This is a genomic window from Streptomyces globisporus C-1027 (genome assembly GCF_000261345.2).
In the GTDB taxonomy this organism is placed as follows: domain Bacteria; phylum Actinomycetota; class Actinomycetes; order Streptomycetales; family Streptomycetaceae; genus Streptomyces; species Streptomyces pakalii.
On sequence record NZ_CP013738.1, the window covers coordinates 6,445,983 to 6,674,261 of the forward strand.

At 72.1% G+C, this 228,279-nt stretch carries 207 protein-coding genes, 2 pseudogenes and 2 riboswitches (2 of these 211 running past the window's edge); of the genes and pseudogenes, 125 read left to right on the top strand and 84 right to left on the bottom strand.

The features are described from left to right. The 3 genes and pseudogenes from WQO_RS28440 to WQO_RS28450 all read left to right on the top strand — a co-directional run. Positions 1-1,499, top strand: a pseudogene (locus tag WQO_RS28440) (S8 family peptidase) (it extends 2,272 nt beyond the left edge of the window). 578 nt (positions 1,500-2,077) lie between these two features. Next, entirely contained in the window at positions 2,078-3,646 is a 1,569-nt protein-coding gene (locus tag WQO_RS28445; RefSeq protein WP_335339693.1) for a protein phosphatase 2C domain-containing protein, read from the top strand. Positions 3,647-3,756: 110 nt separating this feature from the next. After that, positions 3,757-5,499, top strand: a complete 1,743-nt coding sequence (locus WQO_RS28450; RefSeq protein WP_010064311.1) for a pyruvate dehydrogenase — start codon at positions 3,757-3,759, stop codon at positions 5,497-5,499. A gap of 5 nt (positions 5,500-5,504) precedes the next feature. On the opposite strand, the gene WQO_RS28455 is transcribed toward WQO_RS28450, so the two are convergent. Continuing rightward, positions 5,505-8,618: an alpha-mannosidase gene (locus WQO_RS28455; RefSeq protein ID WP_010064310.1), complete on the bottom strand. Its 3,114-nt coding sequence runs from the start codon at positions 8,616-8,618 to the stop codon at positions 5,505-5,507. Positions 8,619-8,694: 76 nt separating this feature from the next. Further along, complete coding sequence (locus tag WQO_RS28460) at positions 8,695-9,129, bottom strand: guanyl-specific ribonuclease (RefSeq protein ID WP_010064309.1); 435 nt, start codon at positions 9,127-9,129, stop codon at positions 8,695-8,697. Between the two features lie 356 nt (positions 9,130-9,485). Here WQO_RS28460 and WQO_RS28465 point away from each other — a divergent pair, with 356 nt between their 5' ends. Then, the gene (locus WQO_RS28465; RefSeq protein WP_010064307.1) at positions 9,486-9,851 is read left to right on the top strand and encodes an ATP-binding protein; all 366 of its coding nucleotides are present in this window, start codon (positions 9,486-9,488) and stop codon (positions 9,849-9,851) included. A 23-nt stretch (positions 9,852-9,874) separates the two neighbouring features. Here WQO_RS28465 and WQO_RS28470 read toward each other — a convergent pair whose 3' ends face one another. Then, the gene (locus tag WQO_RS28470; protein ID WP_010064305.1) at positions 9,875-10,969 is read right to left on the bottom strand and encodes a DUF2637 domain-containing protein; all 1,095 of its coding nucleotides are present in this window, start codon (positions 10,967-10,969) and stop codon (positions 9,875-9,877) included. A gap of 192 nt (positions 10,970-11,161) precedes the next feature. Beyond that, a complete protein-coding gene (locus tag WQO_RS28475) occupies positions 11,162-12,010 on the bottom strand; it encodes a (2Fe-2S)-binding protein (protein WP_010064304.1) in 849 nt (282 codons plus the stop codon). A 146-nt stretch (positions 12,011-12,156) separates the two neighbouring features. Here WQO_RS28475 and WQO_RS28480 point away from each other — a divergent pair, with 146 nt between their 5' ends. After that, a complete protein-coding gene (locus tag WQO_RS28480) occupies positions 12,157-12,963 on the top strand; it encodes a GntR family transcriptional regulator (protein ID WP_010064303.1) in 807 nt (268 codons plus the stop codon). Positions 12,964-13,004: 41 nt separating this feature from the next. Here the strand turns inward: WQO_RS28480 and WQO_RS28485 are convergent, their stop codons facing one another. Together WQO_RS28485 and WQO_RS28490 are read right to left on the bottom strand one after the other, a co-directional pair. Next, positions 13,005-13,787: a hypothetical protein gene (locus tag WQO_RS28485; RefSeq protein WP_010064302.1), complete on the bottom strand. Its 783-nt coding sequence runs from the start codon at positions 13,785-13,787 to the stop codon at positions 13,005-13,007. Between the two features lie 182 nt (positions 13,788-13,969). Continuing rightward, positions 13,970-15,718 carry a PucR family transcriptional regulator ligand-binding domain-containing protein gene (locus tag WQO_RS28490; RefSeq protein ID WP_058954128.1) on the bottom strand — a complete coding sequence of 583 codons (1,749 nt, stop codon included), beginning with the start codon at positions 15,716-15,718 and terminating at the stop codon, positions 13,970-13,972. Between the two features lie 334 nt (positions 15,719-16,052). Here WQO_RS28490 and WQO_RS28495 point away from each other — a divergent pair, with 334 nt between their 5' ends. From WQO_RS28495 to WQO_RS28525, 7 genes are all read left to right on the top strand, one after another. Beyond that, on the top strand, positions 16,053-16,943 hold the full coding sequence (locus WQO_RS28495) for an FAD binding domain-containing protein (protein ID WP_010064300.1): 891 nt from the start codon (positions 16,053-16,055) through the stop codon (positions 16,941-16,943). 2 nt (positions 16,944-16,945) lie between these two features. Beyond that, positions 16,946-17,545 carry a (2Fe-2S)-binding protein gene (locus tag WQO_RS28500; protein WP_010064299.1) on the top strand — a complete coding sequence of 200 codons (600 nt, stop codon included), beginning with the start codon at positions 16,946-16,948 and terminating at the stop codon, positions 17,543-17,545. Then, a complete protein-coding gene (locus tag WQO_RS28505; RefSeq protein WP_010064298.1) occupies positions 17,542-19,992 on the top strand; it encodes a xanthine dehydrogenase family protein molybdopterin-binding subunit in 2,451 nt (816 codons plus the stop codon). Before WQO_RS28500 ends, WQO_RS28505 begins: the two co-directional genes overlap by 4 nt. Positions 19,993-20,321: 329 nt before the next feature. After that, on the top strand, positions 20,322-21,779 hold the full coding sequence (locus tag WQO_RS28510) for an NCS2 family permease (protein WP_010064296.1): 1,458 nt from the start codon (positions 20,322-20,324) through the stop codon (positions 21,777-21,779). Between the two features lie 36 nt (positions 21,780-21,815). Further along, positions 21,816-22,958 carry an XdhC family protein gene (locus WQO_RS28515; protein ID WP_010064295.1) on the top strand — a complete coding sequence of 381 codons (1,143 nt, stop codon included), beginning with the start codon at positions 21,816-21,818 and terminating at the stop codon, positions 22,956-22,958. Positions 22,959-23,164: 206 nt separating this feature from the next. After that, positions 23,165-26,830 carry a S8 family peptidase gene (locus WQO_RS28520; RefSeq protein WP_010064294.1) on the top strand — a complete coding sequence of 1,222 codons (3,666 nt, stop codon included), beginning with the start codon at positions 23,165-23,167 and terminating at the stop codon, positions 26,828-26,830. An 84-nt stretch (positions 26,831-26,914) separates the two neighbouring features. Continuing rightward, positions 26,915-27,586: a hypothetical protein gene (locus WQO_RS28525; RefSeq protein WP_010064293.1), complete on the top strand. Its 672-nt coding sequence runs from the start codon at positions 26,915-26,917 to the stop codon at positions 27,584-27,586. Between the two features lie 42 nt (positions 27,587-27,628). Here the strand turns inward: WQO_RS28525 and WQO_RS28530 are convergent, their stop codons facing one another. The 4 genes from WQO_RS28530 to WQO_RS28545 form a co-directional block, all read right to left on the bottom strand. Continuing rightward, positions 27,629-28,003, bottom strand: a complete 375-nt coding sequence (locus WQO_RS28530) for a hypothetical protein (RefSeq protein ID WP_010064292.1) — start codon at positions 28,001-28,003, stop codon at positions 27,629-27,631. Between the two features lie 165 nt (positions 28,004-28,168). Then, the gene (locus WQO_RS28535) at positions 28,169-29,722 is read right to left on the bottom strand and encodes an N-acetylmuramoyl-L-alanine amidase (RefSeq protein ID WP_010064291.1); all 1,554 of its coding nucleotides are present in this window, start codon (positions 29,720-29,722) and stop codon (positions 28,169-28,171) included. A gap of 234 nt (positions 29,723-29,956) precedes the next feature. Further along, the gene (locus WQO_RS28540; RefSeq protein ID WP_010064290.1) at positions 29,957-30,688 is read right to left on the bottom strand and encodes a nitroreductase family protein; all 732 of its coding nucleotides are present in this window, start codon (positions 30,686-30,688) and stop codon (positions 29,957-29,959) included. 100 nt (positions 30,689-30,788) lie between these two features. After that, positions 30,789-31,235 carry a nitroreductase family deazaflavin-dependent oxidoreductase gene (locus tag WQO_RS28545; RefSeq protein ID WP_010064289.1) on the bottom strand — a complete coding sequence of 149 codons (447 nt, stop codon included), beginning with the start codon at positions 31,233-31,235 and terminating at the stop codon, positions 30,789-30,791. Positions 31,236-31,499: 264 nt separating this feature from the next. Here WQO_RS28545 and WQO_RS28550 point away from each other — a divergent pair, with 264 nt between their 5' ends. The 3 genes from WQO_RS28550 to WQO_RS28560 are packed head-to-tail and all read left to right on the top strand — an operon-like array spanning position 31,500 to position 33,941. Then, the gene (locus WQO_RS28550; RefSeq protein WP_006128548.1) at positions 31,500-31,733 is read left to right on the top strand and encodes an acyl carrier protein; all 234 of its coding nucleotides are present in this window, start codon (positions 31,500-31,502) and stop codon (positions 31,731-31,733) included. After that, on the top strand, positions 31,730-32,995 hold the full coding sequence (locus tag WQO_RS28555) for a beta-ketoacyl-[acyl-carrier-protein] synthase family protein (RefSeq protein WP_010064287.1): 1,266 nt from the start codon (positions 31,730-31,732) through the stop codon (positions 32,993-32,995). Before WQO_RS28550 ends, WQO_RS28555 begins: the two co-directional genes overlap by 4 nt. A gap of 22 nt (positions 32,996-33,017) precedes the next feature. After that, entirely contained in the window at positions 33,018-33,941 is a 924-nt protein-coding gene (locus WQO_RS28560; protein ID WP_010064286.1) for an alpha/beta fold hydrolase, read from the top strand. 37 nt (positions 33,942-33,978) lie between these two features. On the opposite strand, the gene WQO_RS28565 is transcribed toward WQO_RS28560, so the two are convergent. The 3 genes from WQO_RS28565 to WQO_RS28575 form a co-directional block, all read right to left on the bottom strand. Beyond that, positions 33,979-36,390, bottom strand: coding sequence for an endonuclease/exonuclease/phosphatase family protein (locus tag WQO_RS28565; protein WP_058954129.1), 2,412 nt, complete (start codon positions 36,388-36,390; stop codon positions 33,979-33,981). A gap of 173 nt (positions 36,391-36,563) precedes the next feature. Beyond that, a complete protein-coding gene (locus WQO_RS28570) occupies positions 36,564-37,643 on the bottom strand; it encodes a glycoside hydrolase family 5 protein (RefSeq protein WP_010064283.1) in 1,080 nt (359 codons plus the stop codon). 193 nt (positions 37,644-37,836) lie between these two features. After that, positions 37,837-38,232: a VOC family protein gene (locus WQO_RS28575; RefSeq protein ID WP_029182718.1), complete on the bottom strand. Its 396-nt coding sequence runs from the start codon at positions 38,230-38,232 to the stop codon at positions 37,837-37,839. A gap of 129 nt (positions 38,233-38,361) precedes the next feature. Here WQO_RS28575 and WQO_RS28580 point away from each other — a divergent pair, with 129 nt between their 5' ends. Beyond that, positions 38,362-39,861 (top strand): MFS transporter, encoded by a 1,500-nt coding sequence (locus tag WQO_RS28580; RefSeq protein WP_010064280.1) that lies wholly within the window; start codon positions 38,362-38,364, stop codon positions 39,859-39,861. Beyond that, positions 39,858-40,898 carry a glutathione S-transferase family protein gene (locus WQO_RS28585; RefSeq protein ID WP_010064279.1) on the top strand — a complete coding sequence of 347 codons (1,041 nt, stop codon included), beginning with the start codon at positions 39,858-39,860 and terminating at the stop codon, positions 40,896-40,898. The genes WQO_RS28580 and WQO_RS28585 overlap by 4 nt, the downstream gene beginning before the upstream one ends. Before the next feature lie 9 nt (positions 40,899-40,907). On the opposite strand, the gene WQO_RS28590 is transcribed toward WQO_RS28585, so the two are convergent. Further along, the gene (locus tag WQO_RS28590) at positions 40,908-41,783 is read right to left on the bottom strand and encodes a DMT family transporter (protein ID WP_029182717.1); all 876 of its coding nucleotides are present in this window, start codon (positions 41,781-41,783) and stop codon (positions 40,908-40,910) included. A 120-nt stretch (positions 41,784-41,903) separates the two neighbouring features. On the opposite strand from WQO_RS28590, the gene WQO_RS28595 reads away from it, so the two are divergent. Then, the gene (locus WQO_RS28595) at positions 41,904-43,040 is read left to right on the top strand and encodes a winged helix DNA-binding domain-containing protein (protein WP_010064277.1); all 1,137 of its coding nucleotides are present in this window, start codon (positions 41,904-41,906) and stop codon (positions 43,038-43,040) included. 21 nt (positions 43,041-43,061) lie between these two features. Here the strand turns inward: WQO_RS28595 and WQO_RS28600 are convergent, their stop codons facing one another. Further along, the gene (locus WQO_RS28600) at positions 43,062-43,904 is read right to left on the bottom strand and encodes a response regulator transcription factor (RefSeq protein WP_010064276.1); all 843 of its coding nucleotides are present in this window, start codon (positions 43,902-43,904) and stop codon (positions 43,062-43,064) included. Between the two features lie 130 nt (positions 43,905-44,034). On the opposite strand from WQO_RS28600, the gene WQO_RS28605 reads away from it, so the two are divergent. Both WQO_RS28605 and WQO_RS28610 read left to right on the top strand, forming a co-directional pair. Then, positions 44,035-45,711 (top strand): AMP-binding protein, encoded by a 1,677-nt coding sequence (locus WQO_RS28605; RefSeq protein WP_010064275.1) that lies wholly within the window; start codon positions 44,035-44,037, stop codon positions 45,709-45,711. Beyond that, the gene (locus WQO_RS28610; protein ID WP_010064274.1) at positions 45,708-47,315 is read left to right on the top strand and encodes an AMP-binding protein; all 1,608 of its coding nucleotides are present in this window, start codon (positions 45,708-45,710) and stop codon (positions 47,313-47,315) included. The genes WQO_RS28605 and WQO_RS28610 overlap by 4 nt, the downstream gene beginning before the upstream one ends. 24 nt (positions 47,316-47,339) lie before the next feature. Here the strand turns inward: WQO_RS28610 and WQO_RS28615 are convergent, their stop codons facing one another. The 3 genes from WQO_RS28615 to WQO_RS28625 all read right to left on the bottom strand — a co-directional run bounded on the left by WQO_RS28615 (position 47,340) and on the right by WQO_RS28625 (position 48,969). Beyond that, positions 47,340-47,537: a hypothetical protein gene (locus WQO_RS28615; protein ID WP_010064272.1), complete on the bottom strand. Its 198-nt coding sequence runs from the start codon at positions 47,535-47,537 to the stop codon at positions 47,340-47,342. Between the two features lie 9 nt (positions 47,538-47,546). Continuing rightward, positions 47,547-48,176, bottom strand: coding sequence for a GNAT family N-acetyltransferase (locus WQO_RS28620; RefSeq protein WP_029182716.1), 630 nt, complete (start codon positions 48,174-48,176; stop codon positions 47,547-47,549). 82 nt (positions 48,177-48,258) lie between these two features. After that, a complete protein-coding gene (locus WQO_RS28625) occupies positions 48,259-48,969 on the bottom strand; it encodes a hypothetical protein (protein WP_010064270.1) in 711 nt (236 codons plus the stop codon). 260 nt (positions 48,970-49,229) lie between these two features. Here WQO_RS28625 and gcl point away from each other — a divergent pair, with 260 nt between their 5' ends. After that, positions 49,230-51,014 carry a glyoxylate carboligase gene (gene gcl / locus WQO_RS28630; RefSeq protein WP_010064269.1) on the top strand — a complete coding sequence of 595 codons (1,785 nt, stop codon included), beginning with the start codon at positions 49,230-49,232 and terminating at the stop codon, positions 51,012-51,014. 8 nt (positions 51,015-51,022) lie between these two features. On the opposite strand, the gene WQO_RS28635 is transcribed toward gcl, so the two are convergent. Further along, positions 51,023-51,757, bottom strand: coding sequence for an alpha/beta hydrolase (locus tag WQO_RS28635; protein WP_010064268.1), 735 nt, complete (start codon positions 51,755-51,757; stop codon positions 51,023-51,025). An 8-nt stretch (positions 51,758-51,765) separates the two neighbouring features. On the opposite strand from WQO_RS28635, the pseudogene WQO_RS37480 reads away from it, so the two are divergent. Beyond that, a pseudogene (locus tag WQO_RS37480) lies at positions 51,766-51,843 on the top strand (TetR/AcrR family transcriptional regulator); the annotation flags it as partial. Between the two features lie 12 nt (positions 51,844-51,855). Continuing rightward, on the top strand, positions 51,856-52,173 hold the full coding sequence (locus WQO_RS36980) for a hypothetical protein (RefSeq protein WP_010064267.1): 318 nt from the start codon (positions 51,856-51,858) through the stop codon (positions 52,171-52,173). A gap of 537 nt (positions 52,174-52,710) precedes the next feature. Here WQO_RS36980 and WQO_RS28645 read toward each other — a convergent pair. The 8 genes from WQO_RS28645 to WQO_RS28680 all read right to left on the bottom strand — a co-directional run bounded on the left by WQO_RS28645 (position 52,711) and on the right by WQO_RS28680 (position 62,691). Next, positions 52,711-54,168 carry a catalase gene (locus WQO_RS28645; protein ID WP_010064265.1) on the bottom strand — a complete coding sequence of 486 codons (1,458 nt, stop codon included), beginning with the start codon at positions 54,166-54,168 and terminating at the stop codon, positions 52,711-52,713. Positions 54,169-54,380: 212 nt separating this feature from the next. After that, positions 54,381-55,274, bottom strand: a complete 894-nt coding sequence (locus tag WQO_RS28650; RefSeq protein WP_010064264.1) for a 2-hydroxy-3-oxopropionate reductase — start codon at positions 55,272-55,274, stop codon at positions 54,381-54,383. A gap of 68 nt (positions 55,275-55,342) precedes the next feature. Continuing rightward, entirely contained in the window at positions 55,343-56,182 is an 840-nt protein-coding gene (locus WQO_RS28655; RefSeq protein ID WP_010064263.1) for a TIM barrel protein, read from the bottom strand. A gap of 216 nt (positions 56,183-56,398) precedes the next feature. Beyond that, a complete protein-coding gene (locus WQO_RS28660; RefSeq protein WP_010064262.1) occupies positions 56,399-57,835 on the bottom strand; it encodes a cellulose binding domain-containing protein in 1,437 nt (478 codons plus the stop codon). A 37-nt stretch (positions 57,836-57,872) separates the two neighbouring features. After that, positions 57,873-59,483 carry a beta-N-acetylhexosaminidase gene (locus tag WQO_RS28665; protein WP_010064261.1) on the bottom strand — a complete coding sequence of 537 codons (1,611 nt, stop codon included), beginning with the start codon at positions 59,481-59,483 and terminating at the stop codon, positions 57,873-57,875. A 62-nt stretch (positions 59,484-59,545) separates the two neighbouring features. After that, positions 59,546-60,391, bottom strand: a complete 846-nt coding sequence (locus WQO_RS28670) for a carbohydrate ABC transporter permease (protein ID WP_010064260.1) — start codon at positions 60,389-60,391, stop codon at positions 59,546-59,548. Further along, a complete protein-coding gene (locus WQO_RS28675; protein WP_010064259.1) occupies positions 60,388-61,380 on the bottom strand; it encodes a carbohydrate ABC transporter permease in 993 nt (330 codons plus the stop codon). Before WQO_RS28675 ends, WQO_RS28670 begins: the two co-directional genes overlap by 4 nt. 42 nt (positions 61,381-61,422) lie before the next feature. Beyond that, positions 61,423-62,691, bottom strand: a complete 1,269-nt coding sequence (locus WQO_RS28680; protein ID WP_029182714.1) for an extracellular solute-binding protein — start codon at positions 62,689-62,691, stop codon at positions 61,423-61,425. 298 nt (positions 62,692-62,989) lie between these two features. On the opposite strand from WQO_RS28680, the gene WQO_RS28685 reads away from it, so the two are divergent. From WQO_RS28685 to WQO_RS28735, 11 genes are all read left to right on the top strand, one after another. Continuing rightward, the gene (locus WQO_RS28685; RefSeq protein WP_010064255.1) at positions 62,990-63,829 is read left to right on the top strand and encodes a GntR family transcriptional regulator; all 840 of its coding nucleotides are present in this window, start codon (positions 62,990-62,992) and stop codon (positions 63,827-63,829) included. A 124-nt stretch (positions 63,830-63,953) separates the two neighbouring features. Further along, positions 63,954-65,174: a lactonase family protein gene (locus WQO_RS28690; protein WP_193407244.1), complete on the top strand. Its 1,221-nt coding sequence runs from the start codon at positions 63,954-63,956 to the stop codon at positions 65,172-65,174. Between the two features lie 110 nt (positions 65,175-65,284). Further along, positions 65,285-65,536 carry a YkoF family thiamine-binding protein gene (locus tag WQO_RS28695; protein ID WP_006128581.1) on the top strand — a complete coding sequence of 84 codons (252 nt, stop codon included), beginning with the start codon at positions 65,285-65,287 and terminating at the stop codon, positions 65,534-65,536. After that, positions 65,533-65,931 (top strand): helix-turn-helix domain-containing protein, encoded by a 399-nt coding sequence (locus WQO_RS28700; RefSeq protein ID WP_010064252.1) that lies wholly within the window; start codon positions 65,533-65,535, stop codon positions 65,929-65,931. The genes WQO_RS28695 and WQO_RS28700 overlap by 4 nt, the downstream gene beginning before the upstream one ends. Before the next feature lie 164 nt (positions 65,932-66,095). After that, the gene (uraD, locus tag WQO_RS28705) at positions 66,096-66,632 is read left to right on the top strand and encodes a 2-oxo-4-hydroxy-4-carboxy-5-ureidoimidazoline decarboxylase (protein WP_010064251.1); all 537 of its coding nucleotides are present in this window, start codon (positions 66,096-66,098) and stop codon (positions 66,630-66,632) included. Positions 66,633-66,652: 20 nt separating this feature from the next. After that, a complete protein-coding gene (gene uraH, locus WQO_RS28710) occupies positions 66,653-67,042 on the top strand; it encodes a hydroxyisourate hydrolase (protein WP_010064250.1) in 390 nt (129 codons plus the stop codon). A 7-nt stretch (positions 67,043-67,049) separates the two neighbouring features. Further along, positions 67,050-67,973, top strand: coding sequence for a factor-independent urate hydroxylase (gene pucL / locus WQO_RS28715; RefSeq protein WP_010064248.1), 924 nt, complete (start codon positions 67,050-67,052; stop codon positions 67,971-67,973). Between the two features lie 68 nt (positions 67,974-68,041). Next, positions 68,042-69,445, top strand: coding sequence for a nucleobase:cation symporter-2 family protein (locus tag WQO_RS28720; RefSeq protein ID WP_029182713.1), 1,404 nt, complete (start codon positions 68,042-68,044; stop codon positions 69,443-69,445). A 45-nt stretch (positions 69,446-69,490) separates the two neighbouring features. Next, a complete protein-coding gene (locus tag WQO_RS28725; protein WP_010064246.1) occupies positions 69,491-70,879 on the top strand; it encodes an 8-oxoguanine deaminase in 1,389 nt (462 codons plus the stop codon). Between the two features lie 338 nt (positions 70,880-71,217). After that, complete coding sequence (locus WQO_RS28730) at positions 71,218-72,630, top strand: nucleobase:cation symporter-2 family protein (protein ID WP_010064245.1); 1,413 nt, start codon at positions 71,218-71,220, stop codon at positions 72,628-72,630. 121 nt (positions 72,631-72,751) lie between these two features. Continuing rightward, entirely contained in the window at positions 72,752-73,435 is a 684-nt protein-coding gene (locus tag WQO_RS28735) for an alpha/beta fold hydrolase (protein ID WP_032749323.1), read from the top strand. 36 nt (positions 73,436-73,471) lie between these two features. Here the strand turns inward: WQO_RS28735 and WQO_RS28740 are convergent, their stop codons facing one another. Both WQO_RS28740 and WQO_RS28745 read right to left on the bottom strand, forming a co-directional pair. Beyond that, a complete protein-coding gene (locus WQO_RS28740) occupies positions 73,472-73,849 on the bottom strand; it encodes a VOC family protein (RefSeq protein WP_010064243.1) in 378 nt (125 codons plus the stop codon). Positions 73,850-74,005: 156 nt separating this feature from the next. Beyond that, positions 74,006-74,644 carry a TIGR03086 family metal-binding protein gene (locus WQO_RS28745; protein ID WP_058954130.1) on the bottom strand — a complete coding sequence of 213 codons (639 nt, stop codon included), beginning with the start codon at positions 74,642-74,644 and terminating at the stop codon, positions 74,006-74,008. A gap of 160 nt (positions 74,645-74,804) precedes the next feature. On the opposite strand from WQO_RS28745, the gene WQO_RS28750 reads away from it, so the two are divergent. After that, entirely contained in the window at positions 74,805-75,797 is a 993-nt protein-coding gene (locus WQO_RS28750; protein ID WP_032749321.1) for a fibronectin type III domain-containing protein, read from the top strand. A gap of 111 nt (positions 75,798-75,908) precedes the next feature. Here the strand turns inward: WQO_RS28750 and aceB are convergent, their stop codons facing one another. Then, the gene (gene aceB / locus WQO_RS28755; protein WP_058954131.1) at positions 75,909-77,528 is read right to left on the bottom strand and encodes a malate synthase A; all 1,620 of its coding nucleotides are present in this window, start codon (positions 77,526-77,528) and stop codon (positions 75,909-75,911) included. A gap of 282 nt (positions 77,529-77,810) precedes the next feature. Then, positions 77,811-78,428: a nucleotidyltransferase family protein gene (locus WQO_RS28760; RefSeq protein WP_029182710.1), complete on the bottom strand. Its 618-nt coding sequence runs from the start codon at positions 78,426-78,428 to the stop codon at positions 77,811-77,813. A gap of 214 nt (positions 78,429-78,642) precedes the next feature. Here WQO_RS28760 and WQO_RS28765 point away from each other — a divergent pair, with 214 nt between their 5' ends. Then, positions 78,643-78,945 carry a DUF5955 family protein gene (locus tag WQO_RS28765; protein ID WP_010064237.1) on the top strand — a complete coding sequence of 101 codons (303 nt, stop codon included), beginning with the start codon at positions 78,643-78,645 and terminating at the stop codon, positions 78,943-78,945. 59 nt (positions 78,946-79,004) lie between these two features. On the opposite strand, the gene WQO_RS28770 is transcribed toward WQO_RS28765, so the two are convergent. Next, a complete protein-coding gene (locus WQO_RS28770) occupies positions 79,005-79,670 on the bottom strand; it encodes a response regulator (protein ID WP_010064236.1) in 666 nt (221 codons plus the stop codon). Then, entirely contained in the window at positions 79,667-80,935 is a 1,269-nt protein-coding gene (locus WQO_RS28775) for a sensor histidine kinase (protein WP_010064235.1), read from the bottom strand. Before WQO_RS28775 ends, WQO_RS28770 begins: the two co-directional genes overlap by 4 nt. A 110-nt stretch (positions 80,936-81,045) precedes the next feature. Here WQO_RS28775 and WQO_RS28780 point away from each other — a divergent pair, with 110 nt between their 5' ends. Continuing rightward, positions 81,046-82,125 carry an FtsX-like permease family protein gene (locus WQO_RS28780; protein WP_010064234.1) on the top strand — a complete coding sequence of 360 codons (1,080 nt, stop codon included), beginning with the start codon at positions 81,046-81,048 and terminating at the stop codon, positions 82,123-82,125. Next, positions 82,122-82,802, top strand: coding sequence for an ABC transporter ATP-binding protein (locus tag WQO_RS28785; protein WP_010064233.1), 681 nt, complete (start codon positions 82,122-82,124; stop codon positions 82,800-82,802). Before WQO_RS28780 ends, WQO_RS28785 begins: the two co-directional genes overlap by 4 nt. 12 nt (positions 82,803-82,814) lie before the next feature. On the opposite strand, the gene WQO_RS28790 is transcribed toward WQO_RS28785, so the two are convergent. Continuing rightward, a complete protein-coding gene (locus tag WQO_RS28790) occupies positions 82,815-83,618 on the bottom strand; it encodes an IclR family transcriptional regulator (RefSeq protein ID WP_010064232.1) in 804 nt (267 codons plus the stop codon). A gap of 362 nt (positions 83,619-83,980) precedes the next feature. On the opposite strand from WQO_RS28790, the gene allB reads away from it, so the two are divergent. Together allB and alc are read left to right on the top strand one after the other, a co-directional pair. After that, positions 83,981-85,324, top strand: coding sequence for an allantoinase AllB (gene allB / locus WQO_RS28795; protein ID WP_058954132.1), 1,344 nt, complete (start codon positions 83,981-83,983; stop codon positions 85,322-85,324). Between the two features lie 98 nt (positions 85,325-85,422). Continuing rightward, positions 85,423-86,544, top strand: a complete 1,122-nt coding sequence (gene alc / locus WQO_RS28800; RefSeq protein WP_010064127.1) for an allantoicase — start codon at positions 85,423-85,425, stop codon at positions 86,542-86,544. Positions 86,545-86,638: 94 nt separating this feature from the next. Here alc and WQO_RS28805 read toward each other — a convergent pair whose 3' ends face one another. From WQO_RS28805 to WQO_RS28815, 3 genes are all read right to left on the bottom strand, one after another. Next, positions 86,639-87,469, bottom strand: coding sequence for an aldo/keto reductase (locus WQO_RS28805; RefSeq protein ID WP_010064126.1), 831 nt, complete (start codon positions 87,467-87,469; stop codon positions 86,639-86,641). Positions 87,470-87,635: 166 nt separating this feature from the next. Continuing rightward, on the bottom strand, positions 87,636-88,415 hold the full coding sequence (locus tag WQO_RS28810; protein WP_050992370.1) for an SDR family NAD(P)-dependent oxidoreductase: 780 nt from the start codon (positions 88,413-88,415) through the stop codon (positions 87,636-87,638). Positions 88,416-88,561: 146 nt separating this feature from the next. Beyond that, entirely contained in the window at positions 88,562-89,203 is a 642-nt protein-coding gene (locus tag WQO_RS28815) for a TetR/AcrR family transcriptional regulator (protein WP_010064124.1), read from the bottom strand. A 185-nt stretch (positions 89,204-89,388) separates the two neighbouring features. Between WQO_RS28815 and WQO_RS28820 the strand changes: the two genes are divergently transcribed. Continuing rightward, complete coding sequence (locus tag WQO_RS28820; protein ID WP_010064123.1) at positions 89,389-90,321, top strand: DMT family transporter; 933 nt, start codon at positions 89,389-89,391, stop codon at positions 90,319-90,321. Positions 90,322-90,339: 18 nt separating this feature from the next. On the opposite strand, the gene WQO_RS28825 is transcribed toward WQO_RS28820, so the two are convergent. Beyond that, positions 90,340-90,543, bottom strand: a complete 204-nt coding sequence (locus WQO_RS28825; RefSeq protein WP_010064122.1) for a hypothetical protein — start codon at positions 90,541-90,543, stop codon at positions 90,340-90,342. 145 nt (positions 90,544-90,688) lie between these two features. Here WQO_RS28825 and WQO_RS28830 point away from each other — a divergent pair, with 145 nt between their 5' ends. From WQO_RS28830 to WQO_RS28845, 4 genes are all read left to right on the top strand, one after another. After that, positions 90,689-91,909 carry a sensor histidine kinase gene (locus WQO_RS28830; RefSeq protein WP_010064120.1) on the top strand — a complete coding sequence of 407 codons (1,221 nt, stop codon included), beginning with the start codon at positions 90,689-90,691 and terminating at the stop codon, positions 91,907-91,909. Between the two features lie 94 nt (positions 91,910-92,003). After that, the gene (locus WQO_RS28835; protein ID WP_010064119.1) at positions 92,004-92,738 is read left to right on the top strand and encodes a response regulator transcription factor; all 735 of its coding nucleotides are present in this window, start codon (positions 92,004-92,006) and stop codon (positions 92,736-92,738) included. 52 nt (positions 92,739-92,790) lie between these two features. Beyond that, on the top strand, positions 92,791-93,963 hold the full coding sequence (locus WQO_RS28840; RefSeq protein WP_010064118.1) for a cytochrome P450 family protein: 1,173 nt from the start codon (positions 92,791-92,793) through the stop codon (positions 93,961-93,963). Positions 93,964-94,051: 88 nt separating this feature from the next. Continuing rightward, complete coding sequence (locus WQO_RS28845; protein WP_010064117.1) at positions 94,052-95,248, top strand: cytochrome P450 family protein; 1,197 nt, start codon at positions 94,052-94,054, stop codon at positions 95,246-95,248. Positions 95,249-95,266: 18 nt separating this feature from the next. On the opposite strand, the gene WQO_RS28850 is transcribed toward WQO_RS28845, so the two are convergent. Next, complete coding sequence (locus WQO_RS28850) at positions 95,267-96,286, bottom strand: Gfo/Idh/MocA family protein (protein ID WP_010064116.1); 1,020 nt, start codon at positions 96,284-96,286, stop codon at positions 95,267-95,269. A gap of 99 nt (positions 96,287-96,385) precedes the next feature. Here WQO_RS28850 and WQO_RS28855 point away from each other — a divergent pair, with 99 nt between their 5' ends. From WQO_RS28855 to WQO_RS28905, 11 genes are all read left to right on the top strand, one after another. Further along, the gene (locus WQO_RS28855) at positions 96,386-97,144 is read left to right on the top strand and encodes a GntR family transcriptional regulator (RefSeq protein ID WP_010064115.1); all 759 of its coding nucleotides are present in this window, start codon (positions 96,386-96,388) and stop codon (positions 97,142-97,144) included. 328 nt (positions 97,145-97,472) lie between these two features. Beyond that, the gene (locus WQO_RS28860; RefSeq protein ID WP_441350154.1) at positions 97,473-98,477 is read left to right on the top strand and encodes a sugar ABC transporter substrate-binding protein; all 1,005 of its coding nucleotides are present in this window, start codon (positions 97,473-97,475) and stop codon (positions 98,475-98,477) included. Then, the gene (locus WQO_RS28865; protein WP_010064113.1) at positions 98,474-99,529 is read left to right on the top strand and encodes an ABC transporter permease; all 1,056 of its coding nucleotides are present in this window, start codon (positions 98,474-98,476) and stop codon (positions 99,527-99,529) included. Before WQO_RS28860 ends, WQO_RS28865 begins: the two co-directional genes overlap by 4 nt. Continuing rightward, positions 99,526-100,371 (top strand): ATP-binding cassette domain-containing protein, encoded by an 846-nt coding sequence (locus tag WQO_RS28870; protein WP_010064111.1) that lies wholly within the window; start codon positions 99,526-99,528, stop codon positions 100,369-100,371. Before WQO_RS28865 ends, WQO_RS28870 begins: the two co-directional genes overlap by 4 nt. Positions 100,372-100,504: 133 nt before the next feature. Beyond that, positions 100,505-101,671 (top strand): ROK family glucokinase, encoded by a 1,167-nt coding sequence (locus WQO_RS28875; RefSeq protein ID WP_010064110.1) that lies wholly within the window; start codon positions 100,505-100,507, stop codon positions 101,669-101,671. A gap of 74 nt (positions 101,672-101,745) precedes the next feature. After that, positions 101,746-102,342, top strand: a complete 597-nt coding sequence (locus tag WQO_RS28880) for a hypothetical protein (protein WP_010064109.1) — start codon at positions 101,746-101,748, stop codon at positions 102,340-102,342. A gap of 124 nt (positions 102,343-102,466) precedes the next feature. Next, positions 102,467-102,931, top strand: coding sequence for an anthrone oxygenase family protein (locus WQO_RS28885; protein WP_237274176.1), 465 nt, complete (start codon positions 102,467-102,469; stop codon positions 102,929-102,931). Positions 102,932-103,056: 125 nt separating this feature from the next. Continuing rightward, the gene (locus WQO_RS28890; RefSeq protein WP_058954133.1) at positions 103,057-103,884 is read left to right on the top strand and encodes an NmrA family NAD(P)-binding protein; all 828 of its coding nucleotides are present in this window, start codon (positions 103,057-103,059) and stop codon (positions 103,882-103,884) included. Between the two features lie 173 nt (positions 103,885-104,057). After that, positions 104,058-104,663 (top strand): hemerythrin domain-containing protein, encoded by a 606-nt coding sequence (locus tag WQO_RS28895; RefSeq protein WP_010064107.1) that lies wholly within the window; start codon positions 104,058-104,060, stop codon positions 104,661-104,663. Between the two features lie 56 nt (positions 104,664-104,719). Beyond that, complete coding sequence (locus tag WQO_RS28900) at positions 104,720-105,232, top strand: anthrone oxygenase family protein (protein WP_063897882.1); 513 nt, start codon at positions 104,720-104,722, stop codon at positions 105,230-105,232. A 191-nt stretch (positions 105,233-105,423) separates the two neighbouring features. Beyond that, entirely contained in the window at positions 105,424-106,416 is a 993-nt protein-coding gene (locus WQO_RS28905) for an AraC family transcriptional regulator (RefSeq protein WP_010064105.1), read from the top strand. On the opposite strand, the gene WQO_RS28910 is transcribed toward WQO_RS28905, so the two are convergent. The 6 genes from WQO_RS28910 to WQO_RS28935 all read right to left on the bottom strand — a co-directional run bounded on the left by WQO_RS28910 (position 106,406) and on the right by WQO_RS28935 (position 112,659). Continuing rightward, positions 106,406-107,158 (bottom strand): 4'-phosphopantetheinyl transferase family protein, encoded by a 753-nt coding sequence (locus WQO_RS28910; RefSeq protein WP_010064104.1) that lies wholly within the window; start codon positions 107,156-107,158, stop codon positions 106,406-106,408. The genes WQO_RS28905 and WQO_RS28910 overlap by 11 nt on opposite strands. Before the next feature lie 106 nt (positions 107,159-107,264). After that, positions 107,265-108,146 (bottom strand): alpha/beta fold hydrolase, encoded by an 882-nt coding sequence (locus tag WQO_RS28915; RefSeq protein WP_010064102.1) that lies wholly within the window; start codon positions 108,144-108,146, stop codon positions 107,265-107,267. Then, a complete protein-coding gene (locus tag WQO_RS28920) occupies positions 108,143-108,643 on the bottom strand; it encodes an SRPBCC family protein (RefSeq protein WP_010064101.1) in 501 nt (166 codons plus the stop codon). Before WQO_RS28920 ends, WQO_RS28915 begins: the two co-directional genes overlap by 4 nt. Positions 108,644-108,708: 65 nt before the next feature. Continuing rightward, on the bottom strand, positions 108,709-110,217 hold the full coding sequence (locus WQO_RS28925; protein ID WP_237274177.1) for an FAD-binding protein: 1,509 nt from the start codon (positions 110,215-110,217) through the stop codon (positions 108,709-108,711). Positions 110,218-110,257: 40 nt separating this feature from the next. After that, on the bottom strand, positions 110,258-111,769 hold the full coding sequence (locus WQO_RS28930) for a flavin-containing monooxygenase (protein ID WP_010064099.1): 1,512 nt from the start codon (positions 111,767-111,769) through the stop codon (positions 110,258-110,260). Positions 111,770-111,774: 5 nt separating this feature from the next. Then, complete coding sequence (locus WQO_RS28935) at positions 111,775-112,659, bottom strand: class I SAM-dependent methyltransferase (RefSeq protein ID WP_010064098.1); 885 nt, start codon at positions 112,657-112,659, stop codon at positions 111,775-111,777. A gap of 205 nt (positions 112,660-112,864) precedes the next feature. Here WQO_RS28935 and WQO_RS28940 point away from each other — a divergent pair, with 205 nt between their 5' ends. From WQO_RS28940 to WQO_RS28950, 3 genes are read left to right on the top strand one after another with little or no spacing between them, the layout of a single operon-like run. Further along, the gene (locus WQO_RS28940; RefSeq protein ID WP_010064097.1) at positions 112,865-113,125 is read left to right on the top strand and encodes a hypothetical protein; all 261 of its coding nucleotides are present in this window, start codon (positions 112,865-112,867) and stop codon (positions 113,123-113,125) included. Positions 113,126-113,134: 9 nt separating this feature from the next. Further along, positions 113,135-114,118 carry a 3-oxoacyl-ACP synthase III family protein gene (locus WQO_RS28945; RefSeq protein WP_010064096.1) on the top strand — a complete coding sequence of 328 codons (984 nt, stop codon included), beginning with the start codon at positions 113,135-113,137 and terminating at the stop codon, positions 114,116-114,118. After that, positions 114,115-114,870 carry an SDR family NAD(P)-dependent oxidoreductase gene (locus WQO_RS28950; RefSeq protein ID WP_010064094.1) on the top strand — a complete coding sequence of 252 codons (756 nt, stop codon included), beginning with the start codon at positions 114,115-114,117 and terminating at the stop codon, positions 114,868-114,870. The genes WQO_RS28945 and WQO_RS28950 overlap by 4 nt, the downstream gene beginning before the upstream one ends. 61 nt (positions 114,871-114,931) lie before the next feature. Here the strand turns inward: WQO_RS28950 and WQO_RS28955 are convergent, their stop codons facing one another. Continuing rightward, entirely contained in the window at positions 114,932-115,735 is an 804-nt protein-coding gene (locus tag WQO_RS28955; protein WP_010064093.1) for an AfsR/SARP family transcriptional regulator, read from the bottom strand. 415 nt (positions 115,736-116,150) lie between these two features. Between WQO_RS28955 and WQO_RS28960 the strand changes: the two genes are divergently transcribed. The 17 genes from WQO_RS28960 to WQO_RS29040 all read left to right on the top strand — a co-directional run bounded on the left by WQO_RS28960 (position 116,151) and on the right by WQO_RS29040 (position 131,996). After that, complete coding sequence (locus tag WQO_RS28960; RefSeq protein WP_032749273.1) at positions 116,151-117,365, top strand: aminotransferase class I/II-fold pyridoxal phosphate-dependent enzyme; 1,215 nt, start codon at positions 116,151-116,153, stop codon at positions 117,363-117,365. 93 nt (positions 117,366-117,458) lie between these two features. Then, positions 117,459-118,718: a beta-ketoacyl-[acyl-carrier-protein] synthase family protein gene (locus WQO_RS28965; RefSeq protein ID WP_010064091.1), complete on the top strand. Its 1,260-nt coding sequence runs from the start codon at positions 117,459-117,461 to the stop codon at positions 118,716-118,718. Then, complete coding sequence (locus WQO_RS28970; RefSeq protein ID WP_010064090.1) at positions 118,715-119,563, top strand: MaoC/PaaZ C-terminal domain-containing protein; 849 nt, start codon at positions 118,715-118,717, stop codon at positions 119,561-119,563. Before WQO_RS28965 ends, WQO_RS28970 begins: the two co-directional genes overlap by 4 nt. Next, a complete protein-coding gene (locus WQO_RS28975) occupies positions 119,560-121,059 on the top strand; it encodes an AMP-binding protein (protein ID WP_010064089.1) in 1,500 nt (499 codons plus the stop codon). The genes WQO_RS28970 and WQO_RS28975 overlap by 4 nt, the downstream gene beginning before the upstream one ends. Before the next feature lie 84 nt (positions 121,060-121,143). Continuing rightward, positions 121,144-121,407 (top strand): acyl carrier protein, encoded by a 264-nt coding sequence (locus tag WQO_RS28980; protein ID WP_010064088.1) that lies wholly within the window; start codon positions 121,144-121,146, stop codon positions 121,405-121,407. A gap of 3 nt (positions 121,408-121,410) precedes the next feature. Further along, positions 121,411-122,427, top strand: a complete 1,017-nt coding sequence (locus WQO_RS28985; RefSeq protein WP_010064086.1) for an anthranilate phosphoribosyltransferase — start codon at positions 121,411-121,413, stop codon at positions 122,425-122,427. Next, complete coding sequence (gene trpA, locus WQO_RS28990) at positions 122,417-123,256, top strand: tryptophan synthase subunit alpha (protein ID WP_010064084.1); 840 nt, start codon at positions 122,417-122,419, stop codon at positions 123,254-123,256. The genes WQO_RS28985 and trpA overlap by 11 nt, the downstream gene beginning before the upstream one ends. Then, the gene (locus WQO_RS28995) at positions 123,243-123,617 is read left to right on the top strand and encodes an ectoine synthase (protein WP_010064083.1); all 375 of its coding nucleotides are present in this window, start codon (positions 123,243-123,245) and stop codon (positions 123,615-123,617) included. Before trpA ends, WQO_RS28995 begins: the two co-directional genes overlap by 14 nt. A 130-nt stretch (positions 123,618-123,747) precedes the next feature. Continuing rightward, on the top strand, positions 123,748-124,893 hold the full coding sequence (locus WQO_RS29000; RefSeq protein ID WP_010064082.1) for an acyl-CoA dehydrogenase family protein: 1,146 nt from the start codon (positions 123,748-123,750) through the stop codon (positions 124,891-124,893). Next, a complete protein-coding gene (locus WQO_RS29005) occupies positions 124,890-125,591 on the top strand; it encodes a phosphoribosylanthranilate isomerase (RefSeq protein ID WP_010064081.1) in 702 nt (233 codons plus the stop codon). The genes WQO_RS29000 and WQO_RS29005 overlap by 4 nt, the downstream gene beginning before the upstream one ends. Before the next feature lie 48 nt (positions 125,592-125,639). Further along, positions 125,640-126,479, top strand: coding sequence for a beta/alpha barrel domain-containing protein (locus tag WQO_RS29010; RefSeq protein ID WP_010064080.1), 840 nt, complete (start codon positions 125,640-125,642; stop codon positions 126,477-126,479). Further along, positions 126,476-127,417, top strand: a complete 942-nt coding sequence (locus WQO_RS29015) for an alpha/beta hydrolase (RefSeq protein ID WP_237274178.1) — start codon at positions 126,476-126,478, stop codon at positions 127,415-127,417. Before WQO_RS29010 ends, WQO_RS29015 begins: the two co-directional genes overlap by 4 nt. 148 nt (positions 127,418-127,565) lie before the next feature. Further along, a complete protein-coding gene (locus WQO_RS29020) occupies positions 127,566-128,156 on the top strand; it encodes an anthrone oxygenase family protein (RefSeq protein ID WP_010064078.1) in 591 nt (196 codons plus the stop codon). Positions 128,157-128,407: 251 nt separating this feature from the next. Beyond that, positions 128,408-129,673 carry a bifunctional 3-oxoadipate enol-lactonase/4-carboxymuconolactone decarboxylase PcaDC gene (pcaDC, locus tag WQO_RS29025; RefSeq protein WP_079055606.1) on the top strand — a complete coding sequence of 422 codons (1,266 nt, stop codon included), beginning with the start codon at positions 128,408-128,410 and terminating at the stop codon, positions 129,671-129,673. Between the two features lie 12 nt (positions 129,674-129,685). Further along, a complete protein-coding gene (locus tag WQO_RS29030; protein ID WP_010064075.1) occupies positions 129,686-130,339 on the top strand; it encodes an MBL fold metallo-hydrolase in 654 nt (217 codons plus the stop codon). A 42-nt stretch (positions 130,340-130,381) separates the two neighbouring features. Further along, complete coding sequence (locus tag WQO_RS29035) at positions 130,382-131,161, top strand: exodeoxyribonuclease III (RefSeq protein ID WP_010064074.1); 780 nt, start codon at positions 130,382-130,384, stop codon at positions 131,159-131,161. Between the two features lie 88 nt (positions 131,162-131,249). Then, entirely contained in the window at positions 131,250-131,996 is a 747-nt protein-coding gene (locus tag WQO_RS29040; RefSeq protein WP_010064073.1) for a Clp protease N-terminal domain-containing protein, read from the top strand. 35 nt (positions 131,997-132,031) lie between these two features. Here WQO_RS29040 and WQO_RS29045 read toward each other — a convergent pair whose 3' ends face one another. Continuing rightward, positions 132,032-132,811, bottom strand: a complete 780-nt coding sequence (locus WQO_RS29045) for an SDR family NAD(P)-dependent oxidoreductase (protein WP_010064072.1) — start codon at positions 132,809-132,811, stop codon at positions 132,032-132,034. A gap of 109 nt (positions 132,812-132,920) precedes the next feature. Between WQO_RS29045 and WQO_RS29050 the strand changes: the two genes are divergently transcribed. From WQO_RS29050 to WQO_RS29070, 5 genes are all read left to right on the top strand, one after another. Beyond that, positions 132,921-133,361, top strand: coding sequence for a DUF6278 family protein (locus tag WQO_RS29050; RefSeq protein WP_010064071.1), 441 nt, complete (start codon positions 132,921-132,923; stop codon positions 133,359-133,361). Between the two features lie 168 nt (positions 133,362-133,529). Next, positions 133,530-134,273, top strand: a complete 744-nt coding sequence (locus tag WQO_RS29055) for an amino acid ABC transporter ATP-binding protein (protein ID WP_010064070.1) — start codon at positions 133,530-133,532, stop codon at positions 134,271-134,273. Between the two features lie 11 nt (positions 134,274-134,284). Next, positions 134,285-135,205, top strand: coding sequence for a glutamate ABC transporter substrate-binding protein (locus tag WQO_RS29060; RefSeq protein ID WP_010064069.1), 921 nt, complete (start codon positions 134,285-134,287; stop codon positions 135,203-135,205). Positions 135,206-135,221: 16 nt separating this feature from the next. Next, a complete protein-coding gene (locus WQO_RS29065; RefSeq protein ID WP_006128632.1) occupies positions 135,222-135,866 on the top strand; it encodes an amino acid ABC transporter permease in 645 nt (214 codons plus the stop codon). Next, positions 135,863-136,759, top strand: a complete 897-nt coding sequence (locus tag WQO_RS29070) for an amino acid ABC transporter permease (protein WP_010064067.1) — start codon at positions 135,863-135,865, stop codon at positions 136,757-136,759. Before WQO_RS29065 ends, WQO_RS29070 begins: the two co-directional genes overlap by 4 nt. Before the next feature lie 32 nt (positions 136,760-136,791). Here WQO_RS29070 and WQO_RS29075 read toward each other — a convergent pair whose 3' ends face one another. The 3 genes from WQO_RS29075 to WQO_RS29085 form a co-directional block, all read right to left on the bottom strand. After that, a complete protein-coding gene (locus WQO_RS29075; protein ID WP_058954135.1) occupies positions 136,792-138,405 on the bottom strand; it encodes a CocE/NonD family hydrolase in 1,614 nt (537 codons plus the stop codon). Positions 138,406-138,553: 148 nt separating this feature from the next. After that, on the bottom strand, positions 138,554-139,762 hold the full coding sequence (locus WQO_RS29080) for a L,D-transpeptidase (protein WP_058954136.1): 1,209 nt from the start codon (positions 139,760-139,762) through the stop codon (positions 138,554-138,556). 172 nt (positions 139,763-139,934) lie between these two features. Continuing rightward, entirely contained in the window at positions 139,935-140,678 is a 744-nt protein-coding gene (locus tag WQO_RS29085; protein ID WP_010064064.1) for a hypothetical protein, read from the bottom strand. Between the two features lie 105 nt (positions 140,679-140,783). On the opposite strand from WQO_RS29085, the gene ggt reads away from it, so the two are divergent. Both ggt and WQO_RS29095 read left to right on the top strand, forming a co-directional pair. After that, positions 140,784-142,601: a gamma-glutamyltransferase gene (gene ggt, locus WQO_RS29090; RefSeq protein WP_010064063.1), complete on the top strand. Its 1,818-nt coding sequence runs from the start codon at positions 140,784-140,786 to the stop codon at positions 142,599-142,601. An 81-nt stretch (positions 142,602-142,682) separates the two neighbouring features. Continuing rightward, positions 142,683-143,402 carry a glycoside hydrolase family 75 protein gene (locus WQO_RS29095; RefSeq protein WP_010064061.1) on the top strand — a complete coding sequence of 240 codons (720 nt, stop codon included), beginning with the start codon at positions 142,683-142,685 and terminating at the stop codon, positions 143,400-143,402. Positions 143,403-143,435: 33 nt separating this feature from the next. Here the strand turns inward: WQO_RS29095 and map are convergent, their stop codons facing one another. Then, the gene (map, locus tag WQO_RS29100) at positions 143,436-144,203 is read right to left on the bottom strand and encodes a type I methionyl aminopeptidase (RefSeq protein WP_029182685.1); all 768 of its coding nucleotides are present in this window, start codon (positions 144,201-144,203) and stop codon (positions 143,436-143,438) included. A 73-nt stretch (positions 144,204-144,276) separates the two neighbouring features. Here map and WQO_RS29105 point away from each other — a divergent pair, with 73 nt between their 5' ends. The 8 genes from WQO_RS29105 to WQO_RS29140 all read left to right on the top strand — a co-directional run bounded on the left by WQO_RS29105 (position 144,277) and on the right by WQO_RS29140 (position 153,345). Next, positions 144,277-144,570, top strand: coding sequence for a helix-turn-helix domain-containing protein (locus WQO_RS29105; RefSeq protein WP_010064058.1), 294 nt, complete (start codon positions 144,277-144,279; stop codon positions 144,568-144,570). Between the two features lie 41 nt (positions 144,571-144,611). Beyond that, entirely contained in the window at positions 144,612-144,992 is a 381-nt protein-coding gene (locus WQO_RS29110) for a PPOX class F420-dependent oxidoreductase (protein WP_010064057.1), read from the top strand. A gap of 141 nt (positions 144,993-145,133) precedes the next feature. Then, complete coding sequence (locus WQO_RS29115; protein WP_010064056.1) at positions 145,134-146,810, top strand: hypothetical protein; 1,677 nt, start codon at positions 145,134-145,136, stop codon at positions 146,808-146,810. A 196-nt stretch (positions 146,811-147,006) separates the two neighbouring features. Further along, positions 147,007-147,849 carry a nitrilase-related carbon-nitrogen hydrolase gene (locus tag WQO_RS29120; protein WP_010064055.1) on the top strand — a complete coding sequence of 281 codons (843 nt, stop codon included), beginning with the start codon at positions 147,007-147,009 and terminating at the stop codon, positions 147,847-147,849. After that, complete coding sequence (locus WQO_RS29125) at positions 147,846-149,129, top strand: aspartate aminotransferase family protein (RefSeq protein ID WP_010064054.1); 1,284 nt, start codon at positions 147,846-147,848, stop codon at positions 149,127-149,129. Before WQO_RS29120 ends, WQO_RS29125 begins: the two co-directional genes overlap by 4 nt. Before the next feature lie 101 nt (positions 149,130-149,230). Continuing rightward, complete coding sequence (hydA, locus tag WQO_RS29130) at positions 149,231-150,631, top strand: dihydropyrimidinase (protein ID WP_010064052.1); 1,401 nt, start codon at positions 149,231-149,233, stop codon at positions 150,629-150,631. A gap of 11 nt (positions 150,632-150,642) precedes the next feature. Beyond that, entirely contained in the window at positions 150,643-151,644 is a 1,002-nt protein-coding gene (locus tag WQO_RS29135; protein ID WP_010064050.1) for a TIGR03842 family LLM class F420-dependent oxidoreductase, read from the top strand. Positions 151,645-151,800: 156 nt separating this feature from the next. Continuing rightward, the gene (locus tag WQO_RS29140; RefSeq protein WP_010064049.1) at positions 151,801-153,345 is read left to right on the top strand and encodes an NCS1 family nucleobase:cation symporter-1; all 1,545 of its coding nucleotides are present in this window, start codon (positions 151,801-151,803) and stop codon (positions 153,343-153,345) included. Here WQO_RS29140 and WQO_RS29145 read toward each other — a convergent pair. Further along, the gene (locus WQO_RS29145) at positions 153,332-154,093 is read right to left on the bottom strand and encodes a LolA-like protein (protein ID WP_010064048.1); all 762 of its coding nucleotides are present in this window, start codon (positions 154,091-154,093) and stop codon (positions 153,332-153,334) included. The genes WQO_RS29140 and WQO_RS29145 overlap by 14 nt on opposite strands. Before the next feature lie 200 nt (positions 154,094-154,293). On the opposite strand from WQO_RS29145, the gene WQO_RS29150 reads away from it, so the two are divergent. Together WQO_RS29150 and WQO_RS29155 are read left to right on the top strand one after the other, a co-directional pair. Beyond that, positions 154,294-154,680 carry a hypothetical protein gene (locus WQO_RS29150; RefSeq protein ID WP_010064047.1) on the top strand — a complete coding sequence of 129 codons (387 nt, stop codon included), beginning with the start codon at positions 154,294-154,296 and terminating at the stop codon, positions 154,678-154,680. 170 nt (positions 154,681-154,850) lie between these two features. Next, on the top strand, positions 154,851-156,359 hold the full coding sequence (locus WQO_RS29155; protein ID WP_058954137.1) for an amidase: 1,509 nt from the start codon (positions 154,851-154,853) through the stop codon (positions 156,357-156,359). 72 nt (positions 156,360-156,431) lie between these two features. Here WQO_RS29155 and WQO_RS29160 read toward each other — a convergent pair whose 3' ends face one another. From WQO_RS29160 to murG, 3 genes are all read right to left on the bottom strand, one after another. Beyond that, complete coding sequence (locus tag WQO_RS29160; protein ID WP_010064046.1) at positions 156,432-157,259, bottom strand: RNA polymerase sigma factor SigF; 828 nt, start codon at positions 157,257-157,259, stop codon at positions 156,432-156,434. Between the two features lie 264 nt (positions 157,260-157,523). Further along, the gene (locus WQO_RS29165) at positions 157,524-158,552 is read right to left on the bottom strand and encodes a GDP-mannose 4,6-dehydratase (protein WP_010064045.1); all 1,029 of its coding nucleotides are present in this window, start codon (positions 158,550-158,552) and stop codon (positions 157,524-157,526) included. Then, on the bottom strand, positions 158,549-159,700 hold the full coding sequence (gene murG, locus WQO_RS29170) for an undecaprenyldiphospho-muramoylpentapeptide beta-N-acetylglucosaminyltransferase (RefSeq protein ID WP_010064044.1): 1,152 nt from the start codon (positions 159,698-159,700) through the stop codon (positions 158,549-158,551). The genes WQO_RS29165 and murG overlap by 4 nt, the downstream gene beginning before the upstream one ends. 90 nt (positions 159,701-159,790) lie before the next feature. Between murG and WQO_RS29175 the strand changes: the two genes are divergently transcribed. From WQO_RS29175 to WQO_RS29190, 4 genes are all read left to right on the top strand, one after another. Beyond that, positions 159,791-160,477: a response regulator transcription factor gene (locus WQO_RS29175; RefSeq protein ID WP_010064042.1), complete on the top strand. Its 687-nt coding sequence runs from the start codon at positions 159,791-159,793 to the stop codon at positions 160,475-160,477. Next, positions 160,474-161,898, top strand: coding sequence for a sensor histidine kinase (locus WQO_RS29180; protein ID WP_010064041.1), 1,425 nt, complete (start codon positions 160,474-160,476; stop codon positions 161,896-161,898). Before WQO_RS29175 ends, WQO_RS29180 begins: the two co-directional genes overlap by 4 nt. Before the next feature lie 132 nt (positions 161,899-162,030). Beyond that, the gene (locus WQO_RS29185) at positions 162,031-164,253 is read left to right on the top strand and encodes an NADP-dependent isocitrate dehydrogenase (RefSeq protein ID WP_010064040.1); all 2,223 of its coding nucleotides are present in this window, start codon (positions 162,031-162,033) and stop codon (positions 164,251-164,253) included. Positions 164,254-164,410: 157 nt separating this feature from the next. Continuing rightward, positions 164,411-165,994: a molybdopterin-dependent oxidoreductase gene (locus tag WQO_RS29190; protein WP_058954138.1), complete on the top strand. Its 1,584-nt coding sequence runs from the start codon at positions 164,411-164,413 to the stop codon at positions 165,992-165,994. A gap of 12 nt (positions 165,995-166,006) precedes the next feature. On the opposite strand, the gene WQO_RS29195 is transcribed toward WQO_RS29190, so the two are convergent. The 8 genes from WQO_RS29195 to WQO_RS29230 all read right to left on the bottom strand — a co-directional run bounded on the left by WQO_RS29195 (position 166,007) and on the right by WQO_RS29230 (position 175,383). Then, positions 166,007-167,656, bottom strand: coding sequence for an FAD-dependent monooxygenase (locus WQO_RS29195; RefSeq protein ID WP_010064037.1), 1,650 nt, complete (start codon positions 167,654-167,656; stop codon positions 166,007-166,009). Between the two features lie 81 nt (positions 167,657-167,737). Continuing rightward, positions 167,738-168,604: an oxygenase MpaB family protein gene (locus WQO_RS29200; protein WP_010064036.1), complete on the bottom strand. Its 867-nt coding sequence runs from the start codon at positions 168,602-168,604 to the stop codon at positions 167,738-167,740. Positions 168,605-168,644: 40 nt separating this feature from the next. Beyond that, complete coding sequence (locus tag WQO_RS29205) at positions 168,645-169,709, bottom strand: lipoate--protein ligase family protein (protein WP_010064035.1); 1,065 nt, start codon at positions 169,707-169,709, stop codon at positions 168,645-168,647. A gap of 227 nt (positions 169,710-169,936) precedes the next feature. After that, positions 169,937-170,746 (bottom strand): enoyl-CoA hydratase, encoded by an 810-nt coding sequence (locus WQO_RS29210; RefSeq protein ID WP_010064033.1) that lies wholly within the window; start codon positions 170,744-170,746, stop codon positions 169,937-169,939. Beyond that, positions 170,743-171,669: a 3-hydroxyisobutyrate dehydrogenase gene (gene mmsB, locus WQO_RS29215; RefSeq protein ID WP_010064031.1), complete on the bottom strand. Its 927-nt coding sequence runs from the start codon at positions 171,667-171,669 to the stop codon at positions 170,743-170,745. The genes WQO_RS29210 and mmsB overlap by 4 nt, the downstream gene beginning before the upstream one ends. Beyond that, a complete protein-coding gene (locus WQO_RS29220) occupies positions 171,666-172,733 on the bottom strand; it encodes an enoyl-CoA hydratase/isomerase family protein (RefSeq protein ID WP_010064030.1) in 1,068 nt (355 codons plus the stop codon). The genes mmsB and WQO_RS29220 overlap by 4 nt, the downstream gene beginning before the upstream one ends. Next, complete coding sequence (locus tag WQO_RS29225; protein ID WP_010064029.1) at positions 172,730-173,884, bottom strand: acyl-CoA dehydrogenase family protein; 1,155 nt, start codon at positions 173,882-173,884, stop codon at positions 172,730-172,732. The genes WQO_RS29220 and WQO_RS29225 overlap by 4 nt, the downstream gene beginning before the upstream one ends. Next, positions 173,881-175,383 carry a CoA-acylating methylmalonate-semialdehyde dehydrogenase gene (locus tag WQO_RS29230; protein ID WP_010064028.1) on the bottom strand — a complete coding sequence of 501 codons (1,503 nt, stop codon included), beginning with the start codon at positions 175,381-175,383 and terminating at the stop codon, positions 173,881-173,883. The genes WQO_RS29225 and WQO_RS29230 overlap by 4 nt, the downstream gene beginning before the upstream one ends. 227 nt (positions 175,384-175,610) lie before the next feature. Then, a riboswitch (cobalamin riboswitch) is annotated at positions 175,611-175,789 on the bottom strand. 92 nt (positions 175,790-175,881) lie between these two features. Between WQO_RS29230 and cobF the strand changes: the two genes are divergently transcribed. Continuing rightward, on the top strand, positions 175,882-176,769 hold the full coding sequence (gene cobF, locus WQO_RS29235; protein ID WP_029182682.1) for a precorrin-6A synthase (deacetylating): 888 nt from the start codon (positions 175,882-175,884) through the stop codon (positions 176,767-176,769). 10 nt (positions 176,770-176,779) lie between these two features. Here cobF and WQO_RS29240 read toward each other — a convergent pair whose 3' ends face one another. Then, on the bottom strand, positions 176,780-176,977 hold the full coding sequence (locus WQO_RS29240; RefSeq protein WP_010064026.1) for a hypothetical protein: 198 nt from the start codon (positions 176,975-176,977) through the stop codon (positions 176,780-176,782). Between the two features lie 258 nt (positions 176,978-177,235). On the opposite strand from WQO_RS29240, the gene WQO_RS29245 reads away from it, so the two are divergent. The 6 genes from WQO_RS29245 to WQO_RS29270 all read left to right on the top strand — a co-directional run bounded on the left by WQO_RS29245 (position 177,236) and on the right by WQO_RS29270 (position 186,384). After that, on the top strand, positions 177,236-177,883 hold the full coding sequence (locus WQO_RS29245) for a TetR/AcrR family transcriptional regulator (protein WP_010064025.1): 648 nt from the start codon (positions 177,236-177,238) through the stop codon (positions 177,881-177,883). Between the two features lie 62 nt (positions 177,884-177,945). Further along, positions 177,946-179,340: an MFS transporter gene (locus WQO_RS29250; RefSeq protein WP_050992369.1), complete on the top strand. Its 1,395-nt coding sequence runs from the start codon at positions 177,946-177,948 to the stop codon at positions 179,338-179,340. A gap of 31 nt (positions 179,341-179,371) precedes the next feature. After that, a riboswitch (cobalamin riboswitch) is annotated at positions 179,372-179,586 on the top strand. Positions 179,587-179,751: 165 nt separating this feature from the next. Continuing rightward, the gene (metE, locus tag WQO_RS29255; RefSeq protein ID WP_029182681.1) at positions 179,752-182,076 is read left to right on the top strand and encodes a 5-methyltetrahydropteroyltriglutamate--homocysteine S-methyltransferase; all 2,325 of its coding nucleotides are present in this window, start codon (positions 179,752-179,754) and stop codon (positions 182,074-182,076) included. A 126-nt stretch (positions 182,077-182,202) separates the two neighbouring features. Beyond that, positions 182,203-183,168: an Imm49 family immunity protein gene (locus WQO_RS29260; RefSeq protein WP_010064021.1), complete on the top strand. Its 966-nt coding sequence runs from the start codon at positions 182,203-182,205 to the stop codon at positions 183,166-183,168. A 155-nt stretch (positions 183,169-183,323) separates the two neighbouring features. Further along, entirely contained in the window at positions 183,324-184,907 is a 1,584-nt protein-coding gene (locus WQO_RS29265; protein WP_237274180.1) for a pyridoxal phosphate-dependent decarboxylase family protein, read from the top strand. 70 nt (positions 184,908-184,977) lie between these two features. After that, positions 184,978-186,384 carry a lysine N(6)-hydroxylase/L-ornithine N(5)-oxygenase family protein gene (locus tag WQO_RS29270; RefSeq protein ID WP_058954140.1) on the top strand — a complete coding sequence of 469 codons (1,407 nt, stop codon included), beginning with the start codon at positions 184,978-184,980 and terminating at the stop codon, positions 186,382-186,384. A 69-nt stretch (positions 186,385-186,453) separates the two neighbouring features. Here WQO_RS29270 and WQO_RS29275 read toward each other — a convergent pair whose 3' ends face one another. Both WQO_RS29275 and WQO_RS29280 read right to left on the bottom strand, forming a co-directional pair. After that, positions 186,454-187,416: an electron transfer flavoprotein subunit alpha/FixB family protein gene (locus WQO_RS29275; RefSeq protein ID WP_058953850.1), complete on the bottom strand. Its 963-nt coding sequence runs from the start codon at positions 187,414-187,416 to the stop codon at positions 186,454-186,456. 78 nt (positions 187,417-187,494) lie between these two features. Then, the gene (locus WQO_RS29280; RefSeq protein WP_058954141.1) at positions 187,495-188,280 is read right to left on the bottom strand and encodes an electron transfer flavoprotein subunit beta/FixA family protein; all 786 of its coding nucleotides are present in this window, start codon (positions 188,278-188,280) and stop codon (positions 187,495-187,497) included. Between the two features lie 169 nt (positions 188,281-188,449). Between WQO_RS29280 and WQO_RS29285 the strand changes: the two genes are divergently transcribed. Both WQO_RS29285 and WQO_RS29290 read left to right on the top strand, forming a co-directional pair. Then, positions 188,450-189,181 (top strand): TetR family transcriptional regulator, encoded by a 732-nt coding sequence (locus WQO_RS29285; RefSeq protein WP_010056748.1) that lies wholly within the window; start codon positions 188,450-188,452, stop codon positions 189,179-189,181. Positions 189,182-189,306: 125 nt separating this feature from the next. After that, positions 189,307-189,678 (top strand): Zn-ribbon domain-containing OB-fold protein, encoded by a 372-nt coding sequence (locus WQO_RS29290; RefSeq protein ID WP_010056749.1) that lies wholly within the window; start codon positions 189,307-189,309, stop codon positions 189,676-189,678. 25 nt (positions 189,679-189,703) lie between these two features. Here the strand turns inward: WQO_RS29290 and WQO_RS29295 are convergent, their stop codons facing one another. Then, a complete protein-coding gene (locus WQO_RS29295; protein WP_010056750.1) occupies positions 189,704-190,399 on the bottom strand; it encodes a type 1 glutamine amidotransferase domain-containing protein in 696 nt (231 codons plus the stop codon). 104 nt (positions 190,400-190,503) lie between these two features. Between WQO_RS29295 and WQO_RS29300 the strand changes: the two genes are divergently transcribed. Continuing rightward, positions 190,504-191,469, top strand: coding sequence for a LysR family transcriptional regulator (locus WQO_RS29300; RefSeq protein ID WP_010056751.1), 966 nt, complete (start codon positions 190,504-190,506; stop codon positions 191,467-191,469). On the opposite strand, the gene WQO_RS29305 is transcribed toward WQO_RS29300, so the two are convergent. Further along, the gene (locus tag WQO_RS29305; RefSeq protein WP_010056752.1) at positions 191,411-192,814 is read right to left on the bottom strand and encodes a uracil-xanthine permease family protein; all 1,404 of its coding nucleotides are present in this window, start codon (positions 192,812-192,814) and stop codon (positions 191,411-191,413) included. The two genes, WQO_RS29300 and WQO_RS29305, sit on opposite strands and share 59 nt — an antisense overlap. Continuing rightward, positions 192,811-193,932 carry an arylsulfotransferase family protein gene (locus WQO_RS29310; protein WP_010056754.1) on the bottom strand — a complete coding sequence of 374 codons (1,122 nt, stop codon included), beginning with the start codon at positions 193,930-193,932 and terminating at the stop codon, positions 192,811-192,813. Before WQO_RS29310 ends, WQO_RS29305 begins: the two co-directional genes overlap by 4 nt. Positions 193,933-194,079: 147 nt before the next feature. Between WQO_RS29310 and WQO_RS29315 the strand changes: the two genes are divergently transcribed. The 3 genes from WQO_RS29315 (at position 194,080) to WQO_RS29325 (ending at position 196,890) form a co-directional block, all read left to right on the top strand. After that, positions 194,080-194,667: a helix-turn-helix domain-containing protein gene (locus WQO_RS29315; RefSeq protein WP_010056757.1), complete on the top strand. Its 588-nt coding sequence runs from the start codon at positions 194,080-194,082 to the stop codon at positions 194,665-194,667. Between the two features lie 139 nt (positions 194,668-194,806). After that, positions 194,807-195,742 carry an endo-beta-N-acetylglucosaminidase H gene (locus WQO_RS29320; protein WP_010056758.1) on the top strand — a complete coding sequence of 312 codons (936 nt, stop codon included), beginning with the start codon at positions 194,807-194,809 and terminating at the stop codon, positions 195,740-195,742. 239 nt (positions 195,743-195,981) lie between these two features. Next, positions 195,982-196,890 carry a DUF4394 domain-containing protein gene (locus tag WQO_RS29325; RefSeq protein ID WP_010056759.1) on the top strand — a complete coding sequence of 303 codons (909 nt, stop codon included), beginning with the start codon at positions 195,982-195,984 and terminating at the stop codon, positions 196,888-196,890. A gap of 112 nt (positions 196,891-197,002) precedes the next feature. On the opposite strand, the gene WQO_RS29330 is transcribed toward WQO_RS29325, so the two are convergent. Beyond that, positions 197,003-197,656: a fasciclin domain-containing protein gene (locus WQO_RS29330; RefSeq protein ID WP_058953836.1), complete on the bottom strand. Its 654-nt coding sequence runs from the start codon at positions 197,654-197,656 to the stop codon at positions 197,003-197,005. Between the two features lie 770 nt (positions 197,657-198,426). On the opposite strand from WQO_RS29330, the gene WQO_RS29335 reads away from it, so the two are divergent. The 9 genes from WQO_RS29335 (at position 198,427) to WQO_RS29380 (ending at position 208,712) form a co-directional block, all read left to right on the top strand. Further along, positions 198,427-198,966 carry a hypothetical protein gene (locus tag WQO_RS29335; protein WP_010058416.1) on the top strand — a complete coding sequence of 180 codons (540 nt, stop codon included), beginning with the start codon at positions 198,427-198,429 and terminating at the stop codon, positions 198,964-198,966. Between the two features lie 20 nt (positions 198,967-198,986). Further along, a complete protein-coding gene (locus tag WQO_RS29340) occupies positions 198,987-200,177 on the top strand; it encodes a sensor histidine kinase (RefSeq protein ID WP_107115845.1) in 1,191 nt (396 codons plus the stop codon). Next, a complete protein-coding gene (locus tag WQO_RS29345; protein ID WP_010058414.1) occupies positions 200,174-200,866 on the top strand; it encodes a response regulator transcription factor in 693 nt (230 codons plus the stop codon). The genes WQO_RS29340 and WQO_RS29345 overlap by 4 nt, the downstream gene beginning before the upstream one ends. Positions 200,867-201,544: 678 nt before the next feature. Beyond that, positions 201,545-203,389: a gamma-glutamyltransferase family protein gene (locus tag WQO_RS29355; RefSeq protein ID WP_010058412.1), complete on the top strand. Its 1,845-nt coding sequence runs from the start codon at positions 201,545-201,547 to the stop codon at positions 203,387-203,389. Between the two features lie 127 nt (positions 203,390-203,516). Then, positions 203,517-204,362, top strand: a complete 846-nt coding sequence (locus tag WQO_RS29360) for an inositol monophosphatase family protein (RefSeq protein ID WP_010058410.1) — start codon at positions 203,517-203,519, stop codon at positions 204,360-204,362. Between the two features lie 161 nt (positions 204,363-204,523). Further along, on the top strand, positions 204,524-205,942 hold the full coding sequence (locus WQO_RS29365; protein ID WP_010058407.1) for a phytoene desaturase family protein: 1,419 nt from the start codon (positions 204,524-204,526) through the stop codon (positions 205,940-205,942). A 100-nt stretch (positions 205,943-206,042) separates the two neighbouring features. Then, positions 206,043-206,576, top strand: coding sequence for an O-acetyl-ADP-ribose deacetylase (locus tag WQO_RS29370; RefSeq protein ID WP_006128683.1), 534 nt, complete (start codon positions 206,043-206,045; stop codon positions 206,574-206,576). 111 nt (positions 206,577-206,687) lie between these two features. Then, positions 206,688-208,160 (top strand): AlkA N-terminal domain-containing protein, encoded by a 1,473-nt coding sequence (locus tag WQO_RS29375; RefSeq protein WP_010058406.1) that lies wholly within the window; start codon positions 206,688-206,690, stop codon positions 208,158-208,160. 12 nt (positions 208,161-208,172) lie between these two features. Beyond that, positions 208,173-208,712 (top strand): methylated-DNA--[protein]-cysteine S-methyltransferase, encoded by a 540-nt coding sequence (locus tag WQO_RS29380; RefSeq protein ID WP_010058405.1) that lies wholly within the window; start codon positions 208,173-208,175, stop codon positions 208,710-208,712. Between the two features lie 88 nt (positions 208,713-208,800). Here the strand turns inward: WQO_RS29380 and WQO_RS29385 are convergent, their stop codons facing one another. Then, positions 208,801-209,385 carry a TMEM165/GDT1 family protein gene (locus WQO_RS29385; protein WP_010058404.1) on the bottom strand — a complete coding sequence of 195 codons (585 nt, stop codon included), beginning with the start codon at positions 209,383-209,385 and terminating at the stop codon, positions 208,801-208,803. A 383-nt stretch (positions 209,386-209,768) separates the two neighbouring features. Between WQO_RS29385 and WQO_RS29390 the strand changes: the two genes are divergently transcribed. Further along, entirely contained in the window at positions 209,769-210,173 is a 405-nt protein-coding gene (locus WQO_RS29390; RefSeq protein WP_010058403.1) for a (2Fe-2S) ferredoxin domain-containing protein, read from the top strand. Positions 210,174-210,194: 21 nt separating this feature from the next. On the opposite strand, the gene WQO_RS29395 is transcribed toward WQO_RS29390, so the two are convergent. Continuing rightward, positions 210,195-212,102: a helix-turn-helix domain-containing protein gene (locus WQO_RS29395; RefSeq protein ID WP_010058401.1), complete on the bottom strand. Its 1,908-nt coding sequence runs from the start codon at positions 212,100-212,102 to the stop codon at positions 210,195-210,197. A gap of 88 nt (positions 212,103-212,190) precedes the next feature. Then, on the bottom strand, positions 212,191-213,579 hold the full coding sequence (locus WQO_RS29400; RefSeq protein ID WP_010058399.1) for an MFS transporter: 1,389 nt from the start codon (positions 213,577-213,579) through the stop codon (positions 212,191-212,193). Between the two features lie 195 nt (positions 213,580-213,774). On the opposite strand from WQO_RS29400, the gene WQO_RS29405 reads away from it, so the two are divergent. Beyond that, positions 213,775-214,365: a TetR/AcrR family transcriptional regulator gene (locus WQO_RS29405; RefSeq protein WP_010058397.1), complete on the top strand. Its 591-nt coding sequence runs from the start codon at positions 213,775-213,777 to the stop codon at positions 214,363-214,365. Between the two features lie 25 nt (positions 214,366-214,390). On the opposite strand, the gene WQO_RS29410 is transcribed toward WQO_RS29405, so the two are convergent. Further along, entirely contained in the window at positions 214,391-215,419 is a 1,029-nt protein-coding gene (locus WQO_RS29410) for an SMP-30/gluconolactonase/LRE family protein (RefSeq protein ID WP_058954142.1), read from the bottom strand. Between the two features lie 188 nt (positions 215,420-215,607). Between WQO_RS29410 and WQO_RS29415 the strand changes: the two genes are divergently transcribed. Continuing rightward, positions 215,608-217,416 (top strand): flavin-containing monooxygenase, encoded by a 1,809-nt coding sequence (locus WQO_RS29415; RefSeq protein WP_010058394.1) that lies wholly within the window; start codon positions 215,608-215,610, stop codon positions 217,414-217,416. A 56-nt stretch (positions 217,417-217,472) separates the two neighbouring features. After that, positions 217,473-218,261, top strand: coding sequence for an SDR family NAD(P)-dependent oxidoreductase (locus WQO_RS29420; protein WP_010058393.1), 789 nt, complete (start codon positions 217,473-217,475; stop codon positions 218,259-218,261). A gap of 30 nt (positions 218,262-218,291) precedes the next feature. Here WQO_RS29420 and WQO_RS29425 read toward each other — a convergent pair whose 3' ends face one another. The 9 genes from WQO_RS29425 to WQO_RS29460 form a co-directional block, all read right to left on the bottom strand. After that, positions 218,292-219,101: an SAM-dependent methyltransferase gene (locus tag WQO_RS29425; protein WP_010058392.1), complete on the bottom strand. Its 810-nt coding sequence runs from the start codon at positions 219,099-219,101 to the stop codon at positions 218,292-218,294. An 88-nt stretch (positions 219,102-219,189) separates the two neighbouring features. Further along, on the bottom strand, positions 219,190-220,839 hold the full coding sequence (locus tag WQO_RS29430; RefSeq protein WP_029182085.1) for a PP2C family protein-serine/threonine phosphatase: 1,650 nt from the start codon (positions 220,837-220,839) through the stop codon (positions 219,190-219,192). 135 nt (positions 220,840-220,974) lie between these two features. Continuing rightward, entirely contained in the window at positions 220,975-221,304 is a 330-nt protein-coding gene (locus tag WQO_RS29435; protein WP_237274230.1) for a LysR substrate-binding domain-containing protein, read from the bottom strand. 7 nt (positions 221,305-221,311) lie between these two features. Next, the gene (locus WQO_RS35845) at positions 221,312-221,449 is read right to left on the bottom strand and encodes a hypothetical protein (RefSeq protein ID WP_237274238.1); all 138 of its coding nucleotides are present in this window, start codon (positions 221,447-221,449) and stop codon (positions 221,312-221,314) included. A 277-nt stretch (positions 221,450-221,726) separates the two neighbouring features. Continuing rightward, entirely contained in the window at positions 221,727-222,524 is a 798-nt protein-coding gene (locus WQO_RS29440; protein ID WP_032747924.1) for a 3-hydroxybutyrate dehydrogenase, read from the bottom strand. Between the two features lie 81 nt (positions 222,525-222,605). Further along, entirely contained in the window at positions 222,606-224,096 is a 1,491-nt protein-coding gene (locus WQO_RS29445) for a 3-hydroxybutyrate oligomer hydrolase family protein (protein WP_237274181.1), read from the bottom strand. A 59-nt stretch (positions 224,097-224,155) separates the two neighbouring features. After that, positions 224,156-225,469, bottom strand: coding sequence for an extracellular catalytic domain type 1 short-chain-length polyhydroxyalkanoate depolymerase (locus WQO_RS29450; protein ID WP_029182084.1), 1,314 nt, complete (start codon positions 225,467-225,469; stop codon positions 224,156-224,158). Positions 225,470-225,710: 241 nt separating this feature from the next. Further along, positions 225,711-226,373, bottom strand: coding sequence for a 3-oxoacid CoA-transferase subunit B (locus WQO_RS29455; RefSeq protein ID WP_010058385.1), 663 nt, complete (start codon positions 226,371-226,373; stop codon positions 225,711-225,713). A gap of 1 nt (position 226,374) precedes the next feature. Next, positions 226,375-227,184: a CoA transferase subunit A gene (locus WQO_RS29460; RefSeq protein WP_010058383.1), complete on the bottom strand. Its 810-nt coding sequence runs from the start codon at positions 227,182-227,184 to the stop codon at positions 226,375-226,377. Between the two features lie 185 nt (positions 227,185-227,369). On the opposite strand from WQO_RS29460, the gene WQO_RS29465 reads away from it, so the two are divergent. Continuing rightward, positions 227,370-227,570, top strand: a complete 201-nt coding sequence (locus WQO_RS29465; RefSeq protein WP_010058381.1) for a type II toxin-antitoxin system VapB family antitoxin — start codon at positions 227,370-227,372, stop codon at positions 227,568-227,570. 36 nt (positions 227,571-227,606) lie between these two features. Here WQO_RS29465 and WQO_RS29470 read toward each other — a convergent pair whose 3' ends face one another. After that, positions 227,607-228,104 carry an NUDIX domain-containing protein gene (locus WQO_RS29470; protein WP_010058379.1) on the bottom strand — a complete coding sequence of 166 codons (498 nt, stop codon included), beginning with the start codon at positions 228,102-228,104 and terminating at the stop codon, positions 227,607-227,609. Between the two features lie 138 nt (positions 228,105-228,242). Between WQO_RS29470 and WQO_RS29475 the strand changes: the two genes are divergently transcribed. Continuing rightward, positions 228,243-228,279, top strand: the 5' portion of a protein-coding gene (locus WQO_RS29475) for a glycerate kinase (protein WP_010058378.1). It continues 1,082 nt past the right edge of the window; the window shows 37 of its 1,119 coding nt (coding positions 1-37); it begins with the start codon at positions 228,243-228,245; the stop codon falls past the right edge of the window.

Sequence of the window (228,279 nt, forward strand, 5' to 3'; positions counted from 1 at the left end):
ACCTGGTCGACGTCCGGGGCAAGGCCCATGACGGGGAATTCGAGTTCACCTCCTTCTGGCGCGCCTACGCCCCGCAGATCCAGAAGTTCTCCCTCGTCGGCGGAGCCGCCCTGCACCCCCGGCCCGCCACCACGGGCTCGGTCAACCTGGACGGCACCGGCCGCGCCGAGGTCGTCGACGCCGGTGCGGGCAGCGCCGCCGAGCTGGAGGCCGCCGGAGCGAAGGACCGGATCGCCCTGGTGAAGGTGGGCGACGACGCGTCGAACGTCCTGGCCCAGGCACGGGCCGCCCAGGCCGCCGGGGCGAAGGCGCTCCTGGTGCACCGCCCCTCGGCCGGCGACTGGCAGCCGGGCCTCGGCTACGGGGCGGCGCCGCTGCCGGTCCTCGGTCTGCGCGCTGACGAGGCCGCCGTACTGAAGACGGCCCTCGGCAAGGGCAAGGCGAAGGTCTCCTGGGCCGCCACCGCCGTCAGCCCGTTCGTCTGCAACCTCGCGTTCCCGGAGAAGGGGCAGCTCACCTCCGACCGCACCTACCACGTCCGCGACAAGAAGCTCGGGTCGGTCGTCTCCACCCATGAATCCATGGGCGTGGCCGCCGACTTCATCGACACGCTCCTCGTCTCCCGCCCCTACGGCGCGACCTACAGCGCGTCCGCCCTCGCCCTCGTCGCCGCCCCCGGAAAGCGCACCGAGTACTACACGGCGGGGGACACCCTCTGGCAGAAGACGCTCTGCTCCAGCTTCCCGTGGGGCGAGCTGATGACGGGCAACGCCCGTATGTACCAGGCGGGTCGGACCACGACGGAGCAGTGGTACCGGGGCTTGCTGGTCCCCGGCGCCCCGCGCGACGCCCAGGGCGAGGAGGCTCTCGCCGGTGAACGGCAGGACGATCTCATCGGCGTCGCCCCCGCCTTCATGACCGACACCGAACACGTCGGCCAACAGGGCTCGTTCGGTGACATCGGCTCCATGCGGCTCAAGCGCGACGGCGACGTCATCGGCGAGAGCGGCTATCCGTTCGGCGTCTTCACCGTGCCCGCGGAGGACGCCGCGTACGAGCTCACCCTGACGACCACGAAGATCGGCTCGCCCGCCGCGTTCTGGAAGCGGTCCACGCGGACGGAGACCACCTGGGCCTTCCGGTCCGAGCGGAAGCCGGACGTGGCGTCGCAGGGGCTCCCGCTGCTCTTCCCGCGCTACGACGTGCCCACCGACGGCATGAAGACGGTGCCCGCGAAGAACGGGCAGCGGATCGGGCTCGCCGCGACCGGGCACGCCGGGTACGCCCCCGGTCAACTCACCGCTGCGAAGGTCTCGTTCAGCTACGACGGCGGCGAGACCTGGCACGCGGCCACCACCGCGCAGCAGGGCGGCCGCTGGAGCGCGACCGTCGACCACGCGGACGCGGCCGGCGAGTCCGTCACCCTGCGGACGGAACTGGCCGACGCGAACGGCACCTCTGTCGTCCAGACCGTCGACGACGCGTACGCCGTGCGCTGAGAGGGCGGGCCCAGGGAATCACTGAGCCGCTGAACCGAAGATCGGCTGAGCATATGACCGGCTTGAACGCCGAGATGCCGATCGCTCCGACCGGTCCGCCGGGCGTCCTTCCCGTGGGGGGTGGGGCCGCCCGGCGGGCCCTGTTTACGGGTCACTTTTTCCCGATGCCCCGTTTTCGGGCCGCCTTCGCGGTCGACAATAGGGGCATGAGTCAGCAGGGGGAGAAGCCCGCCGCCCACGAGGACGACTGGTGGCGCAAGCTGTACGACGAGTCCGCGCCGGACACCGGTCCCGGCCGCGCGGCCGACAGCCTCGACGACCGCTTCGACTCCGTGTCGGACACGGTGAGCGGCCCGGGGGACACCCGCCGGGCCACCGCACCCGAAACGCTCCGCGACCCGTACGCGGACGCTTACGAGGACCCGTTCGCGGACCGCTACGAGTCCCCGGACGCCGACGGCTTCGAGGACCCCCACCCTGCCGGTGACCCGGCGGCCTCGGGCCCGTTCCCGGATCCGCCGGTGGTCCCGGCTCCGCCACCACCGGGGCAGGCCCCGGTGGTGATCCCGGACCCGACAGTGGCATCGGGGGCGGTCGAGGAGCGGAGACCGGGCCGGGCAGCGGCGCCGGACTCGATCCCGGAACCGTCAGTGGCCCCGGACCGTACCCCGGCTTCCGCAGCCGGACCGGCCCCGGACCGTACCCCGGCTTCCGCAGCCGGACCGGCCCCGGACCGTACCCCGGCTTCCGCAGCCGGACCGGCCCCGGACCGTACCCCGGCTTCCGCAGCCGGACCGGCCCCGGACCGTACCCCGGCTTCCACAGCCGGACCAGCCCCGGACCTTGTGCCGGACCCACCCGGGTCGTCGCCTTCGGCAGCGCCCTCGGCAGCCGTTCCGGGCCCACCGCCGGCTCCGGCACCGGCTTCGATCCCGGCAGCCGTGCCCGCCCAGCCCTCCGCCCCGCCTCCCGGCCTCGTACCGGACCCCCGTATCTCGCCCCCGCCGCCACCCACCACCCCCTTCCCCGCCCCCTGGGAAGCGCCCGGCGGGCAGGCCGGGCCCCGGACCTTCGCCGCGCCGCAGGTGCCGGCGGCGCCCGACGGGCAGCCCGAACCCGGTCTCGCCCCCGACCCCAGCGCGCTGCACGAACTGCCGCCCGAGCCCGCGGTCGCCGCCGACGCACGGCCGGCCGTCGGACATCTCGGGGACCGGCCGCCCACCTACGACGCCGAACCCGCCGCCCTGCCCTCCGCCACCTCGGAGAATCTGGACGGCCTCGTCGCCGATACCGTTCTGGACGGCGCGCGCTACGGGACGTACACCCTGCGCACCGCCTCCGTGCGCGGCGACTCGGCGCGGTTCCGCGGCGAACCCCGGCGCGATGGGCTGCTCACCGCCCGCTTCGGGGCCGCCGAGAGCGCCCTCGTCCTCGTCGCCGTGGCGGGCGGCAGGCGGGACGGCGAGGCGGCCCACCTCGCCGCGGCCGACGCCTGCCGCTGGATCGGCGGGGCCGTCGCCCGCAGCCACCTCCGGCTGTCCGAGGACATAAGAGCGGGGCGCCGGGGCGACCTGAAATCGGGGCTGCACCGGCTCACCGACCGTACGTACGGCAAGCTGCGCGCCCGCGCCGCCGAACTGGGCGTCGAACCCGACGCGTACACCGCGAGCCTCCGCTGCCTCCTGCTGTCCGCCGACCCCGACTGCCGCACCCGGGTCTTCTTCGGCGTCGGCAGCGGCGGCCTCTTCCGGCTCCGCGACGGGCTCTGGCAGGACCTGGAGCCCTTCATCCCGGAGAGCGGCCCGGCCGCGCGGCCCGGCGACGAGCCCGAGGCGGGACCGGACGGCGACCGGCTGACCATGGACCTCCAGATCACCGGAGCGGCGTCCTCGAACGTCGAGGGACCCCCGCAGCCCCCCGGCCGGCCCTTCCGGTTCCGGGCCTCCGTGGCGCGCCCCGGCGACACGCTGATGCTGTGCAGCAACGGACTCGCCGAGCCCATGCGCGGCGAGCCCGCCCTCCCCGGCGAGCTCGCCGCGCGCTGGAGCGCGGGACCGCCCGGACTGCCCGCCTTCCTCGCCGACACCCAGCTCCGGATCAAGGGGTACGCCGACGACCGCACCTGCGCCGCCGTCTGGGAGGCGTAACCGCTCGCCCCGTGGGTTGATGGATTCCGGAGCTCGGCGAACGGCGTTTCGGGCTCCGGAGTCCGGACAACCGACGTGCACGGAGCACGGGCAAGGAAGGGCGCGCACCCATGGCCAAGCAGAACGTGGCGGAGCAGTTCGTCGACATCCTCGCCAGGGCGGGTGTGAAACGTCTGTACGGCGTCGTCGGCGACAGCCTGAACCCCGTTGTGGACGCCATCCGGCGTAACCCGTCCGTCGACTGGGTCCATGTCCGGCACGAGGAGACCGCCGCCTTCGCCGCCGGAGCCGAAGCGCAGGTCACCGGCTCGCTCGCGGCCTGCGCCGGCTCCTGCGGGCCGGGCAATCTGCATCTGATCAACGGCCTGTACGACGCGCACCGCTCCATGGCCCCGGTGCTGGCCCTCGCCTCGCACATCCCCTCCAGCGAGATCGGCCTCGGCTACTTCCAGGAGACCCATCCCGAGCTGCTGTTCCAGGAGTGCAGCCACTACAACGAGATGATCTCCCACCCGGAGCAGATGCCGAGGCTGCTCCAGACGGCGATCCAGCACGCGATCGGGCGCGGCGGCGTCAGTGTCGTCACGATGCCGGGCGACGTCGCCTCCAAGCCGGCCCCCGAGAAGTCGATCGAGCACGCCCTCGTCACCGCGCGGCCCACCGTGCGCCCCGGCGACGACGAGATCGACAAGCTCTGCCGCATGGTGGACGAGGCCAAACGGGTGACGCTGTTCTGCGGCAGCGGCACGGCCGGGGCGCACGCCGAGGTCATGGAGTTCGCCGAGAAGATCAAGTCCCCGGTCGGGCACGCGCTGCGCGGCAAGGAATGGATCCAGTACGACAATCCGTACGACGTCGGGATGAGCGGGCTGCTCGGCTACGGCGCCGCGTACGAGGCGACCCACGAGTGCGACCTCCTCATCCTGCTCGGCACCGACTTCCCCTACAACGCCTTCCTCCCGGACGACGTGAAGATCGTCCAGGTCGATGTGCGCCCCGAACACCTGGGCCGCCGCTCCAAGCTCGACCTCGCGGTCTGGGGCGACGTGCGCGAGACCCTGCGCTGTCTCACCCCCCGGGTGAAGCCCAAGTCCGACCGCAAGTTCCTCGACCGGATGCTGAAGAAGCACGCGAACGCCCTGGAAGGCGTGGTCAAGGCCTACACCCGCAAGGTCGAGAAGCATGTCCCGATCCATCCCGAGTATGTCGCCTCCGTGCTGGACGACATGGCCGACGAGGACGCCGTGTTCACCGTCGACACCGGAATGAACAATGTGTGGGCCGCCCGCTATCTGACGCCCAACGGCAAGCGCCGGGTGATCGGTTCGTTCAGCCACGGCTCCATGGCCAACGCCCTGCCGCAGGCGATCGGTGCCCAGTTCACCGACCTGAACCGGCAGGTCGTCGCGATGTCCGGCGACGGCGGATTCTCCATGCTGATGGGCGACTTCCTCACCCTGGTCCAGTACGACCTGCCGGTGAAGGTCGTCCTGTTCAACAACTCCTCGCTCGGCATGGTCGAGTTGGAGATGCTGGTGGCGGGCCTGCCGTCGTACGGGACGACCAACGCGAACACCGACTACGCCGCCATCGCCCGGGCGGCCGGGGCCTACGGCGTACGGGTGGAGAAGCCCAAGCAGTTGCAGTCCGCGCTCAAGGACGCGTTCAAGCACAAGGGGCCCGCACTCGTCGACGTCGTCACCGACCCGAACGCGCTCTCCATCCCGCCGAAGATCAGCGCCGAGATGGTCACCGGCTTCGCGCTCTCCGCGAGCAAGATCGTGCTGGACGGCGGAGTGGGCCGGATGCTCCAGATGGCCCGCTCCAACCTTCGCAACGTGCCGCGTCCCTGAGTCATTCAGGCGGGCGTGAGGCGCACCGTCAGGATCTGGAACGGCCGCAGGTCGAGGACCAGGCCCTCCTCGTCGGTCTCCGCCGGGTGCAGCGGCCGCTCCAGCAGATCGGTGATCCGGGCCTCCGTGACCGGGAACGCCACCTTCAGACGGGTCCGCGCCCGGCCGCCCGCCGACTCGTGGAGCCGTACGATCACGTCCCCGTTCCGGTCCTCGGCGAGCTTGACCGACTCGACCGTCACCGCCGGATGCCCCGTCGACACCAGCGCGGGCACCGCCGGGGCCACCGCCGCCCGCAGCGGGAGGTTCAGCGCCAGGCCCTCCCGTACGGTGTCCGTCACCTCCCCGCCGGGCGCGAGCGCGTAGCGGAAGCGGTGGACGCCCAGGTCGGTGTGCGGGTCCGGGCTGTGCGGGGCGCGCAGGAGCGTGAGCCGGACGGTCGTGCCGAGGCCGCCCGGGTGCGGGGAGCGGGTCACATCGTGGCCGTACGTCGAGTCGTTGAGCAGCGCGACCCCGTAGTCCGGCTCGGCGACCCGGAGCCAGCGGTGGGCGCAGATCTCGAAACGGGCCGCGTCCCAGGACGTGTTGTCGTGGGTCGCCCGGTGCACATGGCCGAACTGGATCTCGGCGGTGGACCGTTCGGCGTGCACATCGAGCGGGAAGGCCGCCTTGAGGACCTTCTCCGACTCCTGCCAGTCCACCTCGGTCTCGATGTCGAGCTGCCGGGCCCCCGCCGCGAGCCGCAGCTCCTGCACGACGGTCGACTTCCCGAACGAACGCACCACCCGCACGGCCGCCCGCAGCGGCCCCTCCTCCACCAGGGTCACGGAGTCGGCGTCGGTGAGGTCGGTGCGGGTGTTCCGGTAGTGCCGGTCGATGTCCCACGCGTCCCAGTGGTTGGGGTGGTCCGGGTGCAGCTGGAGGAGGTTGGCGCGGGCGCCCGGCACCAGCACCTCGCGCCCGGCGACCAGATCGTGGACCGAGGAGACCAGCCCGTCGCCGTCCACCACGACCCGCAACAGCCCGTTGTCCAGGACGATGGCACCTGCGTCCGAAGTCTCCGCCGTCACCACGTGCTCCGGGACCGCTGCCCCGTCCAGCAGACCCGCCCCGAGCCCGGGACTCCGCGCCAGCACCGCCGCCCTGCCCTCGCCCAGCTCCTGGACGTAGGCCCCCGACGGCAGCACCCCGGCCGCCTCCGCGTCCAGCTCGATCACCTGGACCCGTTCGTACGGCGATGAGTTGAGCGCCACCAGGCCCTCGGCCGCGCCCAGTGACGTCACCGCGTCGGCCACCAGGTCCGCCAGCTCGGCGCGGACCTCCTCGTAGGTGTCCCGGGCCTCACGGTGCACCCAGGCGATCGACGAACCGGGCAGGATGTCGTGGAACTGGTGCAGCAGCACCGTCTTCCACACCCGGTCGAGACGCTCGTACGGATAGCGGTAGGCGGGGGAGCGCAGGGCGGCCGCCGTCGCCCACAACTCGGCCTCGCGCAGCAGATGTTCGCTGCGCCGGTTGCCCTGCTTGGTCTTCGCCTGCGTGGTGTACGTGGCCCGGTGCAGCTCCAGATACAGCTCGCCCGACCAGACGGGCGCCCGCTCCCCGTACTCCTCCTCGGCCGCCGCGAAGAACGCCGAGGGCTTCTCGACCGTCACGCGCGGCGAGCCCTCCAGATCCCGCAGTCGGCGAGCCCGCTCCAGCATCTCGCGGGTCGGACCGCCCCCGCCGTCGCCCCAGCCGAACGGAACCAGCGAACGCGTCGCCCGGCCCTTGTCGGCGAAATTCCTTTCGGCGTGGGCCAGTTGCCGGGCGTGGAGCTGGGCGTTGTAGGTGTCGACCGGCGGGAAGTGGGTGAAGACCCGGGTGCCGTCGATGCCCTCCCACCAGAAGGTGTGGTGCGGCATCTTGTTGTGCTGGTTCCAGGACAGCTTCTGGGTGAGGAACCACTTCACTCCTGCCAGTTTCGCCAGTTGGGGGAATGCGGCGGTGTAGCCGAAGGAGTCCGGCAGCCAGATCTCCTCCGTCTCGACGCCCAGCTCCTCCTCGAAGAACCGCTTTCCGTGGACGAGTTGGCGGGCCAGCGCCTCGCCGCCCGGCATATTGGCGTCCGACTCCACCCACATCGAGCCGACCGGCGACCACTGGCCCGCCGCCACCGCCTCCTTGATCCGCTCCCAGATGTGCGGCTGGTGCTCCTTCACCCAGGCGTACTGCTGGGCCTGCGCACAGGCGAAGACCAGCTCCGGGTAGTCCCGCGCGAGGGCGGTGACATTGGCGAACGTACGGGACGCCTTGCGGACGGTCTCGCGCAGCGGCCACAGCCACGCCGAGTCGATGTGCGCGTGCCCGGCCGCCGAGATCCGGTGCGCGCTCGCGGATGCGGGCCGCGCCAGCACCTCGGCCAGCGCCGCCCGGCCCGCCGCCGCGGTGCCGGAGACATCGTGCAGATCCAGCGCGTCGAGCATCGACTCCAGCGCCCGCAGGATCTCGTGCCGCCGCGACCGGTCGTCGGGCAGTTCGTGCATCAGCTCCGACAGCACCTCGATGTCCAGGACCAGATGCCAGACCTCCTCGTCGAGGACCGCGAGATCGGCGGAGGCGAAGCGGTACAGGGGGCGGTCGCCGGACGTCAGCACATCACCGAGCGGGGTCGGAGCGAACCCGTGCTCCAGGACCGCCGGATTGGCGGCCGCCTCCAGCAGCAGATCGACCGGCTCCCCGCCCGCCGCCGGGTGCGCGAGCGCCAGATGCCGGTTCCGGGGATGAACACCCTTCAGGGGGATGCCCAGATGGTCGTACAGCATCCCCTCGGCCTGGAATCCCGGACCCTGGCCCGTGAACCCCGGGTCGACGACCACCTCCACCCGGCGCCCCGACCACTCCCCGGGCACCGCTCCCCGCAGCCGGAACCAGCTGGTGGACCAGGGCTTCCCCCACTCCGTACCGGCCGTGAACGGCGCGAAGTCCGCCCCGAGGGCCTCCGCCACCGGCACCGGCTCCCCCGGAACGTGCCACACGGACACGGTGAGCGGGGTGCGGGCGGCGTACTGGGCCGGGCGGACGAACTGGTGGAGGGCCCTCTCCAGGCGGCCCTCCACCAGGGTGCGGTCGTCGTGCATCACACAGCTCCTCGGGAAGGGGTGGGGCTCAGGTTCCTTCCCCGGGAGCGCGCGGAGCACCCCTCGGAAACGGGGGTCAGCAGCCGTGGTCGACCAGGTCGAAGGAGGCGTAGTGGTCGGCGGTGTAGTAGTCCTCCTCGTTCTGCTCGCCGGTGACGATCCGACGGGCGCCCCGGTCGTCGGAACCGGGCGTGATGACCGTGTACTCGTGGTAGTAGCCGGTGGACTGATCGGGCAGCAGGCCCTCGCGGTTCTGGAAGACGGTGCGGTCCTGCTCGTACGGGAACGGCCCGCCCTGCTCGATCAGATCCAGGGTGTCGTGCGCCTGGGACGGCAGGGCGGAGTAGCAGATGCTGCCCACCGCCGCCGCCCGGAACGCGGTCGCGGAGTAGGCGGTGGTGGAGGTCGTCGCCGGGGTGGCGGCCTGGGCGGTGACCGGGCCCGAGGCGAGGAGAAGGGACAGGAGGGCGGCCGAGCCGCCGAGCCGGGTGATGCGTGGGGGGATGCGCATACCATCATGATGACGCGCGTAGAAGTCGGGTCGTCAACGTCAACTCGGGCGTATTCGCCGGACGTTAACCGGAGCTGCGCCTATGTGGTGATGGCGTGCGCGGGTGGGATGTTCCGTGCGCCCCTCGCCGCTCCCGCCCCTTCACCTATTGATGGACCCGCAAGCGTGACCGTGTGCGTACAGGGGCATGCATCCCGTGAGGCTGTTCGACGGGCAGCCGGATCGAAGGAGGTCGGTTCACTGTGCGGGCGGGGGAAATGGCGAAGCGTCAGAAGAGGACCACGGTCGTCGAGGGGCGCGGCCCCCGGGGCCGGAGACCGGGTGAGGCGTCGCAGCCGGCCCGGATGCGCCGCAGAGTGGGGCACACCGAACGGTCGGCGGTGGGGGAGGTCCGCCGGGAGCTGCGGGAGTTCCTCCGGCACCGCTCCGGCCAGGAGCAGACCGACGCGGCCGAGCTGCTGGTGAGCGAGCTGGTGACCAACGCGCTCATCCACACCCGGCACGGGGCCGTGGTCACCGCCACGGCGACGGCCGCCCGACTGCGGGTGGAAGTACAGGATTTCGCGTCCGAGGATCTGCCCGCGCCGTACGTACCGAACGCCGACGACGGTACGCACGGCAGGGGCCTGATCCTGGTCCGGAGCCTGGCCGACGCCTGGGGCGTGGAGGCACAGGCCCTGGGCAAGGTCGTCTGGTTCGAACTGCACGGCGGAAGGCCCTGAGGGCCCTCCACCGCGCGGGAGGATCAGCCGAACTGCTGCTCCAGATCCTTCAGTTTCTGTTCCAGCGAGTCGAGCCGGGGGAGTGTCTGGGTGTCGTCCTCGGCGGTGAGGTCGACGGTCCGCGGATCACTTCCCTGGTTCGATGCGTCCAGACTCTTCGGGCTCGAACCATCGGCGGTCGGCTTCGGGCCGACGGCTTGCAGGGATGGCCGGGGTCGCAGAGGCAGCTGACCCGGCTCTGCTATGGCAGGCTCCGCGACGGCCGGCGCCGCGCCTCCCGAAGCCGGGGCGAGGGCGGGCACATCGACCTGCTGCCCGCTCCGGCCGCGTCCCCAGACCCGGTTCTGCCGGTTCAGGGCCTTGATGCGGGCCCGGTCCAGCTTGGCCTGGTCCCTGCGGCGCAGCCGGTCCTGCTCCTGCTCCTTCCGGTCCTCCCGCACCTCGTCCACCGCCTCGTCCAGGGTGCGGACTCCCTCCAGGAGCATCAGCGACCAGGCGCCGAAGGTCTCCCGGGGGGCCCGCAGCCAGCGGACGATCCGGATCTGCGGCAACGGACGGGGCACCAGGCCCTGTTCACGCAGCGCCGCGCGGCGGGTCTGCTTCAGCGCGCGGTCGAAGAGCACCGCGGCCGAGAGGGACATCCCCGCGAAGAAGTGCGGAGCGCCCGCGTGGTCCATGCCCCGGGGGGCGTGCACCCAGTTGAACCAGGCGGCGGCCCCGGCGAACGTCCACACCAGCAGCCGGGAGCCGAGCGCCGCGTCACCGTGGCTCGCCTCCCGTACGGCCAGCACGGAACAGAACATGGCGGCCCCGTCCAGCCCGAACGGGACCAGATACTCCCAGCCGCCGCTGAGGTTCAGGTTCTGCCGGCCGAAGCCGACGAGCCCGTGGAAGGAGAGCGCGGCGGCTACCGCCGCGCAGCAGAACAGCAGGACGTAACTGGCGGTGGCGTACAGCGCTTCCTTGCGTCTGCGGCGCTCCTCGCTGCGTTCCCAGGAGTCGTCGGCCGCGGCCTTGGCACGCTTACCGCGTGCGACCACCGTCACCGCCGCCATGACCCCCACGAGCAGTACGGCGCCCGGAAGCAGCCAGTCAAGCGATATGTCGGTCAGTCTCATGCGCGGTCCCTTGCGTCACGTAGGGCGTTTCGTACGCCATCGTGACGGAATTCCCGTCCCGCTCCGGTGGTTTCGGGACAAGAGCACGCCATGGGGGAAGGAGAGGCTATCGATGGGTGGAATCTTCTCGAACTCCCGCCCGTTCAAGCCGAGTTGTGTTCGATTCCACGTCCCCCGGACGGGCGGTGTGGATCAGGAAGCCGCGGCGAGCTTCCGCACCCGGTCCGCGTCACAGGTGCGCGGGCAGGTCACACAGGTGTCCTCGGGGCGCAGGGTGTAGAAGAGGCAGCAGCTCGCCCGGTCCCGGGTCGGCAGCGACTGCCCGTCGGGCCCGGTCAGCTCGCGGAAGCCCGCTGTGCCGACGTACGGCTTCGTCGTGCCGGGGAGCAGCAGCTCCAGCTCGGCCATCGCGCGGCGCTCCTCGCCCATCAGATGCGCCACGTACCAGAGGCCCTCGACGATCTCGTCCGTCGCCATCCCCCACAGGGCCCGCTTCCCGCGCCGCATGCGCGGACCGAAGCCCTCCAGCACCGGACCGAGGTGCTCGGTCAGCGAGGCGAGGACCTCGGCCCGCAGTGCCGCCTCGTCCGGCACGACCCGGGCCCCCGGCAGCGTGGCCGCCGGGTCGTCCGGCAGACAGGCGAACTCCCTCACCCGCACGGTCAGGTGCCCCAGCGCCCGCTGGAAGGCCACGTCCTCCACCGGGATCCGCGGCACCCGGCGCTGCAGGAACCACGGCACGGTCACCAGCAGACAGGCGGGCCACGCGTACCGGTGCAGACCGAAGCTCGCCACCACGTCCGGGCGGGCCTGCTGGCCGTAGTCGCGCAGCACCTGGGCGTCGTCCCAGGCCAGGAAGGTGTCCACCGCGGCTCCGCCGGCTGCCAGCTCCGCCGCGCCGACCCAGCCCGCGCCGGACGGGGCGACGGCGTCGCCGTCGAGCACATCGGCCCGCAGACCGGGGAACACCTCGGTCAGGCGGGTGTACGCGGCGGTCACGGGGGACGTCGCGGCACCGGTGAACGGCGGGGAGAGGGTCATGCAGGGGACCACCGAATCGGGATCGTTTGCAGGTAAGGCTTACCTTACCCGATGCCATCGATGTTTGAACTGCAGCCTCGGTCTTCTATCGTGCACAGGAGGTCCGGCGCACGCGAGTCGGCCCGCGGCAGATGGAGGGGGACCGGGTGGAGCAGGGCAGCGCGCGCGAGGGGGCACGTCCGGCGAACGCCCCTGAAGCGTTCCCGCACGCCCCGGGGAACGCCGCCCGCGTACCGCAGGACCGGGTGCCGGAGCAGGCCCGGGGCCGGCAGGGCGAGGAAGAGCAGGCCCGGGGCGAGCACACCCACAGCGAGCCCCCCGCGCCGCGTGCCGTGCGGCGCCACTCCGTCCGCGGCCAGATCCTGGACGCCCTGCGCGCCGCCCTCGTCGACGGGGAGCTGGTGCCCGGCCAGGTGTACTCCGCCCCCGCGCTCGGCGCCCGCTTCGGGGTCTCCGCCACGCCGGTGCGCGAGGCCATGCAGCGGCTGGCCGTCGAGGGCGCCGTCGAGGTCGTGCCGAACCGCGGCTTCCGGGTCACCGAGCGCGGCCCCCGCGAGCTGGCCGAGCTGGCCGAGGTGCGGGCCCTGATCGAGGTCCCGGTGATGCTGAGCCTGGCCCGTACGGTCCCGGCGCACCGCTGGAGCGTCCTGCGCCCGCTGGCGGAGGCCACGGTCGCCGCGGCTGCCGTGGGCGACCGGGCCGCCTACGCCGAATCGGACCGGGCCTTCCACCGCGCGGTCCTCACGCTGTCGGGCAACGAGCAGCTCGTGACCATCGCCGACGAGCTGCACCGGCGCTCCCAGTGGCCCCTGGTCGCGGGCCCCGCCACCCGCCGGGCCGAGCTGCTGGCCGACGCCGCCGAGCACACCGCTCTGCTCGACGCCCTGATCGCCCAGGACCTCACCGTCGTCCAGGCCCTGGTCCGCGAACACTTCGCCGGCGCCGACGGCTGACCGGGCGGGGCCCGCGGCCCCCGCCACCGGTCAGCCTCCGCTCAGCTCGCCTCGGCGGTGCGCTGGGCCGGGGGCCCCAGATACGGGGCCAGCCAGGTCGGCACGCCGCCCAGGAGCCGGAAAAGACGGCCGGCCTCGGCCCGCAGCCGGGCCGCCTCCGGTTCGTCCTCCGCCTCCGCGAGCGAGATCAGCGCCGGGGCCGTGCCGACCAGGAATCCCAGCTCCTCCCGGATCCGCAGCGACTCCGCGAAGCCGTGCCGGGCCTCGGCCAGCTCCCCCTCGCGCAGCGCGAGCGCGGCCAGATGCCGCCAGGTGGACGACAGCAGCAGCTCGTCGCCCAGCGTCCCCGCACCGGCGTGCGCCCGGCGGAAGGCGGCGCGCGCGGCCTGCGGCGAATCCGCGATGTTCTGGGCGATCAGCCCGCGCCGGAAGTCCAGCAGCGGCCGGGCTGGTGACGCGGGAGCCAGCAGGGCCGCCGACCGGCTCAGCGCCACGCTCGCCTCGTCGGCCCGGTCCCGTACCGCCAGGAGGGTGGAGGCGTACGCCAGATGGCCCCGCTCGGAGGCGGCGGCGCCCCGCTCGTCGTCGCTGCGGGCGATGGCCTCCGCCGTGCGCAGGGCGTCCTCGGCCTCGGTCCACCCCTGCCCGGTGTAGAGACACCGCTCGGTCAGCAGCGCGGTGCGCTGGAGTGCCGCGGCCGGAACGGTGCCCGCGTCGTGCTCCAGCAGGGCGGCCGCGTCCGTCCAGCAGGCGCGGGACCGCAGCCGCCATACCGCGGTCTGGAGCGGCGGATCGTCATCTGCTGTCGTTCCGGAACCAGACATGGCGGTATGCGCCACATTGCCCTCCCCGAGCGCGCCATTGTGCTGTTGAGTGCTTGAGTGATGCCGCATCTCAGCACGGATCGGCACTCCGGGCCAAGAGGTCCGGGCAATGTCAGGTGAAAGATTTCACAATCACTCGAAGGGTGACGGGGTCCCGGCGGACCCCGTGCGCGGCCGGAAGATCAGCTCATGCGCAGGGCGAGGAAGAAGTCGAGCTTGTCCTCCAGGCGCGAAAGGTCACGCCCCGTCAACTGCTCGATGCGGCCGACGCGATAGCGCAGCGTGTTGACGTGCAGGTGCAGCCGGGCCGCGCAGCGGGTCCAGGAACCGTCGCAGTCCAGGAAGGCTTCCAGCGTCTCGATCAGCTCCGCCCGGTGGCGCCGGTCGTAGTCGCGCAGCGGGTCCAGCAGCCGGGCGGTGAAGGCGCGCCGGACGTCGTCGGGGACGAACGGCAGCAGCAGCACGTGCGAGGCCAGCTCGTGGTGACCGGCGGCGCAGACGCGCCCCGGCCGGGCGGCGGCCACCCGGCGGGCGTGCCGGGCCTCCTCCAGCGCGCCGCGCAGCCCTTCGGCGGAATGCACAGCCGCGCTGACACCCAGTGTCAGACGGCCGTCGTCGGCGAGCCCCGCCGAGAGCGGTTCGCGTACGGAGGCGAGCAGCGCGTCGGCGTGGAGTCCGGGCTCTCCGGCGAGGGCGTCGGCGTCCTCGCCGTCCGCCCGTCCCGCATCGCCCTCCCCGCTCTCGGACTCCGGGAGCGCGGTGAGAATCGCGGGCAGCGGCACCAGGGCGATGGCCTCGTCGCCCGTGTGGGCGACGGCGATGCGGTCGGCGGAGTCGGGGCTGCTGACCGCAGGGTCGACGAGGATCTCCTCCAGCAGCGCCTGGGCCACTGGACCGCTCGCGATCTCGCCCGCCGCTGCGGCCTGGCCCGAGGCGCTCCAGTCGACCCGGGCCACCACGACCTGCCACTGCGGGGCGACGCCGAGGCCGGGCAGCAGGACCGGTGCGGCGACCCGCAGCCGGGCCGCGATCTCGGCGGGGGCGCCCCCCGCCTGGACCAGCTCCAGCACCTCCTGGGCGAGCCTGCGGCGTACCGTACGGGCCGCGTCGCGGCGGTCGCGTTCGACCGCGATCAGCTGGGTGACGCCCTGGAGCAGGTCGAGCCGCGCTGCGGGCCAGTCCGAGGCGTCCGCCTCGACCGCCAGCAGCCAGTCGGAGAGCACCGACTCCCGTACGTCACGGGCGGCCGGCACGGCACCTCGGCCGGTGTTCCGGATCGGGAAGAGCGAATACGTCGTACCCCCGACCGCCGCCCGGTGCGGGGCCCGGCGGCCGGTCCGGGTCGCGGCCAGGTGGTGCCCGGCCAGTGTGGCGCCCAGCGGGCCCGGCAGCGGCGCGCCCGCCCCGGCGATCTGGCGGCCGGTGGGGGACAGGACCCAGGCCCGCAGGTCCAGGTCGGAGGTGAGGAGGTCCAGGACCACCTCGGGGCCGCCGCCCGCCGGGCCCGAGGTCATCAGTCGCCGGTGCCGGTCCACCACGGCGGCCAGATCGCCCGCCCGCTCGCCGGAGACCTGACGTACGACGTACTCGGTGATCGTTGCGAACGCGACGGTCTCGTGCACGGCGAAGAGGGGCAGCCGGTGGTGCAGGCACGCCTCGACGAGGTCGGCGGGGATGTCACCGAGCTCTGCCTCGCCGGCCGCGAGACCGGCCACCCCGGCGCCCGCCAGGATCCGGACGAACGGCTCGGAGTCCGCCGCGTCCCGGCGCCAGGCGAGGCCCGTGAGCACCAGTTCGCCGCCGGAGAGGTAGCGGCTGGGGTCGCGCAGATCGGTCGTCATGACGCCCCGGACCGTGCGGTCCAGCTCGTCCTCGCCGCCGAGCAGCCGCAGGCCCAGCGCATCGGTCTCCAGCAGTGCGCGCAGCCGCATCTCGTCGCCGCCGATCTTTCGTAGGGGAACAGGTGAGGTTCGCCGAGGGACAGGTGAGGGGGAAGTGGGTGAAGGAGGTCGTGGGGTGGGAGGAGCGGTGGGGCGGACGGGGTATCTGTGAATTGCGGTGAGGTTACCGATCCCCGTCATTCGTTCGAATCTACAAGACGAGGACGGAGACCAGCCAACTCCTTCAGTGTTTCGGTGACTGCACCCGCCGGGGCCGGGCTTGTGTACTGGGCCACACACCACGTGAACACCACATGAACGAGCCAGTCGAGGCAGGCCGTCCCCGGCCCCGGCGAACGACCGATTGAGAAGAAGAGAGCCACTCATGGACTTCCTTCGCCCCGCCAGCTGGGAGGAGGCGCTCGCCGCCAAGGCCGAGCACCCCACGGCTGTGCCCATCGCGGGCGGCACCGATGTGATGGTCGAGATCAACTTCGACCACCGGCGGCCCGAGTACCTCCTGGACCTGAACCGCATCGGTGAGCTGTCCGAGTGGGAGGTGGGCCAGGAGAAGGTGCGGCTCGGCGCCTCCGTGCCGTACAGCAGCATCATGGACCACCTGCGCGCCGAGCTGCCCGGCCTGGCGCTGGCCTCGCACACGGTCGCCTCGCCGCAGATCCGCAACCGCGGGGGTGTCGGCGGCAACCTCGGCACCGCCTCGCCGGCCGGTGACGCGCACCCCGCCCTGCTCGCCGCCGACTGCGAGGTCGAGGCCGAATCCGTTCGCGGCACGCGGCTGATTCCCATCGACGCTTTCTACACAGGCGTCAAGCGCAACGCCCTGGAGCCGGACGAGCTGATCCGCGCCGTGCACATCAAGAAGGCCGACGGACCGCAGCAGTACTCCAAGGTCGGCACCCGTAACGCCATGGTCATCGCGGTCTGCGCGTTCGGGATCGCCCTGCACCCCGAGACCCGCACCGTGCGCACCGGCATCGGCTCCGCCGCCCCGACGCCCATCCGGGCCAAGGAGGCGGAGGACTTCCTGAACGCCGCGCTCGAAGAGGGCGGTTTCTGGGAGAACGGAAAGATCATCACCCCCGCGATCGCCAAGCAGTTCGCCGCCCTCGCGTCCGGCGCCTGCAACCCGATCGACGACGTGCGCGGCACGGCGAAGTACCGCAGGCACGCGGTCGGCATCATGGCCCGCCGCACGCTCGGCTGGACCTGGGAGCAGTACCGCGGCGCGGGCCGCACGCTGGAAGGAGCTGCGTAACCATGCGAGTCAATTTCACGGTCAACGGCCGTCAGCAGGAAGCCGACGACGTCTGGGAGGGCGAGTCCCTCCTCTATGTCCTGCGTGAGCGCATGGGCCTGCCCGGCTCCAAGAACGCCTGCGAGCAGGGCGAGTGCGGTTCCTGCACCGTCCGTCTGGACGGCGTCCCGGTCTGCGCGTGCCTGGTGGCCGCCGGACAGGTCGAGGGCCGCGAGGTCGTCACCGTCGAGGGTCTCGCCGACTACGCCAAGCACCGCGAGGACGCCCACCCCGGCGGCGGCTGCGCCTCCGGCGCCTGCGGCACCACCCTCGACTCCGCCAAGCGCTGGCAGGCCCGGCCCACCGACGGCCAGACCGGCGAGGCCGTCGAACTGGCCCCGATCCAGCAGGCGTTCATCGACGCCGGAGCCGTCCAGTGCGGCTTCTGCACCCCCGGCCTGCTGGTCGCCGCCGACGAGCTGCTGGAGAACACCCCCTCCCCGTCCGACCAGGACATCCGCGAGGCGCTCTCCGGCAACCTCTGCCGCTGCACCGGTTACGAGAAGATCCTCGACGCGGTCCGCCTCGCGGCCGCCCGCCAGGGAGAGGCGGTCCAGTCATGACGACGCGCCCCGAAGCCACCACGCGCCCCGCGGCCACGATGCCGAAGGCCCAGAGCACACCGTCCGGCACCCCGACCAAGATCACCCAGGGGTCGCCCACCAAGGGCGGCATCGGCGAGTCCACGCTCCGCCCCGACGGCACCCTCAAGGTCACCGGCGAGTTCGCGTACTCCTCCGACATGTGGCACGAGGACATGCTGTGGGGCCAGACCCTGCGCTCCACCGTCGCCCACGCGGAGATCGTCTCCATCGACACCTCCGAGGCGCTCGCCACCTCCGGCGTCTACGCGGTGATGACGTACGACGACCTGCCCGCCGCGATGAAGAACTACGGCCTGGAGATCCAGGACACCCCGGTTCTCGCGAACGGCAAGGTCCGCCACCACGGTGAGCCGGTCGCCATCGTGGCCGCCGACCACCCGGAGACGGCCCGCCGCGCCGCCGCCAAGATCAAGATCGAGTACCGCGAGCTGCCGCTCATCACCGACGAGGCCTCGGCGACCGCCCCCGACGCCGTACTCGTCCACGAGGGCCGGGACGACCACCACATCGGCCACGTCCCGCACCCCAACATCGTGCACCGCCAGCCGATCATCCGCGGCGACGCCGACGAGGCCGCCAAGCGCGCCGACGTCATCGTCACGGGCGAGTACGTCTTCGGCATGCAGGACCAGGCCTTCCTCGGCCCCGAGTCCGGGCTCGCGGTGCCCTCCGAGGACGGCGGCGTCGAGCTGTACGTCGCCACCCAGTGGCTGCACTCGGACCTCGGCCAGATCGCCCCCGTCCTCGGCCTGCCCGAGGACAAGGTCCGCATGACGCTCTCCGGCGTCGGCGGGGCCTTCGGCGGCCGCGAGGACATCTCGATGCAGATCCACGCCTGCCTGCTGGCGCTCCGCACCGGCAAGCCGGTCAAGATCGTCTACAACCGGTTCGAGTCCTTCTTCGGCCACGTCCACCGGCACCCGGCCAAGCTCCACTACGAGCACGGCGCCACCAAGGACGGCAAGCTCACGCACATGAAGTGCCGCATCGTCCTGGACGGCGGGGCCTACGCCTCCGCCTCCCCGGCGGTCGTCGGCAACGCCTCCTCGCTCTCGGTCGGCCCGTACAAGATCGAGGACGTCGACATCGAGGCGGTCGCCCTCTACACCAACAACCCGCCCTGCGGCGCGATGCGCGGCTTCGGCGCCGTCCAGGCGTGCTTCGCCTACGAGGCGCAGATGGACAAGCTCGCCGCGAAGCTGGACATGGACCCGGTGGAGTTCCGGCAGCTCAACGCCATGGAGCAGGGCACCCTGCTGCCCACCGGCCAGGCCTGCGACTCGCCGGCCCCGGTCGCCGAGCTGCTGCGCCGGGTCAAGGCCCGCCCGCTGCCGCCCGAGCAGGAATGGCTGACGGCCGGTGCCGGCGGCACCTCCGTCGACGTGCGCGCCCTGCCCGGCGGCCTCTCCAACACCACCCACGGCGAAGGCGTCGTCCGTGGTGTCGGCTACGCGGTCGGCCTGAAGAACGTCGGCTTCTCCGAGGGCTTCGACGACTACTCCACCGCCCGGGTGCGGATGGAGGTCATCAACGGCGAGCCGGTGGCGACCGTGCACACCGCGATGGCCGAGGTCGGCCAGGGCGGCGTCACCGTGCACGCCCAGATCGCCCGTACCGAACTCGGTGTCAACCAGGTCACCATCCACCCGGCCGACACCCGTGTCGGCTCCGCCGGTTCCACCTCCGCCTCCCGTCAGACGTACGTCACCGGCGGCGCGGTCAAGAACTCCTGCGAAGCCGTACGGGAGAAGGTCCTGGAGCTGGGCCGCACCAAGTTCGGCACCTACCACCCGGCCTGGGCCACCGCCGAACTCCTCCTGGAGGGCGGCAAGGTCGTCACCGACGGCGGCGAGGTCCTCGCGGACCTGGCCGACGTGCTGGAGGACGAGGCCATCGACATCGAGCTGGAGTGGCGCCACCGGCCCACCGAGGCCTTCGACCTCCGTACCGGGCAGGGCAACGGCCACGTCCAGTACTCCTTCGCCGCCCACCGCGCGGTCGTCGAGGTCGACACCGAGCTCGGCCTGGTCAAGGTCATCGAACTGGCCTGCGCCCAGGACGTCGGCAAGGCGCTCAACCCGCTCTCCGTGCTCGGCCAGATCCAGGGCGGCACCCTCCAGGGCATGGGCGTCGCGGTGATGGAGGAGATCATCGTCGACCCGAAGACCGCGAAGGTGCGCAACCCCTCCTTCACGGACTACCTGCTCCCCACGATCCTCGACACGCCGACGATCCCGGTCGACGTGCTCGAACTCGCCGACGAGCACGCCCCCTACGGGCTGCGCGGTATCGGCGAGGCCCCCACCCTGTCGTCCACCCCGGCCGTCCTCGCGGCGATCCGGAACGCGACGGGCCTTGAGCTCAACAGGACACCGGTGCGGCCCGAACACCTCACCACCACCTGAGAGCCTGCCGGGTGACCTCTCACCTGTCGTCACCCGGCAGCCTCCGAGCGGTCCCCCCATCTCTCCGGGCGGTGCGCAGCCGAGAACGTCACACTTCTCCGCACCCCACACCGCCCGGAGGCCCAAGTACCGCACCGCTCGCGGTTCTTCCCCGCCGTGCCCAAGAGCACGGCAGCGCCTCACGGATCATCCGTGCCGCCGGCACATCCGTTCTGCTTCAACAGTTCGTCCCGGCCGTCCCCGGGTCGTGCAGCCGACGCAGTCATCCCAAATCCCGCATTCAGGAATCTCCAAGCGGGTGCCCCTGTGAACCTTGGGAGTCAGGCATCATGACCCAGCAGTCAGTGGAACCGAAAACCAGTCCGGAAAGTGCGGGCCCCGGCTCACGCGTCCCCGCCGGAAGATCATGGCTCGACCGGTACTTCCACATATCCGAACGAGGATCCACGGTCGCGCGCGAGGTGCGCGGCGGCGTCACGACCTTCATGGCCATGGCGTACATCCTCCTGCTCAACCCGCTGATCCTGGGCGGGGAGGACGTCAACGGCAACCTCCTCAGCCAGCCCGGCCTGATCACCGCGACCGCCCTGGCGGCGGCCGCGACGACCCTGCTCATGGGCTTCGTCGGCAAGGTGCCCCTGGCGCTCGCCGCCGGGCTCAGCGTCTCCGGTGTGCTCGCCTCGCAGGTCGCGCCCAACATGACCTGGCCGCAGGCCATGGGCATGTGTGTGATCTACGGTGTGGTGATCTGTCTCCTGGTGGTCACCGGCCTCCGCGAGATGATCATGAACGCGATCCCGCTCGCGCTCAAGCACGGCATCACCATGGGCATCGGGCTCTTCATCGCCCTCATCGGCCTCTACAAGGCCGGATTCGTCCACCAGGGCGAGGCGACCCCCGTCACCCTCGGCCCGGCCGGTGAACTCGCCGGCTGGCCCGTTCTGATCTTCTGCGTGACCCTGCTGCTCATCTTCATGCTCCAGGCGCGCAACATCCCCGGCGCGATCCTGATCGGCATCGTCGTCGGCACACTGGTCGCGATCGTCATCAACGTGATCGTCGACATCGACCCCAAGTCGTGGAGCAGCGGCCCGCCCGAGCTGGACGGCAGTGCGGTCTCCACCCCGGACTTCTCCCTCTTCGGGAACGTCGAGTTCGGCGGCTGGGGCGACGTCGGCGTGATGACCGTCGGCATGATCGTCTTCACCCTGGTGCTGGCCGGCTTCTTCGACGCGATGGCCACCATCATCGGCGTCGGCACCGAAGCCAAGCTCGCCGACGACAAGGGCCGTATGCCGGGCCTGTCCAAGGCGCTGTTCATCGACGGCGCCGGCGGCGTCATCGGCGGTGTCGCCTCCGGCTCCGGCCAGACGGTCTTCGTCGAATCGGCCACCGGCGTCGGTGAAGGGGCCCGGACCGGGCTCGCCTCCGCCGTCACCGGCCTCTTCTTCGCCGCCTGCCTCTTCTTCACCCCGCTCACCGCGATCGTGCCGACCGAGGTGGCCTCCGCCGCCCTCGTCGTCATCGGCGCGATGATGATGCAGAACGCCCGGCACGTGGACTGGGGCGACCGATCCGTCGCCATCCCGGTCTTCCTGACCGTGGTCCTGATGCCCTTCACGTACACCATCACCACCGGTGTCGCCGCGGGTGTCATCTCCTACTCCGCCATCAAGCTCGCCCAGGGCCGGGCCCGCGAGGTCGGGGCCTTCATGTGGGGGCTGACGGTGATCTTCATCGTCTTCTTCGCCCTCAACCCGATCGAGAGCTGGCTGGGCGTCCACTGACGCCCGGGCCCCCTTCCCGCTTAAGGAGATAACGCCATGCTGGACATCGCCGAAGAGCTGCACCGGTGGGTCTCGCAGGGACGCGAGTTCGCCGTCGCCACCGTGGTGGCGGTCGGCGGCAGCGCGCCCCGGCAGCCCGGCGCGGCCCTCGCCGTCGACCGCGACGGCACGGCCGTCGGGTCGGTCTCCGGCGGATGCGTGGAGGGGGCCGTGTACGAACTGTGCCAACAGGCCATGGAGGACGGTCGGCCCGTCCGGGAGCGCTTCGGCTACAGCGACGAGGACGCCTTCGCGGTCGGCCTGACCTGTGGCGGCATCATCGACATCCTGGTGACCCCGGTCCGGGCGGACGACCCTGCCCGGCCGGTGTTCGCCGCCGCGCTCGCGGCCGCCGCCGAGGGGACGGCGGCCGCACTGGCCCGGGTCACGGACGGCCCCGAGGAACTGCTCGGCCTGCCGCTCCTGGTCCGCCCCGACGGGAGTTACGAGGGCGGGCTCGGCGGCCACCCGGCGCTCGACCGGACCGCCGCCGCCGAGACCCGGGCCCTGCTCGACGCGGGCCGCACCGGACCGCTCGCCATCGGCGCGGAGGGCTCCCGCTGCGGCCGGCCCATCGAGCTGCTGGTCGAGTCCAGCGTGCCGCCGCCCCGCATGATCGTCTTCGGTGCCATCGACTTCGCGGCGGCCCTCGTGCGCGCCGGGAAGTTCCTCGGCTACCGGGTCACCGTCTGCGACGCCCGCCCGGTCTTCGCCACCGCTGCCCGCTTCCCCGAGGCCGACGAGATCGTCGTCGAATGGCCCCACCGCTACCTCGCCGGGACCGAGACCGACGCCCGCACCGTGCTCTGCGTCCTCACCCACGACGCCAAGTTCGACGTACCGCTGCTGGAGGCGGCCCTCCGGCTCCCGGTCGCCTACGTCGGCGCGATGGGCTCGCGCCGCACCCACCTGGAGCGCAACGACCGGCTGCGCGAAATCGGCCTCACCGACCGCGAACTGGCCCGGCTGCACTCGCCGATCGGCCTCGACCTCGGCGCCCGTACGCCGGAGGAGACGGCCCTGTCCATCGCGGCCGAGATCGTCGCGGTCCGGCGCGGCGGCAGCGGCGTACCGCTCACCGGGGCCCACACCCCCATCCACCACGACAGCAGCGGACAGCAGCTCGCCTCGGTGGCCTGAACCGGCGGCGTCAACACCCCGTCCACCCCGGGCGGGTTACCGCCACGGCGGTTTCCCGCCCACCCGGAACGCAGCGGTCGCCCCGGCTTTACCGGTAGATCAGCTGCATGACTTCTTCCCCCTCCTCCGTTCCCGGCCGGGCGAGATCCGCCCGCCCAGGACGCAGAGCCCTGCTCCTGGCGACCTCGGCGGCCCTCCTGGGCGGCATGCTGGTCCCCTTCGCCGGTGCGGGCACCGCCGGCGCCGCCCCCGTGCCGCGCCCCGGTGCCCCGAGCTCGGACGTCACCACCGAGAGCCACACGGTCACCCTGGTCACCGGCGACGTCGTGCGGTACGTGGACGGCCCCGGCGACCGGGACACCGTCACCGTGGACCGACCCGACGGTGCGAGCGGCGGTGTCCGCATCCAGCAGGCGGGCGAGGACGTGTACGTGCTGCCCGACGAGGCCACCACGCTGATCGCGGCGGGCACCCTGGACCGGCGGCTGTTCAACGTCTCGGCCCTGGTGAGGATGGGCTACGACGACGAGGGCACCGGCGCCATACCGGTCATCGCCACCTATCCGCCCGCGCGCGCCAAGGCCCTGCCCGCCGCCCCGCGCGGAGCGAAGAAGGTCCGCACCCTCGCCTCCATCCACGGGGCCGCGCTCAGCGCCGACAAGGACGGGGCGCGCACCTTCTGGGACGCCATCACCCGTACCCCGGGCGCCCGTTCGCTCGACAGCGGGATCGCGAAGCTCTGGCTGGACGGCCGCTCCGAGGCGCTGCTCGCCGAGTCCGTGCCGCAGGTGAAGGCCCCCGAGGCGTGGGCCGCGGGCTTCGACGGCAAGGGCACCAAGGTCGCCGTCCTGGACACCGGCATCGACGCCGGCCACCCGGACGTCAAGGACCGCCTCGTCGGCACCCGCAGCTTCATTCCCGGCGAGGAGGTCGACGACAAGAACGGCCATGGCACCCACGTCGCCTCCACCATCGCCGGATCCGGCGCGGCGTCCGACGGCGCGAACAAGGGCGTCGCCCCGGCGGCCGACCTGCTCGTCGGCAAGGTCCTCAGCGACGAGGGCTCCGGCGCGGACTCCGGGATCATCGAGGCCATGGAGTGGGCGAAGGCCGAGGGGGCCGACATCGTCTCCATGAGCCTCGGCTCCCCGGTGCCCGACGACGGCACCGACCCGATGTCCCAGGCGGTCAACTCCCTTTCGGCGGACGGCGGTCCGCTCTTCGTGATCGCGGCGGGCAACGCGTACGGGGCGGGCACGATCGGCTCGCCCGGCTCGGCGGAGCAGGCGCTCACCATCGCCGCCGTCGACAAGCAGGACGGCCGCGCCGACTTCTCCTCGATGGGCCCGCTGGTCCGCTCGCACGGACTGAAGCCCGACCTGTCGGCCCCCGGCGTCGACATCGACGCCGCGGCCTCGCAGTCCGTCCCCGGCACCGAGGGCATGTACCGGTCGATGTCCGGTACGTCGATGGCCACCCCTCATGTCGCGGGAGCCGCCGCCATTCTGAAGCAGCGTCACCCCGACTGGACCGGCCAGCGCATCAAGGACGCGCTGATGACCTCGTCCGAGAAGCTCGACGCGTACACCCCGTACCAGCAGGGCACCGGCCGCCTCGACGTGAAGGCGGCGATCGACACCACGATCGAGGCCACCGGCTCGGTCGAGGTCGCCTCCTACGCCTGGCCGCACAGCCCCTCCGACGAGGTCGCCGAGCATACGATCACGTACCGCAACACGGGTGACGCGGACGTCACGCTGAACCTGGCCACCGACACGGACGAGGCGGCCTACACCCTCTCCACCGACACGCTGACCGTCCCGGCGGGCTCCACCGCCGAGGCGGTGCTGTCCCTGGACCCGGAGAAGGTCGCCAACGACACGACCTTCTCCGGCCAGGTCGTCGCCACCGACGCGGCGGGCACGACGGTCGCGCACACCGGGTTCGCGCTCACCAAGGAGAGGGAGCTGCACGATCTGACGCTGAAGCTCCGCGACCGGTCGGGCAAGCCGATGGACGGCCTGGTCGTCCTCGGTGAACTGGGCGACCCGCAGCTCGGCCTCGTCCAGATCAGCGGCGGCGAGACCACGCTGCGCCTGCCGCCCGGCAACTACACCGCCTGGGCCTCCGTGGACGTCGACGGCGACCGCCCCGACTCCCAGGCCGTCGCGTTCCTCGCGGCCCCCGAGACGATCCTCACCGGCTCCACCACGGTCACCCTCGACGCGTCCAAGGCCCGCAAGGTCAGCGTGCGCACCCCGAAGGAGACCGAGACCCGCCAGCTCCGCTACGACATGGCGCGCACCGCACCGGACGGCACGGTCCAGCGTGACGCGTACCAGATACCGCTCACCTACGACCAGTTGTGGGCGAGCCCCACCAAGAAGGTGAAGGAGGGCGACTTCAGCTTCCTGACCCGCTGGCGGCAGGGCGAGGAGCTGATCGACGTCGAGGCCGACGGCCGTGACGTACCGGTCCACGTCCAGGGCGGCGCGGCGATCGCCGAGGACCGCGAGCAGAAGCTGAACGCGGTGTACGCGGGCAAGGGCGCACCGGCGGACTACAGGGGCCTGAACGCGCGCGGCAAGGCCGTCGTGATCACCCGCAGCGCGGATGTCACCCCCGCCGAGCGTCTCGCGGCCGCCCTGGCCGCCGGTGCCGAGGCGCTGTTCGTCGTCAACGACGAGCGCGGCGTGGCGATGGAGAGCTACACCCCGTGGGGCGAGGAGACGACGATTCCGGTCGCCTCGGTCCGGAGGACGGCGGGTGAGGACCTGATCCGGGCCGCGCAGCGAGGCAAGAAGGTCGAGATCGACCAGAAGAGGTTCGCGGACTACCTCTACGACCTGGTGGACCGCCACGACGGCACGATCCCTGACCGTTCGCTGGCCTTCGCACCCTCGACCCGTCAGCTGGCGGAGGTGGAGAACACCTTCTACGGCCACAGGAAGACGCTCGGCGGCGGCTACCGCTACGACATCCCTGACTACGGTCCCGGCCTCGGCTTCGAGGAGTACGAGCAGTTCCCGGACGTCCGCACCGAATGGGTCAATCCGCTGCCGGGTGACTCGTTCTGGTACGAGAACCACTCGGTCCTCAACGCCGAGGAGTCCGACCGGGCCCATGAGATGCGCAGCGCCGAACTGGACTACCGGGCGGGCCAGGACTACCGCGCCGAGTGGTTCGCCCCGGTGACCCGCCCCCGCCTGGGCACCGGCTACTGGGGCCCGTTCCGCACGGTCGACAACGACCTCCAGTTCAACATCACCCCGTGGACGGACGCCGGCGCCGGTCACTCCGGCTCGATGCCCGAGAACGAGTACGACACCACCTCGTACGCCTTCTACCAGGGCGACACCGAGCTCAAGAAGGGCGCAGGCAGGGCGGGTTACATCGGTGACCTCTCCGCCGAGAAGCACTCCTACCGCCTGGTCATCGACTCGGCACGCGACGCGAAGACCTGGAAGACGTCGACCCGTACGCACTCCGAGTGGGGCTTCGTCTCCGGCGCCCTGGACGAGGCCGGCCCCCACCAGGCCGACATCCCGCTGCTCCAGCTGGACTACGCCGTCGACACCGACCTGGCGGGTGACGTCCGCTCCGGCCGTACGACGGAGATCGGTCTCACCTCCGGCACCCAGGAATGGCTGCCGGGCGCGGCGAAGGCCGACAAGGCGTCCCTGTCCGTCAGTTACGACGACGGCAAGAGCTGGACGAAGCTGGAGCTGCGCAGGAAGAGGACCGGCGAGTGGACCGCGAAGTTCCGCACCCCGTCGAAGGGCGCGACCTCGGTCTCGCTCAAGGCCCACGCGGAGGGCCCCGGCGGCCTCGTCGTCGACCAGGAGATCATCCGGGCCTTCGGCCTGAAGTGACCCCCTGACCTGGTCCCGCACTCCCTGCGACGGGAGTGCGGGACCAGGTGCGCCAACCCGCAGCGGGTGCGGTTGGATGGCCTCATGAGCGTTCACGACGTGGCCCGTCGGCTGCCCGGCATATCCGCCCTCACCGAACTCTGCCGTTCCCTGGCGATGCTCGACGCGATCCTGTCCCCGGAATGGGACCACCGCTGGCACAGCTTCGACGCGCAGTGGTCGCCGACCGAGGCGATGGCCTCGATGCAGGACGGGCAGGGCGGGGAGTACTCCATCGTCTTCTCCGCCGACGGCGCCTACGCGCGCGGTTTCGACCACGAGTCGCCGATGAGCCCGTACGTGGACGACGGGCCCTGGCCCGGGGTGCTCGACGAGGTGCCCGAGGTGTTCCGCCGGTACGTGGACGAGCCGTCGTTCAGCGACGAGTTCGGCATGCCCGTCGTCACCGCCTGTCTCTGGCGCGAGAGCGGGGACGACCGCTGGCGGGCGGGGGCCGTGGAGTTCCCGGAGGACGGGGAGGACTCCGACGGGGCCGACTGGCTCTTCCAGCTCCTCGTCATCGGGACCCCCGAGTCGTACCAGGAGTGGGCCGAGGACTACTTCGAGGTGGACATCGACCTCGAAGCCGTACGCCATGTCTACGCGCTGCGACCGCTGACGGACGAGATCGTCGCCGCGATCAACCCGGAGCGAGTTCCCGCCGAACTGGCCAAGGACATCAAGGAGATCGGGTATCCGGCCGGCGCGGGCGAGTGAGCCGGTGAGCCCTTCGGGGCCGGCCTGTCGGTGGCCGTGGGTTCAGTCGTCCTCCTCCGGGACCGCCGGATCCCGCCTGGCCAGTGCCTCCGCCACCGGCACCCCGTTCCGGGCAGCCACGGCCAGGCGGGCCCGGACCTCCGCGCCGGTGCGCGGGCGGAAGCGTGGCCGCTTGCCGCAGCCGCACGGCTCCAGGCCCTCGTAGCGCAGGCCCGCCCCCAGGACCGCCGCCACCGCGCTCCAGGCGTCGGTGTCACGGCGCGGCGGGGGAGCGAAGTCGTGCCCCGCGCAGACGAGCCCACGGCCGCAGTTCGGGCATGGCGGGGCGCCGCTGTCCAGGGGGAACCGCTTGAAGCTGACGCGGCAGGAGACGCAGGCGTAGTGCAGCTTGTAGTGGACCATCGCGTAGAAGCACACGCGGCGACGCTACCGGGCCGGTCCGGCACCCGACAGGCCCGGGCAGGCACCCCGGCGGGATCTTGTCCGCGTACGGTCCGGCGGGCATTCCCCGGTGGCGTCTTGTCCGTGTACAGGCCCGGGCGGGCCCCTCCGTGCTCGGGGAGGGACCGCCCGGGGACGTACTCACTTGCCGTTCTGCAGAGCCGTCCACGTGGCCGGGCCCACCTGGCCGTCGACGCCCAGCTTGCGGGTGGTCTGGTAGCTGCGGACCGCCGTGTCCGTGGTCGGGCCGAAGCTGCCGTCGACGCCCACGGTCTTGCCGAGCGCCGCCGTCAGGGCGCGCTGGAGCCGCTTCACCGCATCGCCCGAACTGCCCTGCTTCAGCAGGGGCGTCGTGCCCGCCGACAGCAGGGCCGTCCAGGTCTTCGGCCCGACCGTGCCGTCCGCGTCGAGGGAGCGGGCCCGCTGGAACGCCTGGACAGCGCTCTTGGTGGTGGCGCCGAAGAGGCCGTCCACCGTGCCCGGGTCGTACTTCTGCGCGGTGAGCAGCGTCTGGACGGCGGCCACCTGCGGGCCCGAGGAGCCGGACTGCTGCGTGGTGTACACGGGGAAGGTCAGGGCGTCGCCACCGCTGCCCGGGTCCCCGTCGATGAGCTGCATGTAGTGGTTCCAGTCCCAGTTGGGGCCGGGGTCCGTGTGGGTGGCGCCGGGTGCCTCGCTGTGCCCGATGATGTGCGACCGGTCCTTCGGGATGGCGTACCGCGCCGCGAGGTGTTTCGTCAGGGCGGCAGACGAACGGTACATCGCTTCCGTGTACCAGGCGGGGTCGTCGACGTAGCCCTCGTGCTCGATGCCCACGGACGAGGAGTTGACGCTGCCCGCGTGCCAGGCGGTGTCCTTCTCCCGCACCGACTGGGTGACCTCGCCGTCCGACGAGCGGATCGTGTAGTGCGCGCTGACCTTCGACGACGGATTCTGGTACCAGCTGATGGAACCGGCGTACGACCCCTGGGTGGTGTGGATGACCACCTTCTCGACGGCCGCCTTGCGATCGACGACGAAGTTCCCGGAGTAGGCGGGCACCCAGCGCGCCGAGGGGTAGTCCTCGCTCTGCGCGTAGACGTCGGACGCCGACACCTCGCCCTTTTCCGGGGCGACCGGGCGGGAGGGCACGAGCACCTCCTCGCCGCCGGTCACCGTCGCGGACACGCCCTCGGCGAGGAAGGTGAAGACCGCGTCCGCGTAGAGCGCGGCCGCCGGCCCGTCGGCGGCGCTGTAGCGGGCCACCGCCGGATACCAGGCGTTCACGTCCCGGCGCTCGGCCGCGTCCAGCCCCAGCGCGTCGGCGTGGTCGCGCAGGACGGCCGCGCCGCCGAGGATGTTGGCCGTCGTGTCCCGTCGCAGCCGGGCCGCGCTCTCGCCGGTCAGCTCGGCGGCCTTCTCCAGCGAACGGTTCGTGGGGTTGCTCGCCAGGTGCATGACGCCGTAGCCGTTCGCCTGGCTCGGCTTGCCCGCGTGTCCGTTCAGCCGGGACTCGCCGTAGCCCACGGCGGCCAGCAGATCGCGCGGTACGCCGTACTCCTGGGACGCCTCGGCGAAGGCGCGGTTCATCGGGTCGGCCGTGTCCGCGAGCGGGGCGGCGTTCGCCGGCTGCCCGGTGGCGAGGAGGGCCGCGGCGGTGAGGGCCGCCACGGCACAGGCGCGGGCCCGGGTTCGGGCTGCGGTGCGTAGGCGCATGAGGGCTCCTGCTCTGTGGGAGGAAGTAAAAAGCCCTCGGGCCCGGGTGGGCCAGAGGGAATGCCGAACCCGGCCAGGCTATCGATCTGAATGGGACATGACAAAGGGGTGCACCGCCGATCCCGCTGGCAACATCCTGCAAACTGAAGGGAGTTGCTCGGGCCGCTGAGCCTGTCGGGTGACATCGAGCGTCACCCGACAGGGGTGCGGCCGCCGGTTGACGCGGCCCGGCGGCTACCAGCGGTCGCGGTGGATGACGTCCGCCACGGGACGCCGCCGGACGGGCCCGAAGTTACCCGCGGGCCACCCCACCGGGACGGCGGCGAACGTCGCCATGTCCTCCGGGATGCCCAGCTCCTTCTTCCACTCCTGCTCCAGCATCAGATGCCAGATGGTGATGTTCGCCGCCAGCCCCAGCCCCCGGGCCGCCAGCAGCAGGTTCTGTACCCCCGGATAGACGCAGGAGCCCTCCGCCAGCGCCTGGAACCGGGTCTGCGTGTTCATCATGTGCTCCGTGCCCGCCGGACCGAGCGCCCGCGCCGACGCGGCGAGACCCTCCTCGTCCAGGCGCGGCTCCGGGAACCGGTAGCACGGCACGATCAGCACCGGGGTGTCGGCGAAGTGGTCGCGCTGATATTCGATCGCCGCGACCATCCGGCCGTACGCCGCCTCGTCCATGCCCTCGGGTGCGTACTTCCCGGTCGTCGCCAGATACGCGTCCACGCACCGCTTCCACAGCGGAGCGAGCCGCGCCATCACCTGGCGGTCGGTCACCACCACGTACTCGTAACACTGCATGTTGCCGCCGCTGGGACCCCAGACGGCGGCCTGTATGAGCTGCTCGATCGTCTTGTCCGGCACCGCGTCCGGCTTGAGCCGGCGCATGGCGCGCATCGTGGACATCGTGTCGAAGAGAGCAGGGCCGCCGAGGGCGGACGGGTCGGCCTGAACCGTTTCCATGGTCATGATCGCGGAGTTTACGGTTCCGACCGGCGCGCCAGAAGGGCTCCCGGCAGCCGGACTTCGCGGCCTCCGCATCCGTCGTCCCGCCTCCGGGGCCCCCGGCTCAGGTCCGTGTCAGCCGCACGACCGGGATGTCCCGCTCGGTGCCCGCCTGGTACTCCCCGTAGCGCGGGAACAGCTCCACCAGGCCCGGCCAGACCCGTGCCTTCTCCTCGGCCGGCAGCGTCGCCGCGACCGCCCCGAACCGCTCGGTGTTCACCCGCAGCTGGACCTCCGGGTTCGCCTGGAGGTTCAGATACCACAGCGGCGGACGGTCCGAGCCGCCGTTGGACGCCACGATCAGGTAGTCCTCGCCGTCCCGCCCGTACATCAGCACCGTGCGCCGCACCGTCCCGCTGCGCCGACCGACGTAGTCCATCAGCAGGCAGGGGACACCGAGCTGGGTCGTGCCCTTCGTGCCGCCGGAGGACTCGTACAGCTCGGCCTGCCGGGCGACCCAGTCGGCGGGGCTCAGCGCGACCTCCGCATTGCCGTCCTGCTCGGCCGTCATGGGTTTCTCCTTCTCTCGTGGCGCCCCGTACGGGCTGCGCCTCCATCCTGGCATCCCCGTCCCCTACCCTCCCTCGTCACCGCACCCCGGATTCGTACACCTGGACAGGCCGCCCACCGCACGGGGGAACGCGGGCCGGGGGTCCGCCCGCGAAGGCGTATAAAGGTTCCTTCCGGAGCAGCCGGCGTCCCCCGATGGCCCCTCCCCCCACCTCCCCTCACCACGCGGCAGGCGTCACCGCGTCACCGAGCCCAGGAGAGCCGAATGAGCACGTCGGAAGAGATCAGCACGCTGCTGGTGACGAAGTTCGGAACCGACCCCGAGGCCATCCGCCCCGATGTTCCGCTGCACCGGCTGCGGCTGGACTCCCTCGCCCTGGAGGAGCTGCGGCTGCACATCGAGGACCGGCTGGACGTGGACCTGGAGGACGTCGCGCTCACCTCGCGCGACACCGTCGGCCGCCTCGTCGAGGCCGTGCAGGGGAAGGTCACGGCATGAGCGCGGCCGCCGCAGCCCCCTACCGCCGGACCCCGCTCGCCCCGTTCGCCGCCGCCGTCACCGGCGTCGGCCTGGTCACCTCGGCCGGTACGGGCACGGCCGCCGCCTGGCACGGCGTCACCGAGGGCCTCGCGCCGTCCGCCGCACCCCGGCCCGAACTCGACGGTCTGCCCTGCGACTTCTTCTACTCCGTCACCGACTGCGACCCGGGGGCCGTCCTCGGCGTGGCCACCCAGCGGCTGATGGACCGCTTCGCCCAGCTCGCCGTCATCGCCGCACGTGAGGCCGTCGCCGACGCCGGGCTCGCCCCGGCGGTCTGGGACAGCGGCCGCGTCGGCGTCGTCATCGGCTCCGCCCACGGCGGCCTGCCCTTCTACGACGAACAGGCCGCCGCGCTCGCCGCGCGCGGCCCCCGCCGCGTCTCCCCGAAGCTCGCCCCGCTCAGCGTCGTCAACGGCGCGGCCAGCAGCGTCAGCCTGGACCTCGGCGTCCACGGACCCAGCCAGGCCGTCTCCACCGCCTGCTCCTCCGGCACCGTCGCCATCGGCACCGCCCACCAGATGCTCCGCTCCGGTGCCTGCGACATCGTCATCACGGGCGGCGCGGAATCCACCTGCACCCGCCTCCTGATCGCCAGCGCCTGCAGCCTCAAGGCCGTCTCCACCCGCCGCGAGGACCCCGCGGCCGCCTGCCGCCCCTTCGACACCCACCGCGACGGCTTCGTCGTCGGCGAGGGCGCGGGCCTGCTCGTCCTGGAACACCCGGAGCACGCCCGCGCCCGGGGCGCCACCGTCCGTGCCCACGTGAACGGTTACGGGGCCTCCAGCGACGCCCACTCCGCCGTCGCCCCGGACCCGGAAGGACTCGGCATCGAACGCGCCCTGCGCACCGCGCTCGCCGACGCCGGCCTCTCCCCGGACGACGTCGGGCACGTCAACGCCCACGGCACCTCGACGCTTTCCAACGACCTGATCGAGGCGACGATGCTGCGCCGCGTCCTCGGCGACAGCCCCCTGGTGACCTCCACCAAGGCGATGACCGGCCACACCCTCGGCGCGGCGGGCGGTATCGAGACCGCGCTCACCGTGCTCGCTCTCCAGCACCAACTGGTCCCGCCGACGGTCAACCTGGACGTACCCGACCCGCAGATCCCGATCGAGGTGGTCGCCAAGGAAGCCCGCGCCGCCTCCTTCGACTGCGCCGTCAAGACCTCGCTCGGCTTCGGCGGGCACAACGCGGCACTCGTCCTCACCAGGCCCTGAGCGGAAGGGAACGCAGCACCCCATGCCCGAGGAGATCATCCGGACCCTGTCGGCCGACGGAGTGCGCTACGGCTACCGCGTCCTGCCGTACGACCGGAGCGGCGGGGCCGTCCCCCGTACCGAACCGACGCTCATTCTCGGCGGCGCGCTCCAGGGCATGTTCGGCTGGCCCCAGATGGACGACCACCTGGGCCCCGCCACCGACGTGGTCACCGCCGACCTGCCCGGCATGGGCGGCGCCGACCCGCTCCCGCCAGGCCCCAGCGCCGATCTGCTGCGCCGCGCCGTCCTCGGCATCGCCGACGACCTCGGCGCCCCCCGGCTCAACGTCTTCGGCTTCTCCTACGGCACCGCCATCGCCTTCGGCTTCGCCCAGCACCATCCGGACCGGGTGGCCCGGCTCGCCCTCGGCGGAGTGCCGGCCCACATCGACGCCGCCCAGGTCGCCTGCTGGGAGCGGGCCCGGCGGCAACTGGCCGTCGGGGACAGCGAGGGCTTCGCCGCCACGGCGGCCGACGCGCTGATGTGCCTCGACCCCGAACGCCCGGTATACCGGCGGGAGTTGGCCCGGCGTTATGTGCGGCGCTCCTTCCTCCACGCGCTCACCCACTCGCCCCACGCGGCGGACTCGCTCCACCGGGCGCTGGCCGACCGGCCCGGCTTCACCGGGGGGCTCACCGGCGTACCGGCGCTGGTCTTCGCGGGGGAGCACGACACGGTCACCTCGCCCGAGCGGCAGCGGGAGTTCGCCGCGACGATCGAGGGGAGCCGGTTCCTGACGATCGGGGAGTCCGACCACTGGGTGGTCCTGGAACGGGCCGAGGAGGTGGCCTCGCTGGTCACCGGGTTCTTCACCGGACGGGAGGAGCCGGTGGCCGCAACTTCTCGTGCGACCGGCGCTGTTGTGCTGCCGCGTCAGGCCACGGCCCCGGCCGGGCGGACCTGAGCTTCGGTCCGCCGGCCGGGGCCGTGTGCCCCGCGTCCTACCAGGGCCAGAGGCCGCCGACCTTGATCCGCACCACCTGCGGGTCATGGTCGCTCGCCTGGTCCGCGAACTCGGCGTTGATGTGCACCACGTCGTAGTCGAGGCGGCGGACGCCGGGGCTCGTCAGGATGTGGTCCAGCGTCTGCGAGTTGCCGTCGAAGACATAGCTGTACCGCTCGCCGACGGGCAGCGTGCTGATCAGCGGCTTCAGCGCCTTGCCCTTGGTCAGCGCCTTCATCGTCGGGGAGAACTCGAAGTCGTTGAAGTCCCCGAGCGCGACGACCCGCGCCGACCGGTCCGCCTTCAGCAGCGAGGTGACGAAGGTGTTGACCTCGGCGGCCTGCTGGATCCGCTTCGTCTCCGAGGACCGCGTCGGCTCCTGGTAACGGCCGTGCAGCGGCTGGTCGCCGCCCTTGGAAGCGAAGTGGTTGCCGATGACGAAGACCGGCTTGCCCCGGAAGACGAACTCGCCCACCAGCGGCTTGCGGCTGTCCGCCCACGCCGGGCTCGCCGGGTTGATCCGGCCCGGGGACGCGGACAGCTTGACGCCCAGCCAGGTGTCGACGGCCCGCACCGGCGTGGTGGCGTCGCCGCCCGGCCGGTCGGTGAAGGAGACCCGCTTGGGGTTGTAGAGGAAGACGTTGCGGATGTTGCCGCCCGGCTCGCCGCCGTCCTTGTTGTTCTCGGGAGCGATATAGCGCCAGGCGTAGCGCGGCCCGCCCTTCGCCACGACCGCGTCCGTGAACCGCTTCAGTGTCGCCTCGGAACCCGTCGTGCCGTCGTTCACCGCACCGTTGTCGTCCTGGATCTCCTCCAGCGAGACGATGTCGGGGGAGGACAGGTTGACCGCGACGCCCTCGGCCAGGGTGTCGAACTTGGCCTGGTCGTCGCCCGCGTCGAGGTTCTCCACGTTGTACGTGGCGACCGCCAGCTCGTCCTTCTTCTGCTTGCGGGTCACCTCGCGCCGCAGCTTGTTGTCGACCACCGTGCCCAGCTCGGTGGCCTGCACGTTGTAGCCGCCGTAGCTCGCGTAGTCGAGTACGCCGGTGGTACGGCCCTTCAGCACGTCGCCCACGTTCGCCGTCGGAACCGGCTGCGCCGGGTCCAGCGACATCACCTTGAGGCGGCCGGTGTTCTGGTCCTCGTACGAGGAGTAGAGCGTGCCGCCGCGCCGGGTCGGGTTCTCCTTCGGCTTGACCGTCACCCAGATCTCGTCGTACGCGGTCGTCGCCCCGGTCACCCGGGTGTCGGCGATCTGGATCCGGGAGCCCTCCAGCGCCTCGTACAGATCCAGGGCGTACGTGGCCGGGTCCAGCGGGAGCGCGTCGATCGCCCCGCCGTCCGCCGAGGGCACGTAACGGCCGGGCACCGAGCGGGCGTCGAGGACGACCGGGGCGGGCAGCGCGTTGCCGGAGGAGAGCACGGTGACGCGGGGCGCGGTGATCTGGGTGAGCGACTGGGTGCCGGTGCCCGGGTAGTACTCCGCGACCTTGCCGCTGACCAGGACGGAGTCCCCGGCCTTCACGGTCGGTGCGGTGGAGCCCGTGTAGACGAACAGGCCCTCGCCGGTGCGCGGGTCGTTGTCGGGTGCCGTGTCCTGGATCCAGAAGCCGCGCGAGCCGCTGCTCCGGACACCCGTGACGATGCCCGGGACGCCGGTGACCGCCGTGCCCTCCAGCGGGGAGACGCGGGTGGTGCCCTGGATGTCGTGGATCCGGACGTCGCCGGGCTCGGTCGGGCCGGGCTCCTCCGGCGGCTGCCCGCCGCCGGACGTCTCGCCCTTGGCGTTGACCGGGGTGGGCGCGCCCGCGGTGAGGTCGGCGGCGTTGTCGTCGGTGTCGGCGAGCGAGGCGGCCCGCGCGACGGACGCGCTGGCCGAGGCGCCGGGGACCGGGCCGCTGCCCTCCCGGACGACCGCGGAGCCGTACCCGACCAGATCGACGATCCGGGTGTCCGCCGCGCAGTCCGCCGCCGACTTGCAGGTCAGCGGGGCCGTCCCGGAGACCAGGGCGACGGTGCCGCTGCCCGCCGCCATGGCGACGGTTCCGGTGGCGTCCGCGGTGGGCAGCGCGACCGTACCGCCGGTGCCCGCGGCCTGCGCGACCAGATAGCGGCCGCCGGGCGCGATCGACCCGGACAGTTCGGAGACCTGCCACTGCGATCCGGCCGACGGGGTGCCCGGCAGGTACTGGACGCTGAGGCCGCCGACCTCGAACGGCGCCGAGCCGGCGTTGGCCAGCTCGACGAAGTCCCGGGTCAGCGTCGCGCCGGAGTTGCCCCCGCCGCCGTACACCTCGGAGATGACGGCGGTGGCCGACGGTGCCGCCTGGGCGGCGGGCAGGGCGGTCACCGCGAGAGCGACGGCGACGGCGCCGGTCAGCAGGACGGAACCGGATCTGTATATCTGCACGGGAGGAGCCCCCAACTGAACTGAGTAGTAGGGGCAAAAGCTATGCGCGTAGAACGGGGCATGACAAGGCGCTGGAGGTTAATTCCCCGCGTATCCATGGTGATCGTGACAACAACACGCCCGGTCGCGGTCCTGGAGAGGACCGCGACCGGGCGCGTCGCGAGGGTTCCCGGTCACTGGCGGATACGGTCGCGGATCCAGACCCCGGCCTCCTTCAGGACCCCGGTCCCCGCCCACGTGCCGCCGTTGCAGGTGCCGGTCTTGAAGACGGCGCCTGAGCGGTGGTCGTCGGAGTAGTTCCAGTTGGTCCAGGAGATCTTCTTGCGCTTCATCAGGTCGAGGTAGCGCTGCGACATGGCGAAGTCGTTGGCGCCCTCGCCCGCGTAGTTCTGCGTCCCGAACTCCGTGACGAAAACGGGCAGCCGGTCGGAGGCCCGGTCGAGGGTGTTGAGGTACTCCTCGCGGTGCGAGGCCGCGTAGAAGTGGAAGGTGTACATGATGTTCGAGGCGTTGACGGGGTTGTTCACCACCTCGGACTCGTCGGAGCCCTCGGACACCCCGAAGGACGACCAGGCCCGCGTGCCGACCAGGACGACCGCGTCGGGGTCCTCGGCCCGGATCACCGGGATGATCTGCTCGGCGTACGACTTGATGGCCGACCAGCTCACCCCCGAGGGTTCGTTGGCGATCTCGTAGAGCACGCCCGGGTGGTTCTTGTACTTCTTCGCCATCGCCGTGAAGAAGGTCTTGGCCCGCGCCAGGTTCGCGTTCGGATCGCCCGGCGTCAGCATGTGCCAGTCGATCACCGCGTACATGCCGCGCGCGTGCGCCGCGTCGACGAACTTCTGCGCACGGGCGGTGAATCCGGCCGGGTCCGTCTCGTAGCCGCCCTCCTGTACGTAGGTGGAGACGCGCAGTACGTCGGAGCGCCAGTCCTGGGCGAGCGCGTCGAGCGAGCCGTCGGTGACGCACTGGGCGTACCACTGGGTGCCGTGCGTGCTCATGCCGTTGAGCGCGACCGCCTGGCCGGAGGCGTTGCAGAGCTGGCGGCCGCAGACCGAGAGCTGCCCGTTGGCGGCGAGCGGGGTGGCGGCGGTGGGAGCGGCGGGCGCCGGTGCGGCTCCGGCGCGGACGGGAGCCATCAGCGCGGTGACGACACCGAGCGCGGACGCGGCGAGCAGGGCCTTGCGGGCCATTCTGCGGCGGCCGGTCGTGACGGTGGGGCCGGTGGGGGGAGTGGGGCGCTGGTGCATGGTGGTGCTCCCTTCGGAGGGGGGTGGGAGGCGCCATGTCGGCAGAACTGAAAGTAAAGCTTCCTTCCAATTGGCGTCAACGGTGGTGGGAAACTTTCCTTCCTATTAACGCGCTTGGCGGAAGCGCCCGTTGGGGCCCTTCCGCCAAGCGTCCGTCCTGGATGTGCCGGTGCGCCGGTGCGCCGAGGTCCGCTCAGTCCTCCCGCAGCGGATAGACCGCCAACGAGAACGAGTGCCCCGCCGGATCCCCGTACACCCGCACGTCCCGGGGCCCGCTGTTGCTCTCACCGGTGTCGACGGGCCGGGCGCCGAGCGATATCGCCTCCCGCTCGGCCTCGTCGATGTCCTCCCGCGCCACCAGGATCCGCAGATGCGCCTGCTGCGAGTCCTCCGGACGCGGCCAGCTCGGCGGGGCGTAGCCGTGGTCGCGGCGGATCGCGAGCCGGACGCCGTCGTTGCCGACGATCTCGACGAAGTCGGGGTCGGTGCCGATCCGGGTCTCCGCGCCGAGCAGACCGGCGTAGAACTCGGCCAGCTCCATGGGTTCGGCACAGTCAAGGACGAGGACGCTCGTTTTCTCCACAGTCATGCGGGAACCCCTACCCCCGGCGGACCCCGGCACGCCGTGCCGGGGTCCGTCCCGGAAACCGGAATCCGGGCCACCGGTGCGGCCGCGTCCCGGATGAGGAAACACCCCAGGCGACCTAAGGTGCGAACCATGGCACGGAGCGCGGCGCAGCCCGGGCCGACCGGGGGCGACGCCGCCCCGGACGGCCCCGACCCCCGGCGTTGGCAGGCACTCGCCGTCTGCCTGGTCGCGGGCTTCATGACCCTGCTGGACGTCTCCATCGTCAATGTCGCCCTCCCCTCCATCCGGGAGGGCCTGAACACCCCCGAGTCCGACCTCCAATGGGTGCTCTCCGGCTACGCCCTCGCCTTCGGCCTCTTCCTCATCCCGGCCGGACGCCTCGGCGACGCACGGGGCCGCCGGGCGGTCTTCATGGCCGGACTCGCCCTCTTCACGCTGGCCTCCGCCGCCTGCGGCGCCGCCCAGTCCAGCCTGTGGCTGGTGATCGCCCGTCTGGTGCAGGGCATCGCGGGCGGTCTGATCTCCCCGCAGATCTCCGCCCTGATCCAGCAGATGTTCTCCGGGCGCGAGCGCGGCCGGGCCTTCGGCATGTTCGGCACGGTCGTCGGCATCTCCACGGCCGTCGGCCCGCTGCTCGGCGGACTCCTCATCCAGGCCGCCGGGCCCGAGCACGGCTGGCGCTGGGTCTTCTACGTCAACCTCCCGCTCGGCGTCGTCTGCCTCCTGCTCGCCCACCGGCTGCTGCCCGACACCCCCTCCGCGACCCGGGTCCGACCCCGCGACCTGGACCCGTTCGGCGTGCTGCTCCTGGGCGCCGGGGTCCTGGCCCTGCTGCTGCCGTTCGTCCAGGCCCAGCAGTGGCCCGGCAACACGAAATGGCTGCTGCTGCTCCTGGCCGCCGCCCTGCTCACGGGGTTCGTCGCCTGGGAGTCGCGGTGCACGGGCGGACGCGTCCAGCCGGTCCTGGACCTGTCGCTGTTCCGGCTGCGCTCCTACTGGCTGGGCTGCCTGCTGATCCTGCTCTACTTCGCCGGGTTCACCTCGATCTTCTTCGTCACGACCCTCTACCTCCAGTCCGGCCTCGGCTACTCCGCCCTGCTGGCCGGACTCGCCATCACCCCCTTCGCCCTCGGCTCCGGCGTCGCCGCGTCCATCGGTGGCCGGCTCGTCGGCCGCTTCGGCCGCCCGCTGGTGGTGGCGGGCCTGGCCATGGTCGCGCTCGGCCTCGCGGGCACCGCCCTCGCCGTCCACCTGGTCCCCGGCCCCGGCGCCGGCTGGGCCATGGCCGCCCCGCTGCTGTTCGCCGGCCTCGGCAGCGGTCTGGTCATCGCCCCGAACCAGACCCTGACGCTGGCGGAGGTCCCCGTCCACCAGGCGGGCAGCGCCGGGGGCACCCTGCAGACCGGCCAGCGGGTCGGCTCCGCGATCGGCATCGCCGCCGTCGGCGCGGTGTTCTTCGCCCAGGTCGGCCCGGACGGCTGGGCCGACGCCTACGACCACGGGCTCATCGTCTCCGTCGCCTTCGTGCTGGCCGCCCTGATCGTGGCGGTGGCAGATGTCGGGGCCGGACGACGGGGCAGACGACGTGACGAGCGACAGGACACCGACGCATCGAGGAGTACGGCATGAACGACACGACCACCGGCGACAGCGCCGGGACCAGCGGCAACAACTCCTACGGCCACAAGCCGTTCAAGCGGTCCAAGAGCCACTTCGCCGACCGCATCACCGCGGACGGCCGTGACGGATGGCCCGTCGAACCCGGCCGCTACCGGCTCGCCGTCAGCCGGGCCTGTCCCTGGGCCAGCCGCGCCCTGGTCTCCCGGCGGCTCCTCGGCCTGGAGGACGCACTCTCCCTCGCCGTCGCCGACCCGATCCAGGACGACCGCAGCTGGCGCTTCACCCTCGACCCGGAGGGCAAGGACCCCGTCCTCGGCATCCGCCACCTCAGCGAGGCCTACGACGCCCGGGAGAGCGACTACCCCGGCGGTGTCAGCGTGCCCGCGATCGTGGACGTACCGAGCGGGCAGCTCGTCACCAACGACTACCAGCAGATCACCCTCGACCTCGCCACCGAGTGGACCGCCCTGCACCGCCCCGGCGCCCCCGACCTCTACCCCGCACCGCTGCGCGCGGAGATCGACGAGGTGATGGAGGGCATCTACCGGGACATCAACAACGGCGTCTACAAGTGCGGTTTCGCCAGCTCGCAGCAGGAGTACGAGGAGGCGTACGAGGCCCTCTTCGCCCGCCTGGACCAGGTCTCCGCCCGCCTCGCCGACCGCCGCTACCTGGTCGGCGACACCATCACCGAGGCCGACATCCGCCTCTTCACCACCCTGGTCCGCTTCGACCCCGTCTACCACGGCCACTTCAAGTGCAACCGGAACAAGCTGACCGAGGACCCCGTCCTGTGGGCGTACGCCCGCGACCTCTACCAGACGCCCGGATTCGGCGACACGGTCGACTTCGACCACATCAAGCGCCACTACTACCAGGTGCACACGGGCATCAACCCGACCGGCATCGTCCCCGCAGGACCCGACCTCTCCGGCTGGACCACCCCGCACCACCGCGAACAGCTCGGCGGGCGGCCCTTCGGCGACGGCACACCCCCGGGCCCGGTACCGTCGGGCGAGCGGGTCACCCCGCCGGACGCCGTCTGACCCGGGCGTTCACCGAGGCGCGGGCGGCGGTGGCGGCGCGAGCGTGCCCCTGGCCAGTGGCGTACGGGCCAGGCGCACGCAGCCCGTGGCGATCAGGGCCAGCGCGACCAGCTCGGGCAGCAGCCACCACCCGGTCCGCAGCTCCTCGTCGAACAGCGTCACCCCGTACAGGATGCTGATCAGCGCGTCCCCCAGCGTCAGCATCGGCTGAACGGCCACCAGACTGCCCGCCTGCAGGGCGTTCTGGAGCAGGAACAGCGCACCCACCCCGGCCGCCGCCGTGGCGTACAGCTGCCAGGACGCCAGCAGCGCGACCACCCCGCCGTCGTCCAGGTTCGCCATCGCGTCCTTCATCAGCGCGGCCGTCAGCGCGTACCCGCAGGCGGCTGCCAGACCCAGCAGCGCCGCCCGGGCGTTGCCCCGGCTGCGGAGCGCGGCGACGATCAGCCCCGCCTCGAACACCCCGGTCACCAGCAGCGCCGGAATCCACGCGAAGTCCTCCACCGTGTCGCGTCCCTCGACCGGGGCGGCCGCCGCCATACCGAGCGCCAGGCCCGCCGTGACCGCCGCGACCCCGGACCAGACGACCGCGTCCGCCCGCACCCGCATCACCAGACCGGCGACCAGCAGCGTCAGCGGCAGCTCGATCACGAAGATCGGCTGGACCACCGCGATCGGCCCGGTGGCCAGCGCGATCGCCTGGCAGACCGCCGCCACGATCACCAGCCCGATCCCCGCCAGCCACACCTTCTGCCGCACCAGACGGGTCATCAGCGACAGCCGCATCGCCTCGCTGTCGGGTACCTCCATCGCCGCCCGGCGCTGGAGCACCGAGGCGCAGCCGTTGCTGAGGGCGGTCAGGACGGCGAACAGGACACTGATCACCCGGCCCATCATGGCGGCGGCCCGCCCGGGGCGCGCGGCGCACAGGTCCGGTGGGCGTAACGCCCGTACTCCGCGACGTGCGGACCGTAACCGACCGCAAGCCCCGGTAGCGTGCGGACCATGGCCGCGAAGACGCACCGCACCGCCGCACCGCCCGCCGTCCTCACCACCCGGGCGCTGAACCGGGCGACCCTGGACCGGCAGCTCCTGCTGCGCCGGTCACCGATGTCCGCGATGGACGCGGTCACCCACCTCGTCGGACTCCAGGCCCAGAACACCAAGCCCCCGTACTTCCAGCTGTACGCCCGGCTCACGGACTTCGACCCCGAGGAGCTGTCCGCCCTGATGGAGTCCCGGGAGGCCGTCCGGACCGTCTCCCTGCGCTCCACCCTCCACACCCATACGGCGGACGACGCGCTCAGCCTGGTCCCGCTGGTGCGGGCGCCGCGCGACCGGGAGCTGAAGGGTTTTAGGCGCGGGCTGGAAGGGGTGGACCTGGACCGGCTGGCGGCGGTGACCGAGGAGTTCGTCGAGGAGCGCCCGCGCCCGCTGGGGGAACTGCGCGAGGAGCTCCTCAACCACTGGCCGGACGCCGACCCCCTCGCGCTCTCCGTCGCCGCACGCTGTCTCCTGCCCCTGGTCCAGGTCACCCCGCGCGGACTGTGGGGCCGCAGCGGACAGGTGGCCCTGACCACCGTCGAGCACTGGCTCGGCCGGTCCGCCGGACCGGCGCCCGGGCTGGACGCCACCGTGCTGCGCTACCTGGGCGCGTTCGGCCCCGCCTCGGTGATGGACTTCCAGGCGTGGGCGGGCCTCACCCGCACCAAGGAGGTCTTCGAACGGCTGCGGCCAAGGCTGCTCACCTTCCGCGACGAGCGGGGCGTCGAGCTGTTCGACCTCCCGGACGCCCCGCGCCCCGCCCCGGACACCCCGGCCCCACCGCGTTTCCTGCCCGAGTTCGACAACGTCCTGCTCGGCCACGCCGACCGCGCCCGGGTCATCCCCGAGGTCAACAAGGGGCGCAACGGGAAGGGCAACCAGACGTACGGGAGTGTCCTCGTCGACGGCTTCCTCGACGCCCTCTGGCGCGTGGACCGCGAGGGCGGGACCGTGATCCTGACCGTGCAGGCACTGCGGAAACCGTCCCGCGCGCAGCGCACGGAGATGGCCGAGGAGGCGGCGCGGATGATGACGGTGATGACGGACGCCACGGACCACGACGTCCGGTTCGGCACGTTCCTGGACTTCGGGGACTGAGCCCCGCGCGACCGGCCCAGGTCAGGGCAGCAGCCCCGCCCGGCGGGCCGCCACCACCGCCTCCAGCCGGGTGTGCGCTCCCAACTTCCGCATCGCGGACCGCAGATACCCCTTCACCGTCTCGGGCCGCAGCCCCAGCCGCTCGGCCGCCGCCGCGTTCGTCGCGCCGGCCGCCACGCACGCCACCACGTCCACCTCGCGCGGCGCGAGGCGCACCTCCCGGGCCGTGGACGCCTTGGCCCCCGACGCCGAGGCGAGCCGCCCGCAGACCTCCAGCAGCTCATCGCGCAGGTCCGGATCGACGACCCTCGGGACCAGGGCGCGCAGGTCGCGGTGGGCCTCGCGCACGTCCTCCCACGCACCCGGCACCGCGTCCGGATCGCTCACCCGCTCCCGGCCCGCCGCCAGCAACTGCCGCGCCGAGTCCCGTACCGCGAGCGACTGCTCCACATCACGGGCCGCCGCCACCACCGCGTCGAACGTCCGGTCGCCGAGCGTCACCGGCGTCCGCAGCGCCCCGTACAGCACGCCCCGCACCGCGCGCCGGACGACGACGGGGACCGCGACGACCGAACGCAGGCCCTCCGCCGCCACCGCCGCGTCGTACTCATGGCTGATGTGGCGGGAGGTGGCGTAGTCCGTCACCGCGCAGGGCCGGGACAGCGCGATGGCCTTGCCGCCGAGGCCGCTCCCGGCGGAGATGACGAGGCCCCGCAGGGCGCTGGTCTGCGCCCCGTTCAGCTCGGCGATCCGTGCGTGGCGCGCGTCCGACAGCAGCCCGCCGAACACCACGGGAAGTCCGCTCGTGCGGCGCAGCCTCAGCAGCGCTGCCTGCATCTCCACCGCATCGACCGCTTCCGGCACTCCGACGCCCCTCCACCCGGCCCGCGCAACTCCTCCGGACGGGGGAGCGGACCACCCCCGTCCGGGGGTGGTGAGACCTGGGTCACTGTTTACATGATGTTAGGCGACGGGTCCGTAATGAGGAGGGCACATGTCGGCAACCAGCGCGACCGAGACGTTCCGGGCCGCCCGGGACTTCCTGCTGGAGCACCGCGAGGACTACGAGCGGGCGTACGCCGGCTTCCGCTGGCCGCGGGCGGACCACTTCAACTGGGCGCTGGACTGGTTCGACGTCATCGCCGAGAACAACGACCGGACCGCCCTGCACATCGTGGAGGAGGACGGCCGGCGCACCGAGGTGTCCTTCGCCGCGATGTCGACGCGCTCCGACCGGACCGCCAACTGGCTGAAGGCACAGGGCGTACGGGAGGGCGACCGCATCCTCGTGATGCTCGGCAACCAGGTCGAGCTGTGGGAGACCGCTCTCGCCGCGATGAAGCTGCGGGCCGTCGTCATCCCCGCCACCCCGCTGCTCGGCCCCGCCGACCTGCGCGACCGGGTGGAGCGCGGCCGGGTGCGCCATGTGCTGGTGCGGGACGCGGACACCGCGAAGTTCGACGAGGTCCCCGGCCGCTACACCCGGATCGCGGTCGGCGAGGAGGTGGCGGGCTGGCGGTCGTACGCCGAGGCGGCCGACGCGCCCGCCGGTTTCACGCCCGGCCGGGAGACGGACGCGGACGAACCGCTGATGCTGTACTTCACCTCCGGCACCACCGCCAGTCCTAAGCTGGTCGAGCACACCCATGTGTCCTATCCCGTGGGCCACTTGGCGACGATGTACTGGATCGGCCTGAAGCCCGGCGACGTCCATCTGAACATCTCCTCGCCCGGCTGGGCCAAGCACGCCTGGTCCAACCTCTTCGCCCCGTGGACCGCCGAGGCCACCGTCTTCATCTTCAACTACACCCGCTTCGACGCGGGCCGGCTGATGGCCGAGATGGACCGCTCGGGCATCACCAGTTTCTGTGCCCCGCCCACGGTCTGGCGGATGCTCATCCAGGCGGACCTGGGCCAGCTGGCCACCCCGCCGCGCGAGGTCGTCGCGGCCGGTGAGCCGCTGAACCCGGAGGTCATCGAGACGGTCCGGCGGGAGTGGGGCGTCACCATCCGGGACGGCTTCGGGCAGACCGAGACCGCCGTCCAGGTCGCCAACAGCCCCGGCCAGCCCCTCAAGACCGGCTCCATGGGCCGCCCGAGCCCCGGTTACACCGTCGAGCTGCTCGACCCGGTGACCGGGCAGCCCGGGGCGGCCGAGGGGGAGATCGCCCTCGACCTCGCCGACCGCCCCGTCGGCCTGATGACCGGCTACCACGGCGACCCCGACCGCACCGCCGAGTCGATGGCCGGCGGCTACTACCGCACCGGTGACATCGGCGCCCGCGACGAGGACGGCTACATCACCTATGTCGGCCGCGCCGACGACGTGTTCAAGGCCTCCGACTACAAGATCTCGCCGTTCGAGCTGGAGAGCGCCCTGCTCGAACACGAGGCGGTCGCCGAGGCCGCCGTCGTACCCGCCCCCGACCCGCTCCGCCTCGCCGTCCCGAAGGCGTACGTCGTGCTCGCGGAGGGCTGGGAGCCGGGACCGGACACCGCGAAGGTCCTCTTCGAGCACTCCCGGGCGGTCCTCGCCCCGTACAAACGCATCCGCAGGCTGGAGTTCGCGGAGCTGCCCAAGACCGTCTCGGGCAAGATCCGCCGCATCGAACTCCGCGAACGCACCGCTCTCGGCACCGGCGCCGAGTACGACGAGGGAGACCTGAAATGAGCCTGCTCTCGTACGCGCACGGCATCGGCGACACCGCGCTGCTCGGCGACACCATCGGCCGCAACCTCGACCGGACGGCCGCCGCGCACGGCGACCGTGAGGCCCTGGTTGACGTGGCAACGGGCCGGCGCTGGACGTATACGGAATTCGTCGCGGACGTCGACGAACTGGCCCGGGCCCTGATGGCGTCGGGGGTGGCGAAGGGCGACCGGGTCGGCATCTGGGCGGTCAACTGCCCCGAGTGGGTGCTCGTCCAGTACGCCACGGCCCGGATCGGGGCCGTCATGGTCACGGTCAACCCGGCCTACCGCGCCCACGAGGTGGAGTTCGTCCTGAAGCAGGCGGGCATCTCCCTGCTGGTCGCCTCGCTCTCCCACCGCACCAGCGACTACCGCGCCCTGGTCGAGGAGGTCCGCGTCAACTGCCCCGGCCTGCGGGCCGTCCACTACATCGGCGACCCGTCCTGGGCGGAGCTGACCGCAGCCGCCCCCGCCGTGACGCGCGACCAACTGGCGGCCCGCGAGGCGGAGCTGTCCTGCGACGACCCGATCAACATCCAGTACACCTCGGGCACCACCGGCTTCCCCAAGGGGGCGACGCTCTCCCACCACAACATCCTCAACAACGGCTATTTCGTGGGGGAGACGATCGCCTACACCGAGGCGGACCGGGTCTGCCTCCCGGTGCCCTTCTACCACTGCTTCGGCATGGTGATGGGCAACCTCGCCTGCACCTCGCACGGCGCCTGCATCGTGATCCCCGGCCCGTCCTTCGAACCCGCCACCGTGCTCGCCGCCGTGCAGCAGGAGCGCTGCACCTCGCTGTACGGGGTGCCCACCATGTTCATCGCCGAACTGAATCTGCCGGACTTCGCCGCCTACGACCTCTCCTCGCTGCGCACCGGGATCATGGCCGGTTCCCCCTGCCCGGCCGAGGTGATGAAGCGGGTCGTCGCCGAGATGCACATGGCCGAGGTGTCCATCTGCTACGGGATGACGGAGACCTCACCCGTCTCCACCCAGACCCGCCGCGACGACGACCTGGAGCGCCGCACCGGCACGGTGGGCCGTGTGCTGCCGCACATCGAGGTCAAGGTCGTCGACCCGGTCACCGGCGTCACCCTGCCGCGCGGCAGCTCGGGCGAACTGCGCACCCGGGGCTACAGCGTGATGCTCGGCTACTGGGACCAGCCCGACCGCACCGCCGAGGTGATCGACGCGGGGCGGTGGATGCACACGGGCGACCTCGCGGTGATGGGCGAGGACGGGTACGTCCAGGTCGTCGGCCGGATCAAGGACATGATCATCCGGGGCGGCGAGAACGTGTACCCGAGGGAGATCGAGGAGTTCCTGCACGGCCACCCGAAGATCGCCGATGTGCAGGTGGTCGGAGTCCCGGACGAGCGCTACGGCGAGGAGATCCTGGCCTGCGTCATCCCCCGGGACCCGGCCGACCCGCCCACCCTGGAGGAGCTCACCGAGCACTGCCGGGAGCGGCTCGCGCACTACAAGATCCCGCGCAGGCTGCGGATCCTGGAGACCTTCCCGATGACGGTCAGCGGGAAGGTCCGCAAGATCGAACTGCGCGAGACGTACGCGGACTGAGAGGTGGGCGTGCGGGACGTTGGTTCAGGCGGCTTCGATGATGTCGGGGTCGCCCCGGGTCGCCGCCGCCCACTCGACGAGCAGCACCTCGTACGTCGCCGCCTCCACGGCGGACCAGTCCGGTCCTGTGGCGTCGACGAGCGCGCGGATGGCCTCGTTCGCCTGCTCGGCGGCGGGCGCGGGGCGGTCTGCGGGGTGGGAGCTGTCGGGGAGTAAAGCCATGCGCACAGCTTACGCGCCACCACTGACAGCGAGGGCTCCCGAATCGTCGGCGGCCCCCGAAGTGTCCGGAACCGGTGGGGCCTTCGCGGGCTTCGGGGCCGGCGACGGCCGGGGGACGGGCGACAGTTCGCGCCGCATGCAGACCCGGGGCCAGCGGTCGAGGCCGTGCTGGGCCTCCTCGGCGCGGATCGCGCGGAGACCGTCGGTGAGCTCGCCCTCGGCCAGGACCCGGAAGCCGATCCGGGCGTAGTACGGGGCGTTCCACGGCACGTCGGTGAAGGTGGTCAGGGTGAGCGCCGTCATGCCCCGCCGCGCGGCCAGGGCGGCGAGATGGGCGATGAGGTCCCGGCCGATACCCCGGCGGGCGGCGGCGGGGTCGACCGAGACCTGCTCGATGTGCAGGGCGTCGTCGACGGGATCGGCGAGCACATAGCCGAGCGGCCGGTCGCCGGTGGCGGAGAGGGGGTCGGTGGCCACCCAGCAACGGCCTGCCTGCCGGTAGCTCTCCAGCAGGTCGAGCGGGGGCGGATCGTCGTCGGCCACGAAGGCCATGCCCAGGGCGCGGAACGGTTCCCCTGCGGCGCGCTCGATGTCCTGGAGCACCGGGAGATCCGAGCGTCTGGCGGAGCGGATACGCATGTACTCAGTGTGCCGCGCCGGAAGCCGGACCGGTACGCGGGTGGCCGGATCCGCCTCTCCGGGCGGTGCCCGGGTCGTCCGTTCAGGCGCCCGTGCTGACCAGCTCGTCGGCCGGGCTGTTCACCGGCTGCGGGGTCCCGGTCAGGTCCAGCACGAAGAGCGGAAGACCGACGCCGTCCGCGCGGGCCCGGGCGTCGGGGGCGTACCCCGCGAGGGAGAAGAACACTCCGGTCGCCGAGGTGCCCAGCGCGTTGAGCCAGAGGGTCTCGACCGCGCGCAGCGTGGCCGGGCGGGTGCTGGAGTCGACCCGGGCGATGACGCCGTCGCCCCGCAGATCGATGCCGGAGGCCGGGCCCGCGCCGGGCCGACCGACGTCCCGGTAGCCGAGCCAGGTCAGATACAGGCCGGCCGTGCTCACCGCGTCGTGGCCCGTACGGATGGTCATCGGGCGGAACGTCGGGCGCGGGTGCGCGGCGGTGCGCGGCAGGGGGATGTGGGCCGGCGAGACCGGTGCGGCGGGGGCCTCGGCGGTGGCCACGGGGCGTACCGGTATCCGCAGGACGGTGCCGCACGGGCAGCACAGCTCGGGCTGCGGCCACTGGTCCTCCCGGGCGCAGGACGAGCAGCGGACGGTGACCCAGACGTCGTTCCAGCTGCGGTGGCCGACCCGGACCGCCGGGGCGCCGGCCAGCAGCGGCGGGGCGGTGGGCATGCCGCACGGGCAGGGGTAGGCCGGGGTGCTGTAGGCGTGGTCCCGGTTGCAGACGGGGCACCGGACCGGCACGGACTCCACGTATCTCTCCCTCCGGCACGGCCGCGCGACCGACTCCGCTCCGTGCCTGACTCGTCACCCCATCGTCCACCAGGAGCGAGGCTCTGGGGAGGGGATCGACGTACTTCATGCAGTGCGTGCGGCGGTGCGCGCCCTTGACGGCGATCGCCCCAGCTTCTAGATTGCTTCCATATAGCAGAACTAAGTTTCCGTAATACGGAATTGGTGCTCTCAGGTGGCGCGACAGAGCCCGACTCCACCAATCCCGAGCAGGAGCTTCCATGCCTCGTATGACCGCTGCCCGAGCGGCAGTTGAGATCCTGAAGCGCGAAGGCGTCAGCAACGCGTTCGGCGTTCCGGGCGCGGCGATCAACCCCTTCTACGCGGCCCTCAAGGCCTCGGGCGGGGTCCACCACACGCTGGCCCGCCACGTCGAGGGCGCCTCCCACATGGCGGAGGGGTACACCCGGGCCAAGGCCGGCAACATCGGCGTCTGCATCGGTACGTCGGGCCCGGCGGGCACCGACATGATCACCGGGCTGTACTCGGCCATCGCCGACTCCATCCCGATCCTCTGCATCACCGGCCAGGCGCCGACAGCGGTCCTGCACAAGGAGGACTTCCAGGCCGTCGACATCTCCTCGATCGCCAAGCCGGTCACCAAGGCCGCGACCACCGTCCTGGAGGCCGCGCAGGTCCCCGGCGTCTTCCAGCAGGCCTTCCACCTGATGCGCACCGGCCGCCCCGGACCGGTCCTCATCGACCTGCCGATCGACGTCCAGCTCACCGAGATCGAGTTCGACCCCGAGCTGTACGAGCCCATCCCGGTGCACAAGCCCGCGGCCTCCCGCAAGCAGATCGAGCGGGCCGTGCAGATGCTGAACGCCTCGGAGCGCCCGGTGCTCGTCGCGGGCGGCGGCATCATCAACGCCGACGCCTCCGAGCTGCTCGTGGAGTTCGCCGAGCTGACCGGCGTCCCGGTCATCCCGACCCTGATGGGCTGGGGCATCCTCCCTGACGACCACGAGCTGAACGCCGGCATGGTGGGCCTCCAGACCTCGCACCGCTACGGCAACGCGAACTTCCTGGAGTCCGACTTCGTCCTCGGCATCGGCAACCGCTGGGCCAACCGCCACACCGGAAAGCTGGACGTCTACACCCAGGGCCGCACCTTCGTCCACGTCGACATCGAGCCCACCCAGATCGGCAAGATCTTCGCCCCCGACCTCGGCATCGCCTCCGACGCCAAGGCCGCGCTGGAGCTCTTCGTCGAGGTGGCGCGCGAGCTGAAGGCGGCGGGCGAGCTGAAGGACCGCTCGGCCTGGGCCGGCTCCACGCAGGAGCGCAAGGCGACCCTCCAGCGCAAGACGCACTTCGACAACGTGCCGCTCAAGCCGCAGCGCGTGTACGAGGAGATGAACCGGGCGTTCGGCCCCGAGACCCGTTACGTCACCACGATCGGGCTCTCCCAGATCGCGGGCGCGCAGATGCTGCACGTCTACAAGCCGCGCCACTGGATCAACTGCGGCCAGGCGGGCCCCCTCGGCTGGACGATCCCGGCCGCCCTGGGCGTCGCCACCGCGGACCCGGAGGGCACCGTCGTCGCCCTCTCCGGCGACTACGACTTCCAGTTCATGCTGGAGGAGCTGGCCGTCGGCGCGCAGCACCGCATCCCGTACGTCCACGTCCTGGTGAACAACTCCTACCTGGGGCTCATCCGCCAGGCGCAGCGCAACTTCGACATCGACTTCCAGGTCAACCTGGAGTTCGAGAACCTCAACTCCCCGGAGCTGGGCGTCTACGGCGTCGACCACGTCAAGGTCGTCGAGGGCCTCGGCTGCAAGGCGATCCGGGTCACCGAGCCGGACCAGCTGCTGCCGGCCTTCGAGGAGGCGAAGAAGCTGGCGGCGGAGTTCCGTGTCCCGGTCGTCGTCGAGGCGATCCTGGAGCGGGTCACGAACATCGCGATGAGCGGGAGTGACATCGCGTCGGTGAACGAGTTCGAGGACCTGGCGACGGACCCGTCCCACGCCCCGACGGCGATCCGCCCGCTGACGGCTTCCTGACGGATCCGTCACCCACGAGGGCCCTTGCCCCGGAGCACGGCTCCGGGGCAAGGGCCCTCCGTGCGTTCGGGTTCAGCTTGCTTCGCACGCCGCCCGGAAGCGCTCCAGCGCCTCCGCTCCCCGGCCGGGGTCCTGGAGCGTCCAGTAGTGGGTGAGTCCGTCCAGTTCCTTCGTCCGCGCTCCGAGGCGGGGCCGTCGAACTCCCGGCCCCAGTCGGCGTGGAGGTGGGGGCGCGCCGATCGGTAGAGCGCGAGGACGGCCGCGCTCATCACCTCGTCGTGCACGGCGTCGACCTCGGTCGCCAGTTCGGCGCTCATCCCGCGGGGGCGCAGGAAGTCCCCGAAGGACGGGCTGCCGGGGGAGTCGGCGCGCAGCGACGCGAGCAGTTCCTCGCCCTGCGGGCTCTGCTGGAAGAGGACGGCCGCCTCGTGCCACCGGTAGCCGGGGTGCCAGCCGTGGGCCACGTCCGAGACCCAGCTGCGCACCGGAACGTCGTACGCGGAGACGACCCGCATCGCCAGGTGCGCCCCCCAGTCGTGGCCGACCAGGTCCACCGGTCCGCCGAGCGCCCGCAGTTCGTCCGCCAGCCAGGCGGCGTACGCCTCCTTGTCCGCCAGGCCGGCCGGTCGGGGGCTGCCGAAGCCGGGCAGCGGCAGGGCCAGGGCGGGGCGGTCGATCCGCTCCCGGAGGGCGTTCCAGGCGGCGGGGGTTTCCGGCACCCCGTGGACGAACACGACGGTCATGACGGCTCCTGGCAGAGAAGGTCTTCGACGAGGCCCGGCGGGCCCTTGCCGACGGGGAGACCGGTCTCACCCTCAACGAACTCGCACGCAGGGCGGGCGTGGGCGTGGGGACGGTCTACCGGGTCCTCCCCACGCAGCGGGCGATGCTGGAGAGCGTCCTGGAGGAGGAGGTGCGCCGGCTCACCGACGCGGCCGAGGAGGCCCACGGGCGGCCCGATCCCGCCTCGGCCCTCGTGGACTTTCTGCGCACGGCCCTCGCGGCGGCCCTGGCCCGGCCCGGTCTCATCGACGTGCTGATCACCGGGTCCGACGAGACGGAGTCCCTGAGCCGGGCCAAGGGGAAGCTGGTCGCGGCGGTCTCCCGGCTCCTCGGGCTGGTGCGCCCGGTCCCGCTCTCACCGGTGAGAATCTGCTGAAGCTGCTGTGTGGGCTGTGCATGCGGTGGGGGAGCATCCGGTGGAGCGGAGGGGGGCGGCGGCTGAGGCGTATCTCGCTTTGCTGCGGGGCGGCTTGGTCCCGAACCCCAGCCTGCCCGGCGTTTGAGGGCGGAACCCTGGGCTTGGTGGGCCTGAAGCCCTTCGGGGAGCGAATCGCCCGTGTCCCTGCATGGAGGGTGCGGCCCCACCACCGCGAGGGTTCCGTCCTCAAACGCCGGACGGGCTGGATTTCCGGGCTCGGACCATCGCGAGGAGACGGGCTGAATGGGTGCGGGTACGCAGAAGGGCGTGGAGTACGGGACCGTATCCGTACTCCACGCCCTCGTTCAGGGGGTGACAGGGACCGCGGCGGCGGCGATCGGCCCGGGCGAGGGCGTCTTCTTCAGGTCAGAAGACGGTCCCCGGGCCTTCACCACCGCACTGGCATCGCACAGCCGCCGCGGCCTCGTCGTCCTGCCCCCACCGCGCGACACCCCTCATCCGGGTACGCGGTACGGGCAGGGATCTGAGGGAGGCTCAGTCCTCGCGCAGGGCGCGGACCGCCTCCTCCACGCGCTTGCCGTAGTCGGCGTCGGCGGCGTGGAAGTGGGCGAGGTTCTTCTCGATCACGTCGTCGCGGGTGACCTGCGAGAGGCCTCCGGCGATGTTCGCGACCAGGCGGCCCTTCTCGTCCTCCGACATGAGCCGGAAGAGTTCGCCCGCCTGGAAGAAGTCGTCGTCCTTGGTGTGGGCGGGCGCCTCGTGTGTGCCCGTCCAGCCGTGGATCGCGAGCGGCGCGGCGAGCGCCGCGTCGGTCTGCGCCGGACCGGCGTACGAGTTGGGCTCGTAGTTCTTGTCGTGGCGCGAGCCGTTGCGGGTCGCGTGCAGCCCGTCGCGGCCGTAGTTGTCGACGACCGCCGTGCGCGGCGCGTTCACCGGCAGGTGGGTGTGGTTGACGCCCAGACGGTAGCGGTGCGCGTCCGCGTAGGCGAACAGCCGGCCCTGGAGCATCTTGTCCGGGGAGGGACCGATGCCGGGCACGAAGTTGTTCGGGGAGAACGCGGCCTGCTCGACCTCGGCGAAGACGTTGTCCGGGTTCCGGTCCAGGACCAGACGGCCGACCCGCTGGAGCGGGTAGTCGCTGTGCGGCCACACCTTGGTGAGGTCGAACGGGTTGAACCGGTAGTCCGCGGCCTCGGCGGCCGGCATCACCTGGACGTGCAGCGTCCAGGACGGGTTGACGCCGCGCTCGATGGCCTGGAGCAGGTCCGTCTGGTGCGAGTTGGCGTCCTTGCCGACGAGCTCGGCGGCCTGGTCGGCGGAGAGGGACCGCACGCCCTGGTTCGTCTTGAAGTGGTACTTGACGAAGAAGGCCTCGCCCTCGGCGTTCGTCCACTGGTAGGTGTGCGAGCCGTAGCCGTTCATGTGACGGTACGAGGCGGGGATGCCGCGGTCGCCCATCAGCCAGGTGACCTGGTGCGTCGCCTCGGGGGCGTGCGCCCAGAAGTCCCAGACGTTGTCCGGCTCCTGCTTGCCCGTGAACGGGTCGCGCTTCTGCGAGTGGATGAAGTCGGGAAACTTGATCGGGTCCTTGATGAAGAACACCGGGGTGTTGTTGCCGACCAGGTCGTAATTGCCCTCGTCCGTGTAGAACTTGAGGGCGAAGCCGCGCGGGTCGCGGACCGCGTCCGCGCCGCCGAGCGAGTCGGCGACGGTCGAGAAGCGGAGGAACGTCTCGGTGCGTTTGCCGACCGATGAGAGGAAGTCGGCGCTGGTGAAGCCGGTGACGTCGTCGGTCACCTCGAAGTAGCCGTACGCGCCGGAACCACGGGCGTGGACCACGCGCTCCGGGATGCGCTCACGGTTGAAGCGGGCGAGCTTCTCCAGGAGGTGCTGGTCCTGGAGGAGGATCGGTCCACCGACACCGGCGGTGGCGGAGTTCTGGTTGTCGGCGACCGGGGCGCCTGACTCGGTCGTGAGCACACGCTTAGCCATGTGGCGGGATGACCTTTCGTACGAGCTGCTGACGGCTTGAGGAGCGTAGATTCGCCGCGGAGAGAACGTCAACAGTTTGTTGAAAACGAAGTGTGTGGTTCCGGGCCGCGGCAGCGCCTGGGCGCGACAGGACAGGTGTCAGCGCCACCGCGGCCCGGAGATCAGAGGGCCCGCCGTGCGGGCCGGGGCGCCTCGCGGCGCCCGGGGAGAGGTCAGACCTGGGAGCCGGAGAGCCGCTCGACCGAGCGCAGCAGCGCCGAGTGGTCGAGGCCGCCGTCGCCCTGGGCGCGCAGCGAGGCGACCAGCTGGGCGACCACACCGCCGACGGGCAGGGCCGCGCCGACGTTGCGGGCGGCGTCCGTGACGATGCCCATGTCCTTGTGGTGCAGGTCGATCCGGAAGCCCGGGGCGAAGTCCCGCTTCAGGAAGTTGTCCTTCTTGCGGGTCAGCACGGTCGAGCCGGCGAGGCCCCCGTTGAGGACGTCGAGCGCGGCGGTGAGGTCGACCCCGGACTTCTCCAGGAAGACCACGGCCTCGGCGCAGGCCTGGATGTTGACCGCGACGATCAGCTGGTTGGCCGCCTTCACCGTCTGGCCGGAGCCGTGCGGGCCGCAGAGCACGATGGTCTTGCCCAGCGCGTCCAGGAGCGGCTTCGCGGCGTCGAAGTCCGCCTGCTCGCCGCCGACCATGATGGACAGGACCGCCTCGATGGCGCCGGCCTCGCCGCCGGAGACCGGCGCGTCCAGGACCCGGATGCCCTTCTCGGCCGCGTTCTTGGCGAGGTCGACCGAGGTCTGCGGGGTGATGGAGGACATGTCCACCAGCAGCGCGCCGCGCTTCGCGTTCTCCAGGATGCCGTCCGGGCCGTACGCGATGGCCTCGACCTGCGGCGACGCGGGCACCATCGTGATGACGACATCCGCCTCCTCGACCGCGTCCGCGATCGAGGAGGCGCCGGTGCCGCCGGCCGCGACCAGCCGGTCGATCTTGTCCTGCTCCAGGGTGTATCCGGTGACGGAGTAACCGGCCTTGATCAGGTTCTCCGACATGGGGGAGCCCATGATGCCGAGACCGATCCAGGCGACCTTGGGGAGGTTGTTGCTCATGAGCGTGCCTTCCTGAAAAACGTGTGTACGTAAGGGGGTTGGACTCACCCCGTGGTGGACCCGGCCGGTCAGCCGGCGGCTCGGGCCGAGGCCGGAAGCCAGTCGAAGGCCTCCGTGCTCGGCCGGTCGCCCGGCTTGTACTCCAGGCCGACCCAGCCCGCGTAACCGGCGTCCTTCAGCTCGTCCAGGAGCCGCTCCAGCGGGAGCGAGCCGGTGCCCGGCGCGCCGCGTCCCGGGTTGTCGGCGATCTGGACGTGGCCGGTCTTGGCGGCGTACGCCTTGATGACCTGGCTGAGGTCCTCGCCGTTCATCGAGAGGTGGTACAGGTCCAGCAGGAACTTCGCGTTCCCGAGGCCCGTCGCCGCGTTGACCTTGTCGACCACCTCGATCGCGGCCGGTGCGCTGACCAGCGGATAGAGCGGCGATTCCGGCTTGTTCAGGGTCTCGATCAGGAGGATCGCCCCGACGCGGTCCGCCGCGCGGGCGGCCAGCACCAGGTTCTCCAGCGCGAGCGCGTCCTGGACCTGCGGGTCCACGCCCTCGACGCGGTTGCCGTACAGCGCGTTGAGCGCCGTGCAGCCGACCGAGGCGGCGAAGTCGGCCGCCACCTCGATGTTCTCCCGGAAGCGGTCCGACTCCGAGCCGGGCACGGAGAGCGCGCCGCGGTCGGGGCCGGGCAGCTGTCCGGCGTAGAAGTTCAGTCCCACGAGCTGGGTGCCGGCGTCGTCGAGCGCCTTCTTGAGGGCGTCGAGCTCAGCTCGGATGGGGGTGGGGGTCTCGATCCAGGGCCACCACAGCTCGACCGCGGTGAAGCCCGCCGCGGCGGCTGCCGCAGGACGCTCCAGGAGCGGGAGTTCCGTGAAGAGTATCGAGAGGTTCACATCGAAGCGCTGGTCCGGGTATCCCATGAGGATGTCGGCGCTCCTTCCGTATTGCGGAAGTTAGTTTCTGCTTAACGGAAGATTGCCCGGAGGGGGGCAGGGCTGTCAAGGGGGTGCCGCAAAATTCGCCCCGGTCGACGGCGTACGGAATCGGTGGCCGGAGCCCCTCCGGGCATACGAAAGCGGGGCGGGGGCCGCCGTCGACCCCCGCCCCGCCCGGCTCTCACGCCGTACGGACTGCCCCTAGCTGCCCGGAACCGTGTCCTCGAAGCTCGTCCCCGCACTGCGGTACGCCCCGACCATCGCGTTCACCTGGGAGGGGGTGAGCACCTGGTCCTTCACATGCAGGACGTAGTCCACCTGCTGGTCGTAGGCGCGGGGTGTCGTGCTCGGCTGGCCCTCCAGATCGATCAGCCACTGGTTGAAGTTGATCGACATCGGCCGCTCGGGCAGATACGCCGCCCCGTGCGTGCCGAAGTGCTGACCGTCGACGTAGTACGTGATCTGGTTGTCGTCGATCGTCACCACCAGGTCGTGCCAGCCCGCGTACGACGCCCGGACCTCGCTGTGCGCGTTGACCGCCTCCCACGGGTCGGGCCGATAGGTCTCCCACGAGGTCGTGTAGAGGATGTTGGCCGGCTCGCCCCAGCCGCCGTTCGGCAGATACTCGAAGTCGTACTCCGCGTAGTCGTCCGCCATCGGCGCCTTGAGGTCGTTGATGGTGAAGAACGTCTGCACGATCCGGTCGCCGTCCGGGCCCGAGCGCGGGGCGTCGCTGAACTTCACCCGGGACGCGTAGGTCCCGTTCTTGAACTTCATCGACTTGGTCAGGATCTCGGTGTGCTTCGTCGAAGCGCCTGTGCCCGCCGTCGACGTCTCCAGGTTCATCACCGAGTTCCCGCTCTGCGAGGCGAAGGTGACGTTCTCGGGCGCCCAGGTCGCGCCCGGCACCCCGGGGCCGCCGGAGTTGGACCGTACGCTCCAGCCGTTGGCGTTGATCTTCGGGTCGGTGTGGGAGCTGTAATGGAAGTCGTCGAAGAGCCGGGGGCCGTCGGTCGGCGGGTCGGTCGGGTCCGGCGGGTCGGTCGGGCCGTTGCCTCCGGGCGCCTCGCCCCACACGGTCGCACCGTTCACGTGGGCCGTCGCCTTGGACCAGTCGCCGTACGCGGTCCGGTCCGGGCCGAAGGAGTAGTCGTCGGACTGGACGAGCGAGGCCCAGGAGCTCTGGTGGAACCGGAGTTGCATGTCCCCGGTGTCCGCGCCCGGTGCGAGTGAGCCCGCCCCGGCGGTGAAGCCGATCTCCAGGTAGCGGTCGGCGGTGGCGGTCGGGTTCGCGAGCGTCCCGAACGTACCGGTGATGTTCGCGCACCCCTTCACCGCCCAGGAACAGGCGAACCGGTAGGCGGCGGAGGGCGAGTCGGCCTTGAAGTAGTAGCGGATCTTGACGCCGCTCAGCGGTACGGAGGTGGAGCCGGCGTTGCGGACCTTCAGCCACGGCTCGCTCTGGTCGGCGCTCGCACCGGACGCGCTCGTCCGGTACTGGACCACGATCCCGTCGGCAGCGGCGGACGCCGAGGACGGCAGGGTGGCCAGACCGGTGGCGGCCAGCGCCACGGCTGCGGCCGATGCGGCGGCGGTGCGCAGCCTGCTCCGGCGGGGGTGGGCGGGCGATGTGTTCACAGGCGTGTTCCTCTCCGGAACGGTGGTGGGGGACGGGTTACGGGTGGAGTCGCGCTGTTCCTGCGGAGGGGGACGCGGACACGGCCGTCGCGAGCGACCGCGCGTCCAGGGGGCGGTAGGGGACGCCCAGGGCGTCCAGCCGGGCGGTGTGGTGGCGCAGCCGCTCGACGAACCCCGGCCAGTCGCCGCGCCCGCCGGACCAGGAACGGTCGGCCAGCGCGCAGAGCCGGGGAAAGCTGAGGTACTCGATCTCCTCGGGGGTGCGGGCATACTCCGTCCACAGCTGGACCTGGGTCCCGAGCACCCGGGCCCGCTCCGCCTCCGGCCAGTCGTGCGGGGCCGGTTCGTAGCCGTGAACCGTGTGCAGGGGGACCGGCGCGCCGGGCTGGGCGACCGGCTCGGACGGGTCCGTGGACTGGGCGTAGTCGAGATAGGTCGCCCGGTGGTGCGCGGCGATCACCTGATGGCCGCGGCGGGCGGCGGCCCGGGCGTGCGTGGCGTCGCGCCAGGTCATCACCGTAAATTCCGGAGGGAGTTCGGCGCCGTTCTCCACCCAGCCGAGCGGGATCCGGCCACGCTCGACCAGGAACGCCCCGACCCGGCCCATGAACCAGCCGTGCAGTTCCGCCGGGCCCGCGAGTCCCAGCGCCGCCGCACGCTCCCGGGCGGCCGGGCTGTCCTCCCACTCGGTGGTCGGGCATTCCTCGCCGCCGATGTGGATGTACGGCGACGGGAAGACGTCCATCACCTCCTCCAGCACCGCCCGGCAGAAGTCGAAGACCCCCTCGTGGACGCCGAGGATCGTGTCGCACACCCCCCAGCGGGTCCACACATCCAGCCGCCGGCCCGGATGGTTGCCCAGCTCCGGGTAGGCGGCGAGCGCAGCCCGCACATGGCCGGGCATCTCGATCTCCGGCACGACGGTGATCCCGCGCTCCGCCGCGTACCGCACCAGGCCCCTCAACTCCCCCTTGGTGTAATGCCCTTCGTGCGGCACCGCGTCGAAGTGCGCCCCGTCCGGGCCGGTCGGGCCCTTCTGCGACCGCGCCCGCCGGGAGCCGACCGAGATCAGCCGGGGGTAGGCGTCGACCGGCATCCGCCAGCCCTGGTCGTCGGTGAGGTGGAGGTGCAGGACGTTCAGCTTGTGCAGCGCCAGCAGGTCCACGTACCGGTGCAGATAGCCGATCGGCTGGAAGCGGCGCGCCACGTCCAGCATCGCCCCGCGCCACGGCCGGTCCGGTACGTCGGTGATCTCGACGCAGGGCAGCTGCCAGGAGCCGGTGCCCGTCGCCCCACCCGACAGGGCTTCGGCGGGCAGGAGTTGGCGGATCGTCTGGATGCCCCGGAGCAGCCCGGTGCGGTGGGCGGCGCGCAGCTGGAGGGCCTGCGGGGCGACCGTCAGCCCGTATCCCTCCTCGCCGAGTCCGCCGAGCCGGTCGTCCAGGGCGAGGACGACCCGGCCGTCGGGCGACGGTGTGAGCGGCAGTCCCGCGGGGCGGCCGACCAGGGTGCGCAGCAGGTCCGCCGCCGGTTCCGCCCCCGGCAGCGCGCGGACGGTGGTGTCCCGGTCCAGGGTGAGCCGGCCGCCGAGCGAGGAGACCTTGCCGGGGTGGGGGAGCAGGGCGGGAGCGGGGTGCGGTGCGGGCACGGGCGTCTCCGTGTTCGGTTCGCGGACGGGGGCGAGGGGGGCCGATCGGCGTTCTCCGCCGCTCAGCCCTTCACGGCACCGGCGGCGAAGCCGGACGTGACATGGCGCTGGAGCAGCAGGAAGATCACCAGGGCGGGCAGCGCGAAGAGGGTGGAGGCGGCCATCGTGGCGCCCCAGTCGGTGCCGAAGGTGTTCTGGAAGGAGGACAGCCAGACCGGCAGCGTCCGGTTGTCCTGCTGCTTGATGATCAGGAAGTTGGCGTAGGCGAACTCGTTCCAGGCGGTGATGAAACCGAACAGTGAGGTCGCCATCAGCCCCGGGGCCAGCAGCGGCATCGCCACCCGCCAGAACGCCCCGGTCCGGGTGCAGCCGTCGACCTGCGCCGCCTCCTCCAGCTCCGGCGGGATCGTCCCGATGAAGCCCCGCAGCACCACGACGGTGAACGGCAGCGTGATCATGAAGTAGATCAGCGTCAGCGTCGGCAGCCGGTCGAGCATGTTCGTGTCCCGGGAGATGATGTAGACGGGGATGATCAGCGACTCCCAGGGCGCCATCTGCGCGATGAAGATCATCAGCATGAACTGCCGCCGGCCCCGCCACCGCAGCCGCGCCACGGCGTACGCCGCGCCCAGCGCCACCAGCAGCGCCAGCAGGACCGCCCCCAGCGTCACGAGGATGCTGTTGCGCCAGAACAGCGCGAACCCGTCGGCGTCCACGGCCCGTTGGAAGTGGGCGACGGTCCAGGTGTGCGGGAAGAGCTGCGGGTCCGACGACTGGATGTCCTTCGACGGCTTGAAGGCCGTGGAGATCATCCAGTACACGGGGAAGAGGCAGATCACGACGGTGACGGCGGCGGCGATGTGCAGCGGAAGGCGCCGGAGCCGAAGGCGTACGACAGGTGAGTTCATCGGGTCTCGTCCTCCTGGCGGAGCATCTGGCGGAAGTAGAGGACGAGCACCCCGGACATCAGGACCACGGTGACCATCGAGGCTGCGGAACCCAGGTCGTAGCGCTGGCTGGAGAGCGCGGTCTGCACGGCGTAGACCGGCAGGATCGTCGTGGCGTCGCCCGGCCCGCCCCGGGTCATCACCCAGATCTGGACGAAAGCCTTGAACGTCCAGATCACCTCCAGCGACACCACCAGCAGGAAGATCGGCCGCAGGATCGGGAAGGTGACCGAGCGGAAGATCCGCCCCGCGCCCGCCCCGTCCAGCCGCGCCGACTCGTACAGCTCGGGGGAGACGGTGGTCAGTGCCGAGTACAGGGTGATCGCGGCGAACGGCACCGACTGCCAGACGATGAGCGTGACCAGGATCGCGAAGGCCGCTGTGCCGTTGGCGAACCACGGATAGCGGTCGAAGGAGTCGAGGCCGAGCGAGGTCAGCGACCAGTTGACGATGCCGAACTCGGAGTGGAACAGCCACTGGAAGACGGTGGTCGCCGCGACCACCGGCATCGCCCAGGCCAGCACGAGCGAGCACAGCACCACCGTCCGCCCGATCCGGCCCAGCCGCTCCACCATCAGGGCGACCAGGGTGGCGATCACCATGATCAGGACGACGTTGACCGCCATGAAGAGGAAGGTGCGGCGGACCACCTCCCAGAAGCGCGGGTCCGTCAGCAGCGTCCGGTAGTTCCGCAGGCCGACGAAGTCCCCGTCACCGGCGATCAGTTGGCGCAGCCGGAAGTCCTGGAACGAGATCAGGACGGCCCGCACCAGCGGGTAGACCAGCAGATAGAGCATGCCGCCGACCGCGGGGGCGACCAGGGCGTACGGCCAGAGGTTCCTGGCCCTGCCCGTTCCCCCGCGGCGGGGCGGGGACGTGCGCACGGCGAGGCGCGGGGCCGGGCGTCGCCGGGGGGCGCTGGGTACGGTCCGCTGGTCGACGACCGGCACGGCACGCCTCCTTTCTCGAAGCGGGGAGAGGGCGGATCGGGGTCAGGAACCGGCGTTCATGGCCCGGGTGATGTCCTGCGAGGCCTTCGCGGCCTCCTTCGCCGGATCGCCTCCGGTGAGCACCGCCGTCATGTAGTCCTTGATCGGGTTCTCCGCCTCGACCGCCGCCCAGCCCGGGGTGTTGGGTGTGGCGTGCCCGTTGGCCGCGCCGACCGCCATCGCGGCGGCCCCCGGATCGTCGGCCACGGCGGAGGCCAGCGAGGTCCGGTTCGGTACGTAGCTCATGGCGACGGCGAGCTTCTTCTGCCAGGTGTCCCCGGTCAGCTCCTTGATGAAGGTGACCGCCTCGTCGGGGTGGGCCGCGGCGGCCGGCACGACCAGGTCGGAGCCGCCGGTGAAGACCGCGCCCGGGGTGTCCGCCGACTTGCCCGGGATCGGGAAGAAGGCGAGCTTGCCCTTGAGTTCGGGGTTGTTCTCCGCGATGACGTTGGCCCCGCCCGGAGTGGAGATGACCTGGGCCACCTGGCCCTGCGCCATCACCTCGGCCTGCGGCGGATCGTCCTCGTCGGAGTCCTTGGGGCCCTTGCCGAGCGCCTGGAGCTCCTCGTAGAACGCCATGCCGCGCAGCGCCTCGGGGGTGTCGAGCGCGCCGGACCACTTCCCGCCGGACTCGGCTGCGAGGTCGCCGCCCTCGTCCCAGATGAACCCGGCCAGCGCGTACCACATCTGTCCCGGCAGGTAGATGCCCTGCGTGCCGCCCTTGTTGAGCTTCGTCGTGGCGTCGATCCACTGCTCGCGGGTCGTGATCCCGGCCGCGTCGACGCCCGCCTTCTCGAACAGGTCGGTGCGGTAGATGACCACCCGGTTCGCCGCGTAGTACGGGATGCCGTACTGCTTGCCCCCGTACGAGCCCGGCTCGGCCAGGCCGCTCAGCCAGTCCTCGCCGTTCAGCTCGTCCTTCCGGTCGCTCAGGTCGAGCAGTCCGCCGCTCTCCGCGAACTGGGCCACCTGGGTGTTGCCCGCCTCGATGACGTCCGGGGCGTCGTTGCTGGCCAGGGCGGCTGTGATCTTCTGGCCGATCCCGTCCCACTCCTGGATCTGGATCTTCACGTCGATCGTCGGGTGGCGTTTCTCGAAGTCCGCGGTGAACTCCTTCTGGAACTGCGCCGAGACACTGTCGCGCATCAGCCACACATCCACCGTCGTCCGGCCGTCCCCGTTCGCGGAGTCCGGTCCGGACGACGAACTACAGGCACTGAGCGCGGCGGTCAGGGCAAGCACGGACCCACCGGCGAGCAAGCGGTACTTCACGGTTCACCTCGGAAGCGATACGGATCGGGAAGCAGAGCGGATCGGACGGACCTGACGAGGCCTGACCACCTGACCAGTGAGCCTCACTGGACAGCTCGCCTGTCGGTGGTGGATGAAGGTGGCATAGACCAATGGGGTCGTCAACCCCTCGCGTACAACGGGGAATTGGTGATCTCGCCGTAACGCAGGCATCTGATCCTGCCGTGGCAAGCGCTACACTTCACCTGACCAGCAGGCCAGTTGGGGTGGCGGGATGGTCAACTGGTAAGGAAAATGCCGGTCGTCGGGAGGGGAGACCATGGACACGGATGTGCCGGGGACGGTGCTCAAACGGGAGCGGACCCGCGATGCCGTACTGGAGCTGATCGAGTCGCGCAGCCCCGGGGACGCCATCCCCTCGGAGCGCGCCCTGTGCGCCCTGCTCGGCGTCTCCCGGCCCACGGTGCGCGCGGCGGTCGACGAGCTGGTCGCCGCCGGGCTCCTGGTGCGCGAGCACGGCCGGGGCATGTTCGTCGCCCCCGCCAAGATCACCCAGGAGCTGGTCTCCGGGGACCGCGCGCTCAGCGTGCCGCAGGCGGCGGGCGCCTGGTCGAGCCGGCTGCTGGAGTTCACCACGCTCCAGGCGGGGGCCCGCGTCGGCCGCAAGCTGCGCATGTCACCGGCCGCCGAGATCGTCTACGTGGCGCGGCTGCGGCTGGTCGACGGTGCGCCGATGGCCATCGAGCACCTGCACATCCGGGCGGAGCTGGTGCCGGGGCTCAGCGCGCAGGAGCTGGAGAGCGGCGATCTGTACGAGCATCTGCGCGCCACCCACGGCGTGCACGTCCACGAGGCGGTGCAGGCGATCGAACCCACCGTCGTCACCCGCGCCGAGGCCGGACTGCTCGACGTCCCGGAGCTGTCCCCGGCGCTGCTCTTCGAGCGGCTGACGTCCGACACCACGGGCCGGCCGGTGGAGTACGTCCACTCGCTCTACCGGGGCGACCGCTACCGGATCGTCTCCCGGCTCGCGCTCGGCCCGGCGGCCGAGGTGGCCCCCGACCTGGAGGGGCACCACCCGGGTATCCCGCCCGGCGACTTCGCCCACGGCGACCCCATCGCCTCGTCGACCAGGGGGGACATCCAGGCGGCAGGCTGATCGCCCGTCACCTCCCGGCGTTGCAGAGGATGCAACTCATGTTGCGCCTCTTGCCGTGCGGGCTTCGGCGGGCCAGGGTGGCGGACGCATCCGAAGCAGCCGACCCCCACCCGAGGTGCCTCGCATGAAGCCGTCCCCCCACCCGTCCTCCGGCCCCGAACGCCCCGCGCCCGCCCTCCCCGCCCTTCCCGGTCGCCGGGGCTTCCTCGGCGGCCTGCTGGCCACCGCCGCCCTGGCAGCCGCGGGGCCCGCCCTCGCCACCCCCGCCCGCGCCGTAGCCCGCCCGGCCCCCGCGCCCGCCCCGCGCGCCGCCCGCCCGCTGCTCCTCGGCACGTACACCTCCGAGGCGGGAGGCGGCACCGGCATCGGCACCGCCGCGTACGACACGGCCACCAGTGCGATCACTCCGGGCCCCGTGATCACCGGCGTCGACAACCCCTCCTACCTGGCCCTCCACCCCTCCGGCTCCACCGTCTACGCAGTCGCCGAGCAGGAAGCCGGCGCGGTCACCGCCGTGGGACGCGCGCCGGACGGGGCGTACGAGGTGCTCGGCAGCCGCTCCACCGGCGGTTCCGGGACCACCCACCTCTCCGTCCACCCGTCCGGGCGCTGGCTGCTGAGCGCGAACTACGGCTCCGGCAGCGTCGCCGTGCACCCGATCGCCGGGGACGGCTCGCTGGGCGAGCGCACCGACCTGGTCACCCATAGCTCGCCGCCGCCCGGACCCGGCCAGGGCGGACCGCACGCCCACCAGATCGTCACGGACCCCGACGGAGGCCATGTCCTCGCCGTCGACCTGGGCACCGACACCGTGTACACGTACGCACTCGACGAGTCCGCCGGGACGCTCACCGAGGTCTCCCGCGCCGCTCTGGCGCCCGGCTCCGGCCCCCGCCACCTGGCCTTCCACCCCGGCGGGCGCTTCGCCTACCTGGCCTGCGAGCTGGACAACACCCTGGTCGTCTGCGCGTACGACCCCGCCACCGGAGCCCTCACCCCGGGGCGGGGTCAGTCCACCGGCACGGGATCCGGCACCAGCTACCCCGCCCAGCCGGTCGTCACCGGCGACGGGGCGTACGTCTACCTCGCCAACCGGGGCCCCAACAGCCTCACCCGTTACGCCGTGGAAAACGACGGGGCGGCCCTCCGGCTGCTGGACGCCGTGCCCGTCGGCGGCGACTGGCCCCGGCAGCTCGCCCTGTCCCCGGACAGCACCCTGCTCTTCGCCGCCAACCAGCGCTCCTCCACCGTCACCGTCTTCGGCGTCGGCCCCGACGGCTCCCTCACCGCCGTCGGCGACCCCTTCCCGTCGCCGGTCGCGGTCTGCGTCCTGCCGCTCCCGTGACCACCGCCGTACGGGGCCCCGCGCACACCGGGGGCGGGGCACCGGGCAGCGGTTACAGTCGTGGCCGAGCCGCGCGCCCGCACCCGCGGCGAGGACATCAGGGAGGCACAGTGCGCTTGAGGGTGGAATTCACCACCGAGCCCTTCGATCTCGACGAGGCGCCCACCCACGCGGTGGTGGCCCGGGAGGTGATCCAGGGCGCCGAGCTGGACGCCGTCGACGTCGGCCCCTTCGGCAACACCGCGGAAGGGGGCGCGGACGAGGTGCTCACCGCCGTGGACTCCCTGCTGCGCCAGGCCCTGGCCTCGGGCGCCACCCGGGTCTCGCTCCAGGTGAACGTGATCGAGGAGGAGATCCGGTGACCGAATCCGCCGATAACGTTCCGGTCACCGTCGACCACCCCTTCGTATCGGCCGTCAAGCCGCTCGTCGACGCGATGGGCGCCGAGCTGCTGGGCCCCGAGCAGGCCCAGCCGGACGATGTGGTGCTCGCCTGGGAGGGCCAGGACGTCATAGCCGTACGCCTGCCCCAGCTCTCCGACTCGCTGGACCACATCCTCGCCGCGATGGAGCGACGGCACGGGATGCCGCTCTCCGACCTGGACCGCAAGGCCAAGCAGAGCGTCGTCCGGACCCTGGAGGCACGCGGTGCCTTCTCCGTACGGCACGGCGTGGAGACCGTGGCCGGCGCCCTGGGCGTATCCCGGTTCACCGTGTACAACTATCTGAACCGGGAACATTCGGCCAAGGGTGAGTAGTTGGCCGAACCCGCCGAACACACAGGAAAGCCGCCGTCCGCATGCCGGGACGGCGGCTTTCTTCGTTCGCGAGATTTCAACAAAGTGTTGACGTCGTGTTGCGGAGGGCGTTAGCTATCCGCAGCCCGAACAACGCACAGCGAAAAACAGCCACGGAGGCTCCCGTGACTTCGAGCTCCACACCGGGCCTGGCCCGGTTCAACACCCTGGCGGACGGCGAGGCCACCCCCGCACTGCACGAGGTGTGTGCCAGTGCGACCTGGGGAAACGCGATCCTCGCCGGGCGTCCGTACGCCACCGAAGAAGCCCTGCTCTCCGCGAGCGACGCCGCGATGGCGACGCTCACCGCGGAGGATCTGGCCGAAGCGATGGCCGGCCACCCGCCGATCGGCCGCCCGAAGCCCGGCGACCCGACCTCCTCCCGCGAGCAGCGGGGGATGGCCGGCGCCTCCGAGGAGCTCAAGACCGAGATGCTCGAACTGAACCTGGCCTACCAGGAGCGGTTCGGACATGTCTTCCTGATCTGCGCCACCGGCGCCACCGGTGAGCAGATGCGCGACGCGGTGAAGTCCCGGATCGGGAACTCGCCCGAGCAGGAGCAGGAGATCGTGCGCACCGAACTGGGCAAGATCAACCGCATCCGGCTGACCCGTCTCGTGACGGAGGCCCTCGCAGAGGACGCCCCCGCACAGGACTCTTGAGATCTAGGAGAGTGACGGTCTTGAGTACCGACACGACCGCATCGGTGTCCACCCACATCCTGGACACCAGCATCGGCCGCCCCGCCGCGTCCGTCGCCGTCTCGCTCGCCGCCCGCAGCGGAAGCGACGCGCCGTACGTGACGCTCGGAGCGTCCGCGACCGATGCGGACGGGCGTTGCAAGGACCTGCCGGCGCTGCCGGAGGGCACCACCCATGTGCGTCTCGCATTCGACACCGAGACGTACTTTTCCAAGAAGCAAGCCGAGGCGCAGCAGGACGCCCCCCGCGTAAGGGACAGCGGTGCGTTTTTCCCCGAGGTGACCATCGCGTTCGCGGTCTCTCCGGGCGAGCACTACCACGTACCGCTGCTGCTCAACCCGTTCGGCTACTCCGTTTACCGAGGGAGCTAGCACCGACATGCCCACGATTCTCGGCCAGAACCAGTACGGCAAAGCAGAGAACCGCGTCGTCAAGATCACGCGGGACGGCGACACCCACCACATCAAGGACCTGAACGTCTCTGTCGCCCTCTCCGGCGACATGGACGACGTGCACTACTCCGGCTCCAACGCCAACGTCCTGCCGACCGACACCACCAAGAACACGGTGTTCGCGTTCGCCAAGGAGCACGGGATCGAGTCCGCCGAGCAGTTCGGCATCCACCTCGCCCGGCACTTCGTCTCCTCGCAGGAGCCGATCCACCGCGCCCGGATCCGGATCGAGGAGTACAGCTGGGAGCGCATCGCGACCTCCGACGGCAACTCCAAGTTCATCGGCGCCGACGAGGTCAGGCACTCCTTCGCCCGCAAGGGCATGGAGACCCGCGTCTCCCAGATCACCTACGACGGTGAGAACTGGGAGGTCATCTCGGGCCTCAAGGACCTGACGGTGATGAACTCGACCAACTCCGAGTTCTGGGGCTACGTCAAGGACAAGTACACGACGCTCAAGGAGGCGTACGACCGCATCCTCGCGACGGACGTCTCGGCCCGCTGGCGCTACAACTGGACCAGCGACGAGCAGCGCATGCCGAACTGGGAGAAGTCCTACGAGCAGGCGCGCAAGCACATGCTCCACGCCTTCGCCGAGACGTACTCCCTCTCGCTCCAGCAGACCCTCTACCAAATGGGTTCGCGCATCATCAACAGCCGCAGCGAGATCGACGAGATCCGCTTCTCGCTGCCGAACAACCACCACTTCCTGGTGGACCTCGAACCGTTCGGCCTCAAGAACGACAACGAGGTCTACTTCGCGGCGGACCGTCCCTACGGTCTGATCGAGGCCACCGTGCTCCGGGACGGCGTCGAGCCGAAGATCCCGGTCGACATGACCAACCTCTGACGCGGCACTGAACCGGCCGCCGTCCGCCCGCAGACGGGCGGCGGCCGGTCATCCCGGAGGGAACACCCATGGCACAGCCTGCAACGGGGCCGGCCGAAAGCCCAGGCAAAGACCCCTCGAAAACCCTCGTCGACTCGGCGGTTCACCCGGTCGACGAAAAGCTTCCCCCCGCGCGGCTCGTCCCCGCCGCGCTCCAGCACATCGCCGCCATGTACGCGGGCGTCGTCACCCCTCCGCTCATCATCGGCCAGGCCGTCGGCCTGGACACCGCCGGCATGACCCGGCTCATCGCGGCCAGCCTCCTGATCGCCGGACTCGCCACCATCCTCCAGACGATCGGCCTCGGCCCCTTCGCCGGAAACCGGCTCCCCTTCGTCAACGCCGCCTCCTCCGCCGGGATCGCGCCGATGCTCGCCATCGCCGAGACCAGCGCACCGGGCCACCAACTCCCCGCGATCTACGGGGCGGTGCTCGTCGCCGGAGTGTTCTGCCTGGCCGTCGGTCCCTTCTTCGGCCGGCTGCTGCGCTTCTTCCCCCCGCTCGTCACCGGCGTGGTCATCACCCTCATCGGCGTCACCCTCATGCCCGTGCCCGTCGCCTGGGCGCAGGGCGGCGACGCCACCGCCGACGACTTCGGCGCCATGAAGTACCTGGCGCTGGCCGCCTTCACCCTCGTCGTCATCCTGCTCGTCCAGCGCTTCGGCCGCGGCTTCCTCAAGCAAGTCGCTCTGCTGGTGGGCATGTTCGTCGGCACGCTGGCCGCGATCCCGTTCGGACTCGCCGACTTCTCCGCGCTGAAGTCCGCCCCGCTCGCCGCCCTGCCGACCCCCTTCGCCTTCGGAGCGCCGGAGTTCCAGCCCGCCGCGATCCTCTCGCTCTGCATCGTCATGCTCGTCCTGATGACGGAGTCCTCCGCCGGGATGCTCGCCCTCGGCGAGATCTGCGAGCGCCGCACCGACGGGCGTACGATCACCCGCGGCCTGCGCACCGACGGCATCGCCACCCTCCTCGGTCCGGTCTTCGGCGGCTTTCCCACCAGCGCCTTCGCCCAGAACGTCGGGGTCGTCTCACTGACCCGCGTCCGCAGCCGGTACGTCGTCGCGGCGGCGGGCGGAGCCCTGCTGATCCTCGGTGCCTTCCCGGTGCTCGGCGCGGTCGTCTCGCTCGTGCCCATGCCCGTCCTCGGCGGCGCCGGCATCGTCCTCTTCGGCTCCATCGCCGTGAGCGGCATCCGTACGCTCTCCGAGGCGGGCCTCGACGACAGCTCCAACATCATCCTGGTGGCCGTCGCCCTCGGCGCGGGCATCATCCCGCTCGCCGCGCCCACCTTCTACGCCGGTTTCCCGGCCTGGGCGCAGACCGTCCTCGGCTCCGGGATCAGCGCGGGAGCACTGGTCGCGGTCGTGCTCAACCTGTTCTTCCATCATCTCGGCACCCACAGCCGTAACGCTGTGGCACTCAAATCCTCCTAGGGTCCTGCCGTGCCCACATCGCCACAGAGAGAAGAAGGAAGCGCCATGGCAGCTTCGGCAGACCCTCAGCGCATCGTCATCGAGAACTGTTCGATCGCCACCGTCGACGCCCACGACACGGAATACGCCTCCGGGTACATCGTCGTGGCGGACAACCGCATCGAGTCCATCGGCGCGGGCAAGGCACCGGAGGGCCTGACCGGTGTCGTCCGCCGCATCGACGGCACCGGGCACCTCGCCACCCCCGGCCTGGTCAACACCCACCACCACTTCTACCAGTGGATCACCCGGGGCCTGGCCACCGACCACAACCTCTTCAACTGGCTGGTCGCCCTCTACCCGACCTGGGCGCGCATCGACGAGCCGATGGCCCGCGCCGCCGCGCAGGGCTCGCTCGCGATGATGGCCCGCGGCGGGGTCACCACCGCCATGGACCACCACTACGTCTTCCCGAAGGGCTCCGGCGACCTGTCCGGCGCCATCATCGGGGCCGCCCGTGAGATGGGCGTACGGTTCACCCTCGCCCGGGGCTCCATGGACCGCAGCGAGAAGGACGGCGGCCTGCCCCCGGACTTCGCCGTCGAGACCCTGGAGGGTGCGCTCGCCGCCACCGAGGCGACGATCGACGCCCACCACGACGTCTCCTTCGACGCGATGACCCAGGTCGCCGTCGCGCCCTGCTCGCCCTTCTCGGTCTCCACCGAACTGATGCGCCAGGGCGCCGAGCTGGCCCGCCGCAAGGGTGTGCGGCTGCACACCCACGGCTCGGAGACCGTCGAGGAGGAGCAGTTCTGCAAGGAGCTGTTCGGGATGGGCCCGACCGAGTACTTCGAGTCCACCGGCTGGCTCGGCAGCGACGTGTGGATGGCCCACTGCGTCCACATGAACGACTCGGACATCGCCGCCTTCGCCCGTACGGGAACCGGCGTCGCCCACTGCCCGTCCTCCAACGCCCGCCTCGCCGCCGGCATCGCCCGGGTCCCCGACATGCTCGCCGCCGGTGTACCCGTCGGCCTCGGTGTGGACGGCACCGCGTCCAACGAGTCCGGCGAACTCCACACCGAGCTGCGCAACGCGCTGCTCATCAACCGCCTCGGCGCCCACCGCGAGGCCGCCCTGAACGCCCGTCAGGCCCTGCGCCTCGGGACCTTCGGAGGGGCCCAGGTCCTGGGCCGCGCCGACCAGATCGGCTCCCTGGAGGCCGGCAAGCTCGCCGACCTCGTCCTGTGGAAGCTGGACACCCTGGCCCACTCCTCGATCGCCGACCCGGTGACCGCGCTCATCTTCGGCGCGGCCGCCCCGGTGACCCTCTCCCTCGTCGACGGCAAGCCGGTCGTCGAGGGCAACCACCTCACCACGGTGGACGAGGACGCGATCGCCCGCGTCACCCGCGACGAGGCCCGCCGCCTCGCGCAGATCGCCGCCGGGGCCTGACCCCCGGCGGTATCCCCGACCGGCCGGTCGAGGGGGACGGCCCGAGACCGGCCGCCGTGGGCCCGAGCGGGGTCCACGGCAGCCGGTCCGGCGGACGCACGCATGGTGCGCGTCCGCCGGACCGGTGATGAACGCTGCCCGCACACACCCCCGTGCGCGCCCCTTCCGCACCCCCCTCTGCACGACCTGCACCACCTGAGAGAGCCGCAAGCACCGCTGCACCACTTACGCACCACCTCCTTGACCCCCACGTCGCCGACGACGTGTAACCGACCGGAGGAACCGCCGTGGCCGCTAAGCCCAGGTTTCGCAAAGACGCAGACGCAGCCTCCCCCGACGTGACGGACGACGCCGTCACGGAAGCAGAAGCGGGTGACGGCCGGAAACATCCGGTCGACGAAACCCTCCCCCCACTGAAGATGTTCACCAGCGGCCTCCAGCACGTGGCCGCCATGTACGCGGGCGTGGTGGCCCCGCCGCTCATCGTGGGGCCGGCCGTCGGCCTCACCGCCAAGGAGACCGCCTTCCTGATGGGGGCGAGCCTGTTCACCGCGGGCATCGCCACCCTGCTCCAGACCATCGGCTTCTGGAAGGTCGGCGCCCGGCTGCCCTTCGTCAACGGCGTCTCGTTCGCCGGGGTCGCCCCGATGATCGCGATAGGCAAGGACCGGGGCCACGACGGGATAGCCGTGATCTTCGGCGCGATCATCGTCGCGAGTCTTCTGGGCTTCGTCCTCGCCCCGTACTTCTGCAAACTGGTGCGCTTCTTCCCGCCGGTCGTCACCGGCACCGTGATCACCCTGATCGGCGTCTCGCTCCTCCCGGTCGCCTTCAACTGGTCCCAGGGCGGCAACGCCACGGCCGACGACTACGGTTCGATGACCAACATCACCATGGCCGCGGTGACCCTGGTCATCGTGCTGGCCCTGCGCAAGCTGCTGCGCGGCTTCCTCCAGCAGATCGCGATCCTGCTCGGCCTGGTCATCGGCACGCTCATCGCCATCCCCGCCGGTATCACCGACTTCGGCGCCATCAAGGAAGCCGACGTGGTGGGCTTCCCGACCCCGTTCGCCTTCGGCGCCCCGCAGTTCGAGATCGCGGCCATCATCTCCATGTGCATCGTGATGCTCGTCTGCATGACCGAGTCCACGGCCGACATGCTGGCCCTCGGCAAGATCGTCGGCCGCCCGGCGGACGAGAAGATCATCGAGGGCGGTCTGCGCGCCGACACGCTCGGCAGCGCCATCAGCCCGCTCTTCAACGGCTTCATGTGCAGCGCCTTCGCGCAGAACGTCGGCCTCGTCGCCATGACGAAGATCCGCAGCCGCTTCGTCGTCGCGGCGGGCGGCGGCATCCTCATCGTCCTCGGCCTGGTCCCCGTCGCGGCCTCGGTCATCGCCCTCGTACCGCTGCCGGTGCTCGGCGGCGCGGGCATCGTCCTCTTCGGTACGGTCGCGGCCAGCGGCATCCAGACCCTCGCGACCGCTGCCATGGAGAAGGGCGAGAACGCGCTGATCGTGGCGGCGGCCCTCGGTATCGGCCTGATCCCGATCGCGGCGCCGCAGTTCTACCACGCCTTCCCGGAGAGCCTGCTGGTCGTCCTCGACTCGGGCATCTCCACCGGCTGCGTGGTGGCGATCGTGCTGAACCTCGCCTTCAACCACTTCGGCCGCAAGCCGGACGCGGCGGACGAGGAGCAGCAGCCCGGCGAACACGTGGTGCCGGCGGCCGCCGGGGTGGGCGTCCACTGATCCCTGGGGGATGTCCGCCTCGTGACAGCGGCCCGGTGGGACCCCGCACGGTCCCGCCGGGCCGGCGCGCGTCCGGGGGCCGTGGCACGGCCCGCCGCCGGTCGGCGGTAGCGTCGGGGGCATGGAAGATCAGTCTGTTGTGGATGTCGGCGATGTGCGCCTCGCGTACCGGGCCTGGGGCGACGCGTTCGGCTCGCCCGTCGTGCTGCTGCACGGCCTCGGCGGTTCGGCCGCGAACTGGGAGGCGGCCGGCACCCTGCTGGGCCAGGAGTGGCGGGTCTACGCCCTGGACCTGCGGGGCCACGGCGAGAGCGACTGGCCCGACGACTACGACCTGGAGCTGATGGCCGAGGACGTCGTGGGCTTCCTCGACGAACTGGAGCTGGACCGCGTCGGCCTCGTCGGCCACGGTATGGGCGGCGTCGTCGCCCGGCTGGTGGCCCAGGAGCACTCCGACCGGGTGGAGCGGCTGGTGCTGGTGGAGACCCCGGCACCGTTCCCCGGCGACCCGGGCCCGGCCGGCCGTGCCGAGGGCCCGGTGGACTACGACGAGAACGCGGTCCCCGCCGTCCACGACCAGCTCGCCGATCCCGGCCCGGACGCGGCCGAGCACCTCGGCGACATCGTCTCCCCGACGCTGATCATCACCGGGGGCCCGGAGAGCGAGATGGAACAGCACCGCCAGGCGGACGTGGCCGCCCTCGTCCCGGACTGCCGTCTGATCACGGTCCCGGGCGGCCACCGGATGCACGAGACCCGGGCGGACCAGGTGGCGGCGCACATCACGGAGTTCTTCACCAGCTGAGTGGCTCGGCCCCGCCCGGGTGCGCGCGGCGGCGGGTCAGGGGCGGATGATCCGGCGGACCAGTTCCGGCGTCCACTCGACGTACTCGATCTCCGCTCCGTCGGCGTGCCGGGCGTAGAGGAACCGCCCCGTCGGCCCGGCGGTCTCCGGAGTGGTGATCGTGGCGTCGGCGCGCTTCAGGGTGGCCTGCAGAGCGCCCAGGTCGTCGACGACGACCGTCGCGGAGGCGTGGGCGTACCGCGCGCGCTCCTCGGCCGGGCCCGCGATGACCAGGAAGTTCCCGATGGCGGCGAGGGCGATCTCCTCGAAGGCCGTGCGCAGATGGGGCTGCTCGCCGGTCAGTTCCTCCAGCAGCGGCAGTGCCTGGTCGAGGTCGTCGGCCCAGAGGCGTGCGTAGGTTTTGAGGATGGTCATGAGGGGGCGCTCCCAGCGGTCTTTCCCGTGTGCTGTCCCGTGCCCTGGAAACCGTAGGCGGGCAGGTCCTTCACGGGGAAGAAGGCACTTTTCGGTGAGAGAGGCACCTGGACGAAACCGAGCGGCGCCCCCCGGTCCGCGTGGCGGCGGCTGGTCTCAGCCGCCCGGCCGCCAGTCCGGACGCCGGCCGCTGAGCGCGATCACCCGGTCCAGCAGCGGGGCGTCGGCCGGCACCGGGACGGGTGGCGCGAAGATGCCTCCGCGGTCCGGGTCGTCCTCGTCCGGGGCGAGCAGCACCTCGCAGGACCGCAGCTCGTCCTCGCCCGCCCCGTACGGCCGGCCGGTCGAGCGGGCCAGGTCCCAGCCGTGGATCACGAGTTCGTTGAGCGCGACGGCCCCGGCCACCTCGCCGGGCAGTTCGATCCCGCCCGCCCGGGTCATGCCCGTCCAGGCGTCGGGCGAGCGCCAGGCCGCCGCCACCTCCTCCAGCCGCCGGGGCAGCACCTCGCGCCAGTCGTCGTCGAGGACGGGGAGGGCCGCGTCGGGGGAGGTGGCCGTGCTCGGCCCGAGGTCCTTGCGGGCGGCGTCGCGGAAGGCGGTGGCCAGCCCGGTGAGATGGCCGAGCAGTTCCCGTACGGCGTAGTCGGGGCAGGGGGTGGGGCCGTCCAGCGCGCCGTCGCCGACCGTTCCGAGCAGTTCGGTGATCCGCCGGGCGGCCGGTTCCAGGTCGGGCAGGCCGGCGGCCGACGGGGCGGTCTCATGTGCGGCAGGCGCGGGGGTCTCATGCGTGTCCATACAGAGAAGACACCTCCACCACCGGAAACTCATCGGTCGACGGACCGCCCGGAGAGGCGCGGCGGGTGACGCAACCCGGCACATAGCGGAAGGTTCCCGGCCGGACTCTTGTCGGAGGCCCCCACGTCATGTCATACAGGTCTGGACCATTGCTGTCCGGATGGAAGGCACCACCGTGCAACGCCCCCACATATCTGCCGCGTTGGCCTGTTCCGCCCTGCTTCTCACCCCCCTCCTCGCCGCCTGCGGTGGTTCCGCCGAAGCCGACACCCAGCCGCCCGGCACGCCGGAGAACGTGACCGCCCAGGCCAGCAGCTCCACCTCGGTGCACGTCATGTGGAAGGCCGCCCCCGACGACGAGAAGGTCGCCGGGTACGAGGTCTACCGGGGAAAGAGCAAGGTCAAGAGCGTCCCGGTGACGAAGACCATGATCGACGTCGACGGTCTCACCGCCTCGACGGACTACACCTTCAGCGTCCGGGCCAAGGACACGGCCGGGAACCTCTCCGCGCCCAGCAAGGCCGTCCCCGTCACCACCCAGGCCACCCCGCCCAAGGACGACGAGCCCCCCACCACCCCGGCGAAGCTGACGGGCCGCGCCGACGGAAGCCGTGGAGCCACGCTCACCTGGGGTGCGGCCAAGGACGACGTCGGTGTCACCTCGTACGACATCTACCAGGAGGACTCCCGGATCCACAGCGTCCCCGCCTCCGCGACCACGGCGAAGCTCACGGGGCTGCGCCCGGGGACCGTCTACACCTTCACCGTCCGGGCCCGGGACGCCTCCGACAAGTCCTCGGCCGACAGCAACACCCTCGACCTCACCACCGCGTCCGCCCCCGGCGCCCCCGCGAGCACCGCCCCCACCGGCCTGCGGACCGAAGCGGCCAAGGCGGGCGACCTGTTCACCCTGGACCTGTCCTGGGACCAGCCCGACACGGGCGGGACCATCCCCGCCTACGAGCTGTACATGAACGGCAAGCTGACCACCACCATCGTCTGGGGCGGTACGCCCCCCAAGGGCCGTGCCACCTACCGGCTCGACCTCCCCGACCCGGCGGGCACCCGCTACTCGGTGAAGCTCAGGGCGAAGCTCCCGGACGGCAAGTGGGGCGACTTCTCGGCCCAGCGGACGGTGGTCCTGGCGGACTGACGATCCAGGGGGCAGGCAGCAGGTCATCCTCACAAGGGGTCAGGCGACAGCCCCGTCCCTGGCGCTGTGCGGTGCCGGGGACGGGGCCGTGCTTCGTTCACGCGGTTCGGATCAGCGCAGCTGCTCGTACGCGGGCAGCGTCAGGAAGTCCGCGTAGTCCTGGTCCAGGGAGACCTGGAGCAGGAGGTCGTGGGCCTGCTGCCACTTGCCGGCGGTGAAGGTCTCCTCGCCGATCTCCTCGCGGATGGCGGCCAGTTCCTCGGCGGCGACCTTGCGGGCCAGGTCCGCGGTGGCGTGCTCGCCGTTCTCGAAGACCACGTCCGCGTTGATCCACTGCCAGATCTGGGAGCGGGAGATCTCGGCGGTGGCCGCGTCCTCCATCAGGTTGAAGATGGCGACCGCGCCCAGGCCGCGCAGCCAGGCCTCGATGTAGCGGATGCCGACCGCGACGGCGTTGCGCAGGCCGTCGTACGTGGGGCTCGCGTCGAGCGAGTCGATGGCGATCAGGTCGCCCGGGGCCACCGAGACGTCCTCACGCAGCCGGTCCTTCTGGTTGGGCTTCTCGCCGAGGACCGCGTCGAAGGAGGCCAGGGCGATCGGGACCAGGTCGGGGTGGGCGACCCAGGAGCCGTCGAAGCCGTCGTTCGCCTCGCGGTCCTTGTCCGCCTTGACCTTCTCGAAGGCCACCTTGTTGACCTCGGCGTCGCGGCGCGAGGGGATGAAGGCAGCCATGCCGCCGATCGCGTGCGCACCGCGCTTGTGGCAGGTGCGGACCAGGAGTTCGGTGTACGCCCGCATGAACGGGGCGGTCATCGTGACCGCGTTGCGGTCCGGCAGGACGAACTTGGCGCCGCCGTCACGGAAGTTCTTGACGATGGAGAAGAGGTAGTCCCAGCGGCCCGCGTTCAGCCCGGCGGCGTGGTCGCGCAGCTCGTAGAGGATCTCCTCCATCTCGTACGCGGCGGTGATCGTCTCGATCAGGACCGTCGCGCGGACCGTGCCCTGCGGGATGCCGACGTAGTCCTGGGCGAAGACGAAGATGTCGTTCCAGAGGCGGGCCTCCAGGTGCGACTCCGTCTTCGGCAGGTAGAAGTACGGGCCCTTGCCGAGGTCGATCAGCCGCTGCGCGTTGTGGAAGAAGTAGAGGCCGAAGTCGACCAGCGCGCCGGGCACGGAGACGCCGTCCAGCTGGAGGTGACGCTCCTCCAGGTGCCAGCCGCGCGGCCGCATGACCACCGTGGCCAGCTCGTCGGCGGACTTCAGCGCGTACGACTTGCCGGACTTCGGGTCGGTGAAGTCGATGCGGCGCTCGTAGGCGTCGGTGAGGTTGAGCTGGCCGAGGACGACGTTCTCCCACGTGGGGGCGGACGCGTCCTCGAAGTCGGCGAGCCAGACCTTCGCGCCCGAGTTCAGGGCGTTGATGGTCATCTTGCGGTCGGTCGGACCGGTGATCTCCACCCGGCGGTCGTTCAGCGCCGCCGGGGCGGACGCGACCTTCCAGGAGTCGTCCGCGCGGACCGCCGCCGTCTCGGGCAGGAAGTCCAGCGTGGAGGTGCGGGCGATCTCGGCGCGGCGCTCACCGCGCCGGGCGAGCAGCTCATTGCGGCGCGGGGTGAACTGCCGGTGCAGCTCGGCCACGAACGCGAGGGCCGCGTCGGTCAGGACCTCTTCCTGCCGGGGCAGGGGCTCGGCATCGACGATGGCCAGCGTGGACGGCGCTGGTGCGGACATGAGCTGTCACTCCTTCAGCGGGCGGCGGCGTCTCGACGGCCGCCGGGTCGCCTGAGACGGCACGGCGTGCCATGGCTCCGAGATACGGCCGTGGGTGCCGTCTGAGGTTCAGAGGGCTTCTGACCAGTGGATAGTAGTTTCCTCATGGTGGAAGTTCAATGGTTTGTTGATGTCGAGATTCTCCGGGTCGACAGAAACGGGCCGACGGCGGCGCAGCGTGCCAGTGCGGCCACGCACGGTTGACCGCCCTCGACGGACCGCCCCGCCGACGGCGGCTTCGCGTCACTCCAGGTGCTTGAGGTCCTGCGAGGTGTCGATGTCGTACGCCTCGGCCACATCCGAACACTCCACGAGCGTGATCGCATCGCGGTGCTCCCGCAGATAGCTCCGCGCGCCCTGGTCGCCGACGGCCGCCGCCGCGATGTCCGGCCACCGGTCGGCCCCGAACAGCACCGGATGGCTCCGCTCCCCGCCGTACGAGGCTGCCGCCAGGCTCGTGCGCGAGCTGTACGCGAGCCGCACCCGCGCCACCGCCTCCGCGCCGATCCCCGGCTGATCGACCAGGAGGACGAGCGCCGCATCCGCGTCCGTCGCCGTCAGGGCCGCCAGACCCAGCCGGAGCGAGGAGCCCATCCCCTCCTCCCAGCCCGGGTTCACGCTCACCGAGCAGCCCGTGAGATCCGCCCGGGCCCGCACCTCCTCGGCCGCCGCGCCCAGCACCACGTGGAGCGGGCCGCAGCCGCCGTTGCGCAGGGAGCGCACCGCGTGCTCGATCAGCGGGCGGCCCCGGTGCTCCAGCAGCGCCTTCGGGCGGCCGCCGAGCCGACGGCCCCCTCCGGCGGCCAGTAGCACCCCCGCGACCTCGGGGTTCGTCGCCCTGTGCGGCCTGTCCGTCGCCATGTCCTCAACCATGAGGTCTGGATACCACTGAGTCCTTCGCACACGCGACACGCATGTCACCCTCAGGGGTAACCCTGATTTCTTTCCGTGGGCTGGCGCGCACTGCCTGTTATGGCGTTAACTTGCGGGCGAACCCGGGGACTTGGCCACCACCCCGGATTCGGGGGAGACACCGGCACAAGGACGTGCGAGGGGGAGTGCTGTGTTGCGAAGCGTGGGACAGAAGCCGCTGACCGGCAGCGGCGAGGACCCGAGAGTGGCCGAGCTGCGGATGGCCGTCTCGCGGCTGCGCCGGGAGCTGGCCGGTCTCTGGACCGACTTCCCCGACCGGCCGATCGCCGAGGACGAGCTGGCGGCCCTGGACGCGATGGCCGTCAGCGGTGTCCCGGAGATCCCCCGTATGCGCCGTTCCCTGCTGCTGATCGCGGGGGCGATCGGCTCGGTGAGCGCGGTGGCGGCGGCCCTGCGCGAGGTGCGCAACGCGGTCGACCTCTTCGGCGAGCCCCCGCGCGGCTGAACGCCCCCGCGGAGCGCCCGGCCGGATGACCCGCCGGGTGACCCGCCGGGCATGTCCCGTCAGCGGCGGATGAGCCGGCGGGCCGTGGCCGCCGCGACCGCCGACGTACGGGAGTCGACGCCCAGCTTGGCGTAGATGTGGACCAGGTGGGACTTCACCGTGGCCTGGCTCAGGAACAGCCGCTTGCTGATCCGCAGGTTCGACAGGCCCTCCCCGACCAGCTGGAGCACCTCCAGCTCCCGCCGCGTCAGCGCCTCGGCCGGGGTGCGCATCCGGTCCATCAGCCGGTGCGCCACCGAGGGCGCCAGCGCCGAACGCCCCGCCGCCGCCGTGCGCACGGCGGCCGCCAGCTCCCGCGGCGGCGCGTCCTTCAGCAGATAGCCGCTCGCCCCGGCCTCGACCGCCGCCAGGATGTCCGCGTCGGAGTCGTACGTCGTGAGGATCAGGACCCGGGGGCCGTCCGGTGCGGCGGTGATCGTCGCCGTGGCCTCCGCACCGTGCATCCCCGCACCGAACTGCAGGTCCATCAGGACCACGTCGAAGCCGCCCGCCGCCGCCAGGGCGACGGCCTCCTCGGCGGTGGCGGCCTCACCGGCGACCCGGAAGCCCGGCTCGGTGTCCAGCAGCGCGCGCAGCCCCGCCCGGACCACCGGATGGTCGTCCGCGAGCAGCAGCCGGACCGTGTCCCCGCCCTCGCCCCCGCCCGCGCCCGAGCCCCGGGTCACGCCGCACGCTCCGCTTCCGCGACGGGCAGCGGCAGCGTGAGCGCCACCGCCGTGCCCTGGCCGGGCGCCGACTCCACGCTCAGCGCACCGCCGAGCGATCCGGCGCGCGCCCGCATCGCCGGCAGCCCGAAGCCGCCGTCACCGCCCTCGCCCCGCTCCTGGACCGGAGCCCCCGACGGGTCGAACCCCCGCCCGTCGTCCACGACGTCCAGCGCCACCGAGGTGTCCATGAAGCTCAGGGTGATCTCCGCCCGACGGGCCGCCGCGTGGCGCACCGTGTTGGCCAGCGCCGACTGGGCGGTCCGCAGCAGCGCCACCTCGTACGGGGTCGGCAGCTCCACCGGGGTGCCGCTGACCGCGAACCGCACGGTCAGCTCCGGGGCGGTCGTCCGCGCGCAGAGCCGCTCCAGCGCGGCGGCCAGCGACCCGCGCTCCAGGTCCGGCGGGGTCAGCGCCCGCACGAAGGAGCGAGCCTCGGCCAGATTGGCCTGCGCCGCCTCACGGGCGGCCCGTACGTGCGGGGCGGCCGGGGCGTTCCCGGGCAGCGAGCGTTCGGCGGCGCGCAGCAGCAACTGGATGCTGGACAGCCCCTGGGCCAGCGTGTCGTGGATCTCCCGGGCCAGGCGCTCGCGCTCGGCGAGCGTCCCGGCGGTACGTTCCGCCTCGGCTAGGTCCGCCCGGGTGGCGACCAGCTCCACGATCAGCTCCCGCCGGCGTTCGCTCTCCCGGAAGAGCGCGTCGTACCCGAGGACCGTGGCGACGGCGACCGCCGCGCCGATCAGCGGCCCGATGAACGCGCCGGGTTCGATCTCCTGCCGGTGCACGGCGAAGCTCGTGATCGCGGCGGCTGCGGTGACCACGACGGCGGGCAGCGCCCAGCGCATCGGCAGGAAGTGGAGCTGGAGGAAGTAGAGCGGGAAGGCCACCCACAGGGCGTCCGGCGACAGCACCAGCAGCACCGCCCACAGCGCCCACAACCCGCCCAGCCACCACGCCCCCGCCGGCGTTCCCGGCTGTACGGAGACCGGCGGCCGTACGGAGACGCCAGGCTGCGCGACGGAGGTGCCCGGCCGTTCGGAGGACGAGCGCGCCGCCCCCGCCGCGTACAGGGCCGCCGTCAGCAGCGTCACGGAAACGACCGCCGCCGTGTCCGGCGCGCCCTCGCCCACCGCGCGCACCACCACCAGGGCCAGCAGCCCCGCCAGCAGCGCGTGCAGACAGAGCCGCAGGGCAGCCGTGACGTGGGTGTGCGATCGCGAATCCATGGTCCGTCCAGCGTAGCCGCAGGCTCTCCGGACCCGGTCAATCGAAAGGTTGATCCCAGGCCCGTCCGCCGCGCGATGTTCTCCCGTCAGTCCCGGACGACGCTGGGGCCATGTTCGTCGCATGGAGAGACCTCCGCTTCGCCAAGGGCCGGTTCGCGCTCATGGGCTCGGTCGTGGTGCTGATCACGCTGCTCGTGGGCCTGCTGTCCGGCCTCACCGCCGGGCTCGCCCGGGAGAACACCTCGGCCGTCACCGGGCTCGACGCCGACCACCTGGCCTTCGCCGCGCCCCCGGACGGGCAGGCGGAGTCGTTCGCCGACTCGACCGTCCGGGAGGACGACTGGCGGGCCTGGGCCACCCGGCCCGGGGTCGAGGCCGCGCAGCCGGTCGGCATCCGCACCCTGAACGCCACCGCCGGTGAGCGGAGCGCCGCCGTGTCGGCCTTCGGCGTCGAACCGGACGGCACGCTCGGGCCGGACGGGATCGGCCCCGGGCGGGTCGTGCTCTCCGAGGAGGCGGCCGAGGAGCTGGGCGCCGCCGCCGGTGACCGGATCGCGCTCGGCGGGACCGAACGCGAGGTCGCCGCCTTGGCCACCGACGCCTCGTACAGCCACACGCCCGTCGTCTGGACCACGCTCGACGACTGGCAGCGGATCGGCCACGACGGCGCCGGGCCCGCCGAACAGGCGACCGTGATCGCGCTGACCACCACCGGCGGGGCGGACCTCGCGGCGGGGGACGCGGCGGCGGGGACCAGCACCCTCACCCTCGACGACTCCCTCACCGCCATCGGCTCCTACCAGGCGGAGAACGGTTCGCTCCAACTGATGCGCGGCTTCCTCTTCGCCATCTCCGCGCTCGTCATCGGGGCGTTCTTCACCGTCTGGACGATCCAGCGCAGCGGCGACGTCGCCGTACTGAAGGCGCTCGGCGCGTCGACCCCGTACCTCCTGCGCGACGCGCTGGGACAGGCCGTCGTGATGCTCGTCCTCGGTACGGGACTGGGCGCCGCCCTCGCCGCCGGGGCCGGTGCCTTGATCGGCGGGGGAGCCGTGCCGTTCGTCCTGGACGCGGCGACCGTCCTCGTCCCGGCCGCCGTGATGATCACCCTCGGCGCCCTCGGGGCCGCCCTGTCCGTCCGGCGGATCACCGCCGTCGACCCGCTCACCGCACTCGGGAGTGCCCGATGACGCTCACCCTGACCGACGTCACCCTCACCTACCCGGACGGCGAGGGCCGGCTCATCGCCCTGGACCGGGTGTCGCTGGACGTACCGCCGGGCACGCTCACCGCCGTCGTCGGGCCGTCCGGCTCGGGCAAGTCGAGCCTGCTCGCGGCCGCCGCCACCCTGGTCACCCCGGACTCCGGCGAGGTCGTGGTGGCCGGGACACCGACCGCCGGGCTGAGCCGCGCGGGGCGGGCGGCGCTGCGCCGGGACCGGATCGGCATCGTCTTCCAGCAGCCCAGCCTGCTGCCCTCGCTGACCGCCGCCGAACAACTCCAGGTCATGTGCCACCTGTCCGGGGGGTCCGCCCGCGGCGCCCGGCGCCGGGCCCTGGAACTGCTCGACGCGGTCGGGCTCGCCGACCGCGCCGGCCGGCGGCCGCACCAGCTCTCCGGCGGTCAGCGCCAGCGCGTCAACATCGCGCGGGCCCTGATGAACGAACCGGCGGTCCTGCTCGTCGACGAGCCGACCAGCGCGCTCGACCACGTACGCGGCGGGGCCGTGCTGGACCTGATCGTCACCCTGACCCGGGAGCGCGCCACCGCCACAGTGCTGGTCACGCACGACCGGGCCCACCTGGACCGGGTGGACCGCACGGTGACGATGGACGACGGACGGCTCACGGTCCCGGCCGGGGTGTGAAACGCCGGGGGTTCAGCCCCCGTTCGTCCCACTGCTCGCCAGGGCCTCCGACAGCTCGCCCGCGACCTGCTGGAGGATCGGCACGATCCGCTCCGTGGCCGCCTCCGTCACCCGTCCCGCAGGGCCCGAGATGGAGATCGCGGCCGAGGTGGGGGAGTTCGGCACGGAGACCGCGAGGCACCGCACCCCGATCTCCTGCTCGTTGTCGTCCACCGCGTATCCGGCGCGCCGCACCTGCTCCAGGGCGTCGAGGAAGCCCTCGGGCGTGGTGATCGTCTTCTCCGTGGCGGCGGGCATGCCCGTACGGGCCAGGAGCGCGCGGACCTCGTCGGCGGGGGTGTGCGCGAGGAGCGCCTTGCCCACGCCGGTGGAGTGGGGCAGGACGCGCCGGCCGACCTCGGTGAACATCCGCATCGAGTGCTTGGACGGCACCTGGGCGACGTACACGATCTCGTCCCCGTCCAGCAGCGCCATGTTCGCCGTCTCGCCGGTCTCCTCCACCAGCCGGCTGAGGTAGGGCCTCGCCCAGGTGCCCAGCAGCCGGGAGGCGGACTCGCCGAGCCGGATCAGCCGGGGGCCCAGCGCGTAACGGCGGTTGGGCTGCTGGCGTACGTATCCGCAGACGACCAGGGTGCGCATCAGCCGGTGGATGGTCGGCAGGGGCAGACCGCTGCTCGCGGACAGCTCGCTCAGCCCGACCTCGCCCCCGGCGTCGGCCATCCGCTCCAGCAGATCGAAGGCGCGCTCAAGGGACTGCACCCCACCGCTGGTACCGGAGGGCTTGGAGTCGGCTGTGCTGGCGTGGGACGGCGGCACGTCAACGGTCCTTTCGAAGCGGAAGGCAAGGCAGCAGCCTACCGGGCGGTTCCGATGGGGCCCACAGCTCCCCGGTCGGCGTCCGTGCCGGTCAGGGCCTGTTTTGTCCGGGTGCCGCCGGTCGGTTCGGACGGCTCGGCGCCGTCCCTTCTGGCCCATGCTACGTTCCGCAGTTCGAAATCAGACTTTTACTTTGTGGAAACCTCCAGTCGTGGCGGCAGGGCTGGCCCGTCCGATCCCCGTGCCGGAAGGTGGGTCTTGACGAGGAGGTTTCCCGAGTGAAGACTCCATCAGAGCTTCAACAGTTCGTTGAATTGCTGTTGTGATCATCCTTTTGATCATCCTGGAGTGAAGGAGCACAGGTGTCCGGTGTGGACGTGAACCTGGTACTGCGCTCGACGCGCGTCGTCACCCCCGAGGGCACCCGCCCGGCGGCGGTCGCCGTCGCGGGCGGGACGATCGACGCGGTCCTGCCGTACGACGCCGATGTGCCCGCGGGCGCCCGTCTGGAGGACTTCGGCGACGACGTCCTGCTGCCGGGCCTGGTCGACACCCACGTCCATGTGAACGACCCCGGCCGCACCGAGTGGGAGGGCTTCTGGACCGCCACCCGCGCGGCCGCCGCCGGTGGCATCACCACGCTCCTGGACATGCCGCTCAACTCCCTCCCGCCGACCACCACCGTCGACCACCTGCGGACCAAGCAGCAGGTCGCCGCCCCCAAGGCGCACGTCGACACCGGCTTCTGGGGCGGTGCGATCCCGTCCAACGTCAAGGACCTGCGCCCGCTGTACGAGGCCGGGGTCTTCGGCTTCAAGTGCTTCCTGTCGCCCTCCGGGGTGGAGGAGTTCCCGGAGCTGGACCAGGAGCAACTGGCCCGCTCCATGGCGGAGATCGCTGGATTCGGCGGACTGCTCATCGTCCACGCCGAGGACCCGCACCACCTGGCCGACGCCCCGCAGCGCCCCGGCCCCGCCTACGCCGACTTCCTGGCCTCCCGCCCGCGCGACGCCGAGAACACCGCGATCGAGAACCTCATCGCCCACGCCAAGCGGCTGAACGCCCGCGTTCACGTCCTGCACCTGTCGTCCTCCGACGCGCTGCCGCTGATCGCCGCCGCGAAGCGCGAGGGTGTCCGGGTCACCGTCGAGTCCTGCCCGCACTTCCTGACCCTCACCGCCGAGGAAGTCCCGGACGGGGCCACCGAGTTCAAGTGCTGCCCGCCGATCCGCGAGGCCGCCAACCAGGACACCCTGTGGGCCGGGCTCGCCGACGGCACGATCGACTGCATCGTCAGCGACCACTCCCCGTGCACCACGGACCTCAAGACCCCGGACTTCGCCTCCGCCTGGGGCGGCATCTCCTCCCTCCAGCTCGGCCTGCCCGCCATCTGGACCGAGGCCCGCCGGCGCGGCCACACCCTCGACGACGTCGCCCGCTGGATGTCCGCGGCACCCGCCGAACTCGCCGGGCTCACCCGCAAGGGAGCCATCGAGGCAGGCCGCGACGCCGACTTCGCCGTCCTCGCCCCCGAGGCGACCTTCACCGTCGACCCCGCCGAGCTCTTCCACCGCAACCAGGTCACCGCCTACGCCGGGAAGACCCTGCACGGCGTGGTCCGCTCCAGCTGGCTGCGCGGCGTCCGCATCGTGTCCGACGGCGTCCTCGCCGAGCCCACCGGCCGCCTCCTGGAACGGGACCGCTGAACCGGCCTCACCCCCCCCTCGACCGGTACCGCTGACCGGCCCGAGCGGCCCCCTCCTCGAACGCGCCCCCCGACCGTGCCCGAAAGGACCCGCCGACCATGACGGACGCCTCGATACCCCGCTTCACCGGCGACGCCAGCCCGTATGCGGGCGGCGACCCGTACGCCGACCACCGCACCGCCGACTTCCCCTTCACCCACCTCGTCGACCTCGCCGACCGCCGCCTCGGCGCGGGCGTCATCGCGGCCAACGACGAGTTCTTCGCCGAGCGGGAGAACCTCCTCAAGCCCGAGCCCGCCGTCTTCGACCCGGAGCACTTCGGGCACAAGGGCAAGATCATGGACGGCTGGGAGACCCGCCGCCGCCGGGGCGTCAGCGCCGCCGAACCGCACCCCACCGCCGACGACCACGACTGGGCCCTCGTCCGCCTCGGTGCGCCCGGCGTCATCCGGGGCATCGTCCTGGACACCGCCCATTTCCGGGGCAACTACCCGCAGGCCGTCTCCGTCGAGGGCGTCGCCCTGCCCGGCTCCCCGTCCCCCGAGGACCTCCTCGCCCCCGACGTGAAGTGGACGACGCTCGTCCCCCGTACAGCGGTCGGCGGCCACGCGGCCAACGGGTTCGCCGTCGACGCCGAGCAGCGCTTCACCCACCTGCGGGTCAACCAGCACCCCGACGGCGGCATCGCCCGGCTGCGCGTGTACGGAGAGGTCGCCCCGGACCCCGCGTGGCTCGCCGCCCTCGGTACGTTCGACCTCGCGGCCCTGGAGAACGGCGGCCAGGTCGAGGACGCCTCCGACCGCTTCTACTCCCCGGCCACCAACACCATCCAGCCCGGCCGCTCCCGCAAGATGGACGACGGCTGGGAGACCCGCCGCCGGCGCGACAAGGGCAACGACTGGATCAGCTACCGCCTCGCCGCACAGTCCGGGATCCGGGCCGTCGAGATCGACACCGCCTACCTCAAGGGCAACTCGGCGGGCTGGGCGAGCCTTTCGGTACGGGACGGCGAGGACGGCGACTGGACCGAGGTCCTGCCCCGGACCCGCCTCCAGCCCGACACCAACCACCGCTTCGTGCTCGACGGGACCGTCCGTGCCACCCACGTACGGATCGACATCTTCCCGGACGGCGGCATCTCCCGGCTCCGGCTGTACGGATCGCTCACCGACGAGGGCGCGGCCGCGCTGGCGGCCCGTCACCGGGAGCTCGGCGGCTGACCCGAGCAGGGCACGGGGCCGGGCGCACCGCGATCGCAGGGGGATCGCGGTGCGCCCGGCCGGTCGTTGCGCGAGGGCGGGGACCCGCAGGAGCTCAGAACTCCTCGTGGGACTCCGGGTCGCCGCCGAACCGCCGCTGCCGGCCGGAGGCGATCGTCGTCAACTCCTGTGCCGTCAGCTCGAACCCGAACAGATCCAGGTTCTCGCGCTGCCGTCCCGGATCCGCCGACTTCGGGATCGGCACCGCGCCCAGCTGGGTGTGCCAGCGCAGCACCACCTGGCCGGGTGTCACGCCGTGGTCGTCCGCGACCGCCACGATCGAGGGGTCCTCCAGCACCTCCCGGCCCCGGGCCAGCGGGCTCCAGCTCTCCGTGACGATGCCCTTCGCCGCGTGCACCGCCCGCAGCTCCTCCTGCGGAAGCAGCGGATGCATCTCGATCTGGTTCACCGAGGGCAGCACCCCCGTCTCCCGCTCCAGCCGCTCCAGATGTGCGGCGGTGAAGTTGGAGACGCCGATCGAGCGGACGAGACCGTCCTCGCGGAGCCGGATCATCGCCTTCCAGGTGTCCACGTACTGGTCCACGCGGGGGAGCGGCCAGTGGATCAGATACAGGTCGACGTACTCGACGCCCAGGCGGGCCCGTGACTCCTCGAACGAGGCGAGTGTCTCCTCGTACCCCTGATGCCGGCCGGGCACCTTCGTGGTGACGACGACCTCCTCGCGGGGGACGCCGCTGCGGGCGATGCCCCGGCCGGTGCCGGTCTCGTTGCCGTAGTTGAGGGCCGTGTCGACCAGCCGGTAGCCCAGCTCCAGGGCCCCGGCGACGGCCTCCTCGGCCGCCGCGTCGTCCAGCGGGTAGGTGCCGAGCCCCACCGCGGGGAGCCGTGTGCCGTCGTTGAGCGTGTGAACCGGTGTACCGGACATGTGCTGGTCCTGTCCTTCCCGTCGCTGCCCCGTCCCGGCCAGCGTAGGGGCGCGGCCGGTACGGGGCAGCCGGACGCGGCCGCCAAGGGAGCGCGCTCCGGCGCACGCCCGGGCGGCGGACCAGGGGTGAGCCGGGAGTGCACCGCCGCCCGCGCGGCGCCGGGGCTCAGGCCGCGTGGCCGCCGTCCGCGACGAGCTCCGTGCCCGTGATGAAGCCCGCCTCCGCACTCACCAGGTAGGCGACGAGCGAGGCGATCTCCTCCGTCGTGCCGAAGCGGCCCAGCGCGTTCGCCGCGCGCTGGCCCTCGGCCAACGGCCCGTCGGCCGGGTTGAGATCGGTGTCCACGGCGCCCGGCTGGATCACGTTCACGGTGATGCCACGCGGCCCCAGCTCCCGGGCGAGCGGCTTGGTCAGCCCGGTCAGCGCGGACTTGCTGAGCCCGTAGAGGGTGGAGCCGGGCCCGCCCGCGTACCGGCTCAGGGCGGAACCCACGGAGACGATGCGGCCGCCGTCGGCCAGTCGCTCCGCCGCCGCCCGGCAGGCGAGGAAGACCGCTCGTACGTTCACCGTCAGCGTCCGGTCCACGTCAGGACCGGCGAGTGCGGCGATCGGACCGAGGACGCCGATGCCCGCGTTGTTGACCAGGATGTCCAGCCGGCCGAGCGCGTCCGCTGCCCGCTGCACGGCGTCGGCGGCCGCGTCGGCGTCCGCCGCGTCGCAGCGCAGGGCGACGCCCCGGCGGCCGAAGCCCTCGATCTTCGCGACGACCGCACGGGCCGCCTCCTCGTCCTGGACGTAGGTGACGGCGACGTCCGCGCCGTCCTGGGCGAGCCGCAGCGCGATCGCGGCGCCGATGCCCCGGCTGCCCCCGGTGACCAGCGCGGCCCGGGGCGGAAGGCCGACGGGAACGTCGGCGGAAGCAGCGGCGGGGGCGGTGCCGGACAGGGTTCCGGAAGGGGTGCTGGAAGCGTTGCTGGACATGGCTGTTCCTCGCTGACGGGGATGCCGTCGCTCCGACGGCATCCCCCAGCAAACGCGCGCCGGGGCCCGCGCACCGGCGGGTATCGGACGCCTACCGCAGGCCGGGCCGCTCACCGTAACGGCAGCCGCGCGGGGTCCGTCGCCGCCGCCCGCAGACGGGCCAGGATGGCGCGGGCCGCCTTGTCGTAGCCGAGGTTGTTGTTCTGGAGCACCGACTCGGCGTTGGCCAGCTCCAGCAGGGCGATCACCTCGAACGCCAGCTGGCACACGTCGGTGTCCCCGGCCAGCTCCCCGGCGGCCCTGGCCTCCTCGATGGTCTCCTCCACGAAGGTGACCCAACCCGTCTGCGCGGACGCCAGGGCGTCGTGCACCCGGCCGCTGCGGGCGTCGAACTCGGCGGTGGCGGCGTAGAAGAAGCACCCGCCCCGGAACACCCGCTCGCGGGAGTACGCGATCCACGCCTCGCACATCCGCCAGACCCGTCCGAGTCCCGGCGGCACCGACCGGGTGGGGCGCAGCACATGGTCGACGTAGACGGCCACCGCTCCCCGCACGGTGGCCAGCTGGAGCCCCTCCTTCGAGCCGAACAGCGCGAACACCCCGCTCTTGCTCAGCCCCAGCTCGGTGGCCAGCCGTCCCAGCGACAGGCCCTCAAGACCTTCGACCGAGGCGATCTGCACCGCCCGCCCCAGGACCAACTGCCGGGTCTGGTTCCCCCGCTCGACCCGCCCGTCCGCTCTTACCGACGCCATGTGACCACTCCGTGCCTCAGCGTTACCGATGCGTCAGTCTAGGGAGCGGCGGGAGGCGCCCGGGAACGATCCGGCCGCCTGGACAGGTGTTCCCTTTCCGGGAAGGCGGCGGGTAGCGTGATCACTTCGCGTGCGAGCCGGTGCGGTCTCCACAACACGTTCCGTGGAGAATCCGGGAGAACCAGATGTCCGCTGCCGCCGTGCCCGCCATGGGAGGCGTCTCCCCGCGCCGCGCCTGGGTCACCGACCTGCCCGTGCTGGCCGTCGCCGTCGTCTGGGGCGCGAGCTATCTCGCCGCCAAGGGCATCACCACCACACACACCGTCGTCGCCGTCCTCGTCCTGCGCTTCGCGATCGTGCTGCCGGTGCTCGTGGCGGTCGGATGGCGCAAGCTGCGGGCGCTGACCGGTGCGCAGTGGCGGGGCGCCGGAGTGCTGGGTCTGGTGCTGAGCGGGATCTTCCTGCTGGAGACGTACGGAGTGGTGCACACCTCCGCCACCAACGCCGGGCTGATCATCAGCCTGACCATGATCTTCACACCGCTGGCCGAGGCCGCCGTGACGCGCGTCCGCCCCTCGGCCGGATTCGTCGCCGCGGCCGGGCTCTCCGTCGCCGGGGTCGTCCTGCTGACCCAGGGCGGCGGATTCACCAGCCCCTCGGCCGGCGACCTCCTGATGCTCCTCGCCGCCCTCGCCCGTACGGTCCACGTCCTGGCCATGGCCCGGATCAAGGCGGTACGGGACGCCGACTCGCTCTCCCTGACGACCGTCCAGCTCGGCGGCGCGGTCGCCGTCTTCGCCGTACTCGCCGCCCTCCCCGGCACCGGGGCCTCGCCGTGGAGCACGGCCGTGGGCTTCGGCGTCCGGGAGTGGGCGGGCCTCGTCTTCCTCTCGGTGTTCTGCACGCTGTTCGCGTTCTTCGTGCAGATGTGGTCCGTACGCCGCACCTCGCCGTCCCGGGTCAGTCTGCTGCTCGGTACGGAACCGCTGTGGGCCGCCGCCGTCGGCATCAGCCTGGGCGGGGAACACCTTGGCGCCCTGGGGGTGGCCGGGGCCGTTCTCGTCCTGGCGGGCACCGCGTGGGGACGGCGCGCCGCCCTCGGGGGTGTGCGGCCCTGATCCGCCGGACGCCCCTGGTCAGGTCCTGATCGAATCCGCCGCGATCATCACGGCGGCCCCCGCCACGATCAGCACGATGTTGACGAACAGCGTGCGGTCGCTGAGGAAGTCGATGTGCCGCACCAGCGTCCAGAACCGGAACCAGCCAGTCCACTCGTACAGCAGCCCACCCGCGCCCTGGATGAAGACGAGGAACCCGATCGTCTCGACGATTTTCTTCATGGGCCGAGCCTCCCGCCCGCCCCGCGCCCGCCGCGTCGGCCACCGGTCCCGTCCGCCGCGCCGAAAGTAGCGCAGGGTGCGACTTTGGTAGCTCCCGCGCCGCCCGGACCGCTTTCGGGCCGTCCGGCTGCGTAACTTTGTCGACATGACGCGCACCGAGTACCGCTGGCTGCTCCCGTCGGCGATGGCCGGCCCCGAGCTGCCGGACGACCGGGTCCGGACGCGGCGGACCGTGCGGGACTGGGCCGTCGACATCACGGCCTTCCTCATCGCCGCGGGTATCGGCCTGCTGGCCCTCGGCACGATCGAGGCCGACGACACCACGGCCGACGTCGTCGTCTTCGTGGACTCGATCGTCGGCGCGCTGGCCTGCTGCGCCCTCTGGCTCCGGCGCCGCTGGCCCGTCGCGCTCGCCGTCGCCCTGACCCTCGTGTCCGTCATCGAGCCCGTGGCCGCCGGGGCCCTGCTGGTCGCCCTCTTCAGCCTGGCCGTCCACCGCCCGTTCAAGCCGGTCGCGATGGTCGGGGCGCTCGCCCTGGCCCTGGTGCCCGTGCAGCCGTTCCTGCGCCCCGACCCGACGACGTCCTTCCTCGCCTCGGTCCTCTTCGGGGCCCTGCTGATCCTCCTGGTGATCAGCTGGGGCATGGCCGTACGGTCCCGGCGCCAGCTCGTCGTCAGCCTCCGCGAGCGGGCCCGCCGCGCCGAGGCCGAGGCGGAACTGCGCGCCGAACAGGCCCAGCGCCTCGCCCGGGAGGCCATCGCCCGCGAGATGCACGACGTCCTGGCCCACCGGCTGACCCTGCTCAGCGTGCACGCCGGGGCCCTGGAGTTCCGGCCCGACGCCCCCGCAGCCGAGGTCGGCCGGGCGGCCGGCGTCATCCGGGACAGCGCCCACGAGGCCCTCCAGGACCTCCGCGAGATCATCGGCGTCCTGCGCGGACCCGGCGACACCGACGAGGCCCACCGGCCGCAGCCCACCCTCGCCACGCTGGACGCCCTCGTCGCCGAATCCCGGCTCGCGGGCATGAAGGTCGCCGTCGACAACCGGGTCGCCGAACCCCAGGCCGCCCCCGCCGCGACCGGCCGCACCGTCTACCGCATCGCGCAGGAGGCCCTGACCAACGCCCGCAAGCACGCGCCCGGCACCGAGGTCTCCCTCACCGTGACCGGCGGCCCCGGCGACGACCTCACCGTCGAGGTGGTGAACCCGGCCCCCACCGAACCCTTCGAACGGGTCCCCGGCTCCGGCCAGGGGCTCATCGGCCTCACCGAACGCGCCACCCTCGCCGGGGGAGAGCTGGAGCACGGCCCGACGAAGGACGGCGGCTTCGCGGTCCGGGCCCGCCTGCCGTGGCCCGCCGCGTGAGCGCCGCCGTACGGGAGCGAGCGATGCCCGGCATACGAGTACGAGCGACGCCCGCCGTTCCGGCGCCGCGCACCGGCTGGCTACGGTGGCCGTCATGAACACCCCGGCGTCCCCGACACCCCCGGCCTCCTCCGCGCCCGTCCGCCTGCTGATCGTCGACGACGACCCGCTGGTCCGGGCGGGACTGACCCTGATGCTCGGCGGGGACCAGAGCATCGACATCGTCGGCGAGGGCGCGGACGGCGTCGAGGTCGAGGAGCTGGTCGAGCGGCTGCGCCCCGATGTCGTCCTGATGGACATCCGGATGCCGGTCATGGACGGACTCACCGCGACCGAGCGGCTGCGCCGCCGGCCCGACGCCCCCGAAGTCGTCGTCCTGACCACCTTCCACGCCGATGAACAGGTGCTCCGGGCCATCCGGGCCGGGGCGGCGGGATTCGTCCTGAAAGACACCCCGCCGGCCCGGATCGTCGACTCGGTCCGCCGGGTCGCCGCCGGGGACCCGGTCCTCTCACCCGCCGTCACCCGCCAGCTGATGGCCCGCGCCGCCGGGGGCGGGCGCGACGACCGGGCCGACCGCGCCCACCGCGCACGCAGGCGTTTCGGCCAACTCGCCGAGCGGGAGCAGGAAGTCGCCGTCGCCGTCGGGCGCGGCGCCTCCAACGCGGAGATCGCGGCCTCCCTCTACCTCAGCGTCGCCACCGTCAAGACCCATGTCTCTCGCATTCTCGCCAAGCTCGAACTCAACAACCGTGTCCAGATCGCGCTGTTGGTCCACGATGCGGGGCTCCTCGACACGGACGACGGGGAGGGGAGCCGCCTAGGGTGAAGGAAGACGGCCCGGAACGGAGCGGGCCGCGACGGGAGAGGGGCCGCTCACCATGGCCGAGCTCGATCTGCGCGACCTGCCGGACTTCACCGCCGACCCCTACCCGTACTACGCCGAGCTCCGCGCCGAAGGGCCGGTGCACACCGTGCGCACCGAGCACCTGGAGCGGCTCTGGCTGATCGTCGGATACGAGGAGGGCCGCGCCGCCCTCGCCGACCAGCGGCTGGGCAAGGACTGGCGCCCCGGAGGGGGCTGGAAGGCCTCCGAGGCCCAGCTCAACGCCAACATGCTGGAGCTGGACGCCCCGCACCACACCCGGCTGCGCCGGCTCGTCGTCCGCGAGTTCACCGCCCGGCGCATCGAGGCGCTGCGCCCGCGCGTCACCGAGGTCACCGACCGGCTCCTCGACGCGATGGTGCCACAGGGCTCCGCCGACCTGGTCGACGCCCTCGCCTTCCCGCTGCCGATGACCGTGATCTGCGAACTCCTGGGCGTCCCGGACATCGACCGGGACGCCTTCCGGGTGCTGTCGAACGGCATCGTCACGCCCACCCCGGAGCAGCGGGACGCCGACCCGGTCGGCGCGATGAGCGCCTACCTCGTCGACCTCATCGCGGACAAACGCCGTTCCCCCGGCGAGGACCTGCTGAGCGCGCTGATCCGGGCCACGGACGAGGACGGCGACAGCCTGTCCTCCGCCGAACTGGTCGGCATGGCCTTCCTGCTGCTCGTCGCGGGCCACGAGACCACCGTCAACCTGATCGCCAACGGGGTCCGGGCCCTGCTCGACCACCCCGAGCAACTCGCCCTGCTGCGCACCGACCCGGGGCTCGTCGACGGCGCGGTGGAGGAGATGCTGCGCTACGACGGGCCCGTGGAGAACGCCACCTTCCGCTTCGCCCGGGAGCCGGTCACCGTCGGCTCCACCGTGATCCCGCGCGACGCCGTGGTGCTCGTCGCCCTGGCCTCCGCCGACCGTGACCCCGACCGCTTCCCGGCCCCGGACACCTTCGACATCCGCCGCGAGCCCCAGGGGCACCTGGCCTTCGGCCACGGCGCCCACTACTGCCTGGGCGCACCGCTCGCCCGGATGGAGGCCCGTATCGCGATCGGCGCCCTGCTGGAACGCTGCCCCGGCCTCGCCCGCGACGAGTCCGGCGGCGAGCTGGACTGGCTCCCGGGTCTGCTGATGCGCGGCACCCGGGGTCTGCCGGTGCGCTGGTGAGGGGGGCCGCAACCGGGTGACCGCCGCAACCCCCTGAGCGCAGCAACGCCGTGAAGAGTCGCCACAACTCCTCCTGAAGGGAACCGTGTTGACCACCGAACCCCTGGTCGATCTCGCCGCGCTCGGCGAGCAGTTCACCCGCGATCCCTACCCCGCCTACGCCGCCCTGCGCGCCCAGGGCCCGGTCCACCGGGTCCGGATCCCCGAGGGCGCGGACGCCTGGCTCGTCGTCGGGTACGAGGCGGGTCGCGCCCTCCTCGCCGACCAGCGGCTCTCCAAACACTGGAGCCGTGCCTCGCCCACGCTCGGGGTCAGCAAGGTGTCCGCGGGCTCCTCGATGCTCGGCTCCGACGCCCCCGACCACACCCGGCTGCGCAAGCTGGTCGCCCGTGAGTTCACCCCGCGCCGCATGGAGGAACTGGCGCCGCGGATACAGGAGATGACCGACGACCTGCTGGACGCGATGCTCGCGGCTCCGGACCGCTCGGCCGATCTCGTCGAGGCGCTGTCCTTCCCGCTGCCGATGTCGGTGATCTGCGAGCTGCTCGGCGTGCCGTTCCTGGACCGCGAGGACTTCCGCACCTGGTCGGGCCAGGCGGTCTCCTCCATCGACCCGTCCGTGCGGGCCTCCTCGACCCAGGCCATGACCGCGTACATCGCCGGTCTGCTGGCCGACAAGCGGGAGAAGCCCGGAGAGGACCTGCTGAGCGCGCTGATCCACACCGCCGACGAGGGCGGCGACCGGCTGTCCGGCGAGGAACTGATCGGCATGGCGTGGCTGTTGCTCGTCGCCGGACACGAGACCACCGTCAACCTCATCACCAACGGCGTGCACAACCTCCTCGCGCACCCCGGTCAACTGGCGGCCCTGCGCGCGGACTTCTCCCTGATCGACAACGCCGTCGAGGAGATCCTGCGCTTCGAGGGGCCGGTGGAGACCCCCACGTACCGCTTCACCACCGAGCCGATCGAGGTGGGCGGCACGGTGATCCCCGGCGGCGGCGAACTGGTCCTGGTCGCGATGTCGGACGCCAACCGGGACCCTGATCGCTACCCCGGCGGGGACCGCTTCGACATCACCCGGGACGCCCGGGGCCACATCGCCTTCGGGCACGGCATCCACTACTGCCTGGGCGCGCCGCTGGCCCGCATCGAGGCGCGGATCGCCATCCGGTCGCTGCTGGAGCGCTGCCCGGAGCTGCGGCTGACCGCCGACCCGGCGACGCTGACCTGGCGCGCCGGGATGCTGATGCGGGGCCCGCTGAGCCTTCCGGTCGCCTGGTAGCGGGCGGTCCCCGGCGGCTCAGCCGCCGGGGACCTCGGTCATCGCAACCGGCCGGCGTTCACGGCGGGAGACCTCGCACGCCTCGGCGATCCGCAGGGCGTGCAGGGCCTCCCGCCCGTCGCACGGATTGGCCAGCTCGCCGCGGACCACGCGCAGGAACGCGTCCAGCTCCGCCTCGTACGCCGGGGCGAACCGTTCCAGGAAGCCCGGCCAGGGCTTCGCCGGGGCGCCGGGGCCGCCCGGCTCGGCCGAGGTCAGCGGCGTACGGTCGTCCAGGCCGACGGCGATCTGGTCCAGCTCGCCGGCCAGCTCCATCCGTACGTCGTACCCGGCGCCGTTGCAGCGGGTCGCGGTTGCGGTGGCGAGCGTGCCGTCGTCGAGGGTGAGCAGGGCAGCGGCCGTGTCCACGTCCCCGGCCTCCCGGAACATCGCGGGCCCGGTGTCGGAGCCGGTGGCGTACACCTCGCTCACCTCGCGGCCCGTCACCCAGCGCAGGATGTCGAAGTCGTGGACCAGGCAGTCGCGGTACAGCCCGCCGGAGAGCGGGAGGTAGGCGGCGGGCGGCGGCGTGGGATCGGAGGTGACCGCCCGCACGGTGTGCAGCCGGCCCAGCCGCCCGTCCCGCACGGCGGCCCTGGCCTCGCCGTACCCGGCGTCGAAGCGCCGCATGAAGCCGAGCTGGAGCAGGCTCCCCGCCGCCTCGACCTCCGCCAGCGCGGCGAGCGTGCCGGGCAGGTCCAGCGCGATCGGCTTCTCGCAGAAGACCGGCAGCCCGGCGCGGGCGGCCCGCGCGATGAGCCCCGCGTGGGCGGCGGTCGCCGAACAGATCACGACGGCGTCGGGCAGGCCCCGGGCCTCGCCCGCTCCCGTGAACAGGTCGTCCACGGAGACGGCCGCGGCCCCCGTCCGCCCGGCTGCGGCGGCCGCTCGCTCGGGGTCCGCGTCCGCCAGCAGCAGGGCGCCCACGGCGGGGTGACGGCTCAGCACCTCCGCATGGAATGTGCCGATCCGTCCCGTTCCGATCAATCCGATGCGCATGGGCCCCAAGGTGGCGTTCGCCCGGTCGTCATGTCAAGCGTTTGTCCTGACAAATGCCATGCCATGGCTATGTCCGGACAAGCGAACTACGCTCGCCCCGTGACCGCACATGGAACCGACCGGCCGCTGCCGCTGAGCGTGGACCGCACCAGCCCGGTGCCGCTCTACTTCCAGCTGGCGCAGCAGCTGGAGGCGGCCGTGGAGCAGGGCCGGCTGGCCCCCGGCGCCCTGCTCGGGAACGAGATCGACCTCGCCGCCCGCCTCGGCCTGTCCCGGCCGACCGTCCGCCAGGCCATCCAGACGCTCGTCGACAAGGGCCTGATGGTGCGCCGGAGGGGGGTCGGCACCCAGGTCGTCCACAGCCAGGTCCGCCGCCCGCTGGAGCTCAGCTCGCTCTACGACGACCTGGAGGCGGCGGGCCAGCGCCCCGCCACCGAGGTCCTGCGCAACACGACGGAACCGGCCACGGCCGAGGTCGCCGCCGCGCTCGGGGTCGCCGAGGGCAGCGAGGTCCACCTCGTGGAGCGGCTGCGCAGCGCGCACGGCGAACCGGTGGCGCTCCTGCGCAACCACCTGCCGCCGGGGCTGGTGCCCCTGCGCACCGAGGAGCTGGTGGCCACCGGCCTCTACCGGCTGATGCGCGCCGGTGGCATCACCCTGCACAGCGCCCGCCAGTCGGTGGGGGCGCGCGCCGCGACGACGGGGGAGGCGGATGCCCTGGACGAGGAGCCGGGGGCGCCGCTGCTGACGATGGAGCGGGTGACGTACGACGACACGGGGCGGGTGGTGGAGTTCGGCTCCCACGTCTACCGGGCGGCGCGCTACGCGTTCGAGTTCCAGCTCCTGGTCCGCCCGTAGCCGCGCATATCAGCCCGTCCGGCGCCCACTCCAGCCCGTCCGGCGTCTCCCTCCAGTTCGTTCCCGGACGGGCTTGAAAGGGGCGCGGGCCCGCCCAGGCCCGCCGGACGGGCTCAAGGGGGCCGGCCCCCCCCGGACCCGCGGGCGGGCCGAATGGGTCCGGGCACACGGGTTGCGCTCGGCCGCCCCGTGCCCCAGGCTCCTGTGACCGTCGGCCACCCGCGCAAGGCCCCTGGGCAGGGCTCGGGGATACTGGGCAGTCGGCCCCGGACCGTACACCCGGCCCGGCCGGGCGAAGCGCACAGCAGCAGAAGAAGGGCACGGTGTCGTGGCAAGGGTTCGGACAGGGGTACGCGCGATGGGCGCCGTGCTGGCAGTGATGCTGGCAGCCGCGGGATGCAGCAGCACCGGCGGCAAGCGGGCGGAAGAACGCGCGGCCGAGGCCGCCGAGGGGCGGGCCGCGGTGAACACTCCGCGCTGGACCTTCGCCATGGTCACCCACTCGGGAGACGGCGACACGTTCTGGGACATCGTCCAGAAGGGCGCCGAGCAGGCGGCCGTCAAGGACAACATCAACTTCCTCTACTCGCACAACGACGAGGCCAACCAGCAGGCGCAGCTCGTCCAGACCGCGATCGACAAGAAGGTCGACGGGCTGATCGTCTCGCTGGCCAAGCCGGACGCGATGAAGGCCGTGGTCGCCAAGGCCGTCAAGGCGGGCATCCCGGTCGTCACCGTGAACTCCGGCTCCGCCGAGTCGAAGGAGTTCGGGGCGCTCACCCACATCGGCCAGGACGAGACCATCGCCGGTGAGGCCGTCGGCGACGAGCTGAACAGCCGCGACCGCAAGAAGGTCCTGTGCGTCCTGCACGAGCAGGGCAACGTGGGCCACGAGCAGCGCTGCGCCGGGGCGAAGAAGACCTTCGACGGCACCATGCAGAACCTGTACGTCGACGGCACCAACATGCCCGACGTCACCGCGTCCATCGAGGCCAAGCTCCAGTCCGACAAGAGCATCGACGCGGTCGTCACCCTCGGCGCCCCCTTCGCCGACGCGGCCGTCCAGGCCAAGCAGACGGCGGGCAGCAAGGCCGAGATCGACACCTTCGACCTCAACGCCAAGGTCGCCACCGGGCTCCAGAGCGACAAGCTCGGCTTCGCCGTCGACCAGCAGCCCTATCTCCAGGGGTACCAGGCCGTCGACCTGCTCTGGCTCTACCGCTACAACCGCAACGTGCTCGGCGGCGGCCAGCCCGTCCTGACCGGCCCGCAGGTGATCACCAAGGACGACGCCGACGCCCTGGCCGACTTCACCAAGCGGGGCACCCGATGAGCGGCTCCACCGCCGCCCCGGAGAAGCCCGCGCAGCCCGACGAGCGCCTCGTGCACACCTCGCCGCTCCGCAAGCTGCTCGGCCGCCCCGAGCTGGGCTCGGTCGTCGGCGCGGCAGCCGTCTTCCTGTTCTTCGCGATCGTCGCCGACAGTTTCCTCCAGGCCTCCAGCTTCGGCACCGTCCTGTACGCGGCCTCGGTCCTCGGCATCATGGCCGCCCCCGTCGCCCTGCTGATGATCGGCGGTGAGTTCGACCTCTCCGCGGGCGTCCTGGTGACCAGCTCCGCGCTGATCTCGTCGATGTTCAGCTACCAGATGACGGCCAACGTCTGGGTCGGCGTCCTCGTGTCCCTGCTGGTCACGCTCGCCATCGGCGCGTTCAACGGCTTCATGCTGACCCGCACCAAACTGCCGAGCTTCATCATCACGCTCGGCACGTTCCTGATGCTGACCGGTCTGAACCTCGGCTTCACCAAGCTCATCAGCGGCACCGTCTCCACCAAGGCGATCGGCGACATGGAGGGCTTCGACTCGGCCCACGCCCTGTTCGCCTCGACCCTGACCGTCGGCAGCGTCGAGTTCAAGGTGACCATCCTGTGGTGGATCGCCCTCGTCGCCCTCGCCACCTGGATCCTGCTCCGTACCCGCTTCGGCAACTGGATCTTCGCCGTCGGCGGCGAGGCCGACGCGGCCCGCGCGGTCGGCGTCCCGGTCATCCGCACCAAGATCGGGCTCTACCTCGGCGTCGCCTTCGCCGCCTGGATCTCCGGCCAGCACCTGCTGTTCAGCTACGACGTCGTCCAGTCCGGCGAGGGCGTCGGCAACGAGCTGACGTACATCATCGCCGCCGTCATCGGCGGCTGCCTGATCACCGGCGGCTACGGCTCCGCGATCGGCTCGGCGGTCGGCGCCTTCATCTTCGGCATGACCAGCAAGGGCATCGTCTACGCCGAGTGGAACCCGGACTGGTTCAAATTCTTCCTGGGAGCGATGCTGCTCCTGGCCACCCTGCTCAACGCGTGGGTGCGCAAGCGCGCGGAGGCGACGGCATGACGGCCACCCCTGAAGAGACCGCCGGCCCTCTCGTCGAGCTGGACGACGTGTCCAAGTTCTACGGCAACATCAAGGCCCTGGAACACGTCTCGCTGGAGGTCCACGCGGGCGAGATCACCTGCGTCCTCGGTGACAACGGCGCCGGCAAGTCCACCCTCATCAAGATCATCGCAGGGCTGCACGGACACGACGCCGGACGCTTCCTGATCGAGGGCGAGGAGACCACCCTCGCCAACCCGCGCGACGCCCTGGACCGGGGCATCGCCACCGTCTACCAGGACCTCGCCGTCGTCCCGCTGATGCCGGTCTGGCGGAACTTCTTCCTCGGCTCCGAGCCCACGACGGGCGTCGGCCCCTTCAAGCGCCTCGACGTCCGGAAGATGCGCGAGACGACCCGTACGGAACTGCTCCGCATGGGCATCGACCTGCGCGACGTCGACCAGCCCATCGGCACCCTGTCCGGCGGCGAGCGCCAGTGCGTGGCCATCGCCCGCGCCGTCTACTTCGGCGCCAAGGTCCTCGTCCTGGACGAGCCGACCGCCGCCCTCGGCGTCAAGCAGTCCGGTGTGGTGCTCAAGTACGTCGCGGCCGCCCGCGACGCGGGGCTCGGCGTGGTCCTCATCACGCACAACCCGCACCACGCCCACCTCGTCGGCGACCGGTTCGTCCTCCTCAAGCGCGGAGTGATGTCCGGCAGCCACACCAAGGACGACATCACGCTCGACGAGCTGACCCGGCAGATGGCGGGCGGCAGCGAGCTGGAGGAACTCAGCCACGAGCTGGAACGCACCCCGACGCCCACCCTCCCGGGCAGCCACGGCGCGAAGGGCGGGACTTCCTGAGCCCCGACCGTCCCGGCGCGGCCGACCCCGCCCATCGGCCCGCCGGGTCCGGGCAGTGGCAGAATCGAGCGCGGCGGGCGCCGTCCGCCGCCGGCCGCGACAGCGGCCCGGCCCCCCAGACCCCGCAGGGACGATGAGCACGTACCGCGACTTCGCCCACCGCGGCTCCGCCCGCGCCACCGTCCTCAAGACGGTCGGCACCAAGGAACGCCGCTCGCACCTGTCCGCGCCCCGCGTCCCCACGGTCGGGATCGACATCGGCGGTACGAAGGTGATGGCGGGCGTCGTCGACGCCGACGGCAACATCCTGGAGAAGGTCCGCACCGAGACGCCCGACAAGTCCAAGAGCCCCAAGGTCGTCGAGGACACCATCGTCGAGCTGGTCCTGGACCTCTCCGACCGGCACGACGTCCACGCGGTGGGCATCGGTGCGGCGGGCTGGGTCGACGCAGACCGCTCCAAGGTCCTCTTCGCCCCGCACCTCGCCTGGCGCGACGAGCCCCTGCGCGACGCCATCGCCTCCCGCCTCGTCGTCCCCGTCATGGTCGACAACGACGCCAACACCGCCGCCTGGGCGGAGTGGCGCTTCGGCGCGGGCCGCGGCGAGGACCACCTCGTCATGATCACCCTCGGTACGGGCATCGGCGGCGCGATCCTGGAGGACGGCCAGGTCAAGCGCGGCAAGTACGGGGTCGCCGGTGAGTTCGGCCACATGCAGGTCGTGCCCTCGGGCCACCGCTGTCCCTGCGGCAACCGGGGCTGCTGGGAGCAGTACAGCTCCGGCAACGCCCTCGTCCGCGAGGCCAGGGAGCTGGCCGCCGCCGACTCCCCGGTCGCCCACTACCTGCTGGACCGGGTGAAGGGGAACGTCTTCGACATCACCGGACCGCTCATCACCGAACTGGCCCGCGAGGGCGATGCGATGTGCATCGAACTCCTCCAGGACATCGGCCAGTGGCTCGGCATCGGCATCGCCAATCTGGCCGCCGCGCTCGACCCCTCCTGCTTTGTGATCGGAGGCGGTGTCAGCGCCGCCGACGACCTCCTGATCAACCCCGCCCGGGACGCCTTCAAGCGCCACCTCACCGGCCGCGGGTACCGCCCCGAGGCCAGGATCGCCAAGGCGCAGCTCGGTCCCGAGGCGGGTATGGTCGGCGCCGCGGACCTGGCGCGGCTGGTCGCCCGGCGCTTCCGCCGGACCAACCGGCGGCGCGTCGAGCGGTACGAGCGGTACGCCCAGATCTACGACCAGGCGGCGAGCACCATCCGCAACACGCGGTCCACCCGCACCGCCGACTGAACCGCGACCGCCCTTTCCGGCGTCCACCCCTCCATACGCCTCACGTCGCCGCAGCACCTAGGGACCACCTGATCATGATCGCAGCCGGGCACCCCGTGGTGCCGCACCAGTCGGAGTCTCCGGGCGACGGCGAGGGCAAACCGCCCGAGGACCGCCGGCGTGTGTTCAAGCGGCGCTTCATCACCGCCACGATCATCGTGCTGCTGATCGGCATCCCGGCCGGCTATCTGCTGATCTCGGCCGGGCAGAGCCGCCGCTCGGGCATGGACAAGGAGACCGAGGCGGCCGCCTCGGGGCTGCGCGAGGGCTGGCCCTCCAAGATGCAGCGCCGGATCTTCGAGATCCCGATCCCGGGCAACGGACAGGGCGTCCAGTACTACGAGACGAACAACTGGAAAGCCAGCCGGATGTACGCGAAGTTCCGGACCACCTCCGCCGGTCTCGACCGCTTCCTGACCGGGGTGGGCACGGGACGCGCGGCACTGGAGCCGGACAGGGTCACGATCAGTCCGCGGGACATCAAGATCACCGGCTGGTCCTTCGGTCCGGGCGAGCACTGGGCCGGCACCACGCACAGCAACAAGAAGCCGCGCCCCACCCAGAACATCACGGTCAACATGACCGATCCGGCCAGTCCCGTCGTGTATGTCGTCTCGGCGGCGACCCCCTGATTCGACCCCCTGGGCAGGGCTGCCGCGCGGACGGGCCACAAGGGGCCGGGAATCGGCCGCGTGTCCCCGGCTCGTCTCAAAGATGTCCTGCGAAGGACTGCCCCGGACGGCGATGATGATCGCCATGCCCGAAGCTCTGGAGATCCTCGCCCTCGCCTGTACCGGTCTGTACGCCGGATACATGGCCGCTTTCATGTCGGGCGTCATGCCCGCGCTCAAAGAGGTGGACGACGCGTCGTTCACCCAGGTCATGCGGGCGGTGAACCGCAAAGTTCCCGGCCCGCTCTTCCTGCTTCTCTTCCTCGGATCGCTCGCGTTCCCCGCGGCCTCGTTCTTCGTCGAGCCGGACGGCAGGGGCGGCGGCGACACGACCCTGGTGGGTGTCGCGGCGGTATGCGCTCTGGTGGGACACCTGATCACCTCCGGTGGGAACGTCCCGCTGAACAACGCCCTGGAGGCGTCGAAGGGGCGGGGTGGTGACCGGGATGCCCGTACCGCCTTCGAGGGGCGGTGGACCGCTCTGCACGCCCTGCGCACCCTGTTCGCGACCGCTGCCTTCGTCCTTGTCGCGGTGGCCGTCACCGGCTGAGCGGGCGCCGACGACCGCGCTGCGACGTGATGCCTACGTGAAGCTGCGCGAGAATGAGACGATGGCGAATGAAACTGAGTCTGTGAGCTATTCACCGTCTGCGCCATGGAGACTTTAATGAAGTCATGAGCACTAACGGACAGAACACAGAGCCCATCCTCGTCATCGGCGGCACCGGCAAGACCGGGCGGCGCGTCGTCGAGCGTCTGGAGACGCTCGGCCGCCCGACCCGCGTCGGCTCGCGCTCCAGCGAGACCCCCTTCGTCTGGGAGGACGAGAACACCTGGGAGGCCGCTCTCGCCGGAGTCTCCGCCGTCTACGTCACCTACTACCCGGACCTGGCGTTCCCCGGCGCCAAGGAAGCCATCGGACGGTTCGCCGCCGTCGCGGTGGAGCGGGGTGTCAAGCGCCTCGTGCTGCTCTCCGGCCGGGGCGAGGAAGGGGCGGTCGCGAGCGAGGACGCGCTCAAGGCGTCCGGCTGTGACTGGACCGTCGTCCGCTGCAACTGGTTCAACCAGAACTTCAGCGAGAGCTTCTTCCTCGACCCGGTTCTCGCCGGTGAGCTGGCGCTGCCGACCGGTGACGCCGTCGAGCCCTTCGTGGACGCCGACGACATCGCCGATGTGGCGGTGGCCGCGCTCACCGACGACCGCCACATCGGCAAGACGTACGAGCTCTCCGGCCCGCGGCTGCTGAGCTTCCACGACGTGGCCCGCGAGCTGTCGGCCGCCACCGGCCGGACCATCACCTACATCCCGGTCAGTGTCGACGACTACCGTGCAGCGCTGCGGCAGCTGGGTGAGCCGGAGGAGTTCGCCGACCTCTTCACGCTGATCGTGGACGGTCGGAACGCGAGCGTGGTGCACGGTGTCCGCGAAGCGCTCGGGCGGGAGCCGAAAGACTTCGCGGACTACGCCAAGGAAGCGGCCGCGGCCGGCGCCTGGAACGCCTGACCGTTCCTGTTCGACCAGTGGTGGTCCGCGGGACCGGGAGACCGGACCGCGGACCACCCCGTGGACCGTGTGTGTTGCCACATACCGACAAGTCGGGGGCCCGGCAGCGCAGCGCCGGAGCGACCGAAGAAAAGAGGGACGCGATGGACGGGCCGGCGTGGGAGGGAAGAGGCGTGGGCGCGCTGCCCCGCCACCTCCGCGGATTCGCGCAGACGCATCTCGCGCTGCGACGTGACTCTCGCCGACTGGTCGCCGCGGTACCGCTGTTGACCTCCTCCGGTCTGCCCGCGGTCGCGGAGTGGTGGCGGCAGTTCAGGGGCATCGTCGACTGGCACCACCGTACCGAGGACGAGATCCTCTGGCCGGGGCTGATCGAGCACGCCCCCGAGATCGCCGCCGGATCGCACCTCATGGTCCAGGACCACGTGGCCCTCGACGACTCCATGCTGCGGGTGACCCGGGCTCTGGAAACAGGCCGGGCGGAGGCGCTGGACGGTCCCGTCGGCATGTTCGACTCGGTCCTTCACCAGCACCTGCACGAGGAGGAGGAGCTGACGTTCCCCGTCTTCACCCGGGTGCCGCCGGACGTCTTCACCGCCCTGGAACGCCGGGTCCTGGCCGCGGCACCCTTCGGTGTCAAGCGGATCCTGCCGCCCTGGCTGCTGGACGGACTTCCCGACCCGGGCGGGGTGATGCCGGGGCCGGTACGGCTGATCGGCCGCACCTTGCTCGCGAAGAGCTACCGCCGCTCCGTCACCGGGCTTCTGGAGCCCACCTGACCCGGACCCTCCGCCGGTGCCGGCGGTCCGAACCACAGAACGACCGGAGAGACATCATGAGTCCCAGCTCCTCCCGCCCTGACCCCGCGCTTCTCGTGGCCACCGTCGGCACCGGCCTGATGACCGGTCTCTACCTCGCCTTCGACGTCGGTGTGATGCCCGCGCTGGCGCGCCGCGACGACGAGGCGTTCGTGAGCGCGATGCGGCGGTTCAACGACGCCCTTGACGACAGCGCCTCCTTCGGGGCGCTCTTTCTCGGAGTGTTCGTGGCCACCGGTGTCGCGGCCCGGCGGCTCCGCCGAGCGGAGCAGGCCAGGGCGGCACGGCGGGCCACGGCCGCCGCGGTCCTCTACGGCCTGAGCATCGCGGTCACCGTCGGTGCCAACCTGCCGCTGAACCGCGCTCTCCGCAGCGCTCCGGTGACCGCGTCGTCGGCCGCGGCGACGGCCGCCAGGACCGCCTACGAAAGGCCGTGGCGGAGGGCGAACACCGTCCGTACGGCCGCCTGCCTGGGAGCTCTCGCGCTGCTCGGCGACACGGCCCGGCGGCGGGCGGGTTCCCGGGCGTGATGACGGGAAGTGTCGAGCCGGGAATCGGGAACCGCCGTGAGTCGCGGGCCGTTGGCAGGAAGGCTCTGGGGGGTGACCGAACGTCACGGAGCGGTCCGTGCGGTGGTCGGCGATCCCTTACGGGACCCGGCGGCCGCCGGGGCGAGACGCGCTCGGAGACCACGACGTCGAGACGGAATGAGGTGACTGTGGTGGATGCGTTCAGCGGCCTGCTGGGAAGCCCCAAGGCACGGGGGGCCTTTCTGCTGAAGTCCGTGTTCAACCCCCCGTGGGGCCTGCGGGTCGAGGACCGTGCCCCCCTGTCGCTCGTCACCCTGTTGCACGGGTCGGCGTGGGTGCTCCGCGAAGGCGGCGAGCCGGTCAAGCTGGCGGCCGGGGACGTCGCGGTCCTCCGGGGCCCCGAGCCGTACACCCTCGCCGACGACCCGGCCACTCCGCCCGGCGTCACGGTCGCCGCCGAACAGCGCTGCAGCACCACCGACGGAGAGGACGTCACGGAGACGATGTCACTGGGCGTGCGGACCTGGGGCGAACCGCACCGCTCCGGCTCCACGGTGATGCTCAGCGGTACCTACCAGGCGCCCAACGAGGTCGGCCGCCGACTGCTCGCCAGCCTGCCGGCCTTGCTGGTGCAGCCCGCCTCAGCCGCCCGGACCCCGCTGATCGGCATGCTGGCCGCCGAGATGGACCAGGAGGACATCGGCCAGGAGGTGGTGCTGGACCGGCTGCTCGACCTCTTGCTGATCAACGTGCTGCGCTCCTGGCTGGCCGAGCCCGGCACCGGCGCCCCGCTCTGGTTCCGGGCCCAGAGCGATCCCGTCGTCGGCCGTGCGCTGATGCTGCTGCACGACCGGCCGAGCGAAGCGTGGACGGTCGCCTCGCTCGCCACCGCCGTGGAGGTCTCCCGGGCGAAACTGGCGCGTCACTTCACCGAGCTGGTCGGCGAGCCGCCGATGTCCTACCTGACCGGATGGCGGCTCACGCTCGCCTCCGACCTGCTGCGCGACCCCGACCTCTCAGTCGCCAAGATCGCCGAACAGGTCGGCTATTCGGGGCCGTTCGCGCTGAGCGCCGCCTTCAAACGCGAGCGCGGCGTCAGCCCCCAGGAGTATCGCCGGGGCAAGCGGTCGGAGGAGGCCCTGGCCACCGTTTCCGACGGCCGGACGGTGATGCTCAGACGCTGAGCCGTGCCGTCGGCCGGGGATCGGGCCGGCCGACGGTTTCGACGCCCGGCACGGCGACCGCCGTGAGCAGCAGACCGTCCCCCGAGTGCCAGCGGCCCCGGTAGGGGTACGCCCCGCCCCTCGGCCGTGGTACGCCGTCTCCGGTCGCGGCGGATCGCCCTCGCGCCCGGGGCGGTTGTGTCCGTTCCGGACGCACCAGGGCTGTGAGGAGGCCGTCGGCGGTGAGCGTCACCTCGATGGCCCGGGTCCCGATCCATCGGCCCGTGGCCGGGTGCCAGGCCTTGTACACCGATTCCTTCGCACTGAACAGCAGGCGGTCCCACGGGACTTCCGGACTTCGACGGGACAGCCCGGCGACCATGCGCCGCTCCGGAGCCGTCGTCACCAGGTCCAGCACCCCCGTCGGCAACGGCAGGGCCGGTTCGGCGTCCACACCGAGCGCCGCCCACCGGCCGGCGCGGGCGGCCACCGCGCCCCGGTACCCGGCGCAGTGCGTGATGCTCCCGACGACACCGGGCGGCCACTTCGGCCCGCCGTCCGGGGTACGCAGCAACGGGCCCGGGGGCACCGCCAGTTGGTCCAGGCAGTGATGGGCGCAGGACCGTGCGGCGGCGAACCGTCGGACGATCGCCTCGGGCTGCCCGCGCAGCAGCGCCAGCTCCCGGGGGTCGGGCAGGCCGGGCAGCGCGTCGTCGAACGCCTCCGCCCGCGCGACGGTCTCCGGGACGACCCGCTCGATCACGGCCTGCCGCCCGCCGGGAGCCCCTCCGGGCCGGGGCGGGCAGAACGTGCGCCCGGCACGTTCTTCCGGCCCCGGCCCAGAGGTGTGGCGCGCCGTGGGCCACCGTTCACCGGGAGCCCGTCCGCTGCACGGTGTCACTGCTCCGGGACCGGCCGGCGGACGCCCCGTGGACCCGCAGGACCGCCGCGACCACCGCGTCCGGGCTCTCCAGCGGCAGGACGTGCCCGGCACCGGGCAGGGAGGTGAACGTGGCGTCCGGCAGCGCGGCAGCCAGCTCCCGCCCCAGCTCCGGCCGGATGACCTTGTCCTTCTCCCCGGCCAGGACCTCGGCCGGAATCCGCAGGGAGGCCGCCGCTGCCCGGAGGTCCATGCCCCGGGAGGAACGGAAACAGGCGGCGCGCACCGCCGGCGCGGTCCCGGCGAACACCTGGCGGTTCACCTCCCGGGACCGCGAATCCAGCCCCGTACCCGTCATCTGCCCGAGCAGCAGCCGCCCGAGCGCCGGCCGCCGCAGAGCCCAGGAGAAGAGCGGGGCCTCCATCATGGCGGCCTCCTTCTCCGGGGTGTCCTGGTCGTGCGCCGCCGAGGCGACCAGGACCAGGCCCGCCGGTCCGGAGCCCGGCCCCGCCGCTGCCGTCAGAGACAGGGCCGCGAACCCGCCCCCGGAGTGGCCGACGACGATCGGCGCGCCACCGGCATACGAGACGACTGTCGCGAGGTCGGCGGTCATGGCATCGGCACTCACGCCCGAGGAGCCCACGGTCGAAGCGCCGTGGCCGCGCAGATCGTAGGAGACCACAGCGAAACCGCTGCGCAGCAGGCGGTCGGTCACCAGGCTCCAGATCCGGCGACCGCCGCCCCACCCGTGGGCCAGCACGGCCACGGGAGGCTCCTCGTCGTTCCGTTCCAGCGGGTGCAGCACGGAGAGCGCCAGACGTCCGCCGTCGCCGGCGTCGAGGAAGACCTCCCCGGCTTCGGGTGTCGTCACCGCGCACCTCCGGCGGTGGAGGCGGCGGGCGTACCGGTGGACAGCAACTGGTTGAGCCTGCCGAACGCGGCGCGGGTGGCCCGGGTGTGCATCGCGCCGACGTCCACCAGGCGTGCGAGGAAAGCTAGTTGGCCCTGCGGGCTGGCCCGGAAGAACATCACGAGCCGGGTACCGCCGTCCTCCAGCCGGGTGAGGGTGAACTCCGCAGTGCCCCGGAAGGCCCCCTCCACGTACTCCAGCGCCAGCCGCTCCGCCCGCTGCACGGCGGTGGTGCGCGCGGTGAACCGGAGCTTCTTGCCGCCCTTGTCGACGCCCTTGGTGTGGACGGTGATCCGGGTCAGCGCGCCGACCCGGTCCGGGGCGCCGTCCACCGGCTCGAAGGTGTTGTCCGGCACCCACCACCGCGCCTCGCCGGAGAGCTCGCCCAGCAGGGCCTCCCAGACCGCGTCCGGACCCGCGGTGAGCCATGCCTCGTCGACCAGCTCGTATGTCTTCAACTGCTCCTCCAGGGGGATGAACGGGAAGGGCCGCTCCCGCAGGAGCGGCCCCGGGCCGTGCTCGGTCAGCCGAAGAAGCCCTGGCCGGGGGTGAGGACGTTGCCGGGGTCGAAGCGGCGCTTCGCATCGCACAGCGCCCCGTAGCTCCTGCCGAAGTGGCGCCGCCAGTCCGCGGCGGTCAGATCGGGCACAGCCCCGACGAGGTAGCGCTTGGCGCCCAGCTCCACAGCCCGGTCGTACAGCCAGCGGTTCTGCTCGACCATCCGCGCGATCTCCGCGTCGCTGGTCCCCGGGTTCGGGAAGCGCAGCAGGTCGAAGAGGTATCCGGTTTGGTCCTTCGGCTGCACCGCCATCGGCGCGGTGACCTTGGACGTCGGGTACGGGTAGGTGAGCAGCACCCCGGCACCCAGGCTCTCCGGGGTGAGCTGGCTCTCCACCAGGCGCAGGAAGCGGGCTGCCGAGGAACGCGGCAGGAAGAGGCTCAGCCACGGCTTGGCCTCGAACCAGTGCCCGGCCTCCTTGAGGAAGGCCTCGTAGCCGTCCAGCCGGAAGAGGTAGTCACGCAGCGCGTAGTCCTCGATGTGGGCCTCGGCGCGCAGGTCCTTGAGGCCCTTCAACAGCTTCGCCCGGTCCGGGACGCGTCCGCCGGAGTACGTGGCGACCGCCTCGATCTTGTAGCGCCAGCCCGAGTCGTCCGGCTTGCGGACCATCTCGCCGCCCTGCATCTGGAAGCGGCGGTCGGCGAGGAGGATCTCCGAGTCCTTCATGAAGGCCGTGACGTCGCTGTAGAAGAGGCTGAAGACGGTGGCCCGTTCGGCGGACGGCACCGTCCGCAGCGTCACGCTGACGATGACACCGACCTGACCGCCGCCGGCCAGCGCGGCGCGGAAGAGGTCCGAGCGCCGGTTCTTGGAGGTGGTGACCACCTCGCCGGTTCCGGTCACCACGGTCATCGAGGTCACGGTGTCCGCGATGAGGCCCTCGGAGCCCATGGTGAGCCCGATGCCGCCGACGCTGATCGTGCCGCCCACCGAGAGCGGCAGGTAGTCGGGCAGGGCGGGCAGGGTGCGGCCGCGGGGGAGCAGATGGTCGGTGATCTCCGCCCACGTCGCCCCGGCCTCCACGGTGATGGAGTCGCTCCCGGTCGACAGGATGCGCGCCATACCGCGGGCGTTGACCGATATCCCGCCGGGAACCGCGGCCTGCCCGTAGCAGGAGTGGGACTCCAGGTCGCCGCCGGTGCCGCTGCGGCCGTTGACCGCCAGCTTCAGCCGGTTGGCCCGGGCGTAGCCGATCATCTTGGCGATGTCCTGGACCGAGCCGGGGGTGAGGACCGCCCACGGAACGGTGCCGTTGACGAGCCGGCCGAAGTCGTGGCTGTAGGACCCGAACTGGCTGGTGTCCGTGGTGAGCGTGCCGTCCAGCTGCGGAACGGACACGACGCGGTCGCCGGGACGGCGTGCCGGATCGGCTGCGTGGGCCCAGCTGCCGGTGGTGGCGTTCCAGCCGATCACCGTGGCGGCGGCGCCGACCGTGCCGAGCACTGCTCTTCGGGAAGGGGTGTGCAGGTTCACGGGGAAGGACTCCATGTCTCGTCGGTCACGCGGACGGCTGTCAGGAAGCGGCGGGCGCGGTCGCCCGCAGGTCCTCGCTGGTGCTCAGCAGGTGCTCGGCGGGGTCGAACCGGCTGGTGGCCCGGCGGAAGCGCCAGGTGTAGGTCGGCCAGATGGACGGGTTGCGGCCGTGCTCGTCGAGATACCAGCTGCGGCAGTTCCCGGCGTTCCACACCGTGCCGTCCAGCCGCTGGTCCAGCTTGTCGTTGTAGGCGCGCTGGGCCTCGGGCAGCGCCTCGACGCTGGCCAGGCCGCGCTTGTCCATCGTCTTGAGGGCGTCGAGCAGATAGGCGATCTGAGCCTCGATCATGATCACCTGCGAGGAGTGGCCCAGCGTGGTGTTCGGCCCGAGCAGCATGAAGAGGTTGGGGAAGCCGGCGACGCCCGTACCGCGCAGTGCGCTCATGCCCTCGCTCCAGGCATCCTTGAGGGCGACGCCGTTCCGGCCGAAGACGCGCTCGGCGATCGGGCGGCGTACCGCCTCGAACCCCGTGCCCAGGACGATGGTGTCCACCGGGCGCTCCCGGCCGTCGGCCGTGACCACCGCGTCGGGAGTGACCTTGGCGATGCCGTCGGTGACCAGCTCCACGTTGGGCTGCTGGATCGCCGGGTAGTACGTGTTGGAGAAGAGCAGGCGCTTGCAGGCCATCACGTAGTCCGGGGTGAGCCGGGCCCGCAGCGCCTCGTCCGGCACGCTCTTCTTGAGGTGGTCGGACGCCATCTTCTGCATCTTCCCGGCGACGGCGGGGCGCGCCATCACGAACGCCAGGATCTCCCGGCCCCACATGTTGAAGTTGCGGCGGAAGCGCTGGTAACCGGGGACCGAGGTCAGCAGCTTGGTCTGGAGGGCGCTGTTGGCCTTGTCGTTCTTGGGGCCGATCCAGGGCGGGGTGCGCTGGTAGAGGTCCAGTTGTCCGACCTCCGGCTGGATGGCGGGGACGAACTGGATGGCGGACGCCCCGGTGCCGATGACGGCGACTCGGCGGCCGGTGAGGTCCAGGTCGTGCCGCCACCGCGACGAGTGGAACACCTCGCCCTGGAACTCGGAGAGACCGGGTATGTCCGGGACGGCCGGCTCGCTGAGGTAGCCGGTGCCGGTGACGAGGACCCGGGCGGTGTAGTCACCGCCGGTGGTGGAGATCAGCCACCGTTTGCGCAGGTCGTCCCAGCGTGCCTCGGTCAGCTCGTGCCGGAAGCGGATGCGTGAGCGCACCCCGAACCGGTCGGCGCAGTCGCGCAGGTAGTCGAAGAGTTCCCGCTGCTTGCCGAAGGTGCTCTTCCAGTTCGGGTTGGGCGCGAACGAGAACGAGTAGAGATGCGACATCACATCGCAGGCGCAGCCCGGGTAGGTGTTGTCGCGCCAGGTGCCGCCGACCTCGTCGGCCCGCTCGAAGACAAGGAAGTCGTCGATGCCCTGCTGCATCAGCCGGATCGCGGTGCCGAGCCCGGAGAAGCCGCTGCCGATCACCGCCACCCGCAGGTCGCGGGCCGGGTCCAGGGGTGCCTGAGCCATCCCGGTCACCCCTTACGGGCCAGCGTCAGACGGAAGTTGTTGAAGAAGCGGTCCTCCAGCGTGTAGGCGAAGATGTCCAGGTAACGCTCGAAGCGAGCCACCACCTCCTCGCTCTCCAGCGCCACGGCCTCCTCGCGCCGCTCGGCGAGCAGCACCAGCCAGGCGCGGCAGGCACGGGCGAACGCCTCGCGCTCGTTGACCAGTTCCACCACCTCGAACAGGCCCTCGGCAGCGGCCGCCAGCTCATGCAGGTGCGGGATGTGCATGCCGGCGAACTCGGAACGCTGGAGGAACTTGAGGTCCGCCAGGATCTTCCGGCCGATCGGCTGGGCCTCGGCGGTCATCGTGTGCAGGACGAACCGGCCGTCCGGTACCAGCGCCTCATGGACCTGCTGGAAGAAGAAGCGGTAGCGCTTGGTGCGCTCCTTCGGTGACAGGCTGGAGGGCACGAAGTGTTCCAGCGCGTTGACACAGAACGCAGCGTCGTAGGCGCCTGGAGCGCTGTGCTCCGACCAGCTCTCCACCCGGGTGGTGAGGGCCGGGTTGTCCAGGCCCGCGATGAAGTCGGCCTGGGTGCGGCTCAGGGTCAGACCGACCGCCTCGCGCACGCCGTGCTTCCGCGTCAGCCGGTCCATCAGGGTGCCCCAGCCGCAGCCGATGTCCAGGACCCGGTCCTTGCCCGCGGCGTCCGCGAGCTCGGCGAACGCATCGAGCTTACGCTCCTGTGCCAGGTCCAGGGCTTCGGTGAGGCCCTCGTCCTCCTGCCAGTAACCGCCGCTGTACATCATGCTGGGCCCCAGCAGCAGCCGGTAGAACTCGTTTCCCACCTCGTAGTGGTGGCGGACTGCGTCCACCTCCGGCTCCGCGGTGTGGGAGGCAATCGTCGCCATCCTCGCCCTCTCCTCGCAGCTTCTGCCGACCGGGCGCGAAAGCGCTGGGTCGGCTTTCGGGTTCCGAACCGTGCTGAGAGGGAGCCAAGCGGACCTGTGCAATCGGTCCGCAACAGCAGCGTGTGACCGCCTTGTTGCGGACCGATTGCGAGGAGCGGCTTGCATGCCGTCACGACCGTACGCCGCGTTGAGAGAGGAACAAATCATGGCACTGCCGACTGTCGAGGTTCTCTCGGAGCAGCTCGCCGCCGTCTCCGGAGCCACCGAAGTGACGCCCGACGCGCCGATCCGGCACATCCCGGGTGTGGACTCGCTCGACCTGATGGAGTGGCTGTACAACTTCCAGAACGAGCACCCCGACATCCCCGCCGACGAGTCGCTCTTCGCGGAGCTGGACGACAGCACGACGATGCGGGACGTCTACGCGAAGCTGGTCGACCTGGCGCCGCAGCCGGCCGAGGCCTGAGGCGGGACCATGAGTGGATTCGCCATCGCGGGGTGGGGCAAGGCCCTGCCCGAGCGGGTCGTCACCAGCACGGAACTGGCCGAGCGCTTCGGCGTCGACGAGCACTGGGTCGTCAGCCGTTGCGGTATCCAGGAGCGGCGGGCGGTCGACCCGGGCCAGACGACCGCCTCCCTGGCCGTCGACGCGGGCCGTGCGGCTCTGGCCAAAGCCGGCCTGACCGGTGCCGACATCGCCCACCTGATCGTGGCCACGGCCACACCCGAGCAGCCCTCTCCCGCCACCTCCGCCTTCGTCCACCATGATCTGGGGATCGCCGGCGGGGCGATGGACGTCAACTCCGAATGCGCGGGGTTCGTCTACGGGCTGGTAGCGGCCATGGGCATCCTGCGCATGGACCGTCGTCCGATCCTGCTGATCGGCTCGGACACGCACACCCTGACCGCCAACCCCGCCGACCGGGACCTGTCCATCCTGGTCGGCGACGGAGCGGCCGCTGTGGTCCTCGTACCGGGTCCGGAAGATCCCGTTCTGGCCTGGAACCTGGGCGCCGACGGATCGTGTGCAGATGCACTCAAGGTGCAAGCGGGCGGAAGTCGGATGCCCACAACACCGGAAACGGTCGCCCAGGGGCTCCACTTCGCACAGATCAAGGGCAACGAGATCTACCTCAACGCCGTCCGCTACACCGTGCGCACGGTGCGCGAGACGCTGGAGAGCGCGAAGGTCGCTCCGGCGGAGGTTCATCACGTGATCCCGCACCAGGCGAACATCCGCATCATCAACTCGGTCATGCAGCACTCGGGTCTGCGCCCGGAGTCCCTGATCACCAACCTGGACCGGTACGGAAACACCGCGTCGGCCTCGATCCCGCTGGCCCTCACCGAGGCGCTGGAGGCGGATCGGATCAAGACGGGAGAGCTGGTCCTGCTCGCCGGTTTCGGGGCGGGCATGACCTGGGGTTCGGTCCTGATGCGCTGGGGAGGCGCCACGTGAGCGGAGCACAGAAGGCGGGCAAGCGCCCCGACGCGCCGGTGGCCCTGGTCACCGGCGCGTCGGGCGGCCTCGGACAGGCGCTGGCGGTCGAACTGGACGCACTGGGCTGCCGGGTGGCCGTCCACTACCGCAGCTCGGCCGACCAGGCCCGGGCCGTGAGCGAGAAGCTGACGAACGACTCGGTCGTCGTCGGCGCGGACGTCGGCTCGTGGGAGGAGACACAGCGCCTCTGCCAGGAGGTCGAGCGGACTCTCGGCCCCATCGACGTGGTGGTCAACAACGGAGCCGTCCGCAAGGACGCCCTGATGGCCATGCAGTCCCCGGAGGACTGGCACGAGGTCATCCGCACCAACCTGCTGGGGTCGTTCCACACCAGCCGGGCCGCGCTGCCGTACATGCTGCGGCAGCGCTGGGGCCGGATCATCAACGTCGTCTCGCCCTCGGGCTTCATCGCCACCGCGGGACAGACCGCGTACTCCGCGTCCAAGGCCGGAGTGATGGGGATGACCCGTGCGCTGGCGGCGGAGTGTGGCCGGCGAGGGGTCACGGTCAACGCGCTGTCACCCGGGTTCATGATCACGGGCATGACCGATCAGCTGCCGGAGAGCATCGTGTCGGACATGGCGCGCAAGGCTCCGGTCCCGCGGTTCGTCACCGTCGAGGAGGTCGCCCGAAGCGTCTCCCTCTTCCTCGACCAGGACTGCATGACCGGGCAGGTGATCAGCATCGACAGCGGTGTCTCCATCATGTGAGCCGTTGCACGGCAGTGGGGAGGGACACGATCGCGTGTCCCTCCCCACTGCCGTGCGGGGCTCAGCTCAGCCGGTGGGCTGACATCGTTTCCCACTCAGCCCGCGGGGCCACCGGAAGACGGTTCCGGTCCAGCAGGCCGAGGTAGGCGGCCTCGCTCTCGGGGCTGGGGTCGCAGCCCAGCTCCTCCGCCAGCACGGCGCGCAACTGCTGGTATATCCGCAGGGCTTCGGCCCTGTTGCCGGCCAAGCGGTGGGCTGTCATCTGGCAGCGGTAGGCGCTCTCGCGGAACGGGGCCTGGCGCACCGCCTCCGCGGCGTAGCGCAGGGCGTGGTGGGTGTCGCCGAGAGCGGACGAGGAACTGCTCGCGGTCTCCAGGGCCGAGACCCGCAGGTCCTTGAGGTGGCGCCGTACGGACTCCACCCACTCGCCCTCGTGGGAGGCGAGAAAGGGACCCCGCAGCAGGGGTACCGCGGTGGCGGCAAGCCGCTGCGCGGTGCTGTGGTCGCCCTCGCGGTGGGCGGCGGCTGCGGTGAACGCTGCCTGCTCGGCGCGCTCCACGTCCAGCTGCGCGTCCTCCGGCAGGTGCAGCAGATAGCGTCCCCCGCGAGCTATGACCGACGGTTCGGCGCCCTCCCCTTCCGAGAGGGAGGTTCTGAGGCGGCTGATGACACTGCGTAAAGCCGAAGCCCACGTGCTGGGCAGACCATCCGGCCATATGGTGTCGGCAAGTTGCTCGCGGCCTATGCCAGAAGGGCGTTCCAGGCAGAGCCGGGCCAGGGCTATCTGCGCCTGATGGCTGGCCAGCACCCGCGGGGCCTCGGATTCATGTTCGATGGAGACGAGGCCGATAAGCCTGATGAGCACGATCGATCCCCCCAGTGGAAGGTTGAGTCGACTTCCCCGGCGGCATGGGTGACGGAAGTCGACTGTCCGGCAGTGCGTGCGGTTCCGTACGTGGCCCAGCGTGTGGCTCGTGCGTCGGGTGAGCCGCGGTGGGGATCCCGTGGGAGGTCTGCGGTGATCCGGCAGGAGCTTGGTCAATTCTTCTCCATGGCTGGGTAAACAGCATTCTCGTTTAAAAAGGGTGTATGTCAACTACCTCGTTAAGTTGCATCAGTTAACGCCCGGTGAATCGGAAGCCTGATGCGTGCAAATCCTTCGACGCCTGTTTGATCTTGCTCCCGTGTTGCGTCTCGATTGCGAGCGGCCCGTTGAATTCGAGGCGCATCAGATTCGTTGCACCTGTGTGCAATGGCAGTCACAAAGGAGAGGACGGCCGATGGCATTCGCAGCGTGGGGGAGAATCGCGCCCAAACTGGAGGCGACAGGACGGCGCGTGGCGTCGCTGGAGTGGGAGCCCGAGCGCCGCAACAGCTTCGTCCCCTACACCGCCGAGCGCGACACGGCCTACGTCGACCTCGACGGCCGGCGGCTGCTGATGATGTCCGGCTACAGCTACCTGGGCCTCGCCGGGGACGAGCGCGTGGTCGCCGCGGCCCAGGCCGCCGCGGCCCGTTACGGCACCGGTAACCACGGAGTACGCGCCCTGGCCGGGTCCATCCCGCTCCACGAGGAGCTGGAGGCCGAGGTCGCCACCGTCGCCGAGCGGGAGGCCGCCATCGTCTTCGGTTCCGGCTACGCCGCCAACGTGGGAACGATCGGAGCCCTGGTCGGCCCCGGCGACACCGTCTTCGTCGACAAGTACGCCCACGCCAGCATCGTCGACGGCTGCCGCCTCAGCGGGGCGACCGTGGTCCGCTTCCGGCACAACGACACCGACCACCTGGCCCGCCGCATGGAGGCCGCCGCCCCCGGCGGAGTCCGCCTGGTCATCGTCGACAGCGTTTACTCCATGGACGGTGACATCGCGCCGCTGCCCCGGCTGCGCGAGGTGTGCGACGTCCACGAGGCGCTCCTGATGACCGACGAGGCCCACGCCCTCGGCGTCATCGGCCGCACCGGCCTGGGCGTGGAGGAGCACTTCGACCGGCGGGTACGGGTGGACGTCAAGCTCGGCACCCTGTCCAAGGCCATCCCCTCCATGGGCGGCTGGGTCGCGGGACCGGCCGAGCTGATCGGACATCTTCGTTACGCCGCGAGGCCGTTCCTCTTCTCCGCCGCCCTCGCGCCGGCCTCGGCGGGCGCCGCCCTGGAGGCGCTGCGCGTGCTGCGCGCCGAGCCGGAGCGCGTCACCCGGATCCAGGGGCACGGCACCCGGTTCCGGGAGCTGGTGAGCGCGGGCGGCATGCGGACCGGCGACAGCGAGACGGCCGTCGTCCCGCTCATCGCCGGCAGCGACGAGTCGGCCTACGACCTGGCCACCACCGCTCGCCGCCTGGGCGTGATCGGGCTGCCCGTGGTGACCCCCGCCGTACCGCGCGACCTTGCGCGGCTGCGGATCGCCGTCACCGCACGGCACACGGACGCGGACGTGGAACTCGCCGCGGAGGCGTTCCTCAAGGCCGCCGGGGAGTGCGGACTCCTGGCGGGCTGACCCCGCCCGACGCCGTCGCACAACGACCCCCAGCACAGCACCCTCGCCCACGGCCGACGGCCGGTCACCGGAACGGGAAGGAACCACACGACCATGCGCACCACAGCCGAACGCGTCGCCCGGCCGGACATCGCTATCAGCGGGATCGGCGCCGTCACTCCCGCCGGGCACACCACCGGGGAACTGTGGACAGCGGTGTCGGCCGGCCGGTCCCTCGCGGTCGACCTCACCCACTTCGACACCACCGGCCACCGCATCAGGATCGGCTGCCGGGTCCCCGAACTCACCGGCCACGGTCTGCCCTGGCAGGAGGCGCTGGCCACCAAGGCCGCCCGGCGGCTCGACCCCTTCGCCCGCTTCGGGCTCGCCGCGGCGCTGGCCGCCCACGCCGACGCCGGGCTGCCGCAGGCGCCCGCCGCCCGCTGCGCCATCGTCGTCGGCAACGCCGTCGGAGGGCGCAGCACCAGCGATGCCGAGTCCGTCAACTTCGCGACGAGGGGGCCCGGCGGGGTCCGTCCGCTGATGCCCCTGATGACGATGCCGAACGCGGCCGCCGCCCAGATAGCCCTCCAACTGGGCTGGCACGGGCCGGCGCTGACCATCTCCACCACCTGCGCCAGCGGAGCCGATGCCATCGGGATCGGCGCGGGCATGCTCCGCGACCACCGTGCCGACGTGGTGATCGCGGGAGGCTGCGAGGCGACCCTCACGCCGATCACTCTCGCGGGGTTCGGCAACCTCAACGCCGCCTCCCTCCGCACCGAGGCGGCCACCGCGTGCCGGCCCTTCGACGAGAGCCGGGACGGCTTCGTGATGGGCGAGGGCGCCGCCTTCGTGGTGCTGGAACGGGCAGCCGACGTACGCGCCCGGGGCGCCCGGGCGCACGGCCTGGTCGCCGGATACGCCGCAACCTCGGACGCCCACCACCTCTCGGCCCCGCACCCCGACGGCGCGTACGCCGCCGAGGCCATGGCCGGTGCGCTCGCCGACGCCGGTCTCGTCCCCTCGGACATCGCCCACGTCAACGCCCACGGCACCGCGACCGTGCACAACGACCGCGCCGAAGCCACGGCCCTGGCCAAGGTCTTCGGACCGGACGGGCCGCCGGTCACCGCCAGCAAGGGCGTGCTGGGCCACCTGATCGGGGCGGCCGGAGCCGTCGAACTCGTGGTCGCCGTGCTGTCGATGAACGCCGGAGCGGTGCCGCCCACCGCCAACCACACACGAACGGAACCAGAGATGGAGATCGACGTGGTCCACGGCACCCCGCGACCTGTCCACATCGGGCCCGCGCTGACCAACTCCTTCGGCTTCGGCGGCCACAACAGCAGCCTGGTGGTGGCCCCCGCATGACGACCCTGCCCGACTCCGCACTCGATCCGTCCGCACCGTCCCTCGACGCGGACGCCGCCCTCCGCTACCGGACCGTCACCCGCCGGGCGCTGAGCCGTCCGGCACCCGGCCGGGCCGTGGCGGGTCCTCTCGCCGCCTTCGTCCTCACCCACCCGCTCGCCGAGCGCACGGTCGCCGACCTCGCCGCCGGCCACGGCCCCTACTCCCTGGTCCACCTCGCCCAGGAGATCGAACTGCACCACCCACCGCGCCCCGGCGCCCCGCTCGACGCGACCGCCGAACTGGACGCCGTACGCGTCGAGCCCAAGGGCACCCGGCTCGTCCTGACCACCACGCTCGCCGACCGGGCGACCGGCGCCGAACAGGCGCGGCTCACCGCCCACATCCTGCTCGTCGGCATCCGGGCGGCCGAACCGCGCGGGACTCTCGTACCCATGGCCGCGGTGAGGCAGGAGACGCCGGGCGCCACGCTCAGCAGCGACCTCGGGATCGACCGGGAGTGGATCGCCGACTACGGCCACGCGGCCGGAGACCTCAACCCCGTCCATCTCGACACCGAGACCGCCCGGTCAGCGGGGTTCGAGGATGTCATCGCCCACGGTATGAGCCTCGTGGCACTCGCCGTGGAGGAGGCCGCCGAGCGGTACGCGGACGGAGACGTCGACCGGGTCCGGGCCATCGGTGCGCGCTTCGCCCGCCCGGTCCTGCCCGGCGAGGGGACGTCCCTCGACCTCACGCCCGTCGCCGACGGGGACACCGTCGTGTTCACCGTACGGTCACGGGGTGCCGTCGCCGTCAAGGGCGGCTGGCTCCGGCTGGCCCCGGCGACGGGAGCGGGCCGATGACCGGTATCCGGCGGCACGGCGAGATGGCCGACTCCGTTCTCCGCTGGGCCGACAAGACTCCGGACGCCCCCGCCCTGTGGTGGAACGGCACCCCCACCAGCTACCGGGAACTGGCCGACGCGACCACGGACGCCCGCGCCCGGCTCGCCGGACAGGTCCCCGCCGGCGCCACGGTGGCCGTCCTCGACGACAAGTCGCCCGGCACCATCGCCACCGTCCTGGCCTGCCTGGCCACGGGACGTCCCGCGCTGTTGCCCTCGCCCACCCTGCCGCCCGACCAGGTCGCGGCCGTGATGGCCGAGGCGCACTGCCGGTACGCGCTCACCGGGCCGGCCGTCACGGTGACGGCCCCGGCGCACGGCGGACATGGCGGGGGAGCGGTACCGCGGGGAACCGCACTCGTGCTCACCACTTCCGGTTCCACCGGCGTCCCCAAGGCCGTCCCTCTCCCGCACCGGGCCGTGGACGCCTTCACCGACTGGGCCGCGGACGCCTTCGGCATCGCCGAGTCCACCCCTGTACTCAACTACGCGCCACTCAACTTCGACCTCTGCCTGCTGGACGTCTGGACCACTCTCGCCCACGGCGGACAGGTGGTCCTGGTGGCCCCGTCGACAGCGGCGAGCGGCCGGGGACTGCTCCGCCTGCTGCGCACCCACCGCGTCGAGGTGGTCCAGGCGGTCCCTCTCTTCTACGCTCTGATCGGCGCGCAGGTCCGGGTGGAGAGCTGCGGCCCCCTGGAATCCGTCCGGCACGCGGCGTTCACCGGTGACGTGATGCCCGAGCAGGCGCTCGCCGATCTCGCGGACCTGGCGCCCGGCGCCCGGCTGCACAACATCTACGGCTGCACCGAGACCAACGACAGCCTGATCCACGAGGTCGACCGGAGCCTCCCGCAGTCCGCCCCGATGCCGCTGGGCCGCCCGCTCCCGGGCGTACGCCTGAGACTGCGGGACACCGAAGGGCGGGTGCTGGACGGGCCGGCGAGCGGCGAACTGGAGGTCTCCACGCCCTTCCAGAGCACCGGGTACGCCGATCCGAGCCGAGCCGCCGAGAAGTTCGTCCTGGAGGCGGCGGCGGACGGCGGCCCGTGCACCCGGTGGTTCCGCACCGGGGACCTGGTCGCGAGGGACGCCGACGGCACCCTCAGGCTCATCGGCCGTCTGGACCACCAGGTCAAGATCCGAGGCGTCGCCGTCAACACCGGCGAGGTCGAACAGGTGCTGCTGGAACACCCCGAGGTGCTGGAGGCCGGGGTGACCACCGTGCCCGACCCGGTCGAGGGCCGTCGCCTGATCGCCGTCGTACGGCTGGCGGACGCCTCCACCGCCACCAGCCTCGACCTCAAGCGGCACTGCACCGCCCGGCTGGCCCGCGGCTGGGTGCCCGGTCTCCTCACGCCCGTGACCGAGCCCCTCCCGCGCACCAGCACCGGCAAGGTGGACCGCCGCCTGATCGCGCGGACCGTGGCAACACCCGCCGCCACCGCGTCCTGACCTGTCTCCGCACACCCCGGCAGTCGTCGGCGCGTCCCGCGCTGTCCGAGGCCCCTTCACGAACAACCCGCCAAGGAGCATTCCGTGAGCAACGCCGACCAGATCAGCGAGTACATCGTCCGGGAGTTCCTTCCCGATCTCACCCCCTCCCAACTCCCGCCCGACCTGGACCTCCTGGCCGACGGGGCGATCGACAGCCTCGGCGTCCTCAAGCTGATCGCCTGGGTCGAGCACCACTTCCGGCTGGCGGTCGGCGACACCGACCTCGACCCCGAGAACTTCCGCAGCGTCAACGCCATCGACGCCTACGTCGCGCGCTCCCAGAGCATCGCTGCCACGGGGGGCTGAGCCGTGCACCCGGCTCTCGTCCCGGTGGTCGACCGGCGCGCCCCGGCCGGCCCCGAGCAGTGGGACGCGCTGTGGCAGGCGCTGGCCGACGGCGCGCTGGACCGCGGTGACGCGCTGGCGCTCCTCGCCTCGCTCACCGCGGCCCTGCCCGAGGAGGACAGCCTGCTCGCCATGGTCGACGCGCTGGACCGGCGGCGGCCGGCGCGGCCCGCGACGCCGTGGGCCGGCACCGTCAACGTGGTGGGCACCGGCGGCGGACCGCCCACCGTGAACCTGTCCACCGGCGCCGCGCTGGTCGCCGCCGCCTGCGGGGTCCGGGTCGTCAAGTCCGGCTCCCGCGCCCATACCGCGCGTACCGGTTCGATCGACCTCCTGGACCGGCTGGGCGCCCCGTTCGCCACCTCGTTCGACCAGGCATCCCGTCACCTGGACACCCACGGCATCGCCTTCACCGGACCGTTCGTCTACCCGGTCCAACTGGCCAGGCTCGCCCTGCTGGCCGTGCCGACGCCGATGCGGGTGTTCGGCCGCTTCCTCAACACCCTGGGCCCGTTCCTCGCGGCGGTCCCGGTCTCCGCGCAGGTCACCGGCGTCAGCGGAGGCCGGGTCCCGCCCGCCCTGCGGGCCCTCGCGTCCCGGCCCGGCAGCCCGGTCACGTGGCTGGTCACCAACCCGCTGGGCGCCGACGAACTGCTCAGCATGTGCGACAACACGATCCACCTCCCCGACGGCGGTACATGCACGCTCCGCGCGGGCGAACTCGTCCCCGCCGGCGGAACCCCCGACGATCTGGCGCCCGTCCCCCGGGAGGCTGCCGCCGAGCACTTCCGCTCCGTTCTCACCGGCCGCGCGGGCGGGCCCCTGCGCGCCACCCTGCAACTCAACGCGGCGGCGCTCGCCCTGGCCTCCGGACACCGCGACGACTGGGCGAAGGCAGTCGCCGAGGCGGGCGCGGCGCTCGACGACGGGGCGGCGCTCGACCTGGTGGAGCGGCTGAGGGGGGCGGACCGTGCCGGCTGACTTCTTCGCCGGGGCCCGTGCGCGGGAGGAACTCGGCCTGGCCGTCTTCCTCAACGCGGGCGACCCGCCGCTGCCCGTCCTCACCGACCTCGTCGCCCTGCTGGACGCATCGGGCGTCGACTGCCTCGAACTGGCCGTTCCCTTCCCCGACTCACCCACCGACGGGCCCGTGGTGCGCCGCTCCGCCGGCCGGGGCCTGGCCCGGGGCACAGGCCTGCGCGAGACCCTGGACTTCGTCGCCGCCGTACGACCGGGGCTGAAGCGGCTGCGGATCGCGGTGCTGGCGGACTGGAGCCACAGCCTGCGCACCGCCGCGCCCGCCGAGTACGCCCGCGCCGTCGCGGACAGCGGCGCCGACGCCCTGCTGGCCCACGGCCTGCCGCCCCGGCTGCGGCAGGCCCACCACGAGGCGCTGCGCGCGGCGGACCTGCCCGAGGTCACCACCTGCTACCCGGCCAGTTCACCGGCCACCGTCGCCGAGGCGGCGGCCCACGCCTCCGGATACCTCTACCTGGTCGCGCGCTACGGGCGCAGCGGCGCCGGAACGCCCGACGGCGGCCACGCCGTTCTGGCGCCGTTCGTCGCCTCCCTGCGCGACCTCACCGTCTCCCCGATAGCCGTCGGCTTCGGGGTGTCCACCGCCGAGGATCTCCTCTCCGTCGCCCGCAGCGGCGCGGACGCGGCGATCGTCGGCTCCGCCGGAGTTGCCGCGCTGGAACGGGCACTGGAGGCCGGGTCCGACCCGGTCGACGGCTACCGCTCCTTCCTCGCCGACCTCGGCCGTCCCCTCTCCACCCGTCCGAAGGAGGACACCCGTGCTCATCCGTAACATCGAGACCGTCAAGACCGTCGACTGGGGCAACGGACTCAGCCGCAGATTCATCCTGGACGCCGACGGCCTGGGCTACAGCGTCACCGACACCACGGTGCGGGCGGGGACCAAGTCCCGCCTGGAGTACCGCAACCACCTGGAGACCTGCTACTGCATCGAGGGCTCCGGCGAGGTGGTGGAACTCGACGGCACCAGTCATCCGCTGACTCCGGGCGTCCTCTACTCGCTCGACAACAACGACCCGCACTTCCTGATCGCCTCGCCGCACGAGGACCTGCGTCTGGTCTGCGTCTTCGCCCCGGCGCTCCGAGGCGACGAGGTGCACAGCCTGGCCGAGGGCGTCTCCTCGGCCTACTAGGCCGGACCGCCGCTCACCCGACGGGCGCCTGAACCGCGGGCGCCCGCCGACCTGAGGACGGGACACCGCCGTCACCTCCCCGCCCGCCATCGACCGAGGCCACCCGCACGGCCCGTACGGAAGGTCCGCCATGAGGAACCGCGACGCAGACCAGCAGGCGCTCTGCGCAGGCATGGCCCAGTGGGGCAAGATCCTGAGCGAGGGGCATATCGACGCGGACGCCCGGTCCGCCTTCGAACCCGGCCGCTGGCGGTCTCTGGCCGACAGCGGCGTCCTCGGACTGCCGTTCCCCCAACAGTGGGGCGGTGCGGGCCAGTCCCTCCTCACCACCCTGCACGTCCTGGAGACCCTCGGCGAGAGTTGCCGGGAGTCGGGTCTGAACTTCTGCGCCACCACGTCGATGGCCAGCACCGGCGTACCCCTCACCGCCTTCGGCAGCGACGCCTTGCGCGAGCGGTATCTGCCCGGCATCTGCTCGGGCGAGCTGATCGGCGCGCATGCCATCACCGAACCCGACAGCGGCTCCGACGCCATGGCCATGACCACCCGTGCCGAGCGCGACGGCACGCACTACGTCCTCACCGGCAGCAAGGCCTTCGTCAGCAACGGACCCATCGCCGACGTCTTCGTCGTCTACGCGCGTACCCGCCCCGAGGGCGGGCCGCTCGGGACCACCGCCTTCCTCGTCGACCGGGACACCCCCGGGCTCTCCGTCGGCGGGCCCACCGCCAAGATGGGCCTGCGTACCGCCCCGTTGTCCACCCTCCACCTCGACGGCTGCCGGATACCCGCCGACCGGGTGCTGGGCCGGTCCGGTGGCGGACTGCTCGTCCTGGACCATGTGATGAAGCGCGAGATCCTGTTCGGATTCACCGTCCAGCTCGGCGAGATGCGCCACCGGCTGGAGCGCACCGTCGCCTACGCCCGGGAACGCCGGGCCTTCGGCCATCCCATCGGTGACTACCAGGCGGTGTCGCACCGCGTCGTCGACATGAAGATACGCACCGAGACCGCCGCCAAGTGGCTCTACGACACCGCCGAGCGGCTCGCCGCGGGCGAGGACGTCACCGCTGACCTCGCCATGACGAAGATCCTCGCCAGCGAGGCCGCACTGGCCACCAGCCTCTCGGCGGTCCGCGTCTTCGGCGGCGCGGGCTACCTCACCGAGGTCGGACTGGAGAAGGAGGTACGTGCCGCGGTCGCGGGCACCCTGTACTCCGGCACCAACGACATCCAGTACAACCACGTCGCCTCGACCCTGGGGCTGGGCGGATGAGCGCCCCGGCCGGAGCGCGCCGGCCGCTGCTCAAGGTGTGCGGGGCCACCTCTCCCGAGGAGGCCGCCGCCGTGGCACCACGGGCCGATCTCGTCGGCCTCTGGTACGGGGTGGAGAACGGGGCCCGTGACCTGACCCGCACCCGGCTCACGGCCGTGGCCGACGCCGTCCGCACGGCGGGCCGGGCCGAGCCGGTGCTCGTCACCTTCCTGCACGACGCCGAACAGATCTCCGCTGCCGCCCGCGCCGCCGGGGTGAGCTGGATCCAGCTCCACGCCTACCAGCCGCCGGCGGCCGTGGCGGCCCTGCGCAGGGCGATGCCCGACGCGGTGCTGGTCAAGGCCGTGCACGTGCTCGACGGGGTGTGCGTCGAGCGGCCCTTCCTCTCGGCGTACGCCCGCGCCGGGGCGGACCTGTTCCTCGTCGACACGGCGACCCGGGGCGGGGCGGTCGGCAGCACCGGCCACCGCGTGCCGGCGGCGGCGCTGGAGTCGCTGCTCCCCGCCCTTCCCCGGCCGTTCGTCCTGGCGGGCGGCCTCGGCGAGGCCGATGCGCCGGGCCGGGCCTTCGCCGCTCATCCCGGCTACCGGGGCGTCGACATCGACAACGCCGCCCGTACCGACGGCGGCCCTCTCGACCCGGTCCGGGTCGCCGCCCTGGACCGCGCCTGGACCGGCACTTCCGCGGCCGCGCCCTGAAGCCTCCCGTCCCGTGAGAGAAGCCCGACACCCCGTGAGGAAAGCCCGATGACGCAGTCCTTCCTCTCCGCGCTCCTCGGCGCGGAGCGCCCCGTGATCATGGAAGTGAAGTCCCGCGACGCACACGGCGCCGACCTGCTGCGGGGCCGCCTTCCCGGCGATGTCGCCGCCGCCTACCAGCAGGCGGGAGCCCCGTGCGTGTCCGTCGTGACCGGCCGGTGGTTCGGTGGGTCGGCCGCCATGCTGCACGAGGTGACCGCCCGCGTGGACGTCCCGGTCCTGCTCAAGGACTTCGTGACGCGTCGCGACCAGATCACCGCCGCCGCCCACGCGGGCGTCTCGGCGGTTCTGCTGACCGCGGCGCTGCTGCCCCGGGAGTCCCTGCACGACCTGGCCCGCCAGTGCCAGGCGCACGGGCTGACTCCGTTCGTGGAGATCACAGACGCCGAGGAGGCGATCGGTCTGCCGAACCCGCGGGACTGCGTCGTCGCGGTCAACAACAAGGACATCACCGCACGCGAGCGGGACGCCGGGGACCTGGACCGCAGCCGCGCGCTGCTCCCCGCCGTACGGGCCGCGGGCACGCTCTGTCCCGTCAGCGCCAGTGCGGTGAGCAGCCCGGCCACCGCGGCCGGTCTGCTGGCCGAGGGCTACCGGGGCCTGCTCATCGGGACCTCACTGCTGCGTGCCCCGAGCGTCGAGGCCTGGCTGGCCGAGTTCGACACCCACCGCGCGGCGAGCACCGGGAAGACCGGGCACGTCGTGGTACCGCTGACCGTCGAGGCACCACCGGTGCTGCCGCACCCCGCCCCCGTGCCCGGCACGGTGGCCGGCGGGACGGTGCCCCCGGCCACTCCCGCCGGCGAGGCCGAGGGCGTGCCCGCGTGAGTGCCGCTCCGACGGGGCCGGTGGCCACGGCGGACGTCGCCCCGGCCGGGCACGCCAGCGCCCCGGCCGGGGTCGAGCAGATCGTGCTGGGCCACGGCCGATGCCGCCTCGGCGCCTGGCGGGCCGCACCGGCCTCCGGGGCGACCAGGTCCGTGCTCGTAGCTGTTCACGGCCGGGCCATGTCACCCGGATACTTCGCCGGTCCGGTCGCCCCGCACACCTCGCTGCTCGCTCTCGCCACCTCGCTGGGTCACACCGTCCTCGCGGTGGAACGGCCCGGCTACGGCCTGTCCCGGGCCGCTCTCCCGCACGGTCTCCCCCTCGCCGAACAGGCCGGGCTGCTGCGCCGAGCGCTCGCCGACTATGCCGACCATCACCCGGTCGGGGCCGGCTTCTTCCTGCTCGGGCACTCCGACGGCGGCAAGACCGCCCTGCACCTGGCAGGGGAGTCCTGGAGTGGTGCGACCCCCCTCGACCGGTTGCTCGGACTCGACCTCAACGGCTGTGGCTGGCACTACGCACCGGCAGCCGCCCATTTCCCGGACACGCTGGCAGGTGGGGCGGGAGAGCTCAACTGGGGTCCGCTGCGCCTCTATCCGGGCGGAACCTTCCGGGCCAGCCGCGCCCTGCTCCGCGAGGTTCCGGCGGCGGAGGAGGCGGAGACGGGGCGGTGGCCCGCCCGGTTCCCCGCTGCCGCCGCCCGGGTGCGCTGCCCGGTGCGGCTCACCTTCGGCGCGTACGAGGGCTGGTGGCGCCTGGACCGGGACGAACTGGCGGCGGTGGCCGCCAGTTTCACGGGCACGCACCGCCCGGCCGTCGAACGCCTGCCGGAGGCCGGACACAACCTCAGCCTCGGACTGGCCGCCCCGCTCTACCACGCACGGGCGCTGGCGTTTCTCGAAGAGTGTCTGGCGGCCTCCTCCGACGGCCCGGGGTGACGCGCGCGTATGCGCGTGAGCGTGTGAGGTATGGACCTTTGGCCCCTGAACCTGCTGGGATGATCGCGCGCCGTGCGCACGCTGCGTCTCGCGGCGCGCACCGCGCGCAACCGCCCGGGAGAGTCCATCCGATCGACAGGACTGCGACATGAGCCACTACCCTCCCCACGCCGCCCCCTACCCGACGGGCCCGGCCCGGCCCGGCGGCCGTCCGCCCGGCGGCGACCGGATCACCGCGCCGCTCCTCGTGGCATCGGTGCTCTGCACGGGGCTGATGGCGGGGTTGTTCTTCGCCTATGACATCTCCGTCATGCCGGGTCTGGCCGAGCTGGACGACACCGCCTACGCGGCGGCCATGCAGCGGTTCAACGCGGCGATCGACGGCAGCGCGCTGTTCGGCCTGGTCTTCCTCGCCACGCTTGGCCTCACGGTCGCCGCCGCGATCGTGGCCTTCCGCCGCAAGCGCCGCGCGGTGGCCCTGCCGCTGGCCGTCGCGGCAGCCTGCTATCTGCTGGTGCTCGTCGTCACCGTCGCGGTCAGCCTTCCTCTCAACGCGGACCTCGCGGCGCTCGGTGACCCCGCGTCCGCCCAGGACGTCCACGCGGTGATCGACGATTTCAAAGCGGTATGGGTGCCGGTGAACGTATTCCGGACCCTTTTCTGCGTCCTGAGTCTGGGCGCTCTCTGTGCCGCTCTGCTCCGGTACGGAAAGCCGGAAACCCCGTCGGCGCTCGGATAACGGGGAAGCCGAGTAATCGCTTCACCTTTTCCCTTGCATACGCGCACCATATTCACATCCACTCCGGTGGATTTGCTTTCGCACAGCATGATTCCTCTGTTCGTTCGGTGCAGGGGAATCACCTGTGTGTGCCACGCACCCCTTTTCTCCACCCCGCTCGGCGCGGCGGGGTCCCCGTCCCGCCCCCGGCTGTTACCGGCCCGGAGAGATGTGGGAGCGTGTGAACGGTGAGTGACAAGCCGACGGAATCCATGCAGTACCGCTTCGACGGGCCCGAGGACGCCCCGGTCCTGGTCATCGGGCCCTCGCTCGGCACGACGTGGCACATGTGGGATCGCCAGATACCCGAGCTGTCCCAGCACTGGCGGGTCTTCCGCTACGACCTGCCCGGCCACGGCGGCGCGCCCGCCCACGCCGCCGTCTCCGTCGCCGAGCTGGGCGACCGGTTGCTCGCGACCCTGGACGGCCTCGGCGTCCAGCGCTTCGGCTACGCGGGCTGCTCGATCGGCGGGGCGGTCGGCGCGGACCTGGCCCTGCGTCACCCGCACCGGGTGGCCTCGCTGGCGCTCGTCGCCTCCTCGCCCCGGTTCGGCACGGCCGACGAGTTCCGCCAGCGCGGCGTGATCGTCCGCACCAACGGCCTGGAGCCGATGGCCCGCACCGCGCCCGAGCGCTGGTTCACCCCCGGCTTCGCCGCGGCCCAGCCCGCCATCGTGGAATGGGCCGTGCAGATGGTCCGCACCACCGACCCCGGCTGCTACATCGCCGCCTGCGAGGCCCTCGCGGCGTTCGACATCCGTGGAGCGCTGGGCCGGATCGGCGTCCCCACCCTCGTGCTGGTCGGGGCGGAGGACCAGGTCACCGGGCCCGCCGAGGCCCGCACACTGGTCGCCGGGATACCGGACGCCCGCCTCGCGCTCGTCCCGGGCGCCTCCCACCTCGCGCCCGTCGAGCAGCCCGCCGCCGTCAGCGACCTGCTGCTGATGCACTTCTCCACCGCCTGGCAGCAGGACACCTCGGCCGCGATCCCCGTACTGCCCCACATCGCCGCGCCCGCCGCCCCCAGCACGCCGTTCGTCCCCGTGGCCGAGATCGCCCCGGCCGCCGCCACGCCCGACGCCGTCGCGCCGACCCCGGACGACCGGTACGAGCAGGGCACGAAGGTGCGCCGCGAAGTGCTGGGTGACGCCCATGTCGACGCGGTGAACGACACGGCCGACGTCTTCACCGAGGACTTCCAGGAGCTGGTCACCCGGTACGCCTGGGGCGAGGTCTGGAGCCGCGACGGCCTCGACCGCCGCACCCGCAGCGTCATCACGCTCACCGCGCTCGTCACCTCCGGCCACCTGGAGGGCCTGGCCGCGCACACCCGGGCCGCCCTGCGCAACGGTCTGACGCCCGCCGAGATCAAGGAAGTTCTCCTCCAGACCGCCGTCTACTGCGGCATCCCGGCCGCCGGAGCCGCCTTCGCTCTGGCGCAGAAGGTGATCCAGGAGGAAACCACGCCGCCCGCGTAGCAGGATGGGGCCATGAACGCATCGCCCGGGGTACTCACCCTCACCAAGAAGACCCACTCCTGCGTCCGGATCGAGAAGGAGGGGCGCGTCCTGGTCATCGACCCCGGGGGCTTCTCCGAGGACGACGCGGCGCTCGGCGCGGACGTCATGCTGGTGACGCACGAGCACCCGGACCACTTCAACGAGGCGCGGCTGCGCGCGGGTCTGGAGGCGAACCCGGCGGCCGAGATCTGGACGCTGCGCAGCGTCGCCGAGCAGCTCTCGGCCGCCTTCCCGGGCCGGGTGCACACCGTGGGCGACGGGGACGCGTTCTCCGCCGCCGGATTCGACGTCACCGTGCACGGCGAGCTGCACGCGGTGATCCACCCGGACATCCCGAGGATCACCAACGTCGGCTTCCTCGTGGACGGTTCGGTCTTCCACCCCGGCGACGCGCTCACCGTTCCCGAGCGCCCCGTGGACACGCTGCTGCTGCCGGTGATGGCCCCCTGGAGCAAGATCTCCGAGGTCATCGACTACGTACGCGAGGTGAAGCCGCGGCGCGCCATCGACGTCCACGACGCTCTGCTGACCGATCTGGCCCGCCCCGTCTACGACAACCAGATCGGGGCCCTGGGCGGCGCGGACCACGGCCGGCTGGCCCCGGGCGGCACCACCGAGCTGTGAGCCCGGCGGCCGCTGTCAGTGGGAGCGGCTAGGTTGGCTGCCATGCGCATCGCCACCTATAACGTCAATTCGATCACCGCCCGGCTGCCGAGGCTTCTGGCCTGGCTGGAGAGCAGCGGCACCGATGTGCTGTGCATCCAGGAGACCAAGTGCACGGCGGAGCAGTTCCCCGCCGAAGCCCTGCGCGAGGCGGGGTACGAGTCCGCCGTCAACGCCACGGGCCGGTGGAACGGGGTCGCGCTGCTCTCCCGCGTGGGTCTCACCGACGTCGTCACCGGGCTGCCCGGCGGCCCGGAGTACGACGGCGTGCAGGAGCCCCGCGCGATCTCGGCGACCTGCGGCCCGCTGCGCCTCTGGTCGGTGTACGTGCCCAACGGCCGCGAGGTCGAGCACGAGCACTACGCCTACAAGCTGCGCTGGCTGGAGGCCCTGCGGAAGGCCGTGGCGGCGGACGCCGCGGGGGCCCTGCCCTTCGCGGTCCTGGGTGACTTCAATGTGGCCCCGACCGACGAGGACGTCTGGGACCCGGCACTGTTCGAGGGTGCCACGCATGTGACGCCCGCCGAGCGCGCCGCCCTCGCGGCCCTGGAGGCGGAGGGCCTGAGCGAGGTCCACCCCCGCCCCCTCAAGTACGACCGCGCCTACACCTTCTGGGACTACCGCGAGCTGCGGTTCCCCAAGAACAAGGGCATGCGGATCGACCTGACCTTCGGCAACGCACCGTTCACCGCCGCCGTCAAGGACAGTTACGTCGACCGTGAGGAGCGCAAGGGCAAGGGCGCGTCCGACCACGCCCCGGTGGTCGTCGACCTCGACCTCTGAGCAGGGGCGGACGGAGGCGGGCGAGGGGCCGCGCAGCACGTGACAACCCAAGGTTGACACCCGCTGAGTGTCAACCTACGGTTGTCACATGACGCAGCCTCTTCCCGTCACCCCTTCGGTACGCCTCGACGATCTGATCGAGGCCATCAAGAAGACCAACGACGACGCCCTGGAGCAGCTCTCCGGCGCGGTCCTCGCCGCCGACCACCTCGGAGACGTGGCCGACCACCTCATCGGCCACTTCGTGGACCAGGCCCGCCGCTCCGGCGCCTCCTGGACCGACATCGGCCGCAGCATGGGGGTCACCCGCCAGGCCGCCCAGAAGCGCTTCGTGCCCAAGAGGGGCGAGGGCTCATCGGACCTGGATCCGAACGAGGGCTTCAACCGCTTCACCCCGCGCGCCCGCAACGTGGTGGTCGCCTCCCACAACGAGGCCCAGGCCGCCCCGCACGCCGAGATCGTCCCCGCCCACCTGATCCTCGGCCTGCTCGCCGAACCCGAGGCCATCGCCGCCCGCGTCCTCGTCGGGCAGGGCGTGGAGCCGGACGCCCTCCGCGAGGCGGCGACCGCGGCGCTGCCCGCCCCGGTGGACGAGGTGCCCGAGCTGATCCCGTACGACCCCGACTCCCGCAAGGTCCTGGAACTGACCTTCCGCGAGGCGCTGCGCCTCGGCCACAACTACGTAGGCACCGAGCACATCCTGCTGGCCCTGCTGGAGTTCGAGGACGGCTCCGGCGTGCTGACCGGCCTCGGCCTGGACAAGGAGGCCGTGTCCGCCTCGGTGGAGCGGGCGGTGAGCGAGGCGGCGGGGGCCCTCCGGCAGCAGAATCCCTGAGCTCCCGCGCGACCCCGTGATCGTGGACGGCGGCCTCAGTGCACCGAGAACCCGCCGTCCACGAACAACGACTGCCCGGTGATGTACGCCGACGATCGCCCCGCCAGGAACACCGCGGCCCCGGCGAAGTCCTCCGCGAGCCCGTTCCGGCCGACCATCGTCCGGGCCGCCAGTGATGCCACCTTCTCCGGGTCCGACTGGAGGCGCGCGTTCAGTGGGGTCAGCACGAACCCGGGCACCAGGCTGTTCACGGTGACGCCGTGCGGCGACCACGCCTCGGCCTGCGACCGGGTCAGCGACTCCAGGCCGCCCTTGGACACCCCGTAGGCGCCGCTGCTCACGAAGGCCCGGTGCGCCTGCTGCGACGTGATGTGGATGATCCGCCCGTACCCCCGCTCGGCCATGCCCGGTCCGAACCGCTGCCCGAGCAGGAACGGCGCCTTCAGGTTCACCGCCATCGTGGTGTCCCAGACGTCCTCGCCGAGCTCGCTCATCGGCGGGCGCAGATTGATCCCCGCGCAGTTCACCAGGATGTCCGGCTCCCCGAACGCCGCCGCGGCCTCCTCCGCCCCCACGCGCACCCCCTCGGCGGTGCTCAGATCCGCGCTCACCCAGGCCGCCCGGCAGCCCTCGGCGGTCAGCTCGTCCACGGTCTCCCGCAGCTCCGCCTCCCGGCGGGCCACCACGACGACGCTCGCACCGGCCCGGGCCAGGGCGCCGGTGATCGCCCGGCCGATGCCGGAGCTGCCTCCGGTGACCACCGCCACCCGGCCCTCCAGCGAGAACAGTTCCGCGATGTAGGTCTGTGCACTCATGTACGCACCTTAGATATGCGCTCGGATTCACGGCCGGGGCGGGGTGGGGGACCGGTGAACGCCGCGCGCCCTGTGGTGCGGAACCTGGCCGGGATGGGACCCTAGTGGTATGAACATCCCTTTCTTGGACAACTGGCGTAAGCGTCAGGGTGGTACGCAGCCGGGCACGCTCGCCGCCGCCGTCGAGACGGACCCCGACGGTGTGGCCGAGCTGCTCGCCGAATGCGAACTGCTGCGCGTCCGGGCGGGGCAGCAAGGACTTGAACTCGACGACTCTCCCGCGTCGTTGGCCGCGCTCGACCAGCTGCCGCCCCGCTGGCGCGACGACCCCGAGGAACTGCCCTGGCTCGGCAACGACGCCGGCCTCTATCTCGGCACGGTGATCGTGCGGACGGTGCCGGGCGCCGCGTGGGACATCTGGCCGAGCGGCCAGCCCGTGGTGCGGCTGGACTCCGGGCGGGAGATCGACGTCGTCGCGGCCGGACTCGACTGGGCGATGGCGGGCAGCCCGGAGCTCTCCCAGGTGTACGCGGAGTCCGCCGAGAACTGAGCGGGGAGCCGCCGGCCCCCCGTCCCCGCCGCACGACCGCCCCGCTCTCCGCGTCTAATCCAGTTAAAAAGCCTTTTGCGCCATTTACGCGTGTCGGGTGCGAAGTCCCTTTTTGCGATGGATAGTTTGCGCTGACCTCGACACAGCGACAAGTGGGTAGGGCAGCGCATGGCCGTCGATCCTCTGATCGAACTGAGGGACGTCAACAAACACTTCGGAGAGTTGCACGTACTTCAGGACATCAACCTCACCGTCGGCCGCGGGGAGGTGGTGGTGGTCATCGGCCCCTCCGGCTCAGGGAAATCCACCCTGTGCCGGGCGATCAACCGGCTGGAGACGATCGAGTCCGGCAGCATCACGATCGACGGCAGACCCCTCCCCGAGGAGGGCAAGGGCCTGGCCCAGCTCCGCGCCGAAGTCGGCATGGTCTTCCAGTCGTTCAACCTCTTCGCCCACAAGACCGTGCTGGACAACGTCTCGCTGGCCCAGCTCAAGGTCCGCAAGCGCAAGAAGGACGAGGCCGACAGGCGTTCGAGGGAACTGCTGGAGCGGGTCGGCCTGGCCGCCCACGCGGAGAAGTTCCCCGCCCAGCTCTCCGGGGGCCAGCAGCAGCGCGTGGCCATCGCCCGCGCCCTGGCCATGGATCCCAAGGCGCTCCTGTTCGACGAGCCGACCTCGGCGCTCGACCCGGAGATGATCAACGAGGTCCTGGAGGTCATGCAGCAGCTGGCCAGGGACGGCATGACGATGATCGTCGTCACCCACGAGATGGGCTTCGCCCGCTCCGCCGCCAACCGCGTGGTGTTCATGGCCGACGGCTGCGTCGTCGAGGACCGCGTCCCGGAGGACTTCTTCACGTCCCCGTCGAGCGACCGCGCCAAGGACTTCCTGTCCAAGATCCTCAAGCACTGAGGGGGGATTCCATGTTGCGTACGAGGAACACGCGTACGGGCAGGGCCGTCGCCCTCGTGGCCGGTCTCCTGCTCGCCGCGGGCTGCGGCAAGGACGGCAGCCCGCCGGTCAAGGGGCCCAAGGCCGAGGCCCTGCCGGTGTACCAGGTCGACACCGGCTTCGAACTGCCCGACTCCCGCACCTGGACCAAGGCGAAGCGGCGCGGCTATCTCATCGTCGGCGCCAAGGAGGACCAGCCCTACCTGGGGGAGAAGGACCCGGCGAGCGGAATCTACTCCGGGTTCGACATCGAGATCGCCCGCATGATGGCGGCCTCGCTCGGCTTCGAACCGGACACGATCCGCTTCCGCACGATCGCCTCCGCCAACCGCGAGACGGCCCTGCAGAACGGCCAGATCGACTACTACGTCGGCACCTACACCATCAACGACATGCGCAAGAAGCTCGTCGGCTTCGCCGGCCCGTACTACATGGCCGGCCAGGGACTGCTGGTGCGCACCGACGAGAACGACATCAAGGGGCCCCAGGACCTGTCGGGCAAGACCGTCTGCTCCGCGGCCGGCTCCACGCCCTACCAGCGGATCGCCGCCGACTACCCCAAGGCGACCCTCGTCGCGTACGACACGTACTCGATCTGCGTCGACAACCTCCTCACCTACCAGGTCGACGCCGTCACCACCGACGACGCGATCCTGCTGGGCTTCGCGGCCAAGGCGCCCGACGAGATGAAGGTCGTCGGCAAACCCTTCTCCGAGGAGCCGTACGGCATCGGCGTCCCGCGCAGCGACAACGCCCTGCGCAACGCCCTCAACGACGCCCTGGAGGCCAACGAGAAGAACGGCAACTGGAAGAAGGCGTACGACGCGACGCTCGGCCTCTCCGGAGCACCCGCGCCGACCCCGCCGCCCATCGACCGCTACCCGGCGACCTGAGGGGACGGCCCCACCCATGGATGTACTGACAGAGAACTTCTCCCTCTACGGCAAGGGCTTCCTCGGCACCGTCGAACTGACCGTCTACGCCTCGGCGCTGGCGCTCGTCCTCGGCTTCCTGATGGCGTCCTTCCGGGTCGCGCCCGTCGGCTCCTTCCGGGTGCTGGGCACGGTCTGGGTCACCGTGCTCCGCAACACCCCGCTGACGCTGCTGTTCTTCGCGGTCCTGCTCGGCCTGCCCCGCTTCGGGCTCGTCCTGCCGTTCCAGCTCTTCGCCGTCATCGCGCTCGGCTGCTACACCTCCGCGTTCATCTGCGAGGTGCTGCGCTCCGGCATCAACACCGTGCCCAAGGGGCAGGGCGAGGCCGCCCGCAGCCTCGGCATGAACTTCGGCCAGACCCTGAGCACCGTGGTCCTGCCGCAGGCGTTCCGGTCGGTGATCCCGCCGGTCGGCTCGACCCTGATCGCGCTGGCGAAGAACTCCGCCATCGCCGGGGCGTTCAGCGTCACCGAACTCCTCGGCACCTACAAGACGCTCAACGAACTGGGCTACAGCATCATCTGGTCCTTCATCTGGATCGCCGTCGGCTACCTGATCATCACCCTGACCATCAGCGCCGTGTTCAACGTGATGGAGAAGCGCTGGGGAGTGGCACGATGACCAAGACCCTCACCCGCAAGCCGTCCCGGGCCTCGCTGCCCGAGGCCACCGCGCTCTACGACATCCCGGGACCGGTGACCCGCAGACGGCACCTGATGTACGGGATCGCCTCCACGGTCCTGATCGTGGCGCTGTTCGGCTGGATCGTCTATCTGCTGTTCGACACCGACCAGTTCACCGCGCAGAAGTGGACGCCCTTCGAGTACAAGGGCATTCAGGAACTGCTGCTGCGCGGGCTCGGCAACACGCTCAAGGCGTTCGCGTACGCGGCGGTCCTCTCGCTCGCGCTCGGCGCCGTCCTCGCGGTCGGCCGGCTCTCCGAACACCGGGTGCTGCGCTGGATCTCCACCCTGCTGGTCGAGTTCTTCCGGGCCATGCCCGTGCTCGTGATGATCTTCTTCATCTTCGTGGCGCTGAAGGTCCAGCCGCTGCCCGCCCTCGTCGCCGGGCTGACCCTCTACAACGGCTCGGTCCTCGCGGAGGTGTTCCGTACCGGGATCAACTCCGTGGACCGGGGCCAGCGCGAGGCGGCGTACGCGCTCGGGATGCGCAAGACCCAGGTCACCACGTACGTGCTGGCGCCCCAGGCGGTACGCGCCATGCTGCCGACCATCATCAGCCAGCTGGTGGTCGCGCTGAAGGACACCTCACTGGGCTATCTGATCACTTACGAGGAATTCCTCCACGCCGGAAAGCTGATCGCGTCGAATCTCGACTACGATCTTCCCTTCATCCCCGTCGTGATGGTGATCTCTCCGATCTACATCGGGATGTGCATGCTGCTCTCGTGGTTCGCCACCTGGGTGGCCAAGCGGCAGCGGCGCAACCTGAAGACCCGAGCGGTCGGGGTGGCCCCGGCCGAACCAGGAACGCTGCTGCCGGGAGGGCAGTAGCCGGGCAGTACCCGCCCGGCAGCAGTCGGTGATCACTTCTCGCGCAGCGGGACCGAGAGATGACTCGGGTCCGTGCCGGGCGAGGAGAAGGTCAGCTGCGCGCCGGTCGGGTTGTGCTCGATGTACAGCGGATCGACAGTGTCGATCACCAGGGCGAGCCGGTGACCGGCCGGGACGTCGTAGGCCGTGGAGAACAGCTCCAGGTCGACGGGGAACGGCCGGCCCGGCGTCTGTCCGTGGAACGTGTACGGAGCGTTGCTGACCAGTTTGCCGATGCCGAGCGGCCCCACGTCGTAGAGATACGCGACGAGGGTGCCGCTCGGTTTCGTGCTGGTGACCGTGGTGTGCAGCGTGGAGGTCCCCCGGATCCGCTGCTCGGTGGCGTACCGCTCCGACTGCCACACGCTCGCGAACGTCCGCGGCAGCAGCGGTACGGAGACCGTCGGCGGCAGTTTCAGGAACTGGTCCAGCGCGTTGGACAGGATCGAGATGCCCCCGTTCGCACCGGAGTCGACGTTGGCCCACACCTTCTTGGTGCCGTCCAGCGGGATCCGGTTCTTCAGCGCGCCGACCGACTTCCAGTCCGGGTAGCCCTCGTACCCCTTGTCCGTGCGGGACTTGAGCTGGACGGGCTGCTCGGTGTCGATGCCGTTGCGCTCGCCCTTGAGGTAGCGGTCGAACCAGCGGCGGGTGCTCGTCCAGGTGTCGTTGGGCAGCCCGAGCAGTCCGGTGGCCTCGGCGGTGGCGTGGTCGCCGGGGCGGAACTCCAGGCGCTTGGGGCCGGTGAGCTTGTCGTAGAACGAGGCGTACTGGTTGGGCGGGAAGATGGTGTCGCCCCAGGCGTTGCCCATCATGATCGCCGCACCGTTGGCGTTGATCCGGTCCAGATACGTCAGAGGGGAGCGCTTCTTCCCCCAGGCGATCATCTCCGGCTCCTTGTCCAGCTTGGAGCCGAGGAAGTCCTTGAGCGTCTGCGTCAGTTCGTCGCTGGGCCGCCCGGTGAGGACACCCGCGCCGCCGAGCAGGGCGGCGGCCTGGAGATGCTGGGTGCGCCCGCTGTAGATCGAGTCGATCAGATCGGCCCAGCCGCTCAGCGCGGCGACCGCCTTGATCCGCGGGTCGTGCCCGGCCGCCAGCAGGCTGATGCCCGCCCCGTACGAGACGCCGCCCATGCCGATGCGGTCCGGGTCGGCGGAGGTGTGCTCCAGCGCCCAGTCGATGACGGCGGAGGCGTCCGCGATGTCCGGCGGACCCGCCACCTCGATCTTCCCGCCGGAACGCCAGAAGCCGCGCGAGGTGTAACTCACCACGACGTAGCCGGAGTCGGCGAGCTTCTGGGCCTGCGCCAGATACTCGATCTGAGGCATGGCCCAGCTCGTCGGGAAGACGATGAGGGGGTGCTTCGCCCCGGCGGAGGACCCGGCGGAGGCTCCGGCCGGGGTGAACACGTTGCCCTTGAGCGTGATGCCCCCGGACCCGGGGATGTCGTGGAACGTCAGGTCGCCGCCCGTCGTGCTCGCGGGCGCGGCGGGAGGGGCGGGGGCGGCGCCCGCCGAGGGCGCGGCGACGAGCGCGCCCCCGGCGAGCAGGGCGGCGGCGGTGGTGATCGAAGCGGTGGTGCGCAGTGCCGGTTTCGGACGTACCACGGGTCACTCCTCACGCGTGTCAGTGCAAAGTGACCCGACGGTAACCCCGGTTGTTTACCCCTGGTAACTACTCGGCGTGTTGCGCGAAGGTAACGATTGTTGGACGTGGCGTCAGTAGCGTGCCCCGTGCGGAACGGGCGCTACCGGGTCACTTCAGGGCGCTCTTGGCCTGCCAGTCCGCCCACGAGGCGTTCCACGCGCCGTAGCCGTTGCCCTCGGCGACCGTGCCCTTGGACTCCGCGCCGGTGATCTCGAACGGGTCGCCCACCCGTACCTGCCCGTACAGCGCGGAGGCGTTGGCGTCGCTCATCCCGAGGCAGCCGGAACTCCGGTTGGCCTGGCCGAAGTGGTTCGCGTTCCAGGGCGCCGCGTGGGCGTACATCCCCGACCAGGTCAGCCGCATCGAGTAGTCGACCATCTTGTCGTAGGCGTCGCCGAGGCCCACCGTCTCGGAGCGCATGTTGATGGTGCCCTCCTTCGACATCAGGACCGCCGTGCCCCGCCAGGAAGCCTTCTCGCCGCCCGGCGTGCCCGCCGACATCGGCAGGTCCATGACCTGCTTCCCGTCCCGGTGCAGGGCGAGACGGTGCCCGTCGAGGTCGACCTTGACCACCTGGGCCGCGCCGATCGTGAACGTCGTCGCGTAGTCGCGGACGAACCAGCCGCCGTCCGCCCCCGTGTCGACGCCGTTCAGCTGCGCGTCCAGGGTGACCTTCGTGCCGGGCTTCCAGTAGTCCTTGGGCCGCCAGTCGACACGGTCCTTGCCCGAGTAGTCCTGCAGCCAGCCCCATGAACCCTCGGTGTCGTTGGAGGTCGAGACCTTGAGGGCCTTCTCCACGGCCGCCTTGTCCTTCACCGGATGGTCGAAGACGACGGACAGGGGCTGCGCGATGCCCACGGTCGTGTTCTTGCCCGGCGCCAGCGACAGCTTGTTGACCTTCTCGGCCTCGGCGGTGGCGAACGTCGCCCGGTCGCTGCCGCCGTCCGCGTCCGTCGCCTCGACCGTGTACGCGGTGCCCGGCGCGGCGACCCGGTCGGACGTCCAGGTCCGGCCGTCGGCGGATATCTTCCCGGCCAGCGGGCCGCCCTCGCCCGGCTTCACCGACACGGCCTTCAGCTTGCCGTGCGCCAGCGTCACCTTCACCGGCTCGCCGGCCGCCGCCGCCTCGCCCCGGAGGTTCACCGTGATGCTGGTGTCGGGGGCCTTGCCGTCCCCGCCCACCTCGGCGGAGCCCGAAGCGCCGCCCGAGCACGCGGTGAGCGCGGCGGCGAGCAGCGCCGCGGGCCCGGCCAGGGCGAGCCGGGTCCTCCGGCCGGCCGGGGCGGAACGACGGATGCGCGGGCGTGCGGAACTCACGGAAAGACCTCCAGGGCTGGGTGCTCAGCAGGGGAGAGGCGATTTCCCCCATGTCGGGTTCCTTCCGTGCACCGGAAAATCTGCCGGCCGGCCTGCCTGCCCGCCTGCCTGCCTCCCCGCCCGCCGGCTGGCCGACCGGGCACGGCTGCGCCGCCGAGGCGGGTCGGTCCGGTCAGCTGCCCGCCCGGTGCGAGGCGGGCGTGCTGGGGGTGGGGGCCTGGGCCTCGCGGGTCACGTCGCCGACCAGTTCGACCACATCGGGGCCGTACGCCTGGGAGTTGACGACCTTCAGCAGCAGGCAGAACGACTTGTTCCCGTGCTTGCGGCGCAGCTTGTCGTAGTTGCGGGCGACGTAACGGGTGGCCGCCTGGTTGGTGATGGCCCGCTGGCCGCAGAACAGGAAGACCGGGCGCGACTCCTGACCGCCCGTCAGGCGTGCCAGCAGGACGTACTCCGCGGTGCCCGGCTCCATCCGGTAGCGCTCCGAGCCGACCTGGAACGCCACCCGGTCCGGCCCCGGGTCCTGCTCGACGTTGATCCGTATCCCGGGCAGCAGGGTCCGCAGATGCGCCGCCATCCGCTGGTTGGACGTCGGGCCGCCGACGCAGTACTCCGTACGCTCCCCGAACCCCTGCTGGGCCGTGTCGTGGGTGACGATCTGCGCATGGGCCCCGCAGTCCTTGATGAGCGCGGAGAGTTCGAGCAGGGCGAAGGCGTCGTGCCGGTGCACCGCACCCTCGGCGCCCGCGTAGCGGTTGACGACCAGCAGGCATTCGGAGTTCGTCGGCAGCCCGAAGAAGGCCTGTCTGCGGCGGAGTCCCCGCCGCCAGAGGTACGTTCGGGCGATCCAGCCCAGCGAGGCACTGATCCCGGCGGCTACCACGCCCAGCACGATGTTGCGCACGTCGTCCGTCATGGGCGCGCATGGTATCGGTCATTCGGGTATCCGTTCGAGGCGGTCCTGACGATCCGGGTTTCCCGGGGCTACCCTGCGGCGGAGATCCGTTGACTGGAGGTACGTATGCGCCGTTCCGTCGGTCGGAACACATCCCTGCTGGCCGTACTCGCCGTGGTCGCCTCGGTCGGGGCCTCCGCCCCGGCGACCTCGGCGGCGACCGCCACGTCGCGCCCCGCGCCGCCCAAGTCCCCGGTGGCGGTGGGGCATGGGGGAGCGGTCGCCAGTGTCGACCCGGACGCCTCGGCCGCCGGGATCGAGGTGCTGCGCAAGGGCGGCAACGCGGTCGACGCGGCCGTGGCCACCGCGGCGGCGCTCGGTGTGACGGAGCCCTATTCGGCGGGCATCGGCGGCGGTGGCTACTTCGTCCACTACGACGCGAAGACGCGCCAGGTGCGGACCGTCGACGGCCGCGAGACCGCCCCGCGCAGCGCGGACGCCTCCCTGTTCCTGGAGAACGGCAAGCCGATCCCGTTCGAGGAGGGGGTGACCAGCGGCCTCGGCGTCGGCACCCCCGGCACCCCGGCCACCTGGGAGCGGGCGCTTGATGCCTGGGGCTCCAAGTCCCTGCGTACGCTGCTGAAACCGGCCGAACGCCTCGCCCGGGACGGCTTCGTCGTCGACGGCACCTTCCGCTCGCAGACGGCCTCCAACCAGGCCCGGTTCGCCGACTTCCCGGCCTCCGCGAAACTCTTCCTGCCGGGCGGCGAACTCCCCGTCGTCGGCTCGGTGTTCAAGAACCCCGACCTGGCGCGTACGTACGAGAAGCTCGGCCGCGAGGGCGTCGGCGCTCTCTACCGGGGTGCGTTGGCCGACGACATCGTCCGTACGGTGCGCAAGCCGCCCGTCGACCCGGACGCCACCCGGGTCGTCCGCCCCGGCGATCTCACCCGCAAGGACCTGGCCTCCTACCGGACCCTGCGCAAGGACCCGACCAAGGTGAACTACCGGGGCCTGGACGTCTACGGCATGGCCCCCTCCTCGTCCGGCGGCACCAGCGTCGGCGAGGCCCTCAACATCCTGGAGTCCACGGACCTCTCCCGGGCCGACCGGACCCAGTACCTCCACCGGCTCATCGAGGCGAGCCGGATCGCGTTCGCCGACCGGGGCCGCTGGGTCGGCGACCCCGCCTTCGAGGACGTACCGACGAAGGAGCTGCTGAGTCAGCGGTTCGCGGACGCCCGGGAGTGCCTGATCCGCGACGACAAGGCGCTGACCAGTCCGCTGGCGCCGGGTGACCCACGCGACCCGCAGCGGTGCGGCAGCGGCGGCACTGCCGCGCCGACGACGTACGAGGGCGAGAACACCACCCACCTGACGACGGCCGACAAGTGGGGCAACGTCGTCGCCTACACCCTGACGATCGAGTCCACCGGCGGCAGCGCCATCACGGTGCCCGGGCGCGGCTTCCTGCTCAACAACGAGCTGACCGACTTCTCCTTCGCCCCCGCCAACCCGGCGGTCCACGACCCGAACCTGCCGGGACCGGGCAAGCGGCCGCGCTCCTCGATCTCCCCGACCATCGTGCTGAAGCACGGCAAGCCGGTGCTCGCCCTCGGCTCGCCGGGCGGGGCCACGATCATCACGACCGTGCTCCAGTCGCTCACCGGACACCTGGACCGGGGGCTCCCGCTGGTCGACGCGATCGCCGCGCCGCGCGCCAGCCAGCGCAACGCGCCGACGACCGAGATCGAGCCGGACCTGTGGAACAGCCCGGTCCGCGCGGAGCTGGAGAAGCTCGGTCACGCCTTCAAGCAGAACCCGGAGATCGGCGCCGCCACCGGGGTGCAGCGGCTGCCCGACGGCCGCTGGCTGGCGGCGGCGGAAAAGGTGCGCCGGGGCGGCGGCTCGGCCATGGTGGTGCATCCGGGCGGCAGGCACTGAGACGGGAGGGGTGCGCCACCGGACGCGTCGTCAAGGGGACCCGTACGGGCCCCTCGCCTACGGGAAGGGTCCTTCCGCACCATGCGCACCCGCATGCTCGCCCTGACATCCGCCGTCTGCGGCGCCGCGCTCCTCGGAGCGGCGGCGCCGCCCGCGTCCGCGTCCGCTTCCGGGTCCGCTTCCGGCTCCGCGCAGGAGCCGGAAGCGGACGCGGGTGTCGTGACCGCCGCCGAACTGCTCGCCGAGGTCCGCGCCTGTTCCCGGATCTCGAAAGGCAGGTACCGCACCGACAGCGGCAGCGCGAAGGCCACGGTCCCGGTCTGCGGCACGCGGGACGCCGTGTTCTGGAAGGCGGACATGGACATCGACTGCGACGGCCGGAAGACCAGGGCGTGCAACCGGAAGACCGATCCGTACTTCCTGCCGGAGACCGCGTTCCAGAGCTCCCGCGGCGAACCCCTCGACTCCGCCGCCCTGCCCCATGTGGTCGTACCGGGCCCGAGCAAGGTCTGGGACTACCGGAAGTCGGGGCTCACCGGCGGCAGCGTCGTGGCGGTCGTGTACCGGGACCGGGTGCGGTACGGCGTGATCGGCGACACCGGCCCCACGGGCATCATCGGCGAGGCGTCGTACGCGATGGCGAAGTCGCTGGGCATCGACCCCGACCCGTCGACCGGAGGCGCCGAGTCCGGCGTCACCTACATCGCGTTCAAGAACTCCCGCATCTCCCCGATCGAGAGCCGCGCGCGGGCGCAGAGCCGGGGAGCGGCCCTGGCCCGGGAGTTCGTCGGGCGCTCGTAGCCCGCCCGTGGCCGGGCCTTCCCGGAGGGATGCTCAGAGTGCGGTCAGGACGCGCGGGCCCTCGTTCGTGATCGCCACCGTGTGCTCGGCGTGCGAGGCCCGGCTGCCGTCCGTCGTCCGCAGCGTCCAGCCGTCCCGGTCGTGGCGGAACTCGTCGAGGCCTCCGGCGAGCAGCATCGGCTCGATCGCCAGGACCATGCCGTGCCGCAGCACCATGCCGCGCCCCGGCCGTCCCTCGTTCGGCACCGAGGGGTCCTCGTGCATGGACCGGCCGATGCCGTGGCCGCCGTAACCCTCCAGGATGCCGTAGCCCGCGTCGCGGCAGACCGTGCCGATGGCGTGGGCGATGTCGCCGATCCGGTTGCCGGCCACGGCCGCGGTGATCCCGGCGGCCAGGGCCTCGTTCGCGGTGGCGATGAGCCGGGTGTCCTCCGGGCGGGCCTCGCCCACCGTGAAGCTGATCGCCGAGTCGCCGGCCCAGCCGTCGAGGAGGGCGCCCGCGTCCACGCTGACCAGGTCCCCGTCCCGCAGCGGCTCGGCGGACGGGATGCCGTGCACGACCGCGTCGTTGACCGAGACGCAGATGACGGCCGGGAACGGGGTGGGCGCGAAGTGCGGCTTGTAGTTCAGGAAGGGGGAGGCGGCTCCGGCCTTGCTCAGCACCTCGCGGGCGGCCTCGTCCAGCCGGCGGGGGGTCACGCCGACCGCCGCCACCTCCCGCGCCCGGGTGAGGATCTGCGCGACGACCCGGCCGGCCTCGCGCATCGCGTCGATCTGTGTGTCTGTCTTGATGTGCACCATGCCCATTACTATACCGGTCGGAGCGGTATAGTAATGACGGTATAGAAATGGCATCCCGTAGTAGGATGGGTCCATGGTCCGCACCCCTCTCACCCCCGAAGAGCGCCTGCGCGGCGAACGGCTCGGCGCACTGCTCCGCGCGGCGCGCGGGGAGCGCAGCATGGCCGCCGTCGCCGCGAGCGCCGGAATCTCCGCGGAGACCCTCCGGAAGATCGAGACCGGCCGCGCGCCCACGCCCGCCTTCTTCACCGTGGCGGCCCTCGCCGGCGCGCTGGGTCTCTCGCTGGACGAGATCCTCGGCAGCTGCGCGGCGGAACCGGCCGTGGCGCCGGCTCCGGTCCCTGCTGCGGTGCCGCTGATCGCGTAGCGGCTCGGCGGCCGGAACGGGCAGGGCGTAGGGTCACGCCCGTGACTCTCCAGGACTTCGCGCGCAGCGAGTACGTCAGCCTGACCACGTACCGGAAGAACGGCACACCCGTCGCCACGCCCGTCTGGGCCGCCGCCGAGGGGGACGTGCTGTACGTCTGGACCCGCTCCGACTCGTGGAAGGTGAAGCGGCTCCGCAACAACGGCAAGGTCCTCGTCACCGTCTGCGACGTACGCGGCAGGATCGCCGAAGGAGCCCCCAGCGCGGAGGGCGAGGCCCGGCTCCTCGACGAGGACGGCACCCGGGCGGCGCGCAAGCTCCTGGCCCGCAAGTACACCTGGAAGTTCTGGCTCGTCGACTGGCCGGCCACCGTCGCCCGGCTCGGCAAGCGGCCGCACACCGGGATCGCCATCACCTTCTGAGTGCCGGGGCGCGCCCCGGCGGCCGTGCTCCCGCCGCAGCGCGCCCGAAAGCTGCGCGTAGCCGCCCTGTAACACGGCTGCGGTCGAATGCCTCCGGACTGGAAGGCTCCAGTCGACGGTCGGCGGTCGGCGAGGGCGACGATGACGGTGCATCAGCAGGCGTACGAAGTAGGGGCGTTCGCGGAATACCTGCGGGATCTGGTGGCGCGCCTGGACCCCGGGCGGGGATGGTACGGGATCTTCGCCCGGCGCGACCCCGCGGGTATGCGGTCCTGCCTCGACGGGGTGGAGATCCCGCCCTGGGACGTCGTGGAGTCGCTGCTCGCGGACCTCGCGGCCCTGCACGGCGCCCGGTTCGCCGAGCAGGTCTCGGTCCGCGCCGCCGCGCTCTACTCCGCGTCCGCCGCCGCCCACGACCGGCGCCCCGGCGGGCGCCAGGAGCTCGTCCACCGGCTGGAGTTGATGGTCCGCGAGCAGCACCGGGCGGCGGAGCGCCTGCGCGGGTCGGGACCCGGCGGCCCGGACCCGGCCGAACCGGACGCCCTGGCCTGGGCCCGCGACGACCACGAACGGGCCTCCGCCCGCTGCGCGGAGCTCCGCAAGCGGCTGGCGGCGGTGGCGGCCCCCGAGGGCTGGTTGCGGTCGGAGGACGGCGAGGGGCAGCGCGCGGGGGTGGACGGGGCTTCAGTCTCCGGGTCCGCCGGGGCGGGCAGAGTTCCGCGGCCGCGCGCCGGGGCCGGGGGCGCGATGGGCGGGCGCCCGCACGGCCGGGGTACGGGGGCCGAGGGTGAACCGGCGTGGGCCGATGACCCGGCCCGGGACGGCCCCGCCGAGACTTTTGCCCCGGAGCCCCCCAGGGGCTGGGGCCCCGAGGCTTCCGAGGCCCGAGCCCGCCTGGCCGCCGGGCCCTACGCGGGCACTGAGCCGTCCGGGCCTGCCGAGCCTTCATGGGCCACCGAGCCCCACGGGGCGCCCGAGTCCCCCAGGCACCCGGACGCCTCCACCCCCACCCCCCGCCGCAAGAAACCCCGCGGCGCCCGGTTCGCCGGGCTGGAGGTCGACGACGAAGAGGCAGCCGGATACGCCCCCTCGCCGCTGCCCGGCCCGCCCGTACCCGATCGCTCCGGCGCACCCGCCCCACGCGGCGCCCGCTTCGGCGGTGCGGCGGCGGAGGCGGAGGGCCACGGAGGCCGAGGAGGCCAGGGGGGTCACGCGGGCCGGGGCCGGGGACGCGCCGGGCGGGACCGGCCGGGGGACGGGGCTGCGGATCCGGTCGCCCCGGATCCGGCCGCCGGGCAGGCCGTCACCGGGGCCGTGGCCCAACTGGTCCGGCTGCGCGCCGAGGGCCGCAGCGGTGAGGCGCACGTCGTGCTCTGCGAGGTCGCGGCCTGGCCCGCGCCCCGGCTGCCGCTGCTCGCCCTCGCCCTGCACCGCGCCGGCCTCGCCGCCGACTGGACGACCCTGCTCTGGGAGGTGTCCTCGCTCCCGCCCGCCGGATTCGCCGCCGCGGCGGGTGCGCTGGCGGCTGCCGGGCGCGAGGCGGACTGCGGCCTGCTTCTGCGCCAGGGGGTGGCCCGGCCCGCCGCCGAGGTGGCCGATGCGGCGCTCGCCCTGGACGGCGCTGGCCGTGACGACCGGGCGCGGGACCTGCTCGGCGCCTTCGTCCGCGTACGGACTCCGCAGGAAGCCGCCGAGCTTGCCCTGTCCGGCGGGACCCGGTTGCTCCCGCTCCTCCTGGGGGCGGCCCGTGAGGTGTCGGGGGAGGCCGAGTGGGACCTGGTCCACGCGCTGCGGGTGGCGGGTGTCCCGGGGGTCTGAGGCCGCCGGAACACCGTCGAAGATCGAAGCGTGTCCGTTGTGGACCGGTCGGGTGCGAAACATGATCGACTCCGCCGGTTCACGGCGATGGTCTTGCCCCGCCGGACGGAGGGGCTTACGTTCTCCATCCATGCACCGATCTACGTGCGTAGAGAACGCGTGCAGGCTCTCTGACGCCGCGTCGAAGGAGCAGCTCATGTCCCACGTCGTACGCGCCGCACTCGTCCAGGCGACCTGGACCGGCGACACCGAATCGATGATTGCCAAGCACGAGGAGCACGCGCGCGAGGCCGCCCGGCAGGGGGCGAAGATCATCGGCTTCCAGGAGGTGTTCAACGCCCCCTACTTCTGCCAGGTCCAGGAGCCCGAGCACTACCGCTGGGCCGAGCCGGTCCCCGACGGGCCGACCGTCAGGCGTATGCAGGACCTGGCCCGGGAGACCGGCATGGTCATCGTCGTCCCGGTCTTCGAGATCGAGCAGTCCGGCTTCTACTACAACACCGCGGCCGTGATCGACGCCGACGGCTCCTACCTCGGCAAGTACCGCAAGCACCACATCCCGCAGGTCAAGGGGTTCTGGGAGAAGTACTACTTCAAGCCCGGCAACGCCGGCTGGCCGGTCTTCGACACCGCCGTCGGCAAGGTCGGCGTCTACATCTGCTACGACCGGCACTTCCCTGAGGGCTGGCGGCAACTCGGACTCGGCGGAGCCCAGTTGGTGTACAACCCGTCGGCCACCTCGCGGGGACTCTCCAGCCACCTCTGGCAGTTGGAGCAGCCCGCCTCCGCCGTCGCCAACGAGTACTTCGTCGCCGCGATCAACCGCGTCGGCCGCGAGGAGTACGGCGACAACGACTTCTACGGCACGAGCTACTTCGTCGACCCGCGCGGCCAGTTCGTCGGGGAGGTCGCCAGCGACAAGGAGGAGGAACTCGTCGTCCGCGACCTGGACTTCGACCTGATCGAGGAGGTCCGCACCCAGTGGGCCTTCTACCGGGACCGACGGCCCGACGCCTACGACGGGCTGGTGGACCCGTGAGCGGACTGTACGAGCGCCATCTCGCCGTCAGTCCCGAGTGGCTGGCCCTCTACTACCGCCACCCCATCGAACTCACCCACGGTGAGGGCCGCCACGTCTGGGACGCCGACGGCAACCGCTACCTCGACTTCTTCGGCGGCATCCTCACCACCATGACCGCCCACGCCCTGCCCGAGGTGACCAAGGCGGTCGCCGAGCAGGCCGGGCGGATCATCCACTCCTCCACGCTCTACCTCAACCGCCCCATGGTGGAGATGGCCGAGCGGATCGCCACCCTCTCCGGCATCCCCGACGCCCGGGTCTTCTTCACCACCTCCGGCACCGAGGCCAACGACACGGCCCTCCTGCTCGCCACCGCGTACCGCAGGTCCAACCAGATCCTCGCGATGCGCAACAGCTACCACGGCCGGTCGTTCTCCACCGTCTCGATCACCGGCAACCAGGCCTGGTCGCCCACGAGTCTGTCCCCGCTCCAGACGCTGTACGTCCACGGCGGCGTCCGCACCCGGGGGCCGTACGCCGAGTTGAGCGACGAGGCGTTCATCCGGGCCTGCGTCGCCGATCTGGAGGATCTCCTCGGGCACACCCGCAACCCGGCGGCCCTGATCGCCGAACCCATCCAGGGCGTCGGCGGGTTCACCTCCCCGCCCGACGGGCTGTTCGCCGCGTTCCGCGAAGTGCTGGACCAGCACGGGGTGTTGTGGATCTCCGACGAGGTGCAGACGGGCTGGGGCCGGACCGGTGAGCACTTCTGGGGCTGGCAGGCGCACGCCGAGAACGGGCCGCCGGACATCCTCACCTTCGCCAAGGGCATCGGCAACGGCATGTCGGTCGGGGGAGTGGTGGCCCGCGCCGAGGTGATGAACTGCCTCGACGCCAACTCCATCTCCACCTTCGGTGGTTCACCGGTCACCATGGCTGCCTCGCTCGCCAACCTCTCGTACCTCCTGGAACACGACCTCCAGGGCAACGCCCGGCGCGTCGGCGGACTCCTCATCGAGCGGCTGCGGTCCGTCGCCGCCGCTTCCCCCGCCGTACGCGAAGTGCGCGGCCGGGGCCTGATGATCGGCATCGAACTGGCGAAGCCCGGCACCGACGAGGCCGACCCGGAGGCCGCCGCAGCCGTCCTGGAAGCGGCCCGCGCGGGCGGGCTCCTCATCGGCAAGGGCGGCGGCCACAACACCAGCGTGCTCCGCATCGCCCCGCCGCTGACCCTGACCGTCGCCGAGGCCGAGGAAGGCGCGGCGATCCTCGCGGACGCCCTGCACGCGGCGGGCTGACCTCCGCCCACCACGGCCCCGTACGCCCACCGAACCACGCGGGGCCGCCCCGGCCGAACACCTCCAGGACCGGCCGGGGCGCCCCGAGTTGAGGAGACCCCATGAGTCGCACCGTCATCCACGGCGGCCTGGTCATCACCGCGTCCGACGAGATCCACGCCGACGTGCTCGTCGAGGGCGGCCGGATCGTCGCGCTCGCCGCCCACGGAACCGACGCCGCCGAGAGCTGGAGCGCCGACCGGCGGATCGACGCGACGGGCAAGTACGTCATCCCGGGCGGCGTCGACGGCCACACCCACATGGAGATGCCGTTCGGTGGAACGTACGCCGCCGACACCTTCGAGACCGGCACCCGCGCCGCAGCCTGGGGCGGCACGACCACCATCGTCGACTTCGCCATCCAGAGCGTGGGCAAGTCCCTGCGTGAAGGGCTCGACACCTGGTACGCCAAGGCCGACGGCAACTGCGCCATCGACTACGCCTTCCACATGATCCTCGCGGACGTGAACCCGTCCTCGCTCAAGGAGATGGACCGCCTCGTCGCCGAAGGCGTCACCTCCTTCAAGCTGTTCATGGCGTATCCGGGGGTCTTCTACAGCGACGACGGCCAGATCCTGCGCGCCATGCAACAGGCCTCCGGCAACGGCGGGTTGATCATGATGCACGCGGAGAACGGGATCGCCATCGACGTCCTGGTCGAGCAGGCCCTCGCCGCCGGGCATACCGACCCCCGCTACCACGGCGACGTCCGCAAGGTCGCCCTGGAGGCCGAGGCCACCCACCGCGCCGTCCAGCTCGCCCGGGTCGCGGGATCCCCCCTCTACGTCGTCCACGTCTCCGCCGACGAGGCCGTGGAGGAGATCGCCGCCGCCCGCCACAAGGGCCTCCCCGTCTTCGGCGAGACCTGCCCGCAGTACCTGTTCCTCTCCACCGACAACCTCGCCGAGCCCGACTTCGAGGGCGCCAAATACGTCTGCTCCACCCCGCTGCGCCCCAAGGAACACCAGGAAACCCTGTGGCGGGGCCTGCGCAACGACGAACTCCAGGTCGTCTCCACCGACCACTGCCCCTTCTGCTTCTCCGGGCAGAAGGAGATGGGCCGCGGCGACTTCTCCAAGATCCCCAACGGCATGCCCGGCGTCGAACACCGCATGGACCTGCTGCACCAGGCGGTCGTGGACGGACACATCACCCGCCGCCGCTGGATCGAGATCGCCTGCGCCTCCCCGGCCCGGATGTTCGGCCTCTACCCGAAGAAGGGCACCATCGCGCCGGGGGCCGACGCCGACATCGTCATCTACGACCCGGAAGCCGAACAGACCCTCTCCGCCGAGACCCACCACATGAACGTCGACTACTCGGCGTACGAGGGCAAACGCATCACCGGTCAGGTCGAGACCGTCCTCTCCCGCGGCGAAGTCGTCATCGACGGGCGGAAGTTCACCGGCCGCGCCGGACACGGCAGCTACACCCCCCGCGCCACCTGTCAGTACCTCGACTAGGAGATCCCGCCATGGACTTCGGCCTCGTCCTCCAGACGGACCCGCCCGCCTCCGCCGTCGTCGGCCTGATGCGGCGCGCCGAACGCAACGGGTTCCGCTACGGCTGGACCTTCGATTCGGCGGTGCTCTGGCAGGAGCCGTTCGTCATCTACAGCCGCATCCTGGAGCACACGGAGAAGCTGATCGTGGGCCCGATGGTCACCAACCCGGGCACCCGCACCTGGGAGGTCACCGCCTCCACCTTCGCCACCCTCAACGACATGTACGGCAACCGCACCGTCTGCGGCATCGGGCGCGGCGACTCCGCGATGCGCGTCGCGGGCCGCCGCCCCAACACCCTGGCCCGCCTCGGCGAGGCCACCGACGTCATCCGGGACCTCGCCGAGGGCCGGGAGGCGACGGTCGACGGGCAGCCGGTGCGGATCCCCTGGGTGAAGGACGGGCGACTGCCGGTGTGGATGGCGGCGTACGGGCCCAAGGCCCTGGCGCTGGCCGGGCAGAAGGCCGACGGCTTCATCCTCCAGCTCGCCGACCCCTTCCTCACCGAGTGGATGATCAAAGCGGTACGGGACGCGGCGGCCGAGGCCGGACGCGACCCCGACTCCGTCACCATCTGCGTCGCGGCCCCCGCCTACGTCGGCGACGACCTCGACCACGCCCGGGAGCAGTGCCGCTGGTTCGGCGGGATGGTCGGCAACCACGTCGCCGACCTGGTCGCCCGCTACGGCGAACACTCGGGCATGGTGCCGGACGAGCTGACCGCGTACATCGCAGGACGCTCCGGCTACGACTACAGCCACCACGGCCGCACCGGAAACCCGGACACCGCCTTCGTCCCCGACGAGATCGTCGACCGGTTCTGCCTCCTCGGGCCCGCCGAGGCGCACATCGAGAAGCTGCGCCATCTCAAGGACCTCGGCGTCGACCAGTTCGCCGTCTACAACATGCACGACGCCCGCGAGGCGACCATCGATGCTTACGGGGCCGAGATCATCCCCGCACTGACCGACTGAGCCTCGCCTCCACCTTCCGCTGCCCGTCCGTACACGTGCCCCGGCCGTCCGCGCGCCCCATCCGCACACGCGCCCCGCCCGCACGCGCCCCGCCCGCACGCGCCCCGCCCGCATCGCCCCGCACGGCACCGCTCCCGAGCGAAGGGCTCCACCGCCATGACCGCCACCGTCCCGCCCACCCCGCCCCCGGACGCGATACCCGCGCCCGCCGCCACGTCCGGCCGCGTCGAACTCGCCCCCGGACAGCTCCCCGACGACCCCCGCTTCGCCAACGACGACCTGCTGCCCGTCCCCGTGGAGCGGCGCACCTGGACGACGTACAACTTCGCGGCCCTGTGGATCGGGATGGCCCACAACATCCCGTCCTGGTTGCTCGCCTCCGGTCTGGTGGCGCTCGGCATGGACTGGAAACAGGCCGTGTTCACCATCGCGCTCGCCAATGTGATCGTGTTGGCCCCGATGCTGCTGACCGGCCACGCCGGGCCCAAGTACGGCATCCCCTTCCCCGTGCTGGCCCGCGCCTCCTTCGGGCTGCGCGGCGCCAATCTGCCCGCCCTGATCCGGGCCGCCGTCGCCTGCGCGTGGTTCGGCATCCAGACCTGGATCGGCGGCGTCGGCATCTTCACGCTGCTCGGCAAGATCTTCGGCGGCTGGGCCGGCGCGGCGGAGATCGGCGGGCAGCCCTGGACGCTCTGGCTCTGCTTCGTCCTCTTCTGGGCCCTCGAACTGGCCATCATCTACCGGGGGATGGACACCCTGCGCCGCTTCGAGAACTGGGCGGCACCCTTCGTCCTGGTCGGCGCGGTCGTACTGCTCGTCTGGGTCGCGGGCAAGGCGGGCGGGTTCGGTCCGCTGCTGGACCAGCCGTCCGCACTCGGCTGGGGCGCCGACTTCTGGCCGGTCTTCTTCCCCTCGCTGATGGGCATGATCGCCTTCTGGTCGACGCTCTCCCTCAACATCCCCGACTTCACCCGCTTCGGCGCGGGCCAACGCGCCCCGATCCGGGGCCAGTCGCTAGGTCTTCCGACCACGATGACGTTCTTCGCCCTGCTCTCCGTCTTCGTCACCTCCGGGTCGCAGGCGGTGTACGGGGTGGCCCTCTGGGACCCGGTCCAGCTCGTCGCCCGAACGGACAACGTCTTCGGTCTCGTCTTCGGTCTGGTCACCGTGCTGATCGCGACGGTCTCCGTGAACATCGCGGCGAACGTGGTCTCACCCGCGTACGACCTGGCGAACCTCGCGCCGAAGCTCATCAGCTTCCGGACCGGAGCGTTGGTCACGGGCGTGATCGGGGTCGTCATCATGCCGTGGAAGCTCACCGAGACGCCCGAGCTGTACATCTTCACCTGGCTCGGCCTGGTCGGCGGCCTGCTCGGCACGGTCGCGGGCATCCTGATCGCCGACTACTGGATCGTCCGCCGCACGGTCCTCGACCTCCCCGACCTCTACCGGCCGGGCGGCCGGTACTGGTACCGGAGCGGTTGGAACTGGCGGGCGGTGGTGGCCTTCGCGGCCGGCGGTGTCCTCGCGGTGGGCGGTTCGCACTCGGCCCCCGGGAAGGGCCCGTTCCCCGCCGACGGCCTGATCCCGTTCCTCAAGCCGCTGGCCGATTACGGCTGGGCGGTCGGGCTCGCCTCCTCGCTGCTGCTGTACGTGGCGCTGACGCGGCGGTCGACGACCCGGCCGGTCACACCGGCTTGACGCTGCGACCCAGCAGAGCCGTGACGTCCACCGTCTCGCCCGCCGAGGGAGTGGCCGTGGGCACCGGCCGGTCGAAGCCGGAGAAGTCCACGGTCCCTTCCCCGTCCGCGTTCCGCACGGTGATCCGCACCGGGTACGGGGTGCCCTCGGCGGCGACATAGGCCGTCAGGCGCTCACCGCCCTCGGCCCGGGTCACCGGGACGGTCGGCGCGCCGTTCACGTCGGTCTTCGCGCCCTTCGTCAGCGTGTCGACGTCGGCGGTGCCGACGTTGTCCGTGAGCAGCTCGCGGAACGTGTCGAGGTCGCAGACCTCGGTCACCTCCAGCAGCCGGGGGTCGTCGGCGGAGGCCTTCATGTAGCGGCCGTCGAGGATCGCGTCGAAGGTGGAACCGCCGATCGGCACATGGTTTTTCCAGAAGGCGGCGTCCGGCTTCAGCCAGACGTCGTCGCCGCGTTTCACGATCTCCACCGAACCGTCGTCGCCCATGTCCACCCCGCCCGCGCAGTTCCCCTCGCGGTCCAGCGTGAGGTCGATGCTCATGTTCTCCCCGGTCCCGTCGATGCTGCCGCGTGCGCTCAGATGCAGGGACCGGACGTCGACCAGGGCGTCGCGGGCGCGTTCGGCGATCTCTTCGGCGGGGAGCGTGTCGATGTCGTCGTCAGCCTGCGCGAGGGTGCCACCCGTCACGGTGAGAGCGACGGCCGCCGCACCTGCGGCCGCCCGGGCGGCCCATCGGTGTCCGCTCACGTCGCCTCCTCAAAAAGGCCCCGGTCAGGGCGTACGAACCAGGATGACCGGCACATTCGAGCGTACGCCGGGAAAGGGGGCGCCGCCCGGCACACGTACGGAGAGTGAAGCGCCACGGTGTTTTCGACCACGGAGCGTGGGCAAAGCTGCGGTGATCCCGCCCGGGGTCACGTACGCACGCAGCATGGAGGAGACCATCGATGAACCTGCTCACGGGGACGAGGCGCAAGGGCGGCAGGGCCGTGGGGAAGCGCTCCCGGTCCGTCCTGCGGGCGCTCGCCGCCACGGCGACGGTGGCCGCACTGGCGGTTTCCGTCACGTCGGCGACCGCGAGCGCCGCCCCGGCCGCGATTCCGCCCGGACTGTCCTGCGACACCGGCAAGCACGCCATCGACGAGTACACGGGCTTCGCGCTCTGTCGTAACAACGGCAGCCAGACGCAGACCTTCTGGGTCCATCTGGTCTGCGGCTGGGCCCCGGACGTCGACGGCAACCACGTCACTCTGAGGCCCGGCGAGTCCGGCCAGTCCACCGCCCACTGCGGGAAGATCGGCACCGGAATCGGCGAGATCCACGTACGCCCCTGATGCCGGGGCTGTGAGATCCGGCAGCATCTGCTGCAGCGGCAATACCCGCAACGGCCCGGACGGCCCGAACGGTTGAGCGTGCCGCCTCCTCTCGTTACCCTCCAGTAAGGAGATGTGGGCGCAGCCGGGACGACCGGCCGGCCCCGCGACACGAGGGAGGCGGCACGCCCATGTCCTCAGCGGAGCCCACCGAAGCGGAGCCGACCGAAGCGGGACCCACCGAGCAGACCGGCCCGGCCGTACGGGAGCCCGGTCGCGCCCCCCGTCCGGCGGCCCCCGTCCCGTCGCCGCTCCCCGGACTCGCGGAGAGTGCCCGCCTGCTCGCCGACGCCACCACCACCTCCACCGCACTCGTGGCCGACGCCCTCGCCCGGATCGAGGCCACCCAGCCCACCCTCAACGCCTTCCGGCACCTGCGGGCCCAAGCCGCGCTCGCCGAGGCCGCGGAGGCCGACCGCAGGCTCGCGGCGGGGGAGCGGCTGCCGCTCCTGGGCGTGCCCGTCGCCGTCAAGGACGACACCGATGTGGCGGGCCTGCCCACGCACTTCGGCTGCGACGGCGAGCGGCCCCCGGCCGCGTCCGACAGCGAGGCGGTCCGCCGGCTGCGCGCCGCCGGAGCCGTCGTCGTCGGCAAGACCAACTCCTGCGAACTGGGCCAGTGGCCCTTCACCGAGGGAACCGCCTTCGGCGCCACCCGCAACCCGTGGAACACCGCGCACACCCCGGGCGGCTCGTCCGGCGGTTCGGCCGCCGCTGTCGCCGCCGGGCTCGTCCCCGCCGCCCTCGGGTCGGACGGCGCCGGCTCCGTGCGCATCCCCGCCGCGTGGACGCACCTCGTCGGCATCAAACCGCAGCGCGGGCGCATCTCGGTCCACCCGCACAGCGACGCCTTCCAGGGGCTCACCGTGAACGGCCCCCTCGCCCGAACGGTCGCCGACGCCGCGCTGCTCCTCGACGCCGTCGCCGGAGCCCACCCCGAGGACTTCCACCGCCCGCCCGCCGTGCGCGCCGCCGACGCAGCCCGTCGCGAGCCGGGCCGCCTGCGCATCGCGCTCGCCTGGCGTCCCCCGCTCACCCTCACCGGCGCCGGACCGGACCCGGAGGTGCGCCGGGCCGTCACCGCGCTCGCCGACACCCTCGCCCGGCTCGGCCACCACGTCGAGGAGGCCCGCCCCCGGTACGGGCTGATCGGCCTCGCCTTCGTGCCCCGCGCCACCGTGGGCATCGCCGAATTCGCCGCCCGGCACCCCGAACCGGCCCTGCTCGACCCGCGCACCCGCAGCGCCCTGCGCACCGGTACGCGGCTGGGCGGCCGGGTGGTACGGGCCGCCCGCGCCCGCGAAGTACGCCAGCACCGCAGGATCGGCGCCCTCTTCGACACCTCCGGGTTCGACGTGCTCCTCACCCCGACCACGGCCGCGCCGCCGCCCCGGATCGGCAGGTTCGACGACCTGAGCGCCTGGCGCACCGACGTCGCGATGGCCGCCGCCTGCCCCTACGCCTGGCCGTGGAACGTCCTCGGCTGGCCCGGGGTGAACGTCCCGGCCGGCTTCACCCGCTCCGGCCTCCCGGTCGGGGCCCAGCTGCTCGGCCCCTCCCGCAGCGAGGAGCGGCTGATCGCGCTCGCCGCCCAACTGGAGGACGACCGGCGCTGGTTCGAGCACCGGCCGCCGGTCTGACAGATGACGCTCACGCCCGGGCCGCCGGCCCGGGCGTGAGCGCCGCCCCGCGTCACCTTTCCCTCGTGCTGGTCACTTCTCGGTGAGCATGTCCTTGCGGAGCTTCGTGAGCAGCCGGGACAGCAGCCGGGAGACATGCATCTGGGAGATGCCGAGGTGCTCGCCGATCTGGGCCTGTGTCATCTCCTGGCCGAACCGCATCGCGACGATCTCCCGCTCCCGTTCGTCCAGCTGCTCCAGCAGCGGAGCCAGGGTGTGCAGGTCCTCGACCAGTTCGATGGCTGGGTCGACGTCCCCCTTGATGTCGCCGTAGGTGACCGTCTCGGCGCTGTTCTGGTCCGCGCCGATGGGCAGGTCGAGGGAGCCCGCCGTGTAGCCGTTGGCGGCTATGAGCCCCTCGATGACCTCTTCTTCGGTGAGTTCCAGATGCTGGGCGAGTTCGGCGACCGTGGGCTCGCGGTCGAGACGGGTGGAGAGCGCCTCGCGGGTCTTGGCCAGGGTCACGCGCAGTTCCTGCAGACGGCGCGGCACGTGGACGGCCCACGTCGAGTCGCGGAAGAACCGCTTGATCTCGCCGACGATGTAAGGGATGGCGAACGAGGTGAACTCGACCTCCCGGCTCAGCTCGAACCGGTCGATCGCCTTGATCAGCCCGATCGTGCCGACCTGGATGATGTCCTCCATCTCACCGCTGCCACGGTTGCGGAAGCGCTTCGCCGCGAAGTGCACCAGCGAGAGGTTCATCTCGATCAGGGTGTTCCGCGCGTACTGGTACTCGTGTGTGCCTTCTTCCAGCACCTGCAGCTGGTCGAAGAACAGAACCGCCAGCTTCCGTGCGTCCTTCGGTGCGATCTTCCCGGGGTCATCGATGAGCGGAAGGGCCGCGGGAGCGGCGGGCATGTCGTGTTCCGGAGCGGTGGAGAGCCGAGGGTGCTGCGTAGTGGTCGGCACGAGAGTCTCCCGGTGACGGATGTGTGTGGACAACACGGGAGGGCACCGACAGGGAACACCTCACGGCGGCCGATGCCGCTCCCATGAGTGTGTGCCTATCTGCCTAAGCACGCTGGTTCCGCTTCTGTCCCCGATCGGTGCTCTCAAACCCAGCCGTTTCCCCGTTCCCTGTTGGGGCCCGGCGGATCCTGTGTCGGGCCCCGACAGAGGGCTTCAGACCTGGTAGCGCCCCGGTGCGAAGAGGTGCAGATGCTCCGCCACCCAGGCGGACGTCCGTTCCAGGCCCTCCTTCAGGCCGACCTCCGGTTCCCAGCCCGCCCAGGTGCGGGCGCGGGTGTTGTCGGAGAGCAGGCGGTGGACCTCGCTGCCGGAGGGCCGCAGCCGCGCCGGGTCCACGACGATCTCGGCGTCCCGGCCGGAGGCGGTGATGAGGGCCTTCGCGAGGTCCCCGACCGAGATCTCCCGGCCGGTGCCGAGGTTGACGCTCTGTCCCAGCGCCCGGTCGCAGCCGGCCAGGGCCAGGAATCCGGCGGCGGTGTCGGTGACATAGGTGAAGTCGCGGGTCGGGGTCAGCGAGCCGAGGCGGATCTCCCGTGCCCCGGAGTGCAGCTGGGCGAGGATGGCCGGGATCACGGCCCGGGCCGACTGGCGGGGCCCGTAGGTGTTGAACGGCCGTACGACCGTCACCGGGAGCTCGAAGGCATGCCAGTGGGACAGGGCCATCATGTCCGCGCCGATCTTCGAGGCGGAGTAGGGCGACTGCGGCTGGAGGGGGTGGTCCTCGCCGATCGGCGCCGTCAGGGCGGTCCCGTACACCTCGCTGGTGGAGGTGTGCAGGAGACGCCGGACGGAGTGGCGGCGGCAGGCCTCGGCGATGTTCTCGGTACCGACGACGTTGGTCCGGACGTAGGCGCCCGGGGAGTCGTAGCTGTAGGGGATGCCGATGAGCGCGGCGAGGTGGAAGACCGTGTCGCAGCCCTGGACCGCGTCCATCACGCGGCCCGCGTCGCCGACGTCCCCGGCGATGAACTCGACCGGGCCGTGCGGGTCGTCGAGGTAGCGGGCCAGGTGGCCCTTGTCGGCGTACGGCTTGTAGTGGACGAACGCCCGGACGCGCGCGCCGCGTTCGACGAGCAGGTCCACGAGGGTGGAGCCGATGAAGCCTTCGGCCCCGGTGACGAGGACGGTACGGCCGGTCCAGTCGACGGCGGTGCCGGCCATGCCGGCGGTGGTGCTGGTCATGAGGTGAACTCCCTTGCTGTGGTGGGTTGTCCGGCGAGGCGGATGACGGTCTCCGCGAGCAGGTCGGCCGCCCGGGCGTGGTGTCCCGGGTCGGCGGCGCGCCCCATCGCGGCGAGCCGTGCGGGGTCGGCGAGCAGCGGTTCGACGATCTCGGCGAGGCGGTCGGCGGTGGTCTCCGCGTCGGGGACGAGGTGGGCCGCGCCCGCGTCGGAGAGGACCCGGGCGTTGTGCGTCTGGTGGTCGCCGGGGGCGTGCGGGTACGGCACGAGGACGGCGGGCACCCCGGTCGTCGCCAGCTCCGCGATCGTGGCCGAGCCCGCCCGGCAGACCACCAGGTCGGCGACCGCGTAGGCGAGGTCCATCCGGTCGAGGTACGGCACGGCCTGCGCGACGGGCCCCGCTCCGGCGTCGATGAGCTTCTGCCGGGTCTCCGCGAGCGCGGCCGGGCCCGTCTTGACCAGGAGGTGGACGTCCCCGCGGCCCCGCCAGCGGGCGGCGAGGCCCACGGCGGCGGCGGTGAGCCGGGCCGCGCCGAGGCTGCCGCCGTTGAAGAGGACGACCCGCGCCCCCTCGGGTATCCGGAAGGCGCGCCGGGCCTCCTCGCGCAGAGCCGGCCGGTCGAGGGCGGCCAGGGACGCGGCGATCGGCATGCCGACGGTCCGCGCCCGCTCGCCGCCCGACAGATGGGCACGGCTGCCGTCGAAGGCGACGGTGAGGTGTTCGGTGAGCCGGGCGGCGAACTGGTTGGCCCGGCCCGGGACCGCGTTGGACTCGTGGATCACGCTGGGCAGCCCGGCCATCTTCGCCCCGACGATCGCCGGGGCGCTCGGGTAGCCGCCCATCCCGACGACGACCTGAGCCTTCTGGGTGCGCAGGACCGAACGGGCCTGGGCACCCGAGCGCAGGAGGGCGGCCGGGAGGAGGAAGCGTTTCGCGCCGAGCGCGGGGTCGAAGGGGATCATGTCGACGGTGTGCAGCCGGTATCCGGCCGCCGGGATGAGGGCCGTCTCCAGACCGCGCTCGGTGCCGATGAAGGAGATGACCGCGTCCGGGTCGGAGCGGCGCAGGGCCTCGGCGAGGGCGAGGCCCGGGTAGATATGGCCGCCGGTGCCGCCCGCACCGATCACGACGGAGAGTGGTGTGCGCATGGCCGCCACTCTCGGGAAGCGGCTTAAGAGGGTTCTAAGAGTCCGGTTTGGCAGGCTTCAGGCATGAGCGGCAGGAGTGGCACGAGTGGCATGCGCGGAGCGGGCAGGATTCTGGTGGCCGAGGACGAGCCGGACGTACGGGCCGCCGTCGAGGACGGGCTGAGCGTCGAGGGGTACGAGGTCCGCGGCGTCTGCGACGGCCTGGCGGCCCTGTCGGCGGTGGCCGCCTGGGAGCCGGACGCGCTGGTGCTGGACGTGATGATGCCGGTGCTCGACGGTCTTGCGGTCTGCCGGAGGCTGCGGGCGATGGAGGACCGGACACCGGTGCTGGTACTGACCGCGCTGTCGTCGGTGAGCGAGCGGGTGGACGGTCTTGAGGCGGGGGCCGACGACTATCTGGTGAAACCCTTCGCCCTGGACGAACTGGTCGCGCGGGTCAGGGCGCTGCTGCGGCGGGCCGCGCCACCCGCCCCGGACCGGGACCTGGCCTTCGCGGATCTGACGCTGGACCCGGTGACGCGGACCGGGCGGCGCGGCGGCCGCCCGGTCGAGTTCAGCCGCACCGAGGCCGCCCTGCTGGAGCTGCTGCTGCGCCACCCGGGCCAGGTTCTGGCGCGTGAGGTGATCCTGGAGCGGGTCTGGGGCCAGGACTTCGGGCCCGACTCCAACTCGCTGGCGGTGTACGTGGGTTATCTGCGGCGGAAACTGGAGGCGGGCGGCGAGCCGCGCCTCGTCCACACCGTGCACGGGCTCGGCTACCGGCTGGACGTGGCGTGAGCGGGGTGCGGCGGCTGGGCGCCCGCTGGCGGCGCAGGCGGCCCCTGCGGACGCGGCTCGCGGTGGCGGCATCGGCGGCGGTGGCGCTGGTCGCGGTCGGGGTGTGTGCGGCGGCGTTCTTCGTCATCCGCTACGAGCTGCTGCACCAGCTCGACCTGTCCCTCACCCAGGCCGCGACCCGGGTGATCCAGGAGAACCGGGGCGAGGGCCCGCAGACCGTGGCGGGCGAGTGCCGCTACCTCTCCGCGCCCGCCTGCGCCCAGATCGTCCCGGCCGACCCGGCGGCGGATCCGGACGCGGCGTATCTGCTGCCCGTCGCCACCCCCGTACGCGAGGTGGCGGCGGGGACGCGGGCCCCGTACTACAGCAACGTCAGCCGCTTCGGGCAGCCGCTCAGGATGCTGACGACCCCGTTCGGGGACGGGAGGGCGCTCCAGGTGGCGCTGCGGGCGGACCCGGTGGAGAAGGGCGTGCGGCAGGCGGCCGTGCTGCTGGCGGCGGTCGGCGGGGCGGGGGTGCTCCTGGCGGGGCTGCTCGGGTACGCCGTCTCGCGGACGGGCCTGGCCCCGGTGGCCCGGCTGACCTCGACCGCCGAGCGGATCGCGGCCACCCGGGACCCGCGCCACCGCATCGAGCTGCCGCCGGGCCCGCCGGGACGCCAGGACGAGGTGACCCGGCTGGCGGCCAGCTTCAACACGATGCTCGGGGAGCTGGAGCAGTCGGTGAGCTCCCAGCGCCGGCTGGTCGCGGACGCCTCGCACGAGCTGCGGACCCCGCTGACGGCGCTGCGCACCAACGCGGAGCTGCTGGCGCGCGGCGACCGGCTGACGCCCGCGCAGCGCGAGCGGGCGTCGGGGGCGCTGGGGCGGGGCATCCGGGAGGTGACCGGCCTGGTCAACGATCTGATCGAGCTGGCCCGGGACGAGGAGCCGCTGCCGCTCCTGGAGGACGTGCGGATCGCGGAGGTGGTGGAGCACGCGGTGGCCGTGGCGCGGAGGCACTGGCCGCAGACCCCGTTCCCGCTGGAGGTGGGGGCGGGCGCGGCGGAGGCGGTCCGGCCGGGGGTCCCGGCCCGGCTGGCCCGGCTGCTGACGAACCTGCTGGACAACGCGGCCAAGTTCAGCCCGCCGGGCACTCCGGTGGAGGTCGGCCTGACCGCCCACGACGACGGCCTGGAGCTGACCGTCCGGGACCACGGTCCGGGGATTCCCGCCGAAGACCTCCCGTACGTCTTCGACCGCTTCTACCGTGCCGAGGCGGCACGCGCCCTGCCCGGCTCGGGTCTCGGTCTGGCGATGGCCCGGCAGATCGCCCGCGCGCACGGGGCGGAGCTGACGGCGGGGGCGGCGCCGGGCGGCGGGGCGCTGTTCACGCTGACGTTCGGTGCCCAGGGCCCGCCGGGACGTTCTCACGCGCCGTGAGCGCGCGGTCACAGCATCGCTCGCCCGCCCGGCGTCCCGGCCGCGAAGCCGTGCGGGGGCCTTGTGGAGCCCGGCACGCCGAAGAGATATCTTGATGTCAAGCAATGTTGCAGACGTGGAGCGGAGCACCCGGTGACTGACTCGACCATCATCTATACGCACACCGACGAGGCCCCTGCCCTGGCGACCTACTCGTTCCTGCCCGTCGTCGAGGCCTACGCCTCGACCGCGGGTGTCACGGTCGAGCGCCGTGACATCTCCCTCGCGGGCCGGATCATCGCCAGTTTCCCGGAGCACCTCAAGGCCGAGCAGCGTATCGATGACGCACTCGCCGAGCTGGGCGAGCTGGCCAGGACGCCCGGCGCGAACATCATCAAGCTGCCGAACATCTCGGCGTCGATCCCGCAGCTCAAGGCGGCCATCGCCGAGCTGCAGGAGCAGGGCTACGCGCTTCCGGACTACCCGGACGACCCGCGGACCGACGCGGAGAAGGACGTCCGCGCCCGCTACGACAAGGTCAAGGGCAGCGCCGTGAACCCGGTGCTGCGCGAGGGCAACTCCGACCGCCGCGCCCCCGCCTCCGTCAAGAACTACGCCAAGGCCCACCCGCACCGCATGGGCGCCTGGACGGCCGACTCGAAGACGAACGTCGCCACCATGGGCGTCGACGACTTCCGCTCCACCGAGAAGTCCGCGGTCGTCGCCGAGGACGGCACGCTCCGCATCGAGCTGCACGGCGACGACGGCACCACCACCGTGCTCCGCGAGTCCGTACCCGTCCTGAAGGGCGAGGTCGTCGACGCGGCCGTCATGCGCGTCGCCGCGCTGCGCGAGTTCTTCACCGCGCAGGTCGCCCGCGCCAAGGCCGAGGGCGTGCTGTTCTCCCTGCACCTCAAGGCCACCATGATGAAGGTCTCCGACCCGATCATCTTCGGCCACGCGGTCCGCGCCTTCTTCCCGAACACCTTCGCCAAGTACGGCGACCAGCTCGCCGCCGCCGGCCTCACCCCCAACGACGGTCTGGGCGGCATCCTCAAGGGCCTCGGCTCGCTGCCGGACGTCGGCGCCGAGATCCAGGCGTCCTTCGAGGCCGAGCTCGCCGAGGGCCCCGCCCTCGCGATGGTCGACTCCGACAAGGGCATCACCAACCTGCACGTCCCCAGCGACGTCATCGTCGACGCCTCCATGCCCGCCATGATCCGCACCTCGGGTCACATGTGGGGCCCGGACGGCAACGAGGCCGACACCATCGCCGTCCTCCCGGACAGCAGCTACGCCGGTGTCTACCAGGTCGTCATCGACGACTGCCGCGCCAACGGCGCCTTCGACCCCGCCACCATGGGCTCGGTGCCCAACGTCGGTCTGATGGCGCAGAAGGCCGAGGAGTACGGCAGCCACGACAAGACCTTCGAGATCCCCGCCACCGGCACCGTGCGCGTCGTCGACGCGAGCGGCGCGGTCGTGCTGGAGCAGGCCGTCGGCGCCGGCGACATCTTCCGCATGTGCCAGACCAAGGACCTGCCGATCCAGGACTGGGTCAAGCTCGCCGTCACCCGCGCCCGCGCCACCGGCAACCCGGCCGTGTTCTGGCTGGACGAGACCCGCGCGCACGACGCCAACCTGATCGCCAAGGTGACGACGTACCTCGCCGACCACGACACGGACGGCCTGGACATCTCCGTCAAGTCCCCGGAAGAGGCCACCGCCTTCTCCCTGGAGCGCATCCGCCGCGGCGAGGACACCATCTCCGTCACCGGCAACGTGCTCCGCGACTACCTCACGGACCTCTTCCCGATCCTGGAGCTGGGCACCAGCGCCAAGATGCTCTCCGTGGTCCCGCTGATGAACGGCGGCGGCCTTTTCGAGACCGGCGCGGGCGGCTCGGCCCCCAAGCACGTCCAGCAGCTCGTCAAGGAGAACTACCTCCGCTGGGACAGCCTGGGCGAGTTCCTGGCCCTCGCGGTCAGCTTCGAGCACCTGGCCACCACCACGGACAACGCGCGGGCCCAGGTCCTCGCCGACACCCTGGACCGGGCCACGGGCACCTTCCTCAACGAGGACAAGTCGCCGAGCCGTCGCCTCGGCGGCATCGACAACCGCGGCAGCCACTTCTACCTGGCCCTCTACTGGGCCCAGGAGCTGGCGCAGCAGACCGACGACGCCAAGCTCGCCGAGGCGTTCGCGCCGCTCGCCAAGACCCTGGCCGAGCAGGAGGAGACCATCGTCGCCGAGCTGGTCGCGGTGCAGGGCTCCCCGGCCGAGATCGGCGGCTACTTCCAGCCCGACCCGGCCAAGGCCGCGGCGGTCATGCGCCCGTCCGCCACGTTCAACAACGCGATCGCGTCCCTCGCCTGAGGTGACGTGAGCCGGGGGCGGCCGCGCCGCCCCCGTCCGTGACCGCCCCGGTCGGCCCTGGTGCCGGCCGGGGCGGTTCGCGTGTGCGCGCCCCCGAGCGGGTGGGATCGCGGAGCCGTACGGGGTTCGGAGCAATCCGGCGGCCTTCCGGTTCCGAATGAGGACCGTGAGGATCAATCGCACCGCCCTGACCCGCAACACCCTCGCCGCCCTGAGCGGACTGCTCGCCGGCTTCGCCGCGCTGACCGTCGCCGAACTCGTCTCGGCCGCCGTCAGACCCGAGGCGAGCCCCGTCACGGCGGTCGGCGGAGCCGCCATCGACCGCACTCCCACGGGGGTGAAGGACTGGGCGATCCGCACGTTCGGCGAGAACGACAAGATCGTCCTCCAGCTCGGCATCGTCGCCACGCTCGCCCTCTTCGCCGTCGCCGTCGGCCTGCTGGCGCTGCGCCACCGGCGTACGGGCTCCGCCGCCGTCCTGGTCTTCGGCGCGGTCGGCACGGCGGCCGCCGTCAGCAGGCCGGACTCCACCGGGTTCACCGACGGGCTGCCGTCCCTGGTCGGCGCGGTGGCCGGGGCGATCCTGCTGTACGTCCTCGTCGGCAGGCTCACCCGGCCGCGCACGGTCGCCGGGGAGGAGGGCGAGAGCGGCTGGGACCGGCGGGGCTTCCTCATCGCCGCCACCGCGGCGGCCGCCGCCTCCACCGCCGCCGGAGCCGTCGGCCGGGCGCTCAACGGCCGCAGCGCCCAGGACGCGGTCGCCTCCCGGGATGCCGTACGCCTGCCCGCCCCGGCTTCGCGCGCACAGCCGATCCCGGCGGGAGCACAGCCGAGGGCCCGTGGCATCAGCTCGTTCACCACGCCCAACGACAAGTTCTACCGGGTCGACACCGCCCTCGTGGTCCCCAAGGTCGACGCGAACACCTGGCGGCTGCGCATCCACGGAAAGGGCGTACGCCGGGATCTGGAGTTCAGCTACCAGGACCTGCTGAACCGCCCGCTGATCGAACGCGAGATCACCCTGTGCTGCGTCTCCAACGAGGTCGGCGGCCCCTACATCGGCCACGCCCGGTGGATCGGCGTCCGCCTGGCCGATCTGCTCAAGGAGGCCGGGGTGAAGCCGCCGTCCCGGGGCGGCGAGGCGGACCAGATCATCGCCCGTTCGGTGGACGGCATGACGCTCGGCACCCCCGTCGAGGACGTCATGGACGGCCGGGACGCGATGCTCGCCGTCGGCATGAACGGCGAACCGCTGCCGTTCGTCAACGGGTTCCCCGTCCGGATGCTCGTGCCCGGACTGTACGGGTACGTCTCGGCCTGCAAGTGGATCGAGGACATCGAGCTCACCACGTTCGACGACTACGACGCGTACTGGGTGAAGCGCACCTGGGCCCGGGAGGCCCCGATCAAGACCCAGTCCCGCATCGACACCCCCAAGCCTTTCGGGCGCCCCGAGGCGGGCACCGTCATCGTCGCCGGGGTGGCGTGGGCCCAGCACCGGGGCATCGAGAAGGTCGAGATCCGGGTCGACGACGGCCCTTGGAAGCCCGCACAACTCGCCGAGCAGGCCACCGTCGACACCTGGCGCCAGTGGACCTACCCCTGGAAGGCGACCCCCGGCAGCCACACCCTCACCGTCCGCGCCACGGACGGGACGGGCGAGACGCAGACCGAGAAGCGCACCAAGACCGTCCCGGACGGGGCGAGCGGGTGGCACTCGGTGGTCGTCAGCGTCGACTGACCGCGACGGCCCTCACGGGAGGAAGATCCTCCCCACGGCCTCCTTCAACCCGGCCACCGTCGGCGGGCGGAGACAGGCCGTCAGATGTCCGTCCGGGCGTACCACGAACGCCGCACCCTCGCCCGCCCCGTACTGGAGCGCGAACTCGCCCCGGCTGTCGTGGTGATGCGGGATGCCCGTCCACCGGTCCGGGGCGCCGGCGGGCAGGATCCGGTGCGTGTCCAACCGGCCGCCGGTCAACTCCCGTGCGGCGGAGGCGAGATCGAGGGGCGTCTCGCCGGCCGGGTGGTCCCCGTACACCAGCAGCACGTGCCCGCGGCCGCGCAGCACGTCGAAGAGGCGCACCGGGTGGGCGGCGATGTCCCCCGTGAGGCCGCCGCAGTCCGGGGCCCGGTCGCCCGGCCGCAGCGGGGCCGGGTCGTCCGGGGCGAGGGGCGTCACCAGTGGGCTCTCCCGGTAGCCGACCAGGAGCTGGGCCTCGCGCAGCAGCAGCGTCTCCCGGTCCGTCGGGTCCGCCTGCACCCCCTCGGCGGCGTGCCGGACGGTCCGGCCCACCACCTCCTCGCCGACCGGGTGCCGCTCGGCGTCGTAACCGGGGAGCACCTGCGGCCCCGCCGCGCCCTCGACGGCGAGCGCCAGCTTCCACGCCAGGTTGCAGGCGTCCTGGATCCCGGTGTTCATGCCCTGGGCGCCGGTCGGCGGATGGATGTGCGCCGCGTCCCCGGCGACGAACACCCGGCCCTCCCCGTACCGGTCCACCAGCCGGTGGCTGATCCGGAACACCGACGACCAGCGCAGCGCGGACGCGGTGACCGGCTCCGGCGCGAGCCGGTCCAGGACCTTCTGGATGTCGGGGAGCGCGGGGGCCGTACCGCCCTCCAGGCCGTGCGCCACCCCGTCACCGCCGCCCGCCGTCCCGGCCGCCTCCGCCTGCCGCGCGGCGGACAGCTCCGGCGGCACGAGCATCGACATCCGGTAGCGGCCGTTCCCCGGCAGGGGAATGCAGACCAGCAGATCGTCGATCGCCCCGTCCTCGCCGCGGTGCGTCGAGCGCACCCCGTACCCGGCCGGCAGATCCCACCCCACCTCCACATCGGCGAGCATGTACTCCTCGGGGAACGCGCCGCCCTCGAAGGTGAGCCCGAGCCCCTTGCGCACCGCCGAGTGCGCCCCGTCGCACCCCACCAGGAACCGCGAGCGGACCTCCACCTCGTCCCCGGACGTCGTCGTCAGCCGGCTGGTCACCCCGGCCGGATCCTGGGCGAACCCCACCAGCGCGGTCGACCGCTCGATCCCGGTCCCGTAGCGCCCGAGGAACTCCTCCAGAAGCCGTTCCGTGTCGCACTGCGGCAGCGCGGCGAAGCCGTACGGCACCTCGGGCGGCAGGACCAGCTCGACCCGGCCCTGCTCGGCCCCGTTCTCGTAGGTCAGCTGCCCGCGCATCGGGACCGCCGCGTCCAGCACCTCCCGCACCAGGCCCATCCGCTCGAAGAGCTCCAGGGTGCGCGGCTGGATGCCCACCGCCTTGGCGTACGGCAGCCGGGCGGGCAGCCGGTCCACGATCCGGCAGGCCACCCCGGCCCGCCGCAGCTCAGCGGCGAGCGTCAGGCCGACCGGGCCCGCACCCACCACGAGAACGTCGGTCGATTCGCTGCGTGGCACCGGGGTCTCCCGTCGTGGGCCCCCCGCGTACGGTCCCCTCCATCGTCCTGCCATCGGCGGCACCCGGCACCCGGGCGGCGCTCAGCCTCCCGCAGGCGGGGTCATCGCCCACCGGATGGTCCTGGTCAGGGCCTTCCCGGCGGGCCGTACGCACACCTCCTCGACCCCCGGCACCCGGGGCAGCCGCAACGGCTCCCGGGCCCACGGCGGGAGCGCGGCCACGGCGTTCGCGGCGAGTACGGCGTACGGGGGACGGACCGGCCAGGGCAGTGGCGGGTGCAGAAGGATGAAGCGGGCCGCGTCCAGGGCCTCCCGGGTGGCGCGCAGCTCCGGGCGGTAGGCGGCGATGCGTTCCGCCAGCTCCGCCCGGTCGTGCGGCGGGTCGGGGACGCCGAGGGCGTGGGCCACCGTCGCCATGTCGTGGATGTACCCGTCGCACCCGGCACCGTCCAGCGGCCGTGCCCCGTAGCGCTGATGGGCGCGGAGGAAGCTGTCCACCTCGGCGACGTGCACCCAGCACAGGAGGTGCGGATCGGCCGCGTGGTAGGGCTCCCCGGAGGACGCGGTCCCCCGCACCCGCTCGTGCACGGACCGTACGCGGTCCACCGCCTCCTGCGCGTGCTCGGCCGTGCCGAACGTGGTCACCGCCAGGAACGTGCTGGTCCGCTGGAGCCGCCCCCACGGATCGCCCTTGAAGCCCGAGTGGCCCGCGACGGCGGCCATGGCGAGGGGGTGCAGCGACTGGAGGAGCAGGGCGCGCAGCCCGCCGATGAACATGGACGCGTCCCCGTGCACCCGGCGCACCGGCCGGTCCGGGCCGAACCAGCGGGGGCCGGGGGTCTGGTGGATCCGGGCGCGGTTCTCCGGCCCGGAAGGCCCCGCCACCCGGGCGAAGAGGCTCCTGCCGAGCCGTTCCCGTACTCCGGAGCCGGACGCGGTCTTGTCCATACGACCCAGTATGCGGCGGCGCCCGCCCGCCCAGGGAGCCCTACGGCACCCTGGCCGTCCACTCCGGCGTGGCGAACTTGGTCCGTACGAGTTCCTCGGCGCGGGCCAGCTCGGCGTCGGTCACGCTTCCGGTGGTCAGGCCGTGACGCCTGCGGAACGAGTCGATCATCCGCTCGATCACCACCTGGCGCGGCAGTCCGGTCTGCCGGCGCAGCGGGTCCACGCGCTTCTTGGCCGACCGGGTGCCCTTGTCCGACATCTTCTCCTTGCCGATGCGGAGCACCTCCAGCATCTTGTCGGCGTCGATGTCGTACGCCATCGTCACGTGGTGCAGCACGGCCCCCGGCCCGCCGTCCGGCCCGACCACCCGCTTCTGCGCGGCCCCCGCGATCTTGCCGACCTCCGTGGCGATGTCGTTGAGCGGCTGGTACCAGGCCTTGATGCCCATGTCCGCGAGGGCTTCCAGGACCCAGTCGTCCAGATAGGCGTAACTGTCGGCGAAGGACAGCCCCGACACCAGCGCCTGCGGCACGGCGAGCGAGTACGTGATGGTGGAGCTGGGTTCGGCGAACATCGCGCCGCCGCCCGAGATCCGGCGTACGACGTCCACGCCGTGCCGCTCCACGCCCGTCGGGTCCACCTCGTTGCGCAGCGACTGGAAGCTGCCGATGATCACGGCGGGGGAGTCCCACTCCCAGACCCGCAGGGTCGGCGGCCGCAGCCCCGCCGCCACCTCGGCGGTGATCACCTCGTCCAGCGCCATGTGCAGCGCGGGAGACTGAGGCGCGTCGTGGATCAGCTGCCAGTCGTAGTCGCTCCACTCCGTGGCCTGCGCCAGCGCCCGGCGTACGGCGACGGCGACGCCCTCCGCGCTCAGTCCCAGCATCACCGTGGAGTCGGGCAGTGCCGCCTCGATCCGGGCCGCGAGCCCGGCGGTGTCCGTGTGGGCGGGGGCGCCCTCCAGCGCCGCGTCGATCGCGAGGATCGCCTCGTCCGGTTCGAGGAAGAAGTCCCCGGCGACCCGGACGTTCCGCAGCGCCCCGCCCGCCACCTCCAGGTCCACCACGACCAGCTTGCCGCCGGGAACCTTGTACTCACCGTGCACAGCGCCGCCTCCAGCTCTCTCCGATGGTCCGGCTCGCCGCATGGAGCCGGACACAACCGGATACAACGCTCATCGCGGAGTGAATCATCCCGGTACCCGACCCGCGCCGGCCTCTGCGGCGGCGCGGGTCAGCGGTGGATTCACCGGCGTGGCGGGTCGCGTCGCCGCGCACGGAAGGCGAGCTCAGCGGTGCGGCGGGTCCGCGTCGCCGCGCACCGAGGGCGGGCTCAGCGGTGCGTGAACTCCGCGGGCCGCTTCTCGGTGAACGCCTTCATGCCCTCCTTCTGATCGGCCGTCGCGAACACCGAGTGGAACAGACGGCGTTCGAAACGCACACCCTCCGCGAGCGTCGTCTCGAAGGCCCGGTTCACCGCCTCCTTCGCCATCATCGCGACCGGCGCCGACATGCCCGAGACCGTCCCCGCGACCGCGAGCGCCTCCTCCAGCAGATCCGCGTCGGGCACGATCCGGGAGACGAGCCCGGCCCGCTCCGCCTCCTCGGCGGCCATGTTCCGGCCGGTCAGGCAGAGGTCCATCGCCTTCGCCTTGCCGACCGCCCGGGTCAGCCGCTGGGAGCCGCCGATGCCCGGGATCACGCCGAGCCGGATCTCCGGCTGGCCGAAGACCGCCGACTCCGAGGCGATCACCAGGTCGCACAGCATCGCCAACTCGCAGCCGCCGCCCAGGGCGTAGCCCCGTACGGCGGCGATGGTGGGCGTGCGCAGCTGACCGAGCCGGTCCCAGGCGGTGAACCAGTCGCTGAGATACATGTCCATGTAGCTCTGCGGCTGCATCTCCTTGATGTCCGCCCCGGCCGCGAACGCCTTCTCCCCGCTGCCGGTGATGACGATGCAGCCGACGTCCGGGTCGCGGTCGAGCGCCTCCGTGGCCTCGACGGTCTCCCGCATGACGTCCAGGCTCAGCGCGTTGAGCGCCTTGGGGCGGTTCAGGGTGAGCAGGGCGGTACGGCCGCGTCGCTCGACGAGGATGGTGCTGTACGGGCCCGGGGTGGACGCGTGCTTGTCGTTCTCGCTCACGGGGTGGCGCCCTTCTCTGTGTCGCCGGTGGTGGCGGAAGCGGCCCGGATGGCCCGGACGATCCCGGAGAAGTCCTGGTCCGCTCCGTCGCCTTCCGCGAACTTGGCGTACAACTCGGCTGCCCGCAGCCCCAGTTCGGCGTCGACCCCGCCCGCGCGCACCGCGTTGGCGGCCAGCCCGAGATCCTTGGCCATCAGCGGGGCGGCGAACCCGGGGCGGTAGTCGCGGTTGGCCGGGCTGCCCGGGACCGGGCCGGGGACCGGGCAGTTGACGGTCAGCGCCCAGCACTGGCCGGACGCCGCCGACGCCACGTCGAACAGCGCCTGATCGGAGAGGCCGAGGCTCTCGGCGAGCACGAACGCCTCGCTCACGGCGATCATCGAGACGCCGAGGATCATGTTGTTGCAGATCTTCGCGGCCTGCCCGGCGCCCGCCGCCCCGCAGAGCACCGCCTTCTTCCCCATCACCGACAGCAGCGGTTCGGCCTCCGCGAACGCTCCCTGCTCACCCCCGGCCATGAAGGTGAGTGTGCCCGCCTCGGCCCCGACCACCCCGCCGGAGACCGGGGCGTCCAGGGAGCGGTGACCGGCCGCCGAGGCCGCCGCGTGGGCAGCACGGGAGTCGGCCACATCGATGGTCGAGCAGTCGACGAACAAGGTGCCCGGCCGGGCGGCGGCGAGCAGCCCCTCCGGCCCGTACAGGGAGAGGACATGGCGGCCCGCGGGCAGCATCGTGATCACCACGTCGGCGATCGCGGCGGCCTCGGCGGCGCCGGCCGCCCGCTCCACCCCGTTCGCCGCGGCATCCGCCAGGGCTGACTCGACGAGATCGTGGCCGAGCACCCGGTGTCCGGCGCGGACGAGGTTGGCGGCCATCGGGCCGCCCATGTGGCCCAGTCCGATGAAGGCGACGGTCGTGGTCACCAGGGCACCTCCTGCGGTGAGTCGGGTACGGCGAGGGACAGCCCCTCGTCGCCGGTCGGTGCGAAGTACCGGGCCACGTCCGCGTCCGTGACCTCCACGAGCGTGCCGGGCGACCACCGGGGCGTCCGGTCCTTGTCGATCACCTGGGCCCGGATGCCCTCCACCAGGTCGGGGGAGGAGAGGGCGGCACCGGAGACGCGGTACTCCTGCTCCAGCACCTGTTCCAGCGGGCCGAGTTCGCGGGCCCGGCGCAGCGCGGCGAGGGTGACCTTCAGTGCGGTGGGGGAGCGGCCGAGGACCGTGGCAGCCGCCTCCTGGGCCGCCGAGGCGTCGGAGGCGACCAGCCGCCCCACGATCTCCTCGACCGTGTCGGCGGCGTAACAGTCCTCGATCCAGGCCCGGTTGTCCTCCAGCACCCCGGGGGGCGCCTCCCGTACATGGCGGTGCAGCACCTGGGGGACCTCCTCCGTCCGCAGCGCGGCGAGGAACGCGGGCAGCTCGTCCGCCGGTACGAAGTGGTCGGCGAGCCCGCACAGCAGCGCGTCCCGGGCCCCCACCACCGCGCCCGTCAGGGCGAGATGGGTGCCCAGCTCCCCGGGGGCCAGCGCCAGCAGATACGTCCCGCCGACATCCGGCACGAAGCCGATCCCGGTCTCCGGCATGGCCACCTTGGACCGCTCGGTGACGATCCGGACGCTGCCGTGCGCCGAGACGCCGACCCCGCCGCCCATCACGATGCCGTCCATGACCGCCACGTACGGCTTGGGGTAGCGGGCGATCCGGGCGTTGAGCCGGTACTCGTCGCGCCAGAACGCCGCCGAGGCCTTCCCGCCCACGCGGGCGTCCTCGTAGATCGACCGGATGTCGCCGCCCGCGCACAGACCGCGCTCCCCGGCCCCGGTGATGACGACGGTCCCCACCTCGGGGTCGTGCTCCCACCGGTCGAGCGCCGCCGCGATCGTCTCCACCATCGTGTGGGTGAGGGCGTTCAGCGCCTTCGGGCGGTTCAGGGTCACCATCCCCGTACGCCCCTCGGTGTGCACGAGCACGTGCTCCTCGGTCATCGCAGGGCTCCCGTCAGGCTCCGGGCCACCATGACGCGCATGATCTCGTTGGTCCCTTCCAGGATCTGGTGGACCCGCAGGTCCCGGACGATCTTCTCGATGCCGTACTCGGCCAGATAGCCGTAGCCGCCGTGCAGTTGGAGCGCCCGGTCGGCCACCGAGTAGCCGGTGTCCGTCGCGAAGTGCTTGGCCATCGCGCACAACTGCGGTGCGCCGACGGTGTTCCGGTCGAGCGCCTCGGCGGCCTGCCGCACCAGGGCCCGGGCGGCGGCCAGTTCGGTCGCCATGTCGGCCAGCCGGAACTGCAGCGCCTGCGCGTCCAGCAGCCGGCCGCCGAACGCCTCCCGGTCCGCGAGGTGGGCCAGGCTGCGGTCCAGGGCGTTCTGCGCGCCGCCCAACGAGCAGGCGGCGATGCCGAGCCGGCCGCCGTTCAGCCCGTTCATCGCGATGCGGAAGCCGCCGCCCTCCTCGCCGAGCAGCCGGTCGGCCGGGATGCGCACCCCGTCCAGCAGGACCTGCCGGGTGGGCTGCGCGTTCCACCCCATCTTCTTCTCGTTGGCCCCGAACGACATCCCGGGATCGTCCCGTTCGACGACGAACGCGGAGATGCCGCGCGGCCCGTCCTCGCCGGTGCGGGCCAGCACGATGTAGACGTGCGAGGCGCCCGCCCCGGAGATGAACTGCTTCGTCCCCGTCAGCACGTAGTGGTCGCCGTCGCGCACCGCGCGGGTGCGCAGCGCCGCCGCGTCGGACCCGGCGCCCGGCTCGGTCAGGCAGTAGCTGCCGAGCCGCTCCATGGTGCAGAGCCCCGGCAGGTAGCGGGCCCGCTGGTCCTCGGTGCCGTAACGGTCGATCATCCAGCCGACCATGTTGTGGATGGACAGATAGCCCGCGATGGAGGGGCAGCCGGTGGCCAGGGCCTCGAAGACGAGGACCCCGTCGGAGCGGGTCAGCTCCGACCCGCCGAGGTCCTCCCGTACGTAGACGCCGCCGAGGCCGAGCCCCGCAGCTTTTCGCAGGACGTCGACGGGGAAGTGCTTGTCCTGGTCCCAGGCCACCGCGTGCGGGGCGAGGTGCTCCTGGGCGAAGTCCAGGGTCGTCTCGACGACGGCGAACTGGTCGTCGGTGAGGAGCGTGGTCACGGTGCTCATCCCATGGTCGGAATCGTGAAGCTCGCGCCGTCCCGGATTCCCGAGGCGGGCCAGCGCGAAGTGACGGTCTTGGTACGGGTGTAGAAGCGGATGGCGTCCGGGCCGTGCTGGTTCAGATCGCCGAAGCCGGACCGCTTCCACCCGCCGAACGTGTGGTACGCCACCGGCACCGGGATCGGCACGTTGACGCCGACCATGCCGGTGTCGACGCGGCGCGTGAAGTCGCGGGCGGTGTCGCCGTCGCGGGTGAAGAGCGCGACGCCGTTGCCGTACGGGTGCTCCGAGGGCAGCCGCAGGGCCTCCTCGTAGTCCGCCGCACGGACGACGGACACCACCGGGCCGAAGATCTCCTCCTGGTAGATCCGCATGTCCGGGGTGACCCGGTCGAAGAGGGAAGCGCCCGCGAAGAAGCCGTCCTCGTGGCCCTTCAGGGTGAAGTCCCGCCCGTCCACGACCAGTTCGGCGCCCTCCTCGACGCCGAGGTCGACATAGCCGCGGACCCGGTCCACCGCGTCCCGGCCCACCAGCGGCCCGAAGTCGGCGTCCGGGTCGTCCGAGCGGCCGATCCGCAGCTCGGCGATCCGCTCGGTGAGCCGGGCGACGAGCGCGTCGGCGGTGGCCTCGCCGACCGGCACGGCCACCGAGATCGCCATGCACCGCTCGCCCGCCGAGCCGTAGCCGGCGCCGATCAGCGCGTCCACCGCCTGGTCCAGGTCGGCGTCCGGCATCACGATCATGTGGTTCTTCGCCCCGCCGAAACACTGCGCCCGCTTGCCGTGGGCGGCGGCGGTGGCGTAGATGTGCGCGGCGATCGGCGTCGAGCCGACGAAGCCGAGCGCCTTGACGCGCGGGTCCTCCAGAAGGGTGTCAACGGCCTCCTTGCCGCCGTTGACGACATTGAGGACGCCCGGCGGAAGCCCCGCCTCCAGGAACAGTTCGGCCAGCCGCAGCGGAACCGACGGGTCGCGCTCCGACGGCTTCAGGATGAAGGCGTTTCCGCAGGCCAGGGCGGGGGCCGCCTTCCACAGCGGGATCATCGCGGGGAAGTTGAACGGGGTGATGCCCGCGACCACTCCGAGCGGCCGGCGCAGCGAGTGGACGTCTATCCCGGCGCCCGCGTTGTCGCTGAACTCGCCCTTCAGCAGATGGGGGACGCCCGCGGCGAACTCCACCACGTCCATTCCGCGCGCGATGTCGCCGTGCGCGTCGGCCACGGTCTTGCCGTGCTCGGAGGAGAGCAGCCGGGCCAGGGAGTCCTTCTCCTTCTCCACCAGCTGGAGGAAGCGCAGCAGCACACGGGCGCGGCGCTGGGGGTTCCACTCGCCCCACTCGCGCTGCGCCTCGACGGCGTCGGCGACCGCCGCCTCGGTCTCGGCCCGGTCGGCCAGAGGAACCCGGGCCTGCACCCGGCCGGTGTTGGGATCGAAGACATCGCCATAGCCGCCCGAGGTGCCGGACGTGTGCTTGCCGCCGATGAAATGGGTGAGTTCGCGGACCATGGAGACCTGCTCTCGTCGGTGAGATCGTCAGGAGAGATCCGGGGATGGCGCACGGCTGCCACCGGCCCACGCACCGGTCGGGTGCACGGGGGCGCGGAAGGGCTGCCGCCGGAGGGGGGCGCGAAGGGCGGAGGCCGTCAGGGGGCGGGGAGAACCGCTCGCCGGGACGTGCCTGCGGGGCCGTGGGTGCGGACCGGTGCCATGCGTGTCTGCTCCATCCTCGTGGAAACACGGAACATCCCGCGGCCGGTATCCTGACTCCCGGATCGACGCCCGTCCCCCTGCCTTCCCGACGGCTGCTGCACCGTCAGTGGCGTGTCCTGCGAGGACGGACTCCCCGGTCACAGTGGCGGGACCGCGCCGGAATCACACCGGCTTCCCTGACACCACGGGCCTTGAGGGCGATCAGCTGCACACCGACCACCCCGCTGCTCACGAACATATAGTTGGACGTCCTAGTAAGTCCACCCCGCCTCGCCCCTGGCATGATCGGCCGACATGGCAGACAAGGCAGACATGGCACATGCCGGCGAGGCCCCCCGGCACGTCCTCGTCATCGGCATCGGCGCCGGTGACCCCGACCACCTGACCCTCGCCGCGGTGAAGGCCATGCGCCGGGCCGACGTCTTCTTCGTGCTCGGCAAGGGCAGGGAGAAGGAGTCGCTGACCCGGCTGCGGCGCGACATCCTCGACGAACACCTCACCGGCCCCTACCGCGTGGTGGAGGCCGGTGACCCGTGGCGCGACCGCACCCAGGAGGATGCCGCGCGCTACACCTCGGCGGTGCACGACTGGCGCCACCGCCGCGCCGACATCTGCGAACGCCTGATCATCGAGGAGCTCGCACCGGGGCAGTGCGGAGCCTTCCTGGTGTGGGGCGACCCGGCCCTGTACGACAGCACCCTCGCGATCCTCGACGACATCCGGGGGCGCGGCACGGTGGAGTTCGGCCACGAGGTGATTCCCGGCATCAGCAGCGTCTCCGCCCTCGCCGCCCGGCACCGCGTCACCCTGAACCAGGTCGGCCGCCCCATCCACATCACCCCCGGCAGACGGCTGGCCCAGGGCTTCCCCGAGGACGACGGCGACATCGTCGTGATGCTCGACGGCCATGAGACCTTCACCCGTCTGACGGGCCGGGGCCTGTGGATCCACTGGGGCGCGTACATCGGCACCCCCGACGAGATCCTGGTCTCGGGCCCGCTCGACGAGGTGGCCGACGAGATCAGCCGCGTGCGCGCGGAGGCCCGCGAACGGCACGGCTGGATCATGGACACCTATCTGCTGCGGCAGGGGCCGAGCGATGAGAAGGCGGCGGCCGGCGAGGAGACGGCGGGCCGCCCGGCGGACGGCGCGGACGGTTCGGTGGGCGGCCCGCTCGGCTGACCGGCCGGCGTCAGCGTCGGGACTCGTGTTCCCGGATGACGCCCAGCCCATGACCGAGGCTCGGGCACTCGGCGCTCAGGTCGTCACCGCGCACCAGGTAGTTGTCCACCCGGCCGTCCGTCGGCCGCTCGACGGCGCGGTACTGCGTGCCGTTCACGGTGATCGTCCAGTCGTCGCCGTCCTGGGCCCACCCGACTGTCTTCTTCATATGACGTCTTCCGTTCCTCGATCGGCCCTCCGGGGATCGGCAGGGCCGTGTAGTGGGAAGAAGAACGGCTTGTGACGCTCCGTGGTTCCGCATTCCCCTACGCCATTCGGTTACATCTGGGTCACTGCCTCCGCACAGTCGAGACGGGCGACCTGACCGACAGTCAGGGAGCGGGTGGCGAACAGTCGAACGGTCGGGGAACCCATGACGCACACCACTGGGTAGACACTGTCTACTCGGTGGTGCTAGAAGTTCTCCATGGAGGACGGAACCCCGCTGCGGGAACGACTGGTGGACATCGGCGTCGAGATCGTGGCGGCCGAGGGGACCGCGGCGCTGGGGCTGCGGGAGATCGCCCGGCGTGCCGGTGTCTCGCACGGTGCTCCGCGCCGCTACTTCCCGACCCACCGCTCGCTGCTCTCCGCCATCGCGGGACGCGGGTTCGACGCCTTGAAGGACCGGCTCGACACCTCCCTCCGGCCGGACGGCGACCCGCGCGCCCAGGTGTGTCTCCTCGCCGACGTCTACGTCGGTTTCGCCGTCGAGCACCGCCCGATGTTCGAGCTGATGTTCCGCCACGACCTGCTGGACGGCGGCGACGAGGCCGACGGCCGGCCCAGGCTGCGGGAGAAGACCCTCCCGCTGTTCGCGTCGCTCGTCGCCCTGGTCGCCCGGCACCAGCAGACCGGAGCCGCCCGCCGGCCGTCCCCCGGACCCGAGCCCGCCCCGGATGTCGTGGCCGCCGCCCTCTGGGCGAACCTCCACGGCGTCGCCCAACTGTGGAGCTGGGGAAGCCTGTCGCTCACCCTCGACGCCCCCTCGCCGGGCGACCCGCACGCCCACGAGAGCCTGGCGCCGCTGATCGCCCGGACCGTCGACGCCCACCTCGGACCGGCGAACCCGTGACCGGCGCCGCGACCGCCTCCGTCCGGCCCCGCCTCGCCCTCGCGGGCAGCATCGCCGGGGCGATGATCGTCGCGCTCGACGGCTCCGTCCTCTTCGTGGCCCAGCCCAGCCTGCAGCGCGATCTCTCCGCGAGCCTCGCCCAGGTGCAGTGGACGAGTACGGCCTACCTCCTCGCGGTGGCGAGTCTTCTCGTCCTCGCCGGACGGCTGGGGGACCGGTACGGCCACACCCGTCTGCTCCTCACCGGATCGCTCGGCTTCGGGGCCGCGTCCGCGGGCATCGCCGTGGCGCCCTCGGTCGGCTGGGTCATCGCGCTGCGCGCCGTACAAGGCGTGTGCGGAGCCCTGCTGCAGCCCGCGACGCTGGCGCTGCTGCGCCAGGTCTACCCGCCCGACCGGCTCGGCCCGCCGGTCGCCCTGCGGACCAGTGCCATCGGGGCAGCGGCAGCCGCCGGTCCGCTGCTCGGCGGCTTCCTGGTGGAGCAGTTCGGCTGGCGGTCCGTGTTCGTCATCAACGTGCCCGCCGCGCTCGTGATCGGCCTGCTCTGCCTGGCGGCCCGCGTCCCGGCGGCCAGGGGTGACCGGGACGCATCCCACCGCCTGGAGGCGGGCGGAGCTCTCCTGCTCGCGGTCGCCCTCGCCCTTCTCGTGAACGCCCTGGCCGGAGTGGAACTGCACGGCTGGACCGACGGGCGCACGGTGGGAGGGCTGCTCGCCGCGTCCGCCGCCGCGGCTGTCCTCGTCCGCCACCAACGCCGCAGCCACCATCCCCTGGTGCCCGCCGCGGTCGCCCGGTCGGTGCCGGTCACCGCCTCCATGGCGATGCTGCTGTTCACCGCGAGCGGCATGTTCGGCGCACTCTTCGTCAGCACGTACTTCCTGCAGTACGCGCTGGGCCTGGACCCGCTCGACAGCGTCCTGCGCAGCCTGCCCCTGACGGCGATGATGATCGTCGGCGCCCCGCTCGCGGGGCGGCTGCTGCGCGTGCTGGGGGCGCGGACCACCGCGCTCGGCGGCGTCCTGCTGGTCGTTCTCGGTACCGGATGGCTGGCCGGGACCGGCAGCGGCACCGGACCGGTGGTGATGGGCGCGGCATTCGCGCTGCTGGGCGCCGGATACGCCACGGTGATGGTCACGGCCACCGGGACGGTGGTGGGCGACGCGCCGACCGGATACGCCGGAGTGGTGGGCGGTCTCAAGCAGACCGCCGTGAACATCGGTCCCGTGCTCGGCATCGCCGTCGCCGCCGGTCTGCTGCCCGCGGCCGGCGGCGTACGGGCTCAGAGTTGGGAGGGGGCGATGAGTACGGCGCTCCTGGTGCTCGCCGCGACGGCCGCGCTCGCGCTGGTCCCGGCCGCGTTGCTGCCGGGCGCGCGCACCGGACCGCCCCCGGGCGACACGGGCCGGGGACGGCCGGAAAAGGCCGCCCCGTGTCTCACATCACCGTCCGAAGTGTGAACAACGATGTGCGCCCGGCGGTCGTCCGCTTAGGCTGACCGGTGCAGCTGGTTCGCCCTGTCCGCCAGACAGGGTGTCGTAAGAGGGAACCCGGTGGGAATCCGGGACTGCCCCGCAGCGGTGAGTGGGAACGACCGCCGTCATCAGCACTGGACCCGACCGGGTCCGGGAAGCGACGGCCACTAGGTGTCTGCCCCGGCAGACGTGCCCGCGAGTCCGAAGACCTGCCCGTTGCCCGCACGCGACCGTTCGCGTGCGGAGATCTCGGTGACCTCGTGGGCGGGTCGGCGGAACCATCAGGTGGACGGGCACGGTTCGACGTGGCCCGGAGTCCGCCCGATGCGTCATCCCTTCGCGTCCGCGTCCCGTCCCGGGATCTGCACCGCAGACACGCTCGCGAAGGAGAGTCACGTGACAGCGAAGCCCGCAGCCGCGGCAGCACGGGCCACCGTGTACGGCTACCCCCGCCAGGGTCAGAACCGTGAACTGAAGAAGGCCATCGAGGGCTACTGGAAGGGCCGCGTCACCGCGGACGCCCTCCGGCAGACCGCCGCCGAACTGCGCCGGGGAACCTGGCAGCAGCTCGCCGAGGCCGGTGTCCACGAAGTGCCGACCGGTGATTTCTCGTACTACGACCATGTCCTGGACACCAGCGTCATGGTCGGCGCTGTCCCCGAGCGGCACCGCGACGCGGTCCGCGCCGACGCCCTCGACGGCTACTTCGCCATGGCCCGCGGTACGCAGGACGTCGCGCCGCTGGAGATGACCAAGTGGTTCGACACCAACTACCACTACCTGGTGCCCGAGTTGGGCCCGGACACGGTGTTCACCGCCGACTCCGCCAAGCAGGTCGCCGAGTTCAAGGAGGCCCTCGCGCTCGGCCACACCCCGCGCCCGGTCCTCGTCGGTCCCGTCACCTACCTCCTGCTCGCCAAGGCAGCCCCCGGTGTGGCCGCCGACTTCGAGCCGCTGACCCTGCTGGACCGGCTCCTGCCCGTGTACGCCGAGGTCCTCGCCGATCTGCGTGCGGCGGGCGCCGAGTGGGTCCAGCTGGACGAGCCCGCCCTCGTCCAGGACCGCACCCCGGCCGAGTTGAACGCCGCCGCCCGTGCCTACCGCGACCTCGGCGGACTCACCGACCGGCCCAAGCTGCTGGTCGCCTCCTACTTCGGGCGGCTCGGCGAGGCACTGGCGGTCCTGGCCAAGGCCCCCGTCGACGGGCTCGCGCTCGACTTCACCGAGACCGGCGCGGGCAATCTCGACGACCTCGCGGCCGCCGGGGGGCTGCCCGGCAAGCGGCTGGTCGCCGGTGTCGTCAACGGCCGCAACATCTGGATCAACGACTACGAGAAGTCCCTCGCGACCCTCGGTACCCTGCTCGGCCTCGCCGACCGGGTCGACGTCTCCGCCTCCTGCTCCCTGCTGCACGTCCCGCTGGACGCGAAGGCCGAACGCGACATCGACCCGCAGATCTCCCGCTGGCTCGCCTTCGCCCGGCAGAAGACCGAGGAGATCGTCGTCCTGGCCCGCGGTCTGGCCTCCGGCACGGACGCCATCGCGGGCGAACTCGCCGCCAACCGGGCCGACCTGGCCTCCCGCGCCGATGCCGCGATCACCCGCGACCCGGCCGTACGCGCCCGTACGGCCGCCATCACCGACGCGGACGGGCGCCGTTCCCAGCCGTACACCGAGCGGACGCTCGCCCAGCGGGCGCACCTGGGGCTGCCGCTGCTGCCGACCACCACCATCGGGTCGTTCCCGCAGACCACCGAACTGCGCACCGCGCGGGCCGACCTGCGTGCGGGACGGATCGACGAGGCCGGGTACGAGGAGCGCATCAAGGACGAGATCCGCGAGGTCCTCTCCTTCCAGGAGAAGGCCGGGATCGACGTCCTCGTGCACGGCGAGCCCGAACGCAACGACATGGTGCAGTACTTCGCCGAACAGCTCACCGGTTACCTCGCCACCCAGCACGGCTGGGTCCAGTCCTACGGCACCCGTTACGTCCGCCCGCCGGTCCTCGCCGGGGACATCTCGCGACCCGAGCCGATGACGGTGCGCTGGACCGCGTACGCGCAGTCGCTCACCGACCGCCCGGTCAAGGGCATGCTCACCGGGCCGGTCACCATGCTCGCCTGGTCCTTCGTCCGCGACGACCAGCCGCTCGGCGAGACCGCCCGCCAGGTCGCCCTCGCCCTGCGCGACGAGGTGAACGACCTGGAGGCGAACGGCACTTCGGTGATCCAGGTCGACGAACCCGCGCTGCGCGAGACGCTCCCGCTGCGCACCGCAGACCACGCCGCGTACCTGGAGTGGGCGACGGAGTCCTTCCGGCTGAGCACCAGCGGGGTGCGGCCGGAGACCCAGATCCACACCCACATGTGCTATGCCGAGTTCGGTGACATCGTCCAGGCCATCGACGACCTCGACGCCGACGTCATCAGCCTGGAAGCCGCCCGCTCCCACATGCAGGTCGCCCGCGAACTGGCCGGCCACGGCTACCCGCGCGAGGCCGGACCCGGCGTCTACGACATCCACTCTCCCCGCATCCCCAGCACCGAGGAGGCAGCAGCCCTGCTCCGCAAGGGACTTGAGGCCATCCCGGCCGAGCGGCTGTGGGTGAACCCCGACTGCGGCCTGAAGACCCGTGGCTGGCCCGAGACCCGGGCCTCCCTGGAGAACCTGGTCGCCGCCGCGCGGGAGATCCGCGCGGAGCTGCCCACCGGAGCGGCGTGATCCGGGCCCGGTGCGGGAGCGGCCACCGCCGCTCCCGCACCGGGCCGTACCGTCCGTACCGGTGCGTGTCCGAGCCCGCTGATAGCGTGCCGCTTCCGGACCGATGATCACGAAAGGACGCGGTACGTGCGGGAAGTGACCTGCCATGAGGTGGACGCCCGGCGCTTGGACGAGGCGTCGGAAGACATCGTCGGGCGGGCGGTGGGGCGGTGGCACGGCATGCGCTACGACGACCCGGCCCCGCGGCGCATGCGCGAACTCGCCGGGGAGCTGCTCGACCATGTCGCCGCCCGCACCGGGCAGGGGGCAGCGCTCGACGACGTGGCGCGCTCCGCGCTGCTCACGGCGGCGGAGTGCCGGCTGGGGGAGATGAGCGTCGGCTGCTTCCCCGACGGTGACCAGGAGATCTTCTTCCCGCTGATCGGGGAGAACCTCAGCACCGAGGACATATCCTTCGGCGACGTCGTCGCCTCCTCGCGGGAGCAGGCCCCTTCGGCCCGTACCTGGCTCGACCTCTTCGCGGCCTGTCTCGTCAGCGGCCTCGTGTGGGACTGGCAGCGGGTGACCGGACTGCTGCTGCGGAGCGACTACGCGCCCGCGATCCACCAAGGAGTGCCCTACTCCTCACTCGCCTCGGCATCGACCCCGGCGGACCTCGCCGCGATGGACGCTCTGTGCCTGTATCTGACCGAGGCGCCCGGGCACCAGCCCCGCCACTGGCCCACGGTGACCCTGCGCAAGCCCGATGACGCCGAGCGGGCACAGGCGGCCGCCGCGCTGGACGCCGCGGGCGCGCTGCCCTTCGATCAGCAACTTCTGCGGGTGCTCCTCGACGACCAACAGGCGGCGTTCGAGCAGGCGTTGGCGGAACGGCTCGACGCCTACCGGGAGAGCGTCGGGCCCGCTCCCGCGCCCCGCAGCCTTCTGCCGCTCGACACCCTCGCCCTGGCCGCGCTCGCCGTCCAGGTGCACGGATGGGAACTGGGCGTCCGCTCCGGGTACCTGCCGGCGGAACTGCTGGGCTCCCCGGACGCACTGCGCCGGGCGGCGGAGTCGGAATCCAGCAACTTGGGCCCCTGGTACGCGAAGTAGCCTCCCTGGGCAGGCGGATCGCGCGTCGTTCACACCCTTGAAGTTAGGTTAGCCTAACCAGCGAGCCCCGGTGGTGGATCTTTCCGCCACCGGAGTCGCCCCGCGGCCCCCCGCTTCCGTACGACGTGTCCGCACCACGACCGAAGGTCCTCGCCATGCCGTCTGCCCCCCTCCCGACCCCCGGTGAACCCTCCGTGGAACGTGGAGGGTTGGGCGCGAGGGCCGGTACGCCGTCGAGTCCCGGCGCCGAAGGCGTACGGGGAGGACTCGTCGCGGGCGGTGCGCAGGGACCGGAGCACCTGCGGCCCCTCACCGCCGTCGTCCTGGACGCCTTGGGCGAGGCCGCCCGGGCCCGGGGCGGGCCGCTGCCCGCCGGAGGGCCCGAGGCCGTGGAGCAGAACACGCGCGCCCTCTGCTCCCCGGTCCTGCCGGAGGAGGGCATCGGGCCCGAAGCCGCGCTCGGGGATCTCGTGCGCGCGGTCGCGGAAGGGGCGGCGGACCCGGCCGATCCCGCCTGCGTCGCCCATCTGCACTGCCCGCCGCTCGCCGTGGCCGCCGCGGCGGAGCTGGCGGGGGCGGCCCTCAACCCCTCGATGGACTCCTGGGACCAGGCGCCCGCCGCCGGGGTGATCGAGGAGCTGACCACGGCCGCCCTGGCCCGGCTCGTCCACCCCACGGCCCCCGCCCCCGATGCGCTCATCACCAGCGGCGGCACCGAGTCCAACCTGGTCGCCCTGCTCCTCGCCCGGGAACGGGCGGCAGGCGGTCCGCTGCGTGTGGTGACCGGCACCAACGCCCACCACAGCGTCCACCGCGCCGCCTGGATGCTCGGCCTGCCCGCTCCCACGGTCGTCGCCTGCCACGAGGGCCGGATCGACCCGGCGGCCCTCGACTGTGTGCTGACCGGGCTCGCCGGATCGCCGCTCCTGGTCGTCGCCACCGCCGGGACCACCGACGAAGGGCGCATCGACCCGCTCCCGGAGATCGCCCGCATCGCCGAACGGCACACGGCCCAGCTCCATGTCGATGCCGCGTACGGCGGTCCGCTGCTGTTCAGCGAGCGGCTGGCTCCTCAGCTCGCGGGTCTGGAGCACGCCGCCACCGTCACGTTCGACCTGCACAAACTCGGCTGGCAGCCGGTCGCCGCCGGGGTGCTGGCCGTCGCCGACGCCGCGATGCTCGCCCCGCTGTCCCTGCGCGCCGACTACCTCAACGCCGACGACGACACCGAGGCCGGGCTCCCGGACCTGCTGGGCCGCTCGATCCGCACCACCCGACGCCCCGACGCCCTGAAGATGGCGGTCACCTTCCGGGCCCTCGGGCGCCGGGGACTGGGGAAACTGGTCGAGCACTGTGTGCGGACGGCTGAAGAATTCGGCCGGGCCGTCGACGCGCACCCCCGGCTCCGCCTGCGCCCCGGCGGGATCGGGATCAGCACCGTGCTGTTCCGCCCCGCCGTGGCCGACGCGCTGGGAGACGAGACGGGCGACGCCGTGGTCGCCGCCGTCCGCCGCATCCTGCTCGCCGAGGGGCGCGCCGTCCTCGGCCGGGCGGTGGCGGCGGACGGCGACGGCCGCAGCCGCCTCTGGCTGAAGGCCACCCTGCTGCACCCGGACGCCGCGACGGCCGATCTGCTCCCGCTGTTCGACCTCGTCACGGCGGCGGCGGACCGTGCCCTGCGGGATGCTTCGGCGGCCGAAGGTACCGAGGTTCCCGAGACGGAAAGGCTGTCGCCATGACGTCGACGATGCGCACGACTCGCCCGGGACCGACCCCCGCCGCACCCGCGACCCCCGCCGGAGGAACCCGATGACACCCGGACCGCGCACGCCGCCCCTCGATCTGCTGGGGGTGGGGGCAGGGCCCTTCAATCTTTCCCTCGCCGCACTGGCCGACGGTGTTCCCGGGCTGCGCACCGCCTTTCACGAGCAGCGCGCCGCGTTCCACTGGCACCCGGGGCTGCTCATCGAGGGCGCCACCCTGCAAGTGCCCTTCCTGGCCGACCTGGTGAGCCTCGTCGAGCCCACAAGCCCTTGGTCGTACCTCAATTACATCAAGGTCCGCCGCAGGCTCTTCCCGTTCTACTTCGCCGAGCGCTTCCACATCCACCGCTCGGAGTTCGACAACTACCTGCGCTGGGTCAGCACCGAACTTCCCTCCACCCGCTTCGGCCACCGCGTCGACACGGTCGCCTGGGACCCCGGACAGGGCGCGTTCACCGTGGAGTTCAGCCGGCTCGGCCCCGACGGGGAGACGCTCACGAGCGGGCTGACCCATGCCCGTAACCTCGCCCTCGGTGTCGGCACGGCACCCCATGTCCCCGAACCGCTGCGGAAGCTGGTCCGCGACCCTGCCGCCGTCGTGCTGCACTCGGCGGACTATCTCGCCCAGCGGGACCGGCTGCTGGCCGCCCGCCACATCACCGTCGTCGGCTCGGGCCAGTCGGGCGCCGAGGTCCTGCTGGACCTGCTGCGCTCCCGGCCCGAGGGGGCGGAGGGGCTGACCTGGCTGGCCCGTACGCCGGCCTTCGCGCCCATGGAGTACAGCAAGATCGGCCTGGAGCAGTTCACCCCCGACTACACCCGCTACTTCCACGGCCTTCCGCAGGCCACCCGGGACCGGCTGCTGCCCCGCCAGTGGCAGCTGTACAAGGGCGTCAGCGGGGACACGCTCGGGGACATCCACGACGAGCTGTACCGGCGTAGTCTCGGCGGCGAGTGGCCCGACGTCACGCTCACGCCCGGCATCGAGGTCACCGGTGCCGCCACCACGGGCGCGGGGAGGATCGAACTGAGCGTCGAGCACGGCCAGCAGGAGACGCGGGGCCGACTCGTCACGGACGCCGTCGTGCTCGCCACCGGCTACCGGGAGCGCCCGGTCGACCAGCTGCTCGCGGCCCTCGACCCGTACGTCGTCCGTGACGAGGCGGGGCGTCCACAGGTCGACGCGGCCCAACGGCTCGTGCTCGCACCGGAGATCGCGGGCTCCGTCTTCGTGCAGAACGCCGAACGGCACACGCACGGCGTCGGCACACCGGACCTGGGCCTGGCCGCCTGGCGGTCGGCCGTCATCGTCAACGCGCTGACGGGCAAGGAGTTCTACCCGCTGCCGGAGCGCACGGCCTTCACCACGTTCGGCCTCGGCACGCAGGACCGGGACGGCCGGGACCCTGACGACCGCAGCACGTCGGCACGCCCGGCCGAAGACCGACGCTGACAGAACGCGGCCGGGCCGCACGGGGAGAAGCTCACCGTGCGGCCCGGCCGCGTTCTGTGCACCAGGAGGTCAGCCCTTGCGGGTGTTGATCTCCTCGGTGAGCTGGGGAACGACCGTGAAGAGGTCGCCGACGACGCCGTAGTCGACGAGTTCGAAGATCGGGGCCTCGGCGTCCTTGTTGATCGCGACGATCGTCTTCGAGGTCTGCATCCCCGCCCGGTGCTGGATGGCACCGGAGATACCCGAGGCGATGTACAGCTGCGGCGAGACCGACTTACCCGTCTGCCCGACCTGCGAGGTGTGCGGGTACCAGCCCGCGTCCACCGCCGCACGCGACGCACCCACCGCAGCACCCAGCGAGTCCGCGAGGGCCTCGATCAGCGGGAAGTTCTCCGCACCGTTGACCCCACGGCCACCCGAGACGACGATCGCGGCCTCGGTCAGCTCCGGGCGCCCGGTCGACTCACGCGGCGTCCGCGAGGTCACCTTCGTGCCCGTCGCGCTCTCACCGAACGACACCGTCAGGGCTTCGACCGCACCGGCGGCGGCCGCCGCCTCGACCGGGGCCGAGTTCGGCTTGACCGTGATCACCGGAACACCCCTGGAAACCCGGGACTTGGTGGTGAACGAAGCGGCGAACACCGCCTGCGTCGCCACCGGACCCTCATCCCCGGCCTCCAGGTCGGTGGCATCGGTGATGATGCCGGAGCCGATCCGCAGCGCCAGCCTGGCGGCGATCTCCTTGCCCTCGGCCGAGGACACCACCAGCACCGCCACCGGGGACACCGCCTCGAACGCGGCCTGCAGCGCGTCCACCTTCGGTACCACCAGGTAGTCCGCGAACTCCGCGGCGTCGGAGGTCAGCACCTTCACCGCACCGTGCTCACCCAGCACACCCGCAGTCGCCTCGGCACCCGCACCCAGCGCCACGGCGACCGGGTCACCGATCCGACGCGCCAGCGTCAGCAGCTCCAGCGTGGGCTTACGGACCGCACCATCCACATGATCGACCAGAACCAGAACTTCAGCCATGACAACGCACTCCAGACGAGAAGAAGAGAAAGAGAGGCAGGAAGGGGGGCTCGCTCCGGGCTCCCCGGGCGGTGGGGCCTAGATGAACTTCCGGCCCACGAGGAACTCGGCGAGCTGCTTGCCGCCCTCACCCTCGTCCTTCACGATCGTGCCCGCCGTACGCGCCGGACGCTCGGTCGCCGAATCGACCGCCGTCCACGCACCCGCCAGACCCACCTCGTCCGCGTCCAGCTCCAGATCCTCCAGATCCAGCGACTCCACCGGCTTCTTCTTCGCCGCCATGATCCCCTTGAACGAGGGGTAACGCGCCTCACCGGACTGGTCGGTCACCGACACCACCGCCGGCAGCGACGCCTCAAGCTGCTCGGTCGCCGTGTCACCGTCACGCCGCCCGGTCACCACACCGTCGTTCACCGACACCTCGGACAGCAGCGTCACCTGCGGCACACCCAACCGCTCCGCCAGCAGCGCCGACAGCACACCCATCACACCGTCCGTCGACGCCATCCCGCAGATCACCAGGTCATAACCGGTCTTCTCGACCGCCTTCGCCAGCACCAGCGACGTCCCCATCACATCCGTGCCGTGCAGATCGTCGTCCTCGACGTGAACCGCCTTGTCCGCACCCATCGACAACGCCTTGCGCAACGCGTCCTTGGCATCCTCCGGACCCACCGTCACCACGGTGATCTCCGCATCGTCCGCCTCGTCCGCGATCTGCAACGCCTGCTCGACCGCGTACTCGTCCAGCTCCGACAGCAGACCGTCGACATCCTCACGGTCCAGCGTCAGGTCATCGGCGAAACGCCGGTCACCGGTCGCGTCGGGCACGTACTTCACACAGACAACGATCCTCAAGCTCACGCCGGCTCTCCTGCCTACCTGGGTGTGGTCCCACCTGGGTGTCATTCGTACTGATGAAGAGACTATGGCACTCAGTACCCTCTGTAAAGGTACCCAGTGCCAAAACGCCTCTTCCGGTGCTACGTTTCGCCGCATGAGCGAGGCGCGAGGACCCGAGAAGAAAGCACCCATGCGGGAGGTGCTGGCGCAGGCGGCCTTCCAGCTCTTCCTGGAACGGGGCTTCGAGCGGACGACCGTGGACGACATCGTGGCGCGGGCCGGTGTGGGTCGGCGTTCGTTCTTCCGCTACTTCCCGTCGAAGGAGGACGCGGTCTTCCCGGACCATGAGCGCTGCCTCGCCGAGATGACCGAATTCCTGGCCGCCGCCGACGACAGCGATCCGGTCGGCGCGGTGTCCGACGCCGCGCGCATCGTGCTGCGGATGTACGCGGCCAACCCCGAGTTCTCCGTGCAGCGCTACCGGCTCACCCGGGAGGTGCCCGGACTGCGGACGTACGAACTGTCCGTGGTGCGCCGCTACGAGCAGACCCTCGCCGGTCATCTGCGGAGCCGGTTCGGCGAGGACGGTGACGGGGCGCTGCGGGCCGAGGTGATCGCCGCGTCCGTGGTCGCCGCGCACAACAACGGGCTGCGGCTGTGGCTGCGTTCGGGCGGGGAGGGCGATCCCGAGGTGGCGGTCGACCACGCGCTCGCCCTGGTGCGTGAGGCGTGGGGGCGGCCCGCGGCCTCCGCCGCCCCGGCTGCCCCTGCCGTCACCGAGGTCTCCGCCGCTCCTGTCGTCCCCTTTGCGGTCTCCGGTGGCGGTGACGGTGACGGTGAGGTGGTCGTGATGGTCGCGCGGAAAGGCACCCCGATGTGGCGCGTCGTGCAGCAGATCGAGGCGGCCGTCGGCGAGAACTGAGTACCAATGGGCACTCAGTGCCTTTACTCTCCGGCACTGAGTGCCATATGGTGCGGACGCGCCGGCAGTGCAGGTGCGGCGCGTCCGAGTCGAGCGCAGGGGGTCGAGCCGTGTCCCAGACAGGAATGGGTACCGTCCAGAAGGCGCACGAGGAGTGCGGCCTTGCCTACCACCGGTGCCGCTGGTGCGGCACCGCCTCCTTCCGGCGGCTGCTGTGCCCGGTGTGCGCGTCCAGCGAACTGGAGCCCGAACGCACCACCGGTCACGGCGTGGTCGTCCGGACCGCCGTGATCCACCGCTACACCGACGCGGCGCGCAACGAGTCCCTGGTCCGGTTCTCCGAAGGGTTCGTCTTCCGCTGCCGGATCGTGGGGGCGGCCCCGCACCTGGTGGCGGTCGGGGCACGCGTCCGGCCCGTCTCCGGGGACGAGCCGGAGACGGGCGAGGTGGTGCTGGAGCTCTGCGAGCCGCCCGCCGCACGGCAGGACTGGATCTGATCGGACCCGGCCGCCGCGTGGGCGGTCAGCCGAGCCGGTTGACCAGTTCGGCGGCCAACGGGGCGGACGAGGCGGGGTTCTGACCGGTGATCAGATTCCGGTCGGTGATGATGAACGGCGCCCAGGGCTCACCCTCCTGGAACTCCGCGCCCGCCGCCACCAGCCGGTCCTGGAGCAGCCACTTGGCCTTCTCCGCGAGGCCTGCCTGGGTCTCCTCGGTGTTGGTGAAGCCGGTCAGCCGGTACCCGGCGAACGCGTTGGCGCCGTCGGGGCCGGTCGCGGCCAGCAGCGCCGCCGGACCGTGGCAGACCACGCCCAGCGGCTTGCCCGAGGCGAGGGCGGCGGTGAGCAGCCGGCCGGAGGACTCGTTCACCGCGAGGTCCTCCATCGGGCCATGGCCGCCGGGGTAGAACACCGCGTCGTACCCGTCCAGGTCCACGTCCTCCAGCGCGACGGGCCGCCGCAGCTCCTCGAACGCGTCCAGCGCGGCCGCGACCCGGTCGGCGCCCTCCTGGCCGCCGTTGAACTCGGGCGCCAGGCTGCCGCGGTCCACGGTCGGGACGACGCCGCCCGGGGTGGCGACGACCACCTCGTGACCGGAGGCGGTGAGGGTCTCGTACGGGGTCACGGCCTCCTCGGCCCAGAAACCCGTGGGGTGCTTCGTGCCGTCCGCCAGGGTCCAGTGGTCCGCGCCGGTCACCACGAAAAGGATCTTTGCCATGTCGTACGTCTCCGTAGATCGAGAGGGTTCTCGGGGGATCGTGAAGTGCTGACCTGTGTGACGGTAGGCCGGATCCTCCATAGGTTTCCAATAGGCTGGCAGCTATGAGAAATAAGGATCCCGATGGGTTCGCCGGGCTGGGCCGTCCGGCGGACGCACCCCCGGGTCCGGCCGATCTGAATCTGCTGCGGACCTTTCTCGCCGTGCACCGGTCGGGGTCCTTCACCGCCGCCGCCCGCCTGCTCGGCCTCTCCCAGCCGACCGTCACCGCCCAGATGCGCTCCCTGGAGCGGCAGGTGGGCCGGGAGCTGTTCGAGCGGCTGCCGCGCGGGGTCGCCCCCTCGCCGTACGCGGACGAGCTGGCGGCCCGCGTCGTCGCCCCGCTGGACGCCCTGGCCCAGGTCACGGGCGATACGGTCCCGGCCGGGGGACGCCCGGCCGATCCCGTCCATCTGGCGGGCCCCGCCGAGCTGATGTGCCTGCGGGTGCTGCCCGCGCTGGCCCCGCTCGTCGCGGACGGGCTGCTGCTGCGCGCCGCGACCGGGCTCACCGATCCGCTCCTGGACGAGCTGCGTGCGGGCCGCCACGACCTGGTCGTCGCGACCGCCCGGCCGCGCGGCCGGGCGCTGTCCGCGGTGCCGTTGATGGATGAGGAGTTCGTGCTGACGGCCGCCCCGGGCTGGGCCGCCCGGACCGGGGGACCGGAGAACCTCGCCGCCCGGGGGCCGGGTGCGCTGCACGGCCTGCCCCTGGTGACGTACGCCGAGGACCTGCCCATCGCCCGCCGCTACTGGCGCCACGTCTTCGGCCGCCGCCTCGACTGCCGGGCCGCCGTCACCGTGCCCGACCTGCGCGGGGTGCTCGCCGCCGTGATGGCCGGGGCGGGCTTCTCGGTGCTGCCGCGCTATCTCTGCGCGGACGAGCTGGCCTCGGGCGCCCTCGTCGAGCTGTGCGCCCCCGAGGACCCGCCGATCAACACCGCGTACCTCGTGCAGCGCCCCGGTTCCGCCGTCAACCCTCAGGTGGCCCGGGTGCGCGATCTGCTGATCGAGGCCGCCCGCGCGTGGTGAGCGGCGGTCGCTCCCCGGCTTGCCGCTCTCCGGACTGCCCCGCCCCGGCCCCGGTGCGCGGTGGCCTGTCGGCGACGGCGAAGAGTGCGTGCAGCAGGACGGCCGTCAGGGTTCCCGCGACGACCCCGGACCCCAGGAGCGTACGGATCCAGCCGGGGAAACCGTCGTAGAGCGTGGGGGCGACGATCGGCAGGAGCCCCACGGCCAGCGCCGGCGCCGCGATCATCGAGTGGCCCCGCTCGGCCAGTTCGGACCGGGCGAGCATCTGGACGCCCATCACGGCGATGACCGCGTACACGACCAGCGCGGATCCCCCGACCACGGCGGGCGGCAGGCCGGCGACCGCACGCGAGAGCGGGGAGAGCAGCCCCACGGCGACGAGGAGGCCACCGGCGGCCGCCGTCACGAAGCGGCTGCGGACCCCGGTCAGCCGGCTGATCCCGATGTTCTCGGAGCTGGTCACCATCAGCGAAGCCCCCAGCGTCCCGGCGAAGAGCGACATCAGCGCGTCGGCGCGGGCGACCCTCGGCACGTCCCGGCCGGGGTCGGGTTTCCGTCCCGAGGTCTCGCTGTTCAGGACGGTCTGGCCGGTGATCTCGGCGAGCGTGCTGAGGCTGAAGACCAGCAGGGGCAGCGCGGCGAGGACGTCGAAGCGCGGTGCTCCGTACGGGAAGAGCGCCGGGAGCGAGAAGCCGCTGCCCGGGGCCGGGCTGAAGGTGCCGAGCCCGCCGACCACCGCGATCGCCGTGCCCGCCACCATGCCGATGAGCACCGCGCTCTGCCGCCACACACCTCGCAGGAAGAGATACGCGGCCAGCGTGCCCGCCACCGTGGCACCCGCCAGGACGACCGAGCCCCGCGCCGTCTCCCCGGTCGGACCGGTGATCAGCTGCGCGGCCACCCGGACCATGGCGATCCCGATCAGCAGCACCGTCACGCCCATCACCAGCGGCGGGAAGAGCCGCACGATCCGGCCGTACAGCGGAACCACGGCCAGCAGCAGAGCGGCTGCCAGGAGCACCGAGCCGCCGGCCACGGCCGGACCGTGATCGGCGGAGATCTGGATGAACAGCGCGGTGGCGGCCCCGCCCGGCAGCATGACGAACGGCAGCCGCGCCCCGACGTTCCCGACGCCGAGCGACTGGAGCAGCGATCCGGCCCCGCACAGGACGAGCACCGCGCTGAGCACCGAAGCCGTCTCCGCCGGGCTCAGACGCAGGGCGGTGGCCGTGAGGAAGACGGTCGACACGGGAGCGGCGGCCATCGCCAGGACGTGCTGGAGCGCCAGCGGAACCAGCCGCCCGACGGGGACCCGTTCGTCGACGGGCGCGATCGGCGCCGTCACCGTCCGGCCTCCAGCCAGGGCAGCTCGTCGGCGGCGTACCGGTAGGCCCGGAACACCGCGTTCGGCTCGGCCGGGAACAGGCCGCGCACCTCGGCCTCCTCGTAGCCGCCGAAGTACGGGACGACGTACTCCCACACCAGGAGCCCGTCGGCGGTGACCTCGAAGAGCCGTCCGGCGGGGGAGTCGGTCACCAACGTGTTGCCGTTCGGGAGGCGTTGGGCCGACCCCATGAACGGTGCGAAGAAGGACTCGCGGGCGGGATCGTGGTACTCCCACGCGATGGTCCCGGCCCGGTCGATCTCGATCACGCGCGAGTACGGCACGTCGTGCCCCGGGCGGAAGACGCCGTTGTCGAAGACGAGAAAGTTGCCGTCTCGCAGCTCGGTGGGATGGTGCTGCTGCGAGACGGTGCCGGGCGCCGTGCGCCACAGGATCCCGCCCGTCGCGCGGCTGATCACGACGACCGCCGAGACGCTGCGCAGGCTCGCCAGGATGTTCCCGTCCGCGAGCGGCGTGACCGAGTTGATCAGCGGCCAGTGCTCCCGCGCGTAGTCCGGGTGCAGGGCGAACGCCTCCCGGTCGAGGTGATCGGCCGCGCGCCACGACCACACCTCCTTCCCCTCGGCGTCGACCTCCTTGATCGTGTCCGCCCACACGGTCCCGCCCGCCGCCTCCGATCCGGGCACCCCGCCGCTTACCCCGGCCGCCTCCGTGCCCGAGAGAGGCTCCAGCGCGGTGTACAGGACTCCGCCGTCGTCCAGGTGGTGCGCGTCGTGGTGCTGGAGCGGGTCGCGGTGCTCGCGCAGGACCGTGCCGTCGGGGGCGTACACGCCGAGGACCCCGCCGCGGTACTTGTGCCACATCGGGAAGAGCGCCTTCTCGCCGGGCAGGACGCCGTTGTACGCGAGATTCCCGCCGGGGAGGATCCGGGCGTGCCGGCCCGGGCGGTAGGGCAGCCGCCAGGTGTGCACCTCCTCGCCGCGCAGATCGATCAGATGGACCGCGCCGCCGCCGGTGAGCGGGGCGAAGAGCGTGTAGCCCGCGAAGGCCCGTTCGGCGTCGAGAGCGATGAGACCGGTGCCGCGGCGGCGGCGCTGATTCTGGTCGACGGTGGACACAACAACCTCGCTTCAGGGGATCAAAGTTTCTTTGATGGGATCGAACTCCTTTGAAGCTAGGGGTGGAGTGTGTCAGCGGTGTGACGGGCGTACGAAACCTCCCGCGCCCCTGCGTAAGGTGGCTGCCCCCGGGGAGGAGACACGATCATGAGCGACACGCGGCCGGACGGCGACGGGCGGGCGGGGTCCGGTGAGCCGGGCGCCGGACTCGGGAACGCCGTGCGCCGGCGGCGGCGCGCCCTCGATCTGACGCTGGCCGCGGTCGCCGAACGCAGCGGACTCTCGGTGCCCTTCCTCAGCCAGATCGAGAACGAGCGCGCCCGGCCCAGCATGCGGTCCCTCCAGCGCATCGCCGACGGCCTGCGGACGACAGCGGTCGAACTCCTCGCCGCCTCCAGCGCCGCGGACCGGTCCGTCGACGTCGTCCGCGCCAAGGACGACTCGGGTCTCGCCACCGATACGGGGGTGCGCCCGCTGGTCCGGGGCAGCCACCAGATGCATGCGCTGGAGTTCACCGGAGCCCAGCACGCGGACCGCGAATTCCTGCACGGGAACGATGAGTTGATGTACGTCGCGGACGGCGCCGCCGAGGTCGAGGCGGACGGCCGCACCTTCCGTCTGGAGCGCGGCGACACGCTCTACCTCACCGGCGGGGTGCGGCACCGGTGGCGTGCGGCCGGCCCCGACACCCGTGTCCTCCTGGTCTCGGTCGCCGGCCACGGGCCCGGAAGCTGAGGACCGCGGCATGAGGGGGAATCGTGAGGGGTTCGGGTGCGGTCTCCGGAGTCTCGCCCGACCGGCGGATACTCGTGGGCGCTGACGCGGTGCCCGCCAACTGGCGGGCTCCGAAAGTGAGATGGGAGACCGATCGAGCATGAAGACGCTCATACCGCGCAGAGTCCGGGTGGCCGCGCTCGCCCTCTCCGCCGTCGCGGCCCTCGCCTCCGGCGCACTCCTTCCCACCGGCGCGACAGCGGCCCCGGCGCCCGCCGACGAGACCCCTCACCTCACCAAGGCGGGCCCCACCTCGGTGGCCTATGTCGAGGTGAACAACCACAGCATGGCGAACGTCGGCAAGTACACCCTGGCAGGCGGCGACAACGTCTTCGACGTGGCCGTGATCTTCGCCGCCAACATCAACTACGACACCGGCACCAAGAAGGCCACGCTGCACTTCAACGAGAACGTGCAGCGCGTCCTCGACAACGCCGCCACCGAGATCCGCCCGCTCCAGGACAAGGGCATCAAGGTCGTCCTCTCCGTCCTCGGCAACCACCAGGGCGCCGGCTTCGCCAACTTCCCGTCCCAGCAGGCGGCCGCGGACTACGCCGAACTGCTCTCGGACGCCGTGACCCGGTACGGCCTGGACGGCATCGACTTCGACGACGAGTACGCCGAGTACGGCAAGAACGGTACCGGCCAGCCCAACGACAGCTCCTTCGTGCACCTGGTGACCGCACTGCGCGGCAACCTGCCGGACAAGATCATCAGCCTGTACAACATCGGCCCGGCCGCCGCCCGCCTCTCCTACGGAGGCGTGGATCTGGCCACCGTCTTCGACTACGCCTGGAACCCGTACTACGGCACCTGGCAGGTGCCCCGCATCGGCCTCCCCAAGTCCCAGCTGTCCCCCGCGGCCGTGCACATCGGTGCGACCTCACCGAGCACGGTCGCCGCCCTGGCCCGCCGTACGGTCGACGAGGGGTACGGCGTCTTCCTCACCTACAACCTCGACGGCAGCGACCGCAGCACCGACGTCTCCGCCTTCACCAGGGAGCTCTACGGCCAGGACGCGGTGTACGAGCCGTAGGCCGTCACTCGCCGGGGTGGTGTCGGTGCTCCGTATGTCGCGCGGTCCTGGCCTCCCGTACACGGAGGCATGGCAACGGGCATGCACCGGCATGGCGGTTCTGCCCGCCTCCGGGCATCGGCAGGCTCTTGTGCGGCTGCGAGCCGGATGGTCCTGCGCGGCGGGCGGCTCGGGTGCGCGCGTGTTCTCGTCGCTGGTGACTCCCGATGGGCGGGAGTCCCGCCTCGTAGGAGATACGCATGCGTGCAGCAGTTGTCACCGTCGCCCTCGCCGCGGCGGTGTCCTCGGTCGTCCCGGCTTCGGCAGGGGCCTGGGCCGCCGTCCCGTCATCCGACCGGACCTCCCAGGAGGGTTCGGGACCGGGAGAGGCCGGGCAGCGGGCGGCCGTGGACGGTGACCTGGCGGTCATCGGCCTGACCAGCGGTCAGCGGCTGGTGGGCTTCCGTAGCGGCGAGCCCTCCAGGCCGTGGCAGCTGGGCAAGGTCAGCGGCCTCAAGAAGGACACCGAACTGGTCGGCATCGACTTCCGGGTGCAGAACACCAAGCTGTACGGAGTCGGCGACAAGGGCGGCATCTACACCCTGGAGACCCGCAACGCCAAGGCGGCCAAGGTGTCGCAACTGACCGTCGCCCTGGCCGGCACGTACTTCGGGGTCGACTTCAACCCGGCGGCCAACCGCCTGCGTGTGATCAGCGACACCGGCCAGAACCTGCGCCACAACATCGACGACCCGGCGGTCCCCCGAACCACCACCGCCGACACCCCGCTGACCAACCCCACGACGCCCCCTTCGACGGCCAAAGGGGTAACCGGCGCTGCGTACACGAACAACGACCTCAACGCCGAGACCGCGACGTCCCTCTTCGACATCGACACGACGAACGACCGTGTCTCGCTCCAGTCGCCCGCCAACTCCGGCACCCTCGCCCCCACCGGGAACCTCGGCGTCAACGCCGGCCCGAACGCCGGATTCGACATCTACTTCTCCCACCGGACGCGGACCAACCACGGCTTCGCCGCGCTCAGCGTCAACGGCGCCCACCGCTTCTACGACGTCAACCTCCTCACCGGACAGGCCGTGGGCATCGGCGCCTTCCCCAAGGCTCACCAGGTCACCGACGTGGCCCTGCCGCTCAACCAGAGCTGACGCACTCGCACCATCAGCACGAGCCGCAGGACTGGCGGAGGGCCCCGAGTCGGTGAAGATGACTCGGGGCCCGGCCCGTTCGGGGTTTCCCGCGCGGTGCGTGGGGTGTGTGTCAGCTCTTGGGCATGAGGACGGTGTCGACGATGTAGACGGTGGCGTTGGCGGTGGGGACGTTGCCGCAGACGACCTTGGAGGTGTCGTTGACGGTGTAGTTCTCGCCGGAGCCCTTGGTGGTGAGCGAGGACTTCTGGAGGGTGTCGTAGGTGCCGCTCTCCAGCTGCGTGGGGGAGAGCTTCTCGCCGACGACGTGGTAGGTGAGGATGTTGGTGAGCATCTCCTTGTCGGCCAGGACCTTGTCGAGGTCGGCCTTGGGGATCTTGGCGAAGGCGTCGTTGGTCGGCGCGAACACGGTGATGTTCTGGGCGTTGTTGAGCGTGTCGACGAGGCCGGCCTTCTTCACCGCCGTGACCAGGGTGGACAGGGCCGGGTTGTTGGAGGCGGCGGTCGCGACCGGGTCCTGGGCCATGCCGTCGAAGGAGCCCGCACCGTCCTTGGGGACGGTGGCGCAGGCCGGACCGAACGGGCCGTCCGCGGGGGTGCCCTCGGCGGGTGCGCTCGACTTCTCCTCCGCGGGGGCGGAGGACGAGGCCTTGTCGGCGGCCGCGTCGGAGGAGCTGTCGTCCCCGCCGCAGGCGGTCAGCGTGAGGGGCAGAACAGCGGCGGCGGTGAGGGCGAGGGCGGCGCGGCGGTAGCGGAAGGCAGTCACGAAGTATCTCCTGCGTGTTCGGTCGGTAGCGCTGCGTGTTCGCCGGGGGGTGTGGTCCGGCGACCGGGTGGTGATGGTCCGCAGTGCTGATGTCGGGTCGGGTGTCGCCCCGGTGCGGGGTGACTCGGGTCAGAGCGCTCGTCCGCCAAGCGGGTCGCGCGCGACGTCCGCTGTGCGGCGGATCGGTTGGGCGGCTCTGATCGTCATGTCAGCTATCCGGAGCCGCCGGGCGGTCGGATTGGTCAGCGGGGAAGAAACTTCATCCGGTCGCGCCGCGGCGTCTGGTGCCTGCCCGGGGATTAGCCCGACCGGGTGTCGTGCCGGGACCGACCAATCCGGCGCACTGGCTGTGGCGAATACCCGATGTGAGCGGCTGTCAGGAGGAGGCACCGCGCACGACGAGGTTCCCCGGCGGCTGCGGGGATCCTCGCCTCGCTCCCGCGGTGGAAGGCCCGCGGAGGGCGGCTGTTGTGGGGCGCCACTCTCCTGGGCGCCCCACAACAGGGCGGCCGTTTTCCCGGGCGCGGCGGGCTTCCGGTGAGAGCGGCGTGAGCGACGACGTTGCCGGCGTACCGGCTGCAGGAGGCGGAGTACCTGGACGCTCGCGTCCGGCATGCACTCTGGCGGAAGATCTGGCCGGAGGTATGCCGCCCGCAGCCGAACCAGTGTGGCTCCGGGCACGCCGGGGGCGTGTCCATCGTCCGGTCTCCACCCGCATCTCCACCCCTGGGTGCAGGCGCTCCGAGCCTGGTCTCAGCAGGCTTGAGGGCATGGACACCACCACCTGGATCATCGACATCGCCCTCATCCTGATCGTCTTCCGGCAGTTGCGGGAAGGTCCTCTCGGGCCTCGTTCCTACCTGCTGCCGCTTGCCATCGTCACCTTCGTGGGCTTCAGCTACCTCGACACGGTCCCCACGGACGGCAACGACCTCGTTCTGATCGGCGTACTGATGGGCATCGGCGCGGCGCTGGGCATCGCCGGCGGAGTCTTCACACGGATGAGGCGCTTGGACGGGCACATTCTGATCAAGGCCGGTGCGGTCTCGGCGATGCTCTGGATCCTCGGCATGGGGGCCCGGCTCGGTTTCCAGCTGTGGGTCGATCACGGTGGCGCCGGCACGGTGGCGCGCTTCAGCGCGGACCACCGGATCACAGGTTCCGATGCGTGGGTGGCCGCTCTGGTGCTCATGGCCTTGACCGAGGTGGTGACCCGTCTGGCCACGATCTACGCGCGGAGCCGCATGGTGCCGGCCGACCCCGGGGCGACCGCGGCGCCCCGGCCCGTCCCCGCCGGTCGCGAGTACTGATCATGGGTTATGGTCACGCCATGCCGGAACCGGGCGCTCAGCGGGCCGCCGATGCTGCCGTCCCTCTCACAGCACGCGGCGGAACCGTGGCCCAGTGGATTGTCACGGTCGCGGTGGCGGGTGCGGGGATCGCGACGATCCGGCCGATGGGTCCCGGCAGCCAAGGGCTCCTCGTCATCGTGCTCTTCGGGGTCAACTGCGCCGTGCTGGCCGTCCGATTGGTGCCCGAAGAGAGCCTGCCCACCACGTGGCCGGATTCTCCGTTCCGTACGGGCTGGGCCGCCCTCGCGGTCGTGGCGGCGGCCGGCCTGATCGCCGCAGCGGACTCCGGATCGTCCTATCTCTTCGCCTTCTTCCTCGTCGGACTCATCGGGAGCCGCTTCGATACCCGTCCCGCCCTGGCGCTGGCCGTCCTCAGCAGCGTCCTGTGCGCCGGTGCGCTGAATCTGCGCGCCGAGCCCGACGAGCGGTTCGCCGCCACGCTCCTCGGGCTGTCCACCGGCGCAGCCGTGCTGGCGGGTATGGCGGGACGAAGCCGCGCCCAGGCGACCCGGGCCGCGATCGAGGCAGCCGCGTCCGCGGGGAAGGCCGCACGTGCCGAGGCACGCACGGCCGTCCTCGCCGAACGCACCCGGATCGCGCGGGACGTCCACGACGTCCTCGCTCACTCCCTCGCCGGGATCAACATGCAACTGGAACTGGTCGACGCACTCGTCGACACCGGCGATCTGGACCGCATCAGGGCAGCGAACGGCAAGGCCCACGACCTGGTCCGGGAGAGCCTGAAGCAGGCCCGGTGGACCGTCCACTCGCTGCGCGAGGATTCCCTGTCCCTGGTGGACAGCCTGACGGCCATGCTGGAGTCCTCGGGCCACCGTGACGCCCTCACGATCGAGGGGGAGGCAGGGACACTGCCCGTCCGGGTCACTCAGGGACTGCTGCGGGTTGCGCAGGAGGCACTGACCAATGCCGCACGACACGCACCGGGCAGCGCAGTAACCGTACGGCTCGAGTGCACCGACGCCACCGCGATCCTGACCGTCCTCAACGGGCCCCCCACGCTGCCGGAGGCCACGGTCCCGGGCAGCGGGCTGGGGCTGGTCGGCATGCGGGAGCGCGTCGCGCTCCTGGGCGGAAGAATCACCACCGGTCCGGTCACCGAGGGACCGGGCCGGGGAGGCTGGCGGGTAAGGGCGGAGGTACCACGATGAACGTTCCGGCCGAGGAGACAGGACGCGTCCGGGTGGTGGTGGCCGACGACCAGGCCGCCGTGCGCGAACCCCTCGCCGCGGTTCTCGCCCTGGTGCCCGGCTTGGAGGTGGTGGCGGCGGCTGCCGACGGGCACGACGTGCTGGCAGCGGTCGCCGCGGGCCCCGTCGACGTCGTCCTCATGGACCTCCGCATGCCCGGAATGGACGGCACCGAGGCGACCAAGCGGCTCAGCACGGACCATCCCGAAGTAGCGGTGGTCGTCCTCACCACCTTCGCGGACGACGAATCCATCATGGCCGCGCTGAGCGCGGGAGCTCGCGGCTACCTCACCAAGAGCGCCGGTCGCCGGGACATCGCCAGGGCGGTCCGCGCGGCCGCCGCCGGCCAGTCGGTGCTCGACCGAGAGGTCCAGGCCCGCCTCCTGGCAGCCGCTACCACCCCTCAGCCCTCCGGTTCTCCGTCGGACCGCTCTGCCGTCCGGCCCGCGGAGCTCCCGGACGCCCTCACTCAACGGGAGCGCGAGGTGCTTGCCCTCATCGGACAGGGCCTCCCCAACCGAGCCATCGCCGAACGGTTGTTCATCAGTGAGGCCACCGTGAAAACCCACATCAACAATCTCTTCGCGAAGGCCGGCGTCCGCAGCCGTGTGGAAGCCGCCCGGCTCGCCATCGCCGCGGGTCTCGTCTGACGACGGCTCCCCGCTGCGCGGCCGCTCACCGTCATCGACGGCATCAGCTCCCGCACCGAACCCGTGCCCGCCCGCTGGGCCGGCACGCGGGGGTACCGGAACCCCTCTGGGTGGCGCTCGGCAACGAGACCGTCGCCACCTCCCCCAGTCCACGCGCATCAAGCCCGGCGACACCTTCTCCGCGCCGGTCACCTCGGCCTGTCGGCCACGTCAACGGCCGGAACGGACAAGGGATTCAACCGCGAACCCGGGGGCACGCGGAAGTCCATGACTCGCGCCCAGGGGGAGATCTCTTCCCCCTGGACACAAGAAAGGAATGAGAATGTCGGAGCCGCACGTCGGGTGGACAATGGAGCAGCGCGCCGGCGTCAAGCGGTACGTTCAGTTCGCCTCCGCATGTGCATTCGTGGGTATCGCCCTCGCCATTTTTCTGATTGTTTCCGGCAGCAGCGGTGGGTGGGCGCTCCTGGCGATTATTGGGTGCATCTCCGCCATCGGCTGCTTTTTCATCAACAGGGGGAAGAACGGGCGGGCCCCATAGGGGGAATGGTCCGCACGGCCGGCAGGCAGGACCGGCCCGAGCAGCGCCCACCGCAATGGCGACAAGCAGGTATCGCCCGCCAGGTCCTGAGCCCGAATTCGACCGTCCGGCGCGCGCAGAACGAGGTGAGAGTCCGTATGTTCACCACCCGGCCCACCCTCCAGGGCACTTTCGGCATGGTGTCCTCCACCCACTGGCTGGCCTCCCAGTCCGCGATGGCGGTTCTGGAGGACGGCGGCAACGCCTATGACGCCGCCGTCGCCGCCGGGTTCGTCCTCCATGTCGTCGAGCCGCACCTCAACGGCCCGGCCGGCGAGGTGCCGATGATCCTGGCGAGCGGGGACGGTGAGGTGTGGGTGCTGTGCGGTCAGGGGACCGCTCCGGCCGGCGCCACCGTCGCCCACTACCGCTCCCTCGGCCTCGGGCTCGTCCCCGGTACCGGGCCGCTCGCCGCCGCCGTCCCCGGCGCCTTCGACGCCTGGATGCTGCTCCTGCGCGACCACGGCACCAAGGACCTGGCCGAGGTGCTGCGCTACGCGATCGGATACGCCGAGCACGGCCACGCCCCCGTCGAACGGGTCGGCGAGACCGTGGAGGCCGTGCGCGGACTCTTCGAGACCGAGTGGACCACCTCCGCCGCCGTCTATCTTCCCGGCGGTCGCTCCCCGCGCCCCGGCGAGCTGTTCCGCAACCCCGCCCTGGCCGCCACCTGGCGACGCCTCATCGCCGAGGCGTCGGCCACCGGGGGAGCGGACCGCGACGCCCGGATCGAGGCCGCCCGCACCATCTGGCGTGAAGGGTTCGTGGCCGAGGCCCTCGTACGGCAGGCGGCGGTCCCCACCCTGGACACCAGCGGCGACCGGCACACCGGCACGCTCACCGCCGCCGACCTGGCCGGCTGGTCCGCGTCGTACGAAGCCCCCGTCACGTACGACTGGAACGGCTGGACGCTGGCCAAGGCGGGCGGCTGGAGCCAGGGGCCCGTCCTCCTCCAGCAGCTGGCGCTCCTCCCGGACGAGCTGCCGCCGTCCGGCTCCGCCGACTACGTCCACCTGCTCGTCGAGGGCTGCAAGCTCGCCATGGCCGACCGCGAGGCCTGGTACGGGGACGCCGCCGACGTCCCCCTGGACGAGCTGCTCTCCGCCCCGTACAACACCGGTCGCCGCGCGCTCATCACGGACACCGCGTCCACGGAACTGCGCCCCGGCAGCCCCGGCGGCCGTACCCCGCTCCTGTCCGCCCACGTCCGCGCCGTCGCCGCCGGGAAGCCCGGGGCCGCCGGGCCCGGCTTCGTCCCCGCGCCCGGCGCCGGTGAGCCCACCATGGCGCGCGGCACCCGCCACGGCCCCGACGAGCTGGTCGGTTCCGACGGGGCCACCCGGGGAGACACCTGTCACCTGGACGTCGTCGACCGCTGGGGCAACATGGTCTCCGCGACGCCCAGCGGCGGCTGGCTCCAGTCCAACCCGGTCGTGCCCGAGCTGGGCTTCCCGCTGGGCACCCGGCTCCAGATGGCCTGGCTGGACGAGGGGCTGCCCAATTCCCTCACGCCCGGCCGCCGCCCCCGCACCACCCTCACGCCCTCCCTCGCCCTGCGCGACGGCGTCCCCGTGATGGCGTTCGGCACCCCCGGCGGCGACCAGCAGGACCAGTGGCAGGTGCACTTCTTCCTCGCCGTCGCCCGGCGCGCCCGGGTCCGCGGCGGGCTCGACCTCCAGGGCGCGATCGACGAGCCGAACTGGCACAACGACAGCTTCCCCGGCTCGTTCCACCCGCGCGCCATGCACCCCGGCAGCGTCACCGTGGAAGGCCGCACGGACCCCGGGGTGATCGCGGAACTGCGCCGCCGGGGCCACGACGTCACGGTCGGCGAGCCCTGGTCGGAGGGGCGGCTGTGCGCCGTGGCCCGGGACCCCGCGACCGGCATCCTGTCCGCAGCCGCCAACCCGCGCGGCATGCAGGGGTACGCCGTCGGCCGCTGACCGACACTGCGGGACCGTGCCCGCCGGCGCCGCGCAACGCTGCCGGCCGGCGCCCCCGCACCGCGCTGACCAGGACCTTCGAACGCCCGGCGGCAGCCTCGCCGGGCGACCGTGATTGGGTGGAGCCATGATCGATGACTTCCTGTACGGGACCGCCGGGGACACCGGACCGCTGGCCGAGGTCGAGGCCGCCGTGCGCGCCGCCGCCGCGGCCGAGATCGTGCCCCGCCACCGGAAGCTCGCCGCCCACGAGATCATCGAGAAGAGCGGCCCGCACGACCTGGTCACCGCCGCGGATCGGCTGGCCGAGGAACACCTCACGGCCGCCCTCACCAAGCTGCTGCCCGGCTCGGTCGTCGTCGGCGAGGAGTCCGTCCACGCCGACCCGGCGGTCTACGACGCCCTGGGCGGCGACGCCCCGGTCTGGATCGTCGACCCGGTCGACGGCACCCGCCAGTTCGTCCGCGGGGAGGCCGGCTTCTGCACCCTGGTCGCCCTCGCCCAGCACGGCGAGGTCCACGCCTCCTGGACGTACGCACCGGTCCTGGGCGAGATGGCCGTCGCCGTGCGGGGCCGGGGCGCCACGCTCAACGGCACCCCGATACGCGCCGGCGCGCCCGCCTCCGGCGCCGTACTGAACGTGGCGATGTCCCACCCCGACTACACCACCGACGCCCAGAAGCGGGCCCTGCTCGGCCTGCGCACCGAAGGCATCGCGGCCCGGCCCTGCGGCTCGGCGGGCCTGGAGTACCTCGCGGTGGCGCGCGGGGAGCTGGACGCCACCGCGTTCAACTGGGAGTACGCCTGGGACCACGCGGCCGGACTGCTCCTGGTCACCGAGGCGGGCGGCGCCCAGTCGACCCTGGCGGGCGTCCCGTTCCGGATCGCGGGCGGCAACGACCTGCCGTTCACGGCGGCCCGCGACGAGGCCACCGCGCAACGGATCCTGACGGCGTTGCGCGCGGGCGGCTGACGGAGACGGGGCCGGGGCCGCCGAGCACCCGGCCCGACCGGCACGCGGCTCCGGCCCGACCGGCCCGACCGGCACGCGGAACTGCGGGGGTCCGCATCCGCGCTGTCGGTGGGGCCGCATACCCTGGAAGTCCGCCTGCCGGCCGACGAAGGAGTCCCAAGGTGCCGTCGATGCTCGATGCGGTCGTGGTGGGCGCCGGGCCCAACGGACTGACCGCCGCGGCCGAACTGGCCCGCCGGGGCTTCTCCGTGGAGGTCCACGAGGCGCACGACACCGTCGGCGGAGGCGCCCGTACCGAGGAGCTGACCCTCCCGGGGTTCCGGCACGACCCGTGTTCCGCCGTGCACCCCCTAGGGATCGGCTCGCCCGCGTTCCGGGCGATGCCCCTGGAGCGGCACGGCCTGGAATGGCTGCACCCCGAGGTCGACCTCGCCCACCCCTTCCCCGACGGCACGGCCGCCGCCCTCACCCGCTCCGTCGGCGAGAGCGCCATGACGCTGGGGGCCGCCGATGCCGGCGCCTACCGCCGCCTCGTGGCCCCCTTCCTCGGCCGCTGGGACACCCTGGCCGCCGACTTCCTGCGCACCCCCTGGGAGAGCCTGCCCCGCGACCCGTACCGGCTGGCCCGCTTCGGTCTGCTCGGCCTCCAGCCCGCCACCTGGGTCTCCCGGCGCTTCCAGGGCGAGAAGGCCCGTGGCCTCTTCGCCGGACTCGCCGCCCACGCCATAGCTCCCACCAGCGGCTTCGCCACCTCGGCCATCGCCCTCGTCTTCGCGCTCGCCGCCCACGAGAACGGCTGGCCGGTGCCGCGCGGCGGCTCCCAGGCCATCTCCGACGCCCTCGCCTCCCTGCTCCGGGAGCACGGCGGCACGATCCGCACCGGCAGCGAGGTCAAGCGCCTGGACGAACTGCCGCCCGCCCGCGCCTACATCTTCGACACCTCGCCCTCGGCCCTCGCCCGCATCGCCGGACTGGGCAGCGCCTACCACCGCTACCGCTACGGCGCCTCCGCCTTCAAGATCGACTACGCGCTGTCCGGCCCCGTCCCCTGGACCGCGCCCGAGGCCCGCCGCGCGGGCACCGTCCACATCGGCCCCACCGCCACCGCCATCGACGCCGCGCTGCAGGCCGCCGTCGACGGCCGCGACCCCAGCACTCCCTTCCTCATCACCGCCCAGCCCACCCTGACCGACCCCTCCCGGGCTCCCGAAGGACGCCATGTCTTCTGGGTGTACGGACATGTCCCGGCGGGCTGGGAGGGCGACGCCACCGACGTCATCGAACGCCAACTGGAGCGATTCGCCCCCGGGTTCCGCGATCTGGTCCTCGCCCGCGCGGTCGCCGGACCGCCGGAACTCGCCGCGCGCAACGCCAATTACGTCGGCGGCGACATCGCCTGCGGCGCCTTCGCCGGCCTGCAGACCCTGATCCGCCCGAAGCTCGCCCGCGTCCCGTACGCCACCGCGCACCCCGCGGTGTTCCTCTGCTCCTCGGCCACCCCGCCCGGACCGGGGGTGCACGGCATGTCAGGTCACCACGCCGCCAAGGCCGTATGGCGGCGGCTGCGGGCGGCCTCCTGAGGCGGCCGCCCGTCCTTCGTCCCGGAGCGCGCCGCGGGTCCGCCCGGTGGGTCGCCCCGACCGGGCGGCGAAGGCCCCCGGCGCGCGGCATGATGTCCGCATGAGCACCTCTGTCTCTCCCGCCGTACGTCTGGTCCGCGGCGACATCACCGACCAGTCCGTCGACGTCATCGTCAACGCGGCGAACTCCTCGCTGCTCGGCGGCGGCGGAGTCGACGGCGCCATCCACCGGCGCGGCGGCCCCGACATCCTCGCCGCCTGCCGTGAACTGCGTGCCTCCCAGTACGGAAAGGGGCTGCCCACCGGGCAGGCCGTCGCCACCACCGCCGGACGCCTGGACGCGCAGTGGATCGTGCACACGGTCGGCCCGGTCTTCTCCGGCGCCCAGGACCGCTCCGCCCTGCTCGCCTCCTGCTACCGCGAATCCCTGCGCCTGGCCGCCGAGTTGGGGGCCAAGTCCATCGCGTTCCCGGCGATCTCCACCGGTATCTACGGCTGGCCGATGGACGACGGGGCCCGGATCGCGGTGCGCACGGTCCTGGCGGAGACCGTGGAGCCGGTCGAGGAGGTGCGCTTCGTGCTCTTCGACGCGCACGCGTACGTGGAGTTCGAGGAAGTCCTCGCGATGCGCTGACACCACACCCGGTGGCCGCCACGAAGGTGCGAACGGCTGTCGGATTTCCGCGCGACCTCCGTGTCGGATTTCCGCCAGCCAAGCCCCTGACCGGTGCACCATCCTGGAACCATGCACACCGACACCGAGCGCTGCGTGCGGGCCGTCCGGTCGAAGGACGCCCGCTTCGACGGCTGGTTCTTCACCGCGGTCCTCACCACCCGGATCTACTGCCGCCCCAGCTGCCCCGTCGTGCCGCCCAAGACCCGCAACATGACCTTCTACCCGAGCGCCGCCGCCTGCCAGCAGGCCGGATTCCGGGCCTGCAAGCGGTGTCGCCCCGACACCAGCCCCGGGTCCCCGGAGTGGAACGCCCGCGCCGACTCGGTCGCCCGCGCCATGCGCCTCATCCGGGACGGGGTCGTCGACCGCGAGGGCGTGCCCGGGCTCGCCGTCCGGCTCGGCTACTCCGCCCGCCAGATCGAACGCCAACTGCTGGCCGAGCTGGGCGCCGGACCGCTGGCCCTGGCCCGCGCCCAACGGGCGCAGACCGCCCGCCTCCTCATCGAGACCACCGAACTGCCCATGGCCCAGGTGGCGTTCGCCGCCGGCTTCTCCTCGATCCGCACCTTCAACGAGACGGTCCGCGAGGTCTTCGCCCTGGCCCCCGGCGAGCTGCGCACCCGCGCCGCCCGGGGCCCGCGGACCACCGCCGTACCGGGCGTCATCGCACTCCGCCTGCCGTACCGGGCCCCGCTCAACCCCAGCAACCTCTTCGGCCACCTCGCCGCGACCGCGGTCCCCGGTGTCGAGGAGTGGCGCGAGGGCGCGTACCGGCGCACGCTGACCCTCCCGTACGGGCACGGCGTCGTCTCGCTCACGCCGAAACCCGACCACATCGCCTGCCGGCTCTTCCTCACCGACCCCCGCGACCTCACCCGGGCCATCAGCCGCTGCCGCTGGCTTCTCGACCTGGACGCGGACCCGGTCGCCGTCGACGCCCAGCTGCGCTCCGACCCGCTGCTGGCCCCGCTGGTCGACGCGGGGCCCGGCCGCCGGGTGCCGCGCACCGTGGACGGCGCCGAGTTCGCCGTACGCGCGGTGCTCGGCCAGCAGGTCTCCACCGCCGCCGCCCGCACCCACGCGGCCCGGCTGGTCACGGCCCACGGCGTCCCGGTCGACGACCCCGAGGGCGGGCTCACCCACCTCTTCCCGACCCCCCAGGCGCTCGCGGACCTCGACCCGGAGACCCTCGCGCTGCCGCGGACCCGCCGTACCACCCTCACCACGCTCGTCGCCGCCCTCGCGGAGGACCGGCTGCGGCTCGACACCGACACCGACTGGGAGCGGGCCCGCGCCGAACTGTCCGCGCTGCCCGGCTTCGGCCCCTGGACGGTCGAGTCCATCGCCATGCGGTCCCTCGGCGACCCCGACGCCTTCCTCCCCACCGACCTCGGCATCCGCCGCGCCGCCGAACGGCTCGGCCTGCGGGCCACCCCCGCCGCCCTCACCGCACGGGCCGCCGACTGGCGCCCCTGGCGGGCGTACGCCGTGCAGTACCTCTGGACGGTGGACGACCACCCCGTCAACCACCTGCCCGCCTGAAGGAGCACCGCAATGAGCGCAACACCCGCCGCCACCACGACCCCGGCGGCCAAGCAGCACACGGTCGTCGACAGCCCCTACGGCCCGCTGACACTCGTCGCCACCGACGGCGTCCTGTCGGCCCTCTACATGACCGACCAGCGCCACCGCCCGCCCGAGGAGACCTTCGGCGTACCGGACCCGGAGCCCTTCGGCGAGGTGATCCGGCAGCTCGGCGAGTACTTCGCGGGCGACCGCACCGCCTTCGACCTCCCGCTGAACCTCGCGGGCACCCCGTTCCTGCGGAGCGTCTGGGCGGAGCTGCTGAAGATCCCGTACGGCGAGACCCGGACGTACGGCGAACTGGCCGAGGAGCTCGGCAAGCCGGGCGCCTCGCGGGCCGTCGGTCTGGCCAACGGCAAGAATCCGGTCGGGATCATCGTCCCGTGCCACCGCGTGATCGGCGCCTCCGGGAGCCTCACCGGATACGGCGGCGGCCTGGACCGCAAGCAGCGGCTCCTCGCCTTCGAGAGCGGCGGGACGGGGGAGGACGGCGTTCAGGTTCTCTTCTGAGACAGCTGAGACAGCGCGGGCCGGGGAAGTGCCGAAACCGGCACGCCCCCGGCACGCCCGCGCTGTCCCGGCCGGTGACCCGAGCCGCTCAGCCGGTGAAGATCTCCACGACCGTCCAGATGGCGAGGCCGAGCATGCAGAGGCCGCCGATGCGCTGCACGGTCTTCAGCGGTACGCGCTTCGCGATGAACTTCCCCGCCAGCAGCGCCAGGGCCGACACCGACATCAGGGCGGCGGCCGAACCGATCGCCGTGGACCAGGTCCCGTTGCTCGCCGCGAGGTTGGCGGTGGTGATCTGCGTCAGATCGCCCCACTCGCTGATGAAGACCGCCATGAACGCGGTCGAGTAGACCGGCCAGAAACCGGTCACCGTCTTCACCTCGGCCTCGTCATCGTCGTCCCCGCCGCTCCCGCGCAGCAGGAGGAACGCGCCGAGCGCGAAGAGCGAGGCCGAGACGAGCTTGACGATCCAGTCGGGCAGCAGCCCGATGAGGCTGCCCGCACCGACGGCGATGGCGACGTGCACGATGAACGCGGACGACGTGCCGAACCACACGTAGAGCGGGCGCATCCGCGTGCCCATGGCCAGCGAGGCGAACATCGTCTTGTCGGGGAGCTCCGCGAGGAAGATCAGCCCGAAGGCGGTGAGGATCGCCAGGAGGTCGAGATGCATTCCGGGTGGCTTTCTGTGCGAGCCGGGCCCCGGGTCTTCGCGAAGCGCCGCACGGGCTTTTCGGAGGACCACTCGGCCCGGCATGACGGCAGCGCCCACAGGGCGTGGGCGTGTCATACAGGACCGAAGGTCTCGCCCGCCCGGGAATCCCTCTCAGGATCCACGAGCCCGGCCACCGGGAACCCGAGGGCTCCAGTGTGTCGACGACCGGTTTGCGGGGCTACTCCCCTTCGCAGCCGTCAACGATACCCCACCCGGCCCGGCGAGGGTGCTGGTGTTCGAACCGCGGACGCCTCGGTAGAGTCGTGGTGATCACCGGGACCGGTGCTGGTCCTCAGCTGAGATCACCCCTCACCCCTCTCTCCGCGACGGGAAGTGCCCCGATGAGCCGCCGCCCCCGCAAGGACGTGCCCGCCCAGGGCGCCGGCCGCCCCACCGTCAGCGTCTGCCGGGGCTGCTGCTGCGGCACCGAGAAGATCCCGGGCGTCGACCACGCGGCCCAGCTGGCCCGGCTGCGCTCCGGTCTGGAAGGCGCCGCCACCGTACGGGCGGTCGAGTGCCTGGACGCCTGTGAGCAGGGCAACGTGATCGTCGTGCAGCCCTCGGCCGAGGGGCGCAGGGCCGGGGGCCGGCCCGTCTGGCTGGGCCTGGTCAACGACGAGCACGCCGAGCAGGACATCGTGACCTGGGCGGCCGCGGGCGGCCCGGGGCTCGCGGACGCGCCGGACATCCTCGACCTGTACGTCTTCAAGCCCTCGCGGCGGGTCTCGGCGGGCCTGGACGGCTGAGCCCCTTCCCGCCGGAGGCTCTCAGGGGCGCGGGCCCTGCGTCAGCCGGTGGAGCCGCAGGGCCAGCTGGATCTCCAGCGTGCGGGCGGGCGCGTTCCAGTCCGGGCCCAGGAGCCGGCCGATGCGCTCCAGTCGCTGCACCACCGTGTTCACATGCACATGGAGCAGCGTCTTGGTCCGGGTCAAGCTCGCACCCTCGGCGAAATAGGCGTCCAGCGTCGTGACGAGGTCGGTGCCGCGCCGGCTGTCGTAGTCGAGCACGGGCCCCAGCGTTCGCCGGACATAACCTCCCAGGTCCGCCTGGTCTCCCAGCAGTACGCCGATGAATCCCAGGTCCGCGACGGCCCCGCCGCTCCCGGTGCGGCCGAGGGCGCGCAGCGCGGAGAGGCAGCGGTCGGCCTCGCGGTGCGCGTCGGGCAGTTCGGCCGGACCCGTCGCCGGGCCCGCCGCGCCCACCGTGACCGGGAAGCCGACCGCCTGGCCCAGCTCGGCGGCGAGGGTCTGCGCGGACGGACCCGGTGCGTCCGACGGCGCGACCAGGACGACGTGGTCGTGGTGGAGCCCGGCCAGACCGTTGAGGGCCTGCGCGCTGCGCGCGGACGCGGCCAGCAGCCGGTGGCGGGGGGCCACCTCACTGTGCGCGACGAACACGCTGTGGCGGCGGTTCAGGTTGACGCCGAGGCGGCGGGCACGCGCCGCGAGGGTGCCCGGGTCGCCGGTGCGCGCGAGCAGATCACCCAGCAGCTCTCCCCGTACCCGGTCCTCCGTCTCGGCGACCGAGCGGCGCAGCAGCATGAGCAGCGCGGTGACGACGCCGGCCCGCTCGAACAGCAGCCGGTCGGCGTCCGCGAGCCCGGCCCGGCCGGTCAGGGCGATGGAGCCGAGGAGCTCGGGCCCGGCGAGGACGGCGCAGACCCAGGTGCCGTCCAGCGGCACCGCCCGGCCCCGGGCCCGGGAGGCCGACACCGCCGGGATCGGCTGCGGCAACGGTTCGGCCCGGGCCCGGGCCAGCTCCGCGCCGTCCGCGTCATGGATGAGGATCCCGCCGTCCAGGATGTCCGCGAGCGCCGCAGCCACGTCGTCGGCCCCGCCGCCCTGGAGCACCAGGTCGGTGAGCTGGTCGTGGGCCTCCTCGGCGCGGCGCATCGCCTCGCTGTGGGTCCGGATGGTCTCCGACGCGGCGTTCAGATCGACCAGCGCGGCCCGCGTCTCCTCCAGCAGCCGGGCCCCGTCGATGGCGATCGCGGCGTGGTCGGCCAGGGAGGACAGCAGCGCCACCTCGGTGGCGGTGAACTCGCGGGGCGACCGGTCGGCCGCGTACAGCACCCCGATGATGCGGGCGCCGAGGCGCAGCGGGACGCCGAGGATGGCCCGCAGGCCCTCGTCCAGGACCGCGCTGTCGATGGTGGTGGTGTGGTGGAAGCGGGTGTCGGCCTGGTAGTCCCCGGTCGCGTACGGGCGGGCGGTCTGGGCCACCAGTCCGCCCAGGCCCTCGCCCATGCCGAGTCGCACCCGCTGGAACGCCTCGGCCACCGACCCGTCGGTGACCCGCATGTACGTGTCGCCCGCGGCGTCGTCGTTGAGCGAGAGATACGTGACGTCGGTGCCGAGCAGCAGCTTCGCCCGGTGGACGATGGCCCGCAGCACGGCGTCCAGGTCCCGCAGGGCCGCCAGGTCGCTGGCCGTGTCGAACAGGGCGGTGAGCTGCGCCTCGCGCACCCGGTGCTGGCCGAGCGTGCGCCGGATGCGCAGCGCCACGGCGGCGGCCTCGGTGATCTCGGCCAGCTCGGCCGCGGAGGCCCCCGCCTGCCGGGCGTCGGCGGCCGGCCGGTCGAACTCCTCGGCCGCCGCACCCTGCGCCAGCAGGTCGAGAAGGTGCCGCAGGGCGGGCGCGGAGTGCTGGGCGGGGCGTGTCACGCCGGTGAGCATACGGTGCTCGCCTCCCGGGAGGGGCCTACGGGGACAGCCCTCCCGCACACCGCGTACGAAGCGGTCCGGCGCGCGGGAGGGCGGGGCATCAACGGCCCAGGGGGACCGAGTCCTTGACGGTCGCGTCCGGCGCGGCCGGGACGGAACGGTCCAGCCCGTCCTTCGTCAGGTCGCGGCCACGGGTCTCCCTGGCCACCCAGACCGTCACCGCGGTGACCAGGGAGGCGAAGCAGAGATAGACGGAGATCGGGAAGGACGACTCGTAGTCCTTGAGCAGTTCGACCGCGATCAGCGGGGCGAGCGCGCCACCGATGATCGAGGCCAGCTGGGAGCCCATCGAGGCGCCGGAGTAGCGGACCTTCGTGTCGAACAGCTCCGAGATGAACGCCGCCTGCGGACCGTACATCGCGCCGTGCAGCAGCAGTCCGAGGGTGACCGCGAGGACGATGACGGGGAACGACTGGGTGTCCAGGAGCGCGAAGAACCCGAACGCCCAGGCCGCCATGCCCACCGCGCCGATCAGGGTGACCGGGCGGCGGCCCAGCCGGTCCGAGAGCGCACCCCACAGCGGGATGGTGACGAAGTGCACCGCGGAGCCGATCAGGACGGCGTTGAGGGCGTCGCTCTTGGACATCTCCAGGTGCACGGTCACGTAGACGAGCAGGAAGGCGGTGAGGATGTAGTACGAGATGTTCTCGCCGAAGCGCGTACCGATCGCGAGGAGCACCTCGCGCCAGCTCTTGCGGAACACCTCGACGACCGGGGGCTGTTCCTTCTCGCCCCGGTCGGCCGCCTCGGCCGACTTGCGCTGCGCCTCCAGGAAGACCGGGGACTCCTCGACCGAGATCCGGATCCACAGGCCGATCATGACGAGGACGCCGGACAGCAGGAACGGGATGCGCCAGCCCCAGGCGAGGAACGCCTCGTCGGACTGGACGGCCGCGAGCAGCGCCAGGACGCCGGTCGCCAGCAGATTGCCGCCGGGCGCACCGGACTGCGGCCAGGAGGCCCAGAAGCCGCGCCGTGCGTCGCCGCCGTGCTCGGAGACGAGCAGCACCGCGCCGCCCCACTCGCCGCCCAGCGCGAACCCCTGCACCAGGCGCAGGACGGTCAGCAGGATCGGCGCCCACACCCCGATGCTCGCGTGGGTGGGCAGCAGACCCATGGCGAAGGTCGCGCCGCCCATCATGAGCAGGCTGAGCACGAGCAGCTTCTTGCGGCCGATCTTGTCGCCGTAGTGGCCGAAGACGATGCCGCCGAGGGGACGGGCGGCGAAGCCGACCGCGTACGTCAGGAACGCGAGCAGTGTGCCGACCAGCGGATCGCTGCTGGGGAAGAAGAGCGAGTTGAACACGAGGGCGGCGGCCGAGCCGTAGAGGAAGAAGTCGTACCACTCGATGGTGGTGCCGACGAGGCTGGCCGCGACGATGCGCCTGATGGATCCTGATGACTTCGGGGAGGGAGTTGCGGCGACCATGTGCACCACTTCCAGGCGTGTGCGGGGACGATTCGGTGTCGCCATACCGTAGAAACACGCAGTTCAGAGGCGTATATGGCGGAACACCATAGTTAGGGGCGCGAGAGTGAGTGCCTCCACCATGGCGAGGCCGCCCCGACGCCGTCGGAGAGGCCGCGGGGGAGGCCGGACGGGGCCCGCCGGTAGGCTGCCGGGGTGGTGGAGCACAGCGAGCAGCACGGGCGACGGCCCGCGAACGACGGGCCGAAGGCCGCCGCCCGGAACCGGTCCGCTCTCGTCACCGCCGCCCGGGAGGTCTTCGCGGAGCACGGCCTGGAAGCCCCGCTTTCGGCGATAGCGCGCCGGGCCGGGGTCGGGCAGGGCGTTCTCTACCGGCACTTCCCCGACCGGGCCGCGGCGGTCGCGGCGGTCCTGGAGGAGAACGTGCGGCAGATCGAGCAGGAGGCGGCGGGCCGGGACGCGACCTTCGCCGGGGTGCTCGGGGTGCTGACGTGGCATCTCGCGGACTCGGCGGCCTTCATCGGCCTCCTCCACGCCGAGCGGGTGGGCAGCCGCTCGGGCATCCGCGCATACGTCCTCGGACTGTCCGAGCGGGTGGAGCGCGCCCTGCGGCGGCACCTCCCCGCCGAGCACCGGCTGAGCGGCGGGGACGATCTCGCGCTCGCCGTCGCCATGGTCTCCGCCGCGGTGATCGGCCCGACCCGCGCGGAGCGAGAACTCAGGGCGCTGGCCGCCTGGCGGCTGCTCGGCGTCGAGGTGGGACCTGTCCGCGCCGTCGGCGAGTGACGAGGGGCCGCAGCGGCGGACGCGCTCAGCCGCCGTTGGACTGACGGGTGCCCTCGGCGAGCGCGTCGAAGGTGTAGAGGTAGCCCCCGGCGGGACCGCTCACCGTCAGGTACGCCTTCGTCCCGCCGGGCGTGATGGCCACGTTCGTCGCCGACTCCAGGCCCTTGGCCCGCGCGGGCAGTTCGACCGTCGCCAGCCGCTCACCGTGCGGGCTGAAGACGGCCATGGCCGCCCGGCCGTGCAGCCCCTGGTAGAGGTTGCCGTCCGCGTCCACGGCGATGGAGTCGGTCTGGGCGATCCCCCCGTCGACGCGGATGGCGGTGTGCCGGGAGGTCACCGCGCCCGCCTCGTCGAGGCGCAGGTAGGAGATCCGGTTCTCGGTGAGCTCGCTGAACCAGAGCCCCCGGTAGTCGGCGTCGAAGCTGATCCCGTTCGGCGCGGCCAGGTCGTCGGCCAGCACGGTGGCCTCGCCGCTCTTCCGGTCGATCCGGACCACCCGCCCGCGCGCCGTGCCCTCGGACAGGCCGCGTGAGTCGCTGACGTACAGATTGCCCCGCTGGTCGAAGGCGATGTCGTCGGGGTCCATCGGCTCTCCGCCGACATCGCCGGAGAAGACGGTCCGCGGGTCGCCGCCGCCGGGGGAAAGGCTCACGATCTCGCCGTGCGCGAAGTCGCTGAGGTGGAGCCGTCCGTCGTACGGGCTGAACTGGGCCGAGGTGTAGGCCCCTCGGCCGTCGGTGTGGACCGCCCGGGAGGTCTTCCGCCGGACGTCGACGCGCATGACCTTGGGCTTGCCCTCGGGCGCGGTGACGTCGACGACGTACAGGCCGCCGTCCTCGCCGAACACCGGCCCTTCCAGCAGGGTCATCCCCGTCTCGCCGTGCACCTCGGTCAGGTGCACGAACTGCTGGGCCCGGATCGTCCGGCTTCCGGAGGCGGAGCCCGTCTCCCCTCCGGGCGCGCCGCTCTGGGTGCCGCAACCGGTGAGGACCAGCGCGCCGAGGGTGGCGAGCACGGAAAGGGGCCGGGCCGTTCGTCGCTGCGTGAGCCGCATGAGGGGATCGCTCTTCCTGTTCACGGGGCGGGGTGGGGCCGGAAGCGCGGAGTACGGGGCCGGGGGAGCGCCCCGGCCGGGCAGCGCCGGACTGCCGGACACCAACCGGACAGTGTTGTCCGGTAGTTGCTACCGTAGCGGATGCCGGCCCGCCCAGAGCCGCCCCACCGCACGGATCGAGGACCCCCATGACGACTCCTCACACCCCGGACCCCCACGAGCTCGCCGCCCTGCGCGAGTGCTACCGCCTCGAACGGGAACGGCGCGTCCGTTCCGACGGCGCGGCCCAGTACCGGGACGCCGAAGCCGAGTTCGGCTACTACGCGGCCGATCCGTACACCGAGGGGCCGGCGGAACGCGCCCCCCTCCACGACCTCGTCGACGTCGCCGTCATAGGCGGCGGGTTCGGCGGCATCCTCGCCGGGGCCCGCCTGCGGCAGCGGGGGGTGGCCCGGGTCCGGATCGTCGAGAAGGGCGGCGACTTCGGGGGCACCTGGTACTGGAACCGCTACCCGGGCGTCCACTGCGACGTCGAGTCCCACGTGTATCTGCCGCTGCTCGACGAGACCGGGTACGTCCCCGAGTGGAAGTACGCCCCCGGGGACGAGATCCGCCGCCACGCGGTACGGATCGCGCACCGGTTCGACCTCTACGCCGATGCACTGTTCTCCACCGGAGTCACCGCTCTGACCTGGGACGAGGTGTCGGAGACCTGGCTCGTCTCCACGGATCGCGGGGACGATTTCCGGGCGGTCTACGTCGTCAGCGCCACCGGCACCCTCACCGACCCGAAGCTTCCCGGCATCCCCGGTGTCGAGGACTTCGCGGGCCACACGTTCCACACCTCGCGGTGGGACTACGCCTACACCGGCGGCACCCCGGAGGGCGGCATGACCCATCTCGCGGACAAGCGGGTGGGGATCGTGGGGACCGGCGCCACCGGCATTCAGGCCATCCCGATGCTGGCCGAGGACGCCGGACACCTCTACGTCTTCCAGCGCACCCCCTCCACCGTGGACGAGCGCGCCAACCGCCGTACCGCCCCTGAGGATGTGGGCGCCGGCCGTGCGGGCTGGGCCCGCGAACGGCGGGACAACTTCCTGCGCATCGTCTCCGGCGAGAGCGCCGGGCGGGACCTCGTGGCGGACCGCTGGACGACGTCGGCGGGGCTGCTGGAGAAGCTCCTGCCGAGCTTCCGCCGCCACGGCGACCGGCAGACCTTCGAAGCGGCCTACGAGGCGGCCGACGCCGCCAAGATGAACGAGCTGCGCGCCCGGGTCGACCGGTGCGTCACGGACCCGGAGGCGGCGGAGAAGCTCAAGCCCTGGTACCGCTACGCCTGCAAGCGGCCCACCTTCTCCGACCTGTACTACCCGGCGTTCAACCGCGACAACGTCACCCTGGTCGACACCGCCGACACCCACGGCATCGAGCGTGTCACCGAGGGCGGGGTCGTCGTCGGCGGCACCGCGTACGCACTGGACTGCCTGATCTTCGCCACCGGCTTCAACGTCGGCACCTCCGGCATCCACTCGGGCCGGCTGCCCGTACGCGGCCGGGGCGGCGTCCACCTGCTCGACCGGTGGCGGCGGCAGGGCCCCCGTACGCTGCACGGGTTCACGAGCAACGGCTTCCCCAACCTCATCCAGCTGGGGACCCTCCAGAACGCGAGCAGCGTCAACTTCACCCACATCCTGGACGAGCAGGCCGTCCACGCCGCCGCTCTCGTCGCGGCCGCCGAGGCGGACGACGCCCTCATCGAGCCCTCTTCCGCGTCCGAGGACGCCTGGCTCGCCGTCCTGGCCGAAGGCGCTCCCGACCACGAGTGGTTCCACGCCGAGTGCACCCCCGGCTACTACAACCGGGAGGGCCGGGGCAGGCCCAACGGCCCGATCGCCTATCCGCACGGGGCCGTCGCCTTCCACCAACTCCTGGAGGAATGGCGGGAGAAGTCCCTGACGGAGGTCCTGCGTTCCCGGACCGTTCCGCGCGCCTGACCCGCCCCGTTCCGCGCACGCCCGGACAACTCCCCTTCGATCGAGAGGACTTCACCATGAACGCAGTCGCATCCGGCAAGGACGCCACCGCCCGCCCGTACCGCGGCGTGATCGTCACCGGGGCCGCCTCCGGCATCGGCCGCGCCGCCGCCCTGGCCTTCGCCGCCCAGGGGGACCACATCCTGGCCGCCGACCTGGACGCGAGCGGGGTGGAGGAGACCGTACGGCAGATCACCGCCGCCGGGGGCGCCGCCCTGACGGCGGTCGGCGATCTGGCCGAGCAGCGGACGGTGGACCTCCTGGTGGAGCAGGCGGTGGCGGAGTTCGGCGGGATCGACGTCCTGGTCAACAACGCGGGTGTCATGGACCGGATGTCGGCCGCCCACGAGACCGACGACGCCGAGTGGGAGCGGGTGCTGCGGGTCGACCTCACGGCCCCCTTCCTCCTCACCCGTGCCGTCCTTCCCCACATGCTGGCCGCCGGCCGCGGGTCCCTGGTCTTCACCGGCTCCGAGGCCGGCCTGCGCGGCGGTGCCGCCGGAGCCGCGTACACCGCCGCCAAGCACGGGGTCACCGGTCTCGTGAAGAACCTGGCGGTGATGTACCGGGGGCAGGGCATCCGGGCCAACGTCGTCGCGCCGGGCCCCACCGCGACCGGCATCGGGGTCGACGCCCGCCCCGACGCGCACGGCCCCGCCGTCGTCAAGAGCCTCATCGGCGCCGGCATGGGCCGCCTCGGTTCGGCGGACGAGCAGGCCGCCGCCATCGTCTGGCTCGCCTCCGACGCGGCGTCCTTCGTCAACGGCGCGGTGCTGCCCGTGGACGACGGCTGGTCGGCCGTCTGATCCGGCGGGGAGCCCCGGTGGCCGCCGGCGTCAGGGCTTCCGGGCGACCGCCCCGTACATGGCGATGTCGCGGCCGTCGATGCCGTCCTGCTCCGGACCGGGGTGCCACGCGTGCACCTGGGCGATCCCCGGTTCCGCCAACTCCAGGCCGCCGAAGAAGGAGGCGGCGGTGGGCAGGTCGCGCAGGACGAAGGGCATGCCCTGCCGGCGGTACTCCTCGGCCACCCGGTTGACCTCCTCGGGCGCGAAGTCCGCCGTGCCGATGGTCATCGCGAGATGACTGCCCGACGGCAGCGGGTCCAGCAGGTGCTGGACCAGCCTCCGGTCGTCCGGCGGCTCGATGAAGTGCATGATGCCGATGACCATGAGGCCGACGGGACGGTTCAGATCGATGAGTTCGCGGAACTCCGGGCTGTTCAGGATGGTGTCCGGGTCGTGCATGTTCGCGTCCACGTAGGCGGTGGCGCCTTCGGGGGAACTCTGCAGGAGTGCGCGGGCGTGAGCGAGGACGATGGGGTCGTTGTCGACGTAGACCACGTGCGACTCCGGTGCCACCTCCTGCACGATCTCGTGCAGGTTCGGGGACGTCGGCAGACCGGTCCCGATGTCCAGGAACTGCCGGACGCCGTGTTCCTCCGCGAGGAAGCGGGCGGCGCGGTGCATGAACCGGCGGTTCTCCATCATGTGGACGGGAAGGGCGGGCCAGTGCCGGCACATGGCGTCGCCCGCCTCGATGTCCGCGGGGTAGTGGTCCTTGCCGCCCAGGATGTAGTCGTACACCCGGGCGGAGTGGGCGCGGGAGGTCACGAGTCCGGCCGTGGGGTCGTTCGGCGCGTTCATGCGGGGCTTCTTTCGTCCGAGGACGGCTTCATCGAGGGTAGGGAGACGCTCCTGCGGCCGCAAACGGTGCTGCCGTCGTCCGAGGCGCTCATCCGTCCGGCTCCGCCTCCAGGGCGATGACGACGATGTCGTCCCGGCGGTGGTGCAACGGGGGCAGCAGGCCGTGGATCAGGGACGGCAGCGGCAGGCCCCGGCGGGCCAGTGCGTCGGAGCGTTCGCGCAGGCCCCGGAGGTTGTCGGTGATGTCCGAGTCCGGCGTCTCCACCAGACCGTCGGTGTAGCACACCAGGATGTCGCCCTTTTGCAGGATCGCGTGGAGCGTGGAGCGGGGCAGACAGTCGGCGACGCAGAGCGGCGGGTCCGGGGCCGTGAGGCCGTGCAGGAACCGTGCCGGGGCGTCGGCCGGGATCAGCAGGGGCGGCGGGTGGCCGGCGTTGGACAGGGCCATGTGCCAGCCGCCGTGCTCCCTCCGGTGCAGGATCGCGTGCACCACCGTGACCATCGACGGACTGTCGAGCGCCTGGACGATCCGGTCGAGCCGGTTCAGCGTCCGGGCCGGGCTGGCTGCCGGGCCACTGTCGTACGCGAGCCCCCTCAGGATGCTGTTGACCCGTCCCATCGCCGTGGCCGCTTCGAGGTCGTGGCCCGCGATGTCGCCGATGGACAGGGCGAGCGCGTCGGCCGAGAGCCGGACGGCGTCGTACCAGTCCCCGCCGACCTCCGCCGCCGAGTCCGCCGGATGGTAGAGCGCGGCGATGGCGAGACCCTCGACGGACGGCGGTGGCGCCAGGAAGGACTGCTGGAGCGCGAGCGTCGTGCCGCGGATGCTCTGCAGCTCCATCGTCCGCCGCAGCGGCCCGCTCATCTGCTGGAAGACGTCCCGCAGCAGGGAGAGGTCGGCCTCGTCCGGCGGCGGGTTGCCCCGGCAGGTCGCGATGGTCGCCAGCGCGACGGTCCGGCCGTCCACCACCACGGGCAGCAGGGCGACGCCGGTCGCCCCGGCCTCGCGCAGCCAGCGGACGGAGACGTCCGAGAGGCCTTCCCCGGTGGGCCCACCGGGCGGGAAGACCAGCAGCCGCGCCTCCTGGCTCTCGATGGCCCGCCGGGCGACCGGCCCGAGCAGGAAGCCGGCGTCCAGCGGGGGAAGGGCGGGCAGCCCGGGAGCGAGTCCCACCCGCTCGGGCAGCGCCGCGGCCGATGCGCCGGAAGGGCCTCCGACGGCCTGCACACCGTCCCGTACGCGGAAGATGGCCACGGCGTCGGCGAGTTCCGGCACCACGGCCGCCGCCGTCGTCAGAAAGGCCTCCGAGAGATCGTGGGCCGCGGGCACCGCCGCCATCCTGGCCAGCAGCTTCTCCCGCATACGGCTGCGCCAGTGCTCCTCCGCGTCGGTGGCGGTGCCGACCCACTCCACCTCCCCGTCACCCTCGACGACGGGCGCGGCGACGATCTTGATGTGCCGGAAGCGGTCGAGAACGCCGTCGAGCCGCACCCGCACGATCGTGTCGAGAGGAGAGCGCTTCCGCGTGGCCCCGCGCCAGGCCCGCTGGAACCACTCCCGGTCCTTGGGGTGCACGGCGTCCATCCACGAGGTGCCGGCGTCGGGGTGCCAGAGCTTCTGGGCGATGCCGCCTCCCGCCAACAGGGTGACCTCGCCGCCGGGCGACATCACCCACACCGACTGCGGCACCGCGCCCATGAGCGCCTGGTACCGCCTGAGGAGGCGTTCCTCGTTCAGGGCCGGGCCCTCCGCCGCCGGGACCAGTGGATCATCGCCACTCATACTCCGATGATCCCCCGCTTCGGGGGCCCCGGCACCCCTGTACGCCACAGGAAGCGCCCGGTCCGCGGCGGCACACCGGTGCCGGGCGGCTCAGCCCGGGGTGACGCAGCGGGCCTCGAACGCGGCCCGGACGAGTTCGAGGAGGAGGGGGCGGGCCCCGACGAGGGGCGAGTCGCGGTGCACGGCGAGGAGGTGTCTCCCGAGCAGCGGGTCGCCCGTGCATCTGCGCATGACCACGCCCTCGCGCGCCCGTGCGGCCCCCTGGGCCAGGGAGACGCCGACGCCCTGGGCGATCAGGTCGCAGAGGACGCTGAGGTCCCCGATCCGGTGGGGGGACACCCGGGGGGCGAAGCCGGCCGGGGCGCAGGCGTCGGCGAGGGCGCCGTAGTCGTCGCAGCCCGCGTCGTACGGCGGGAGCAGCCAGGTCTCATCGGCTGGTGGAGGTGGCCTGTTCGCCGCCGACGATCGGTTTCGGGGCGGCTGACGCGGTACCGGTGAAGGCCGGGGCGGCGACGGCCACACCGAGGGCGATGCCCGCGGCGACCAGGGAGCGGGGCAGGAGCATGGGAGATCCTCCGTGAGGGTGGCATGGGGGGTGAGGGGGTGGCCGGCCGGTCCTTGTCGCGGTTCCTGCTTGTTCGTGAACCGTCAACCTGCCGTCCACAGGAGTGTGTGAGGCCCTCGCGTCCGCCCGCCAATGTCAGCGGCCCATAACGTCCGGGAGTACCGGGCGGTAGAAGCCTCCCGGCGCTCCCGGCGCTCCCCCGCACTCCCGGCCGAGCCGCCCCCCCCGCCCGGCCCCGTCAGCGGGGGCCCCCGCCCCCCCCCCCCGCCCGGCCCCGTCAGCGGGCGCCCCAGCCCCCGTCCACGGGGAGCGAGGCGCCGGTGATGTATCCGGTGTGGGGGCCGCAGAGCCAGAGACAGACCGCGGCGACCTCGTCGGGCTCGATCAGCCGCTTGATCGCGGAGCGCTCCAGGAGGACGTCGGTGACGACCTCCTCCGCGGGGATCCCGTGCGCGGCGGCCTGGCCCGCGATCTGGCCCTCCACCAGGGGGGTGCGGACGTAGCCGGGATTGACGCAGTTGCTGGTCACCCCGTGCGGGGCGCCCTCCAGAGCGGCCACCTTGCTCAGCCCCTCCAGGCCGTGCTTGGCGGCGACGTAGGCGGACTTGAAGGCGCTGGCCCGCAGCCCGTGCATGCTGGAGACGTTGACGATCCGGCCCCACCCGCCGGCGTACATGTGCGGAAGGCACTGCCGCATCAGCAGGAACGGGGCGGTCACCATCACCTGCTGGATCAGCGCGAAGCGGGCCGGCGGGAACTCCTCGATGGGGGACACGTGCTGCAGTCCGGCGTTGTTGACCAGGACGTCCACCCCGGTCGGCAGCGTCCCGGCCGCCTCCGCGTCGGCCAGGTCCACGACGTGGGCCACCCCGCCGATCGCGGCGGCGACGGACTTGGCGCTCTCCGCCTCCCGGTCGACCACGTGCACCAGGGCCCCGGCGGCGGCGAGCGCCTCGGCGGTGGCCCGCCCGATGCCGCTGCCGCCGCCGGTGACGAGGGCGGTACGACCCCTGAGGTCCACGGCCCCGGCGCCCGGCGCCGGGGAAGCGTAGGCTGCGTGAAATTGGCTCGTCATGGCCGGAACGCTAGAGACACCTGCCCGGACATCCCATGGCGTGAAGCTCCACAGTGAGCCCGAAGGAAGTGGCGGACTCCGCTACCCGGCCGGCTCTCCGGTCAGCGGGCACCGGGTGAGCCGCTCGGCGGGGGTGGCATCCGCCGGCAGCTCCAGGGTGCGGCTCGACGGGGGACGCCGGCCGTCGTCCAGCCAGCGTTCCAGCGCCTCGGCCGCCGAACGGTGGCACGGCACGAGCGGACGCAGCCGGTCGGGGAAGCTGTCGACGAGCGAGTCCACATGCGTGCCGCCCTCCACGCGGTAGTAGCGGTGGAGCGCACCACGCCCCTGCTGCCGCACCATCCGCGCGTACGTGTCCGAGGTCCGGGAGATCGGGAGCAGCACGTCCAGGGTGCCGTGGAAGCTGATCAGCGGTTTCCCGATCCGGCCGGTCAGCGCGATCTTCGCGACCGCGTCGCGGACCTCGTCCGGCCGCTCCGCGTACGCGTAGTCGGCGTCGCAGGCGGGTGTACCCGGCGCGCAGAAGGGCGTGCCGGCCTCGGCCGCGCCGTCGAAACCGGGATCGAGTTCCTCCCGGTAGATCCGCTGGGTCAGGTCCCAGTAGTACTGGTGGTGGTACGGCCACAGGAACTCCGAACCGGCCGGGTATCCGGCGGCTGTCATGGTCCGGTGGGCGTCCTCGGCGTCCGCACCCCCGGCCGCGTAGCGCGGGTAGGCGCGCAGGGCGGGCGGCAGGAAGGTGAGCAGATTCGGCCCGTCCGCCCGCCAGAGCGCGCCCTCCCAGTCCACTCCGCCGTCGTACAGCCCGGGATGGTTCTCCAGCTGCCAGCGCACCAGATAGCCGCCGTTGGACATGCCCATCGCCAACGTGCGGGAAGGGGGCCGCAGATAGCGCTGGGCGACCACCAGGCGGGCCGCGCGGGTGAGCTGGGTGAACCGGGTGTTCCACTCGGCGACGGCGTCACCGGGCGCCCGGCCGTCCCGGTGGAACGCGGCCGACGTGTTGCCCTTGTCGGTGGCGGCGAACGCGTAGCCCCGGGCGAGCGCCCAGTCGCCGAAGGCCCGGTCGTTGGCGTACTGCTCGCGCACCCCCGGCGAACCGGCCACCACCAGGCCGCCGTTCCAGCGGTCGGGGAGCCGGATCACGAACTGGGAGTCGTGGTTCCAGCCGTGGTTGGTGTTGCCGGTCGACGTGTCGGGGAAGTGGCCGTCGATCTGGATGCCCGGTACGCCCCTGGGAGTGGCCAGTCCTTCCGGGGTGAGCCCCGCCCAGTCCGCCGGGTCCGTGTGCCCGGAGGCCACCGTCCCCGCTGTCGTCAACTCCGTCAGGCAGTCGGCCTGTTGGCGGTCGGCCCCGGGTACCCGGAGGACGTCCAGGCGGGCGCAGTGCCTGTGCCTGCCGGAGTCCCGGTCCGGTGGGGCCGCGGCGGACGGGGCCGCCGTCCAGGCCGTCAGGACGGCCGCCGCGACCGCCGCCCCGCGCAGCCACCGGCCCCGTGGCGGGCGGCGGGCGGCGTCGTGTCGTGGTCCGGCGCGCCGGGGTGCCGGTGGTGCCGGAGATGGGGTCAGCATGAGAGGTGCCTCCGTCAGGTGGGCGATGTGCGGGTGGCCGATGTGCTGGGTGGCCGATATCAGGGGCAGGAGCCGTCGGCGAGGACGTAGTGGCCCGCCGGGGACTCCTTGAGGGTGTGGGTCACGAAGGTGTTGTAGAGCCCCAGATGCTGGCCGGAGCCCTTGGCGTACACCTGGCCTCCGGTGGTGGTGGCCCGGCCGGCACGCACGTGCTCGTAGTTGCTCGCCGTCCAGCAGGCGGCGGGCTCGGTGGGCGGGTCCACGGGCGGCTCGGGGGTGGTGGTGCCGTCAAGTCCGAAGAACCTGGTGATCCAGTACGAGGAACAGATCGAGTCGATGAAGTGCTGGGTGCCGGTCGTGCCGCACTGCTCCGTGCCGCTGCCCGGATCGACCGGGGTGCCGTGCCCGATGCCGGGCACCCGGTTCACCTCGACGATGCTCGCGCCGCCGTCCGCCGCCAGATACTCGCTCCTGCGGGTGCTGTCGGGGCCGATCGTCGAGGTACGGTCCGGGGTCTGGCCGAGCCCGTGCACCGCGGTCCACTGGTCCCGCAGCTCGTCGGCGTTCCTCGGGGCGACGGTCGCGTCGTTGTCCCCGTGCCAGATCGCCACCCGGGGCCAGGGGCCCGCGAAACCGGGGTGCGCGGCCCGTACCGCCTGCGCCCACGCCGCCGGAGTGCGGTCCGCACCGGGGCTCATACAGCCGAACGCCGAGACGACGTCGACCCCGCAGCCGTACGGGATTCCGGCGACGACCGCGCCCGCGGCGAACACGTCCGGGTAGGCGGCCAGCATGACGGAGGTCATCGCCCCGCCCGCGGAGAGGCCCGTGACCTGGACCCGGCCGGTGTCCGCGCCGTAGGCGGTCGCGGCGTGCGCGACCATCTGCCGGATCGACGCGGCCTCGCCCTGGCCCCGCCGGGTGTCGCCCGGCTGGAACCAGTTGAAGCACTTGTTGGCGTTGTTGGCGGTGGTGGTCTCGGCGTACACGACCAGGAAGCCGTGGCGGTCGGCGAAGGTGTTCAGACCGGCGTTGTCGGAGTAGACCTGCGCGCTCTGGGTGCAGCCGTGCAGGGCGACGACCACGGGCGCGTTCGCGGGCAGGGCCGCGGGCCGGTACACGTACATGTTCAGGCCGCCGGGGTTGGCCCCGAACGAGGCGACCCGCTCCAGGGCGGCGGCCGCCCGCGCCTCGGCGGCCACGGGCCCCTCCGGCGCCGCCCCGGCGACCCCCGGTCCTGCCAGGGCCGCCCCGGTGGCCAGGGCGACGACGGCGGCGAGGCGGCGGACGGTACGGCTCCACCGCCCGCCGCGCCCCGGCCCGGGCGGCGGGGCGCCGGGCGGAGCAGGGGGTGAAGGTACGGCGTACGACATGGTGACCTCCCGTGGGACGGTGCACGGGATCGCCCGTGATCCCGTGACCCCGGCCGGAGCTCGCCGTGTGGCGGTGGGTGCGGCCGAGGTGCGGTCACCGTAGGAAGCGGGCGGGCGGCCGGGTAATGGCGATGCCCTCCACAACCGGCCCGGGAGCCGGGGGCCACGACCTGTTGCCGGGAGCACGCCCGGCTGCTAAGGGGGGAGAGGTCAAGTACCTCCCGGTCAACGCGCCTTTCGATCAGGCCACTTGGGGTACCGATGCCAGGTCGGGCGCCACGGTCAGCTCCGCCCCGGTCGCGGCCCGCACCTGATCCACCGTCACCCCGGCCGTCACCTCCCGCAGCAGGAAGCCGTCGGGGGTGACGTCCAGCACCGCGAGATCGGTGATGATCCGGTGTACGACGCTCCGGCCGGTCAGCGGCAGGGAACACTCCGCGAGGAGCTTGGGGGAGCCGTCACGTGCCGTGTGCTCCGTCAACACGATGACGTGCCGGGCCCCGTGGACGAGATCCATGGCACCGCCCATCCCCTTGACCATCCTGCCGGGGATCACCCAGTTCGCCAGATCGCCGGAGGCGGACACCTGCATCGCCCCCAGGACCGCCACGTCGATGTGCCCGCCCCGGATCATCGCGAAGGAGAGCGCGGAGTCGACACAGGACCCCCCGGGCAGCAGGGTCACCGTCTCCTTGCCCGCGTTGATCAGGTCGGCCCTGACCTCGGACGCCACGGGGTAGGGACCGACGCCGAGGATGCCGTTCTCCGACTGGAACACGGCCTCGACGCCGTCCGGCAGGTGGTCGGGGATGAGCGTCGGCAGACCGATGCCGAGGTTGACGTAGGAGCCGTCGGGCAGCTCCCGTGCGGCGCGGGCCGCCATCTGCGTACGCGTCAGCGGCATGTCAGTGGTTCCCTTCGTGAACCGCGGGGACGGCAGCGGCGGAGTGGGCAGGGCGGACGGTCAGGCGCTCGACGCGCTTCTCGGCGCGCGGATCGTCCGTCCCGATGGGGACGACCCGCTGGACGAAGATCCCGGGCAGATGCACGTCGTCGGGGGCGAGTTCGCCCGGCTCGACGAGTTCCTCGACCTCCGCCACGGTGATGCGCCCGGCCATCGCGGCGAGAGGGTTGAAGTTGCGGGCGGAGGAGTCGAAGCGGAGGTTTCCGTGCCGGTCGCCCACGGCGGCGCGCACCAGCGCGAAATCGGTGGTGATGCCCTCCTCCAGCAGATGCTCCCGACCGCCGAAGACCCGGGTCTCCCTGGGCGGCGAGGCGACCGCGACGGAGCCGTCCGCGCCGTGCCGCCAGGCCAGCCCGCCCTCGGCGATCACGGTGCCCGCCCCGGCCGGTGTGTAGAACGCCGGGATGCCCGAACCGCCCGCCCGCAGCCGTTCCGCCAGGGTGCCCTGGGGGACGAGCTCCACCTCCAGCTCGCCCTGGAGATACTGGCGCGCGAACTCCTTGTTCTCCCCGACGTAGGAGCTGGTCATCCGCGCGATCAGCCCCGCCCGCAGCAGAAGCCCCAGGCCCCAGTCGTCCACCCCGCAGTTGTTGGACACCACCCTGAGCCCACCGGCTCCCCGCTCCAGCAGAGCGTGGATCAGCACTCCGGGTATACCGCACAGTCCGAAACCGCCCACGGCCAGCGACGCCCCGCGCCCCACGTCCGCGATCGCGTCCGCCGCGTCGGCGACCACCTTGTCCCTGCTCATCCGTCCACCTCTCGCCGCATCGACTGCGCACGAGACTAGGAATCCGGGACGCCCCCCGGCGATGGTGGACGGCCACACACCGGGACCTGCCCGGATGGGGGCGACGGCGATCCGGCACCCGGTGGGACGCGGCGCTCTTCGGGGAACCGGGCCCCGGTCGGAACACGCCGGGGTAGGGTCCGCGCATGGCCAAGGTGACCGTCAGTCTGGATGCCGAGCTCGTCGTCGAAGCGATGGTCCTCGCGGGGGTGGGGAACCCGCAGGACGCCGTCGAACTCGTGGTGCGCGACTACATCGCGCGAGGCCACCGCACCGAGGCCCTCGTCGCCGAGCGGGAGGGCGCGGCGCGCGAGGTGGAGATCAAGCCCGAGGCGCAGCAGGGCTGACCGCCCCGCCCGGCCACCGGTGAGCAGCCGGCGCCCCTACGCGACCGGCTCGCCGTCCTCCAGCTCCACCGGACCGCCGCCCGACGCCAGGGTCTCCAGCGCTGCCCGGACCCGGCCGCAGAGCGTGCCCAGCAGGTAGGCGTCCAGGTCGGCGGGGTCCACCAGCCGCCAGGACAGCAGCTCCTCCTCCTGGAGCCGGATCGCCGCCAGCTGCCCGGCGGTCAGCACCCCGCCGTCGTACACGTACGCCACGATCGGCGGCCGGCCCGCGCCCCGCACCCAGTCCACGGCGAGCAGCCGTCCCGGGGCCACGTCGAGTCCGATCTCCTCCGCCGTCTCGCGGCGGGCGCCCTGCCGGGGGCCTTCGCCCGTCTCCGACTCGACGGTCCCGCCGGGCAGCGCCCAGCCCTTGCGGTAGTTCGGCTCGACCAGCAGGATCCGCCCGTCCGCATCGCGGAAGAGCGAGGCGGCACCGGCGAGGACCCGGGGGAGTCCGGCGATGTACGTGGCGTAGTCGGCATCGGGAGTCGTCACGGCCGACAGCGTAGTGGCCGGGTCCGGACCGCACGGCCGTGGACGGCCATGGGCAGATCAGGGGTCGTGCGGATAGGGTCGGGGCGGCGCGACTGCCTGTTCGAAAGCAAGGGATGCAAGGTGACGGACGGAGCAGATGTGGAGACCGCCCGCGTGCTCGTGGCGGCGGACAAGT

Bases quoted from the DNA above. Each gene is read 5' to 3' on its own strand.
- WQO_RS28535 (WP_010064291.1), bottom strand. From the start codon at position 29,722: ATGCGCCTACGCACCGCAGCCCGAACCCGGGCCCGCGCCTGTGCCGTG.
- map (WP_029182685.1), bottom strand. From the start codon at position 144,203: ATGGTGCACATCAAGACAGACACACAGATCGACGCGATGCGCGAGGCC.
- WQO_RS29155 (WP_058954137.1), top strand. From the start codon at position 154,851: ATGTCCTCAGCGGAGCCCACCGAAGCGGAGCCGACCGAAGCGGGACCC.
- WQO_RS29250 (WP_050992369.1), top strand. From the start codon at position 177,946: ATGATCGTCGCGCTCGACGGCTCCGTCCTCTTCGTGGCCCAGCCCAGC.
- WQO_RS28940 (WP_010064097.1), top strand. From the start codon at position 112,865: ATGGCACTGCCGACTGTCGAGGTTCTCTCGGAGCAGCTCGCCGCCGTC.
- WQO_RS28890 (WP_058954133.1), top strand. From the start codon at position 103,057: ATGAGCACTAACGGACAGAACACAGAGCCCATCCTCGTCATCGGCGGC.
- WQO_RS28450 (WP_010064311.1), top strand. From the start codon at position 3,757: ATGGCCAAGCAGAACGTGGCGGAGCAGTTCGTCGACATCCTCGCCAGG.
- gcl (WP_010064269.1), top strand. From the start codon at position 49,230: ATGCCTCGTATGACCGCTGCCCGAGCGGCAGTTGAGATCCTGAAGCGC.
- WQO_RS28745 (WP_058954130.1), bottom strand. From the start codon at position 74,644: ATGGACACGCATGAGACCCCCGCGCCTGCCGCACATGAGACCGCCCCG.
- WQO_RS28580 (WP_010064280.1), top strand. From the start codon at position 38,362: ATGGCACGGAGCGCGGCGCAGCCCGGGCCGACCGGGGGCGACGCCGCC.
- WQO_RS28775 (WP_010064235.1), bottom strand. From the start codon at position 80,935: ATGGATTCGCGATCGCACACCCACGTCACGGCTGCCCTGCGGCTCTGT.
- WQO_RS28515 (WP_010064295.1), top strand. From the start codon at position 21,816: ATGCTGGACATCGCCGAAGAGCTGCACCGGTGGGTCTCGCAGGGACGC.
- WQO_RS28780 (WP_010064234.1), top strand. From the start codon at position 81,046: ATGTTCGTCGCATGGAGAGACCTCCGCTTCGCCAAGGGCCGGTTCGCG.
- WQO_RS35845 (WP_237274238.1), bottom strand. From the start codon at position 221,449: ATGCTCCTGCCCCGCTCCCTGGTCGCCGCGGGCATCGCCCTCGGTGTG.
- WQO_RS29240 (WP_010064026.1), bottom strand. From the start codon at position 176,977: ATGAAGAAGACAGTCGGGTGGGCCCAGGACGGCGACGACTGGACGATC.
- WQO_RS28725 (WP_010064246.1), top strand. From the start codon at position 69,491: ATGGCAGCTTCGGCAGACCCTCAGCGCATCGTCATCGAGAACTGTTCG.
- WQO_RS28820 (WP_010064123.1), top strand. From the start codon at position 89,389: ATGTCCGCTGCCGCCGTGCCCGCCATGGGAGGCGTCTCCCCGCGCCGC.
- WQO_RS29270 (WP_058954140.1), top strand. From the start codon at position 184,978: ATGACACCCGGACCGCGCACGCCGCCCCTCGATCTGCTGGGGGTGGGG.
- WQO_RS29055 (WP_010064070.1), top strand. From the start codon at position 133,530: ATGGCCGTCGATCCTCTGATCGAACTGAGGGACGTCAACAAACACTTC.
- WQO_RS29135 (WP_010064050.1), top strand. From the start codon at position 150,643: ATGGACTTCGGCCTCGTCCTCCAGACGGACCCGCCCGCCTCCGCCGTC.
- WQO_RS29225 (WP_010064029.1), bottom strand. From the start codon at position 173,884: ATGAGCACCGTGACCACGCTCCTCACCGACGACCAGTTCGCCGTCGTC.
- WQO_RS29445 (WP_237274181.1), bottom strand. From the start codon at position 224,096: ATGCTGACCCCATCTCCGGCACCACCGGCACCCCGGCGCGCCGGACCA.
- WQO_RS29290 (WP_010056749.1), top strand. From the start codon at position 189,307: ATGGGTACCGTCCAGAAGGCGCACGAGGAGTGCGGCCTTGCCTACCAC.
- WQO_RS29105 (WP_010064058.1), top strand. From the start codon at position 144,277: ATGGTCCGCACCCCTCTCACCCCCGAAGAGCGCCTGCGCGGCGAACGG.
- pucL (WP_010064248.1), top strand. From the start codon at position 67,050: ATGCCCACGATTCTCGGCCAGAACCAGTACGGCAAAGCAGAGAACCGC.
- WQO_RS28550 (WP_006128548.1), top strand. From the start codon at position 31,500: ATGAGCACGTCGGAAGAGATCAGCACGCTGCTGGTGACGAAGTTCGGA.
- WQO_RS28525 (WP_010064293.1), top strand. From the start codon at position 26,915: ATGAGCGTTCACGACGTGGCCCGTCGGCTGCCCGGCATATCCGCCCTC.
- WQO_RS28595 (WP_010064277.1), top strand. From the start codon at position 41,904: ATGGCCGCGAAGACGCACCGCACCGCCGCACCGCCCGCCGTCCTCACC.
- WQO_RS28750 (WP_032749321.1), top strand. From the start codon at position 74,805: ATGGAAGGCACCACCGTGCAACGCCCCCACATATCTGCCGCGTTGGCC.
- WQO_RS29000 (WP_010064082.1), top strand. From the start codon at position 123,748: ATGAGGAACCGCGACGCAGACCAGCAGGCGCTCTGCGCAGGCATGGCC.
- hydA (WP_010064052.1), top strand. From the start codon at position 149,231: ATGAGTCGCACCGTCATCCACGGCGGCCTGGTCATCACCGCGTCCGAC.
- WQO_RS29300 (WP_010056751.1), top strand. From the start codon at position 190,504: ATGAGAAATAAGGATCCCGATGGGTTCGCCGGGCTGGGCCGTCCGGCG.
- WQO_RS28870 (WP_010064111.1), top strand. From the start codon at position 99,526: ATGACGGCCACCCCTGAAGAGACCGCCGGCCCTCTCGTCGAGCTGGAC.
- WQO_RS29340 (WP_107115845.1), top strand. From the start codon at position 198,987: ATGCCGGAACCGGGCGCTCAGCGGGCCGCCGATGCTGCCGTCCCTCTC.
- WQO_RS29220 (WP_010064030.1), bottom strand. From the start codon at position 172,733: ATGACCGAGGAGCACGTGCTCGTGCACACCGAGGGGCGTACGGGGATG.
- WQO_RS29410 (WP_058954142.1), bottom strand. From the start codon at position 215,419: ATGCGGCTCACGCAGCGACGAACGGCCCGGCCCCTTTCCGTGCTCGCC.
- WQO_RS29395 (WP_010058401.1), bottom strand. From the start codon at position 212,102: ATGCTCACCGGCGTGACACGCCCCGCCCAGCACTCCGCGCCCGCCCTG.
- WQO_RS28520 (WP_010064294.1), top strand. From the start codon at position 23,165: ATGCTGGTCCCCTTCGCCGGTGCGGGCACCGCCGGCGCCGCCCCCGTG.
- WQO_RS28620 (WP_029182716.1), bottom strand. From the start codon at position 48,176: ATGCGTATCCGCTCCGCCAGACGCTCGGATCTCCCGGTGCTCCAGGAC.
- pcaDC (WP_079055606.1), top strand. From the start codon at position 128,408: ATGCAGTACCGCTTCGACGGGCCCGAGGACGCCCCGGTCCTGGTCATC.
- WQO_RS29315 (WP_010056757.1), top strand. From the start codon at position 194,080: ATGAGCGACACGCGGCCGGACGGCGACGGGCGGGCGGGGTCCGGTGAG.
- WQO_RS28875 (WP_010064110.1), top strand. From the start codon at position 100,505: ATGAGCACGTACCGCGACTTCGCCCACCGCGGCTCCGCCCGCGCCACC.
- cobF (WP_029182682.1), top strand. From the start codon at position 175,882: ATGGCAGACAAGGCAGACATGGCACATGCCGGCGAGGCCCCCCGGCAC.
- WQO_RS28510 (WP_010064296.1), top strand. From the start codon at position 20,322: ATGACCCAGCAGTCAGTGGAACCGAAAACCAGTCCGGAAAGTGCGGGC.
- WQO_RS28735 (WP_032749323.1), top strand. From the start codon at position 72,752: ATGGAAGATCAGTCTGTTGTGGATGTCGGCGATGTGCGCCTCGCGTAC.
- WQO_RS28900 (WP_063897882.1), top strand. From the start codon at position 104,720: ATGAGTCCCAGCTCCTCCCGCCCTGACCCCGCGCTTCTCGTGGCCACC.
- WQO_RS28495 (WP_010064300.1), top strand. From the start codon at position 16,053: ATGGACTTCCTTCGCCCCGCCAGCTGGGAGGAGGCGCTCGCCGCCAAG.
- WQO_RS28605 (WP_010064275.1), top strand. From the start codon at position 44,035: ATGTCGGCAACCAGCGCGACCGAGACGTTCCGGGCCGCCCGGGACTTC.
- WQO_RS29035 (WP_010064074.1), top strand. From the start codon at position 130,382: ATGCGCATCGCCACCTATAACGTCAATTCGATCACCGCCCGGCTGCCG.
- WQO_RS28805 (WP_010064126.1), bottom strand. From the start codon at position 87,469: ATGTCCGGTACACCGGTTCACACGCTCAACGACGGCACACGGCTCCCC.
- WQO_RS29295 (WP_010056750.1), bottom strand. From the start codon at position 190,399: ATGGCAAAGATCCTTTTCGTGGTGACCGGCGCGGACCACTGGACCCTG.
- WQO_RS28975 (WP_010064089.1), top strand. From the start codon at position 119,560: ATGACCGGTATCCGGCGGCACGGCGAGATGGCCGACTCCGTTCTCCGC.
- WQO_RS28485 (WP_010064302.1), bottom strand. From the start codon at position 13,787: ATGTCTGGTTCCGGAACGACAGCAGATGACGATCCGCCGCTCCAGACC.
- WQO_RS28460 (WP_010064309.1), bottom strand. From the start codon at position 9,129: ATGCGCATCCCCCCACGCATCACCCGGCTCGGCGGCTCGGCCGCCCTC.
- WQO_RS29230 (WP_010064028.1), bottom strand. From the start codon at position 175,383: ATGGTCCGCGAACTCACCCATTTCATCGGCGGCAAGCACACGTCCGGC.
- WQO_RS29190 (WP_058954138.1), top strand. From the start codon at position 164,411: ATGAGGACCGTGAGGATCAATCGCACCGCCCTGACCCGCAACACCCTC.
- WQO_RS29375 (WP_010058406.1), top strand. From the start codon at position 206,688: ATGCACACCGACACCGAGCGCTGCGTGCGGGCCGTCCGGTCGAAGGAC.
- WQO_RS29345 (WP_010058414.1), top strand. From the start codon at position 200,174: ATGAACGTTCCGGCCGAGGAGACAGGACGCGTCCGGGTGGTGGTGGCC.
- WQO_RS29380 (WP_010058405.1), top strand. From the start codon at position 208,173: ATGAGCGCAACACCCGCCGCCACCACGACCCCGGCGGCCAAGCAGCAC.
- WQO_RS28880 (WP_010064109.1), top strand. From the start codon at position 101,746: ATGATCGCAGCCGGGCACCCCGTGGTGCCGCACCAGTCGGAGTCTCCG.
- WQO_RS29245 (WP_010064025.1), top strand. From the start codon at position 177,236: ATGGAGGACGGAACCCCGCTGCGGGAACGACTGGTGGACATCGGCGTC.
- WQO_RS29045 (WP_010064072.1), bottom strand. From the start codon at position 132,811: ATGAGTGCACAGACCTACATCGCGGAACTGTTCTCGCTGGAGGGCCGG.
- WQO_RS29265 (WP_237274180.1), top strand. From the start codon at position 183,324: ATGCCGTCTGCCCCCCTCCCGACCCCCGGTGAACCCTCCGTGGAACGT.
- WQO_RS28720 (WP_029182713.1), top strand. From the start codon at position 68,042: ATGGCACAGCCTGCAACGGGGCCGGCCGAAAGCCCAGGCAAAGACCCC.
- WQO_RS29030 (WP_010064075.1), top strand. From the start codon at position 129,686: ATGAACGCATCGCCCGGGGTACTCACCCTCACCAAGAAGACCCACTCC.
- WQO_RS29440 (WP_032747924.1), bottom strand. From the start codon at position 222,524: ATGACGAGCCAATTTCACGCAGCCTACGCTTCCCCGGCGCCGGGCGCC.
- WQO_RS28575 (WP_029182718.1), bottom strand. From the start codon at position 38,232: ATGACTGTGGAGAAAACGAGCGTCCTCGTCCTTGACTGTGCCGAACCC.
- WQO_RS28655 (WP_010064263.1), bottom strand. From the start codon at position 56,182: ATGGGATACCCGGACCAGCGCTTCGATGTGAACCTCTCGATACTCTTC.
- WQO_RS28500 (WP_010064299.1), top strand. From the start codon at position 16,946: ATGCGAGTCAATTTCACGGTCAACGGCCGTCAGCAGGAAGCCGACGAC.
- WQO_RS28960 (WP_032749273.1), top strand. From the start codon at position 116,151: ATGGCATTCGCAGCGTGGGGGAGAATCGCGCCCAAACTGGAGGCGACA.
- WQO_RS29285 (WP_010056748.1), top strand. From the start codon at position 188,450: ATGCGGGAGGTGCTGGCGCAGGCGGCCTTCCAGCTCTTCCTGGAACGG.
- ggt (WP_010064063.1), top strand. From the start codon at position 140,784: ATGCGCCGTTCCGTCGGTCGGAACACATCCCTGCTGGCCGTACTCGCC.
- WQO_RS29275 (WP_058953850.1), bottom strand. From the start codon at position 187,416: ATGGCTGAAGTTCTGGTTCTGGTCGATCATGTGGATGGTGCGGTCCGT.
- WQO_RS28610 (WP_010064274.1), top strand. From the start codon at position 45,708: ATGAGCCTGCTCTCGTACGCGCACGGCATCGGCGACACCGCGCTGCTC.
- WQO_RS28785 (WP_010064233.1), top strand. From the start codon at position 82,122: ATGACGCTCACCCTGACCGACGTCACCCTCACCTACCCGGACGGCGAG.
- WQO_RS29400 (WP_010058399.1), bottom strand. From the start codon at position 213,579: ATGGTCGCCGCAACTCCCTCCCCGAAGTCATCAGGATCCATCAGGCGC.
- WQO_RS28545 (WP_010064289.1), bottom strand. From the start codon at position 31,235: ATGACGGCCGAGCAGGACGGCAATGCGGAGGTCGCGCTGAGCCCCGCC.
- WQO_RS28690 (WP_193407244.1), top strand. From the start codon at position 63,954: ATGAAGCCGTCCCCCCACCCGTCCTCCGGCCCCGAACGCCCCGCGCCC.
- WQO_RS28650 (WP_010064264.1), bottom strand. From the start codon at position 55,274: ATGAGCAACAACCTCCCCAAGGTCGCCTGGATCGGTCTCGGCATCATG.
- WQO_RS28865 (WP_010064113.1), top strand. From the start codon at position 98,474: ATGAGCGGCTCCACCGCCGCCCCGGAGAAGCCCGCGCAGCCCGACGAG.
- WQO_RS28685 (WP_010064255.1), top strand. From the start codon at position 62,990: ATGGACACGGATGTGCCGGGGACGGTGCTCAAACGGGAGCGGACCCGC.
- WQO_RS29020 (WP_010064078.1), top strand. From the start codon at position 127,566: ATGAGCCACTACCCTCCCCACGCCGCCCCCTACCCGACGGGCCCGGCC.
- WQO_RS28740 (WP_010064243.1), bottom strand. From the start codon at position 73,849: ATGACCATCCTCAAAACCTACGCACGCCTCTGGGCCGACGACCTCGAC.
- WQO_RS28570 (WP_010064283.1), bottom strand. From the start codon at position 37,643: ATGCACCAGCGCCCCACTCCCCCCACCGGCCCCACCGTCACGACCGGC.
- WQO_RS29160 (WP_010064046.1), bottom strand. From the start codon at position 157,259: ATGCCCGCCGCTCCCGCGGCCCTTCCGCTCATCGATGACCCCGGGAAG.
- WQO_RS28965 (WP_010064091.1), top strand. From the start codon at position 117,459: ATGCGCACCACAGCCGAACGCGTCGCCCGGCCGGACATCGCTATCAGC.
- WQO_RS29425 (WP_010058392.1), bottom strand. From the start codon at position 219,101: ATGAACGCGCCGAACGACCCCACGGCCGGACTCGTGACCTCCCGCGCC.
- WQO_RS28930 (WP_010064099.1), bottom strand. From the start codon at position 111,769: ATGGCTCAGGCACCCCTGGACCCGGCCCGCGACCTGCGGGTGGCGGTG.
- WQO_RS28825 (WP_010064122.1), bottom strand. From the start codon at position 90,543: ATGAAGAAAATCGTCGAGACGATCGGGTTCCTCGTCTTCATCCAGGGC.
- WQO_RS29460 (WP_010058383.1), bottom strand. From the start codon at position 227,184: ATGAGCAGGGACAAGGTGGTCGCCGACGCGGCGGACGCGATCGCGGAC.
- WQO_RS28490 (WP_058954128.1), bottom strand. From the start codon at position 15,718: ATGCGGCTGCGCGCACTGCTGGAGACCGATGCGCTGGGCCTGCGGCTG.
- WQO_RS29040 (WP_010064073.1), top strand. From the start codon at position 131,250: ATGACGCAGCCTCTTCCCGTCACCCCTTCGGTACGCCTCGACGATCTG.
- WQO_RS29450 (WP_029182084.1), bottom strand. From the start codon at position 225,469: ATGTCGTACGCCGTACCTTCACCCCCTGCTCCGCCCGGCGCCCCGCCG.
- WQO_RS29070 (WP_010064067.1), top strand. From the start codon at position 135,863: ATGACCAAGACCCTCACCCGCAAGCCGTCCCGGGCCTCGCTGCCCGAG.
- WQO_RS29140 (WP_010064049.1), top strand. From the start codon at position 151,801: ATGACCGCCACCGTCCCGCCCACCCCGCCCCCGGACGCGATACCCGCG.
- WQO_RS29415 (WP_010058394.1), top strand. From the start codon at position 215,608: ATGACGACTCCTCACACCCCGGACCCCCACGAGCTCGCCGCCCTGCGC.
- WQO_RS28815 (WP_010064124.1), bottom strand. From the start codon at position 89,203: ATGGCGTCGGTAAGAGCGGACGGGCGGGTCGAGCGGGGGAACCAGACC.
- WQO_RS29005 (WP_010064081.1), top strand. From the start codon at position 124,890: ATGAGCGCCCCGGCCGGAGCGCGCCGGCCGCTGCTCAAGGTGTGCGGG.
- WQO_RS28505 (WP_010064298.1), top strand. From the start codon at position 17,542: ATGACGACGCGCCCCGAAGCCACCACGCGCCCCGCGGCCACGATGCCG.
- WQO_RS28475 (WP_010064304.1), bottom strand. From the start codon at position 12,010: ATGACCCTCTCCCCGCCGTTCACCGGTGCCGCGACGTCCCCCGTGACC.
- WQO_RS28560 (WP_010064286.1), top strand. From the start codon at position 33,018: ATGCCCGAGGAGATCATCCGGACCCTGTCGGCCGACGGAGTGCGCTAC.
- WQO_RS29420 (WP_010058393.1), top strand. From the start codon at position 217,473: ATGAACGCAGTCGCATCCGGCAAGGACGCCACCGCCCGCCCGTACCGC.
- WQO_RS29325 (WP_010056759.1), top strand. From the start codon at position 195,982: ATGCGTGCAGCAGTTGTCACCGTCGCCCTCGCCGCGGCGGTGTCCTCG.
- WQO_RS28455 (WP_010064310.1), bottom strand. From the start codon at position 8,618: ATGCACGACGACCGCACCCTGGTGGAGGGCCGCCTGGAGAGGGCCCTC.
- WQO_RS28540 (WP_010064290.1), bottom strand. From the start codon at position 30,688: ATGACCATGGAAACGGTTCAGGCCGACCCGTCCGCCCTCGGCGGCCCT.
- WQO_RS28760 (WP_029182710.1), bottom strand. From the start codon at position 78,428: ATGGCGACGGACAGGCCGCACAGGGCGACGAACCCCGAGGTCGCGGGG.
- WQO_RS29050 (WP_010064071.1), top strand. From the start codon at position 132,921: ATGAACATCCCTTTCTTGGACAACTGGCGTAAGCGTCAGGGTGGTACG.
- WQO_RS29165 (WP_010064045.1), bottom strand. From the start codon at position 158,552: ATGACCAGCACCACCGCCGGCATGGCCGGCACCGCCGTCGACTGGACC.
- aceB (WP_058954131.1), bottom strand. From the start codon at position 77,528: ATGTCCGCACCAGCGCCGTCCACGCTGGCCATCGTCGATGCCGAGCCC.
- WQO_RS29120 (WP_010064055.1), top strand. From the start codon at position 147,007: ATGTCCCACGTCGTACGCGCCGCACTCGTCCAGGCGACCTGGACCGGC.
- WQO_RS28935 (WP_010064098.1), bottom strand. From the start codon at position 112,659: ATGGCGACGATTGCCTCCCACACCGCGGAGCCGGAGGTGGACGCAGTC.
- WQO_RS28645 (WP_010064265.1), bottom strand. From the start codon at position 54,168: ATGGCTAAGCGTGTGCTCACGACCGAGTCAGGCGCCCCGGTCGCCGAC.
- WQO_RS29095 (WP_010064061.1), top strand. From the start codon at position 142,683: ATGCGCACCCGCATGCTCGCCCTGACATCCGCCGTCTGCGGCGCCGCG.
- WQO_RS28835 (WP_010064119.1), top strand. From the start codon at position 92,004: ATGAACACCCCGGCGTCCCCGACACCCCCGGCCTCCTCCGCGCCCGTC.
- WQO_RS28840 (WP_010064118.1), top strand. From the start codon at position 92,791: ATGGCCGAGCTCGATCTGCGCGACCTGCCGGACTTCACCGCCGACCCC.
- murG (WP_010064044.1), bottom strand. From the start codon at position 159,700: ATGCGCACACCACTCTCCGTCGTGATCGGTGCGGGCGGCACCGGCGGC.
- WQO_RS29370 (WP_006128683.1), top strand. From the start codon at position 206,043: ATGAGCACCTCTGTCTCTCCCGCCGTACGTCTGGTCCGCGGCGACATC.
- WQO_RS28945 (WP_010064096.1), top strand. From the start codon at position 113,135: ATGAGTGGATTCGCCATCGCGGGGTGGGGCAAGGCCCTGCCCGAGCGG.
- WQO_RS29320 (WP_010056758.1), top strand. From the start codon at position 194,807: ATGAAGACGCTCATACCGCGCAGAGTCCGGGTGGCCGCGCTCGCCCTC.
- WQO_RS28615 (WP_010064272.1), bottom strand. From the start codon at position 47,537: ATGGCTTTACTCCCCGACAGCTCCCACCCCGCAGACCGCCCCGCGCCC.
- WQO_RS29010 (WP_010064080.1), top strand. From the start codon at position 125,640: ATGACGCAGTCCTTCCTCTCCGCGCTCCTCGGCGCGGAGCGCCCCGTG.
- WQO_RS28670 (WP_010064260.1), bottom strand. From the start codon at position 60,391: ATGAACTCACCTGTCGTACGCCTTCGGCTCCGGCGCCTTCCGCTGCAC.
- alc (WP_010064127.1), top strand. From the start codon at position 85,423: ATGACGGACGCCTCGATACCCCGCTTCACCGGCGACGCCAGCCCGTAT.
- WQO_RS29390 (WP_010058403.1), top strand. From the start codon at position 209,769: ATGAGCCGCCGCCCCCGCAAGGACGTGCCCGCCCAGGGCGCCGGCCGC.
- WQO_RS28885 (WP_237274176.1), top strand. From the start codon at position 102,467: ATGCCCGAAGCTCTGGAGATCCTCGCCCTCGCCTGTACCGGTCTGTAC.
- WQO_RS29085 (WP_010064064.1), bottom strand. From the start codon at position 140,678: ATGACGGACGACGTGCGCAACATCGTGCTGGGCGTGGTAGCCGCCGGG.
- WQO_RS29465 (WP_010058381.1), top strand. From the start codon at position 227,370: ATGGCCAAGGTGACCGTCAGTCTGGATGCCGAGCTCGTCGTCGAAGCG.
- WQO_RS28635 (WP_010064268.1), bottom strand. From the start codon at position 51,757: ATGACCGTCGTGTTCGTCCACGGGGTGCCGGAAACCCCCGCCGCCTGG.
- WQO_RS29335 (WP_010058416.1), top strand. From the start codon at position 198,427: ATGGACACCACCACCTGGATCATCGACATCGCCCTCATCCTGATCGTC.
- WQO_RS29200 (WP_010064036.1), bottom strand. From the start codon at position 168,604: ATGGACAAGACCGCGTCCGGCTCCGGAGTACGGGAACGGCTCGGCAGG.
- WQO_RS29355 (WP_010058412.1), top strand. From the start codon at position 201,545: ATGTTCACCACCCGGCCCACCCTCCAGGGCACTTTCGGCATGGTGTCC.
- WQO_RS28850 (WP_010064116.1), bottom strand. From the start codon at position 96,286: ATGCGCATCGGATTGATCGGAACGGGACGGATCGGCACATTCCATGCG.
- WQO_RS29360 (WP_010058410.1), top strand. From the start codon at position 203,517: ATGATCGATGACTTCCTGTACGGGACCGCCGGGGACACCGGACCGCTG.
- WQO_RS28970 (WP_010064090.1), top strand. From the start codon at position 118,715: ATGACGACCCTGCCCGACTCCGCACTCGATCCGTCCGCACCGTCCCTC.
- WQO_RS28555 (WP_010064287.1), top strand. From the start codon at position 31,730: ATGAGCGCGGCCGCCGCAGCCCCCTACCGCCGGACCCCGCTCGCCCCG.
- WQO_RS29175 (WP_010064042.1), top strand. From the start codon at position 159,791: ATGCGCGGAGCGGGCAGGATTCTGGTGGCCGAGGACGAGCCGGACGTA.
- WQO_RS29060 (WP_010064069.1), top strand. From the start codon at position 134,285: ATGTTGCGTACGAGGAACACGCGTACGGGCAGGGCCGTCGCCCTCGTG.
- WQO_RS28470 (WP_010064305.1), bottom strand. From the start codon at position 10,969: ATGAGACTGACCGACATATCGCTTGACTGGCTGCTTCCGGGCGCCGTA.
- WQO_RS29385 (WP_010058404.1), bottom strand. From the start codon at position 209,385: ATGCATCTCGACCTCCTGGCGATCCTCACCGCCTTCGGGCTGATCTTC.
- WQO_RS29150 (WP_010064047.1), top strand. From the start codon at position 154,294: ATGAACCTGCTCACGGGGACGAGGCGCAAGGGCGGCAGGGCCGTGGGG.
- WQO_RS29115 (WP_010064056.1), top strand. From the start codon at position 145,134: ATGACGGTGCATCAGCAGGCGTACGAAGTAGGGGCGTTCGCGGAATAC.
- WQO_RS29455 (WP_010058385.1), bottom strand. From the start codon at position 226,373: ATGCCGCTGACGCGTACGCAGATGGCGGCCCGCGCCGCACGGGAGCTG.
- WQO_RS28830 (WP_010064120.1), top strand. From the start codon at position 90,689: ATGACGCGCACCGAGTACCGCTGGCTGCTCCCGTCGGCGATGGCCGGC.
- WQO_RS28585 (WP_010064279.1), top strand. From the start codon at position 39,858: ATGAACGACACGACCACCGGCGACAGCGCCGGGACCAGCGGCAACAAC.
- WQO_RS29065 (WP_006128632.1), top strand. From the start codon at position 135,222: ATGGATGTACTGACAGAGAACTTCTCCCTCTACGGCAAGGGCTTCCTC.